The organism is Mucilaginibacter hurinus, from assembly GCF_003324525.1.
Classification (GTDB): Bacteria; Bacteroidota; Bacteroidia; order Sphingobacteriales; family Sphingobacteriaceae; genus Mucilaginibacter; species Mucilaginibacter hurinus.
In genome coordinates this window covers 54,738-285,423 of the sequence record NZ_QGDC01000006.1, presented here as the reverse complement: position 1 = coordinate 285,423, position 230,686 = coordinate 54,738, and the positions used below count along the sequence as shown (strand labels likewise).

Sequence of the window (230,686 nt, the reverse complement as noted above, 5' to 3'; positions counted from 1 at the left end):
GCTGAATAATTTTAACATCTTAATTTAAATACCAATGTGAACAAACAATAAATTATAAACCATTTAAACAAACATCATGAAGAAGAGAAGAATGTTAATTGCATTACTGGCTGCTGCAAGTTTATCAGCCTGTAAGAAGGATGGGCTAAAAAAAGGCTCGCCGATTGACTCCGCCCCAAAAAAAACTAACGCCATAACCTGCTCTCCGGCTACGTTTTCAAGTATTGCTACCACGTACAACACCCATTTTACGCGTGGTAATACAACTACCAGCCAGTGGACAGGTGCTGATGCGACCTACTCTATACCATTAGGCGGCGGAAAAATATTGTGGATGTTCGGGGACACTTTTGTGGGGTATGTGAATCCGCCCGACGCTACGCATCCGCACCGTTGGAGGCCTAGCTCAAGTATGAACCCCAACACTTTTATGATACAAAACACCTCGGTTACCCCGAATACGTGGATAACAGTAGTAGGAATGGGTGTCGACCCGGTATCATGGATGTGGTGGCCGCCCGCAAAAACAGGCAACGAATATCTTTCAGGTACCGCAAAAACCTGGTACTGGCCGGGAGATGCCACCATTAGTGGTGATAATCTTTACATTTATTTCACCAAATTTCAGGGAATCGCAGGTGGCGGATATTCTACCATTGGCACAGATTTGTTCACTTTCTCAGTAAGCGGACTTAACGCTTTAACAGCAACAGTATCAAATATAAATTCCACAAAAACGTCAGTATTTACAATGCCGTTGTCTGCTACTAAAGAGACGATATTTGGGACTTCGCTAATGGAAGACGGCACCAATAACTACATTTATATATCTGATAAAATTGATTACTCTCCTTATGGCTTGTGGCACGCAGCAAAAGCATACAGAGTGCCTTCATCCAATATTAACGGCACTAAGGCTTATTTCACCGGATACGGCCCAGCTCCAACTTACTCACCTGTTTATGGTAGTAGCACATTTTCAGGATCAGGAAACACAACGGGCATCATGAAAAAACTAGCAGGTGGGGTATTGTCTGACTTATTGCTTTCCCCCCAATTCAGTGTGATTAAAATAGGGTCTAAGTACCGTCTTATAACACAGGAAGATATGGGTAAGAAAATATATTCTTACGAAGCTGCAAGCCCAGTTGGACCATGGGAATGTGAAACGCTGATACACACCATATCAGACCCCAACACCAATGTCACTTATAATGCGTTTTTGCATCCACACATAAAAAATGGCGCCACAACATATCTGCTTTCATATAACCTAAACGGCAATACCTTTGCCGATGTTTATAATAACGTTGATACCTATCGTCCCAAGTTTATTTGGGTTAACATCCCATAAATTAAAAAAGGTCAAGCGTCTCTACAGGCGATGCTTGACCTTTTGAATTAAGTGTCCTGGATTAGTTGGTACTTAGCTTTTGTAATTGCAGTATCTCTTCGATGGTTTTATTTTTATTTTCTACTGCCAGCTTTGTGTGCTTTTCCTGAATAGGGTACAATATCTGTACGCATATTTTCTCTTCATCTTCAGTAAGGCCTTCCAATAAAACGCTTCTTACCATGGCCGTTCTTTCAAAACATTGTTGCAGAACCTCAAAACCTTTTTCTGTAATCTTAATCAGCTTTGATCGTTTATCGCCAGGATCGTTTCGTTGGGTAATAAACTGATCCTTGATAAGGCGATTTAAAATATCGCTGCCGGTAGACATCTCCATCATGGCATAATTAATTACCTGTGTTTTATTACTCTCGCCAATAACGTTTAACGCGGCCAGAAAAGAAAACTTCTCGATAGCAGCTAATGGCGTGTCTTTTAATGCAATACGAAGGTAAACGTTGTACGACAGATGAAGGCGGGCAATTACTTTCATAAACCGGTTGTCAGTACTCTGCGGGTCATTCCCCTTTATATGCTCTGATGCCAATGCACCAGTATCCCGTTTAGCCAATTCAAACCGGTAAAACTCCTCCAAGGTCCCGTTCGCATAAACCTTTCTAAATTCAGCCCACCGGTTAACAAGTTTTACAGTTTCTTCCATAATATTTACGCTGCAGCAGCTATCTGTATATCGTTTAACCTTTCAAAAATACTAAATTCATCACGGTTACTTTACTCTAACGGGCACAGTGGTTAAAACACACATAAAAAGCGTAATATTAAGCTATAACAACACATGCCAAAACTAACACTGCGGCAAAATTCCTGTATCATGCTTCGTAAAATGGATAAGACAACTGCTATAGTACAACCGGGTTAATTTATTACCCTTCCTCTATTGCAACAACAACTTTAAATTAATACCAAAGTTAGTAAACGAGGTATTAAAGCTTTGCGAGGTATACGGCTTGGTAATGTTTGAGTCGTAAAACAGGTTAAGGTTAAAGCGCTGGTTGATGATGTAATCAATGGAAGGGCGCAGGGTAATGTTTTTGGCTCCGGATGATACTTCGGCCGATTCTACGTCGGCGCGGTATATCAGTGTTTTGTTGTCGCGTATGGCCACGTCGAGTTTAAAGTTCACGTCGTTATTGTTCTTTTTGCTCCTGAACATGCCAAACGGAAACCTGAACTTGTTGGTGCGGTAGCCAAAGCCGAGCACAATAATCTCTTCGGCCTGCTGTGCCAGCTGGCTGTTGAGCAGGCTAAGGCTTAAGGTGCGGCTTTTGCGGTATTCAAAATTCGCTGTCATGCTATTTTTAAAACGCATATCCATGCCAAACAACGGCACAAACTGCTCAAATATAGTCACCTGCGAAAACTGGTAAAATGGCAGGAAGTCGCCATCCACATCGCGTACCACACCACTACTGCCGTTGTTTTGCAACAGCGTGGTGTAACCGTTTACGTTATACGAGGAGCGGTAACCATGCCTTATATCGAACGAATCGAACATGTTACTAAAGAAGGCTATACGGCTCAACCCGCTGTAGTTCATCTGCCAGTTAGGTATGGGTATTTTGGGGAACTGGTCTAAACTGTAGCTTGCGGCATTTTTACCCGTATAGGCTGCAAGGAATGAAGTAACCAATACATCCTGTGAGTTAGGACCATATCCGTCGGCAAACTGCGGGTTATTTTCTATCTGCCCAGACGAATTTGGGTTTTGCTGCGCCAGCCGCTCAGATACAACGGTCCGGTTATTTAAAAACTGCCTGAACACGCCTGATACATTATCAATACCGCTTTCTTTGCTAAACGCCGTAGCGAGCGATATAAACGATACACTGTAATTACCCGTAGTCACTCCGCTAAGCTCATCAAAGCCATTGCGGTTGTTAGGTGCCCCTGTATATTTATAATTTGTTTGGAAGTTGCGGTCCTGCGCACGGAAAGCGATCAGTTCTATCCGCAGGTCTTTAATCGGTTCAATGGTACCCTTCAGGCGTATATCCTCGTTAAAGGTTTTTACATACAACTGGTTTTGCAAACTATCAGTTGATAGCCAGCCGTTAGCTCCTGCCCGTGCCCGCAGATCAGCCTGGCTGCCCAATACAAAACCCAGCCCCGGAGCGCCGTAGCCTAAATCCTGGCCAAATACATCGGTTATTGGCAAATATCCTGGCAAAAAGGTACCCTCTGTACGGGTATAGGTACCGCTTATATTTTTTATACTGGTAAGTAACCCGATTAAAAAGGCTTTACCCTTGCTTTCATTATTCGGATCATTTGCCTTACGGATAAACGGAAACTTATTGTAAAGCGTAATAAAGTTCAGTGTCGGGTTTACCTGTATAGTGCGGTTGTTTTGAATACTGTTACCCACATCGTAGCTTGGGTTGCGCAATGAAAACTCCGGTTGCGACTGCCAATTAAAGTGGGTGCTGTAACGCACAATGGCTGAGGTCCAGTTCATGCCCGGTATTTTGCCAATTGGTGTAGTATAATTAAAGTTAAGCGTATGGCTATAGTTGGTTGTGCGGCCCAGGCGCATCAAGTTTTGCCACAGCGTATCGCGTTTTAAACCGTTAATACGGCCGGCGGGCTCGTCCACTACCGACAGGTTGGTAGCATCGATATCCATTTGCAGTGATTTGGATAAATTCCAGCCAATACCATACACACGCGTAATGTTAAAGTTTTTATTAAAAGTTGTGGGGATAGTACTGGTAGGTATGCCTATTGAATTAAGCGGATCATTATTTGCACGCAGCGTATTTTCTGAATAAAAACGATCAAAATTAATACTAAAGTTAAGCCTTGAGGGCAGCAGGCTAAAGTTAAACTCCTTAAACAGCGCCAGCATATTACTCTTGATGATTTTATCAAACGGCGAGTAATATTTAGGCTGATTGCTGTAGTTGTACGCCAGTGCGAAGCGATGTGTTTTTTGCAGGTCAAGCTCTGTTACATAATCGCGGTGCCGGTATTCGGTATAAGCATAGCTTAGGCTCAGGTTCTCTACGTCCCATATATGGCTTTCGGCGGCGGGGTCGGTTTTAGCCTTGTGCACGTTTGTAAAATTGATGCTTTTCCGTATGGTGTAATCTTCGGCCACGTTTTTAATTTCTTCACGCTCTTTGTCGTTCTCTGCCGCAGCAAGCCTGTCTTTCAACTCAATATCGCCCGATGCAGGATCGAATTGTGGTGTGCCTTTTTGTGTAGATACGTTAACATATGCAGGTATGTGTATGCCGGTTTTTTCCGGAAAGAATTTACCCAGTTCTACGTTTGCAGCAACATCAAGCAACTGGTTATCGCTGCGGCTGCGGTCGCTCACCTTTGAATCCAGCGAGCCAAAACCTACTGTGCTTTTAGTTCCTGATACGGTTACGTCGGCAAAATCTGCCAGCTGGGCATTAAATCTTGCCGCAGCCGCCCAGCCGCCGCGCTGGTCAAAGTCGGTAAGGCGAAGCTCATCAAACCATACCGTTCCGGTTTTGTCAAGGCCATCATCATTAGCGTTTGTTTTAAGGGGGTTGCGTATACCCAGCATAATGGTACGCAGGCGGCCGAGGTTTGGCTGCCCCTTAACCAGTACCCTTTTCCCGTTTTCGATATAGACATATGCCCGTGCCAGCGAAACATTAGGGTTAGTACGCAAAGCTTTGTCCCGCGCCAGTTTTGCCCGCGTTAACAATGCCAGTTCAAGGTCTATCTGGTTTTGGTCGGGCCATATCGCGCCGGGGTCGCGGGTACCGGCCAGCGTAATTTTTAGTGGCACTTCATACTCGTAATAGTTATCCTGGTAGTCAACCCCTAAACGTACAAAGGCACTTATGTCATTATCCACCAGCTGTTCGCCCTCGGCGTGTACAAATACCTGCAGCTTTTTGTACGAGCGCAAATCATTATAAAAAGTTTTATAAGCCGCTTTTGAGTAACCGTCTGGCAGTTTTTGTACGTATAGCGATAACGACTGCTCATTTAAACGGGTATTTGTTTTAAGGTTGTTAAAGTTACGCTGGCGCTGTATACCCGGGGGCACTACATACGGTATAGGAGTGCGGTTACCGTTTTCTTCAATGTTAACGGCCTGTATGTCTAAAGTTGCGTTATCCAGTACCGGCGTAGGGATAGAAGGGTCGGCAATCACGTTCAATACGTTCTTCTCCTGATTAAACGCACGCCACTCGCCACGTACCAGCTGCAGCGTTGCAAAACGTAATATGGCGGTATCGGCAAAATTAGTCATGAACATACGCATAAAGCGCACCGCCTTAAAATCCTGAATGTTGCCTACGGTTGATTCATACTCGGTTATGGGCACCCTGAACTGGTACCAGGTAACCGCGGTTGTAGTACCGTCTGCCAGCTTTACCTGCGACGTAACCTTATCAACTATACGGTTATTGCCCACCACCATATCCTGCGGACGGATAGATACTTTGTATTGAAAGTACTCTTCCGTTTGGCTCATGTTGTTATCCCGGTTGATATCCTCACCATCAGGCAAGGCTGTTGACGCCGAGGTGGTTACGCCCGCTTCTGATTGCGATTGCTGGGTGGTTTTAGAGTTACCCTCGGTACCGTTGAATTTAAGATAACGGTCAAGTATCCCCAGGCCCTGCTGGTTCACCTGCGTGCCCTGGTAATACTGGAAGTTATCTGATGATGGATCGGCATTTAATTCGCCGGCGGCTTGTGCGTTTAATTGCCCTGTGGCTTGCTGCAACACCGGCGCAAACTTAGTTTTCTCATCAGTGTCATTAAGCCCATCTAAACCAACGTCCTGTAAAGCACGGGCAGCAGGGTTATTATCAAATGCATTAATAACGGGCTGGAGTTTAGGAACGCGGCCCCAAATAGTCTCGTCTACTTTACTAAAATCACCATCAACCGGCAGGCCGTTCTCTAAACTTTTTCGGCCGTCTTTTAAAATATCCTCTGATATGCTGCCCAGGTTAAAATATAAATCACCGCCCGGCGCGTTAGGCTTATAGATAAACGGATCCAGCAGCCAAAATTCAATATAGCCTACGTTGAGCGATTCAAAGTCGTTTGTTTCCAGTTTGCGAAAAATCCCTCCCCAGCGATCGCGCGGATTTTGCAGGGTACCATCATTGTTTAATCCTGTTGTGGTATAATTATACTGTCCGCGTAACATAGGATAATATGCCAGGTTAAACGTTGGCATGATTAACGGCTGCCCCGTAACCGACTGCCGATATGGGAATACCTCTGTTTCCAGTACCTGCCTAACATAATGGTTTGATAGTTGCGAACGCGACACATTTAATGAGCTTGCATTATTATAAAATATCGGGTCGATATTGTAAAATGCCAGCCGTGCCCGGTTGTACCCATAACTCAAGTCAAGTGTATTGGCTTCCGGAAATAATTGCGGAGTTCCTGATATTTGCCAGTTGATGTAGCTTTTTACATCAATTACGGATTTACTGTTTTCAAAATCATCAAGGTACGATGTACCATTGCGTGAGCCTGCGTAAGTTAATACGCCTGGTGTACCTGGCAACAGCTGGGCAAATTCACCCGAAAAACTTATGCTTGATGGTGCTTTGGTAGTAATAAGCGGAAGCTTGTCTACCAGCCGTGTCAGCAGTCGCGAGTCGGATTTATAGGTACCGTCAAACCCCCAAATGGTGTTTGATATAGATTCGTCGCCTACTGCTTCATTTTGTGATATGGGCTGCTCGGTGAGGTGCATCATGGTTGCACCTAAAGCGAGTTTAGAGCTCGCCAGGTAATCAAGCCGTGTACCAAACAATGATTTTTGCTGCACCCCAAAAAGCTCGTTGTTTTCCAGCTTGATATTAATAGGCTGACCAGATGACAAAAGGGCCTGGTTGATGATGCGTATACGGCCGGCGCTGTAATCAACCGTATAGTCGCTCCCCTCGGTAAGTACCAGCGTACCGGCTGTTACCACTACTGAGCCTTGCGGAATATTTACAGCGTTGAGCAAAAACTCCGACCCTCCTTGTGAACTGTAGGTACCCTTAATAATATAGCGGTTTAAATTAGGGAAGTTTTGCTGCGCGATAGTTCGCGTGGTATCGTACAACGGTTGGTAAACAAAGGTGTCGGCCAATGTTCCTTCCGGCGGAATGATAAATTGCCGTCTTAAGTCGCTGCCGAAAGGTTCCACCGTAGGGAACATAATGCGCCCCTGTTGCGAGTCGATGGTAACGCCCTCTAAAAAGTCGAAATAACCGTCGGGCTGCCTGTCGTTCTGCTGGTTGAGGTTATCAAAACCTAAAATATTAAGCCATAACCTGTCTTTAAGGTTTTGCCCCTGCGTAGCTACCAGTTGTTCAACGTTGGTCCTGTTATCCAGCCTGGCAATCCGTAACCTGAAATCCGTAGGGCTTATCTGGAAAGCGCCTAACGAGTAAATGTTTTTCATCATCAGGTCCCACGTAGGCAGGGTGGTTTTTAACAGTTCGTTTTTTAATAATTTAGTGTATAATACCTTAGGATTATTGGGATCAACCGCTATGTCGCTTGAAAATTCGCCCACCTGGTAAGTTTGCCCATTATAAGTGTATTGATAGGCCACCGTTAATACCTCATCATTGTTCAAAGGATAATTTAACGATATATAACCCAATTGCGAATGCAGGGTATATTCTCTTTCGGTAAGTTTACGCGCATAGGTTAGCTTTACAAAGTTGTCTGTAAAATTTAGCTTGGAGGGCTGGTTGTTCGCCTGAAAAAAGTTGGCTATATCGTTGTTATTGGTTTGTCTGCCGCCTGCCGGCAACCGGCTTAGCAGGTTATTTGATTGCTGCGGAAAACCCGGACCGGCAAAACCCGCCGGCAATGCAGACCCGCCGCCCGTGGTTACCGCCACTGTGTTAAACGGCACATTTTCCGCAAGATCCAATAAGCCCACAATATCCCTTGAATCTGTGGTATTGTTGGTACGGTTGGTGGTCCAAACCTCAATTTTTGTAATGTTGATGTTTGAACTGATGATAGGTATATTCCTTAACGCGTTATTGTAATTATCACGGAAATATTTGGCCAGGAAAAAGTGCTTGTTAGCTTCGTAATCCGCCGAGGTTATCCTGAACTCATTTTGCTGCGAACCGTTGGTAATGGTTATAGTTTTGGATTGCGAACGCTGCTGCGAAAATACGTTGGTGACGTCCAATCGCCCAAATCTTAACTTAGTTTTCACCCCGAATAAGGCCTGGCTACCGGTTATTAACGAAGTATTTAAAGGCATACTTACTGTACCGGCCTCAATCTTCTGGATGATGTCGTCTTCCTTACCTGTATAATCGAGCTTTAACTGGTTATCAAACTGGAACTGCGCATCGGTATTATAATTGGTGGCAATTTTAATCCGGTCACCAATATTACCACTAACATTTAGTTGGATGCGTTGGTCAAAATTAAAGTTAAACTGGCTTCGCTGGCGCGAGTTGAATAATGGATTCTGGTTTTTGTTTACCTGCCCGGCAAATATCATTTCAGCCGAACCTTGTGGCTTAATGCTTATCTCGTTACTGCCAAATATTTTCTCAAATGTACGGCTGCGTATCTTTATACGCGGAACAAAACCTTCCTGTTGTGATTCGTAGGCGTAACTATCTGCTGATTTTTGGAAGTTTTCACGCTGGGCCTCCCGCTGGGTTATGCGCAGGTACTCCACAAACGAAATATATTGCGGCGGACGTATCGCAAAGCCGCCAACGCGCTCTACCAACATATATTGGTTGGTAACGGGATCATATTCCACGCTGCGTTCAAGATTAGGTGGATCAGATTTGAAAAAGCCTTCGCGCGAACGCTTATTTTTTGATTTGGGCACTTTTAATGGAACTACTACCTTAGCCGAGTCACCTTGCGTACCCTGTTCCTGGGCAAAAACAGCCCCGCTTCCGCTAAAAATGCAGACAACAAGCGTTATAAGAATTATCTTTTGGGTAAAAAGCTTTATCAATAGTAAAAATTAAATATCGGCCACCACTAAATTGCAACGTATTTAAAGAACAACCTGACCAGTTTCTTCAATTAGTTTTGTTATCTTATTCTATAATATCTACTCGGTTTTAGCTTTGCAGCCACGCCGGTTCAGGTCGTTTTAATCCTTTTTTAATAATCGGTAATTATAAACTTTTTAGCGCAAATTTTATCAATTGCTCAACCGATAATTCACCATTATTTTTAGTTAATTCCTGCTCAAGCACCTTCTCTGCCACATTACGGGCAAAGCCCAGCATTACAAGGGCAGATAGCGCCTCGTCCTTAACAGTTTTGTCTGCCGTTACCCTCATGAGGGTGTCTGGACCTTCCTTGCGCAGTTTATCCTGCAATTCAAGTATAATGCGCTGCGCAGATTTTGGGCCGATGCCCTTGATACGCTGTATTAGCGATACATTACCGTTAACTATAGCTGTCTGTATTTCGGCCGGTGTGATGGATGACAGCATCATACGGGCAGTATTCGGACCTATGCCCGAAATGGATATCAGGTGTAAAAACAAACGGCGCTCGCCTTCATCGGCAAAACCATAAAGCGTGTGTGCATCCTCTTTCACGTGCAGCCACGTATGCAGTTTGCAATGCTCACCTTCGCCCAAAGCCGAAAAAGTGTTTAACGAAATGTTTATGTGATAGCCCACACCGCCCGCATCGATCACCACGTATGCAGGGTTTTTAAATACTAATTTTCCGTTGATGTAGGCGTACATTATTTGCGTTTAGTATTGTTTTTACTGCCGGCCTTCGCTTTCTCCTGCGCATCTACCACAGCAATGGTTATCATATTTACAATTTCGCGTACCGAACTGCCTAATTGCAGCACGTGCACGGGTTTTTTCATACCTAATAAAATCGGGCCTACGGCTTCGGCCCCGCCAATTTCCTGCAGTAATTTATAGGCAATGTTGCCCGACTCCAGATTAGGAAATATCAGTGTATTGGCCGGTTTACCGTTTAACGTTGAAAATGGAAAATTCTCTTTAAGCAGATTAGCATTTAACGCAAAGTTTGCCTGCATGTCGCCATCTACAACCATGCCCGGGTATTGCTCATGTAATACTTTAACAGTTTCGCGGGTTTTATCCGGTATATCGCCATCGTTTGAGCCAAAGTTTGAATAAGATAAAACGGCCATTCGCGGAGCAACGCCAAGCTGCTTTACCGAGCGTTCCATTAGCACCGTAATATCCACCAGCTCCTGCACAGTAGGATCAACGTTAACAGTGGTATCCCCAAAAAATACAGGACCTTTTTGCGTTATCATCATATACATACCTGCCACGCGGCTAACACCCGGTTCTGTACCGATGATTTGCAGCGCAGGCTTAATAGTAGTAACATAATTTTTGGTAAGCCCGGATATTAAGGCATCTGCCTCGCCAAATTGCACCATGCAAGCCCCGTAATAATTACGATCAGTGAGCAGTTTTCGGGTTTCAAGAAGGGTAAGGCCCCGGCGCTGGCGTTTTTTATACAAGTATTGCGCGTATTCCTCGCACTTCTCTCCGCCATCCTTCGGGTCAATAATCTGTACATCATCAAGATCCAGGTCGTTCTCACGCAAAATCTCTTTTATTTTTTGACTATTTCCTAATAAGATAGGCGTAGCTATGCCTTCATCTTTCACAATCTGGGCAGCCCGTAATATCTTGTAAGTATCAGCCTCGGCAAATACAACCCGTTTTGGGCTTTGTTTAGCCTTACCGGTCAGGTTACGCAGTAATTTATCATTTCCGCCCAGTCTCGTTCTTAATTCTTCGTAATAAGCGTCCCAGTCAGTAATAACTTTACGCGCTACACCTGAGTCAATAGCGGCTTTGGCTACCGCAGCGGAAACCTCGGTTATCAGCCTTTGGTCCATAGGCTTCGGTATAATGTAATCCCTGCCAAATTTAAGGTTGGTAATATTGTAAGCCATGTTCACTTCTTCAGGAACAGGCTTTTTAGCCATTTCTGCAATTGCATACACAGCCGCTATCTTCATTTCTTCGTTTATGGCGGTGGCGCGCACGTCAAGCGCACCCCTGAAAATATAAGGGAAACCAAGTACGTTGTTAACCTGGTTAGGATAATCAGACCGTCCGGTAGCCATTACTATATCCTTGCGGGCATTGATGGCCAGGTCATAGCTGATCTCGGGCTCGGGATTAGCCATAGCAAAAACAATAGGATTTTTTGCCATTGTTTTCAGCATTTCAGGCGTAACTACGTTACCGGCCGAAAGGCCTATAAAAACATCCGCGCCCTTTAACGCGTCAGCCAATATTTTTATGTCTTTACGCTGGGTTGCAAATTGCAACCTGATGTCATCAAGGTCTGTACGGTCGGGCGTTAGCAGGCCATTAATGTCAAACATTACCAAATTTTCCTGCTTTACGCCTAACGAAAGGTACATTTTAGAGCATGACACAGCTGCGGCACCGGCGCCGTTTACAACCATTTTTATTTTGTCTAATTTCTTTCCCTGGATTTCGCAGGCATTAATAAGCGCAGCACCTGAAATGATAGCCGTGCCATGCTGATCATCATGCATAACGGGAATTTTCATCTCGGCTTTAAGCCTGCGTTCAATCTCAAAGCATGTGGGTGCCGATATGTCTTCAAGATTTACGCCGCCAAACGTGGGTTCAAGCGCTTTAACAATGTTAACAAACTCATCAACATCGGTAGTATTTAGCTCAAGGTCAAATACATCAATATCAGCGTAAATTTTAAACAACAGGCCTTTGCCTTCCATTACAGGCTTACTGGCTTCTGCGCCTATATTGCCCAAACCCAGCACCGCTGTACCATTACTGATAACTGCTACCAGGTTTCCTTTAGCGGTGTATTTGTAAACATCGTCAACATTATCTGCTATACGTAAGCAAGGTTGCGCTACACCCGGCGAGTAAGCCATGGTTAAATCGCGCTGCGAATTGGTAGGTTTGGTAGGCACCACCTGTATCTTACCGGGGCGCCCTTTGGCGTGGTAGTTCAGGGCGTCCTGGTTGCGGTTTGGTTTATTCATCTTCTCAAAAATTCAAGTCAGTCGCTCAAAATTACAATTCTATTTGAAGATGCCGTTATATTATAACATTTTAAACCCCGCCTATTTTCAATGTCATGCCCAGCTTTAAAGGACCCTTTTTTAAACCATTTAACTCCTTTATACTCTCCACTGAGGCGCCTTCAAATTTGGCTGCTATCTGGCTGAGCGTGTCGCCGCGCTTTACTTTGTAGGTAATAAACTCTTTTGATTTAACCTGCTCATCCTCGGCAGGGGCTGTTACACGCAGTATCCGGCCAACTACAACTTTGTTAATCCGCAACCGGTTCCATACTTTAAGGTCCTGTACTTCCACACCATAGGTATCGGCAATATCACCTAACGTTTCGCCTCTCCTTACACGGTGCGTAGTAGCTTTTTTAGGTTTAGCCGCCGTGTTGTCGCTAAAAGCTGTAAGCTGTACTTTCCGCTCAGTGGCATTAAAGCCCGAACCATTAAGCGCATCATACAAAGCAACATAATTTTCTTTGGCAGTTTGCGGTATAACAAGCCTTTTAGGCTCTTTTGGCGTACCGTTAACAATTTGCCTTTTGTAGGCCGGGTTTAGCAATGCCAGCTCGCTATTTTCAATATCCAGCACTTTTGCCACAGCCTGCAGCGTAACAAATTTATTTACCAGTACAGTGTCCGTTTTTATTGAAAAGTTACACGCCTGCGGTACTATATTATGATGTTTATGATAGTTCATCACATAAGTCATGGCAATAAAAGCGGGCACATACCCGCGGGTTTCGGCGGGCAGGTACGCACGTATAGCCCAAAAATCGTTTACTCCGGCTTTTTCAATGGCCCGGGTAACTGCGCCCTTACCGCAATTGTATGAAGCAATGGCCAGCAGCCAGTCGCCAAATTCCTGGTAGGCATCCCTTAAATACGCCGCCGCCGCATAGCTCGACTCAATAGGATCCCGCCGCTCATCAACGTAATTATCAACGGTTAAGCCGTATAATTTCCCTGTAGCATACATAAACTGCCACGGGCCGGTTGCGCCAACACGTGAAACAGCATTTGGATTTAGTTCAGATTCTACAATAGATAAATACTTGATTTCTTCAGGAATACCGGCATCACGAAAAGCTTTCTCATAAATAGGAAAGTAATATTTTGCCTTACCCAACAGTGCGCCTATCCCATCCCTGCGGCGTGCGTAAGCGTCGATATAGCTTTGCACATATTCATTATAATCAAGCTGAATATCTTTTTGTACCGAGTCCAGGCGGCGTTTAAATATGCTGTACTCATGCGTTGCCGGCGGAACAACCTGCGCCGCTAAAGGCACAAACACCGAGTCGGTACGGAGCTGATCGCCAAGGCGACCATTTTGCGATAAACTGTAACGATTGGTATCTGCCGGGCTGGCAAATGTGAATTGCAGGGATGCCAGGCAAATAAAAAAAGTAAATAATCTCTTCATTCCTTAGGGATTTATACGAAAGAATTAACCAAGTTGGTTCGTATTTTACTAAAGTATTAAAAATTTATAGTTTCAGGAAATATTCAGAAAAATTCAACAGTTCCTGTTCTGAAAAATGTTTTGATAACAATTGTAAACCTAACGGTAAACCTTTACTATTATTGCCTACCGGTAAAGAAATTGCCGGCACGCCTGCAAGCGAGGCCTGCACGGTAAATATATCTGCAAGATATGACCGTACAGGATCAGTTTCGCCTTTTCCTATTTCATAAGCCGGTTCCGGCGCAGTAGGCAACAGCAAAAAATCGTACTCGTTCAGTATTGTTTTGGTACGCTCCTGTATCAGCCGGCGCACCTTTTGCGCTTTGGCATAATAGGCATCGTAGTACCCCGAACTTAATACAAAAGTACCGAGCATTATACGTCTCTTTACTTCTTTGCCGAAGCCTTCGGAACGTGATTTTTTGTAAGTAGATGTGAGATCTGTTGCTTCCGCGCTTCTGTACCCGTAATGAACACCATCATACCGCGCCAGGTTTGAGGAAGCTTCGGCAGTTGCAAGTATATAATAAGCGGGTACCAGGTAATCCAGGTACTCTGAGGTTACCGGTTCAACCGTGTGGCCGTCCCTGCGCAATTTTTCGATATAATCAATCAACGATGTTTTAACTTCGGCATCAACCCCGGGGCTCGAAATTGATTCCTGCAAGTAAGCTATCCGCTTTTTTGAGTTGTCGGCCAGTACAGGTTTCATATTTACCGGCTCACCGGAGAGAGTACTGTCATAATCATCGGTGCCAGCCATAATACCATATAGTAATGCGGCATCTTCTACCGAGCGTGTAATAGGACCTACCTGGTCAAACGAAGATGCGTAGGCAATTATACCGTGCCGTGATATACGGCCGTATGTGGGCTTAAACCCGATTACACCGCAAAACGATGCTGGCTGCCGTACAGAGCCGCCCGTATCAGTGCCAATTGCAGCATGGCACATGCCTGCCTGCACAGCTACCGCCGATCCGCCTGATGAACCGCCGGAAACCCTTGTATTATCTGCGTAATTTTTTACCGGCCCAAAATAAGAGCTCTCATTGGAGGCGCCCATGGCAAACTCGTCGCAATTGCAGCGGCCTATTATTACAGCATCTTCCGCAAGCAAGCGCTCAACTACGGTTGATGAGTAGATAGAAGTAAAATCAGAAAGTATTTTTGATGAAGCAGAAACCTTATGGCCTTTATAACAAATATTGTCTTTTATGGCAACAACCATACCGGCAAGTTTACCGGCTGTACCCTGTTTAATGCGCGAATCAACCTCAGCAGCACGCATCCTGGCTTCCTCATCAAATACCTCGTTAAAAACGTTAAGATGCCCGTTAGCCTTTATTTGATGAAGATACCCCGCAACCAATTTTTCAACTGTTTCGGCTCCGCTATCTAACTTACTCTTGATTTCAGTTAAAGAGGAATAAAATTTAGCCATGCGGCTAAAATAAAAAAACTTATCCGTTGACGAATAAAAAATCGTCAACCGACAAGTTTTACACAATGTTACCGCTTGTAGCGGCCAAGCTAATTATTATGAATTAGCCTTTGTTTTATCGTCAGTATGTACCGTGGTAACGTTGTCTGGCGACTCGTTACTGGCATCTTTAAATTCCTTAACGCCCTTGCCTAATCCTCTCATTAATTCAGGGATTTTTTTACCGCCGAATAATAATAAAATTGCAAGAATGATCAGAATAATTTCTGGTGCGCCTAATCCCATGATCGTAGTTTTTTATGTTCTATTTAATAATGTACTCAATTATCCTTTATACTCAACAGTATTGGCAGGTTTTGTAAAATCAGGCTTATTCGCCTCCTGCTGTTCGGTGTCATTGCTAACAGCAACGTCAGTACTATCTACGTGGTTGCTGGCATTTAAGTTTTCAGTAATATCGGGGTGCTCATTTCGCTCTTCGTCATTTTCGTCCGGAGCTTTGGCTGTGTGATCTTCGGCTGTAAGGGCCGGAGTATTCTTTCTCTCCCGCTTTTCGTCGAAACTGTTTATCTGGTTGTTTATCTCGCGCTTAACATCTTCTGACGCGTTTTTAAAATCGCGGATTCCGCGGCCGACAGTGCGTGCTATGCCTGGTAGCTTATCGCCACCAAATAACAACAGTGCAACAAACAATATCAGCATTAATTCGCCCGTGCCGATATTCATGAATAAATAAACAGTACCCGCCATTACCTTATATTAACGTACAAATATACGTATTACTATATTATATAGTTTTTTTTATCAATCAGGAGCAAGCCATATTTTGGGGTTTACAGGATTTTGCCCTTTATAAAGATCAAAATGCACCGAAGTTTCTCCGGTTGCGCTATCTGTTGCTACCGTACCTAAGGTTTGCTTGATGCCTACCTTTTGCCCCTTTGAAACACTTACCGAACGCAAATTGGAGTACGCGGTAAAGTACTCGCCATGCCTGATAATTACAAGATATGTACCGCTTACATTAGCTACATTACTAACTTCACCACTAAACACTGCCCGCACGGTTGCTCCTGCACCGGTAGCTATATCAACGCCGGTGCTTTCCGTTTTAATCCCATCGATATAATAAGTGCCGAAGCCCTGCGTGATGTGCCCCTGCGCTACCGGCCAGGGCAAACTACCGCGATTACCCAAAAAGTCGTTTGAAAGCCGCGCGGCTTCAGGCGTTGAGTTAAGCACTTCGCTGTTCGTTTTTGCCGCCGTGGTTTTCACCGGTGTTTTTGGCCCCGTGGATGGCGCAGGCTTGTCCGATTTTTCGGCCGCCGCTGCCGCTGCTGCCCTTGCTTTTTCGGCCGCAGCCAGCCTTGCCCTCTCCTCTGCCTCAGCCTTTCGCCTTGCCTCGGCTATTTCCCTCCGAATGGCTGATGATATTTCGCGATTGGTTTTAGCTATCTTTTTTTGCAGATCACGCTGCTGACGTTTCAAATACCCTTGCTGCTTTGATAATTTTACAACAACCTGTGCCTGGTTATCCTTTTCTTTACCCAGCGATTCCCGCTCTTTCTTTTCATCTGATAAAAGCGTACTCTTTTCGCGTTTGGTACGATCAAGTTGTACTATCTTGATATTCAGGTCTTTTTGCGTGCCCTGTATGTATTCCGCCTGCCGCTGCCGGTAAGTTGCAAATTGCTGCAAATACTTTAAACGTTTATAGGCCTGGTTAAAATCTTTTGATGCAAATACAAACATAAGCTTGTTATAAGCACTTTTGTTATGATAGGCGAACAGCACCATGCCTGCATATTCTTTACGTAACTTGTCAAGCTGTTCCTGCAAATTATTTACAGAATTTGTATTCTCAGATATCTGGCTATCCAGGTTCCTGATTTCAGAGTTTATGGTGTTTATCTTCTCTTCGCGCAGGTTTATTTTTGCTTTAAGAATGTTAAGTTGTCTTATTGTGACCTTTTTACTGCTGGCTGTTTTCTGGTACTCACGGTTCAGCTGTTCCAGTTCATCGCTAAGTTTATCGCGCCTCCTTTTCAATTCGGCACTGCTTTGAGCAAATCCTTCAGCAGCGGCAAATACACTTATACATAGCAGAAATAGCTTTAAAAATCTCATCAAATCAATTTATAATTAATCAGCCGCCGGCGAATAACTATCAGGTATGCTGAAAGGATAATCCAGTTGACGGTCAAACTCTACTTTATTGTACCGCAAATTAACCTGTATTTTTTGGCTTTTCACAACCGAAGCGATATCTATTTCAGAGGGGACTGCCCTGCCCTCAACTAATATAAAGGTTTTGTTAGTTACCTGGAGCGACTGCCGCGCCTGTGCATTGGCTAAACTGGTTTGGGTTACCCGTAAATCCGGCCCTACAATAAGTTTATATAGCAATTTATCCAATTTACCCGATAAGTTCATATTGGGATTAATAGCCTGGAACTCCGTACTGTCATTCAATAACTTAGGAATAGCGTTGCCTACCAATAGTGCCTGTAACGTACCGTAATCTATCTCGCGGCCGGTAAATTTATGTACAAAGCTAAACGGTTTGCGGGTGTAAATCCCCTGCAATTTATTGATCACCATAATACTATCCGGCGTAATAACCGCGCGCGCTATCTCAATTCCTAAAAGTGCGGTTACAGAAACCCAAATTTTTTTATCGCGGCTGATGCGGATGTTCATGGTGCAATCATTCTTATCACCGTTGATGTCCAGGTCGGTTTTAGCCCTGGCTGAAAATGTATTGAACGAAACCTGCTTAGCTCTTATAGCGGCCAACTTTGCCGCTGCTTCTGTAGCCGGCTTCACACCTGCAGGCACATTACGATTTACCAGTTGCTTTTTTGATTTACAACCTGCCATTATGGCTAAACAGAAAATTGCAACCAGTATTTTATTCAAAATATTTCTTTTCATTTATTTTACGTTCTAAAACAGGCGAATCGCTGCCATTTTGTTTGGCTTTTTTCCAGTTTTGCAAGGCCGCCTCTGTATCACCTAAATAAAACATAATATCGCCATAATGTTCTATTTGCACCGCACTATTTGTCTTGTCGTGCAAAATAGCTTTCTCTATCCAGCTACGCGCTTCAGCATACTTCTTTTGCTTAAACAATATCCAGGCATAAGTATCCTCAAATGATGCGGTGTTTGGCTGTAACTCGTTTGACTTTTTTGACATTACAGCAGCCTGTTCCAATCGTTCACCTCTTAACGATAAATAGTACGCATAATTGTTTAAAGTGTACGCACTATTGGGGTTATTGGCCAAAGCTTTATCATACGCAGTGTCTGAGGCCTTGTCGTCATTAAGGGAATGATACGCATCGCCCAGGGCTGAATACACGTATGACAGCAAATTTTTATCCTCCCCTTCAAGCGATACAGCATTATTTAAATAGCCGATAGCACGCTTGTATTCTTTTCGTTGCAGATAAGCCGCTCCCACCAGGTAATTAAGCCATGCCTGGTTAGGGAAATATGTTAAAGCCTCTTCACCATCTTTAATAGCTTCATCGGTATTGCCTTCTGATAAATGCAGCCTTACTAACTGCTCAAAAGCCGAATAATTATCCTTAGCCAGCGCTATGGCTTTTTTAAAGGCAGGCTTTGCTTCGGAATACTTCTCGTTCTGCACCAGCATATCTCCATATAGAGCCTGGGCCTTTGAATCATCCGGATGTGTTTTTGAAAGTATTGCGCTCAATTCGAGCGCGCTGGCTTTGGCTGCCGGATCAGAAAACTTGGGCAAATACCCCAATATTATTCTTATCTTTTGATTAACGTCAATTTCGGGGCTGGCAAAAGCAAAGCGCAACTCCTTAAAGCTGTTATCTGCATTCTTTTGTTCGCGATAGATATCTGCAAGCGCCAGGTGCAGCAGGCCATTATCGGGGTTAAGTTTGCCGGCGGTTTCCAAGACAGCTAAGGCATCAACGCTAAGACCATTTGAATTGTACAGCTCTGCCAGCAGCAAATAATAACGCAGCTCCGCCGGGTTCGAAGCAATCATTTCGCGCAGATCGGCGGCGGCTTTATTTAATTTTCCCTGCTTTAAGTAAATCTTTTGCCGGCCTGCCAGCAACTCATCTGTAAAACCGGCAATAAGCTGTAACTGGCTATAAGCTTTCAACGCATCATCATAGCGCCCTTCCAAGAATAATGCATTCGCTTTGTCCAGGTAATATTCCTGCCTTTGCGGGTTAAGCCTTAGCAGTTCATTATAAACATTTTCTAATGGCGCAATACTGTTGATTTTCTGATATGTGTCTGCAAGTGCAGCCCAGTACCATTCATTATCCGGATTTATGGTTACTGCTTTTTCAAGCAGCGGCCGGGCGTCATTTTCTTTATTCTGATTCTTTTTTAATACTGCCAGCTCAAACATAGCGGCATGATTGGCGGGATCTATCTGCAATACCCTGTTAAATAACTCAGCAGCAAGGGTAAAATTTTCAATAGTTTTTTCGCGCAGGCCCGAGAAATAAAGCTGACGCGTCAGTATACTATCCATTGGTGTAAGCGGCTTTTCAACCACCATGATCACACCGCCGGTTTTTGCCGCTTTTTTATTTTGGGCAAATAACGCAGTCGGCAATACCAATAATAATATGACTAACCTGAACAACATGTATTTTTTATCCTCTTCCGGTATGGCCATAGCCCCCGGTACCCCTTGAAGTTTCACTGAGCACTTCTACTTCCTGCCATTGTGCGGTTTCGTGACGAGCTATTATCATCTGGGCTATCCTTTCGCCGTTATTTACAACAAAATCCTCGTCAGACAGATTAACCAGCAGTACTTTTATTTCACCCCGGTAATCCGCGTCAATAGTACCCGGCGAGTTAACTATACCTATACCATGTTTTAACGCCAGTCCGCTACGTGGCCGTATCTGCGCCTCAAAATTTTCGGGTAATTCAATATATAATCCTGTTGATATCAATTTACGCTGAAGCGGTTTCAGGGTAATTGGTGCATCAATGTATGCCCGCAGATCCATCCCTGCCGCGTGCAGAGTTTCATAAGACGGGAGCACATTATTTGACTTATTGATAACTTTAATGATCATCTTTTAAATATGCTTAATAATTCTTTACGCTCAAAATAAAATGCAGCGGCTACATAAGCCAATAACAATCCGTTGCCTATATATATATTGCGTTTAAATAGTATAAAAGAGATATATACCACTACTACTGAGGTAAATATATAGATGAGATTTTTACGGAGGTTATAAGGTATAGCATAATTCTTCTGCCCCCATATGTATGACAGCACAGCCATAATAGTATATGCTGTTAAAGATATCCACGCTGATGCCACATAACTGTATTTGGGGATGAATATTAAGTTAAGAATTACGGTTGCTAATGCCCCAATACCTGAAATGTAAAGGCCATAGCGGGTTTGGTCTGACAGTTTGTACCATACCGACAGGTTGATATAAATACCCAGATTAAGGTAACCAAACAACAATACCGGTACAATACCTAAACCCGACCAATATTGCTGTTTCTCGAAGTTATTTTTTCCGTTGATGAAAAATTTCAAAATTTCGATATTGGCCACCAGCCCGATGAATATAATACACATACTGATCACAAAAATATTCATGATACGTGCATAGGTGTGGCCTGAGTTTTTATTGGCTGCGTGGCTAAAAAAGAAGGGCTCGGCACCTAAGCGAAATGCCTGGATAAAAATGTTAAGGAAAATAGCCAGGCGAGCATTGGCAGAGTAAATACCCACTTCGCGACCGCTTACGTCGTCAGGCAACAATTTACCCAATAAGAGCTTATCAAGGTTCTCATTAATAATGAATGATATGTTGCCTACCAATATAGGCCAGCTGTACTGCAGCATCTCTTTCATTAATGGCCAGTTGAATTTAAATTTTAGCTTTAAAACTTCCGGCAACAAAACGAGCAGTGTTAACAAACTGGCAACTAAATTTGAAATGAATACATAACCAAGCCACACTCCGTTATACCAGCTTTTTAACCATGCAGCACCCGGCATATCATTCTTAACAATAAGCGGGAACAAGTATAAGAAGGTTAAATTAAGCCCGATAAAAACAATGATATTCAGAAATTTTATAAGCCCGTATCTGCCGGGACGCCCCTCGCCACGTATACGTGCAAACGGCACCACACACAATGCATCTGTTACTACTATTGCTATAAACAGTTTAACATACAACACAAAATCTTTATGCCAGGTGCTTTTATCAATGCTAATCGCCTCAGCTATCTGACTGATAAGCGGTATACTTATCACCAAAAAAAGCAAACATAAGGTAATGATTGTACCAAATGTGTTGTTATAAACCGTTTCTTTCTGGTCTGGCCTTTTATTTAGATACCTGAAAAAAGTGGTTTCCATCCCAAAAGCCAATACAGGATTAAGCATGGAGGCCCAACTAAACATAGTGCTGAATATACCGTAAACATTAGCGCTAAAAACGCCGGTATATATAGGAGTAAGTATAAAGCTAAGCACGCGCGTGGCCACAGTGCTTAAACCGTAAATAGCGGTTTGTCCTGCAAATTTTTTAGCGGTTGACAATGGGATTTTAATGCAGATTATTGTAAACCGGTTACCACAACAGGTTCTTTTTCATAACCTCAAAATTACGATAGTTTTTTAATTCGCCCTCATTACTTTCAACACCTGTTACGTTGGCATTCTCGGGGCCTTCGGCGCACCAGTCTAAAAACATGTCAAGTTCAGTAGGCTGTGCTTCGGCTTCTATATAAACAGTACCATCCTTCAAATTTTTAACATACCCTTTAACACCGAGCTGGTCGGCTACAGCTTTAGTAGCTGCGCGAAAGAAAACGCCCTGTACTTTACCTGAGACGGTTATGTTGAGATGCTTAATCATTTTTAAGTTTCATAGCCCGATGTGTCGATAACTTTACCATCAATCTAATCTTGTAACAGTGCTTTCAGCGGTTATCCGCAGGTCGTCTAAACCGCTTATTAAGTTAAGCCCAGGATTTTTACCGGGCTCCAGCGTACCTTTTGTATCGCTTATTCCTAAGTATTCAGCGCCATTCTGCGTAGCCCACTTCAGTAGTGTTTCTATACCAATTGATGGAAATTTTTTCTGGAGCACGCGCATCTCACTTAATATACATAACTTATTATTTGATGCCAGGCTATCTGTGCCCAGGGTAATGTTAAAGCCCTGGTCAATAAATAAGTTGATCTTCGGCAGCCGGTTCTCAATAAAAATATTTGCATTAGGGCAAAAACACCAGTGAATCCGTCTGTCAAATCTTTTTATAAAGTAAATGTCCTTTAAGTTAGTGCAGGTGTTATGTACCAGCAGCACTTCCTGGTTATTGGTTAATAAGGGAATAATAGACTGGAGTGAATTGCGCGCCTGTGGTTTAAAATAGTCAATGTTTAAGCCTAAATGTTCATACAGGTCATTGAAACCACCAAGCTTGTAACGGTAAAATTTATTTTCGTCCTCGCACTCCTGGTTATGTATGCTGATCAGATTTTTACCTGTGTCGCTATGCTTTTTTATCAGTTTGAACAATTCTTTTGATACAGTATAAGGCGCGTGTGGGGTAAGGGATACCTGCATGGGCTTAAACTGTTCAACCAACTCTAATGCTGTTTCGAAAACTTCAGTCGCTTTTTCAGGCAAAAAACCCAGTGCTTCAACAAAAGTATGGTAATAGAGTTTACTTTGTTGCTTTACCTTTTTTGTTATAGCCGTATTTATAATATCACCTACTGCCACAATACCGTTATCATACATTTCCTGGTCAGCGTTGGCTGCTGCTTCGGCCATTTCATCGTCAGTAGCCACGCCGGCTTTACGCAGTGTTAACAAATCTTTTATGAAGTTCACTAGCCCACCACCCTGGGCTATCTTGTCTTTGTAAAATGAAAGTTCAAGGTGGCAATGTGTGTTGATAAAGCCGGGGCAAATAATCCCGCTTAATTCTTGTATAGTACCTGGTGCTAGTGTAGAAGGGTCGTCAGTTATTGAAAGTATTTTACCAGTATCATCAATGGTCACAATTCCATTCTTTATCGGATCGGCATAAATTGGAAAAACGTAATCGGCTTTAAAACTTTTCATTGGTATCTTTTAGCATCTTCAAAAACTTTCTTCAAAATACGCCATTTATTTAATACAATTAACCTTTAGTTATTGTTTATTAATCAAAATAAAACAAATGATTTTAAAAAAATATATTTTTTTAAATTAAGTACCTTTGCAATGTGAACAGTACGAAGGGAAAAATTGATATTCGAAGCCTTGACCTGGAAAACTTACAGGAGCATTTTACCCGTATGGGCGAAAAAAGCTTCAGAGCCAAGCAAGTTTATGAATGGCTATGGAAAAAATCATGTTTCTCATTTGATGAAATGAGCAATATTTCAAAAGAACTGCGCACTAAGCTAAATGAGCATTTTATAATAAACAATGTTAAAATAAACACTTCACAACTAAGTGGAGATAAAACTATAAAAAATTCTTTTATTTTACACGATAGTCACCTAATTGAGGGGGTATTAATTCCCACCACCGAAAGAATGACAGCATGTGTATCCTCCCAAGTGGGCTGCAGTCTTACCTGCAAATTTTGCGCTACCGGCTACATGGAACGTAAACGCAACCTTAATCCTGACGAAATTTATGACCAGGTTGTGCTTATTGATAAACAGGCGAAAGAAAATTATGGCTTACCGCTGACTAACATTGTTTACATGGGCATGGGCGAACCTCTGCTGAACTATGCCAATGTGCTTAAATCCATTGAAAAAATCACTTCGGAAGAAGGATTGAATATGGCGGCAAAACGCATTACCGTATCAACTGCCGGTATTGCCAAAATGATTAAAAAACTTGGCGACGACCAGGTAAGGTTTAACCTTGCTTTATCGTTACACGCTGCCAACGATGAGAAGCGAAATACGATAATGCCTATTAATGAGCAAAATTCGTTGAAAGCTTTAGCCGAGGTACTCAAATATTACTATGCCAAAACAAAAAATCCGGTTACGTATGAATACATCATTTTTGATGGTGTAAATGATAACATACAGGATGCGAAAGAGCTGGCTGCCTTTTGCAAGCACCTGCCATGTAAGGTAAATATTATTGAGTATAATCCCATTGCCTTCGCAAGTTATATTAACGCCGGCGAAGACAAGGTGGAAGCTTTTGCAGACTACCTGCGTAAGCAAGGTATTAATACAAACCTGCGTCGCAGCCGTGGTAAAGATATTGACGCCGCCTGCGGTCAGCTTGCCATAAAGGAAAAAGAAAAATCTGCTATAACGGAATAAAGCACTATAGGATGAAACTTGCTAATAGCTACCTGGCAGATTTCGTTTCGCTTATATTTCCCGAACTTTGCGCGGCCTGTAACGGAAGCCTTGTAGCCAATGAAAACGTATTATGTACCGATTGCCGCTACAATTTACCTTACACCAATTTTCATTTACAGCCCAATAATATTGTTGCGCAGCAGTTTTGGGGTAAGCTAAAACTTGAGGGCGCATATGCACTTTACTATTTTACTAAAGGCGGTAAAATACAAAACATGATACACCGCTTTAAGTACGATGGAAGACAACAAATAGGTATGTTGCTTGGAGAGATTGCGGCGGATCAACTGGCAACCAGTAGCATTTTTAACACCGTTGAGGTTATTGTACCCGTTCCGCTGCATAAAAGCAAGTTGCGCAAACGTGGCTTTAATCAAAGCGCCTGTTTTGCCGAAGGGCTATCAAATAAGCTGCAGGCAAAAGTTGAGATTGACGCGCTGGTACGTATTGCCGCTACCGAAACTCAAACCAGGAAGTCGCGGTTTGCCAGATTTGAAAATATGCAGGAAGTTTTTGCAGTAACTGATCCTGAAAAACTAAAAGATAAACACGTGTTACTGGTTGATGATATTGTAACCACCGGCTCCACTTTAGAAGCTTGCGGTGTTGAATTGCTTAAAATACCCGGAGTCAAATTGAGTATCGCAACGATAGCATACGCGGAGTGAGGGGTAATAGGGATTGCTTGGTTAGATATGCTGGATCAGTAGTAACGAATATTTCAAATACAGTTTTGGTTGTTCTTCAGTGTCCTTGGGTTCAAAAGTTACCTCAGCAAAGGCCATCGACTCGTCAATGCCATCTTCAGTGTTGTTAAAATCATCCCGAAAGGATATACGTTATTTGGCGGATAGAAAATTACCCTTATCTAACCCCTAACCTTTATAAGCTATTTCTGATACTTGCTCAACTTTGTGTAAAGCATCTTAGGATCAAAGGGCTTTAGCAAATAATCGTTCATACCTGCCAGGGTTATCTGGTTAATCTCGGTATTTAGCATTGACGCGGTTAGGGCTATGATGGGTAACTCCTGGAAATATGGGTTTTCATTGCCACGAATAATGCGGGTGGCCTCCAGACCGCCCATTTCGGGCATATGTATATCCATCAATACGGCATCATAGCTTTGATTTGCTTCAATCTTCTCCACCGCCTCACGACCGTTTTCGGCAAAATCGGCAGTTGCTCCCCATTTTTTGAGCACTTTGTTAACCAAAAGCCTGTTTATTTGATTATCATCAACTACAAGTACACTAATATTCAGTTCTTCTTCCACTGTGTTGTTGTTGTTTGTTGTGTTACTTTCTGCCTTGTCAAATGTAATGGTAAACCAAAACGTTGAACCCTGCCCTTCCTGGCTGTCTACATTTATCCGCGAATCATGCAGTTCTATCAGGCGTTTACTGATAGGTAAACCTAAGCCTGTACCCCCATATTTGCGTGCTGTATCAGTATCCGCCTGCTTAAAGGACTCAAATACATCGTTGATTTTATCATGCGCAATGCCAATACCAGTATCTGACACTGCAAACCGTATACGTATTTTCTTGGCGCTTTGTTCTACAACCTTTAAATCAATGTTAACGCCGCCCTCATCGGTAAACTTAACAGCGTTACCCGCAAGGTTCAACAATATTTGGCTAAGGCGCGTACGGTCACCTAAAATATATTGAGGGATGCTGTCGTCGATGTTGGTGGTAAGCGATATTTTTTTCTCGTTTGCGCGGTATTGCAGCGATCCTGTAACACTATGTAAAAGTTCGCGCAGGTCAACATCTATTTTTTCGAGCTGAATGTTACCAGTCTCTATCTTGGTAAAGTCAAGCACATCATTAATCAGCATCAACAAGTTCTCTGCCGAAAACTTTAAAACATTCAAATTCTCTTTTTGCCATTCGGCGGGATTGTCATCGAGTAATAGGTGCGACATGCCGATAACCGCGTTTAACGGCGTACGCATTTCATGGCTTAACACAGATATAAACATATCTTTAGCCCGGTTTAGCTGTACTGCCTCTTCCTTCGCTGCAATAAGTTCAAGTTCAACCTTCTTTTTGGCTGTAATATCAATAATTACCTCTATGTATTTATCAATTTTATCCGCCTCATCAACAATCACTGAATTAATTACTGATATCCAGAGCGGCTCCCCGTCTTTACGGTAAATAAGCAGGTCAACCTCAAACGGCTGCTTATTTTTTGAAAGATCGCGTGTGCCTTGTATTGTACCTTCATCTGTGAGTTCGCCTCTTATCACATCGCCCAACCTTTTACCTTGCACATCTTGCAAGGTGTACCCGGTTATCCGCTCAAATCCGCTGTTTACCCACTCAACATTACCGTTAGCATCATTAATTATTACCCCGCCGGTAGTACTGCTGGCCACAAGCGAAAGCATTTTTACCTGCTCCTCTGCCGCCTTGCGGGCGGTAATATCAACCATAACGCCAACCTGCCGCTCAACAATACCGTCATCATTAAATAGCGGACTGTTGGATATCCAAACCCAAACCGGAGCACCGTCTTTACGATATATCTTCATTTCAAGCTCATAAGGCTTGTTTTCGGCTACTGCTTTTACAGCGCTGTTAAATAAGGTAAGATTTGAGTCGTCGCCAAGCAGCATTGTACCAAAAGTATTACCGCGCATTTCTTCGCTGGTATACCCTATAATACTCTCCATAATCTCGTTCATCCAGAGTATAACACCATTGGCATCCCGAATTACTATTCCACCGGGTGATTTGCGGGCAGCGAAAGATAATATCTCAAGATCTTGTTCGGCTTTTTTATGCTCGTCTATATCGATGATAACCCTGATATATTTGTCAACATCTCCGTCTTCATTAAAAACGAGAGAGTTAATTACTTTTACCCAAAGTTCGCTGCCATCTTTTTTGGTAATCAGTAAATCTATTTCATACGATTGCTTTTTGCTCATCAACGCATCAAGCCTTGTTATATCTGCATTAGTTTCAGGATCTTGTAAAATTACGTTACGCAGGCGATCATCCTGAACGTCACTTAGATTGAACCCTGTTATATTCTCAAAAGCAGCGTTTACCCAAACAACCTTATCATATGCATCACTAATAACTACCGCATTACTTACCTTGCTGGCCACCAACGAAAGTTGCTCAAGCTCTTCAAGCACTTTTTTCTGGTAGCTGATATCGCGTCCGCTGGCATACCACTTATTTTGCTTAAACGTAAGCGTCCAGCTTATCCACTTTATTCCACTAGCTTTTGTAAACAACGGGGTTTCAATTTCAAAAGCACGCTGCTGCTTACTTAAACCCTGTTTAAGCAGGTTTAAAGAATGTTCCCGGCTTTCTTCGGGGAAAAAGTCCCATATGGGATGGCCAACCGTTTCGGCAGGTGTATAGCCCAAAATATTTTTAACCGACTGATTAATCAGTTCAATCCTGAATTCTTTATCGGTAATGCAGTGTATTTCGGGGGAAGTGTTGAACAAACTGAAAAAGTCTTCGTGAAATTTGAGACTTTCCTCCAGCTCATTTTTTTGCCTGCGTAAATTAAAATGAGATATTACGCTATCTGCAAGTGTGCGCAAAGCATCGCGCTGCTCAGTAGTAAGCTTCCTTGGAACCTTATCTATCACACATAACGATCCAAGACGATTCCCATCTGCATCAATTAAAGGCGCGCCGGCATAAAACCTTACATGAGGTTCGTTTTTAACAAAATTATTATGTTTGAACACCTCATCTTCGGCAGCGTCAGGTATTTCAAGTACATCATCGCCCAAAATGGTGTAATTACAAAAGGCGTCAGCCCGTGACGTTTCGGAGCCCTCTAAGCCAACGTTTGACTTAAACCACTGCCGCTCTTCGTCTATAAGAGTAATTAAAGCAATGGGCGCCTTACAGATATAGGATGCCAAACGGGTAATATCATCATATTCCTTTTCGGGCAATGTATCTAAAATATTAAAAGACCGAAGTGCCGTTAAGCGTTGGGTTTCTTTATCCTGTAAAGGCGCGTTTTTTGTCACAATACGTTAAACTGAGCTTTTATCCCTGTACAGCGGGAAATTTTCCATGAGCTTGTGTACCTTTTTACGTATTTTTTTCAATGAAGGTTCGTTTTCGGGATCCGCAATCACCGCGTCTATCAGGTCAACAATCTGCTCCATTTGCTTTTCTTTTAAACCGCGGGTAGTTATGGCTGCTGTGCCTACGCGTATACCCGACGTAACAAACGGCGACTTATCATCAAAAGGCACCATATTTTTGTTTACCGTAATATCTGCATTTACTAACGCGTTCTCCGCTGCTTTTCCTGTTATATTTTTATTACGCAAATCAATTAACATCAGGTGATTATCTGTTCCGCCCGATATGATTTCGTAACCGCGGTCAACAAATGCTTTAGCCATCGCCTGCGCATTCTTTTTTACCTGCACAATATACTTCATATAACCTTCTGACAGCGCTTCGCCAAAGGCGATGGCTTTAGCCGCAATAATATGTTCAAGCGGACCGCCCTGGATACCGGGGAATACAGCCATATCTAATACTGAAGACATCATGCGGATTTCGCCTTTCGGTGTTTTGTGACCGAAGGGGTTTTCAAAGTCCTTGCCCAGTAAAATAAGGCCGCCACGCGGGCCACGCAAAGTTTTATGGGTAGTAGTAGTAACAATATGGCAATGCGGCAGCGGATCAGTAAGTAAGCCACGTGCAATTAAACCTGACGGGTGCGAGATATCAGCCAATACTACAGCGCCAATCTTGTCAGCAACTTTACGGATGAACTCGTAATCCCAGTCACGTGAATAGGCTGACGCGCCGCAAATAATCATTTTCGGCTTCTCTTTTAAAGCTACTTTTTCAAGCTGCTTATAATCTATCAAACCGGTTTCTTTAACAACACCGTATGAAAATGACTGATATAATTTTCCTGAAAAGTTAACTGTTGAACCATGAGTAAGATGCCCGCCGTGGGAGAGGTCGAAGCCCAAAATTTTATCACCGGGGTTTAAACATGCCAGCATAACGGCGGCATTAGCCTGCGCACCAGAGTGCGGCTGCACATTTGCCCACTCGGCATTATAAAGTTGTTTGGCGCGTTCAATAGCAATAGTTTCAATTTCATCAACAATCTGGCAGCCGCCGTAGTAACGCTTGCCGGGCAAGCCTTCGGCATATTTGTTGGTAGCCACTGACCCTGCAGCTTCCATTACCTGGCGGCTAACAAAGTTTTCTGAGGCTATCAGTTCAATTCCTTCTTCCTGGCGTTGCTGCTCGTCATCTAACAGCTTAAAAATTAATTTGTCTCTTTTCATGCTATATTTAAAAACGCCCCTAAGTTAATGATTAGATGTGAGATTTGAGATGTGAGATGTGATACAATTAACGTTAATTGAACTAAATCAACAGCTTATGATAGTATAGGCTCGTCCCTGATTTTTCTTATATTCTAAAAAGGTTTAAAAAGCTTCACCCAAGCTCAAACCTTCCGTGGGGATATCCAAAAATTGTTATAACCCAGGCCAACCTGTATGTCTATCAGCTCTTGCTGCAGCATCTCAAGCATAGCTAAAAAGTTATATACAAAGTGCACTTTGTTGTCTGAGTTGCCTGCCATTGTCTTAAAATCCATTTTGCTGTTAATACTTAATAAATGCTCAATGGCCTTTTTCTGATCTTCAATGGTATACGGGTATTGCACTACTGTATGCACAACTTCTTCGGTACGGTTAAACAGGTTACGCATTACCCGTGTATACACGAGCATTAATTTGTACAGGCTAACATCTGATAGTTCTTCGCCGGGTAGGGCTGGTTTTTCCATCACTTCAATATCCTGCCTGATATTGCCGCGTTTTTCCTGTTGTAAACGCTCTTCTTCAAAAGGCCGCAATTGCTCGCATAAATCTTTAAAACGCTTGTATTCTACCAACTTGCGTATCAGCTCCTCCTTTGTATCAACCTCATTACCATCCTCATCGGTTTCAAAACGCGGCAGCAGCATTTTGGCCTTAATGCGCATCAGCGTTGCGGCCACAAAAATAAACTCACTGGCTACCTCCATATTCAGGCTGGCCATGTGATGGATGTAGTTCAAAAAATCGTCGGTAATGCGCGCTATGGGTATGTCGTGTATATTCAGTTCATCCCTCTCTATAAAAAAAAGCAGCAGGTCAAAAGGCCCTTCAAACTGGGGTAGTTTTATCTCGAAATTATCTTCGGTCATAACCTGCTTAAAAGTAAGGTTTACGCTATACAAAAAAAATAATAATCGCGTTATTTAAAACAATTATAACCTGCCGCTTGTCCTTTTTTTTATTAATTTATTCGCTAATTTGCACCTTATAAATATTGTAATTGATGTCGATGCAGGTCCCAGCTGGCGATTTGTTGGAAAAAATAGAATTTCCTTCTGATTTAAAGCAATTTAGTGAAGATGAACTTGAGCTTGTAAGCCAGCAACTGCGCCAGTATATTATTGATGTTGTTTCAGTTAACGGCGGACATTTTGCGGCAAGTTTGGGCGTGGTTGAGCTAACCGTTGCGTTACATTACGTTTTAAATACTCCGTATGACCAGCTTGTTTGGGATGTTGGCCACCAGGCTTATGGCCATAAAATACTTACCGGTCGTCGCGAGAATTTCCATACCAATCGTTTGTACAACGGCATAAGCGGCTTCCCTAAACGCGGAGAAAGCGAATACGATACTTTTGGCGTAGGCCATTCATCTACATCTATATCAGCAGCGCTTGGTATGGCGGTAGCATCGCATTACAAGGGCGAAACAGACAGGCAGCACGTAGCGGTTATAGGTGATGGCGCCATGACTGCCGGCCTTGCATTTGAAGCGCTTAATCATGCAGGTATCGAGAACTCCAACCTGCTGGTGATTTTAAATGATAATAACATGTCTATCGACCCTAATGTGGGTGCGCTAAAGGAATATTTGACTGACATTACTACTTCTAAGCCCTATAACCGTTTCAGGGACGATATTGCTCACGTATTAACCAAGCTATCAGCCGTAGGCCCCGACGCTTTTAAAATAGCTAAGAAAATAGAGAAAAGCATTAAGGGTACCCTGCTTAAACGCAGCAATTTTTTTGAAGCGCTTAAATTCAGGTACTTCGGGCCGATTGACGGGCATGATGTAAAACACCTTACCAAAGTACTGAAGGACCTGCGGAATATACCCGGGCCAAAACTACTGCATTGCGTTACTGTTAAGGGAAAGGGCTACGCCCTGGCAGAAAAAGATCAGACCAAATGGCATGCTCCCGGTTTATTTGATAAAATTACCGGCGAAATAAAAAAGAATAAGGCCGACAAGCCGCAGCCGCCCAAATACCAGGATGTTTTTGGACATACCATTATTGAACTTGCTGAAAAGAACCCTAAAATAATGGGCATTACGCCCGCTATGCCATCGGGATGTTCTCTTAACCTGATGATGAAGGCTATGCCTGCACGAGCATTTGATGTGGGCATTGCAGAACAGCATGCGGTAACTTTTTCGGCAGGAATGGCCACACAAGGCCTAGTACCTTTTTGCAATATATATTCCAGCTTTATGCAACGGGCGTACGACCAGGTGATACACGATGTGGCCATACAAAAACTTAACGTAGTATTTTGTCTGGACCGGGCCGGTGTCGCCGGTGCTGACGGTCCCACCCATCATGGGGCTTATGACCTGGCTTATATGCGCTGTATACCCAACATGACCGTTTCGGCGCCGATGAATGAAGAAGAGTTGCGTAACCTGATGTTTACCGCGCAGCAGGAAAACATGGGGCCCTTTGTTATACGCTACCCGCGTGGCAACGGTGTAATGGTTGATTGGCAGCGACCTATGAAGGCTATAATCGTAGGCAAAGGCCGCATGGTTTGTGATGGCGAAGATGTAGCCATACTTTCTATTGGCGCTATCGGCAATGAAGCCACAAAAGCCATTGCTGCACTAAATACCGAAGGTTACTATCCTGCTCATTACGATATGCGCTTTGTAAAACCGTTGGATGAAGTACTGCTTCATAACGTTTTTCAAAAATTCAATAAAGTAATCACTGTCGAAGACGGCTGCCTTGAAGGCGGAATGGGCAGCGCGATACTGGAATTTATGGCTGACAACGGCTATAACGCTACTGTTAAAAGATTAGGCATACCTGATGCCATTATTGAGCATGGGGAACAGCCTGAACTTTGGGCAGAATGCGGTTACGATGCTGCAGCTATAGCCCAACAGGTTAAGCAATTAGGCTTAAAGAAAAGCGCACACACTATAGCGTCATAATCTGTACTATCAGGTGTAATAAAAAAAGCGATAGAATAAATTCTATCGCTTTTTTTATTACGTCAATTACAATTATTTAAAGCTGGCTATGTCAGTGTAAATATTACGGAACGAACTGCGTACGCCCAACGTGAGCATTGCTGTTTTATAATGAAAAGCGTCATTTTTTTCGCTGCGGTAAATACCACCCAGCTCAATGCGAAGGTTATACTTAGGATTTAACATGTAGGCCACCTTACCTTCAAGGTATATCATGTTGGTAGTAAGGCCCTGACCTATGTAGTTGCCGGTTTTGCGGGCCGGCAGGCGATAGTTTTGAAATATATTTTTGCCGTAATTTAAGCCATCTTTATCAAGGCCGTAACGTCCGTAATTAAGCTCGCCCATAAAATCAAACCTGTTGTGTGAGTAGTTTAAAATGGCTACAACTTCACGAAAGTTTGCTCCCCACGGATGTGCCAGCGGCTCGGTATTATTTGAGTAGTTGATTACCGAACTGCGTATACTATCCCCTGAACTGCGTTCGGAATAGGTAAATGGTGTAGCGCCGTTTACTTCCAGTAAATAATTAAGCCTTTCAACACCCAACAGGTTGGCGCCCTTTACGCCCACTTGCCAGCCATACTTGTTACGTGAACTCCCCTCGCCCGAAAAAAAGTTAGCCCCTTCAAATTCATCCAAAGAAAACTGGCCATATGCTGTAAGACCATCGGTGATTTTATATTTACCGGTAAGTCCTATCAATACGTTATCGGGTGAGCCGCTCGAAGCTTCAAGAGGCCGTAAAAATGGTATGGGATTAATATAGGTTACATCAAAGCCGCGCTTATGGCCCTGATCGTCTTCTGCAGCCCATATAACGGCATCAAAGAATCCTAACGACAATCGGTTGTTAACATTCCAGTCTAAATAATGGAATACGCCGAATTTCTTCCGGTCTTTGGTGTAATCATTAATTTCAATATTCGCCCGGTCGTTCATGTGTGTCCACATGGCCATATAGCGTACGTTGCCTAAATTACCTGTTAGCCTGAAAAATGGCATCGGTGAGGAATAATCAGATAATAGCAATGAACGATATCCGTCACCAACAAAAGTTTTTTCCCGGCCGGCGGAGATATTAAGGTATTTTACCGGCGTATAGGATACCACGGCTGTGATGTAATCCCATTCTTTCGTTAAACCGCCGCGGCTTCTGTCAAAACCCTGACCGGGTACCACTCCTACAGGATTTATATATGCATCCATATAATACGGGAACACGGCCTGGTTGTAAAACCCGCTAACATTGTACGCAAACTTAGTGCCTACGGTACCACCTAGCTGCAGCCCCACGCCCGTCATGTGGGTATTACGCTTTTGCCTGGCAAAATCCCTCCCAATGGCCAGGTCAGGCAAAACATCGGCGTAAAAAGTATTGCCGTTGCCGCGCACATCCACCAGGTGTTCACTAAATAATTTACGGTAACCCCAGCTACGTTTGCTGCTATCTATACCGTAATTCATTAATGAATCGTACGTACGCTGCAGCAACGTATCAATAATAAAAGGCTTTAAAGCGGTATGTATCCGTGTTTTGGTTGAGTATAGTTCGGCGTTAAACTTTTGATAAAACTGATAGGAATATGGCTGGTACAACGATTGTGCCCGGCTGGCAGATGCCCCTGAGAGTACAATTGCCAAAACTATCAATATCTTTTTCATAGATGGAATTTTAATCATAAGCCTATTCAAAATAGTTGAGGATTGTAAACCCGCCCTTTTTCAGGTATTCATCCTTTTTTATTAGTTGCAAATCGGCAATTACCATTTCTATTACAAGTGCCTGCAAATCATATTTTGGCACCCAGCCCAATTTTTCTTTTGCTTTGCCGGCATCTCCAATCAGCAAGTCAACTTCTGTTGGCCGGTAATATTTAGGGTCAACCTTTACAACTGTTTGTCCAAAACGCAAAGCGTTTTCATTTAGCCCAAGCTCATGCAGGCGATCATGATCTAAATCTATGATCACCCCTTTCTCAAACTCATCCCTGCCGCTAAATTCAAGCTCAATACCCAGTTCGGCAAAGCTTAATCTTATAAAATCACGTACAGTAGTGGTTACCCCTGTAGCTATTACAAAGTCTTCGGCAATATCCTGCTGCAGCATTAACCACATAGCCTCAACATAATCTTTGGCATGTCCCCAGTCCCGCTGCGCCGAAAGGTTGCCCATATATAGATAATTTTGCAATCCCAGCGCAATTTTGGCAGCTCCCCTGGTTATCTTCCGGGTCACAAATGTTTCGCCGCGCACCGGACTTTCATGGTTGAATAATATGCCATTACAGGCGTACATGCCATATGCTTCACGGTAATTTACAGTAATCCAATAACCATACATTTTGGCCGCAGCGTATGGCGACCGCGGATAAAAAGGTGTGGATTCGCTTTGCGGAACAGCTTGAACTAACCCATACAGCTCTGAAGTGGACGCCTGGTAAACGCGTGTAGCTTTTGTGAGCCCAAGCAGGCGCACAGCCTCCAATATCCGCAGCACACCTATACCATCGGCGTTGGCAGTGTACTCAGGTGTATCAAAGCTAACTTTAACATGACTTTGGGCCGCCAGGTTATATATTTCATCAGGACGTACCTCCTGTATAATGCGTATTAAATTTGTTGAATCTGTAAGGTCGCCGTAGTGAAGTTTAAATTTTACACCCTGCTCATGAGGGTCATGATAAAGGTGATCAATACGGTCGGTGTTGAATAATGACGAGCGCCGCTTTACGCCATGTACCATATAGCCTTTTTTCAGCAAAAATTCTGCTAAATAAGCGCCATCCTGGCCGGTAATACCTGTTATTAAAGCGGTTTTCATTAATAAAAAGGCAATCCTGCCTTATCAGTTACAATATTATCTAATTTTATTGTAAAACAGGCATGCGAAATATGGAGTACATAGCCGTTATATCCCGGCTACGGCTTCTTCCAGTTCAGTGTACCATACCTCACCGTATTTGCGGGTTAGCGGGCCTTTTAAAAATTCGTGAACACGAACTTTGTGTTCGTTGCCAAATGAACAGGCAGAACTGCAGATGCTCCAGCGATCATAATGTAACACATCAAATTCCGGGTATGCAGTAATACGTATAGGATACAGGTGACACGAAATAGGTTTCTTCCAATCAATGGCACCTTCCTCCCATGCCTTTTCAATGGCGCATTTGGTTATGCCGTTCTCCCAGGTTACGTAAGCGCATTCCTTATTTGTATCTACACAGGGGGTAGTATAATCGCCCTCAAAATCGGTAACATAGGTACCCTCCTGCTCAATAGTGGCGATGCCTTTAGCGGTCATGTAAGGTTTTACCTTAGGATATATTTCATCGAGTATGGCAAGTTCATTATGATTTAGCGGAGCGCCCGAATCACCTTCAAGGCAACAAGCACCTTTACATTTATTCAAATTGCATATAAAATTCTCACTCACAACATCTTCGTGCACCAGCACACTGCCAACTTCAATCATTGTCTAATTACTTTTTTATCGGGTTCAACGGCGTCTTAAGACCGGAAGCGGCTGTAAGATCCATGGTTAAACTACCTACAATTACCTCTACATGTGCCTTTACCGGTATGCGGTTGGCATCATCAGTTACCCAAAGATACAGCTTACTATTCTTTTTAAATATTTTACCCGGAATAATGGTAGGATTAAACTTTAAACAATTAAACGTTCCTAATGAACATTTCATTTGCTCTTTACCCATGTAAGTTACAGTAAGCGAATGTACGCCATCCTCTAAAAAATATGGCATTACCACCTTATCGCCTGTTTTAAGTTTTGATACATCAAGCGAGCGTGCAAAATAATAAGCTGACACAAAGTCAAACATCTTTCCCTTGAAATCAAACTCACCTTTATCTGCTTTTATTTTTCCGTTGTTATGATCAAACGATACCTTATCTGCATGCCTGTATTTTCCTTCGCGGCGGTTTTCAGTGTAGTATACAGGCATAAGGGTGTTTTTATCTACAAAGCTTTCATACTTATTGCGCACTTTGTAAAAAACATCAAAAGTACCGGCGGTTTTTCCCTCCGCTATGATATGGAAGGCGGGCTTGCCGTTAAATTTTTCCCGGCTCTCTTCCACCCGTAAATTAGCTTCAGCAGCCGTGAATATACCGTATTTCAGTTTATAGCTCAGTTTCTCTCCAACACCATATACAGGCTTATCAACGCTTTCCAGTAATTGGCTAAATCCTTTATCGTTAATTGTTATCAATAATATTATTAACAGAAAATATTTTTTCATTAGTTGTACTGAATGCGGTTATACATTCATTGCTATTATTGACAAATACTATGCTAAATAGTTTAATGAGCTGGTTCGTGATGACTTGCGTGTTCCACAGCCGGGTGACCATAATTTAGTCAAAACGTAACGACTATGAAATATCAACACTAATCATTAACTAAAAGATCAATCTTTCCGTTTGTAAATAGGTACTGTGGAACAAGGCTCGCCAAACATAAGACTCTTGGCTACGGGAGTAAGCTTTTTAGTTAGTTCTACATATGCCGAAACAGGTACGGGCACATCACCGCAACCCTTTATCACCAGGCGCTGATCGCGATACTGTTCGGGGTCCATTTTTGATATTGCCTTTACAAAAAGCACTGTTTCCAACACTTCTGCATCGCCAAACACAACTTCAAGCGCGTATGGCGCCAAACGGTTAGCCAGTAACATATAAGCCCAGGCCGGCACTATCGCGTCGGCACTACAGGTAACCGCCACGTATTTGCCTTGATATTGCGTCCAATCGTGTTCTTTAACAAATTCCCTGAAATCCTTCTCGCGCAGCATCAGGCCCATAAAAAGGTTATCCTTTATATCATATACCACACGCTCGCCTGCCGGATAAAACGTAGCTGGATCCAATGTAACCAAACCGCTTTGTGCTACCTTATTTATTATGTTCTCCTGTATTTCCATTTTATCTGAAATAAAAAAATCCGGGAAAGTGCTGCCACTGCTCCCGGATACAAAATTACTTTAAATAAATGTTATAAGAACTTCGCCCTGTAATCTTTTACATTAGCCTTATCTTTCAATGCCTCAAATACACCGCCCTGGGCACGTTGCACAAGCTCCTGGCTAATTTGCTCTTTGGTTTTTACCATATTGGTGAGGGGCGCCGGTTTTACAAAACCGTCCACAGTAAATACGTAAACTCCCATTTGGCCTTCAACCGGGTTTGATAACTTGCCAGGCTGTGATCCGAATACCGAACCAATCAGGCTATACTCTGGACCTAAACCAGGTAATACAGGGTTAGCAAACACTATATTTTGCACCGGTACCACCTTGCCGCCGGCTTTTTGTGCCACCTGAGCCAGGTTTGATGCGCCATTGCGGGCACCAGCTAATTTCTCAATTAATTGTTTTGCTTTTACTTTATTACGTACAGCCGCTTCTATCTGTGGCTTAACTAATTCAAGCGGCAATATACCCTCAGGCTTGATAGTGGTTAAACGCGCTACAACAAATTGATCGCCCACTGAAAACACTTCGTTAGACACATCGCCCTTATCGGCACCGAACGCCCATTTGATAACAGGACGCGCGTTTTCAAGACCGGGAATGTTAGACGCCACGCCATTTACATCAGTTGCAGGTAATACAGGCACGCCGGCCTTTTTAGCCTGGGCATCAAAATCGCCGTTTGCTACATTACCTAAAAACGCCTGCGCTTTGCTGTAAGCTGCAGACTGTGTTGAGCTGCTTGCTGTTAACGGTTTATCAACTATTGCAAGTTTCACCACTTGCGATGAACCTTTCTGATTCTCGATACGGATGATATGAAAACCAAACTGCGACTTCACAATTTTAATATCCCCCTTGCTGCCATTAAATGCCGCCGCCTCAAACTCGGGTACCATGGCACCACGGCCAAACGTTCCTAAACTACCGCCTTTTTCGGCCGAACCTTTATCAGACGAAAAGGTTGTAGCCAGGTCGGCAAATGAGCGGCCGCTATCCAGTAACTTTTTAATTGAATCGGCTTTGGCCTGAGCTTTATCATCACCGCCTGCCTCAGCAGGTGTAATTAATATGTGGCTGGCTGTAACTGAATCAGGACTTAAACGCGAATCAACGAGTTTAGCAATTTTATATGTATTGCCTGACAGATAAGGGCCGTATACAAACCCTTTAGAAGCATTAAACATTACCGAATCTAACACAGGCTCAAGCTGACCCTTTTTTTGATAAGAAAAAGGAACCTTAGTTTCTGAATTAAGCTGAACAAACAACGAATCGTTATTACTTGCCTTAAATTCCTGAGCAAGCTTATCAACCTCGGCCTTTGCTGCAACACTATCAGCTTTTGAAGGTGCACCGCTAAATGCCACATATTCAAAACTCCTTAGTTCCTGCTTGTTTTTAAACAATGATTTATGTGCATCATAATATTCCTGGTAATCGCCATCGGTAAGCGTAACCTTATTATCCGGAACAGCAGCATACTCAAGCGCTACGTATTTAAAGTTAGCCAGCTTGTTTTTTGCTTCGTAATCATCTTTCGCCTCAAGCGAGTTAACATATAGGCCATTGGTAACCAGCACCACATATTTCTCTGCTTTTTTTGATTCTATAATCCCTTCGGTAAACGCACGCCATCGCTCCCTTATTGGATCATCAGCCTTTGCATTTTGCAGGTTAGCTTTAAACTGGTTAAGTTTAGCGGGGTCAACCTTGCCGGTTTGCGGATCGCCAAAAGCCTGCGCAATTTGAGGATGCGGGTTACGGTCGCCCAGTAATACTTTTGTTTCGTCGGTGCCTACAACCAGGTTAAGATTTTTAAGCTCTTTTTCCAGTATGGTACGGCTTATCATTTGATTCCAGGTTTGTTCCTGCGCATAAGCAGCCATCTGAGGCGGCACGCTGCCCCCACCATACTGCTGCTGCATTTGAGCAGTTGTACGCTCTACATTCTCATTAAATTTCTCGTAAGGTATCTTTTCACCCGCTACAACACCTATGGTAGTGTTATCCCCGCTTAAAAATGAGCCGCCATATTGTATAACTTCTCCCGCAATAAAAGCAAACAGCGCAAGCCCGATGACGGCGACCAAAATCGTCCCCATCTTGTTGCGCAAAAAATTCATTATTCCCATATATTCTGTATACTATTATAAACTATTTAAAAAGAGCGCGCAAGATACAACTTTTAGCAAAATTACATCAAACAAAAAATTCACTTAAAAATTACTGCAACGCCGGGTTTTCTTTAACGTTGAATATACCGGTAGACTGCTTTATTTTGTAGGGATAAAAGCTTTCATTACTTTCAAAACTGGTACCATTAATAATATCACCGTTAGACATAATTATTTGTACCGGCTGGTTTGAGCGGATTTTCTTTTCGGTTTCGTTCCAAATCAATTCTTCTGATTTAAAAACATCACCTTTATCATTTGTTGCCACAACGTTTTTATGCAGTTCGGTTACCCCTTCAGTTTCACGGCGTATTCCGCGCTTGGCCGTAATTGTATTTACCGGCTTACCATTTTCATAAAAAATAATTTTAACCCCGTTGGGCATTTCATAATATGGCTTTGCGCCGGTATGTTTTAGCAACAAGGGTGCGGTAGTAGTGGCTTTAACTTTAGCTGAATCACTGTAAGTAATCTCGACGTCAATGGTACGGTCGACAGGTTTGCTCGCTTCACGGGCCGAAATTTCCTGAACCTTTTTCAGATCATTCTCGCATGATAACAGCAACGAACAGGCCAGAATAACCGGCAAAGCTTGTAAACAATATCCTGCCCTGCTGAATCTCATCGGCATTAATCAAACCTGTAACGCTGGAACCATTTGTCATTCAGCGTAAACCCTAAACGAATATTGATGTAGTTCTCTTTAACCAATTGGTGCGCCAGCCTGCCGCGTGTGCCAATTTCGGCAGACACATTTATTTTATAAAAGCTGGTGTTTGTTGGTCCGGGCCTTAAGGGCAAACCAAGCCCTACAGTAAACCCATACTGCTTAATATCCAAATCATTAACATGCAGGTATGTGTCATTGTAGATAAAACCAACGCGGTAGTCAACCAATGCAAAATAGTTACCCAGCTTATTTATGTTAGGTGTCCATTGTGCACCAACGTTAAAGGTTTGGCTGTTCTTTAAACCCGCGTCTGTTCCCGCTATGGTCAGGTCTGACCATTTACCGGTAGTATAGTCGGCACCTATTAATAGTTTTTCGCCCATTTTGTATGATAGGCCAAACCGGTGTATAAGCGGAAGCTGCAATTTAGCTTTAGGTCCTATGTTTTTCACAACGCTATCCAACGGAATGTTTTCATTCCCCTCAACATCAGTGGTAAAATGGCTTACAAATTCGCTGTTTTGCACGCTCAATTTTGTGTTTGCAGATCCTGAGTAACCTAATGTTACACGGTTATTCTCTGAAAAATCAAACATATATTGTAAACCATAATCATAATTCAGTCCCTTTATACTTGAACTGTTTTCGATCCGGGTATCAAACGTACCGTATAATGACGGTATGCTGGTGGTACGGAAATTTTTAAGATTGCCGAACAGGTATGAAACGTTGGCTCCTATCAAAAGGTGCTTACCTATACCAAAACCATACCCCAAATAAGCTTTATTTAATCCGCCCTCGCCGGAGTAATTAAAATTTACCGCATTGGTATCAGAAGGGAATCCGGTGCCAAAATTTTGTTGACTTTGGCGGTAATTGTAACCTACGCGGCTATAAGGCACCAATCCAAAACTCAGCGCCGATTTTTTACTTACCGGTATGGCAAATGCCAAATGATTTAAAGTGAAATTATTGCTTCTTTGCGAGCCTTGTCCATCACGGCTTAGTTTTAAACTACTGCCAAATACGGCGACATCTATGGTAGTAAGATTAATAGCCCCATAAGCTGCCGGGTTTATAAAATTGATAGTGCTAAAGCCGCCGAGAACATTTGTTGCTACACCAATACCGCCCATGCCTGCATTTTGCGGCAGCAGTTGCGGGTCTACATCACCTATACCAAACCGTGAATAAGGCGAGCTGGTATTGGTATTTGTTTGCGCATTAGCTTTAAACGCCGTAGCAGCAAATAAAAATAGTATAAAAATTTTAGTGTAGTTAGTCATTATGCTGTTGTAAGGCTCCGTTTAATCCTTTTAAAACCAAGTGAGGTTCAATTTTAATATAGGGGGCAAAGATGCTATTTTTCAACAGAGTATCAAAAAAAATGCTGTCGCCGCCTGTTAGTATAATATTTAAGTCCTTGTTACTTTTCCTGTAGCTTTCAATAAACCCTGTCAGTTCGTATTTTAACCCGTTTTGCACTCCCGATTGTATGGCCGTGATGGTAGTATTACCATAGGTCTCATTAAAATCCGCGTCAGCCTCAACCAGCGGCAATCCTGCAGTATAATTATTTAATGCTTTATAACGGGTATTTAGCCCGGGTGATATACTGCCGCCAAAAAAATTACCTTTCTCATCTACGTAGTCGTAAGTTATGGTAGTGCCTGCATCTATAACCAGCGAGCATTGGCCCGGGTGCAATTGCCAGGCGCCTGCAATGGCGGCTAGACGGTCAATACCTAAAGTAAGTGGGGTAAGATATCGGTTTACTATCCCGGGTGCCATGTCAGCATTAAATTTTAATACGGGAATTTTACTCGCTAATCTCTCCTGCCAATCAGGCTCTGCCTTTTTTACTGAAGAAAGTATTGCTTTGGTAACCTTATATTCCGTGATTATGTGTTGCAAAACCTCGTCCTCCTCATTATTGAAATTGCCGGAGAACAATAACTCGTCCTGCTCAAAAACACCCAGTTTTGTTAATGTATTACCAATATCGATAACCAGGACGGCCATCAGGCTTTAACCATTGACAATATAGATTCAAATATGGCCAGACCATCTTCGTTGGCAAGCAGGGTATCAGCGGCACGTTCGGGGTGAGGCATAAAACCGAATACGTTACGCTTTACATTGCAAACACCTGCTATATTTTCAACAGTTCCGTTCGGATTGGCATCAGCAATAATATTACCTGATTCGTCGCAATATCTAAACAATACCTGGTCGTTATCATTAAGTGACTTTAGCGTATCAGCATCAGCAAAATAATTACCTTCGCCATGTGCTACGGGTATTTTAAGCACCCTTTGCGGATCTATTGCACTAGTTAATAATGAATTGGTTGTTTGCGGGATAACAAAAGTATTGCGGCAGATAAATTTGCGGTTTTTATTATGCAGCAAAGCCCCTTGCAATAAACCCGACTCAGTCAGTATCTGGAAGCCATTGCATATGCCAAACACGTAACCACCCCTGGCAGCAAATTGCAAAACCTCCTGCATTATGGGTGAAAAGCGTGCAATAGCACCTGAGCGCAGGTAATCACCAAACGAAAAACCGCCCGGCAACACTACAAAATCAACACCCTGCAGGTCATGGTCTTTATGCCACAGACGCACCACCTGCTGGCCCATTACTTTTTCTAAAACATAAATAATGTCCTCATCGCAATTGGACCCCGGAAAGATAACTACTCCAAATTTCATGATACAAAGCTAATATAACAGCTTAAATTTGAACGAATATTAACGTTAAAAAGTGTTAAACTGAAAATAGACAATACCGGCGAGAAGTAAAAAGTATAAGGTTTCATAAAACCACCTGCCTGTAGCGAATAAAAAGTAGTAGCCGAAGGAGATAGCCAGCGGTATGGCACAAAGTAAAAAATGGTTCAACTGAAATTCAGCTTTTACATAAAATGACAACCCAGCTATCAGAAAAAATATCATTAACAATTGAAATGATTTACGGATGTGCACATAGCTTTTAAAAAAGCTCTGCTGCAGCCGGTAAGCAGATAGTGCCATTATAAATATAACCGGGATAAGCAATACGTAATTATATGTATTTATGTGTATACTGCCCGGGAATGCAGTACCCAAGGGAAGCCATATTTTATAAAACTGCCCAAGCTTATCATTTAAATAATAAAACACGGCCAAAAAGAAAAACACTGTGGCATAACCGATAATAACGGCTACCCACTCGCGCCAGTTAAATGGTCTGAAAATAACCAGCGCTATCCATACTACCAAAAACAGGTATATAAATGGCAGGTATAATAACGATCCGAGAGCCACGATCATACCTAAATCATATCCGGTTGATTTTACATCCTCACCCTGGTATAAATTAAACAGTTTATAAAGCATCCATATCACCAAAAAATTGCAAATAAGCGGCGCGCTGAGCACTAAAAAGGGCGTAAACAAGGCCGAAAGCGTGATGTACATTAGCGCAGGCAGGTACGATGGTTTACCCAACAAGTTAAAATGATTAACTACGCGATTAAGTAACAATGCCTGCACCAGTATTAACCCGGCAGCTATAAGCACATTCATAAAAGGCGATAACGCATACTCGTACGCTACAGGCACAAGTAACCGCGCAAAAGGCTCAACAAAAATAAACTCAACTTTTTCAGGCGCATGTATGAGGTAGCCTATACGAAGCAGGAAGGCAAGCACGGCAAGCCATACTATGTTAATTGGATTGTAAGAACGAAAAACATTTATCATCCTGGCAGGCGTTTGCGTATGCAATATTAAGGGAAATTGTGCAATGAATTTAAACAGGGCGAGAATTTAGGAAACCCTGATTGCAATAAAATTGTTTACAGGCTAAACCGCGTATCGCTTTATTAAATCGTCTACAATACGGGCAGTTTCATCAGGAAAATCAACTTTGATAGTATTGCTCATATTTACCCAATTGTTAAGTTGTGTAATAAAATTACCATCAATGGCATTTACTACGGTAACTCCCAGTTTTGACGCAGCCAGAGCGTTACACTGCTGCTCAAACTGTCCCCTCATGGGTATCATCATCACTTTTTTCTGCAGAAAAAGCGCCTCGGCAGGTCCTTCAAAACCGCCTCCTGTTAGTAATCCCTCGCAAGAAGCCAGGCTATTGTTAAAAGCCTCATTATTCACCGGAAATATTTGCACATTACCTTCACGATAGGGTGTTTTTTGCCGTTTGGAAAAAATATGCCATTCCACGCCGGTTTTACTCAAATATTTCAGTAAGGTTTTATCCTGGTAAGCGGGTAAATAAACTGTATAATGCCCCTTGTTTGATGTTTCCAGGTTACGTATTTCGCTACGGATTACCGGCGTGTGTATAAAATCATCATACCGCTCGAAATGAAAACCGACATGATGCGTAGTTGGCGAATAGTATTTGAACAGCCACTCAGCATAGTTCCATTCGGGCGGCCTCGGCGTATTTGCCGATATGAATGAGCATTGGTGGCTAAGCGACACAGAGGGCACCTTTTGTACCTTGCATGCCCAAGCGCTTACAGGTTCAAAATCATTAATAACAATATCATAATCGCCTACCGGCAAATGATGAATATCGCGCCACAGCCGCCTCAAATTCATGGTTTTGTAGGTGGCCCATTTGTCAACCCCGCCATTTTTACCAAAGATGAAACTGAAGCCGTGAAAACGATACTTTAACGGCTGCGACAGGCTAACTTCAGCTTCGGTGCCGCTTATCAGCAAGTCAACCTCGCCATATTGCTGCAGCAGTGGTACTATCTCGCGCGCCCGGCTAATATGGCCGTTGCCTGTACCCTGTATGCCGAAAAGTATTTTCATATGTAAAGCGCTGCCAAGGTAGCAAAGATAAACAGGCGATGCAATATACCGGCTACTGCTTAAATTTTTCAAGCAATGTTTTTACATCAAGCCTGGCGTTCAGGTCTTCGGAGTCTGTTACATCATCGTCGTCAGCATCGGTCTGTACTTCAAAATCGGCGGCACGGTAATTAAAAATCTTCCAACCGCCTTGATAGTACTCCAGCGCCGTAAGACTTTCAACCCAGTCTCCTGAATTAAGGTATAGTACCGAACCATTATTTTCGCTTGAGTTTATCTCTCTTATTTCGGCATGATGAATGTGTCCGCATATCACATAATCATATTGTTTATCGACAGCCAAATCGGCAGCGGTTTGTTCAAAATGATTGATAAATTTTACGGCATCTTTAAATTTAGCCTTTATCTTTTGCGAGAAGCTCATCTTCTGGCGGCCTATCAGTGTCAAAACCCAGTTTACCAGGCTATTCAACAGTATTAGCGTATCATACCCTACAGCGCCCAGTTTTGCCAGCCATTTGGAGTGCTGCATGGTCACATCAAATACATCTCCGTGAAATATCCAGGCTTTTTTACCGTCAACGTTCAGTACTATCTTATCAAGCAACTGGAAAGTACCCATATTAAAATCGGTAAATTTACGCAGCATCTCATCGTGGTTACCGGTAAGATAGTAAACCGGAATGCCGTCTGTAACAAATTTAAGTATGCGGCGCACCACTTTCATATGCGATTCGGGCCAGTATGATTTGCTGAACTGCCATATATCAATAATATCGCCGTTTAGTACCAGTGCTTTGGGCCTTATGCTCTTAAGATATTTAAGCAACTCTTTGGCATGGCAGCCATAAGTGCCCAGGTGCACATCAGATATAACCACTATATCAACTTCGCGTTTTGCCATTAAAATTGGGTGGGTACATTTTCAGGCCGGTAAATAATACCGGTTAGTTTACAATTGGCGAAATAGCAGCAACTATTCGTTGTCTTCTTCCTCATCAACTTTCATCTCATAAGGGCTAAAATAGAATATACCGGTTAATCCAAGTAATGCTACTATTACCCAATAAGCAATCTCAAAATTCATTGTGTACTATTTTTTTTAAATATCCGGGTATCAGGTTATTATACTGTTAAGACTACGTTAAAGTTAAAAAGTAAATCCCCGGTAGATAATTTTTTTATCCACAATGCCACCTATAGTGTGCATAACATCTTAATGGCAAGTTAAATAGCGCGTACGCTACACCTTTACGTTCCCGGTGCGCTTCAGGGTACCCCACCCTGTTAATTCGCCTTTCAGTGCTTTACGTATTGATTTAAAGAGCACGTAGTACATCAATTGTCTCCAGATAAATCGCTGCGGTATAATATATACCAGTTTCCGGTAATCTTCTTTTTCCATGCGGAATGCAATTATAGATACAAGGAAGTCAACCAGTAAAAAGGCTCCGTAATAATAGAGCAACCTTTCCGGATGCGGACCGAAGCAGCCGATGATCATCATCAGGTCGGCCAGTGGCGAAAATAAAGGAAGAATGATCTGGAATATCAAGATGTTTGGCATCCCTACCATGCCGAAGAACCTGTACTTTTTGTTGAAAAGCGCATCCCGGTTTTTCCAAAAACTTTGTATCACGCCAAAACTCCAGCGGAAGCGTTGTTTCAACAGCATATTAACTGTTTCAGGGGCCTCGGTATAGGCTACGGCATCGCCGCAGTTACGCACTACATAACCCTGTTTAAGTATCCGCATAGTAAGGTCGCAGTCTTCGGCCAGGGTATCAAAAGTAAACCCGCCAGCTTTTTCAATAGCTGTTTTTCGAAACGCACCAATAGCGCCCGGAATCACAGTGATACTGTTTATCAGGTCAAATGCGCGGCGATCCATGTTTTGCGCGGTAATGTATTCAATAGCTTGCCAGCGGGTAATCAGGTTCTTTTCGTTACCTACTTTAACCGTACCTGCTACTGCACCTATTTCCTCATCAGTAAAACATGCCATCAAATGATATATAGCATCTCTCTTAAGCTGGGTATCTGCATCTATACATACCACATACTCGCTTTTAGTGTGCCCTATCCCGTAATTTAATGCCGAAGCCTTGCCACCATTGGGTTTGGTAAACAATTTTACCGCCGGGTTATTACTATAGGCCAGTTTTACCATTTCAAATGTCCTGTCCTTTGAGCCGTCATCTACAAAAATGATGTCAAAATCCGGATAGTCAAGCTTTAAAAGGCTGGCTATGGTTTTAACGGCGGTTACCTCTTCATTGTAGGCCGGTACTATAATGCTAACATGCGGCAGATCATGAGGGTCAACTCCGGCCTGTGTTTTTTCATTTTCAAAGAACTGCCTTACCGCAAGCACCCCAATCAGTACTATCCGGCCGATGGAAAGGAATATAGCCGACAAAAACACATAAAATAAAAACCAGTTACCGTAAAAATAGCCTATAATAACCGCGTCATACAATTGCCCTGTTATGCCACTGTTTGCATCGTCTTTAACAGGCGGCATCAGGTCATCTTTTGTTTTGTTTAATACATCGGCTATGGTAGTGAAGGTGTACCCTCTTTTTTTAAGTTCACGTATCATAGGGCGCAAAGCCTGCACTGTGGCTTCGCGTGAGTCGCCGCCCGCATCATGGAGCAATATCATTGATCCTTTATCACGATCTGCAATTGTACGGTTTAAAATGCTGTCGGCCGTAGCGTCAGGCTCCCAGTCGCGCGGATCGATAGACTCGCCTATGTTAATGTAGTTTTGCTTACGGCTTTCAGCCACCGGTATAATTTCGGCAAGGGTTTGCGGCTCAGCATCGGCGTTAAACGGCGCCCTGAAAAGTATGGTACTGCGCCCGGTAACCGCTTCAATTAATTTACGTGTAGCGTTTAACTCCAGCCTTACCCTTTTAAGACTGATAGTTGATATATCCGGATGAAAAAAAGTATGGTTACCTATCTCATAACCTTCATCATAAATTCTTTTGAGGATAGGTATATTTTTTTCTACCATTGAGCCTACCACAAAAAAGGATGCAGGCACGTTCTCTTCTTTTAGTATATCTAATATACGCGGTGTGTAGTATGGATCAGGCCCGTCGTCAAACGTAAGTACGAGTTTCTTTGGTGCATAACCATACCGCCTTATCACATACTTGGTAGGTAATTTTATATACTTTTGGCTGGTTATGGTAAAATCAGTTGTATCAAGCCCTACAGCTATTTTACCCGGACTGGGTGTAGTAATGAGATCAAGAACTTCGCCGTCGCCTATGTAATCTATCTTATCGTTTAGTCCAACAGTTGCCATCAGGCGGGTATCAAACCCTGTTTTACGCAACGAATCAATAGTTAAATTTTTGTGTATAAACACCCACAACCGGGGGTCTTCAAACCCTAAACGCCATAAAGCTATCCCTGCGTTTCCCCAGTCATCAGCCATGCGCATCATGTTAAAATTGGTAGCTGCGTCAGCAAAGTACACATTATGCTGGAGGCTGTCCTGCCCCATATAGCTGTAATGTAAATTTGCCGACAACGGGTCGAAAGTTATCTTGCTTTTTTTCTCTTTGGCAACACTTATGGCCTGCTGGTAACTCACCGGCACGCCTACACTGTTTTTTGGCCAATCGTAACCGCCGCCCGCTATCACCAGGATCACCTTTTCGCTGGGCACCCTTGCACAAATATTGTCAAGTATAACCTCAACCCAGTCCTGGTGCGATATATCACCCTCATTACTGGATTGATTGTGCTGATCAATTGCCATCAGGAAGAGATAATCGTTATATTTATTTAACTGCTCAACACGATATTGCTCATCATCAGCTATAACGTTCTGCGTTACAAGTAGGTCTGCGGCGTGGAGCGATATATACAGGTCTTCCTGAAAAGCCAGAAAGTTGTTGCTATTCCGATCAATATCATACACATCAAGGTTAACACCGTTAAACCCATACTTTTTTAGCTGGGTGATAATACTGGTGATAAACGTTTTACGAAGCTGCGGGCTATTTATAATTTGCTGAAGGGTTTTAGTATCAAACCCGCCGCTTACATTATCATAACTCACATAGTTTGACAGTGTGACGATAACGGTTTTTTTAAATTTCTTGTTCAGGTTTATTACGCCTGTATCAATGGCTGTATTTACCGTATATGCGCCCGGCTTAACAAAAAAGCCTTCGCAAATAATCATATCCAGTTTTTGATAATTATCGGCAAGTGAGGTGTATGCCTGTGGCTCCCAGGCACGATAAAAGGCGGCATTAATCCCGCGCTTACCAGCTGTATGTTTAAGCAGGTGCTGTTTTCGCGCTTCGTGCAGTTTTTCTATTTGTATTTTTTGTATTTTAAAGTCTTTGAACTTCGTTGACCGCTGCAACTGCGCCAATTGTTCTTTAGAGAGTTTTTTTGGTGCATGATCCAACTTAGGAATGCTGGGATATCGTTTATCGGTAACGGTGATAGCAGCGGCAACCAGGCCGCTTATTAAAAATACAATGAGAATTCGGCTGAACCATTTAAACCGTTTCCACCGGCCGGGTGTATCAGCCTGAAAAACTTGCTTTCCAGACATGAATTAATGCTCAAAAAAAAATACAGGGTGAATATAAGCTATTTATTTTGTTCGGCTTTAATATTGGAGAAATCTACACCGCACTTGCAGTTGCCACCGCAGCCTTTTTTTACAAACAAGCTTTTGTAAATCATACGGCTTACATAATATAACGCTGCTATAAAAAGAATGGAAACAATAATCAGCTGTAAATCCATAATACAAAGTTACGCTTTAATTTAAATTATAACGGTTTTGATCATCGGATGGTGTTAAGCCAACTGTATTATAACCGGTTATGTAATTTAAATGACAATCACGTAAAACAACGATGCTTTTAATTGCCATAAATTAAGCGTACCTTTGCGCCAAAATTTTTAAAAGGCATTTCATGCAAAAAATAAGAAACATAGCGATTATCGCTCACGTTGACCACGGCAAAACCACATTGGTTGACAAAATTTTACACAGCTGCGCTATTTTCCGCGAAGGCCAGGAAACCGGTGAACTGATACTGGATAATAACGACCTGGAACGTGAACGCGGTATCACCATCGTTTCAAAAAACGTATCGGTAATATACAAAGACGTTAAGATCAATATTATTGATACCCCCGGTCACGCCGATTTCGGTGGCGAGGTTGAGCGGGTATTAAAGATGGCTGACGGCGTTTTATTGCTTTGCGATGCTTTTGAAGGCGCCATGCCGCAAACCCGCTTTGTTACCCAAAAAGCTTTGGCATTGGGCTTAAAGCCAATTGTAGTAGTAAACAAGGTTGATAAAGAAAACTGCCGACCGGAAGAAGTTTACGAACAGATATTTGAGCTTTTCTTTAACCTTGACGCTACTGAGGAGCAACTGGATTTTCCGGTTATATACGGTTCTTCAAAACAAGGCTGGATGAATACCGATTGGAAAACACCTACCGAGAATATTTTCCCGTTGATGGATGCTATATTGGAAAATATACCTCCAGCGCCTATCAGCGAGGGCACACTGCAAATGCAGATCACATCGCTTGATTATTCATCATTCGTAGGCCGTATTGCTATAGGCCGCGTGGCACGCGGAACCATAAAGGAAAACATGCCCGTGTCGCTGGTAAAACGCGATGGCACTATCCAAAAATCACGCATAAAAGAACTTTATACATTTGAGGGCTTAGGCAAAGTAAAAACGACACAGGTAAGCTCAGGCGATATTTGTGCTGTTGTAGGTATTGAGGGATTTGAAATAGGCGATACCATTGCCGATTTTGAAAAACCTGAAAAACTGGAAGTAATAAAAATTGACGAGCCTACAATGAACATGATGTTCACCATCAATACTTCGCCATTTTTTGGCAAGGAAGGTAAGTTTGTAACTTCCCGTCACCTGCGCGATCGCCTGTTTAAGGAAATGGAAAAAAACCTTGCCCTCAAAGTAGTAGAAACAGAATCGCCTGATTCATACCTTGTGTATGGCCGCGGCATTTTGCATTTATCGGTTTTAATTGAAACCATGCGCCGCGAAGGTTACGAGTTACAGGTAGGTCAACCGCAGGTAATTGTAAAAGAAATTGATGGTGTTAAGTGTGAGCCGGTTGAAATACTGATAGTTGATGTACCGGGTGATGTTGCCGGTAAAGTAATTGAATTGGTTACACAACGTAAAGGCGACTTACTGATTATGGAGCCAAAAGGCGACTTGCAGCACCTTGAGTTTGAAATACCATCGCGAGGTATCATCGGCCTGCGTAACAACGTACTTACTGCAACCGCGGGTGAGGCTATCATGGCACACCGCTTTAAATCATACGAACCCTGGAAAGGGACAATCCCTGGCAGGTTAAACGGAGTACTTGTTTCAATGGACACCGGCAAAACTACTGCCTTTGCTATTGATAAATTACAAGATCGCGGTCGCTTTTTTGTTGACCCGGGTGTTGACATTTATGAAGGCCAGGTATTGGGTGAGCACATACGCGATAATGACCTGGTTATTAACCTTACCAAAGGCAAGCAGTTAACCAACATGCGTGCATCAGGCAGCGACACAAACGTACGTATTGCACCGGCCATTAAATTTTCGTTAGAGGAATCAATGGAGTACATCCAGGCTGACGAGTACATTGAAGTAACACCGCAAAGTATACGTTTGCGCAAGATTTACCTGAATGAAAACGAGCGCAAAATCAACGCTAAAAAGTTCCAGTCTTAACATTAACTAAACTATATTATAAAGGGCACGTACTTACGTGCCCTTTTTTGTTTTAATTAAATAGTTATATTTGAGAAGACTTTTATCACATGATGAGGAACTTATTGAAAGCAGTTTTTATGCTCTTAGCCGGAGCTCTCATATTTACTTCGTGCAGTAAGGTTTATCAGGACGATATACATCGTAACATATTGCAAGCTATTAAAATCGACAGCTCCACGCTACATATGTTTACCGGCGAAAAGCTCCAGGTGCCTGTTACCACCACCCCTGCAACCTATTCATTGGATTCATTAAATTGGTTATCTTCAGACACCGCCGTATTATCTATCAGTACTACAGGTTTGTTGACTGCAAAAACTGCAGGAACCTCAACAATTACCATAAGCAACCTTGACAGTACCTTATCTGCCACAGTATTTGTTACTGTTACTGACGAGATTACTGATAGCCTAAACGCGGGATTGATTGCATACTATCCCTTTAATAATAGTGCCGCAGATTCATCCGGCAATAACTACAATGGGATTGCTATAGACGTTTTGCCAACTACAAACCGTAATAACTTACCAAACACGGCTTACCAATTCAATGGCTCATCAAGCCACATTATTATTGAAGATGCTGAGCCTTTAAGATTATCGAATACCAATTTTACGGTGAGTATGTGGGTAAAGATAGATAGCTATATAGCAGCTTCAGGCAGCGCCTTATTATCAAAAAACAAAGGTTCAAATCAACAAGGCTGGAACTGCTCAATTGTAGGGACCGACAATTATGACGGTGCATTTCCCGGCAACTTGTTTTACAACGTTTCGGGCGGGACTGATCCTTTCGCGGCGGGTATACAAACTATTGACACTGTTGACTGGCACATGATTTCGGTAACTTACGATTTGGCAGTAAAAGAAGTGAGCCTGTATATTGACGGTATGCTTGATACCCGTGTGAGAGAAATTCCCACGCCTAATCCATCTACAAATGCCAAACTACATATAGGCAACAACAGCCTGCTGGACATCGATTCATTCGCGAATTCGTATTTCTTCAACGGCAAATTAGATGATATCCGCATTTACAACCGTAAGCTAAGTGGGGCCGAAATCGCGAAATTGCTCACCATACCAGATTAAATTGCTCACCGATTCTATTGGTTTACTAGCTTTAAAACAAATAATTATAAAAATCATTCCATGTTCCCACTCAAACCATCCTTAAGCAACGCTTGGGTATTGCTGATTGCGGCGTCATTCGCGTCTTTATCCGCATGTAAGAAAAACGAGGCAATAAAACCGCCTGTTGAGAATCAAGGCACTACTGGAAAGGAATATAAGACCGCAAACATTGCTGTACCTGCAAGCGGGCTTATTGCTTATTGGAACTTTGACAATAACGGCAACGACCTGTCTGGCAATGGCAACCATGGCATATTGCACAATGTATCATCCTCAATTGACAGATTTGGAAATCCTTTAGGAGCATATAAACTTAAAGATGCTACAAGTTATATAACAGTCCCTGATAGTATTTCACTTAGATTAAACAATACCGACTTTACATTAAATATTTGGGTTAACTCGAAGATTATGCAGCTAGCCTGGGTTCAATTTTGTTGAGTAAGCGGACGAGTGGCTTTGATAGTGGATGGGCATGCAGTATTAACGGCTATGCTTCAGGATCACAGGGGAAGCTATTCTTCGGTCCCGGAGGAGATAATAACAACGCACGGGGCAATAAACAAGTATCATTAAACGAATGGCACATGATTACTTTCGTTTATAATTTTTCGCTTTCACAGCTTGGTATATATGTTGATGGTGTACTTGATAACGTAACTGATAATATATATACCCCCAATGCATATATAGATGAAAAACTTTACATCGGGCGCGACAATCCTGATATTGATACTGCTTACCCGCTGCGAGGTTCACTTGATGATATCAGCATTTATAACTCTGGCCTTAGCGAAAGTTCAGTTGCAAATCTGTACTCTGCTACAGCAAGCAAAATCTCGCCTAATTTAATAGCTTACTGGCCGTTTAACAATTCTGCCGATGACTTATCAGGGAACTGGAATAACGGTAAGGCTTTTAACCTGTACTCTACCGCAGACCGTTTTGACAATCCTACTGGGGCATATCGTTTCGATGGAATTAATACATATATTGAAGTGCCAGATAAGCCAGATCTGAGATTAGCCAATACAGACTTTACCATTAACAGCTGGGTTAAAATTGACGACTACAACAGCCATTTAGGATCGTTGCTGTTCAGCAAAAATTCCGGACCCGGCCATGGATGGCTTTGGGGCATAATCGGAAAAAGCGGCACTCACCAATTTATAAAAGGCGGTATGGTTTATAGCTTGGGCAGTAACGCAACCTACTTACCGGGTAAACGGGTTATAGCAACTAATCAATGGCATATGGTTACAGCAGTGTATGAAAAAGCTCAGCGTCAATTAAGGATTTATATTGACGGCGTACTTGATAAAACCCACAATAATGTCAACTCTCCTAATGCTGAAACTACCGCGAATTTATACATAGGCCGGAATGATCCTCAATTATCAGGCAATAATTTTCAAGGTTCTATGGATGACGTAAGTATGTATAATTCTGCATTGAGCTTAAGTAACATTCAGCAACTTTATACAGCCGCTCATTAAACTACTTGCTATCGTTCATTATATACATAGCTTATTAGTAATATATTTGTGTCAGACCATATATAATGACAGGAATTAAAGTTGGCATAGTAACCGTTACTTATGGCAACCGTTTTGAGCTTTTAAAACAAGTAATCGACCGGGTAACTGGGTTTTCAAACGTTAGCGATATTATAATAGTCGACAACGCTTCTGTTTACGACGTAAAGGACGCAATCTCAAATGATAAAGTAACAGTACTCACAAACTCAGACAACCGCGGGTCAGCCGGTGGTTATAAACAGGGTATCGAGTATTGTTACAATCATACCGCAGTGGATTTCATATGGCTGCTTGATGATGATAACTTGCCAGCGTATGATTGCCTGAACAAACTGTTAACAGAATGGGATCTTATAAAATCCACGCCTGAAAAAAAAGCGCTATTTTGTTTTAGAAAGGACAGGATTGCCCATGTAAGAATTGCGCAAGGCGAAGACCCGGGGAGATACTACCTTGTGCCTGACAATTTTTTGGGCTTCAGCTTTTTTAGAATCTTCATTAATAAGTTTTATAAAGCCAGAGACATCATAAAAAGACATAACAGCTTTAAAGAACGCGTATTACTACCTTATGTACCCTATGGTGGACTGTTAATGCACAGAAATATGGTAACCAGTATTGGTTTGCCTGATGAAAGGTTTTTCTTATATGTGGATGACTCTGAGTATTCATATCGCATTACTCAAAGCGGCGGGAAAATATGGCTTATTCCATCCTGTGAGGTGGTTGATATTGATAAGTCTCAGGGGATAGGTTATAGTAAAAGATGCTTTCATTCTCAACTATTGGATCAATGGAATTTCCGCACTTACTATCATATACGCAACAGAGTTTACTTTTACAAACGGGTAGCCGTCCAAAATAATTTCGTATTCGCATTAAATAAGACCTTATATTTGGCGTATCTGCATTGGATAAGCATTTTTAGTGGCAAACAGGCAGAATTCAGGAAATTAAAAAGCGCTATCAATGAAGGACTTAGCGGGAATTTAGGCAAAATAAACACAGATAACTTTTAATGAGCGAACTATACCGATATGACATGATACAGGCATGTATCAATGTCATCCAAAAAAGAAAACAAAAAGTAAACTATCTTGAAATAGGTGTACAAACCGGTTTTTGTTTTTTTAAGATTAAAGCCGATTGTAAAGTTGCTGTCGATCCTGATTTTATTATTAAACTAAAAAATAAAGTCAAAGCCTATTTTAAAAATCCGTCGAACTTCAACAATAAATTTTTCGAACTTACCAGCGACGATTTTTTTTCAAAACAACGAGAATACATTTCAGAGATAGGTGGTTTTGACGTAGTTTTTATCGACGGACTTCATTTATTTGAACAGGTATTAATCGATATCGAAAATTCACTTAAATACTTGAATCCCGGCGGGGTAATCTTAGTTCACGATTGCAATCCCTTAACCGAGATTGCGGCTGTAAGAGCGTATACGTCTACGGAAGTTGCACAGATGAATTTGCCTGGGTGGGTTAATATCTGGAACGGAGATGTATGGAAGGCGATTGTTGGTTTAAGAGCAACCCGAAATGACCTCGATATAACGGTAATCAATACCGACCACGGGGTAGGTTTAATAACAAAAGGAAGCGCAAAGGATACTTTGACTTTAACAAAGGAGGCCGGCGAACTGGCTTATTCAGAACTGGATGAAAACAGAACGCAGTATCTTAATTTAAAAGGTGCTGAATATTTTTCAACTTTTATAAAGGAGTTTGAAAAACGCTCATAAATTTCTCGTATTATAATAAACATTTATGGGCATTGTAAAAAAACAAGCTTATAAAAACACATTGATATCCTACCTGGGTATGGGTATTGGCTACATTAATACCGTTTTGCTTATACCCGCGTTTTTAACTACCCAACAATTTGGTTTTTATATTTTACTGGGCAGCCTGGCAATCATGTATTCATTGATCGCCTCGTTAGGCGTACCTGGTATAATTGCCAAATATTTCCCGGTGTACCGTACCGACGATGGCAAACATAATGGATTTATGCATTGGACCGCCCTGCTTGCTGTGGTGGGCTTTGTTTTGTGTACCGTTTTGTTTATTGCCCTAAGGCCAGTTATTCTGTCGGCTTTTATTGAAAACGGATCTTTATTAACGCGGTATTATTATTACCTGATACCACTGGCATTTTTCCTGATAATGTTTAATTACCTGGAGATGACAGGCAGGGTATTGTATAAAAACATTTTTTCTAACTTTTTATTTGAGGTAGTGCAAAGATTGCTGACAACCTTATTGTTGGTATTGTTAGGTTTAAAATGGATTGGTTACCAGGAGTTTATAGTATATTACATAGCTATAAATGGTTTCATAAGCTTTGCCCTACTTATACATCTAGCACTCTTAAAACAGTTTACTTATAAAATAAACGATCTTAAATTTAGTGGCATTAAAAAACGTGAAGTTGCTAATTACGGCCTTTACGCGGTAACCTCTAGCGCCGTTTACGTATTACTGCAAAAAATTGACGGCATTATGCTGAGTTCAATGGCAGGTGATGCTACACAAGGTGTATATAGCTGGTATTTTGCTATAGCAGCAGTGATAAGTGTGCCGGGTAAGGCGTTGAGCCGCACTACTTACGCTATAGTAGCTAACGCCTGGAAAGCCAAAGATATGGCCAACATCGATGAGGTATACACTAAAACGTCGATGATACAAATGGTAGCCGGCCTGCTGCTATTTGTAGGGATTATTATTAATCGCGACAATCTTTACGCTTTGGCACGTAATCCCGATTATACAGATCCAAAGTATTTTAGCCTGTTCATTGTCATTGGCCTTGGTTTTATGGTTGACATTACGGGCGGATTAAACACATATATTATATCCGTTTCACACAAGTACCGCCTGCTAACTTATTTTGTTATCATAAATAGTACGTTTTGTGTCATTATGAATTATATCCTTATCCCTAAAATGGGTGGATTGGGTGCCGCCATTGCTTATTCAGTAACGATATTCATATTCAATTTCGGTAATTGGTTCTATATCAAATACCGGTTTAAAATGCAGCCTTTCAGCTATAAAAATCTACTTGTTATTTTGGTGGCCGTAATAAGTTATTTTATCGGAGCCTACATTTGGCGCTTGCCTAATGTATTTGCTGATATCATTGTGCGTAGCAGTATCACTGCCCTGGTTTATGTATCACTTACTTACTATCTGAAAATATCAGAAGATGTAAACGAGAAAATAGACAGCATATTAAAAAAAATTCGCCCGCAACGCCTCGGATAAAAAGAATAACGTTATTTTAGCTACATCAATTAGTATCCGTTTAAACCACGCTAAACACTTACACCATTCTGCATGATCAAGTTCTTTCGAACTGTTATTAAAACTTCGTTACTTGCAGTCCTTTTATTGTTTCCTTTAATTAGTGTTTGCCAAATTGCTGCGCCTACGTGGGTTAACCAACTGGGCGGAAGCGGAGGTGAATCCGTGCCCGCATCCGTAAAAACAGATACGCTTAACAACATTTATGTAACGGGCTATTATAGCGGCACAGTTGATTTTGACCCATCAGCTGCGATATATAATTTAACGGCTACACCAGGAGATGTTGATATATATGTTGCTAAATACAACACCTATGGCACCCTAATATGGGCCGTAACATTTGGCGGAGACAGCCAAGACGAACCAAGTTCGCTAACAGTTGATCAGGATGGCAGCGCTATTATTAGCGGATATTATAAATCTGCCAATTTTGATGCAGATCCCGGAACGGGCAAAGTCATTTTACCCTCAAACGGAGGTTTTGACGCGTTTGTTATTAAACTTAATAATAACGGCCAGTACGTGTGGTCTAAAACCATAGGCGGATCAGGTAATGATTTTGGCGGTCGCATCTCGGTTGATAGCCAGGGTGATATGATCTCCACGCTAAGGTATCAATCAACTGTGAACGTTGACGGACAGGTTTTTACATCTAAGGGCGAGTATAACGGATTGATTATCAAATACGCGCCATCGGGTAATTTAATCTGGGCTATTAATTTAAGTGACGAGGTTGATTGTCGTGTGGGATATGGTGATTTTGACAATGAAGGTAATTATTTGGTTTGCGGCACCTTTTCAGGAAATGTTAATTTTAACCCGCTGGGCGGACAGTCACTTTTAAACGCCAATGGCAGTGCTATATTCCTCGCAAAATATTCTCCAGAGGGAGCGCTCATTTGGGCTAACCCGATTTATGGCCATGCAACCGATTTTAATTATCTGTGCATAAATTCAAAAAATGATGTGTTCCTAGCCGGCACGTTCGCACATCCCTTAACGTTTAATACGAGTGTTATACCCACTGCCAATGTGAGTAACGTATATTTGGCCAAATATGCCGCTGGCGGAGATTTTGATGATGTAAAAGTAATTACGGGCAATAGCAGCAGCATAACAAACTACGGAATAGTATGCAGCGCTGATGATAAAATTTATGTGTCAGGTTCTTTTACCGGCACCATAGATTTTAATCCGTCTCCACAGCAGGAGCACGTACTGGTTTATCATGGTCAGCAGGACTTCTTTTTATCAAAATATGATGAAAACCTTAACTATCAACTAGCTTTTGGAGGGGGAAGTCAGGATTGTGCAAACAGCGTTGGTTACAGTTTAGCTATAGATGGTAATAACGACGTTATATTTACGGGCAGCTTTTGTGCCAATGTCGACTTCAGCGCTTCAACTTGCGTTTCAAAAGAAATGACAGCCTTTGGTAACCGGGATACCTATCTTGCCAAATACAAACAATATGAAGTGGCTAACCAGGGCATAAAAAGCTTTGATATCCCACAACAGTTAAAAGCCCCTGATATCGATCAGAAACAGCTTAAGATTACCATTACAGTTCCGCGTGGCACCAATATTAGAGCCCTTACGCCTACTATAATCAACACGCCCGGAATACGTGTTAGCCCGGCTTCACTAACTACACAGGATTTTACATGGCCTGTAGTATATACAGTTTCAAGCACCTGCATATCCATAAATTATGTGGCTGACGTTATTTTTTCTGACAGTGTTACCGAAAAACAAAAAACTGTATGCAACGGCGACACGGTAAAACTTAGCGGTGATCCGGTTGGCCAAGAAACCGCAAGCTTCACCTGGCAGGTTTTGAGAGGAACCGAATGGGTTGAAGCGGATGGTGAGTTTTACAATGAGGACTATCAAAGTGAAAATCTCACCAACAATACTCCTTCAAACTATATTTTAAATTACAGACGAAAACTTGCGACGGCAGATACAACGATATACGACTCATTTTATGGCGTTACAGTTTTGCCTGAAATATCTGACAATACCATTACAAGGCCAGTAAACGCTATATTTTGTGGCAGCAAAGATATTGATGAAATATATGGATCAACACCTACCGGTGGGGATGGGTTATACATTTATCAGTGGCAATCCTCTTCTAACGGTACCAGTTGGACCAATATAGCCAACGCAGTTTCTAAAAATTACGATCCTCCGGTTGTGTATAACACTATATATTACCGCAGGCGTATAAATACGTGCGGACAAAGTTTGTTTAGTAACGTTATCCGGTACAATATACAAGCGCTACCTGATGCCCCGGCCGTGCAACATGATACAATATGTGCAGGCAGCAGCGCAACGTTACGGGTTAAGCCATCAACAGGCATAACCGTTAATTGGTACGCTGACGAAACCGGCACAAATGTTTTATACACCGGTGATAGCGTGAACCTTGGCGCGGTAAATAAAAGTTTAATTTTTTACGCTGAAGCGGTTGATAAAAGCGGTTGCGCTTCCAACCGCGTTCCCGGCCGGGTTGTGATGGGGCAGCCATTACCTGCGCCGCATGCCGAGGTGGGTGAAGTTAAATTAAACAGCATTACTTTTAAATGGGATACTGTCAGCCACGCTACAGGATACGAGGTGAGTGTAAATGGTAATGCATTTACTCCTGTGGGTACAAACCTTAGCCATACAGTTTCGTCGCTCAGCGTGGGGCAGACTGTCAATTTGAGTGTACGCGCCATAGGAACTTTGAGCTGCCAGTTGGGTAATGCTTCCACTACGTTAACGGCTACGGCTATTACTTCAGGAGTGAACCAGATATATGTACCCAACCTGTTTAGTCCCAACGGGGATGGAAATAACGATGTGTTATACGTTAGGAGCGCAGGGATAAAAAGCTTAACATTTTATGTTTACAACCAATGGGGCGAAATGATATTCAGAACAGCCAGCCAGGCAAACGGATGGGATGGTACATTTAAAGGCAATACTATGCCCGCCGGCGTGTATGTGTACTACCTGGAAGCAACTATGCTTGATGGAAGTAAAGCGAATAAAAAAGGAACAGTTACACTGATACATTGAAAAAAACACTGCTTAGTTTAATCATGCTGACCATCGGTGTTGCACAAACGCAAGCCCAGGTGGATCCGCATTTTTCACAATATTACGCTTATCCCTTGTGGCTTAACCCAGCGTTGACCGGTTTAATGGACGGCGACTTGCGCGTAACCGGTAATTTTAAAGATCAGTGGGCATCAGTTGCGTCAGGCTACAAAACCACCGCCGTATCTGCCGATTACCGGCCAACCAACCAGGTAGGTGTAGGATTGAACATACTAAATCAAAAGGCCGGAACGGCCGGTTATAACTATTTTGCAGCATCCGGTTCATTTGGATATGGGATAAAATTATCTAACGAATTTCAATGGTTAAATTTTGGCGTGCAGGCGGGTGTTATAAACCGAAGCGTTGATCCGTCAAAGTTTCAAACCGATGGACAGTATGACCCCTCTACCGGGGGCTACAACCCTGCATTGCCTACCGGTGAAAATCTGTTGTCTCCAAGTGCAACCGTCTTTGATGCGGCAGTAGGATTATTTTATCATGATGACACACCGAATAAAAAGACAAACTTTTTCGCCGGTATAAGCCTCGCACATCTTTCACGCCCTACCGACCCCTTCGCGCCTGAAGGCTCTGGCTACAGGCTGCCTGTCAGGTACAACGTGCACAGCGGATTGAAAATAAATATAAGCCCTTATTTCGCTCTCACGCCTAACATTATTTATATAAGACAAAATAAAAGCGAAATGAAAGCGGCAGGAGCTTATTCAGAGATTCAGTTTAAGAATGAAAACTTGTTTTTACTTGGCGCTATGTACCGTTTTGGCGATGCAGCAATAGCTAATGTAGGTTACCGTATGGGAAACTTAACCGTAGGTGCAAGCTATGACTTTACCACCTCCGCTTTTAGTACAGCTACTAACAACCAAGGGGGTATTGAACTTTCTGTAAGCTATGTATTCCGCAAAAAGAACTTCGGTCCCTCACCTGTGTGCCCTAAACTTTAAGCTATTAATGTTACTACAATTAAAAGTTAGCAAACACGTTTATTTTTGTGATTGTTACCTGTGATTATATTCAACTATGCAAAACCTTGCCCCTATAGCTCTTTTTGTATATAACCGGCCTGAACATACACGCCGCACACTTACCTACCTCAAGAAAAATTTACTGGCTGATGAATCAAGGCTGTTTATTTTTTCGGACGCCGCTAAAAAGGAAACCGACAGGGCTAAAGTGGAAGAGGTAAGGCATTTGATTACTGAGATTACCGGTTTTAAGTCAGTTAAAGTGATTGAACGCAAGCATAACCTTGGGTTAGCCATGTCAATAATAGACGGTGTAACGCAACTGGTAAAAGACTACGGAAAAGTAATTGTATTTGAAGATGATATGCTTTCGTCAGAATATACCCTGCAATATTTTAACGAAGCCCTAACCCGCTATGCAACCGAAGATAAAGTTATGCATATAGGTGCTTATATGTTCGACCTGAAGGATAAATCCCTGCCCCAAACTTTTTTTTATCCTATTATTACCAGCTGGGGCTGGGCAACATGGGCAAGGGCATGGAAACACTTTGAGGCGGATATTGATAAAATTATACAACAGATAGACGATGAAAAAAAACATCGTTTTACTATTGAGGGCACCATGAATTTCTGGAAACAGGTAAAAGAGTTTAAAGCCGGAAAAAATAACTCGTGGGCCATTCGTTGGTATGCTTCTGTATTTTTAAAAGGTGGATTATCGCTTCATCCCTCAAAATCGCTGGTTCACAATATTGGTCATGATGGTACAGGCACACACTCCAATATCGAAGATATGTATAGCGTACAGATAAGCAGGCAACCGGTAACACAGTTCCCCGCTGATATTACTGAGAATAGACAGGCGCACCTGGCTATAAAAAACTTCCTCAAGAACCGTAAAGGGACTTTACTGCAAAGGGGGTTGCGTTTGGTAAAACAACTCCGGGTAAAGTATCTGCAAAAGCAGAAGTGACCGCAGTAACGCGCGCTAAACTTCTTTTGTAACACGGATCTCCTGCGTTCTTTCAAGAACCCGTGCCGGGTTGCCAACGGCTATACTATTTTCCGGAATATCCTTTACTACGACTGCCCCTGCTCCTATTATTACGTTATTGCCTATCGTTACATCACCAATAATACATGCGTTGGCTCCAATATCCACATTACTGCCAATGCGCGGGCACGCAGAAAGCGTGCCATCTGCAAGCTTTTTATGGCCAATGGTAACTGAGTTGCGCAACACGCAATTATCGCCCAAAACTACACTCTGGTTAACTACCAGCGCCTGTCCGTGGTAGATGATCAACCCTTTCCCTGCTTTAAGCTTCCGGGGCAACTCAATGCCCAGGCCCCACTCCACAAAAAAACGGTAAAAAACCAGGTACGGAAAAAATATTACCTTGGCTATCATCGAACGATTAATGAGCGACACTAACCTGAACATAAAAAGCACCAATTGCCCCTTTATATTTTTCCGGTTGGCCTTCCAATCCTGAAATAAGTAAGCAATAGGGTTCATGGATGCGTTTTGTGGCGTAGTTTTATCAAAAGTAAAATTTTCGGCAGAATAATCGTACAGGGCAGATACTATGTTACCGCTTTTATTTTAGTTATAAGTATTATTGTGCCTTATAACAAAATGAAAGTAACCCTCATTAATACTACCGATGCCGGCGGCGGGGCACCCGCAGCTTGTATGCGCCTGCTTAAAGCACTCGTTGCAAAACAGGTAGATGCAGCCATGGTGGTACAGGAGAAAAAAACAACGGAGCCTAACGTCCGCAACGTAACCGGTAAATGGACGGGTAGGATCAATTTTTTGCGCGAAAGATTGCCTTTTATCTTTTTTTACGAAAAAAATAAGTCGGTGCGTTTTGCCTTTTCACCAGCCAATGCCGGTAACAATATTTCCGCAGACTCAGAAATAGCTGATGCTGACGTTTTGCATTTGCATTGGACTAACTCAGGCTTCCAGTCTATCAACAACCTCAAAAACCTATTTGCGTTGAATAAACCCATGGTTTGGACACTGCATGATATGTGGGCATTTACGGGCGGCTGCCATTACTCAGGTGGGTGCAATCATTTTATCAACCAATGCGGTGACTGCTGGATGTTGCGTAACCCTCAACCCGATGATCTTTCACACGCCGGGTGGCTCCGCAAGACATCGTTATTTGCAGCTAAAAATATAACCGTAGTAACCTGCAGTAACTGGCTGGCGGATATGGCACGCAAAAGTTCGCTACTTAAGGGATGCAATATCATAACAATACCCAACCCGATCAATACTCATATATTCGCTCCCGGCAACAAGGCGGCTATTCGAAAAAAAAGAGGCATTGGCGTAGATAGTAAAGTAATCTTATTTGGCGCAGCCAATATAAACGACCGGAGGAAAGGTATTAGTTATTTGGTATCAGCGCTCAACAAGTTAAAAAATGATTATAACCCCGGCGCAAGTATTGAGGTAGTAATATTCGGGAAGAACAAGCATTTTGATGTAAGTACACTTCCTTTCAAGGTGCACGAGCTAAACATCATCACATCAGAAAACGAGTTGGCTGAGATATATAGCTTAGCTGATGTTTTTATATCACCGGCCATAGAGGATAATCTGCCCAATATGGTAATGGAGGCTATGTCATGCGCAACACCTGTAGTAGCGTTTAACACAGGCGGTATCCCTGATCTGGTTGATCATATGAAAAATGGGTACCTCGCCCTCCATAAGTCTTCCGAAGATCTTGCAAAGGGACTTCATCAAATGTTATTTTCGGGCGATGCGGTAAACATGTCAATTGAGGCGCGCAATAAAGTGTTAGCTAACTTCACCAATGAAATAGTGGCCAAAAGATATATAGATCTATATCAATCCATCACAACTAATGCCTGATTTTAAGCCTATATTAACCGTAATAACTGTTGTGTATAATAATGTACGGGATATTGAACGTACCTTACTGTCAGTAACCGGCCAGTCATACCCTGCCATTGAATATATTGTTGTTGATGGAGCATCTACAGATGGTACACTGGCGTTAATAGGAAAGTATAATCACAGCATAAACCGGCTTATAAGCGAGAAGGATAAGGGTATTTATGACGCAATGAATAAAGGCCTTGCCATGGCTACCGGCGATTATGTGATATTTATGAATTCGGGAGATGAATTTTTTGCGCCCGATACGGTGGAAACGGTATTTGCAGCCTCGCCAGGAGCTGATATTTACTATGGCGAAACTGAAATGATAAATGATAAAGGTGAAAGCCTGGGACGCCGAAGGCACAAGGCGCCAAAGAACTTTACATGGCGAAGTTTTAAATACGGCATGAGTGTAAGCCATCAGGCCATTTATATCAAGAGGGAACTACTGCAACCGTATGATATGCGGTATCAATTGAGCGCCGACATTGATTGGATATTGCAGGCCGCTAAAAAGGCAAAAAAAATTGTAAATGTAAACCGTTACGTGGCCAAATATCTTGTTGGCGGCATGTCTAAAAAGAAGCACCGGCAAAGTTTGATTGAGCGGTTTAATATCATGAAAAGGCATTATGGTTTATTACCAACGGTGCTAAACCACGTAGTAATAGCATTTAACTTAAGCTGGTATTGGTTATTGAATAGGAAAACGAATGATTGACGTTCGTATTGTTGCCGACTCTTGGTTATCATTTGTAGAAACTAAGCGATCTCTTAGCAAGCATACCCATTGAAAACACGATCATTACTTTTGTAATGACGTGAAGTACAAAATAAAAAAGCGAAGGCGTCTGTCCAAACCTTCGCTATTTTTTTAGGCTTTATTTTTCTTTTTATTTTCCATAAACGCCACGCCCCCGATGGCTAGCACCAATAATATCGAACCCGCTAATGAAATATTTTCACCTACATGATAAGATGTTGGATGGAATATAAACTCAATTTTATGATTGCCCACAGGTATCTGGGCGGCACGTAAAAGATAGTCGGCTCTGAAGTAAGGTTTTTCTTCACCGTCAATCAGCATCTTCCAACCTTTATCATAATATATTTCTGAAAACACGGCTATTTGCGACGCAGTTGAACCACTTTCATATACCAGGTGTTCAGGTGCGTAACTTACAAGCTTAATAGTCGCATTAGGATCAGGTGCTACACCCTTTTCGGTTATAAAGCTTTTATAACGCTGATCTACTATCGCCTCATTTTTAGGATCAAAACTGCTTATGGCCTGCATCTCTTCATCAGCGTCCTTAGCAAACTTTACACTTTTAACAAACCAGGCGTTTCCACAGGCGGTTTGGTTGCGCTGCATACTGGCCTCTTCATTTTTATCATTACGGGTAATAATGTATTTAGTGTTCAGCATGTCCAGCACATCCTGGTTTATGCTTTTACTAAATTGCATATCTATCAATTCGTCAAACCGCTTCAACTTAGCTGCGTGGTAACCACCAACGCTTTTATAAAAAAACGACGCCTCAGCGCTCTGAAACGGATTACCGCCGCTTAAATCAAGTACCCTGAAATGCGGGTCGGTATCTCGTAATATAAACTCGTCTATCTGCCGCGGCTTTACAGGCTGCTTATAATCCTCTTTAACGATAAATTTAGAGTCGTTTAAATAACGTTTATCTACACTCCATAAGTCCACAAGCGTTACAGCCAAAAATAATAAGGACGCTACAGTAACATTTACCTTCTTATTGATGAACGCCCAGATAAGGCCAAAAACTATCACGATGAATATTAATGACCTGATAGCATCGTGGCGGGCCAGGTCTATACGGTCAAGCACAAGTCCCTGCGCAATGCTATTCGCAAAGCTGGTATCGCCTTGCAGCGCCTGCGAAAGCCCAGTTATAATGTCCTGGTGCTGGGGAGATTTAAAGTTAAGTATCAGGTCGGGCGCTATGATGAAAATTAAAGTGATACCGCCCGTAATATATAAGGCCAGCTTTAATTTTTTAAACAACTCGGTTTTATCTGTTGCTTCTATTACCTCCTTCACGGCCAAAAATGCCAGTATTGGAAAACACAAGCTGGCTACCGCCAATATTGATTCAACCGCGCGAAACTTGTTATACAACGGTACGTAGTTAAAGAAAAAGTCTGACAGCGGAGAGAAATGCCTGCCAAACGATAACAGCATAGTGAATATCACTGTTGCCAGCAGCCACCACTTAATGCGGTTTTTAACTATTAGTAACCCCAACACAAATAAAAAGCATACGCCGGCCCCAAAATAAAACGGACCGCTGGTAAACCTTTTATCGCCCCAGTATGTAGAAAAATAACCGGATTGATGAACAAACATTTCTGCTTGCTCGGGCGGTACGCCTTTGGCAATAAAAGCTTTAGCTACGTTTGAATTGTTGCCCAGCGCCTCGCTGCCTGATGATCCGCCATAAGCATTGGGAATTAAAAAAGTAAAACACTCGGTTATACCCTGGCTCCAGCTAAAAGCGTATTCTTTATCAAGACCGGTGCTTGGCTCACGGGTGTGCTTAGTCAGGTTTGATTGTCCGCGGTTAGTCTCCTTACCATATTCATAAGTCGTCCATAAGCTGCCTGCGTTTACTGCCAGCGCCAATACCGTAGCGGCAGCAAGGTACCCGAAGGCCTTAAAAAATGGCGTTGTTTGTTTTGCTTTTATAGCATAATACAATTCAACTATTACCAGTATAATTACCGCAAACAGCAGATAGTAGGTCATCTGCAAGTGATTTGAACGTATCTCAAGAGCTAAAAAGAAGGCTGTGATAACGGCGCCCAGCGCAAACCTGCCGCGCAATGTTAATATTATACCGGCAAGTATGGGGGCAAATAAAGTTATAGCCAGGGCCTGGTTAGCATGGCCGGCATCAAGCAATATAAAGTTATATGATGAAAAGGTGAACGCCACGGCGCCCGCTGCCGCAAGCCAGGGATTTAATTTAAGCACACAAAACAAAAGGTATGCGCCCAAAAGATATAACAACACGGTGTCTACCGGGTTAGGAAATACTACCTTTAAGGCCTTGATTACATATGTAGTTATGTTTGAAGGGTATTCGGTCCATATCTGGTACGAAGGCATTCCACCGAAAATACTGTTTGTCCATAGCGGCGCTTTACCGGTTTTTTCACGCACGTCCATAATTTCTTTCTGCGTACCCTGGGCCTGCATTACGTCATGCTGCGATAAAACCTTGCCTTGTATAAGCGGGGTGAAAAAGTAAGCGAAAGATATTGCTACAAAAAATGCTACTACAGCAAAGTGCACGCTATTGCGTTTAAACCAGTTACTCATTTAAGTAAAATAAAATGGATATTAACTCCAAAAATAGAAAATTGGGCGGGATTAGGAATTAAAGTTTAGAGTTTATTAGCAGGGTGTTGCTCTTAAACGTAACAAGATGAATAAAAGCACTAAACCCATCAGGCTGGCCACATACGCATAAATGTGAACTTTATCGTATTCTTCGCGATTTTTACGGATAGTAAAAAAATTATACAAAGCTAAACAGCCTATCACTACCCAAAAAAACCAGTTTATTTTTTGGCACATGGCAAATAGCTGAATGCCCACAGCAGCCACTATATAATTAGCGATAATAAGAAGTGTAGACTCGGGGGTATTGTTATGGCGGCGGCGCCGCTTGTATAACTCTTCCGGTATCATTTTTCTTTTATTTCTTCATACTCAACAAAGTCACCTTCGGTATCAGGTACCTGGGGTTTCGTTTTGGGAGCATAATCAACGCGAATAGATCCTTCAGACCTTTTGGCCTGCTGGTAACCGGCATTTTGCTGTTGCTGTGCTTTTTTCACCATGTTTTGAAAAAGCACCGGCAGTAACAGGCGTGCCAGCATACGTATAATGTATAGTATAGCAATTGCTATAAAAAGAAATTTAAGTAGTGCCATAGGATATAATACTAAACATACAAATATAAAGTAATAACGGCAAATATGCCGGCTTATGATATTTACAGTTTTGACGCCACCCTATTCCGGATGTTACATCATTTTACGGTCATTAAATCCTTCAACAATATCATAATCATACTATAGCTACCCCCCAAACTTCTCGGCCATCATTTTTTCCAACGCAAACATTTCGTCGCGCAACTTGGCGGCTGATAAAAAATCCATATCCTTAGCGGCGGCAAGCATATCCTTTTTTGTATTGTCTATTGACTTTTTCAGATCAGCCTTGGTCATGTATTGTACTATCGGGTCGGCCGCAAGGGTAGCTACCTCGTTTTCAACATAGGCTTTTTGTACGCCGCCTTTAAAGTCAATTACCGAAGTTTGCTCAATAATGGCCTCTCGCGATTTACCCACTGTGCGTGGCACAATACCATGCTCGGTATTATAAGCTATTTGCTTTTCACGGCGGCGATTAGTTTCGTCCATAGTGATCTGCATCGATTCAGTTATTGTATCAGCATACATAATAACCCTACCCCTATCGTTACGTGCAGCCCGGCCAATAGTTTGTATCAATGAGCGTTCTGAGCGCAGGAAGCCTTCTTTATCAGCATCCAGTATAGCAACAAGCGAAACCTCGGGCAAATCCAAACCCTCGCGCAGCAGGTTGATACCTATCAGCACATCAAATTCCCCTAAACGCAGCCCCCTTAATATCTCTACCCGTTGCAAAGTCTTCACTTCCGAGTGGATATACCGGCATTTTATCCCCAGTCTATCCATATATTTGGCAAGTTCTTCAGCCATTCGCTTGGTAAGCGTTGTCACCAAAACACGGTCGCCCATTTTTATAGTTTGGTCCACTTCCTCCAACAGGTCATCTACCTGGTTTATCACCGGGCGCACATCAATTAAAGGATCAAGCAATCCGGTTGGACGAATAACCTGTTCCACCACAACACCGCCCGATTTCTCCAGTTCAAAATCGCCGGGCGTGGCACTTACATAAATGGTTTGCGGTGCAAGTTTTTCAAACTCCTGGAAGTTTAATGGACGATTGTCCAGTGCTGCCGGTAAACGGAAACCATAATCAACAAGCGATATCTTACGTGAACGGTCGCCGCCGTACATAGCGCGTATTTGCGGCACTGTTACATGGCTTTCATCAATAACCATCAGGTAATCCTTCGGGAAATAATCCAGCAGGCAAAATGGCCTTGCTCCCGGCACGCGCCCGTCAAAGAAGCGCGAATAATTTTCAATACCCGAGCAGTAACCCAATTCACGTATCATCTCCAGGTCGTAATTTACCCTTTCCTCCAGTCGCTTGGCCTCCAGAAAACGCCCGTCATCAATAAATTGCTTTTTACGGGTTTCAAGTTCTTCCTGTATCGCCCATATAGATTGCTGAAAACGTTCGCGGGGAGCTACATACAAGTTAGCCGGGTAAACTACCATATGCGTCATTTTCTCCAGCGTTTTACCTGTTGATATATCAAAAGAACTCAGTTCCTCAATGTCATCCCCGAAAAAAGATATCCGGTAAGCGTGATCCATATAAGGTGGAAAAATATCTACCACGTCGCCTTTTACCCTAAAGGTTCCCCGCTTAAAATCGGCCGTTGTTCGGGCATACAAAATTTCAACCAGCCGGTGCAAAAAAGCGTTACGGCTAATGCGTGTACCTACGGCAAATTTAAATACCGAGTCAGCAAAATCGTCAGGATTACCCATACCGTAAATGCATGAAATTGAGGAGACCACAATAACATCGCGCCGACCGGACATTAATGCGGAAGTGGTACGCAAACGCAACTTCTCTATCTCTTCATTAATTTGCAGATCCTTTTCAATATAGGTGTTGGTGGTAGGTATAAATGCTTCGGGCTGATAATAATCATAATATGACACGAAGTAATTAACCGCATTATCGGGAAAAAACTGCTTAAACTCACCGTACAATTGCGCGGCGAGTGTTTTATTATGGCTCAATATCAGCGTAGGTTTTTGGGTCTGCGCAATAACGTTGGCCACCGTAAAAGTTTTACCCGATCCCGTTACGCCCAGCAAGGTTTGAAAAGGATCGCTGTTGTTAACGCCTTCAACCAGTTGCCTGATAGCTTCAGGCTGATCGCCGGTGGGTTGATAATCCGAGGTTAGTTTAAAATCCATTGATAAATACAAAAATACTGATTAGTGATTAGTTAACCGGCTATAAGAGATTAGTAATAACGATTATGACTTTTAAATAGTTTAGGACAAAATAAGTGAGCAGGACTGACACCCCTATGTCAGCAGTTAGTTATTGCTTTTGGTTATCACTTTAATTTTAGCAAAGCAACCAAACTCCAAAACGTTACACCCAGTTTACTGTTTTACCTTTTTATTAAATTTGCAACCAATGATTAGTGATAACCTGGAGACTGAAAAACCGGCATTTAAGGCCACAAATTACAAACACATCTTTTTTGATCTTGACCATACTATCTGGGATTTTGACCGTAACGCTGAAGAAACACTGCATGAACTGTATAAAACTCACCGGCTTAAAGAAATAGGATTACATTCTCCGGATTTGTTCATTGAAACTTACACACGCAATAATCACCGTTTATGGACTGACTATCACCTGGGCAAAATAACTAAGCAGGTATTACGTGAGACAAGGTTTAAAACAACTTTTATAGAGCTTGGCCTATCTCCGGACATTATACCACCAGCGTTTGAGGACGATTATGTGCGGATATGTCCTACAAAAACACACTTGTTCCCACATGCGCATGAAACGCTGCAATACCTACATGCTAAATACACCCTGCACCTGATTACCAACGGCTTTATGGAGGCAACGGGGTTAAAAATTCATGGTACTGGTATAGCGCAGTACTTTAAAAACGTTATCATTTCTGAACTGGTTGGTTTTAATAAACCCGATCGCGCTATTTTTAAACATGCTGTAAACCTGGCTGGCTGCAATGAGTGCGATTGCCTGATGATTGGGGATAGTATTGAAGCTGACGTGCGCGGCGCACTGGCATGCGGTATAGATGCTATTTACTTTAACCCGAACGGCACGGAAAAACCCGACGATGTAACTTCGCAAATACAGCATTTGCAGGAGTTAACCCGTATACTGTAATTACACAGCACTACGTACGCTCAATTAGGCAAACTGCGTACGCTACAACGCCTTCTTCCCTGCCTATAAAACCTAGTTGCTCGTTGGTGGTGGCTTTTATAGAAATATCTTCTGTACTGATACCGGCCGCTTCAGCTATATGGGCTTGCATAGCGGGGATGTGAGGATTTATTTTGGGTGCCTCCAGGCATACCATAGCGTCAATGTTCCCAATGGTCCATCCTTTGTCAGCGATAAGCTTTACTACATGCTGCAATAGTACCAGGCTGCTAATGCCTTTCCAGCGCTCATCTTTATTTGAAAAGTGGAAACCAATATCCCTCATATTGGCGGCTCCTAATAATGCATCGCAAATTGCATGCAGCATTACATCGGCGTCTGAGTGTCCATGTGCGCCGGCGTGGTGCTCCAGCAATACCCCACCTAAAACAAATGGATGTTGTTCCTTTAACTGGTGAACATCAAAACCAAATCCTACACGTATTTTTCCCACTTTATTTATTTGGACCTAAGTTAGCCGACAAGCTGAAACGAACAATATTGGCAAACGGGCTGTTTTGCTGGTTAGCTGCCAGATATGAAAAATCGAATTTAAAGTCGCTGTATTTAAAGCCCGCACCCAATGAAAGATATTCGCGATCCCCCTTTGCCGCCGAGTCAAAGAAATAACCTGCGCGCAATGCAAACTTCTGGTCATACCAGTACTCAACACCCGGCGACCAGGTAATTTCCTGTATTTCTTCTTTAAATCCGCCGGGGGCGTCAGTAAATGATCTGAAAATACCACTTGGCACGGAAATATCCTCACCGTAATCTCTTGACCCATCATCGTTAACCAAGGTGGTAGGTACCAGTAATTTATTCAGATCGAGCGTTACAGTAAAGCTGTTTGTGCCGTCAATATACCAGGTGTTTGCAGCGCCTACCTTTAAATTAGTGGGCAAAAAATACTTTGGTCCGTTGTCGCTGTAACTAATTTTAGTACCTATGTTTGAGATATTTACGCCGAAGGCAAACATGGCGTCTTTGCCAAATTGCTGAGTAGGGTTCCGGTAAAACATGGATACATCTGCAGCTACGGCATTTCCGGCCCGGGCTGATGACGCGCCGGAAGTGGCGAAGGACACGTTTGACAAATTAGAATGAATGTACCGCAATGTTAAGCCCAGGGACAGGTTTTCACCAAACTTACGCGCAAACGATCCGTCAATAGCAAACTCGTTTGGGGTGTAAGTGCCATTTGGCGAATTAAACTCATCCCGCAGACTAATGGCCCCGAGGTTGAAGTATCTTAATGACGCGCCAAAAGTGTTACGGTCATCAATTTTATGGGCAAAGCTCAGGTACGCGAGGTGCACATCTGGCACCAACCTGCGCAGCCATGGGCTGTATGAAAGTGAAATAGCATTATTTTCTTCCAAAAAAGCAAGTTTCGAGGGGTTCCAATAGGTAGCATTAACATCCGGTGATAAAGCAACTCCCGCTTCGCCCATAGCGCCTGAACGTGAATCGGGCGAAATGTTCAGAAAAGGCACTTCAGTACTTATGGCTCTTACAGAGCTTCCGTCAATATTTTGGGCAGTGGCTATGTAAGGTGGAATAAGTGCTAAGAGTAATATAATTTTGACAGGCAGGAACTTCATCGGTTTGGTTTATAAGTTTATTAAGCCAAATATATAAATATATTTTGTCCTGCAAGCTTAATAAATTAGTTGCTAAAACGAAAAACCACTCAAAATTAATTGTAACCCGGCATAAAAAATTACGTTTAACCCTTTATTAAACAAAACGCTTTATTTTAGGGTTTTTTAGGATGAAGTTGCTAAATTTACTGATCATTCATTGAGGTAAAAATGAGATTATTCTTTTCAAAAGCTGCTATAGTGCTGTTTGCTGCCGGTGCGGTTATAAGCAGTTGTTCAAAATCAAGCTCTCAACGTTCGGAAAAAACCGGTATGGTTTATAATAATAAGGACAATGGCGGATATATGCGGTTCAGACAAACGCATCCATCGCCGGGTCCGGGCCTTATTGCGATAGAGGGCGGTACATTTGTAATGGGCGGCAGTGCCGACCAAGATGTTGCCTATGAAAATCACAATGTAAGGCGCCGTGTTACCGTACCCTCATTTTATATGGATGAAACAGAAGTATCCAACCAGGACTGGCTGGATTACCTGCACTGGATAAATATAACATTCCCCGAAGACCGCGAATTATACTACAATGCTACGCCCGATACATTGGTTTGGCGCAGGGCGCTTTCAGCAAATGAACCTTACGTTGACAATTATTTACGGCATCCGGCATTTCAGGACTACCCGGTTGTGGGCGTGACCTGGGAACAAGCACAGGAATATTGCGTATGGCGCACCGACCGTACGAATGAAAATATTTTACGTGAAAAAGGGTACCTGGCATCATGGAAAGATAATGCGGCGCGCCAGGGTAAGGAGCCATTTAACACAGACATTTATACAAACAACCAAATACGGGGCGAAGGCATCGACGGCAAGAAGATGATGCCCGACCTTAATCCTAATGCGCAGGCAGCCAACGGCCAAAAGGCTGTAAGGCCGGTGCGCATGGAAGATGGTATATTAAAGCAAGGCTACCGGTTACCATCAGAGGCTGAATGGGAATATGCAGCCCTGGCACTGGTAGGTAACACTGAGTTTGAAAACATAAACGACGGTAAAGTATATCCGTGGAATGGGCTGGGTGTACGCTCGCCCAAAAAATCAACCCGCGGATTGATATTGGCTAACTTTAAACGCGGTATGGGCGACAACGCAGGTGTTGCGGGTTACCTGAACGATAAAGCTGATATTACCGCCCCGGTGCGCTCATATGCACCTAACGACTTTGGCCTGTACAATATGGCCGGCAACGTTAATGAATGGGTAGGCGATACTTACCGCCAAATGACCTTTGAAGACTTTGATGATTTTAACCCTTTCCGTGGTAACGAATTTACCAACAAGCGCATGGCCGACCCTGCTAAAGGAACATTAGCAAAAGATAAATATGGCCGGCCTATAAAAGACCCTGCTAAATCAAACCGTAAAATGAAGTACAGCGAGTTTATTGCGCAGCAACAGGGTGCACAAAACAGCACAACCGGTGATGCTAGTGCAACTGCGCCGGCCGTTACACCCGCCGATAGTACCGCAGTAGCTATACCTTCATTGATAGCCGGCAAACCTTATACTAATGATTACAGGGACTACGCTGACACAGTTGACGCCTCACTTTATGGCACTACAACGCTGGTAAACAATAAATCGAAAGTATATAAAGGCGGTTCATGGAATGATTTGGCCTATTGGCTAAACCCGGCTACACGCAGGTTTATGGACCAGGACAATGCAAGCGCCGAGGTTGGTTTCCGTTGTGCTATGACGCTTGTTGGAGCACCTGAGATTAATCCCCAGGGTAAGCCGCACATTAAAGTAAAAAAATCTAAAACGAGGTAGTTTTATAGTTATAAAAAAAATGGCCTGGTAGTAACTTACTCCCAGGCCATTTTTTTACACCGCACTTTTAAAACTGTATTAGTATTTGTCCTTTTTCTACCTTATCTCCTGGTTTTATTTTTAAGCTTTTTACTGTAACATCGGCCGGAGATTTAATAATGTTCTCCATCTTCATGGCTTCAAGTACAAACAGGTTGTCCCCTTTTTTTACCTCGCTGCCCTCTTCCACAAAAACCTTTAGCACCAGCCCGGGCATTGGCGCCTTTATTTCACTAACCTTAACAGTATTAAGGTCGCTAAGCCCAAGTTTATCCAGCAAAATATCAAACTGATCTTTAGCGCTAAAATTGTAGGTGTTGCCGTTTATTTTAATTTGCGCTGTCTTAGCACTTTTATCAAAACTTACAACCTCAATAGTGTACGATTGATTATTGTTAATAACATGGTAGGTTGACTCATTGAGTCGCTTAATATCAGCGTTAATAACATTACCGTTTACAAGCAAATCATCGTTAACCTTTTCAACGGTTAAGTCCGTTGTGTTGTTTATTTTAACCTGGTACATTATCGCGTAAATATATATTGAATTAAATTAGCACCCATCTTCAGAGCTTTTAAACGTGTTTCCTGGGAGTCACCGGCATAGGTGCCATAATCCTCCCAGCCATTACCAAGATCGCTCTCGTATGAATAGAAACATACCAGCCGGTCTTTGTATATCAAACCAAACCCTTGCGCCCGCTTCCCCTCATGTTCATGCACTTTGGGTAAGCCGTTTGCAAAACCGTACTTTTGCTTGTAAATTGGATGGTTAAGAGGCAATTCTACAAACTCAAGTTCCGGGAACACATTTTTCATTTGCGGCCGTATAAATTTATCTAAACCGTAGTTATCATCAATATGCAAAAAGCCGCCGCCGGTTAAATACCTGCGCAGGTTAAGCGCTTCCTGTGCCGAAAATATTACGTTGCCATGCCCTGTCATGAAAACAAAAGGATAGTTAAATATCTGCTGACTCCCCGGCTCCACAACTTCCTCTTCAGGAGCGAAATTTGTTTTCAGGTTTTCATTGCAAAACTTTACCAGGTTTTTCAAAGCTGTACGATCGGCATACCAGTCGCCCCCGCCATTGTACTTTAATCGCGCCAATTTATAAGTTGGTGCGGTAAAGCTACTGCTTATAAGTAATACTATAAAAGCGCTTATATATAAAATCCCCAGTCGCATTACCTATTTAAAAAATTCACCTCAAAACAAGCCTCCAGGGCAGCGGTTTCTGTACGCAGCCGGCTTGTTCCTAAAGTTATGGGTTTGAAGTCACAACTCAAAGCAGCGGCAATTTCAGTTTCAGTAAAATCTCCCTCGGGGCCAATTAAAATGCAGTATTTACCGGCGGGCTGTAATACAGAACTGATATCAGCTTTTTCACCATCGGCACAGTGAGCTATAAATTTTTGTCCGTCAAAATTGCGTGCTAAAAATTTATCGTAGGGTATCGCCTCATTGAGCACCGGGTGATACGCCTTTATTGATTGCTTTACTGCAGACGTAATTATACGGTTAAGCCTGTCAACCCTCGCTTCTTTACGTTCAGATCGATGGCAGATAATAAGCGATACTTCATCGATACCTATTTCGGTAGCTTTTTCTAAAAACCATTCAAGCCGCTCAATATTTTTAGTGGGTGCTACGGCGATGTGGAGGTGATGGTTACGTTTCTGATACTCTTGCGTAACTGATATGATATCCAGTATCGTACGCTTTGGATGTGCATCTTTTATACGTGCAGCGTAAAAGCCGCCCTTACCGTCAATCAGCTGGACATTGTCACCAACGGTGAGCCTCAGCACCCGTATACAATGTTTACTCTCCTCCTCGTTCAGGAAATAGTGGGCTGACCCGGAAGCGATATCAGGCGTATAAAAAAGGTGCATAGATGCAAATTAATGCAAATCTACGGTATCCTCATCATTAAGCAGCAACTCAAGTTTAACTGCCTCTATATTCTGGTCGGATTTTTTCAGGATAGTGATGTTATACCCGTTAGCTTCTTTTTGCTCACCCACGTCGGGTATTTTGCCAAACAGATCGCCAAGCCAGCCGGAAACTGTATCGTAGTCACCATCCTCGGGCAAATCATGCGGTAAATGCTCATTAACGTCATATATCGGTGCAAGCGCATTCACAATAAACTCGCGGTCGTTCACCTTGTCAACGATAGGCTTTTCTTCGTCATACTCATCCTGAATTTCACCTACCAGTTCTTCAACGATATCTTCAAGAGTAACCATACCCGCGGTGCCGCCAAACTCATCAAGCACAATAGCAATCTGCATCCGCTTTTGCTGCAGTTCGGCCATCAGGTCATTTATTTTTTTAGTTTCGGGGATAAAGTAAGGTTTACGTATAATATCCTTTAGGTTGATATCTTCATTGCGTACCAGTAACGGCAAAATATCCTTGGCATGCACTATACCTACTATCTTGTCTATTACATCTTCATAAACAGGTATGCGCGAATAACCTTCTTCTATTATTATTTCAAGTAATTTCTGCTTATCCGTGCTTATATCAACCCCTGATATCTTGGTACGGGGAACCATTATATTTTTTACTACACGTTCATTAAATTCAAATACATTCTGTATCAGTTCGTGTTCGTTTGAATCAAGCGCTCCGCTTTCCTTACCCTGCTCAAGCAGATATTGTAACTCCTCTGAACTGTGATGAGATTCGCCATGCAAACTCACAATTCCGAAGGTACGCAACAGAAAATTGGCGAAACCGTTAAGTATCCATATAAAGGGCCGGAATATGACAAAAAATACTTTCATCGGTACCGACACAGCCATAACCGTTTTTATAGATTTTTGAATGGCAATGGATTTTGGTGCCAGCTCGCCAAAAACAATGTGCAGTATGGTGATAATGGCAAACGCCGTGATATGGCTCGCTGTTACAACCCAGCTTTCGGTTATTACCACACCAAAGGCGGCGAAAGTTTTTAACATTATCGCCGTCATTACTGACTCACCCGCCCAGCCTAAACCCAGCGATGCAAGCGTAATACCCAACTGCGTTGCGGCCAGGTAGCCATCAAGGTTGTGCATAATACCCCTTGCTACTTTAGCGGTTTGGCTTCCGGCTTTGGCTTTAATTTCAATTTGGGAGCCACGCACCCTTACCATGGCAAATTCTGCTGCAACGAAAAATCCGTTAAGCAACACCAGGAAAAAAGTAAAGAAAATTTGAAAACCGCTTATGTGTATCTCGGGGTCCATGTATTATTTATTGGTAAACAGGAAAGGTAGTTTGGTAAAGCTCAAGTGCCTCCGCAATTACCTTGTGCGCGTAACGTACGCCGAGCAAATGCTCAATGGTAACGTTTTTATCTTCCAGCTTTTTGTAATCCTGGAAAAAGCGAACAATCTCTTTCATGGCATGCGGTGGCAGTTCATTTAAGTCATTAATATAGTTCACCGACATATCATTTTTAGCCACAGCTATAATTTTATCATCCTGCTCGCCATTATCAACCATGTGCATCACGCCAATAACTTTAGCCTCGATAATTGACATCGGGAAAACATCCACCGAGCACAGCACTAAAATATCTAACGGGTCTTTATCATCGCAATAAGTTTGCGGAATAAAGCCATAATTGGCCGGGTACATTACCGACGAAAAAAGCACGCGGTCAAGCTTCAAAAAGCCTGATTCTTTATCAATTTCGTATTTTGCTTTTGAACCTTTAGGTATTTCAATGATTGCGTTAACGGTTTCAGGAAGATTAGCGCCGGGCGAAACCTGGTGCCATGGATGCTGTGTACTCATTTATTATTCTATATTTTGATTGTCTGTTTCAGTTTCATTAACGGTTTTACCATCAATTAGTTTCTTTTTTACGTAAGCAAATATCAACGGCACACTTGTTAAAACTACAAACGCCAGTATGATATATTGCAGGTAGTCCTCAATCTGCGGAAAACTCCTGCCAAGGAAGTATCCAGACAGCGTTAACGTACACACCCACAATACGCTGCCTAATATGTTGTATAGTGTAAACTTTTTCAAATCTACCCTTACCACCCCGGCAAAGATAGGAGCAAAAGTCCTGATTATCGGAAAAAATCTGCCTAAAACCAGCGCCATTCCGCCGTATTTAGCATAAAACTCTTCGGCAAGCACCACATAGCGCTTCTTAAAAAAAAATGAGTCATTTCTTTTGAACAAAATAGGCCCTGTTCGGTGACCAAACCAATACCCTGCATAGTTGCCCAAAACGCCTGCAATCATCAATGAGAACACCAGGGTAGCGATATCAACATGTAGTTTGCCGGCGGCACAAAAAAGGCCCGCCATAAACAATAGGTAATCGCCAGGAAGGAAGAAACCGAAAAACAAACCCGTTTCAGCGAACACCACCAAAAGCAAAACATAAAATCCCAGGCCAACTATGGTCTCGGCGTCAGTTAAATTTTGCAGGTATTCCCAAAAATTTTCCATCAAGATATGCTGTAAAACTACAAATATTTATGTGATTGCAGTTATAACCGCAAGGTTATTAAATGAGGTTTGATATAAATGCCGGATATATTCCGATAATTATAGTGGCTAACGCCGCTGCGCCCAGCACAAAACTGTAATAACCCGGCACAACCAGTTCATTACGATCGGCGGTGCGGAAGTACATGGCTATAATAACCCTGAAATAGTAAAAAATGCTGATGATGGCATTTACCACGGCTATTATAACCAGCCATATATGATACTGCGACAGGGCACCTGAGAACATGAAAAATTTGCCTATAAACCCCGCCGTTAAGGGTATACCTGCCAGCGAAAGCATAGCAATTGTTAAAGTAAATGCCAGGAAAGGATTTTTAGCCGCTAAACCATTAAAACTATCAAAACTGTCACTGCCGGTATGTTGCTGCACCAGTATAAGTGCGCCGAAGGCGATGATTGAAGCCACTGAGTAAGCTGACGTATACATAAATACTGAATTGGCAGATGCGGCACCCAATGCTACTATTGCAAATAATAAATACCCCGCGTGTGAAATGCTCGAAAAGGCCAGCATGCGTTTAAAGCTTTGCTGATAAACAGCGGTAATGTTACCTATAAATAAGGTGAGTATGGTGATAACCAGCAATACCGGCATCCAGAAATCAGACAGTGTAGCAAAGCTGGCTGAGAACAGTCTTAAAAATGCAGCAAAACCGGCAGTTTTAACTACCGTTGACATGAATGTGGTGATAAGCGTTGGAGAACCCTCATACACGTCTGGTGTCCAAAAGTGAAAAGGAGCCGCGCCTACCTTAAAGCACATCCCCACGATAATTAACAAAAGGCCTGTATGGAAAAGCGGATCTACATTGCGGGGGTTGGTGATAACCCAATCACGTATCGCCTCCAAATTAAATGATCCCGCAGCGCCGTAAATAAGCGTAATACCAAATAACAGGAAACCTGTTGAAAAAGCGCCCATCAGGAAATACTTTAACGCTGCCTCATTAGAAGCGAAATCGTTTTTACGGATACCGGCTAATATGTACAGGCTTACAGACATGATCTCGAGCCCAATAAAAAGCATAACCATGTTGTAAAATGACACCATCACCACTATACCGGCTAATGCAAACAGCATAATAGCGTAATACTCCGCAACGTTACTACTGATCTTTTCAAAAAATCCTTTAGAAAGCAGTACAATAAGCGCAGTAGATATTATTGTTACTGCAGAGAATGCTATTGAGAAATTATCGAACAGCATCATTCCTGAAAATATTGGCTGAGCGCCGCTATTCCATTCAGCCAGGGCAAAACCTAGTGCTACCAGTAAACCTGCTACTGTAACCGGCAACAAAGCGCTTTTTGCCTTGTACAATCCAAGATATAGGATGAGGATGGGCAGGATGGATAGTATTATTAAGGTGATCATACTGTACTATAAAACTTATCAATATTAACTTTCAGGTTACCTGATGCTTTTTCCAAGTGCTTCAATGTATTTGGTATCCATTACATTCTTCCAATTGTTTACGGCTGCTTCAGATATATGCAGTATTGGCTGCGGATAAACGCCTATAATTATAACCAGCGCGCAAATGATACCAAGCACCACCTTCTCGCTGCCACGCAGATCGGTGAAAGTGGCGGTTAAAGCATTAGTTTCGCCCTGCATGGTGTTTTTATACATCCTAAGCATATACACTGCACCAAAAATTATGGTTAAACCGGCTACAGCCGCTAACCATATGCTATAATTATAGACACTTTTAAGCAGCAAGAACTCGCCGATAAAGCCATTTGTTAGCGGCAAAGCCACGGTACCAAGCAATATGATTAAAAACGCGATGGAAAACAGGGGAGCTACTTTAGCGATCCCGCCTAAATTGGCGATTTCCCGGGTTTGCAATCGCCGGCTGATAATATCCCATATAAAGAAAAGCCCTACTACGTTTATGCCATGGTTAAGCATCTGTATCATGGCACCTTGTATTCCCTCTACCGAAAATGAAAATATACCTGCCGCTATTAAGCCCACGTGTGCGATAGACGAGTAAGCTATCAGGCGCTTGCCATCTTTTTGATTAAAGGCTATTAGCGAAGCATATACTATACCAATAACAGCTAAGATTATCACAACGCTTTGCCAGGTAAAGCCGCCTAAGTAACTTTGCTGCACACCTATAAATCCAAGCGGCGCATTGGGCAGCAACCAGCGAATTACCCCGTATATACCCATTTTAAGCATAATGCCTGATAACATCATGGTGCCTGCAGAAGGCGCTTCGGTATATGTATCCGGCTGCCAGGTGTGGAACGGAAATACCGGCATTTTTATAGCGAAAGCAATAAAGAAAGCCCAAAACAACCATGATTGTTGGCCAACAGACAGGTTGAGGTTTGTAAACTGCGCCAGGTCGTACGTTTTGGCTGGGTTTTGCAAATAGAGATAAATAATGCCTACCAGCATAAACAATGAACCCGCAAACGTGTAAATAAAGAATTTGATATTAACCTTTATACGGTTTTCGCCGCCCCATAGCGCGCAAATAAAATAAATTGGTATCAGCGCTGCTTCCCAACCAACATAAAATAAAAATCCGTCAAGCGCGGTAAATACGGTAAGCATGCCCGCTTGCATAAACAATATCAGCGCATAAAATGCCCCCGCATTTTTATACTGATGCTGGTAAGTAGTAAGTATTATAAGCGGTACAAGGAGGGTGGTAAGCATTACCAAAACCATACTGATTCCGTCAATACCTGCACTAAAGTATATACCCATTTTTGGTAGCCACTCATACACCACACTATATTGAATTGAAGCGTCGGGTACAAAACCGGCTAAAAAAAATATCGCAATAGCCAGCTCGGCAATAGCAAAAAATAATGCCGCATGTTTAGCTGCCCCATTTTTAATAAAGGCGGTTATAATAGCTGCTGCAACCGGCAAAAAAAGTAAAATACTAACCGTCATTTTATATATTAAAGCTTATGCTTTTAATTAACTAATGTATACCCATAAACCAATACCGCTATAATACCGGCTATCATCATAAATATGTAAAACCCTACGTTTCCGGTTTGTAACAGGCGTAAACCTTTACTTGCCTCTACCGAACTTTTACCCAGCCCGTTCACCAATCCGTCAATCCCGAGTAAGTCCACCACCTTGTAAAAGAACACTGATAGCGCATCAAGAGGCTTGCGGATGATATTGTCATACAGTTCATCAATATAAAACTTGTTGTATGACAGACTTGCCGCTGCCGACCGCTCTTCGGTATCTGGTACCGGCACATGGGCATTTTTTACATATTTATTGTAAGCAAACAACAGCGCGAACAGCGCCACTCCTACCGATGTGCCCATGAGTATCCATTCGGTACTGTGCGCTACATGGTGTTCACCTAAAATTTTTGCCGAACCCGCAAATACCGGAGCTAAAAAATGCGCTAATTCATGATGGCCGCCCAACACTTCGGGCACACCCATAAAACCGCCAACTATGGATAATGCCGCCAAAACAATTAATGGAATTGTCATGGTAGCCGGCGACTCATGCAAATGGTGTTCCTGCTCATGCGTACCCCTGAATTTACCCCAAAAGGTAAGGAACATCATCCGGAACATGTAAAAAGACGTAAAGGCTGCCGCTATTATGCCTATAACGTATAGCGCGGTGCTATGCTCAAAAGCATGGGCGAGTATTTCATCCTTTGAGAAAAAGCCTGAGAAGGGCGGAATACCAGCTATTGCAATAGTACCAATCAGCATAGTCCAGAAAGTAACGGGCAGTTTCCCTTTCAAACCTCCCATTTTACGCATATCCTGTTCATTGCTCATGGCATGGATTACCGAGCCTGCGCCGAGGAATAGCAATGCCTTAAAAAACGCATGAGTTAATACATGAAAGAAGGCGCCGGTGTAAGCACCTACGCCCAGCCCTAAGAACATATAACCCAATTGCGATACCGTTGAATAGGCAAGCACCTTTTTAATATCTGTTTGTGTAAGCGCTATAAGGGCTGCTAATACCGCTGTGGCCAAACCAACAATGGCAATTACGCTGAGTGTTACAGGCGACAACGAAAACAGGATGTTTGAACGCGCTATCATGTAAATACCGGCAGTTACCATGGTAGCCGCGTGTATGAGCGCTGATACAGGTGTTGGGCCGGCCATGGCATCAGGCAGCCAGGTAAATAAGGGTATTTGTGCAGATTTACCCGTAGCGCCAACAAATAGCAGCAGGGTAATCAGTAAAAGTGTGTTATCGCCGGATGACATGCCGGCTGCCTTGCCGAAAACTTCGGCAAAGCCGATGCTGCCAAACGTTTCAAATATCAGGAAAACAGCGATAAGGAATCCAAGGTCGCCGATACGGTTCATCACAAATGCTTTTTTTGCAGCATCTGCATAATCCGGATTACTAAACCAGAAACCGATAAGCAGGTATGAGCATAAACCTACGCCTTCCCAGCCTATAAACATAATGAGGTAGTTTGAACCCATTACCAACAGCAGCATGAAAAAAACAAACAAGTTGAGGTAAGCGAAGAACTTACCGAACCCTTTATCATGATGCATGTAACCGATGGAATACAAATGAATGAGAAAGCCTATCCCTGTAATTATGAGCAGCATAATAGCGCTCAATTGATCTATCAAAAAAGCAAAAGGCACCCTTAAATTACCGGCGGCAAACCACTCAAAATAGTTAACATTTATAGGCGCCCCAGTTTGTTTGACCTGGAAAAATGCCGCGATACTTAAACCGAAGGCGGCGGCTACAAGCAAACTGCCAACAGCCCCGATAACATTTTTTGGCAGGGTATTACGGCCCAGCCCGTTAATTATAAAACCGGCTAACGGTAATAAAGGAATAAGCCAGATGTATTTATCCATTATGAACCCCTCTAAATCTCCTCTGAAGGGGAGACTTCTTTTTTTATTATATTTATTATCGCCTCACTCTTTATCCTCCCCTTCAGGGGAGGCCGCGTGGGGTTTCTACCACTTTAACCTGTTCAATACATTAATATCTATTGAGTTGGTATTGCGGTATATCATTACAATTATGGCTAAACCTACGGCTACTTCAGCAGCTGCCAGGGCCATAATAAAAAATACAAACACCTGCCCGGCTGCATCATTACGGTAAACCGAAAATGCGGTAAGTAACAGGTTAACCGAATTCAGCATCAACTCAACCGACATGAATATTACGATGGCATTACGGCGAAGCAGTACACCCATTACACCAATTGAAAATATAACCGTGCTTAATAAAATGTAATGATTAAGCGGCACCGATTGTATGGCATTAGTAAAGCTTTCCATCAGGTTGTTTTAGGTTGTTTATCTTTAGTTGCCAGCAATACCGCACCCACCATGGCTGATAGCAGCAATAGCGACGATACCTCAAAAGGCAACAAAAACTCATTGAATAATACCTTGCCCAAATTTTTAACCAACCCGAGGTTAGGATTTTGAAGTACAACCGGGTTTGAGGTTCCAAGGGTTTTAAGCGATGCTACAACCGTTACCAACAAACAGCCACCACCAAAAACTGCGGCTATTTTTACTATGGTTGATTTTACCGGCTCGCTCTCCTTGTTCAGATTCATCAGCATCAGCGTATACAGGAACAGTACCAGTATAGCACCCATGTATACAATAAAGTTTACTACTGCTAAAAATTGCGCGTTAAGTAAAATGTAATGGATCGTGAACGTAAAAAATGTTAATATAAGGTATAATATACTGTGCACGGGATTGCGTGCGCTTATCACCAAAATGGCAAAGAAAACGGACAAAAATGCTATGAAGTAAAATGTACTCATGTTTAATATTACAAATACCTTAGCCCTCCAAAAAAGAGTCGGGCAAAGGTATAAACTTCTTCTATTGATTTAAAGGCGCCTCTACTAATTTGTCCTTTCCGTATATAAAATCCTTACGCAGGTAATCTGCCGGCACAATATCACCATCCAGATAGATAGCTTCTTTTGGACATGCCTCCTCGCATAAACCGCAAAAAATGCAACGGAGCATGTTTATCTCATAAACGGCTGCGTACTTCTCTTCACGGTACAGGTGCTCCTCGCCTTTCTGACGCTCACCCGCCGTCATGGTAATAGCCTCCGCCGGACAAGACAAGGCACAAAGACCGCAGGCAGTACAACGCTCCCTTCCGTCCTCATCACGCTTAAGCGAATGCATCCCTCTGAAATTTTCACTAAATTCTCGCTTCTCTTCGGGATATTTTACCGTAACCGGCTTTCTAAAAAAGTGCTTGATGGTAATTGACAAGCCCTCCACAATGGCGGGCAGGTAGGCACGCTCCCAAATATTGAGCGGCTTTACTTCAAGCACCTTTTTTTTATTACTTAATGATTCCATTTATATTGAGATCAAGCATTATTCAAAAAATTGTTTACCACACCGCTAATTACAATGTTAGCTATAGCCAATGGTATAAGTACCTTCCAGCCCATATTCATCAACTGGTCATAACGGAAACGCGGAATAGTCCAGCGTATCCACATGAAAAAGAAAATGAATGCAAATATTTTGGCAAACAGCACCACTACACCTATAATGGTTATCCAGTTCTGCGAAAGCCCCAGATCATCCATAAACGGAAAATTATAACCGCCAAAGTATAGCGTAGCCATTACCGCTGATGAGATAAACATATTGATATATTCCGCAAACAGGTAAAATCCAAGTTTCATTGAGGAATATTCTGTATGGTATCCGCCAACCAATTCAGTTTCGCACTCGGGCAGGTCAAACGGTGTACGGTTGGTTTCGGCAAATGCACAAACCAAAAATATTAAAAAGCCTAAGGGCTGATAAAATACATTCCAGTGAAAGCCGTGCTGCTGCTCAGCTATTTCGCGCAGGCTTAGCGTTCCGGTTACAAGCAGCAAGGCAATGATAGAAAGCCCCATTGAAATTTCATAGCTGATATTTTGGGATGCCGCACGGATGGCGCCCAGCAACGAATATTTGTTATTTGATGCCCACCCGCCTATCATGATGCCATAAACTCCTAACGATACCACGCCAAATATGTACAGTATGCCTACATTGATATCTGTAACCTGGAGGTCGATAACTGTAGAACCTATGGTAAGCTGCTGGCCCCACGGAATAACGGCCGATGCAATACAGGCGGTTAAAATAGCTAATGACGGACCAACGATAAATAGCAAGCCACTGGCGTTCGCCGGTATTATCTCTTCTTTCAAAAACATCTTGGCGCCATCAGCCAAAGGCTGCAGCATACCAAAAGGGCCGGCACGGTTTGGACCAACCCTATCCTGAAAAAATGCGGCTATTTTACGCTCAGCGTACGTAGAGTACATGGCCACTACCAGGCTGATAGCAAAAATAACAACGATTAATATGCACTTAATGATAATCTCTGTTGCTTCCATTTATAAGCGTGTTTCGCGTTCGAATTGTTCCTTATTAGCTTCCTGCAGCACCGGGTTGGTTTTGACTACCGGTAGGGGCCTTAATGTGTCGTAATGGTTGGCACTGATAACCGACGAATGCGATACTTTCCGGGGGCCTTCGATAACCCAGTCGGCTGTCTTCTTTGTATCAAAACGGCAAGTATTGCATATAAAATCTTCTACTTCGCCGTAGGCATCTTTGCGGCCTGTTACCCGTATTACGTCTTCTCCCTTGTACCACAGCGTTACTTTACCACAGCACTTATCACAATTGCGGTGGGCCTCAACCGGCTTGGTAAACCAAACACGCTGTTTAAAACGGAAGGTTTTGTCAGTTAAAGCGCCTACAGGGCATACATCTATTACGTTACCTGAAAAATCATTGTCAACCGCTTTCTCAATATAAGTTGATATTTCTGAATGGTCGCCACGGTTTAATATACCATGCAAGCGGGTATTGGTTATCTGGTCGGCAGTAAATACGCAACGGTAACACAGGATACAGCGCGTCATGTGCAATTGTATCTTATCGCCAATATCAATTTTTTCAAAAGTGCGTCGGTCAAACTCATAACGTGTTTTTGCCGCGCCATGCTCGTAGCCCAAATCCTGCAGGTGGCATTCGCCGGCCTGGTCGCACACCGGACAATCCAGCGGGTGATTTATCAGTAACATCTCCACCACACCTTTACGCGCCTCAATAACTTCAGGCGAGGTAATATTTTGCACCTCCATGCCATCCATTACCGTTGTGCGGCATGACGCTACCAGCTTAGGCATAGGGCGGGGATCTTTTTCAGAGCCCTTGCTCACCTTAACCAGGCAGGTACGACATTTACCGCCACTACCTTCCAGTTTTGAGTAATAGCACATTGCAGGCGGCACAATGTCGCCACCTATTTGCCTTGCAGCATTGAGGATGGTTGTACCGGGTTCTACTTCAACGGAAATACCGTCTATTGTTACTTTCATCTATTAAGTCAAAATTAAAAATTCAAAAGTCAAAAATCACTTTTGAAGACTAATGATAATTGAGGCGATAATCTTTGATATTTCATCTGCCTCATTTATCAAATCTTTTATTTTATCCTTGTCAACAGCAATAGTGTCCCTAATCAAACAGAGCCAATATTTGTTTCATTTGAAGATTTTAAGGCTATCGTATAAAAATTTCTAAAATCTTTTAACGAACTACCTGATTTACCCTCTACTATGTTTGCTCCTATAGAAGTTGCACTTCTTAAAAGCTGATCAAAAATTGAAAAGTAAATTCTTTCGTATTTAGCAGTTGAAACAAATAACACTATCTCTTTTGAGAACTGGTAACATCGATGCTTGATGTCATATGGTTTTTCGCTCAACGCTTCTTTTTCGAATTTTGACTTTTTAATTTTGAATTATTTATATCACACTGTTTCCAGCTCCGGTAATGGGTCTGCATAACCAGCCAAACCGTAATTTCTTGTTGTTGCTTCAGCAGCGTTGGTTACGTGCCATTCAAACTCGTCCCTAAAGTGGCGTATTGCACTGGCTACCGGCCAGGCTGCCGCGTCACCCAGCGGGCAAATGGTGTTACCTTCAATCTTTTTCGATACATCAACCAACAGGTCCATATCCGCCATTTTGCCGTGGCCATACTCTAAGCGATGTAACACTTTTTCCATCCAGCCTGTACCTTCACGGCACGGCGAACATTGTCCGCAGCTTTCATGATGGTAAAAACGGGCGAAGTTCCAGGTGTTGCGCACAATACACTGATCCTCGTCATAAGCAATAAAGCCTCCTGATCCCAGCATAGTACCGGTAGCAAAACCACCATCGCTCAGTGATTCATAGCTCATCAGCCGTGCTTCGTTGTTCACTGTCTTTAGTATAAGGTTGGCAGGCAAAATAGGCACTGATGATCCGCCGGCAACAACCGCTTTTAAACGTTTGCCATTTGCAATACCCCCGCAATACTCGTCGCTGTATATAAATTCTTCTACAGGAAGGCCTAAATCAATTTCATAAACGCCGGGTTTCACCAGGTTACCTGACGCTGATATCAGCTTGGTACCGGTACTGCGGCCGATGCCTAATTTAGCATATTCGTCACCACCTTCGTTAATAATAGGCACTACCGCGGCTATTGATTCTACGTTATTAACCACTGTCGGGCAGCCATACAAACCCGCTATAGCCGGAAACGGCGGCTTAATACGCGGATTACCACGCTTGCCTTCCAAAGATTCCAACAAAGCGGTTTCTTCACCGCAGATGTATGCACCACCGCCCGGCTGCACATATAACTCAAGGTCGTAACCGGTGCCCAATATGTTTTTACCAAGCCAGCCTGCAGCTTTGGCTTCGGCTATCGCCTTTTCAAGTATGCGTATCTGCGGCATCATTTCGCCGCGCACATAAATGTACGATACCTTAGCGCCCAAAGCAAAGCTCGACACGATCATCCCCTCAATTAACAAGTGAGGAATATAGGTCATCAGATAACGGTCTTTAAAAGTACCGGGCTCTGATTCGTCGGCGTTGCAAACAAGGTAACGCGGTACCCCCTCGGGCTTAGCTAAAAAACCCCATTTCATCCCGGTAGGGAAACCCGCACCGCCACGACCGCGAAGACCCGACTTTTTAACTTCTTCCACCACTTCATCCGGTGTTAAAGTTTTCAGGGCTTTTTCAACAGCGGTATAACCACCTTTTTGGCGGTATACTTCCAGCGTGTTGATGCCGGGTACATTGATATGTTGTAATAATAATTTGCGTCCCATTATATCAATATATTTTGCCTGTTAACCTGTAATACACCACATGTTGCCACACGCGCATGCCTACGGCCATAACAATAATCAATACCTTTAACCAAATCGGCAATCCGGGAACATTGCCAGGCACAAGCAGCAATGTTATCATCAAAGCATATAATATATCCCGAAATATCATTGATGTCCTGGTCATTATATTTTAGCTTTTAAATCATTTATCAATTTATCAACCGATTCAGTTGTTAAATTTTCATAAAATGTATACTCGGGGCCAATTTGCAACACCGGCGCATACCCGCAGGCAGCTAAACATTCAACCCCACGCCAACTAAATAAACCATCGGGAGTAACTTCGCCTTCCTTAACACCAAGCGTTTGCTCAATATGGTCCATTATTTTTTCGGCCCCGACTGTACAGCATGGTCCGGTGCGGCAAACTTCCAGCATATATTTACCCTGCGGACGTAAGAAATACATGGTGTAAAACGTGGCTACCTCGTAAACTTCTATAGGCAATATCTGCAGGTAATCGGCCACCTTATCCATAGCGGCTGCACTTAACCAACCCAATTCTGCCTGCACCGCATGCAGTATAGGCAGCAACGCCGACTTTTGCTTTCCCTCGGGATAGCGGCTTCGTATATCATCAAAAGTAGCAAGCAAGGCTGCTGAAAACTCTACAGGAGTTTGTGTGGTTTCAACTTTAAGCATCTAACTCTCCTGCTATAACATTTAAACTGCTCATGTTTATTATCGCGTCACTCAGCAGCATGCCCTGGCTCATTGGGGCATACATTTGGTAATTTATAAAGCTTGGCCTGCGGAAATGCAATCTGTATGGCGAACGCCCGCCATCGGTAACCATGTAAAATCCGAGTTCACCGTTGGCACCTTCTACTGCATGATACAACTCAGTTGGCAGCACAGGAACCTCACCCATCACAATTTTAAAGTGATATATAAGCGCCTCCATATTATTGTAAACTTCTTCTTTAGGAGGCAGGAAAAACTCGGGCACTTCTGCATGGAAAATATCCGAGGGCTCATTTTCTATCTTTTTCAAAGCCTGCTCAATAATGCGCACGCTTTGCTTCATTTCTTCGTTACGTACTAAAAAGCGGCTGTAAACGTCGCCGTTATCGCCCACGGGTATCTCAAAATCAAAATCTTCGTAAGATGAATAAGGCTCCATGGCCCGTACATCATAGTCAACACCGGTGGCACGCAATATCGGACCTGTCCAGCTATAGCTTAATGCCGTTTCGGCAGTTACAGCGGCAACGCCGCGCGTGCGGTCAACAAATATCCGGTTACGGTTAAACAGGCTTTCAAATTCCTTAAGCACCTTAGGGTAATCTCTAACGAACTTGCGGATTTTGTCAAACGCTATAGTGTTGAAATTTCGTTCAAACCCGCCTATCCTGCCGATGTTGGTTGTAAGACGTGAACCGCATATCTCTTCATAAATCTCATAAACATGCTCGCGCCATTGCATCATGTAGGTAAAGCCGGTTAGCGCCCCCGTGTCAACGCCTAAAATGGCATTGCATACTATGTGATCTGTTATCCGCGCAAGTTCCATCACAATAACGCGCAAATAATCTACGCGCTTAGGCATTTGTATACCCGCCAGTTTTTCAACTGTCATGTGCCAGCCCATATTGTTTATAGGCGACGAGCAATAATTTAACCGGTCGGTAAGAGGCGTTATCTGGTAAAAAGGCCTGTGCTCGGCAATCTTCTCGAAAGCACGGTGTATGTAGCCAATGGTTGATACGCCGCTAACAATACGCTCACCATCCATTTGAAGCACGTTTTGAAAAACGCCGTGCGTTGCCGGGTGAGTAGGCCCCAGGTTAAGGGTAGACTGTTCGATCTGCGGATCATTATCAAAATATACCGGGTGGTTCTGCATATCCTATCTTCCGAAATAAAAATCTTTTTTATCTACACGGTTTGGATCCTCAAGCGGGTATTCTTTCCGCATCGGGAAAACCGTCATGTCGTCAACATTCAAAATCCTGCGCAGGTCTGGGTGCCCGTCAAACACGATACCAAAAAAGTCGTAAGTTTCACGTTCCATCCAGTTTGCGCCATCCCATAATACAGTAGCGGTAGGGATATTGATATCGCCCTCGTGCATAAACACCTTCACGCGTATGCGTGTATTATTCACAAGGCTATGTACGTGATAAATCACTCCTACAGGCTTTTCCTGCCCGGGATAGTGAATACCGGTAATATCTGTAAGGAAAATAAATTGCAGCGCAGCATCAGTTTTCAGAAACGTCAAAAGGTCTATTATCTGCTCCCTGCCGGTTTCAAGGGTCAACAACCCGAAGGGCTCGCCGGTTAAAAATACCTGCTCCCCAAATTTTGAATGTATCTTACTTAAAAGTTCTTCGTTGGTTATTTTACCCATTATTGTATTCCGTATGAAGCTAACAGCTTTTGATATTGCGGCTCATTCCGCCGACGTAAGCTCTCTGTTCTGACGAGTTTTTGAATATTCATAAATCCATCGATTATCGCTTCGGGGCGGGGCGGACAACCCGGCACATAAACATCAACCGGTATAACCTCGTCAATTCCCTGCAATACCGAATAAGTATCAAAAATCCCTCCACTTGATGCACAGGCTCCTACCGCCATTACCCAGCGTGGCTCGGCCATTTGCAAATAGACTTGCCGAAGCACAGGAGCCATTTTTTTTGATATGGTACCCATTACCATTAGCAAGTCAGCCTGGCGGGGCGAAAAACTCAATCGCTCGGCGCCAAAACGGGAAAGATCATAGTGCGAACCCATAGTTGCCATAAACTCAATTCCGCAACATGACGTAGCGAACGGCAGAGGCCACAATGAATGCGAGCGCGCCAATCCTATCGCCTTATCCAGCGAGGTTGCAAAAAACCCCGCACCTTCCACACCCGGAGGGGCATCAACTATTTGAATATCACTCATGAATTATCAAACTAAAACCTTCTCCAAAAATTATTTTGAAAGCACAAAATTACAAAAAAAATAGCTTTTAACTATATTGAGAGAGTGGTGAAGGGGGTATTTAGAATCAATCTAAACTCAATCCCACTCAAGGGCTTTTTTCTTGATAATGTAGATAAAACCAAGCAGCAGTGTACCCATAAAAATAAACATTTCAATCATCCCGGTATTACCCAGATCTTTGAAATTTACAGCCCATGGATACATAAATATTACCTCGACATCAAAAAGCACAAAGAGTATAGCTACCAGGAAATATTTAATAGAGATAGGTGTGCGCGCATTACCAATAACTTCAATACCCGATTCAAACGGTGTAAGTTTGTCTGCAGTCACCCTTTTCGGACCAATTTTGTGCGTAACAAACATCGTTGTAAATACAAAACCAAGGGCCACTATCATTTGGAAAATGATAGGCAAAAAATTAACCGGTAAACTTGTTGCTTCCACGGTGCAAATATAGCAATGTACGGCCAAAAAAAAAGGCCTCATAAAAATGAAGCCTTTCTGTATCGGTAAGGTAATTATTTACCGGAGCCGCCCTTTTTTTGGAAATAGCGTAATGCTGTTTTATTAGTAGGATCATACTCCCTGGCTTTGCCATAGTTCTCTGCAGCCTTGGCATCATCTTTTTCCTTAAACTCATATATGGTACCCAAGTATGCGTAAGCTTCTGCCAAACCTTTTTTATCAGCCTCAGCAACCGGTTGTTTAGCCGTAGTTAACTGTATGTACTGTTCATAAAACGGACGGGCGTAGCCTTCTATGTTATTACGGTCTTTCTCTTTATACTCATTTACGCGTGCCTGGTACAGCGCAACTGTAGCAATCGGCGCGCTGGCTTTTTGCTGAATGTAGCTAAAAGCCGAATCAGCTTTAGTTAACAACGCATCGTCAGGAGTTGGCTTTGGCGTTTCAGTACTAAACAATTGCCCCTGATAACCAAAGTAATAGCTACGGCCCATTGCCAGATAATCATTCAACGTAACCTTTTTTGACTTGGTTATGTAATCTGAATAAGCATCACCTGCCTCAATATAATTTTTTGAACTGTATAAAGCTCCGGCTATATCTTTGTAAAGATCAACTTGAGTTGTATCAAGAGTGATAGCTTTTTTTAGGGAATTTATGCCGGCTGTATCTGCGCCGGTGCCTATTTGGGCCCGTCCTAAATAAATGTAGTCACGCGGGATAATACGCTTTTCGCCTGCTTCTGCTAAAAATTTAGTCATAGCCGGCAAAGCTGTCGCATAATCCTTATTCTCAACCGCAGAATATGCGAGGTATCTATGTACTTTCAGGTTTGTTCCGGCTACTTTTGATAACTCGGTAACCTCAGTTTGTAAAGTTTTAAAGTCACCAGCCAGCAGCAAAAAGTCAGCATACTGTATACGCGATTCTATCGAGCGATCGGTTAAGCTTAAGTATTGCTTGTATTTTTCGGTACCTTCTTTAATTTTTGCCGAAGCCATCTTGGGGTCGTTAAACGCCCAACGTAAATCAGTTTCAGCCCACGCCCTATAAGCGGGCCCATAGTTAGGATTTACTGCCAGAGCAGCTTTAAATTCCTCTTCAGATTTTTCAAAGTTGTTAGCAAACTTCCATAATATGCCTTTAGCTACAATAGCCGAAGTCATTTTAGGGTCGATAGCTAACGCTTCGTTGTAGTTGGCTAACGCGTCGCTGCTTTTTATTGCCAGGCGGTTGGCTTCGCCCAGCGTCACCAATAATTCGGGATCCCTTGGGTTCACGGCTTTACCCTTACTTAAAACGTCAATAGCCGCTTTTGAATCAGCCGGCTCAAGCAAATAAGCTTTACCAATATAGGTATACGGCTTGCTATCTTTACCAGCTAAAGTAATTGCCTGGTTAAAGTTTGATGTAACTGCTGCGCTGTTTTTATCCAGTCGTGCCACTGCACCAAGGCCGGCATAATTTATTGCTGACTTTGAATTTTTTGCAATTCCCTGCGTAAAAGCGTTTTTTGCAGAGTCGGCATAATCCTGTAATATATATACCCAACCCAGGTAAAAGTAATTTTCGTCTTTATCGGCTTGTGTTACAGTCAGATTTTTTAGCATCGATTTCGCTTTTTGATACTGTTCAGCATCAATGGCTTTCTTTGCATCGTCTAAACTTTGCGAAAACGCTGCTGAACCTGCAAAAATCAATGGTAACGCTGCTGCTGCAATCTTACTCATGTTTTTCATCTATATAAATTTTAGTTTTATTCCTGTTTAATACTTATTTCCCGTCGCGGGATTGAGTCAGGCAATAAGCCCGACTTTAAAATTATTCTTTGCCCCCTATCGCTTGCCAAAAACGATGCAAAACCTGTGCCTAATGCAATTTTGCCTGAACTATTCACTATATACAACGACCTGTTCAGCGGGTACTGATGTAAGACAAGCGAAGTTTGCGATGGTTTAAAATATTCGCCCGCGAACTGTTTGCTATCTTCGTCCTTAACCGCTACTATTTGTACCCTATTCGCATAAGCAGCGTAATCTTCATCAGGGTCGTTCAACCACGAAAAACCCACAATACCTATAGCATCGCTATGTTCACTTACATATTTAATAACCTCTTTGTTTGACTTGAGGGCGTAAATATTTTTTTGTTTAAGATCGACGTTACCTGCCAACTCTTTTAAATACCGCACCAAACTTGAGTTAGGATTATCAAAAACGATATTTTTATCTGTTTTAGTCTTTCCTGTAAGCATTTTTTTTATTTCACGCACAGTAATCAAAGTATCTGCCGAAGCGGCATTTACTATTAACGCAACCGCATCTATAGCGAACCTGTTAACTATGGGGGGCAATTTTCGGTCGTTAAGTATTTTAACTTCGTTTGCTTTAAGCTCCCTTGACATGATTGCTACGCGTATACTGTCGTTTAAAAATGAACTTAACAATTCATTCTCGGTCAGATACCGAATATCCAGCTTAGCATCAGGGAATAAGCTCTCAAATACATACTCCTCTTCTGCTACTATAGGCTCAAAAGATGCATCAGCAAGCACGGTTATCCGGCCGGCTGCAAATCCTTCCTGCAGCTCCCTAGTATTTTTCTTTTGCCCACAGCCAAAGAACAAAAATGCCAAACCTATTAAAAAAAATCTATTCAAGTCAATCATCTGATGGGTCCTTTGTTAGTAAACGGGAGAACCGTAACACCCCATAAAGTACAAAGAACGAGCCGAAAATATATCGCTGCAAATCTGACAGTGGCAGATTCATATCACGGTAAAACATTATCATAAACCCGGCAACGGTAACACTAATGAATGTGATAACCCCTAAAATGAGCAAAAATCGCCTTTTGGGCGATTTTTGATTATCATGTGAGCGAAGAGTCATGATTAATTACTCTGATGCCAGGTTAAACGCGATAGGTACAGTAAATAATACACGTACGTTACGTCCGTTTTGTACACCCGGAGTCCACCTTGGCGATTTCTTTAAAACGCGTATTGCTTCCTCATCCGTACCGCTACCTAATGAACGGAGTACTTTAATGTCAGTCAGCGATCCGTCCTTTTCAACTACAAACTGTAGAAATACACGGCCTTGCACATTATTTTCACGAGCAACGGCAGGATACCGGATGTTTTTTGACAGATAATTACCAAAGGCTGCTAATCCGCCGGGGAATGCCGGTGGTTGCTCAACCGCATTAAATATCTCGTTAGGGTCGCCTTCAATCACCTGCTTCACGTCTGCATCGCCTACAGGCTCGTCAATACGGATTTCAGCATTCGGATCACCTTTTCTGGTCTCCTGACCTGGGTCAGCTACTTCTAACTCTTTAACTGTTGGCGGCTCTTCATCTTTCACCTCATCATCCGGTTTTACTACCGGCGGCGGGAATTTTACCTGGTCAACCTTTGGTTTTGGTGGTTCAGGAACTGGTGGAGGTGGTTTTTTAGTTTGATCGACCGGTGGCGGAGGGGTAAGAATTACATCGGTAATTTTCACTTTCTCCTTCTCTTTAGGAATGATACCCTTAACGGCATTAATTATAGTAGGCAGTGCTATAACAAATACAAACAGTGATATACCTATAAGCAACGCAAACCCAGTACGTTTTGAGTTTTGCTGCCTTAGTTCATATGCACCATACGCCTTGTTACGGTCGCTGAATACTACGTCGATCCATTCCTGCTTTAATAAATCTAATCTTGATCCTAACATTTTTTAGGCTTTAATATTTTAATTTAATAACGTAATAATCAATATAAACCGTCTCGTTTCAACAAGTCAATCTCAACGGGAGAAATATCAACTATACCATATGAATCGATATTAGTAATGGCCATTTCATCCAAAACGTCAACCATGTTTTTATACACTGATTTGTCGCTTGGCTTAATAATCACAAACATGGTCTTTCCTGTTTTATTCCGCACCGATTCTTTGTTTTCAATCAGCGTTTTACGCAGGCCGTTTTTGCCAAAGTTATCTTTTGATGGTGGAGTTTTGCCTGGCTCGCCAATGTACCACATTACCTGGTTGTTAGTCCCCAATAGTATAGTCATGGTACGTGATGCGGCTACATCCAGTGTGTTTTCTTCCTTTTTATCTTTGTCAGGCATGGCAAGGTCCATAGCCTTTGGCTTCGAAAGAGTGGTAGTCATCATAAAGAAGGTGATAAGCAAGAATGCAAGGTCAACCATCGCGGTTAAGTCAACCCGCGTTGATTGTTTCTTACTTCTTACCTTCCCGCCTTTCTTGCCCCCGCCGGAGGTATCTAATTCTGCCATTTTTAAATTTTATTTTGACGCTCCGCGAAGCGTTGTAATTAAACTGAATTTGTTAACTTCCTGGTCCTGCAAGATATCTATAACCTCCTTAATAACAGGATATTCTTCCTTGCTATCACCTTTGATAGATACACGTAATTCCTGGTTATGCAGTGCCTTTGCCGCTTTACGTGATTCGCGGATCCAGTTGAAAAGCTCATTACTTACAGAATCACGGGGAATACCCGGCTGCTCATAATTTTTCTTTTGATCAGCGTCCATGGCTAAAAATTGCTTCAGCGAGCGTACAGGCACGCCAAATATCGGCAGCACCTCAAACTTAGCATACTCCTCCGGTGTAAATTGCACGCCGTATAATTCGCCCATTTGCTGTAATAACGACCTCCGAACGTCATTACCTTCAACTGAAAAAAAGGCTTTGTTCTGTCCAACGGTGATTATAGCCAGGTTGTCGTCAGGAATAGGTATTTCTTTTATAGATCCGGGAACATCAACCGGAACCGGGTCTTCAACCCGGGGTTTTGCAGTTAATATGAAAAAGGTAAGCAACAGGAAGGCCACATCACACATGGCGGTCATGTCTATTGCTGTACTTTTTCGTGCTACTTTTACTCTTGGCATAATTTATTTTCTATTTAAACATTAAGCTATAATTAACATAAACACCCGTTGCCCGGCGCCGCAATTAATCACTTAATATTTATTTGTGCGATGAAGAAAAAGTTGAAACTATACTAAAGCCGGTTTCGTCAATAGCATAGGTAAGCTTATCAATTTTTGATGTAAACAAGTTATACATGATAATTGAGGCAGCTGATGTAAAAATACCTAATGCTGTATTGATAAGGGCCTCTGAAATGTGCGTTGAAAGGGCTGCCTGGTTAGGTGCACCTGAAGTTGCCAATTCTGAGAAGGCACCAATCATACCGATTACCGTACCTAACAGACCCATTAACGTACCTACTGATACAAGGGTTGCAATTATGGTAAGGTTTTGCTCAAGCATAGGCATCTCCAAAGCGGTTGCTTCTTCGATATCTTTTTGTATAGCTAAAGCTTTTTGCTCAGTATCCATATTTGGATCGTTCTCAATCTCACGGTATTTTTTCAAGCCTGATTTCACAACGTTTGCTACCGAGCCTTTTTGCTTGTCGCACTCAGCGCTTGCTGCTTCAATTTTACCTTCATTTAGTAAGGCTTGCACTTTTCTAACAAAAGCATCAACGTTACCTGTGCCTGATGCTTTACCAATTACAATAAATCTTTCGATAGAGAAAACGATCACCATCAAAATAAATGACATGATTACAGGTACGATAACACCGCCTTTGTGTACAGTTCCAAAAATATCTACAGGCTCATTGGCTGGATCGCCTCCTTTATAGTGACTTGGATGGCCTAATACAAAAATAAAGATACAAATTGCTACCACCAGACAAAGTGGAATAGCCAGTGTTGCAAACAAGCCTGATGAACTTGAGCCTTCTTTCTTAACAGGAATACTTGGTTTTGATGGTACGTTAGCCATTACAGTAAAATTTAGTTTTTAGTTTATGTTTATTTTTTAATGTTAATAATATGCACTTAAACGAATAACAAATTTAGTATTAAAATGAATTAAAAATCTAACCTCTGCTACTCTTAACAATTATTTAATATCAACGGTTTAATCTGATATAAATTGGTGAATAAATAACGTATGTAACTTTAAATATTGTGTGTTACAACTACAATATTTTACAATGAAACTTATTTTTTTCAATAATAGCAAAAAATAACCCATAAAAAGTATGTAACTAAAATGATATTTAGCATCACTTCCATTACATAACGCAATTGGTTTTCACCGTGTTGTAGTTGTATCACAGTGATTTAACATTTTTTTTACTGGAAAGTTTGTTTAAAGTATAACCTGTGCTTTTTTTGTAATAAGTGTACTTTTTACACTTTAACCACCTGCTTTTTTTGACTTGTAACCGTCAGCGAGTAAAAGCGTTAATACTTTGTCCCTAAAATCACCTTGTATAAGTATCTCCCCGTCCTTAACTGAGCCGCCTACACCACATTTACTTTTAAGTTTCCTGCCTAGTGCTTCAAGGTCGGCATCCGTACCATGGAAACCACCTATACGGGTAACCAATTTACTGCCGCCTTTGCGGTCTAAATAAATTTTTAAGTTCTGTTGTTGTGCCGGCAGCGTTTCTGCAGTGACATTGCCCTGCTCGCTGTATTGAAAATCCGGGTCGGTTGAGTAAACCACCCCGGTAAATTTTTGATTTTTTTTTGACATAATTAATTCAACACGTTAGTAACTCATGTTAAAGCATAATAACCTATATCAAGTGATTTAATTAACGTTAAAGCACCCTTTTAATTATCTGACCGGTAGCTATGATATCTCCAAAAAAGTTGCTCCCACAATTACGGCCAAAGATAACGGAAGAATGTTTATTTCGGCATCATTGCCTCCTTGCCGGGGTTCGCCATCAAGGTGCAGCGGCCCTGGCCTGCTACGGCTTACGCGTATATGCTTTCCTTTAATTATCTCCACATACTTTGAGGTATCGGCAGTTTTCATAAACATACGTAAACCCATCTCAGGAAACCTGTATAATGGAAATGGCTTTATAACACATACATCAAGCCAACCATCCTGAACCGATGCCTTAGGCGAAACGTGCGCGTTGTTACCGTATTGTGAAGAATTAGCAAAGCTTAACATAAACGCCTCGCGCTCGTAGCTTTTTCCGTCTATTTCTAACCGGTATACATCTGATTTGTATTTGATTATTTCGCTTAATGACGATTTGAAGTAGCTGTAAAAGCCCCGCCTCTTTCCGTGCGAAAATACATCACTGATATGCGCATCAAAGCCCATACCTGCCATGTTAAAAAAGGGCTGGCCATTAAACTGTGCCGAATCAATTGTAACCAGGCGGTAGGTGTTTATGGTTTTAATGGCTTTAACCACATTCATTGGTATACCCAAAAACCTGGATAACCCATTGCCTGAGCCATACGGAATGATACCCAGCGCTGTACTGGTACCTACAATAGCTGAGGCAACTTCATTTACGGTACCATCACCGCCTACAGCCACTATTAGCTCATAAACACCAATAGCATCCCCGGCGATTTTGCGCGCGTGCGATACTTGTGCGCTAAAAGCGAACTCCGCTTCAAATAAATTATTATCCAGGTATTTTTTTATGAGCGCCGGTACATTATCCTTCTTCTTCCCTCCTGACACCGGGTTCACAATAAATAATACTTTCTTTTTCAACTACCTGTAATTTAGGCACCAAAAGTAAAGCTATTTTTGGCTTTGTAAAAATTGTTTTAATTTAGCGCGCTGAAAGTGGACTGATTTAAATTGCCGGCACGGTAATGAATTGCAACCACGTAAAAAAGTGCTAAAATCTGCTTCTTTTTTTACCGCGTTTATCAATATTCGCCCCCTTTCTTTAATCTTAATATATATGTCATACTTATTCACTTCAGAATCTGTATCAGAAGGGCATCCTGATAAAGTTGCCGACCAGATATCAGATGCATTAATCGACCAGTTTTTAGCTTTCGATCCAGAATCAAAAGTAGCCTGCGAAACTTTAGTTACTACCGGGCAAGTTATTTTGGCAGGCGAGGTAAAATCAAAAGCTTATCTTGATGTACAAAAAATTGCCCGCGACGTAATTAATAAAATTGGTTACACAAAGGGCGAATATATGTTTGACGGTAACTCATGCGGCGTATTATCGGCCATTCATGAGCAATCGCCTGATATTAACCAGGGTGTTGAACGTAAGATTAAGGAAGACCAGGGCGCGGGCGACCAGGGTATGATGTTTGGTTACGCGACCGTAGAAACTGATAATTACATGCCTTTAGCGCTTGACCTTGCGCACGCGCTACTGATAGAACTTGCCGCCATACGCCGTGAATTGACGGATATTAAATATTTGCGACCTGATGCAAAATCGCAGGTTACGCTTGAGTATGATGATAATAACCAGCCTGTACGCATAGATGCCATTGTAATATCTACCCAGCATGATGATTTTGGTGAAGAAACAGCTATGCTTGCAAAAATACGCGAGGATATTATAGGGATTCTCATTCCGCGGGTTAAAGCTAAATACCCTAAGTACGCACACCTGTTTAACGATGCTATAAAATATCATATTAACCCTACCGGAAAATTTGTTATCGGTGGGCCGCATGGCGATACCGGCCTAACCGGACGTAAAATCATTGTTGATACATACGGCGGGAAAGGCGCGCATGGTGGCGGCGCATTTTCGGGTAAAGACCCGTCAAAAGTTGACCGCTCTGCAGCTTACGCTACGCGGCACATTGCTAAAAACCTGGTGGCTGCCGGTGTATGTACTGAAGTACTTGTGCAGGTATCATACGCGATAGGCGTAGCCGAGCCGATGGGTATATATATTAACACCTACGGTACGGGCAAAGTAAACCTGACTGATGGTGAGATAGCCAAGAAAGTAGAGGGTATTTTTGATATGCGTCCGTATGCTATCGAAACGCGCTTAAAACTGCGCAATCCTATATACAGCGAAACTGCTGCTTATGGTCACTTTGGCAAAGCGAGCAGCACTGTAACTAAAAACTTTGTGAGCCCGGAAGGTGCTAAGGTTACTACAGACGTTGAGCTGTTTACCTGGGAGAAACTGGATTATGTTGATAAGGTAAAGGAGGCTTTCGGGCTGTAAATTAGATAATTGCTTTAAGCCGAACCGAAAACAGATTAAAAAATCAAAAACGCGCTAATTTAAGCGCGTTTTTTGTTACATTACTCTATTGTAACGTAGTTATCGCATTTAACGGATAGGAAACCACTAGCAAATAGGATTAAGACACCCTAATAAATCACTATGCAAAAAACAGCCATAGATAAAATAATAGCTCCCGTAAGCAGGTTCATCCATTTAGAATATACCAGTGGTGTTGTATTGCTTTTAGCTGTGGTTGCAGCAATACTTTGGGCAAATTTATCTTATGAAAGTTACCATCATATTTGGGAAATCAATTTTTCGGTTGGTTTTGATAACCACCTGCTAAACCACCCATTGCATATCTGGATAAACGATGGGTTGATGGCGGTATTCTTTTTTGTAATAGGGCTTGAGCTTAAACGCGAGTTTATGGAAGGTGAACTCTCAAGCCTAAAAAAAGCAGCTTTGCCGATGACTGCAGCGGTGGGTGGCATGGTTGTACCGGCTTTGATTTATTTTTACATCAATATGGGGACAGAAGCCGACCACGGGTGGGGAATCCCGATGGCTACCGACATAGCATTTGCCCTGGCCTTGCTATCCATGGCCAGTAAGCATATTCCGGGTTCGGTAAAAGTATTTCTATCAGCACTTGCCGTAGCTGACGACCTGGGTGCTGTATTGGTTATTGCGTTTTTTTACACTGCAGAAATTAACTTTTTAGCGCTCGGTATAGGCACTGGATTTTTGTTAATTTTAATAGTCGGAAATATTATCGGTATAAGAAGCAGCCTGTTCTACCTTATAATTGGAGTTGGTGTTTGGATCGGCTTCTTATTATCTGGTGTTCACGCTACTATAGCAGGGGTTCTGGTGGCATTTACCATCCCGGCAGTTACAAAAATAAATGAACATATCTATTCAAACAATTTGAGGAAACTATCTTACGATTTCGAGAGCGATATACCTGAGCGCGGCAGCCTGATTACCCCCCGACAGAATATGACTATTCAAAAGGTAAAAAGCCTGAGCATGGCAGCAGAAACACCGCTACAAAGCATTGAACATGCCCTGCACCCATGGGTTGCCTTTGGTATAATGCCGCTGTTTGCACTTGCCAATGCAGGCATTGTTATCCAAACCGACTTTTTAACTTCCATTATCAACCCCGTATCCATAGGCGTAACCGCAGGACTATTGATTGGAAAGTTTTGTGGAATACTGTTATTCTGCTGGGTTATGGTTAAGCTCAAACTCGCCAGCCTACCAGACCAGGCTAACTGGAAACATATTACTGGAGTGGCCATGTTAGCTGGTATAGGGTTTACTATGTCGTTATTTATCAGCGGACTGGCGTTTAAAAATCCGGTGTTTATTGATCAGGCAAAATATGGCATTCTGATAGCGTCGGTAACGGCAGGCATATTAGGAACATTAATATTAAAAAAGGTCTCCAAGCCACTTAACTAAAATAAAATCTCCGAACAAGCGATGTATCACACTGAAGATAACCCCTGGCAGATAATATCTCAGAAAGAAGAGTATGATAACCCATGGATAAACGTAACCGAATACCAGGTGATAAATCCAGCCGGCAACCCGGGTATATATGGTAAAGTTCACTTCAAAAACCTGGCAATAGGTATTATTCCGCTGGATACAGATTTGAATACGTATATAGTTGGCCAATACCGGTTCCCCACCGACCAGTACAGCTGGGAGATTCCTGAAGGTGGCGGACCGATAGGCATTGATCCTCTTGACTCTGCAAAACGGGAACTCTTGGAAGAAACGGGCCTTGTTGCCAGCGAGTGGACAGAACTGCTAAGAATGCATTTATCGAACTCGGTGAGTGATGAACTGGCCATCATTTACCTTGCCAAAAATCTGGAACAACACCAAGCGCAGCCGGAAGAAACCGAACAGCTGGTTATAAAAAAGCTACCTTTTGAAGATGTATATCAAATGGTTTGCCGTGGAGAGATCACCGATTCTATGTCGGTAGCGGGGATATTAAAGACTAAATTAAGCCTTACATAGTTACATCTCTTACATTAGTGCTTACAGTATTTGGCGATAACGTTAACGCGGGAATTTCGGCAATTACATCTGCTATAGCTTGTTCAAACATTTACAACCATTTATTACCTTTGCAATTCCATGAAAAAGTTTTTAGGCTATTTCCTGACGCCAATTGCTATTGTAGCTTTCTTTCTGATACTTTTTATTTTTCAGCCTATACAATGGATAAGCTACCGGGTATTCGGTTACGAAGCGCACAAACGTTCTGTTGATGTGCTGAACTTTTTTTTAATAGGTACTTATTACATACTGTTTAACTCGGTAAAATTTATTAATAAACAGGAGTTGCCTGTGGGCAGGCCTATGATAATTATTGCTAACCATCAAAGCTTATTTGATATACCACCCATGATATACTTCTTCAGGAAATATCATGCTAAATTTATCTCGAAGATAGAACTCACTAAAGGTGTACCTTCAATATCATACAACTTAAAAGTTGGTGGCGGCGCTAATATTGACCGTAACGATCCGCGCCAATCAATTATGGAACTGGTAAAGCTTGGTACCCGCATGAAAGAAAACAATTGGTCTGCTATGATATTCCCCGAAGGTACCCGTTCAAAGGACGGACGGGTAAAAACCTTCCAATCGGCAGGTATTGCCACGTTGTTAAAAAAGTGTCCCGATGCTTTACTAGTGCCTGTGGCAATCAGCAACTCATGGAAGATGATACGCTATGGTTTATATCCATTGAACACATTCATACCCATGACCTGGGAGGTACTTGAACCAATTGAAGTAAATAAACGCCCGGTTGATGAAGTGGTGAAAGAAGTAGAAAACAGGATAAGGGAAAAAGTAAGAGGCTAATGTGATCTACTTGTAGTATTACAGCATTACCTTATATTAAGAATGAATCTTTGGAAAGCGGCCAGCAGCCAATTCTGAATAATTAATTACACGTTCTTTCCGTCAACAATCTTAAAAAACTCGTCGCGGTAAGTATCACCCACCGGGATAATTTTATCACCGATAAATATGCGGCTACGCTCGATACTATCTATCTTATCAATAGATACAATGTAAGACCTGTGCACCCTTATAAAGTATTTGCCAGGCAACGTGTCCTCCATCTTCTTCATGTTCTGGAGCGTAATAATACGTTCTGTGGTCGTAAAAATTGATATATAATCCTTTAAACCCTCGATGAATAATATATTGTGCAGATATACCTTTTGTATTTTATGCTCGGTTTTTACAAAAATAAAATCGTTTAAAAAGTCCTGCTGTTGTTGTACCTGTACATGCGCCACTGGTTGAGGCGCAGCAAGAGACGGCTGAAGTATACCTTGTGCTTTTTGCACCGCTTTATAAAACCTGTCAAAAGCAATAGGCTTGAGCAAATAATCAACTACATCAAGTTCGTAGCCTTCTAAAGCATACTCCGGGTATGCCGTAGTTAATATAACCTTAGCTTTTCCATTAGCAATTTTTAAAAATTGAATCCCAGTTAGCTCGGGCATCTGCACGTCTAAAAAAATCAGGTCGGCAGCGCCCGCCTGCACCATGGTGAGCGCCTCGATGGGGTTAGTAGTGGACTTTACCAATGACAAGAATGGCATTTTGGAGATATAGTCTTCCAGTATGTTTAAAGCCAATGGCTCATCGTCAACTACAAGGCATCTTATCATGCCATAAAACTAAATAAAATTTGCCTGTTACTTGCAAGCGTATCTGCAAATTTAATTACAGCGAAAATGGGCGTACCATCTTACAGCTGCACTTTACCGTTACGTAAAAACCATTTTTTTATAAAAATTTCTAAATAAGAATTATTTTTAAAAACAAGTTAATTTATTATAGTGTTATTGGTAAAGGTTTAATATAAAAATATATCACTATGAAAAAATTATGTTTAGCTATTATCACTGCCGCCGGGGCATTGATACTACATAGCGCACAGGCCCAAAATCATGATGTGAGGAGCCAGGACACTACTAAAGCCGCTAAGGGCCAGCCCGGGTCAACCACCCAGTCTTCTCCTTCAACAACTGTAACTTCTGGAAGTTCTTCGTCTTCTGACAGAAGTACAGATGGAAATCGTATGAAAAAGAAAGACAAGAAAGGAGACAGAAGTCACGGAACCTGGAATAATGGAACCGGGACAAGTAATGGTACCGGAACTACTAATGGCACAGGCACTAGTACAGGAACAGGTACAAATAATGGTACAGGTACCGGAACAGGTACAGGAACCGGTAATTCAGATACAGGAAGTTCAGGTAACAGCCCCGGCACCGGAGGAACTACCGGTACACCCGGTACTGGCAGCAGCGGAACCACCACACCCCCGCAAAAATAGTTTTTAGTGTTAATTGAATAAGTGGCCGTTTGTGTCAGTAAACACCGCGGCCTTTTTTTATTTATACTTGTTTAACACCTCTATTACCTGGTAAACTTCATCTTCGGTATGGCAAAATGAGCATGGCAGGCTTAATGTGGTGCGGTGTATCTCCTCCGTAATTGGATAACTTCCTGTAAAAACATCCTTTAACGCTTTTTGCCGATGCGGTGCAACAGGATAATGGATCACTGTGCCTATCTGGTGTTTTAGCAAATAGGCTTGTAAATCGTCACGCCGCGGGTGGCGTATGCTAAATATGTGGAATACGTCATGATAGTCGTGGTCACGTGCCGGCAACACAAACTTGTCTGTAAGATTATCGAAATATAAATTCGCCAACTTATTCCGATGAGCGTTCATCTGGTGAAGATAAGCCAGCTTTACACTCAAAAACGCAGCTTGCAATTCATCTAACCGGGCATTTTGGCCTATTACATCGTTATAGTACTTTACTTTTGAGCCGTAATTACGCAATTTTAGCAGCATTTCGGCATTGGTTTGGTCCTGCACCAAAACGCCGCCGGCATCACCCAGCGCACCCAGGTTTTTTGTAGGATAAAAACTAAATGCGCCAAACTCACCAAACGTACCGGCAAGCCTACCCTGGTATGCAGCACCGTGCGCCTGCGCACAATCTTCAATCAGTACCAGGTTATACTTTTGCTTTATACGCATTATAGCACCCATGTTGCAGCACTTACCATATAAATGGACTACCATTATTGCTTTTGTATTGGCAGTAATAGCTTCTTCGATTTTTTCAGGGTCAATATTGTAAGTGTTGATATCGGGTTCTATCAAAACCGGCTTAAGCTGGCAATTCAATATGGCCAGTATGGTAGCAATGTAAGTGTGGGCAGGCACAATAACCTCTGCCCCGGCAGGCAACCGGCACGCCTTTAATGACAGTATAAGCGCATCAAGTCCGTTAGATACTCCTATACAATGCGGCACATTATGGTAAGCGGCAAATGCTTTTTCAAATGATGCAAGCTCTTCGCCCAGTATATAATGGCCTTTTTTTATGAAATCGCTATACCTCTGCTGGAATTGTTCTTCAAATGGCCGGTTAAGCCTCTTCAGGTCTTCATAGGGTATCATACACCATTATCGATAAGGTTCGTAAATATAGTCAGCCTTGTCATGATGAGTGGAGGCAATACCCAGCAGTACAGTATCTTTTCCGAAATTATCCATAACATGCCAGTCTCCAGGCTCAACAACTAGGCAAACAGAAGGGTTATTTAGTACTATATCCTGGGTGGTGGTACCGTTATCAATGTGTACAGTACAACTGCCGTTAAGGCAAAATAAGCCCTCTACAGTCTCCATATGCCGGTGGCCCCCCCTGTCAAGGGCAGGGTTAATACCGTATATGTAATAAACCCTTTTTATATCAAAAGGCAGTAACTTATCAATAGAGTTCAGCGACCCACGCGCATCTGTAAAAGTTTGGGCATTAATAATGTAGGCCATCTAGTTGCTTTTTGTTCGCTTCATCTATCATGTCAAGTATCTGTTCGTCAACGTCAACGCTAAATTTGCGGGCAAACAAACAATTTGACGCCGCAAGTTTGTCGTAATCTGCAACCGTTAAAAATTTGGGGCGCGCTCCTCCTTCCGACCAATCCACATACCTGTAATTATTATTTACTGCAGCGTCTTTATAATGCGAATTCATGATTATAGTTTGCATAATAAACTCATCATTACCCCAGCTGTATTTAAAGAATTTTTGCAATTTGCGGTTCTTATCCACATAATCAACCACATACATTGCACAGTCAGGACTTAAAGACCAAAATGTAGAATTTGTACCGTAAAATTTTAAGTCCACTGGTGGCCCCGGGCGCTTTACTAACCGGTTAATAAGCTTTTGAACGGTGTATTTGCCTTTGAATGAAAAATCGGTAAGATGATATTTATTTATTCTTTCAAATGCTTCTTCCCACTCTCCTTTAAAACTCCAGTATTTAATAAATTGCTTACCAACGTTGGCGCTTAAAAAATCCTGTATAAATGAAGCTGATTTGATAGGATAATCCTGCCCGCTTAGCAGGTTGATAAATGCATATTCCTTGCCTGATGCTACAATTTCACGTATCCCGTTAAAGGCAGCTTTCATGGTATTTGATCCACCCCACTTTATGTCAAGACGGTTTTTCATAAAAAAAACGTTTGCCTTATCAAACAATATTTTATGTGTATCAATGTCTACCTTTTTATCAAGGTGAATGTAAAAATCGAAATTGCCGTTATCAAGTTTATCAATCATCCTTTTCGTTTGCCGGGCAGACGTGTAGGTGATTATCAATAGAGCAAAACGCATCTTAGGATTAGGTAAAATTTATCGAAGTAAGTAATTAATGTAATGTAAATCGGTCTGTTAATAGTCTCTCTAATTACGCAAAAATTATTAACAGCACGTAAATAAAAGGAATTTAAATGCGAAACTATCGTACAGATTGCTTTAATAACACTTAAGTTAACTATAAGGAAATTGAAAGTTTGCAGGTGTAGGTGAGTTCGTCTTCATTAATTACCAGGCTATGCTTGCCCGGGTAAAGCAAATTTAGCCTCCGCTTTACATTGCTTAGGCCGATGCCTCCGGTGGCATCGCGGTTGTTTGCGTGCTTTTTATTTTCAACAGAAAAATCAAGGCGACCGGACTGTAAATTCATCTGCATTTTTATAGGCTTTTGCGGATCATTGGCTACGCCATGCTTAAAAGCATTTTCAATAAACGATATCAGCAGCAGGGGTGCTATCCTCTGGTTATCTATCGTGCCATTAACGTCAAATTCTACAAATGCCTTATGACCGAAACGGATTTTCTGCAAGTCGATATAATTTTGTAAGTAATGTACCTCTTTTTCCAAATCTACCTTATTGTCATTACTCTCGTAAAGCATATAGCGCATAATTTCTGATAACTTTAAAATGGCCTCGGGTGTAGTTTCTGAGCGCTGGTAAGCGAGTGAATAGATACTGTTTAGTGAATTGAATAAAAAATGTGGATTTACCTGCGATTTTAAGAAAGAGAGTTCGGCATTTAAACGCTGATTTTCTAAATCGCGTTGTATGCGCTCATTCAAAAACCAATCAATGGTAAACTGAAGCGTAATGCTGAAGAAAACAAACATCAGGCTGGAAAACAGCGTGCTTATAAAATAAGGCCAAAAGGTTAACGCCTCAGCCTTGGTACCTGACAGCGCGCCTTCAAACATCAGCTTCATGCCATATTTAATTAAGCCCACTATTATTGTCGTAAGCATAACCGCCACTATATACCTGCCGTAGTGCTTCTTATCCAGGTATGCCGGTATCAGCCAAAGGTAGTTGAGGTAAAATAAGCCAATGTTTACCGCTCCATATACAAAAACTATAACAAGCGCGTAATTAAGCGTTACCTGGTTACTTGAATAAACGAAAAAGAAAAACAGCGATAACAGGCATGTCCACACCGACACATGCCAAAAAAATTTCCACTGTTTATTCATATGATAATATCACCAGCTTTATTTATATCTACTATCAGCATCTAAAGTAGTACTTTATTGCTCCACCACATGCATCTATTATATATAGCGCAACTTACATTCGATGAACAGGCCTTTTTTACCGACGAACTGCTCCGCAACTAAAAACCAGTGTTCATCTATAAATAATAGCGGTTAGTCTAAATGTTTTTAGCCAGCAGTTTTTTTGGTATTTCTTTGTTGCATCAAAACAATCGCAATGAAAAAGTTATATAAATACTCCAATCCTTTTGTGCTTATGTTGGTGCCGGTAATGTTTGCATTAGTTATGGGCGTAGCGTATCAATTTAGTCAGCAACGTGAGCTAAAAGGTTCGGCTTTAAAAGCCAAGCAGGCAACTTCGTTGTTTTATAAAAGCTTAGGTTTGGTAAAAACGATGGCTGGTGTAAGCACCGAAAAGGTTTGGTAAGCCAACGCTATCAAATTATCGGCTTGTTGCCGGGCGCCGCATTCGCATCTATTTAGCTGCTATATAAAATGCAGGCTATCAATAAGCATAACCAGACAACCAGCTTCATTTTAATTACATGTTAAGCCGGCTAGAATGTTTCCTCCAAAATAAACTATTTCGTTAAGCTTATGCAGTTTTTTGAGGTGCAACATTGATATCATGGAGCGATAGTGGTACCAGTTTTTTCGTTTTTAACCAGGTGATACTTACAACAATGAGTGTCATGGAACCGCCAAAAATCACTGCGGGCACCGTGTCAAGCAACTTTGCCGCTACGCCCGATTCAAAAGCCCCAATTTCATTTGAAGACCCGACGAACATATGATTAACTGCTGATACGCGGCCGCGCATATGTTCGGGCGTTAAAATCTGCATAATAGTGCCACGTATAAGTACGCTTATACTGTCAAAGCTACCCTCCATAAATAAAAACAAGAGCGACAGGTAGAAGTTACGCGACAGCCCGAAACAAATGATAGAGATGCCAAAACCTGTTACGGCTATTAGCAAATTGCGCCAGGGCTTGCCCATAGGTGAAAACCGTGTCATAGCAAGTACGGTTAATACCGCTCCCAGTGACGTAGCCCCCCGCATAATTCCTAATCCCTCGGGCCCTACATGCAATATATCCTTTGCAAATACAGGCAACAAGGCTACAGCTCCGCCAAAAAAAACCGAAAACATATCGAGGCTGAGAGCGCCTACCATCATGCGGTTGCTAAAAACAAACCGCACACCCTGGGTAAGACTTTCCCATATCCGCTCCTTGGCAACCGCAACAGGGTATATTTTTTTAAACATGCAAACAGCCACAAACGCAATCGATAAAAAAATCAGTATAGCGGTGAATGCCGCGGTAATACCGTAAAAACCATAAATAAAGCCCCCCGCTACAGGCGCTAGTATAGATGCTGATTGCCAGGCTGAAATATTCCAGGTGCTTGAGTTGGGGTATACCTCCTTAGGCACACTATTGGCCAGCACACTAAACGCCGCGGGCGAGTAGAAGGCACGGGCAATCCCATTTATAAATATCATAGTATATATGAGCGAGGTAATACGGGCTGTGCTTAAATAGGCAGCAGAACTTTTATGCGTTATCATCAGCATAACCACCGCTGACAGGAATACTCCAGTTAGTACCATCAGTAACAGCTTCCTTTTCTCAACCTTATCGGCCAGGTAACCACCAAATAACGCAAGACCAATGGCCGGTACAGCTTCAGAAAGACCGATTATACCTAAAGCGAGTTTATCGTGCGTTATATCATAAATATAGGCGCCCAGCACTACGGTTTGCATTTGGTAAGCAAATGTAAAAAAGAACCGCATAGCAATGTAAGCGCGAAAATCCTTAAACCGCAGTGCCTCAAAAGGGTCTTTCTTTTGTTGAATATTGGTTGCTGTAGCCACCTGTTACTATACTATAAATTTTAATTATTGCTTTAACAGGCTTTACCGGTTGTAGTTTTGGCGTCTGGTTTAATATTCAATAAGTATTTTAATGAACTGAAGTTATAAATAGCCTATTTCAGCCCATGCTGATCAATAAGATAAATCAGAGATGCTATGCCGGCTGCGCCCAGTTCAAGTTCTCGCTTGTTCACATTCTCAAACACATCAGCCGGGGTATGGTGTATATCAAAGTATCTCTGCGAATCCGGAAGAAAACCAATCAGCACAATTGATGGTACGCTGTCGCGCAGAGGTTCAATGTCAGTGCCGCTAAAGCCTGCCGTTAAGCGGTCGGCGTAATATGGCTCCAGCAGTGGTTTCCATTTTCTATTTATATCTTTTAGCTGTGCCGGCGAAAGCCCGTCAAAGGTAAAACCACGCGGAGTAAATCCCCCGTAATCAGATTCAATAGCCGCTATGTGATCTTCTTTCTTTTTAAGGGCGTCTTCTGCGTATTTCAACCCTCCCCTATGGCCATTCTCTTCGTTCATAAAAAACACCGCCCTAATTGTATTCTTAGGCCGGTAATTTAACGTTTTGAAAATGCGCAGTGCCTCCGCCGATTGTACTATCCCCGTACCATCATCATGTGCTCCCTCAGCCAAATCCCAAGAATCAAGGTGGCCGCCAACGGTGATAATTTTTTCGGGGTGTTCTGTTCCGGTAATCTCTCCTATCACATTATATGATAAAACTTCAGGCAGTATTTGGCAATTTTGTTTAAACCAAAGCTTAACCTGGGGCAGTTTCCTCAATTTTAACATCCTGCTTAACTTATTTGCTGCCCGGGTAGATATGCAAGCCGCAGGTACAGCCTTTGCTCCGGTACTTACCAGTGTAGATCCGGTATGCGGATGATCATCTATGTTAGGGGTTAATGACCGTACTATCACGCCCACGGCGCCGTATCTTGCTGCCTCGGCAGGACCGTTAAAACGTTGGTCGCCAGCTTCGCCATAGCCGTCGCCGGTTTCAATAAACCGCGGATCAAACTGGCGATTAAAGAAAACAATTTTTCCTTTGATTATTTTTTCACCCAATGTTTCAAGTTCCTTTATACTTCGTACTTCAACAATGTTTGCCGAAATTCCGGCTTTAGGTGTAGCAACTGACATACCGATTGCGGCTATCGGTACCGGGATTCTCTTTTTACCATCAAGTATATATGCTTCCTCCCGCGCTCCGCGAACCCAATGCGGCACCATTACTTCTTGTAGATATACCTTATCAAAGGCATAATCCTCCATCATTTTTTTCCCCCACCGTACGGCTTTTTCGGCATTGACCGAGCCGCTTAGTCGCGGACCGATATTCTTACACAGGTAACGCAAATTATTATACGCCTGGCCGTTAGTTAACGCCTCATCGTATATTTTACGAATTAATATCGAATCTTGAGCTATAACAGGTACCGTGGATAAAAGTACAATAGCCATTACAAAGAATTTCTTCATCTGAAGGAGGAATTGAGTCAGTAAACAAAGATAATGTAATACTGCAAGAATACTCAGACTAAATAAGGATGCCAAATAGCCTCTTTAAAACAGCGAAGGTGATAGCTTACGATATCTTATCCCAGGTTAAGCCTTCGCTTCTACTGATTGTATCCCGGCGCAATATTTCGTTCTCCGGCGCGGCCAACCCGGCATCGTTTGAAAATATCTCTTCTACACATTTTCGTACTTCTACCAATAATTCCTGGTCGGTAGCTATGTTTGCAACTTTAAGATCAAGCACCCCACTTTGCTGGGTACCTTCAATATTGCCCGGCCCCCGTAACTGGAGGTCGATCTCAGATATTTCAAACCCGTTATTGGTGCGAACCATGGTTTCAAGCCTTACACGGCCATCATAACTAAGCTTATTGCCGCTCATCAGTATACAAAACGACTGTTCGGCACCACGACCAACCCTGCCCCGCAGCTGGTGCAACTGCGAAAGGCCAAAGCGCTCGGCATTTTCAATTATCATTACCGAAGCGTTGGGTACGTTTACACCCACCTCAATAACTGTGGTGGCAACCATAATATGGGTTTCGCCTTTGATAAAACGCTGCATCTCAAACTCTTTATCGGCGGCAGGTATTTTGCCATGCACAACGCTTAGCTGATATTTAGGCAGCGGAAATTCGTGCCGCATTACTTCCGCTCCCTGCTCAAGATCTTTCAGGTCCAGTTTCTCACTTTCCTGTATCAGGGGGTATACTACATAAACCTGACGCCCCCTGGCTATTTCCTCGCGCATAAGGCCAAACATGCGCAACCGCTGACTCTCATAGAAGTGCACCGTTTGAATTGGCTTCCGACCGGCAGGTAACTCATCTATCACCGATACATCTAAATCACCGTACAGCGTCATCGCTAATGTACGCGGTATAGGCGTAGCCGTCATTACAAGTACATGCGGCGGTACAGTATTTTTTCGCCAAAGCTTAGCACGTTGTTCAACACCAAAGCGGTGCTGCTCGTCAATAACTACAAAGCCCAGGTTTTTATATTGCACGGCATCCTCTATCAAAGCATGGGTTCCGATAAGTATTTTCAAGTCTCCACTTAACAATCGCTCGTGTAAAATTTTCCGGTCTTTCTTTTTTGTAGATCCTGTTAGCAATGCTACTTCTACAAAATTGTCGCCCACCAGGCTTTTTATTGTTTGAAAATGTTGGTTAGCCAATATTTCGGTTGGTGCCATCATACATGTTTGAAAACCATTGTCAATGGCTATCAGCATACTCATCAGCGCTACCACCGTTTTCCCGCTACCAACATCGCCTTGCAGCAACCGGTTCATTTGTATGGGGCGCTGTGTATCAATTCGTATTTCTTTTAAAACACGCTTTTGCGCGTTGGTGAGGCCAAAGGGCAGCTTATGATGGTAAAACTCATTAAAATAAGGCCCAACCGTTTCAAAAATATTTCCTTTAAATTTTTGCGTACGATGCAACTTATTTTTAAGCAATTTGAATTGTAAAAAGAAAAACTCTTCAAATTTTAAACGGTGCAGGGCTTGGTTAAGCTTACCGGTATCATCAGGAAAATGAATATTTTTAAACGCTTCCTGTCGTCCCATCAGACGATACTTCTCTATGATGTATGATGGAATATTCTCATGAATATCTTTTGAATGCTGCTCAAGCAAAGCGGCTGTTAATTTTTGGATCCCCTTACTATCCAGCGTGAATTGTTTTAGCTTTTCAGTAGAGTTGTAAGCTGGCTGCAAGGTCATATTGCCTTTGCGTTGCCGGGTCTCGGTGGTATACAACTCCATCTCTGGGTGCGACATTTGCGGCTTACCGTTGAACACCGTAGGTTTTCCGAATATAATGTAAGCCTTACCTGTTTGTAAATTCTTGTCGAACCAGCTAACACCCTGAAACCATACCAACTCTATGAGCCCCGTATCATCCTGCGCCTGCACAACCAAGCGCCTGGTGCGCTTTTCACCGACTATCTCCTTACGGGTTATTCTTGCAATTACCTGTACATAGGGCAGTTCGGCGTCGATATTCCGTACCTTATAAAATTTAGTACGATCAATATACTTGTATGGAAAATGCCGCAGCAGATCGTCAAACGTATATATTTCTAACTCCTTTTTCAATACCTCGGCGCGGCTGGCACCAACGCCTTTAAGATACTCTATAGGGGTTTCGAAAGGGTTCATTGAGGAATTGGGAAAATACGTCAAAAAAAGTGACCAGGTGATGTACCACCGCGGATCACTATTTGATGACCTTGATTATTGCGCAAGTGCCACTACCGATATTTCGACATTGACATTTTTTGGCAGGCCTAGTACAGCTACAGTTTCACGAGCCGGGAAATTACCGGTGAAGTATGAACCGTATACTTCGTTCACCTGGCTAAAGTCCTGCATGTCACGTAAAAAAATAGTGGTTTTAACAATGTGCGAAAAATCGGCGCCTGCCTCGTTTAAAACGCCCTTCAGATTTTCCATAACGCGTTTCGTCTCTGCTTTTATATCATCCAGTTCCAACTCTCCTGTTGAAGGCACAATAGCTACCTGGCCCGACACGAATAACAAGCCTCCGGCCTTAACAGCCTGGCTGTATGGTCCGATAGGATCGGGCGCATTTTGAGTTTTAATTATAGTTTTCATTTTCTAAGTATAAACCAGTCAATCAGTTTCCAGATAATACCGGCCAAAAACATAAGGATAGCTATAGTATTTATAGCATGCATTACCTTAAGATTAAAGCTTGTTGGCCTGTTTGGGTCTTTTTTCCGGAAGAAGTACATATGGCAAATTTAATAAAAAAAAGAAGGCTCCGGGTTATCCGGAGCCTTCGGTAATATCTAAAGTGATATTAATTATTTAGCAAATTCAACGCGGCGGTTTAATACACGACCTTCTTCAGTTGAATTGTCAGCTACAGGGTTAGTTTCACCGTAACCTTTAACTTTTACTTTCTTAGCGTCAACACCAGAGTTAACTAAGTAAGTTTTTACTGAGTTAGCACGGTCTTTTGATAACTGCATGTTATGAGCAGCAGTACCTTCAGATGAAGCGTAACCTTTAACAGTTACAGTAGCACCACTTGAACGTAAGTCAGCTGAAGTTGCATCTAATGCAGGGTAAGCTGAAGTACGTAATACTGAGCTATCAAATTCAAACTGGATGTTTGAGTAAGCAGCACCTGACTCGGTAGAACCTTGACCAGGACCTGGGAATACGATAGCGCAACCAGCACCGTCAACTACTGTACCTGCAGGAGTGTTAGGGCATTTGTCAAATTGATCAGATACACCGTCACCGTCTGAATCTTTTTTCAGGTCGCTAACAGCAGTTTCAACTGCAGATACACGGCCTTTTAAAGCTTCAACTTCAGCACGTAAAGCAGGATCGTATAACTCATCATACATCATAGCAACAGGGTTAACCCAGTCGATATTTGCTTTTGAGCCTGAACCCAGAGTGAACTCTAAACCTGCGTAACCGTATGAGTAACGATCAAAAGTAGCAGGGTAAGATTTTTTATGACCGTCAAAGTTGTCACCGTCAACAAAAGTAATGTTGTAACCTAAGTTTAAGGCAACTGCATTGCTTAAACGGAATTTAGCACCAACACCTACAGGTATTACGTACTCTTTAACATACTCGTCATTAGCTTTGAAGTTTGTGAAAGCTGGAGTAGCATCAGTAGAAATTTTTGGTTTGTACATAGCTAAACCGGCACCTGCTTTAGCGAAGAAGTTAACCGCGTTTTTACGACGTAAGAAGCTTATGCTTGCAACGTTGAAATGCGCGCTTAAAGCACCTTGCCAAAAGTTAGTTTCAAAAGCTCTGAAGCCTTGGTTTGAACCAGTACCACCAGTTACGTTAGGACGCTCACCAGCTACTTTACCGCCATTCAAGTCTAAAACAACACCAAATACATGGCTAAATTGTTGCCTGAAAGATAAGCCGTAACCTAAGTTAATTTTAGGGCTACCGGCAAAATCAGCAGGACCGCCTAAAACGGTTGCGTTTGAAGTTACACCAGCGTTAACGCCAATGCTAAATTTGTTGTACTGACCAGCACCACCAAATACCTTGGCAGCGGTGGGTTCAGTCGACGTAGTCATTTCTGTTGAGGTTGAATCTGTTTGTGCGTTAGCTACACCAACAAACATCAAAGCAGCGAACGATAACCCGACTGTTTTCTTTAATGTAGAATAAGAATTCATAGTTTTAAGATTAAACGATTTTAATTGTGATTTTTTTCAAAAATACTAATTATGTTTGAAAAGAATACCAAATTTTGTTCCAAAAATTATTATTTGTAGTGTAAATCGCAAATAAAACGCATTTATTACTATCACCACAGCACTTCAAGATGAAATATTTACCTGTTGATAATCAACTATTTACTTTAAATAGAAAAAATTTCGTTTCCCGATTAAAACCGGGAGCATTAGCTTTATTTAATGCCAACGACGAATTCCCGCGAAGTGGCGATCAGGCTTTTATCTTTAAGCAAAATCCCGACTTTTTCTATTTATCCGGCATCGATCAGGAACAAAGTATCCTCTTATTATTCCCGGACTGTCCTAATAACTTGTACAAAGAAGTACTTTTTTTAAGACAAACAAGCGAACATATTGCCATATGGGAAGGTCACAAGTACACTATACCTGAAGCGCGGGCCGCTTCAGGTATACAATCAGTATATTGGCTTGATGATTATGAAGCTATCCTGCATAGCATAATCGCCTATGCTGAATACATATATATAAATACCAATGAGAATGACCGTTACGTACACGAGGTACCGTATCGGGATCTGCGGCTATTTAATAGGTTAAAAGAAAAATATCCACTACATAACTATGAACGGTCGGCACCTATTATGCGTGACCTGCGGCCGATAAAATCATCAATTGAAATTGAATTAACACGGAAGGCGTGCCAGATAACCCGGGATGCATTTACGCGCGTACTTAAATTTGTTAAGCCCGGAGTTGCCGAATACGAGATTGAAGCTGAAATCATACACGAGTTTATCAGGCAGCGAGCTACCGGCCACGCCTACAATCCAATTATAGCATCCGGAAAAAATGCAGTTGTATTGCATTATAATGATAACAACCAGGTATGCAGAGAGGGCGATGTAATATTATTTGACTTTGGTGCCGAATATGCCAATTACAACGCTGACCTGAGCCGTTCGGTCCCTGTGAGCGGGCGGTTTACATCCAGGCAGCGCAACGTATACAATGCAGTACTGAGGGTTATGCGCGCTGCTACAAAGTTGCTGGTTGCCGGCACTTTATGGAATGAATATCACGAGGAAGTGGGTAAAATAATGACTGATGAACTTATCAAACTCGGATTATTAAACAAACATGAGGTAAATAAGCAAGACGCCAGGACTCCCTTATACAAAAAGTATTTTATGCATGGCACTTCTCATCACCTGGGCTTAGATGTACATGATTTTGCCAGCAGGTACAAAGCTTTTGAAGCCGGCAACATACTTACCTGTGAACCCGGAATATATATCCCGGAAGAAGGTCTGGGTATACGGATTGAAAACAATATCCTTATAACAACAGATGGCAATGTTGATTTAATGGCAGATATCCCTGTTGAAGCTGACGAAATAGAACAAATTATGAATTCGTGACGACTATATTGAACCGAAATTGTCTACAAAATTATACAAATTGAACTCTTTTTTAGCCATTAGTGCACTAATCTGCTGTTTTAGGTATTGTTTATCAACATTCGCCATTCGCTTTTGCTGTATCAACCTGTAGGCTTTTTCGGTCAGTAACAATTCGCGGCGGTCAGTTTTATGCTTGGATGAGTTTAACACAACATTGATAAGTTCATCAATTCCCTCGTCCTGCGAAGCTATTGTTGAAATGACGGCCACACTACTCTCTTTTTGGTGTACGATCTTTTTCAGATTATTGGCAAACAGCGTCGCGTCAGCACGATCAGCTTTATTCACTACGAATACGTCTGCTATCTCCATCAAACCTGATTTTATGTTTTGTATCTCATCGCCAGATTCAGGTACCAGCACCACCAGCGTCAGATCTGCCAACCCGGCAATTTCCACCTCCGACTGCCCCACGCCAACGGTTTCAACAATTATGTAATTGAATCCAGCTGCGCGCAACACATCGGTCATCTCAATAGTTTTAACAGACAGCCCTCCTAACGAACCACGTGTAGCAAGTGAACGGATAAAAACGTCGGGATGCGTAAAGTGCGTTGCCATACGTATACGGTCGCCCAGTAGTGAGCCGAAATTAAATGGTGAAGTAGGGTCAATAGCCAGCACGGCTACTTTGCTGCCTTTAGCAGTTAAACCATGTATTAAACCGTTTACAAGCGTACTTTTACCCGCACCGGGGGGACCGGTGATGCCAATAACCAATGTATTGGTGTTAAACTGCAATCCTTTAAGCAGCTCTTCAGCCCCGGGCAAATCATTTTCTACAAAGGTTAATGCACGCGCTACTGATTTAAAATCAATATAACTGCCATTAAGACCATTGCCAAATTCCGTTGCCATTGTTACCGTTTATACAAAATAATAAAAATATCCGTATAGTGCCTTTATTTTATTAAAAGATATAGTTAGACATGTACAACACTATATATTTGTCGTGATTGCCATATAAACATTGTGCATCGCTGATGATGGCTACAGTTTAATGAGGCATGAAAATGGACACTCACACACCAGTTGCTCAGCTGCTTTGTATGCTGGTTGCCCAGGTTATAAGAATTCATAATGAAAGTTGCCGGATTTACATTTATAAGAAACGCGGTTAAAAACGATTACCCTATTGTAGAGGCCATCACTTCAATATTACCCCTTTGTGATGAATTTATTGTTGCCGTCGGAAATAGCACCGATGGTACAGCAGACCTGGTAAGAAACATAGGCTCGCCAAAAATTAAAATAATCGATACTGTTTGGGATGATAACCAACGTGTAGACGGAGCGGTGTTTGCAGTAGAAACTGATAAAGCCTTTGCACAAATATCAGCCGACGCTGACTGGGCTTTTTACATACAAGGCGACGAATGTGTACATGAAAAATATATCCCGGTTATAAAAAAAGCGATGGTAGACAACCTTGACGATAAGAACGTCGAGGGTTTGTTATTTAAATATCTTCATTTTTATGGCACCTTTGATTATTATGCACATTCGCGGCGGTACTATCGCCGTGAGGTCAGGATAGTTCGAAATAACCCTTCAGTGCACTCGTATCGGGACGCTCAGGGATTTAGATGGAACAACCGGAAGCTAAACGTTAAACTTATTGATGCATTTATTTATCACTACGGTTGGGTAAAGTCATCAAAAGGATTAATAAGTAAAGGACAAAATTTTACAGGTTTTTATAATCCTGATTTTGTAGCTGATGAAAAAGCTGTTACCGAGCAAGAATTTGATTATGGAAATGCCGACAACCTTGTTCTGTTTAAGGGCACCCATCCCGCGGTAATGCAGTCGCGCGTGGCCCGCTCTAATTGGCAGCTAGACCTGGAAATGGTAAATAGAAATAGTCACATGGATTTTCGCCGCAGGTTTTTACATGCTGTAGAGATGCTTACCGGCTGGCGCATTGGCGAATACCGTAACTATCGTATTATAACATAAATAACCGCCATATAAGACGACCTGCTGTTACACCAACTCAGGTAACATTCATACCACTACGATTAAGCTAAATTCTCTGATCAATCAAGGCTAGGAATACTATAGGGTATTTTTAACTTTGAGCAAGTGAAACAAGGACACTTCCATATATTAATCAGTCGTACAGATGCCATTGGCGATGTAGTGCTAACGCTTCCTGTGTGCGGATACTTGAAGAGTCGTTTTCCGGAAGTCACTATTTCTTTTTTAGGACGTACCTATACCGCACCTGTTATAAACGCCTGTACAGCTGTTGATTATTTTATCAATTATGACGAACTGTCCGCCTTATCTAAAACTGAACAGATAGAGGCGCTTCAAATAAAAAACTTCGATGCAGTTATACATATATTCCCGAATAAGCACGTAGCACATCTTACCAAGGCAGCAGGAATAAAATGGCGAATTGGAACAACAAACAGGTTTTTTCACTGGTTTACTTGTAATAAACTTGTAAAGTTAAGCCGGAAAAACTCCGATCTGCATGAGGCGCAGTTAAATATGGCTTTATTGAAACCGTTTGGCATACCGATACTACCACTTAAGGACGTTCATAAATTTTACGCTTTTGAGCCTGATGCCAATATCCCTTTTTCGATAGCGCATGTATTAAAAAAAGATAAATTCAACCTGATTATTCATCCTAAATCGCACGGAAGCGGGGCCGAATGGCCACTTGATAAATATTCAGAATTATTTAAATTATTAAGTCCAGCCATTAATATAATTATTACAGGTTCGGAAAAAGAACGTGCCTTGTTACAATATTGGATAACCGAACAGCCAATAGGCATTAATGACTTAACCGGCAAACTCAATTTAACAGAATTGTTAACCTTAATAAAGCTCTCCGATGGACTTGTGGCTGCAGGCACCGGGCCGTTACATGTAGCCGCCGCAACAGGAATAAATACACTTGGCCTGTTTCCACGCACCCGTCCTATCCATCCGGGAAGGTGGGCGCCAATTGGAGCACGGGCGCAATACCTTGAAAGTAACAACGGCACCTTAAACAACATACACCCGGCTTCAGCGGCAGCAATTATAAATAACTGGATAAAATGAAGAAGCATCGGCTTTTGATAACATTTGACGCCATGCGTTATCCAAACACCGGGTTGTACCATTTTGGAAAAAGTTTGGGAAAAGCTATTTTACGGAACAATGCCGGGCGATTTGATCTGGATTACTTTTTGTATCCCGGAACTACTGAGTTTGACGCGGATGCTGTAGACAAAACCTATTTAAAAAAATACAATAAGTTTTTTTTTATTAATAAAAAAAAGGCCGACCTATTCCATTTCACTGATCAGATGTCGCGATTAAAGCCTAAAAAAGTATTTGGAAGCAAAAAGATAATAACAATCCACGACATTAACCAGGTACATGAAAACGTAGGCGCTGATAAGCTTAAACTCTATTTAAAGAAATTAGGTGAACGCATTTATCCGTGCCAAAAAATAGTCGCGATATCTGAATTCGCTAAAAACGATGTGCTAAATTATTTTCCGGACATTGCCGACAAAATAAGTGTTATTTACAACGGCGCTGATAAACTAAAATTAAAACCAGGCCATCAGCCGCTATATAAACCGTCTGCGCCATTTCTATTTGCCATCGGTATCCTTTCGCCCAAAAAAAACTTCCACGTTTTACCGGCATTGTTGGTAAACAATGATTTTGAGCTGGTAATTTCAGGCCTCGAAACGCCCTACAAAGCCAGAATTATACAAGAGGCCACGCGGTTTGGAGTAGCCGACAGGATTAAACTCACTGGACCGGTATCTGATGATGACAAAACCTGGTATTATAGTAACTGTGAGGCGTTTGTATTTCCTTCTATAGCTGAAGGCTTTGGCTTACCCGTTATAGAAGCCATGCATTTTGGCAAACCTGTTTTTGCTTCCACGCACACTTCGTTACCTGAAATAGCCGGCCAGGCTGCCTATTATTTTAATAGTTTTGATCCGGAAGACATGCAGCAGACATTAATTAACGGCTTACAACATTACTATGATGATAATCCGGCTGGTAAAATAATGGCTCATGCCTGCCGCTATAATTGGGACACCAGTGCACAGCAATATTTAAAACTGTATACAGACTGTTTACAAGACGGCTAAACTTAAGCTCTGCCTCTTAATTTCCGTAGCATAAACCGCAGCCAGAACTTAAAACCGAAATTTTTTAGTATTAACCTGGGTTTATCTTTCTCAAAAATTTTATCCCGGGAATGACCAGACACCCCGGTATCACAAAATTTAGCAATTACAAAGTCGAGGTACTGCCAGCGCAGACGTTTATCGCCAAAGGTTTGCATATTTAGTGCAAAATCAGCTGATGAAGGATACTTAAGGTTATAATTATGCCATTTAAATACTACGCTCGGGTAAATTATAGATTGCTGTATAATGCCGTGCTTAGCTAGATAATAATCTGACACTTTACCCAGAGGTTTCAGCCCCCTGGTTAGCACACTACCATAATAAATAGCATGCTTATCAGTGAGGGCGAAGCACATGTTTGAAAAATCGGGCAGTAACTCATCGTCCGCACCTAAAAAATATATCCACTCGCCGTTAGCTTTTTTAAGCGCTTTGTTCATCGCATCATAAATGCCATTATCGTGTTCACTTTTCCAATAGTGTATACGGTTTGCATTTTCTTCAAGGATGCGCACCGTTCCATCGTTGCTCCCACCGTCAATTACTACAAGCTCAATCGCGGGATATGCCTGCATATAAACACTATCCAAACAAGTTTGCAAAGTACTTGCCGCGTTGTAAGTAACTATTATTATTGTTACGGTTTGATGCTGTGTAGAGCTTACCATGTTATACGATGCGCTAATGCTATATTTGCAAATGCCATGCAAAGTAAAAATATTAAAATCGAATATTGGCAGATATAAATGGCCGCTAACCGAAATTTATTCAGGTTAACACGATTTGTGTTACTTAAAGTACCTTACGTATTCAGGTTATTCGCCCGCTTTCGCGGCGCAAAAAAAAAGCTACTGATTATTAAGGCTGATGCTATTGGTGACTATGTATTATTCAGGAATTTTATTGAAACGATTAAATACTCAGGGAAATTTAAAAATCACGAACTACATCTGCTTGGCAACGAAATATGGCGCGACCTGGCACTCCACCATGACGCGACCCATATAACTAACTTTATTTTTACGAGGCCAAACCACCTTTACTATAGTCCTTGGATAGTGCTAAGACTAGGCTGGCAGCTTTTTAAAGGAAATTATGAGGTTGTTTTGAACCCTAACTCTACACGCAATTTTATCACAGATGGCTTTGCCGGACTTACCGCGGCTAAACATATCATCGGTTTTTATAGTGATACCGAAGGAATACCCGGCAAGTACAAAATAAAGACCGACAAATTTTACACACGACTCATCAACTTACCATCGTCAGTATATTTCGAGTTTCACCGGTCAAGGTATTTTATTGAAAAGGTGCTGGGCGAGCCGGTTAATTTAACACAGCCTTACTTTAAACTTCCTGTCGTTAAAAGGAAAGGTATACTGATATTTCCGGGAGCTGGTTTGCCGGAGCGTGGTTGGCAACCTGAAAGATTTGCCGCACTAATCAATGTACTTACCCGCTATACCAGCCAAACCATATACATTGCAGGTGGCAGTAATGAGGTAAGCGCTAATAACCTTATAACAAAACTAACCACTGCCAATAACGTAATTAACATAACAGGCAAAACTACTGTACCGGAACTAGTATCATTAATTGCATCTTCAGCACTGGTGATAGGTAATGACAGCAGCGCCATTCATATTGCCGCAGCAACTTCAACTCCTTCTGTCTGCATAACCGGGGGTGGTCATTTCAGGCGCTTTGTTCCGTATCCCCGCGAAATTGATAACGGGCCCTTTTGCATTTATCAAAAGCTGCCTTGCTATAATTGCAACTGGGAATGCATGCACCAGGTTACGCCGCAACAGACATTTCCGTGCATTGATGAAATTGATGTAGAACGAGTATGGCAATCTCTGGCGGTTAATTACCCTTTTATATCTGATAGTATTTAGTATATTACTATTAGCTTTGTAAACTTTTTAAATTTAATGAAGACTTATTTCAGGCTTTTATCGTTTGCTAAACCTATTGAGAAGTTTGCTATACCTTATGTTATATGCACAATTTTATATGTATTTTTTAGCACCGCTGTTTTAACCCTGCTTATTCCTTTACTTGATACGCTATTTAACGCTCACTCACAAAATACAGTCGTAAAACCCTCAGGTAGCGGACTGTCTGTTCTCAACCTGAAAGGCTGGTTTGATTATTACCTGCAATATTTTGTAAATAGCAAAGGCCAATGGGCGGCGCTGCAATTTGTATGCGTGGTAATGATAGTGGCTGTTATACTAGGTAATTTATTCAGGTACCTGGCGCAGCGGATTATGGAGAACCTGCGTATACACACATTGCTTAACATACGCAGGGCGGTATTTGGTAACGTTATGCGGTTACACCTCGGCTTTTTTAACAACGAGCGTAAAGGCGACATACTTTCAAAGATAGCCAACGAGGTACAGGTAGTGCAATATTCGGTAACAGGTACACTGCAGGTTATTTTTAAAGAGCCGCTGCAACTCATTGCCTTTTTGATAGCGCTTTTTGCCATCTCGGTGAAACTTACCCTCATATCTTTATTGGTTGTGCCGGTAGCCGGTTTAATAATAGCGCGCATTGTTAAACGCTTAAAAAGTCAGGCAATTGCGGCGCAAAACTCCTATTCAAATTTGGTGAGCTACTTAGATGAAGCATTGTCTGGCATCAAAATTATAAAAGCTTTTAATGCTACCGGTTTTATCACTACCAGGTTTGATGAGGAAAATGTACGTTATTCAAAAATCACTAAAAGCATGTCTAAACGGCAGCAGCTTGCATCTCCGGTATCCGAAGTTTTATCCATCACCATGATCACTTTTATAGTGTTGTATGGCGGGTACCAGGTAATCCATAATCAATCAGATCTTAAAGCAGCTCAATTCATCGCCTACATAGGTATTTTTTCACAATTAATGCGGCCGGCTAAAGCCATTGGCGACTCATTTAGCACCATTCACTCAGGCCTCGCCGCGGGTGAACGCATATTGGGTTTGATTGATGAAAAGCCTGCCATCACTGATAGTGCGAACGCCGTTGAGGTGAATGATTTCAGCGATGCAATCCGGTTAGAAAATGTTTCGTTTGCATATGGCGACCGCGAGGTTTTGAAGAATGTAAATTTAACTTTGCCAAAAGGAAAAAGCATAGCACTTGTAGGACCTTCAGGCGGCGGCAAATCTACTTTAATGGATATGTTGCCGCGATTTATCCAACCCTCATCAGGAAGGGTAACTTTTGACGGCCAGGATATTAAAAACATAAAAACGGATAGCCTGCGTAGTCTGATAGGTTTTGTTAACCAGGAATCCATCCTGTTTAATGATACTATATTCAATAATATAGCTTTCGGGAAAAGTAACGTTACCCCGGAACAGGTTGAAGCCGCCGCGCGTATTGCCAACGCTCATAACTTTATTATGGAAACCGATAATGGCTACAATACTAACATAGGCGACAGGGGTTCAAAATTATCAGGCGGTCAAAAACAACGCATAAGCATTGCCCGCGCGGTGCTTAACAATCCACCAATCATGCTGCTTGATGAAGCTACCTCGGCACTTGATACAGAATCAGAAAAACTGGTTCAGGATGCCCTTAACAACCTGATGAAGAACCGCACATCGCTTATTATAGCACACCGTTTAAGTACCATACAAAACGCTGATATCATTGTTGTGCTTGAGGACGGCGTAGTTGTGGAGCAGGGCAGCCATCTCGAACTGATTGAGCATAACGGCCTTTATCGTAAGCTAATAGATATGCAGACTTTTAATGCCGACTAATGGAGCAGGTAAAGGTTGCCGTTGTAATTCCTTTTTATAAAGAAAACCTTTCGCATAACGAATTGGTATCTGTACAGCAATGTTTTAAAATATTGGGCGGCTACCCAATAATAACGGTAAAACCCAATAGCCTGTCACTGTCAGAAGCAGTTACCAGCTTCCCGTTTACTGATACCGTCAATTTTGATGATGCCTATTTTAAAAACATAGCAGGGTACAACAGGTTAATGCTTTCGCCAGAGTTTTACGGAGCCTTTTTAAATTACGATTACATTTTAATTCACCAACCCGACGCCTTTGTTTTTAAAGATGAACTGCAGCATTGGTGTAATAAAAATTTCGACTACGTAGGGTCGCCCTGGATACGTACCACACATAAAACAAACAGGCTAAACTGGCTTGCGTCCAGATTTCGGTTTTTTGTTTACCGATATGTTAACCGGGGAAAAACCGGCCTCAGCAATTTTGCCGACCTAGAGTACCAAGTGGGTAATGGTGGCTTTTCTTTACGGCGGGTACAACGGTTTTATGAATTATGCAGTATACTTAAACCCGTTATAGATACTTATACCGCCAATAATCACCCGCTGTTCAATGAAGATATTTTTTGGAGTGTGGAAGTTAAGCGTCAGGGTTACCGTTTTAACATTCCACATTACAAGCAAGCAATTAAATTTGGTTTTGAAATTGCACCTGAGCGCGCCCGTATTCTCAATAACGGTGCCCTCCCCTTTGGGTGCCACGCCTGGGATATAAATATTGAATACTGGCGACCTATATTTAAAGAATACGGGTACGAGGTTACTTAAGGGCGCGAGGTGTTAAACTATCATGCACCTCGGCGCCACTATTTAAACTTATTTAAATCTGAAGCCTAAACCTATTTGCCATACCTGGTTGCGGTAATCAGGTATCATTGAATAAGCATCACTATTGCTGTCCTGAATATCGATAGTATATCGTGCGTGCAGATCTACAGTGCGGCTTAAATCCACACTTAACCCTATCACACCACCAAGTAAAGTTTTATTACCGGCATAATCATACCTATCATCAATTACGGTGACAAACCCGTTGCGGTAGCTGTTTTTTGAAGACACCAAAAACGATATCTGTGGACCTGCTACTAAATTAAATGAAGGACCGAGTTTTAATTTAGCCAACAAAGGCACATCAATAAAATTATTTCGCTGCCTGAAATCACCGTCGATAGTGGATGCGCTGTAACCTTTTTGCGAATACAATATTTCGGGCGCAAAAGATAGTGGATAAGTAATTGGCACCTCAAGTGTAAAGCCAGCATTTAATCCGGCGAGTGTATTGGTGCTAAAATCGGGTTCATAAGCATCAATAGTATTGGCTATGTTAATACCGGCTTTAAAACCTGTCTTCACCCGGTAAAAATCATTGTAACCGCGATTCATGCTAACGTTAGCCGGCGGCGGCCGCTTTACAATCACCCGGCGGGTCCTGTAACGCTGTGCGCTAACGTCGCCAGCCATCAATAAGCATATAGCAAAAAATGTAAGTTTTTTCATGAGTTTGATATTTAATATAAACTCATAGAATAAAACTGGCGGCAAAGGTTTATTCGTAACTAATTTTTTATAATAACAAAAACAATTGCTGCGAAATTTAGATTTAAGCTACATTTGAGACATGAGAGGATATATTACCCCCTTTAAATACATCGTACTATTTACTTCAATACTGTTAACCAACGGCGCCTTTGCCCAAAAAACCGACTTCATCCAATCTCTTTCAAAACAGAACCAATGGGTTGATTCAGTATTTGATAAACTCAGCAAGAAAGAGAAGATAGCCCAATTATTTTTTATACGTGCACACACCAACAAAGGCAAAGCCTATGAAGATACCGTTGAAAGCATGATAAAGAAACTGCATGTAGGTGGGGTAGTATTTTTCCAGGGCGGACCGGGCAGGCAGGCAGCGTTAACTAATCGTTATCAAAAAGTATCTAAAGTGCCTTTACTGGTAACGCTTGATGGTGAGTGGGGCGTGGGTATGCGGCTTGATTCCAGCTTGCAATATCCTTATCAAATGACGCTTGGCGCTATACAGGACAATAACCTTATATACAAAATGGGGCAGTTTATAGCGGCCGATTTTAAGCGGTTGGGCATGCACATGAATTTTGCGCCTGTAATGGATGTTAATAATAACCCTAACAATCCGGTTATCAACTATCGCTCATTTGGCGATAACAAATATAACGTAGCAAAAAAAGGCATAGCTTATTTTAAGGGCATGCAGGACGGTGGTATTTTAACCACAGCTAAACATTTCCCCGGCCATGGCGATACTAATGTCGATTCACATTACGATTTGCCGCTACTCCCATTTACCCGTGAAAGGCTTGATTCGTTGGAGTTATATCCTTTTCGCGAAGCAATAACGGCAGGCTTAAGCGGCATGATGATAGCGCATATGAATATTCCCGCGCTTGACAATTCAAAAAACAGACCGTCGACGCTGTCACGTCCTGTTATCACCGGATTGCTTAAAGACTCGCTGAAATTTAAGGGATTAGTTGTATCCGATGCGATGGAAATGAAAGGTGTTACAAAGTTTTTCCCCGAGGGGGAAGCTGATGTGCAGGCATTTATAGCAGGTAATGATATTATTGAGCTATCTGAAAATACGGAAAGAGCTATTAAGTTGGTCAGAAAAGCCATTCGTAAACATAAAGTATCAAAAGAAGAGTTTGAAGCGCGTGTTAAAAAGGTGCTTGCTGCAAAATATTGGGCGGGTTTGAACGATTACAAGGATGTATCACCTGCTGGAGTGGCAGCATCACTAAACCGTCCCGAGGCTCGTCAGCTTTTACAACAGCTAAGCGATGCGGCCGTAACCTTATTAAAAGGCAATACAGCCTCCTTAAGATTAAACCAAACACATCGTACGGCCATAGTAAGTGTCGGCACCGATCAGATTACCGTTTTTCAGCAGGAGCTTGCCCGGTGGTATCCTAACAGTATGCTATTTGTGGTTGGTAAGGCTACACCTGTACGGGAACTTAACGCCATGCTTGCCTCACTTAAAAAATACGACCAGGTTTATGTGGGTATTTATGATACCCGCAAACGCCCGCAAAGCAAACTTGATTACAACCTGGATATTAAATTTTTAATTGCTCAGCTTGCTGCCCAGCCCAACACTGTGATGAGCGTGTTTGCCAACGCATACACTATAGCAGGCTTACCGGGTATTGAAAAAAGTGGTGCGTTAATGGTTTGTTATCAAAATAACGACGAGCTGCAACGATCGGCTGTAAAAATTATCACGGGGCAAATGAAACCCATGGGCAAGCTTCCCGTAAGCGTAAATATGTTCTTCCCTACCGGAACGGGGGTGATGCTGCCATAAGCACAGTTAAATGCAAATATTTTTAGCAATGGTGTAAATGGTTTTGTAGCTTTACCTTACCATGCAAAACCCATCATTCAATAAGTACAATACCAAATTTAAGGAAGCCCTGGCAACGCTAAATGACGAACAACTTGCCGCAGTTAATAAAATGGATGGCCCTGTGCTGGTGGTTGCCGGGCCGGGCACAGGTAAAACTCAAATCCTTGCTGCACGTATTGGTAAAATACTTACTGACACAGATGCCTTACCTAACGAAATACTTTGCCTTACCTATACCGATGCAGGCGCGGTGGCCATGCGCAAGCGATTATTTGACTTTATAGGCCCCGACGCTTACCGTATAAACATATATACTTTCCATGCTTTTTGTAATGAAGTGATACAGGAAAACCTGGAGTATTTCGGCAAAATAAATCTTGATGCCATATCAGATCTCGACTCAGCAATGCTGTTTCAGGAATTGATAGACGATTTTGCAAACGATCATCCGCTTAAGCGCTTTACCGGCGACCGGTACTATGACGCGCCAAGGCTTAAGTCGTTGTTTTCGACAATGAAGCGCGAAAACTGGAGTGAAGATGCTATTATGCTGGCTGTAAAAAAGTTTGTTGAGGATTTGCCTAACCGCGAAGAGTACATTTACAAAAGGGCCAACCCTGCAAAGGGTATTAGCATTGGCGACCCAAAGCAGGCTGATATTGATAAGGTGGTTGACCAGATGAACAAATTGCTGGCCGCTGCAGGGGAGTATAAAAACTACGAAGCAAAAATGAAAGCCCGCAACTGGTATGATTATGATGACATGATTATATGGGTGCTCAAATCTTTTCGGGAAAATGAGGACATTTTGCGCCGCTACCAGGAGCGTTACCAGTATATTTTAGTGGATGAGTTTCAGGATACCAATGGCTCTCAAAACGAATTACTGAAGTTTTTATTAAACTACTGGGAAACACCCAACATCTTTGTCGTTGGTGATGACGACCAGTCTATTTATAAATTTCAGGGTGCCAACATGGGTAATATCCTTGATTTTGCCAACGATTATGTAGCTACGCTGCACACCATCGTACTTAAACATAATTACCGTTCAAATCAACAAATACTTGATATCTCGCGGGCGCTTATTGACAACAATAAGCAGCGGTTAACGGTACAATTAAAGCTGGATAAAAACCTCAGGGCATCACATCCCCGCTTTAATGAACTCGCGGTAGAGCCTACCGTGCGTGAGTATGAAAATCCGAACCAGGAATTGGTTGACGTGGCCCGAATCATAAAAAAATTGCTTAACGAAGGTGTGCCGGCTAACGAGATAGCCGTAATTTACCGTAACCACAGCCAGGCAGAGGACCTGGTACATTATTTAGATACGCAAAAAATAGCAGTAAATACTAAACGAAAGATAGATTTGCTCACTGTGCCTTTCGGCGAAAAAATCATCAGCATACTGCGGTACCTAAGCATGGAACTGGATACGCCGTATAGCGGTGATGAACTGCTGTTTGAGATTATGCACTATGATTTTTTCAGCATCCCGCCCATCGAAATAGCCAAGGCAACTGTTGCTGTGGCAAAAGAAAATTACGGTACTGCAAATAATAACGAACCTAAAACATCGCTGCGCAGATATATCAGCGAAATGCAGGCGCCTGCACAAACGGGACTGTTTGATACCAATCAACGTTTAGAAATAAAATTTTTAGCAAGCGACATTGACTACCTTTTAAAAGCTGCGACAAGTGTTACGCTCCAACAGCTCTTTCAGCAGGTTGTTACAAAGCTTGGCATCCTACGCTTTGTGATGTTACAGCCAGACAAGGGCGCATATATGCAAATGCTTACCAGCTTTTTTGATTTTATAAAGGATGAAAGCCGCAAAAACCCCGAGATAAACCTTGCGGAACTGGTCGCCATTATAGACCTGATGAAGAAGAACAGCATACGTATGGAGATAAATCAATCCATATTTTCTGAAAACGGCGTAAACTTTTTAACTGCACATGGTTCAAAAGGATTGGAATATGAACATGTATTTTTTATTGGCTGCGACAAAAACACCTGGGATAAAAAAGGCCGTAACTACGGCTTTAACTACCCGGACACCCTAACCGGATCGCCCGACGACGAAATTGCCCAAAAGGAAGAGGCCCGCCGTTTGTTTTACGTAGCTATTACGCGGGCTAAGCAATGCCTTAATATATCGTATGCCCGTAAAGACAGGAAAGGAAAAGATATCGAATCATCCCAGTTTGTGGGCGAAATACTGGCGCAATCGCAGCTTGATGTCATCCGTCCACAAGTAAGTACTGAGGATATGGTTGAATTTTTGGCTTCGCAATTTAACGAGGCTGATAAGCCCCAGGTTGAACTGCTGGATAAAAATTACATCAATCAATTGCTGCAAAACTATACTCTGTCGGTAACACATCTTAATAACTTTTTGGCTTGCCCGCTTAAATTTTACTTTCAATGTTTGATACGGGTGCCGGCAGGTAAAAGCCCTGCGGCCACATTTGGGCAGGCAGTACATTGGGCGCTTAATAAAGCGTTCCGTAAGCTTAAGGACAATAACGACGAGTTTATGCCCACGGCCGATTTTATCAATGAATTTAAGTGGTACATGTTCCGCAACCGCGACTCGTTTACAAAAATTGACTTTAAAAACAGGCTTGATTACGGCGAAAAAATACTGCCGCCCTATTACGAGCAGAATGTACCCGTGTGGAATAAGATAGCCGTAACAGAGCGAACCATCAAGAACATTGAAGTTGCCGGCGTGCCTATAAAGGGTAACCTGGATAAGATAGAATTTAATGGTAAACAGGCTATAGTTACCGATTACAAAACCGGTAAGCTATCAAACGCCAAAGATAAATTGTCGGCACCCACTAATGATAATCCTGACGGGGGCGATTATTGGAGACAAGCCGTATTTTATAAGATACTGGTAGATAACGACCGCACCAACGATTGGGAAGTAACCGGAACCATATTTGAATTTATTGAGCCGGTTAAAGATGAGTATTACAAAGAAAAATTTGTGATATCCCCGGTTGATATAGCCACAGTTACCGAACAGATAGCTTTAGTTTACCGAAAGATACTCAACCACGAGTTTAATACAGGCTGCGGTAAGAAGGAGTGCGATTGGTGCCATTTTGTTAAAAGTAATTTCAGGCAGGTGGGCGCTGTAACGGATGTTTCGGACGAGAGCGATGTGGATTAGTAATCGCCATAACGCGACGCTCATTGCCGCAACAGTTTGACTCAACGGAGTCTATAAAAAGTTAGGAGTTATGACACATATAGTACAGAGAGGGCATCCTTCGTATAATGTCGAATAGAACTATGCTTCCACGATGTCTTTCTCTCCTATTTGCTGCCGCCACATGGCATAGTACAGGCCTTTCTGCGTTAGTAGGTCGAGATGTTTTCCCGATTCAATGATGTTGCCTTTTTCAAGCACATATATCCTGTCTGCATGCATAATTGTGCTCAACCGGTGTGCTATCAATATGGTAATGTGATCTTTTTGCACAGACACATCACGTATTGTTTCAGTTATCTCTTCCTCGGTGAGTGAATCTAATGCCGAGGTGGCCTCATCAAACACCAGTATATCGGGCCTGCGTAACAAGGCGCGGGCTATGGATAATCGTTGCTTTTCGCCGCCGGAAACTTTCACCCCGCCTTCACCTATTACCGTATCCAGCCCCTTATCGGCGCGTGCCAGCAGGTTTTGGCAGGCTGCACGTTGCAACACTTCCATACACTCTGCATCAGTAGCGCCAGGACGGACAAATTGCAGATTTTCGCGTATGGTACCCGAAAATAATTGGGCATCCTGCGTTACAAAACCTATTTTTTCGCGCAGTTGGTCAAGGTCAATGTCCCTGCTCAACGTTTTATTGTACAATATATCTCCCTTAAGCGGCGGATACAGACCGACAAGTAACTTAACCAGTGTAGTTTTACCAGACCCTGACGGCCCTACAAACGCTATAGTTTCACCTGTGTTAACCTCAAAATCAATATCATTCAGTGCGTTCCGGTTGGCTGTGAGATGCTTAAAGGTTACATCCTGAAAGGTAAGGTTGGTCACTTTTTCCAACAGCACCGGCTTCTCCGGTTTAATATCAATCGGTGTAGTTAATATGCCGTTAAAATTGCTTAATGAAACTTCTGCTTCCCGCCACGACAAAATAACGTTGCCAAGCTCCTGCAGCGGATTAAATAAAAAGAAGGAATAAAAAAGGAAGCTGAAGTATTGTCCCGGTGATATTGTCTCTTCAAATATTAGCATCAGCAATATTACCACCATAATACTACGCACAAGATTAACAGTAGTGCCTTGTAAAAAACTCATGCTGCGCACAAATTTCACCTTCTTTAATTCAAGGTCGAGTATTTTATAAGTGGTTTTATTTAATCGCTGTATTTCCTGGTTAGCCAGGCCAAGACTTTTAACCAGTTCGATATTCCGTAACGATTCGGTAGTTGACCCGGCAAGCGCAGTAGTTTCACTAATGATCTTCCTTTGTATGGTTTTTATGCGTTTGCTCAGGACAAGGCTTACAAATGCAATAACGGGTATGGCGCCAAAGTATACCAATGTAACTTTGTAACTAACGCTTATTGAGTAAATAATAACAAATATCATCCCTATCAGGCTTACAAACAAGATACTGATAAAAGAGGTTATAAACTTTTCGCTGTCGGTACGCACCTTTTGCAGTATAGCAAGCGTTTCCCCGCTGCGCTGATCTTCAAAAACCTGGTAAGGTAGCTGTAAGGAATGTTTCAAACCATCAGCATACATCGCGGCACCGGTTTTTTGTACAATAATACTGGTAAAATAATCCTGGAAGTTTTTTGCTATGCGCGATACCATGGCCGCGCCTACTGACAAGCCTACCAATAGCAGCACATTATTGATGAACTGCTTTTCCGTAAGTTCTTTTCGTTTTTCTATTACTTCGTCAACAATCCGTCCGGTAACGTAAGGCTCTAATAATGAAAAACCGATATTAAAAGCAGCCAATACAAGGGCGAGTATTACCACCCATTTATGCTTAGACAGATAAGATAACAGCAATTTCATGATCAACAAAAATAAAAAAGGGAATGGTGTAAAAACCCGCTCCCTTTTAATATGACATTAGGAATATTTTTATAAAGAAGTATTTATAGCTATTTTTAAGTATGAGAATCCTAATTATCAGCCTGTTATTATTAGTCGGCTTTTTGAATATCTCGGCGCAAGTACCTAAGGAGTGCAATTTTTTAAGTGATATACAATTCAAAAACGGCAAGGCTATAATTGTAGTTAAAGCCTCTCTTCAATCAATTCACCAAGCACCCGATCATAAAGAGCTTAAAAAGCTGTCGGATAAAAATAAATTAAGCTTTAAGGATTATTTTACTTACCATGAATGTTGCGGATGGGTAGGGTCGGCAATATCCTTTTATCCATCTGGGTGCTTAGGTGTGTATATGGCATACAAATTTAATAAGGGGAAGTATCCAAACCTTGTGACAGGTAATACATATTATTTAACTTGCGCTGTATATAAAAACACCGCTGAGGATCCCGTTATTTTACTTACCGGCATTTCAGAAAAAGCGCCTGATAGGCAATAAAAAAGCCACCTATTTTGTAGATGGCTCTTTGTGATAAATGGTTTGTGTTAAACCGTCATTATGTCTTTTTCCTTAGCTTCAGAAAGCTGGTCGACTTTAACTATATAGCTATCCGTTAACTTTTGCACTTCAGCTTCACCCACTTTTATTTCATCTTCCGAAACGCCTTCGCCCTTCAGCTTTTTTATTTTTTCGTTCGCATCTTTGCGGATATTGCGAATGGCAATTTTACCATTTTCAGCTTCTGCTTTAGCTTTTTTCACCAGGTCGCGGCGGCGCTCTTCGGTAAGCGGCGGAACATTGATGCGAATAATAACGCCATCATTTTGGGGGTTAACACCCAAATTGGCTTCCATAATAGCCTTTTCAATAGGGCCAAGCAATGACTTTTCCCATGGTTGTACCACAATGGTACGTGCATCAGGCGTATTTACGCTGCCTACCTGGCTTAAAGGTGTAGGGCTACCATAGTAGTCAACCACAATGTCGTCAAGCATGGAGGGGCTTGCCTTACCGGCACGTATTTTATTCAATTCGTTATCTGCATGGTCAATGGCTTTTTCCATTAATCCTTTTGCATCGCTTACTTGCTTTTTAATGAGTTCGCTCATCTTGTTATATTTTAAACAAAAATAATAAAAAGTATCAAAGGGCGTCAACCCTTTCGGCACACAGATTCACCAACGCCTGATAGAGTTGACGGGGTTCATGCCTGTACGTTGGCGAGACCCATGCGGTGTTAAGTTTTATCTTACCACCGTACCCACTTGCTCACCTTGTGCCAGTTTAATGAAATTACCTTCCTTGTTCATGTCAAACACCACAATGGGTAATTTATTTTCTTTACACAGCGTTATCGCCGTCATATCCATTACGTTCAACCCTTTATCATATACCTCCTGGAAAGATATTTCATCATAACGGGTGGCGGTTGGGTCTTTCTCCGGATCAGCAGTATAAATACCATCAACACGGGTACCTTTCATCACCACATCGGCTTTTATTTCAATAGCACGCAAAGAGGCTGCCGTATCCGTTGTAAAGTAAGGATTGCCTGTGCCCGCGCCAAAAATCACTACTTTGCCGCTTTGCAGGTGCGCCATGGCCCGCCGGCGGATATACGGCTCACATATTTGTTCCATTTTAATAGCCGACTGCAGGCGTGTATCAATACCTATATCTTCCATAGCGCTTTGCAGTGCCATGCAATTTATAACGGTGGCCAGCATGCCCATGTAGTCGGCCTGCGCACGCTCCATTCCGGATTTTTCGGCACTTAAGCCCCTGAAGATATTGCCCCCGCCTACTACTATAGCTACCTCAATGCCGGCGTCAATAACGGTTTTAATATCCTGCGCATATTGCTGTACGCGATTATTGTCAATGCCATATTGCTTATCGCCCATCAATGATTCGCCGCTAAGCTTAAGTAATATTCTTTTGTACTTCATGTAGATATTTTATGGGATTTTGTCAGTTAATTTGTTTGCTCGGTTATCTCACCCCTCAAAATTGTAGCCACGGGTGTAAACTTATCATTAAATATTAATATGTCCGCATCATAGCCGGCCTCAATTTTACCTTTTGTTTTTAGAGATGCTAATTTTGCGGGATATAGTGACGCCATGTTTATGGCCTCGGCAAGTTCAATGCCGGCATGTTTAACACAATTGGCCACCCCTTTAAGCATAGTTAAAGCCGATCCGGAAATTGTACCATTCATTACGTAATGGTCACCATTCAGTTTGTGCCGGTGTTCGCCCTCCGTTGTTTCGGTAACGGCATCGGTTATTATAAATAGCTTATCGCGCAGCAACTGCTTGCCTAATGCTAACATAGGGTAGCTTACATGTATACCATCAGGCACTATACTAGTGTACGGCTTTTTTTCGAAAATAGCAGGTACAATGCCCGGCTCGCCCCGGTGCAGCATAGGCTGCATAGCATTGTATAAATGGGTAGCTGCGTTAATCTTGTTATCAAAAAATAACGACGCCTGTTGGTAAGTAGCGTCGCTGTGTCCGGCAGAAAGAATAATATCCTGCGAAAGCAGGTAGTCAATTACTTCCATATCTTGCAATTCCGGCGCTATGGTCATCATTTTGATCACCCCTTTACCACGCTGTACCCAGCTCTTTACTTCGCCGATAGCAGCTTTTTTGATATAATTTTCAGGGTGTGCGCCTTTGCGTTTAGCATTAATAAATGGTCCTTCTATATGCAATCCTAAAAAAGCCCCTATGGCATGTTTGTAGTAATCGCGTCCGGCATCTATGGCACGCTCAATAACATTTTTATGATTAGTGGCCGTCGTAGCAAAAAAACCGGTTGTACCCTGGTCAATAAAGTCGTTCTCCATTTGTTCCAAAGCCCCAACCGAAGGATTGCCGCTAAACAGTTTGCCGCCGCTGCCATATACCTGCAGGTCAATTAAGCCGGGAGCCAGGTAATTGCCATTAATATCTTTTATTTCAAAGTCACCGGGTATTTCAGTTTGGGTAACCACGCCGGTTATTTTACCGCCCTCCATTAAAACTGCCTCACCTTCGGTAATGATACCGTTGTTTATCAGTTTTATGTTAGTTAAGGCAATTTTCATTTCTCTTTCTCGTCTTTGCGGGTAACGGAGCAATCTTTTCAGACAAGCAAATGAATAAGCTTAAAAGATTGCCTTGTTTTTACCCGCGACGTATAATTCTGGTTGTCCTGCTGAACTTATCGAAACATGTGTGCAAACACCTCACGCATGCCCTTTGACATGTTCAGGATTACATCCTCTTTTATGTCATTAATCTTTCGTAGTTCCACGGATTGATAATCTCGCAAACGATTTAAGATTACAAAAAAAATCCCCCTCGTTTTAGCGAGGGGGATAAATAATTTATGCTCCTAAAGCAACTCGTTTAAAGGCGGTTACTGTTAGGCCTTTTTCCACAGTTGCTAAAAACTGCGAAATATTTTTTGAAGGATCTTTCACAAATTCCTGGTTTAACAAAGTTGAATCTTTGTAGAATTTGTTCAGTTTACCGGCAGCGATCTTTTCAACCATTTCTTCCGGTTTACCTTCGGCACGTATTTGATCTTTAGCAATAGCCAGTTCACGCTCAATGGTAGTAGCGTCTACGCCATCTTTATCAATTGCTACAGGGTTCATGGCAGCAATTTGCATTGCTACGTCTTTGCCCGCTTCATCAGCACCATCTACATTAGCACTTAAACCAACCAACACAGCCAGGCGGAAGTTGCCATGTATATAGGCAACAACTTTTTCAGCTTCAACAACTTCATATTTAGATACACCTATTTTCTCGCCAATTTTACCGGTACGGTCTGTAATAGCCTCGCCGATAGATATGCGTGATACTTCGGTATCAATTTCAAGTTTTAATAAGTCTTCAACCGACGCCGGAGTTTTTTCAACAGCAGCATTAGCTATAGCGTTAGCAAAGGCAACAAACTCAGCGTTTTTAGCCACAAAGTCAGTTTCGCAATTTACTTCAACAATAATGCCTTTTTTGCCGTCAGCCGAAGCACGTGCAATAACAACACCTTCGTTTGACTCGCGGTCCTGGCGGCTTGCTGCTACTTTAGCGCCTTTTTTCCTTAAAAAATCAATAGCAGCTTCAAAATCACCATTGGTTTCAGTTAAAGCCTTTTTGCAATCCATCATGCCGGCGCCTGTTTGCTGGCGCAGTTTATTTACATCAGATGCAGATATTTGTACTGTAGACATTTTGTTATATTTTTTTAAAAGTTGAAAGTTGCAGGTTGTGAGTTGCAGGCAGTACTTACAACCGGTAACTCACAACATGCAACTCAAAAATTATTCCTCAGTGCTTTCAGCAGCCGGAGCTTCAGGCTCAACCGCAGTAGCTTCTGCTTCTGCTGTTACCCTTTTGCGTTTACCGCCTTCGGCAGATGCGCCAGCTGCGGCAGCCTCAGGGCTGTCAGCTTTTGCTTTTGCAGCAGCAGCTTCTTTTTCAGCTTCATCCTCTTTTTCGCGTTTGCGCTCATCTAAACCTTCTTCAATAGCTTTGATAACTATTGAAGTGATCAAAGAGATAGATTTAGTTGCATCATCATTCGCCGGGATAGGGAAATCGATGTTTGAAGGATCAGAGTTAGTATCAACCATCGCAAAGGTTGGTATATTTAACTTCAGCGCTTCAGAAACCGCGATATGTTCTTTCTTAACGTCGATCAGGAAAAGCGCTGCAGGTAAACGGTTCAGGTCGGCAATACCGCCCAGTAACGTTTCAAGCTTTACACGCTCACGCTGTATCATCAGCCTTTCCTTTTTTGAAAGATTGCTGTAAGTACCATCTTTAGTCAATTTATCGATGTTTGACATCTTTTTGATTGACTTGCGAACGGTAGCGAAGTTAGTTAGCATGCCACCCAACCAACGCTCGGTTACGAAAGGCATGTTCACTGATTTTGCCTGTTCAGCAACGATGTCTTTTGCTTGTTTCTTCGTAGCAACAAACAAAACTTTACGTCCTGATTTTACAATTTGTTTTATAGCTGATGCAGCTTCTTCAACCTTAGTTAAGGTTTTATTTAAATCGATAATGTGGATACCGTTGCGCTCCATGAAAATGTACTGAGCCATTTTCGGGTCCCATTTGCGGGTAAGGTGACCAAAGTGTACACCTGCATCCAGTAAATCCTGATATGTTGTTCTAGCCATTGTTGAGTCCTCCTTAAAATTAACGTTTACTGAATTGAAATTTCTTCCTTGCTTTCCTGCGTCCTGGTTTTTTACGCTCAACCATACGGTCGTCGCGGGTCATCAAACCTTTGGCACGCAGTGCCGGTTTCTTTTCAGCGTCAAGTTCAACAATAGCTTTAGCAATAGCTAAACGAACGGCCTCTGCCTGTCCTTTAACACCGCCACCGGCTACGTTAACTTTAACATCATACTGGCCAGCTACACCCGCAACTTCTGTTGACTGGGTTACTATGTACTGTAGTGGCAATGTTGGGAAGTACTCTTTGTAATCTTTACCGTTTACGATAATGGCGCCGCTACCTTCGTTAAGGTAAATGCGGGCAACGGCTGTTTTTCTTCTGCCTGAAGTGTTTGTTGTTGGCATTTCTTTTCTCCTTTTGAATTAAAAAATTAAATGGCTTTTGGGTTTTGAGCGGCATGTGGATGCTCAGCACCTGCATATACATGCAAATTGCCAAACAATGCTTTGCCCAAACGATTTTTAGGTAACATACCACGCACGGCTTTTTCAATTACACGTGTTGGATGTTTTGCCATTAACTCCTTAGGAGAAATGAAGCGCTGACCGCCCGGATACCCGGTGTATGAAACATACTGTTTATCGCTAAACTTGTTTCCGGTTAACTTTACCTTGTCTGCATTAATAACAATTACGTTATCACCGCAGTCTACGTTTGGGGTAAATCCTGGCTTGTTTTTTCCCCTGATGATCATAGCGATCTTAGAAGACAAGCGCCCCAATATCTCGCCTTGTGCGTCAACAACAACCCATTCCTTGTTAACGGTTTTTTTGTTGGCCGAGACAGTTTTGTAACTTAACGTATTCACTTGCTTAAAATTAAATTAATTAAACGTTTATTATACCCCGCATTTTCGGGACTGCAAAGATACGGTTTTTTCAATAATGTACAAGGGATTTTACACATTGATTATGAAGATTATTCAGCGCCAGAAATTTAAAGGAATTTGATATGAATACGGGATCAATTATACCTTTGCGCTAATTTTAAATGTTTTAAATAACCAGAGTTAACTTATCAAACCCAAACTAACATTCATGAAAAAACTATTATTATCAGTATTTGCTTTAACCGTTTTATTTTTTGCGGCATGTAAAAAAGACAAAAACAAACCTAATCCCCAGCCGGATAGCCCTTATCAGCCTTTCACATCCGGCTCTACCTGGAAATACCGGGTGGTAGATGGAAGTGGCGAAACGGCGGAAGCCGATACCATTTTGAACAAAATGACAGGAGATACAAGAACCTTCAATGGCAAAACCTTCCACGTTTTGATATCTAAAGAAATGGTGATGCCGGAATCTGCAAGCGTAAGCAAACTTAAAATTAACGAGGGCCCCGCCGGCGACGAAACATATATAGGATTTAATAACAACATATATAGCTCCTTTTATGAAGATGAATATAACCGTATAGAAATTGGTTATCTTAACTTGGATAAAGCTGTAGGTGAAGCCTGGACGGAAAAAATATCTTTTAAAGAAGACGGCACTAATTTAGAAGGACAGGTTAAAACCACAACTATTGAAAAAGGGCTAAGCAAAACCTTACACGGAAAAACTTATAATGATGTAATTCATTCGAAAGTAGAACTTCAGGTTAAAACAGGCGATAGCTACACCACTAAAGTTTCACTTGAATTTCTGACCGCTAAAAACATAGGTGTTATATCAACAACCGGCAATATTGACGGGGAAGAAAGTGTATCTGAATTGATTGACTATAATATAAAATAGGCAGCTATTTATTTGATATTAAAAGCCCTGTGTGATAAACATGGGGCTTTTTATTTGTTCCATTCCCCAAAATCCAGTTATTTTTTTTTCGCATCTCAATACACTAAGCCCGGTTCTTAAAACATCAAAAACAGTTACAGCTATTATAAGATTAGCGATACATTATTGCTTTTATACGATCATTACACTAACACGATTTTTCTTGTATTTTTTTGACGCTGGTTGTAGCGTATGCCAAAAAACGTTCGTTATGGCTTTCAAACAAGGTTTTGTTACGGAGGCGCCCCGTACCAAAGCCGACACAAGCTATTATCATAAACAACAAAGACAACCCTTCAAGGGAACAAAAATTAACAAAATGAAAAAATCGATATTAATACTCACAGCAATAACAACATTATTTTTAGGTGCCTGTAAAAAGGATAAAGACAATAAGCCCGGCGGCGGCGACACTTATCAACCATTTACAAAAAATTCGGTTTGGAAGTACCGTAACACTATTAAAGTACTGGGCAACACCATTACCGATACTACAACCAACACGATGACGGATACCGTAAAAACTTTTAATGGTAAAAAATTCTACGTGGTAACATCGGCTGATAACAGTGACACCTCATCTACTTACATTGGGCTGAACAATAATGTATACAGTACTTACATTGAGGCCGGCGACGAGGGTGTGCTGGAAATTGCTTACTTAAATGATACTAAAGCTGTAGGCGAAAGCTGGGAAACCACTGCTACTATGGAAATAGAGGGTGAAGAAGTTGAAGCAAAAATTAAAACAACTATAGTTGAAAAAGGCATAAGCAAAACCATACTTGATAAAGCTTACAATAATGTAATACATACTAAAGTTGAGTTACAGGTAAAACTTGGCGAAAACTTCCAAACCTTGTCAACGTCTGAGTACTTTGTGGCTAAAAACGTGGGTATAATTGGCAACTATGTTAAACAAGGCGGCGTTGAGGTTTCAAAATCAGAGTTGTTTAACTACACCATTAAGTAACGACTTTAATTAGGGGAAAGCGATTACGGGCCTGCGTTTTTAAATGATGCCATCGACGCAATGATGTCATCAATCGCCCGAATAAAGATTACAATTAATAATAGGTTCAGTTAGTAGAAGGTGCTTTGCGCGATACGCGCAGGCACCTTTTGCCTTTTATGCAGGCGTAAACTGCAGTTATAAAACTATTAAAGCTATATTTACGGCTGTATTATTATGTAATGAAAAAAGCCTTACCTTTCATTTTGGCAGCCATTGCCCTGTTTAGCAGCTCCTGCAGAAAAGACATTTCCGCCTTTGGTGGCCGTAATCCGGGCAGCCCTGATACATCAAAAGGTTATTTGCCGATTACCAAAGGAAGCTATTGGAAAATAGTTTCAGATATTGTCGGTTCGGCAAAAGACACGGCACTTCAAACCGTTACCGGCAGAATTGTAACCATAAATGGCAAGCCATATCACGAAGTTAGTACAGAATCAATATTATACGGCAGGCAAACCAGCTACCTGTACGTGGGCGAGCATAAATATTTATCGCGATCGACATCATTACGCGAAGGCGTGACTGCTGAGCTTGTTTACCTGGTTGATACCGCCGCTGTTGGCGATACCTGGGAAACTTCACTTACTGATGATGGATTAGTTAATGGCTTCCCGGCAAAGCTTGTTGGCAAACTAATAGAACAAGATATAAAAAAAACCGTTGCAGGGATCACCTATAATAATGTAGTGCACACCACTCTGGATATACAGTACAATGTAAACGGTACAGGATTTACGTCTTATGGCACTTATGATGTATACCTGGCAAAAGGCGTGGGCGTTATACAAACAGACAGTAAACTAAATGGAGTTGCAACGGGCTCGTCGAAGGTTATATCTTACTCTGCGTGGTAGCTTAATCATAGCCATATCACTTTATGGTAATTGAATTGCCATAAACCGCTAAAGCCACTATTACAGATACCCTTAGTGCTATTTTTGTGTTATTAAAATATGAGCACAAAAAAAATCCGCTTAAGCGTACTTGACCAGTCGCCCATACGTAAAGGCGTTACAGCCGGGCAAGCCCTGCAGGAGACGGTGCAGTTGGCCCGCCATACCGATAAATTAGGTTATTACCGCTATTGGGTATCTGAGCACCATAACACCGGCCTACTCGCGGGGTCTACCCCCGAGGTGCTGATAGCGCATTTGGCCGGCGAAACAAAAAATATGCGTATCGGATCGGGCGGCATAATGATGCCTAATCACAGCACGTTAAAAGTAGCCGAAAATTTCAGGATGCTTGAAGGGCTGTTTCCCGGTCGTATTGACCTGGGTATGGGTCGGGCACCCGGCACGGACAGGCTCACTGCCAGCGTACTTAATCCTTCAAATCAATTCAGCGAGCAGGATTTTGTACAGCAGCTGTATGACCTTATTAACTATTTTCATGATCGCGGCGAACCGGGCACACCGCAATCAAAAATACGGGCCATTCCGCAAATAGAAACTGTACCCGGCATGTGGCTGCTTAGTTCAAGCGGGCAAAGCGGACTTTTTGCAGCTCACTTTGGCATGGGTTACTCATATGCTCATTTTATTAACCCTTATGGCGGCGCCCAAAGTGTACAACTTTACCGCGAGCGCTTTCAACCATCAGAAGACCTGCAAGCCCCCGAGGTCAATGTGGCCTTGTTTGTTTTTTGTTCGGAAGATGAAGAGAAGATAAAAAGACACCGTGCTGTAATGCTGCACCGCTTTTTACAATTTGAAAAAGGAGCGCCGGTATACCCTATCAGCTATGACGATGTAAAGGATATTGTTTACACTGACAGCGAAGTAGAGCGTATTAACTATAATAGTAAGCGCGTAGTAACAGGCAACCCGGAGCAGATTAAAACACAACTTACCCGCTTGGCGCTTGAATATGATGTAGACGAAATTATGGCGGTAACCATTACGGAAGATTTTGAGGACAGGTTGCGCTCGTATGAACTATTGGCCGAAGTGTTTGAACTGCGAGGTTGATAAAATCATAAAACCGCGCGTTAAGCCGTCTGTATTTGCCAGCAGCCTGGTAAATATTTTATCAAATCCGTAAAAACAAAAAGTATCTCCACAGGTTATTTTATTAACTTAAATAATAATTTTTTAAACAGATAACTATGGAAACCATCGAAAAATCAGTTGAAGTTTTAAGAGACCTGATAGAGATAAATACCGACCGTGTATCCGGTTTTTCGCGCGCATTAAAAGATCTTGCACCTGAAGACAACGACTTGCGCAACCTTTTTACCATGTTTGCACAAGATAGCCGCGATAATATACAAGAGCTTGGCGGCATAATAAGTCAATTGGGTGAAAACCCCGAGACAGGCAGCAGCGCACTGGGCACAATACATCGTACCTGGCTTGATATTAGAGCCACTATTAGCGGGCAAGACCGCAAAAGCATTTTAGATGAATGCGAGCGTGGTGAAGACGCGATTAAAAAAGCATACCAGGATGCCCTTAAAGAAGAAAACCTGTCGATAGATATAGTTTCTGTATTAACGCAGCAACAACAAAAAATTAACGAAGGACACGACAGGGTTAAGGCACTCCGCGACGCCGCTGTATAATCATTCAATCCTATTTTCAAAAGCCGTTTCATGTTCCATGGAGCGGCTTTTACGGTAAGAATGACATTACAATGTACATGATTAAAACTAGTAATCATTTTTAATCGTATCTTTGTAAAGATTCCAAATAAGTAAAGTTCCAATATAAATTTAAGTTGTGTATATATTAATTTTCTTCGTAGCACACTGGTTCCTCTCGTTATTTTTTCAAACATTTTACCTGCACCGTTATGCATCTCATAAAATGTTTACGACTAATAAATTTACCGAACGTGTGTTCCATTTTTTAACATTCATTTTTCAAGGCTCGTCATATCTTAATCCGCGCGCCTATGCTATCATGCACCGCGAGCATCACGCTTACAGCGACACAGAAAAGGATCCGCATTCGCCTCACTTCTTCAGGGATGTATTCCAAATGATGTGGTATACCTCAAAAAGTTATCGCCAGCACGCCCGCAGGCTTAAAGAACCTGAAGCACGCTTTGCCGGCAATACGCCGGAATGGCCGCTAATCGATGTTATCGGTTCAACCATTGCTTCACGGCTTGTGTTTATGGGCTTGTATACCTGGTTTTACATTGAGTTTGCTACGCACTGGTGGATGTTTCTATTATTACCTATCCATTTTATTATGGGGCCACTACACGGTGCAATTGTAAACTGGTGCGGCCATAAATATGGCTATTCTAATTTTGATAATGGCGACAAATCTAAAAACTCAACTCCTTTTGATTTTTTTATGCTGGGTGAATTATTTCAAAATAACCACCACCGTCATCCTAACAATGCTAACTTCGGCGCGAAGTGGTTTGAGCTTGACCCGGTTTACCCGGTAATGAAGGCGATGCACTGGATAAGGCTCATCAGGATACGAAAGGCATATCTCGCTTAAAATATAAAAAGCCGTTCACGAAAATTCTGAACGGCTTTTTTATTTCCCCTATATTTACAGGCAAATATTTATTCGTTAACAATGAGCGTATCTTCATTAGCCCAACAGCTTAGGGGCTCCGAAATAATAAAAATAGCAGCCGAAATAAACGAATTAAAGCGCCAGGGCGAAAATATCGCAAACCTTACTATCGGCGATTTTGATTCAAACATATACCCAATCCCCCCCCAGCTTAAGCAAAACATTGTTGACGCTTATTCCGATAATCAAACTAATTACCCTGCTGCTGACGGGATGTTACCGCTGCGCGAGAGCATAGCAAACTTTTTGAAGGAACGCTATGACCTGGAGTATGCGCCAGCCAATGAAATTTTGGTATCAGGTGGGTCACGACCGCTTATTTACTCTATATTTCTTGCGGTAGTTAACCCGGGCGAAAAGGTGGTATTCCCCACACCGTCGTGGAACAATAACCATTACTGCGATTTGCTGGCCGCCGATGGTGTTATGCTGCCAACCCTGCCCGAAAATAATTTTATGCCAACAGCGGATGAGATCCGTCCGCATTTAAAAGGGGCCGCGTTACTGGCGCTATGTTCGCCATTAAACCCAACCGGCACCATGTTCGCTAAAAAAGACCTGGAAGAAATATGCGACCTCGTGATAGCCGAAAATAAAAGTCGTGCTGCGGGTGAAAAACCTTTATACCTGATGTATGACCAGATATACTCGCAGTTAACTTTTGGCGAACATGAGCATTATAACCCCGTAAGTTTACGCCCCGAATTACGCGATTATACCATTTTTGTTGATGGCGGCTCAAAATGCTTTGCTGCTACCGGGGTACGTGTAGGCTGGGGATTTGGCCCGGCAAATATTGTTAATAGCATGAAAGCCATTGTGGGCCACATGGGGGCATGGGCACCCAAGGCGGAGCAAATGGCAATGGGTAAATTTTTAAGTGACGTTAACGCTGTTGACACCTTTTTGGAAAATCTTAAGAGTAATGTACAAGCCAGTCTTGATGCGTTATACCGTGGCTTTCAGCAGCTAAAAGCCGAAGGCTTTAACGTAGATGCGATTGAGCCAATGGGTGCCATTTACCTTACCATTAAGGTTGATTACATAGGCAAAACTACACCTGATGGTAAATTGCTTGAAACTGCGACTGATGTCAATTTTTATCTCATTAAAAATGCGGGCATCGCGTTTGTGCCCTTCTCAGCGTTTGGTACCGGCGAAGATATGGCTTGGTTCAGGGCATCGGTAGGTACAATAACAAATGAAGATATACAGCATACCATTCCAAGAATAAAGGCAGCTTTAGCAAAGTTAAAGTAATATGAAAAACCTACCATTTAACAGCGATGGGCTCACCCCATCGGAAATAGTACATATATACGAAGCGTTTAAAACGCTGCAGGAAAAGTTTACACTTGAACGCACGGGTAGCATAGATTTTAAACTTGCCGACTTTGAGGCGTTTAAAAATTATGATGAGGTAATTGTACGTGATTCATATACCATTAACGGGGTTGACAGGAGCTATATAATGGTAATAGAAACCTATAAAAAGATTGTTTGGCAAAGCGGCGAAGTTGACGAATTGCGCGAGTACCATGTATGGGCGCTTACTTATCTAAAACAGGATATGGGCAAGATCAGAATACGCCCCGAAACCTTCCGCGATAAGATTGTTGAACTAATTACCCCTTTAGAAATTGATTTTAAAGACGATAAAGCTTTTAGCGATAAGTTTTATGTTGTTGCGGATAATGATCAGAAAGCTGCTGCCGGCATAACCCAGGATTTCAGAAATGCGGTGATGGCGGTGGGCATACCAGACATTGTAATTGAAATAAACAACCAGGCTCTCGTTATTGGCAGCACCAAGGGCATTTCGCCCGAAAAAAGCATCTGCCTGGCTGAGTTTGTGTCAAAAGTAAATTCGTAATTCCAACTAACAATTACTCGGCTACGCCGCGCTTGAGATGTATTTGACCAAGCTTCTTTTAGCCACCGGCAGCAATGTTGGCTCAAGCGGAAAACTGATATCGCTTTGCACATAGTACACCGCGGGATTAGGCAAATGTCTGTGCTTATTTATCAGTTGCAGCTTTATATGTTCAGGTGTATTGGCTATACTCTGCTGATAAGTATCTATAAATTGTATGTTGATGCCACGGTACCGGTCGTCCTTACCTTCAAAAATAGTAAGCTGGTATTCGTAAATAAAACCGGTACGATCATTACCGTTGCGCAATGAAAAATAACCGTGATAAGGTACCAGGGGCACTACGCCAACCGGGTTTATCTCCAGCCGGCTTTCAACAAAATCGTATATCTCCTTGCCTGTTTGTATCGCAGGATCCATTTTACTTAACGAATAGGCGATAATGCGCTCAATCTCTTGCATTGAATTATCGTCCTGCACTATTTTTTGATAAGTGAGCTTTACAGCATCTATATCAGCTTTGGTGAGCCGTTGCGGAAAGGCTTGCTGTAATACTGATTTATTTTGCTTAAACTCAAGCAGATTGTTGTAGTGAAAAATAAGATCGGTAAGGTTAGGGTATAACTTGCTCCTGTCAAAATGTCGATTTATTTCCTGCAAATAGCCTAACAGGATATACTTTTTATGCTCAAAATCAATAGCGCCTTCAATAAACCAGTTAATACCAAGCGAATTCATATTGGCCTCCTCTTTCTTAAAGCTTAAATTAAATAAAAAACGCCACTTTTGCAATATGCCTTCAGGAACGCTTTATTTAATACCGGTACCGCTCGCTGATAACGCCGCGGCAAAGTCGCTTACACCATATTTGGTTAATACTATTAACAGCATTAAGGAATATATTGTTGAGAACGAAAAAACTGCAAGACGTTGTTTAAAAGAAGCTGGCTTAAAAACTCCGCAAAGCGAACTCATTATTCACGACTACGGCAAGCACAAGCGTGATATACCGCTTAAAGAGTTTATCGAGGGACTATTGGCAGGGAATGATGTTGGTCTTATGAGCGAGGCTGGGTGCCCCGGGATTGCCGACCCCGGTACTGATATTGTGGCCGAAGCACACCGCAGGGGCATTAACGTTGTGCCCTTGGTAGGCCCAAGTTCTATTTTACTGGCACTTATGGCATCAGGATTTAGCGGGCAAAGCTTTACCTTCCATGGTTACCTGCCTATTGATAAAGTTGAAAGAAGCCGCAAAATTAAAGAATTAGAAACCCTTGCCGAGCGGAATAAGCAAACCCAATTGTTTATTGAGACTCCGTTTAGAAACAACCCGATGCTGGAAGAGATATTGCGAACATGCCAGCCTACTACAAAGTTGTGCATAGCCTGCAATATTACTGCAGCAGATGAATTTATAAAAACAAAAACCATTGCCGACTGGCGTAAACAAACACCTGACTTACACAAAAAGCCAACTATTTTTTTACTATTCCGTTGATTACAAATGGTAATTGGCGAAAAGCATGTTAAAGTATTGGTGGTGGGTGCCGGCCCATCCGGACTGATGATGGCAGCGCAGCTGCTGCGCAATGGTGTTATGCCCATAGTTATTGACAGCCGCAACGGCCCTACCGATCAATCTAAAGCTTTAGCGGTGCAAGCGCGCACCTTAGAGATATACCGCCAGATGGGCATTGCCGACAGGGCAATAAAGGATGGAAAAATTGCCGCAGGTGTATCATTAAATTTTGAGGGCAGTACAAAAGCAAAAGCTGATTTTAGCGATATAAGCACAGATCAAACTGCTTTTCCATACATTTTGTTGTTTCAGCAAAGCAAAAACGAACGCCTGCTACTCGATTACCTCACACAAAACACCTGCCCGGTATATTGGGCTACCACGCTAATATCGCTAAAACAAAGCGATGACACAGTTAGTCTTGGGCTTGAACATAACGACACACAATATACTATAACAGCCGATTGGGTTATCGGTGCTGACGGCGCGCACAGTACTGTAAGGCGCTTGGCCAATATCAATTTTAACGGCGATACTTACCCCAATAAATTTTACCTGGCCGACGTGGAGTTGGGCAACGAGATAGGCGATAACGCACAAATTCATATAGCTGGTAAAGACCTTGCCGCGCTCTTTCCGCTGCCTGAAAAAAACAACTTTAGAGTTATAGGCAATGTGCCGCACACGGGGACAAATGAGGAAGAACTTCAACTTGGAGACATTTTATCACATCTAGACAGAACAATGGGCTGGCCGGTTAATATAAATCGCGCTAAATGGTTTACTGTATACAAGCTCCACCATCGAATGGCTGAAAAATTCAGGGACCGGCGATGCTTTTTAATCGGCGACGCTGCGCATATACATTCGCCTGTAGGCGGGCAAGGCATGAACACCGGCCTGCAGGATGCTAATAATTTAGGCTGGAAACTTGCAGGGGCGGTTACCGGTGCCATTAACACCTCAATTGTTAGCACATACCAGGATGAGCGCCAACCGGTGGCCCGTGAACTCCTCAATACAACCGACCGCGCCTTTAACCTGATTACCTCACAGAACTGGCTTGCACGAGGTTTTAAAAAGTGGATAATGCCGCGGCTTATTAATTTTATATGGAGACAGGACAAGTTGCGAAAACTGTTCTTTAAAACAATATCCCAAACAGGTATTAGTTACCGGGACAGCCGTATAAATTTAAATTTGAGCCAATCCCTCTATATAAGGGCGGGCGACCGCCTGCCTTACTTACCGGTTTACGACGAAAAAACGCAGGAAGAAACTGACTTGCACGCGTGGTGCAGCAAACCGGGCTTTACGGTGATTGTAATGGCGAAACTAAAAGAGATAGATGTTTTCACCCTGGCCCAATGGATAACCCTAAAATATAATGGCGGCATTAATCTGTTTTACCTGCCGCCGTCGCCCAAAAACTTAGCGGTTTACAATGCCTTTGAGATAAAAAAAGGGCAACGAAAGGCTGTTATTGTAAGACCCGATATGCACATTGGGTATCTTAATGATGCTGTAGACATTGATATGATGGATAATTACCTGTTAAACGTTGTAGGATTTGAGCTTCACAACAGCCCCTCTTAAGTGCTTTCGGGGCACTCTTGCACTGCATGAATAATATTGTAAGTGAAAATGTAGAAGCTGGATATCAACTAGCCGTGTATCGTTTCGCTTTTACCGTAATTTTTAATCACCTGTGCTTCAAAATCTAAAAACTCTTTCCAGCGCTTGTCAACATCAATGCCTTCAGTATATTTTTTTGCCAGTCGGATAAACGTAGCATAATGGGTAGCTTCACTTATCATTAATTCGTGATAAAAGTCGGCCAGCTGCGCGTCATTTATATTTTCAGATAATACCTTAAAACGCTCGCAACTGCGGGCCTCAATCATAGCAGCAAACAACAGGCGGTCAATCAGCTGTTCGTTACGGCTACCACCCTTCCGCATAAGTTTGGAGAGTTCGCCTACATAATTGTCTTTGCGCTCACGGCCAAGTACATAGCCGCGTTCAAGTATAATATCATGCACACGCTTAAAATGATCCATTTCTTCCTGCACCAGCGCCGCCATCTCCTGTACCAGGTCGCTCAGGTTTGGATTTTGAACAATGAGAGTAATGGCATTACTGGCGGCCTTTTGCTCGCAAAAAGCATGGTCGGTTAGTATCTCTTCAATGTTACTTTCTACCACGTTGGTTACCCAGGTTGGGTCGGTAGGCAGTTGCAGTTTAAGTATGGTTTTATCGCTCACAACGCAAATCTACGGTTTAATCTTCGTGGTTAAAAGCAGGATTAATTAGTGGTTAAGCGGGCTTTACCGATACAAGTTTTTACTCTCAATAAATTCCAAAACGGAATCAGGTACAAAATATTGGATGTTCTTTTTAGCCGCTAACGATTTACGTATGAAGGTGGCTGAGAGTTCCATCAGTGGTGTCATGGTTATTGTAACTGAAGGGTGCGAGGCTAGTTCGGCATTTTCATAGCCCGGGCGCGGGTATACGTATATGCGGTAATCACGAAGTATCAATTTGTAATTTTTCCACCTTGGTAACGATACCAGGTTATCAGAACCCATGATTAAAGCAAACTCGTGCTGCGGATACTTTTCCTTTAGATGAGTAAGCGTATCTATGGTATATGATGGCTGGGGCAACCGTAACTCTACGTCACTAACTTCTATCCCTGTTGAATTATCTGTAGCCAGTTTGGCCATCTCCAACCTGTCGTAAGTGTTTATTAGGTCACCGTATTTTTTTAGCGGGTTTTGAGGAGATACTACCAGCCATACTTTATCAAGTGTAGTATGGTTGGCCATATAATTGGCAATTATTAAATGCCCGATATGTATAGGATTAAATGAACCGAATAATAAACCTATTTTCATAAATCGTCAGTTATCTCCAACCCTAAGCGCAGTTTATTTTGTTTGCCCCGTCAAGGTTTTGGGGCTATAAAATTTTGCACCAATTGCTCAGCCTCTGCACATGCGGTATTAAGATCGTAATTTTTAAGGATAATATCAAATTGCGAGGCGTAATCCAGTTCTTTTTCAGCTTTGGCAAAACGTTCCTGCAATTTCTCCGGGCTATCAGTCCCCCTTCCGGCCAATCTTTGCTTTAAAATTTCCAGCGATGGCGGCTGCACAAATATCGCCAGTGCCTGTTCGGCGTACTTGCGCTTAAGGTGTAGCCCTCCTTCAACATCAATGTCAAATATTACCGTTTTACCCTTTGCCCAAATGCGCTCTATCTCGGTGCGTAAGGTGCCATAAAAAGTGCCGGTATATACTTCTTCAAATTCAACAAATTCTTTATGGGCTATACGATGTAAAAATTCTTCTTTACTAACAAAGTAGTAATCCCGTCCATCTACCTCGTCGCCACGCAACGGCCGGGTAGTAGCTGAAATGGAAAATTCAAGATCAGGAATTTTTCCAAGCAAGTGTTTTACAATGGTAGTTTTACCTGCACCCGATGGGGCCGAAAATATAATGAGTTTGCCTTGCGGGTTCATAGTTGCTGGTCCATTAGTTTGTTCTGTGCATGCGGTTGACAACCTGGCTGTTACTTATCAACCATAATTGTAAACTTTATAAAACGTTAAGCAATTGTTCTTTTATTTTCTCTAATTCTTCTTTCATACCTACCACAAGCTGTTGCATGGCGGCGTCATTGGCTTTTGAGCCGATGGTATTTATTTCGCGGCCTATTTCCTGGGTAATAAAGCCTAATTTTTTTCCGTTAGCGTCGGCCTCCTTCAGTGTAGCAAAAAAATAGTCACAGTGGCTGCGCAGCCGGGTTTTTTCTTCGGTGATATCCAGCTTATCTATATAATATATTAACTCCTGCTCAAAACGGTTTTGATCAATATTACTTACACCATCCGCTTCAGTTAAAAACTGGTTGAGTCGTTCGCGTATAAGCGGAACACGTTTAGGTTCTTCCACTTCAATATTTTTCAAATTTTGCTGAATGATACCTATACGCATTTTAATATCCTTTTCCAGCACCGCACCCTCGTCTTTTCTAAATTGCTGAAAATCGGCCATCGCCTGGCCAAAGGTTTTCTCAACTATTTTCCACTCATCTTCTGATACCGTTTCTTCGTCGTATTTAATCACCTCAGGCAGCCCTAACGCCAATTGTAGCAAGTTGCCCGTTGGTTCATTAAGCTCGTTGCTTACCGCTTTTAATTGCTCATAATAATGTTTAAGCAACTCCTTATCAATACCCGCAGCTTTCACTGCCGATCCGGTTTGCTCCGTGTTGATAGAAAGGTTTACCTTTCCGCGCTCTATTTGCTTACTGCAATCATTACGCAGCTGAAATTCCTTTTCAGAAAAGATTTTAGGCAAACGTAAAGACAGTTCGAGAAATTTGCTGTTGAGGGATTTTATTTCGACGGTATATTTTGTGCCTCCGGCATCAAAACTGGCTATTCCATACCCCGTCATGGATTTTATCATGCCGCAAAGATACTTGTTTTACCTATTTAAGTTCATTTTATTACAGCGATTAGCTTTAACACTTTTTCACATTTACTGTGAAATACAATTTTTATGTTTACGTTAATTAACAGCTATGCGTGCAGTTCCTCTTTTATTTATATTACTTTGTGGGTTACCTGTTATTTTACACGCACAGCAAACTGCCATAAAAGGTGTGGTATACAAGAGCAATTCGCCTCACCGTATTTCGCAAGCGCTGGTTACCAACATACGTACCAATGTTATCATGATGAGCGATGATTTGGGTATGTTTACTATCAATGTATCCGCCGGCGATACATTACTGATCAGCAGAAAGGGGTACGACCACAGCAAATATGCCATTACCAATTTAAACGACATTATAGTTTATCTTGAACCGGTTAAGGCTATCGAATTGGAGGAAGTTACCGTAAAAGGGCAAACCAAAGCCCGCGAACTGACTGACGTTTTATACAGTTATCGCAGCCAGGGTTCGCTTTTTTTAGGTAAGCCACCCGCGCTGATGTTTTTAGCTTCACCGTTAACAGGCTTGTATGAGTTGTTTGGCAAAACACCAAAAAGAGCCCGTCGTTTTATGGCTTTCACCAAAGCTGAACTGGAACAGGATGTTGTTAACAGGCGTTATAATGTTGAATTTGTTAAACGTGTAACCGGGTTAAATGAGGAACAGGCTGCTAAGTTTATGGAATATTACACGCCATCATTTGAGGACATGCAGGCATGGAATGATTACGAACTGGTAAAACGTGTAAAAAGGCAATACCAATACTACACACAACAAAAACCCGGTATTAAGCCTTTAAAAGGTACACCTTAAACCGGCATTCAATTATAATTCTTTTCGCATTACAAAGTCATTCATAAAGTATGGGCCAATAGGTATATCTTCTTCATAAATAACATTGAACCCTGCTTTCTCATAAACAGCTTTGGCCTTATTATACTTGTTCACATTAAGTTCAAGTATGCTTTTTCCTGCTGCTTTTACCCTTTGCATAACCGCATTAAGCAATGCTTTACCAAACCCTCTGCCCTGCATGGCAGGCAGGCAGTATAATTTATGCAGCTTATATATCTCTTTGTTTTCTTCCCTTACCGCGAAGGCAGCAAAAGCAACCGGCTGCGCTTCAGCAACAAGCAACAGGTAGATTTGGGTACCATTTTTTATTTGCTCTGTTAATTTTGCGGTTGAATATATCTCTGCCAGCATATAGGTTATCTGCTCAGGTTCAAGTATCGGGGCATAACAATCCCACCATATCTCGTTGGCCAACTGCCGTATGGTTTCTACATCGCTTATAGTCGCTTCTCTAATCTGGTGCTTCATTACGTTCAATTTGCCCCACAGCAAAGTAATCTTCCAGCTCTTTAAGTGTGGATGAATTAGTAGCGATATCCTTTATTACCACGCCCTTCTCCATTAAGATAATGCGATCGCTAACATCAGTTATGTGGTTAAGATCATGACTGGATACAATGCTGGTAGTACCTTGCTGCTTATTTAGTTCCTTCAATAAATTTTTCAGGCGGATCTGCGTACTCGGGTCAATGTTGGCAAAGGGCTCATCAAGCATCAGCAATTCCGGCTTTTGCAGCAGGCACGCCGCAATGCCCACTTTGCACTGGTTACCTTTTGAAAGATCGCGAATATATTTACCCCGTTGTAATATTTCACCGTTAAAAAATTCCATCAGGGTAATTAAAAACTCGTCAACCTGTGCCTTGTGCTGGCCGTGCAGTCCACCGATAAAATACAGGTATTCTTCGGGCGTAAGATAGTCTATCAAAAAACCCTCATCCAAAAACGCAGCGGTATAGTCTTTCCAATGCTCGTGCCCGGCCACTACCTCGCCTTTTGACAGTATTCCACCCTGTTCGGGACGTATTAAATCCAGTATCATGCGGAACAACGTGGTTTTACCTGCACCATTGTTGCCTACCAAACCTATGGTTTCGCCCTGGCGTATTTCAAGACGCGGTATGTTTACAACCGTTTTGCCCGCGTACACTTTAGTAATATCTGTTACTTCTATCATAACTATTTGTTTCTGAAGCCCTCGGCAAGGCCGAATTTTTTTGTGTTAAAATCTTCTTCCAGTTTTTTGGTAAACCACGGACGTAATAAAATACCCAGCACTCCGACCACAAGTAAAATAACCAGGCCGGCATCTGCATAACCCAAAAACTTAAAAGGCATGTAAATAACAAATGGCGTTAAAAGCAGTGGCAACGAAACCAGGAATTGTGTAGCGCCTACACCTTCCCAATTAAACGATGCCCCTTTTGACAGGTCCATACGGCGCTGGTTACGGTTGGCAAAAAATAATATAATGGTGGTGTTAACGCCCAAATTCCATACGTACATTATAAAATGGATAAGAAGTACACGCCAGCCAAAATAAACGTAAGGGGTGGTAAGCAAAAATGCCAGGGTAGAGACTATAGTAAACAACAAATATTTTGCCTTTATAAAATCAGTGAATTTAATTTTGCTGACCAATATCCCGTCAAAATGCGAAGCTTGCCAGCTAAACATAAATTGCCCATAGTTTATAATGAATATACCGGTCATAAACATCCCTACAAAAACTTTAGACCACTCCCCATATGCCGTTGGGTTAAGATAGAATATAAGCCCGTAAAACATAAAGAACAAGCACATAACCAATGCAGACCGTGAACGTTTATTACGTAGAATCAGCTTTATTTCAATTGCCACCAGATCTCCCACTTTACCAAACCTGTTTAAAACAGGATATTCAGTACTGTTTTTATATGCTGATACCTTGCCTGAGCCTAGGTCTTCCAGATACAGATTACGTTTAAGGTAAACGAAATTGAGGTAGTATACCCCAACACACATCCCTACGGGTACCAATGCCAGCAAAGGCTGGGTTACCATACGCCCAAAAAAAGCGTATGATATGTCGCGGATAGAATAAAGATGCCACATAAAATCGCCCAGGTTTATTAACACCAATACAGCGCCCGAAGCTAAAAATACCCATCCGTTAAGATTTGATTTACGTTTAATAAATAAAGCCAGGTAATTATTAAATACGGTTAGCCCCGCAATTGATATTATAAATGCCAGCGCTGCCACCCCGCTGTCTGCAATAACAACTTTAAAAATAAAGGGAAGAAAAAACACAAAGGGCCAGATATTGAAGGCCGAAAGCAACGAGGTGGCAGCAAGATACTTCACCAGCGTATTGCGCTTAATTGGCAGGTGCAGATATGGCTGCACACGCAGGGTAGGCAACTCCTGCAATTGCATCCGCATTAACAGATCAAAAAAGAAATACAATAGCAAGATGCCGCAGAATGATACGAGCACATCATCAAGCGGGAATACAGCTTCCAGAATTTTATCAAGAAATACCCCTAAAAACAAGGCATTAACCAGGAAGTAAAGAATAAGAACGGCCATGACAACCCGTATAGCAACGCTTTTTCCGGTGTTTTTTGACCGCCAAAAGGCCTTAAGTTCATGATTAACGAACGTTGATAGCATGTGTCAGTTAGTTTATATTAAGATTGCAACCCAAAGATAATGTTACAATATGATTTGGTTGCCTGCTTTCGACGATTTAAAGCAAACTCTTAAAAGACTTTGCGCATCTACTAATATTTATACCTGTCGCCCCAAAGCTTCTTTAGCTTCTCTTTTATTTCGTATTCTTTAGGGTTATTGCCGGGATTGTAAATTTTGCGGCCTTTAATGGCATCCGGCAAAAAGTCGAGATCAGTAAAATTGCCCTCATAACTGTGAGCGTACTTGTAATCCTTACCGTAGCCAATGTTCTTCATTAGTTTGGTAGGGGCGTTACGCAAGTGCAGGGGAACGGGTAGGTCGCCGGTTTGCTTTACTAGTGACAGCGCCTCGCCGATAGCAGTAGTAGCCGAATTGCTTTTTGGTGAAGTAGCCAGGTAAATAGCGGTTTGTGAAAGGATTAACTGCGACTCGGGCATGCCTATCATAGTTACCGATGTAAAGCAGCTTTGCGCCAACAACAAAGCATTTGGATTAGCGTTACCAATGTCTTCTGATGCCAGGATAAGCATACGGCGGGCAATAAACTTAGGGTCTTCACCGCCGGCTATCATGCGGGCCAGCCAATACACCGCCCCATTAGGGTCGCTGCCACGCATAGACTTTATAAAGGCTGAAATAATATCATAGTGCTGTTCGCCGGCCTTATCATACAGCGCCATGTTTTGCTGTACATGCTCAAGCACCACATCATTGGTAATGGTAATTTTTTTACTGTCAAAAGCATTTATCAGCAGTTCAAATATGTTCAGCAGTTTTCGCGCGTCGCCGCCGCTAAGGCGTAGCAAGGCTTCGTGCTCTTTTATGTCTATCTTTTTTTCCTTAAGTACTACGTCTTCTTTCTGCGCTTTTTTAAGCAGATCTACCAGGTCATCCTCAACCAGCGGCTGCAAAATATAAACCTGGCAACGGGATAGCAAAGCCGAGATCACCTCAAACGAGGGATTTTCGGTAGTAGCGCCTATCAGCGTAACAATCCCACGCTCCACAGCCCCCAGCAGCGAGTCCTGCTGCGATTTGGAGAAACGGTGTATCTCGTCAATAAACAACACCGGCAGCGTTTCGCCCTGATCTTTCAACATCGAAGCCTTTTCAATCACCTCACGCACATCTTTCACGCCCGAATTAATTGCACTAAGCGAAAAAAAAGGACGATATAATGATTTTGAAATAATATAAGCCAATGTAGTTTTTCCAACTCCCGGCGGCCCCCAAAATAGCATGGACGGCAGGTTACCGCTCTCAATGGCTTTGCGTAAAACCGCACCCGCGCCCACCAGGTGCTTCTGCCCTACGTAATCATCAAGTGAGGCAGGGCGCATACGTTCAGCTAAAGGCGGCAGAGTGCTCATCACGGGTAAAGTTGTAAAAAGTAAATGCTATATCCTAAAAAAATTAGTAAAATTGTTTTAGTGATACAAACGTTCAACCAATCAAATTTTAAAATTGTTTGCGACACCCTCGCGGCAGGCGATGCCGACCTCGCCGCTATTATCACTACTTGCGGGTACCCACCCATGTGGAGCCGCCTCAACACTTTTGAAACCCTTGTACATATTATATTGGAACAGCAGGTGTCCCTTGCATCGGCACTTTCAGCGTTAAATAAACTAAAAGAGCGCATACAGGAAATTACGCCTGCCCGGGTATTACTTTTAACCGACGACGAATTGCGCGCCTGTTTTTTCAGCCGCCAGAAAACTGCCTATGTGCGTTACCTGGCAGAGGCCATAGTAAGCGGTTACATCAACTTGGAAAGTTTGGCCGGGCTACCTGATGAAAATATACGTGCCCAGCTTACCGCTTTAAAAGGAATAGGTAACTGGACAGTAGATATATTCTTAATGTTCGTACTCCACTGTGCTGATATTTTCCCGGCAGGCGACCTTGCGGCAATAAATGCATTAAAGAGAGTTAAGGGCGTAACCCAGTCCACGTGCCGCGAGCAGGCAGCAGCCATTGCAGAAAAATGGAAGCCATACCGCACCATTGCTACCATGATATTGTGGCATTTTTACTTAGCCTCACCAAAACCGTCAAAATAGATTAAGTCTTAAATACAATCTATTCAACCCTGCATTCAGTTCCCGCGACTTAATTGTCCCTTTCCTTTTCCCTTAAACTTTGTACTATATCAATAGCGCCATTGACGGCGTCGCTCAGTACTGTGATAAAGGCGCCCGGCTGCGCAACTTCAATTAAATATTCAATAGACTTTACGTTCGCAAAATCAATTACTTCATACGATACACCCGGCTTCACCTCTTTCATGCCTTCCAGCAGCAAACCAATAATATTTTCTTTTGTGCGGCCGCGCAAGTGGTCTTCTTGCCGTATAACTATATGGTCAAACATGGTGGCAGCAATCCGGCCAAGTTCGCGCAGGTCGTCATCGCGACGGTCGCCCGTGCCTGATATCAATCCTATTTTTTGCGGCGAATCAATGTAGCTCAAAAACTCCCTTATACCATTATAGCCATCCGGATTGTGTGCAAAATCAACCATAAAGCGGAAGTTCTTAAACTCGAAAATATTCATCCGACCGGGTGTTTGGGCGGCTGACGGAATAAAGGTTTCCAATGATATCCTGATATCTTCCGTTTTAATGCCCCATAAAAATGTAGCAAGTGTGGCAGCCATCACATTATCAATCATAAATGGCACGGTACCGCCAAAAGTAAGCGGTATGGAGATAGTGCGCTCCACCCGTATCTTCCAGTCGCCCTTTATAATGGTAATAAAACCATTCTCGCTTACGCAGGCTATACCGCCATTTTTACAATGCGCCTTGATAACCGGGTTATTTTCGTGGCGACTGAAATAGGCTATATTACAATCAGCCCGCTTCCCAATGCGTACGCAATATTCATTATCAGCATTTAAAATCCCCCAGCCATCTTTTTTTACAGAGTTTATTACTACGCTTTTTACCCGCATCAGATCTTCCAGATCATGTATATCTGAAAGGCCCAAATGATCCTCCTGTATGTTGGTTATTACCCCAATATCGCAGCGGCTAAAGCCCAGGCCTGAACGTAAAATACCACCCCGTGCGGTTTCAAGCACAGCAAAGTCAACCGTTGGGTCCTTTAAAATAAACTCAGTGCTCACCGGGCCGGTAGTGTCGCCTTTAAGCATCAGTGTGTTTTGCACATAAATACCATCGCTTGTTGTGTAGCCCACACGCTTGCGGTTATTTTTAACAATGTGCGCTATAAGGCGGGTTGTAGTTGTTTTACCATTAGTACCAGTTATAGCAATAATAGGTATGCGGGCTGATTTGCCCGGCGGGTAAAGCATATCTATTACATGGCCGGCCACATTGCGGGGCAAGCCTTCGCTGGGCGCAACATGCATACGGAAACCCGGCGCTGCATTTACCTCAAGCACCACGCCGCCTGTATGTGGCAGCGGCTCGGTCAGGTTCTCGGCCATAATGTCAATTCCGCAAATATCCAGGCCAATTATTTTTGATATCCTTTCCGCATAAAATATATTTTGCGGGTGCACATGGTCGGTAACGTCAATAGAAGTGCCGCCGGTGCTTAAGTTAGCGGTTGACTTCAGGAAAACCATTTCGCCTTGCGGAGGCACACTGTCAAGTGTATAGTTCTTTTTATCAAGCAGGTCAAGCGTATCCCGGTCCACCGTTATTAAAGTGAGCACCTTTTCATGCCCGTAACCACGTCGGGGGTCGCTGTTTTCTGTATTTATCAATTGCTGAATTGTTGATGTACCGTCGCCGTTAACGTGCGCAGGCACACGCATTGCTGCGGCAACCATTTTATTATCTATAACCAACACCCTGAAATCATAGCCCGTAATATAGCGCTCAACTATTACCTTGCGTGAAAGGCGTGCGGCATGCTCATAAGCAGACACGGCCTCATCGCGCGTTTTTACATTTATGGTTATGCCGCGCCCGTGATTGCCATTAAGTGGTTTAAATACCAGTGGAAAACCAACACGGCTAATCACCTCATCCACTTGCTCGGCTGATGAAATTGTCATGCCCTTAGCAACCGGAATTGCCTGTTCAAGCAAAAGGTGCTTAGTTTCATCTTTATTACCGGCAATATCAACGGCTATGCTGCTGGTCCGCTCGGTCATTGTAGCACGTATGCGAACCTGGTTTTTACCATATCCCAATTGCACCAGTGATTGATTGTTAAGCCTTATCCACGGAATATTACGGGCTATAGCTTCATCCACAATTGACCCGGTACTTGGGCCCAGGCGAGTATCCTCGCGTATCTCGCGCATTTTCTGCAATTCGGCTTCCAGGTCAAAATCATTGCCGGCTATGAGTGCCTCAGCAATGCGTACAGCGGCCTGGGCAGCGTATATACCAACTTTCTCTTCAACGTAGGCAAATACCACATTATATACCCCGGTAGTTTTGGTTTCGCGCGTACGGCCGTAACCGGCATCCATACCTGCAAGGGTTTGTATCTCCAATGCAATATGTTCAACCACGTGCCCCATCCAGGTGCCGGCTAACACACGGCTGAAAAAACCGCCGGCCACACCAGGGGAACAGCGGTGCTCATATAAGGAGGGAATTAGCGTTTTGAGCCTTTCATAAAACCCCTCTATTTTATTGGTGGGCCTATGCTCAAGCTCCTGCAGGTCAAGCCGCATTTGTATTAATTTTTTACGGCTAACGCTCCAGATGTTTGGACCGCGCAGCACCTGGATATTTTCTATTTTCATAAATCAAACTGAGGTCGTTTGGATTGCATTGTTAAGATATATTGCATATAACACAAATTAGATTTTGATGTTTACAAGTGTATGTTTTTTAAATTAAGCTATTGTTATTCCTGCATTTTATCTTAATTTGTAATAATTGATACAGATATGAGCGTCCCGAAAGGTAAATTGATCATTATTGGCGGTGCAGTTGATATGGGCAGCAATGTTAGCGCCCAGGAGCATATCATGCAACTCAACTACATCAAGTTTTTTGAAAAGGGAATTTTAAGGCGTATCATAACCGAGTCGGCACATCACGAAGGCTCGGTAGTTGAAGTTATAACAACCGCCTCGCAAATACCTGAATTGGTAGGTAAAGAGTATATTAAAGCATTTGGCCAGCTCAATGTAACCAACGTTAATGTACTCCACATACAAAGCCGTGAAGATGCTGCCAGGAAAGAATATCTGGAGCGTATACGCCAGGCCGATGTGGTTATGTTTAGTGGCGGCGATCAGCTAAGGCTTACAGCAATTTTTGGCGGCACGGAGTTTTTACAAATACTGAAGCAGCGTTATCAAAAAGAAAATTTTGTTATTGCGGGTACATCTGCCGGCGCAGCCGCTGCATCAACCCATATGATATACCGCGGCCAAAGCAACGAGGCATTAATAAAAGGCGAGGTACAAATTACAGCCGGCCTGGGCTTTGTTGATGGCGTAATTATAGATACTCATTTTGTACAAAGGGGCCGCATAGGCAGGCTGATGTATGCAGTTGCCAGTAATCCGGGTATACTGGGTATAGGCCTGGGCGAGGACGCCGGGCTGCTGATTACCGAAGGCTGCATGATGGAAGCTATCGGCTCAGGTCTTACCATTGTGGTTGATGGTAAGAATATGGTAGAGACCAATATTTATGATGTAGAAATAGGCGATCCGGTATCTATTGAAAATTTGCGCCTTCACGTAATGTCGATATTTGATAAGTATGACTTGCTGCAGCATAAAATGCACATTAAAAAAGCAGTTAAAGTTGAGGAGGGCGTATTTTTGAATATTGCCGATGATAATGACGAGTTATTGCAATAGGGTTGCATTTTTACCGTTAATAATCAAACCTTCATTGCGACTATCGACGAGATATAACTACAAATGAAACTAATCATCCACGGGGGCTTCTTTAGCGAATCGCAAACTGACCAGGAGGTTAAACAAGCAAAGCAAAGCGCGCTGAAAGAAATAGTGCAGGCCGGTTACAAATACCTGGAGGCCCATACTGCTTTAGAAACCGTTATATATACTGTAAGCCTTTTGGAAGATTGCGACCTGTTTAATGCGGGTACCGGCTCGCAGATACAAAGCGACGGCAAAATCAGGTTAAGCGCCTCGGTGATGGATGGTAAAACCCAACGGTTTGCCGGAGTAATCAATATAGAAGATGTAAAGAACCCTATTTGCATTGCCGAAAAATTATTAAATTATGAGGATAAGGTGCTCAGCGGAAACGGTGCGCAGCAGTTTGCCCGCGAAAACGGCTTCAACTACTACAACCCAATAACCGCGCAACGCCGCCGGGAATATGAAAAAAAACTGAGCGATTCGATACGCAAAGGCACAGTTGGCTGTGTGGCATTGGATATTTATGGCGACATAGCTGCGGCTACGTCAACCGGTGGTAAGGGGTTTGAAATACCGGGAAGAGTAAGCGACTCTGCTACCACGGCTGGTAATTATGCCAACGCCTACGCTGGCGTATCATGCACCGGTGTTGGCGAAGATATAGTTAGCGGGGCGTTGGCAGCAAAAATTGTAACGCGGGTAACCGATGGATTTCCGTTGCAGGCGGCTACTGATAAAACCCTTAGTGAAATGGAACCGTATAATGGTTTTGCGGGGGTAATTGCCATTGCCGCTAATGGTGAAATTTATCATGATGATACGCACCCCTATATGGTTTGGGCGTTGCATGATGGCGAAATTGAGGTTTTTGAATAGCTTGCAAGCTATTGTTTATCTGATGATTACTATTTATATTTGCATACCAGTTAATTTATTAAACCCAGAAAATAATTGATGAAATATTTACTGTTCGTGTTATTATGTTCTGTAAGCATGTCTGCATCTGCACAATGGTGGCGGGTGGGCCCTTTAAAACATAAGCGCTACCCGGCACTTGTCCACGTAAAAAACTACTCTTACAACAAAAAAAAGCTGTTGAATGCTAAAGTTAGCAGCCCGGCTTTAACAGCAATGGTTTTGATTGCTCCGTATAATTTCAACAAGACCGAGGCATATGTAATGAAAACAGCGCAACGCAATATGCGCTACAGAGAGTATCATACGGCCAGTTATAACTTTAGCGATCTGGCGCAGATTTATATACAGCAAAACAGGCTTTCAGAAGCTAAATGGTATCTGTTGCAAAGTACGCTAATTTCACGCAGGCAAAATGATTTCCGCCATACTTATGCAAATCTTGTTTGCCTTGCAGCAGTAAAAATGGATATGGGCGATGTGAGCCTGGCCCGGCAGGATCTGCTTGAGGCGCGTGACATAGCCAATGCCAAGGGCTGGATTAAAGAGTCGAGGGATATTGAAGGTAAGATACTGGCAATAAAAGACCTTAACTCTGTTATAACCAAATACGAATTTAAATATGCCGAAGCGGCGATGCCCCAGGAAAAATCTAAATAAATCCCTGTTTTTGTAACAATGGGGTAAAATGCCTCGTCATATACAATACAAACAAAACAATATCGTATAATTGTTATTCAATCTATTAACAGACAGCTTTGTGGCTGTCTTTTTTTACATTATGAAATTTTAAAGGCACAAGTATTGATGTTGGTTATAAATCCCGAACTAAAGAAGGTAAAAAGTATGCTTAAGAGAATATATTTAGTGTTGATAGTAAGTGCTGCGCTTGCCTGCCAGGCAGCTCCTTCAAAACCCATAGATGTTGCCGGATCAAATAATTTGCAGCCGGATGAGCAACAAAGCATTGTTGTAAAAAAAGTTGCCGAGATGATTGACGACTACAATTACAAGAAGGCCAAGCTTAACGATTCTATCTCCACTGAGATATTTAACCGCTACATTAAAGCGCTTGACGGCAATCATAACTACTTACTGGAAGCTGATATTAAAGAATTTGAAAAATTTAAAACCAGCCTTGACGATGATATACAAGCCGGCAACCTTAACAATGTATTTTATATTTTTAATGTGTACCAAAAGCGGTACAATGAGCGCATTAAGTACTCCCTGGCACAGATAAACAAAAACTTTGATTATAAAAAGAACGAAACCTTTACCTATGAGCGTGAAAATTTGCCGTGGATAGCATCAGAAACAGAATTAAACGATTTGTGGACTAAACGGGTTAAGTATGATTTATTGAATCTTAAACTAGCCAATAAAGACATGGCTAAAAATAAAGAAACGCTAAAAAAACGTTATGAGAATCTGCTTTCGCAATCCAATAAGCTATCCAACCAGGACGTTTTTCAACTCTTTATGGATTCATTTACAGAGGCTATTGATCCGCATACCAACTACTTTAATCCCGCAAACGCGGCTAATTTCAATATAGAAATGTCACGCTCATTACAAGGTATCGGCGCCTCGCTAACTGTTGAAAACGAATACGTGACTATTAAAACCATTGTACCTGGCGGCCCGGCCGATAAAAGCAAACAGCTTAATATTGATGACCGGATTATTGGGGTGGCCCAGGGCAAAAGCGGCGAATTTCAAAACGTGGTAGGCTGGCGCATTGAAAATGCCATAGCACTTATACGTGGTACAAAAGGCACTATTGTACGCCTGGAAATTTTGCCGGCAGGCGCTAATGCCACCAGCAAGCCTAAAGTGGTTTCAATGATTCGCGAAAAAATTATTCTGAGGGATCAATCTGCGAAAAAAGAAATAAAGACCTATAATCAAAATGGCAAAACCTTTAAGATAGGAATTATATCAATCCCGGCATTTTACCTTGATTTTGAAGATTACCGTTCAGGGAATCCTAATTATAAAAGTACCACCCGTGATGTTAAATTAATATTAGACTCGCTTAAACAGGAAAAAGTAGACGGTGTAGTTGTTGACCTTCGTCAAAACGGCGGCGGATCACTTACCGAAGCTATTGAATTAAGCGGCCTGTTTATTAAAACCGGGCCGGTTGTACAGGTAAAAAACTCGCGGGGTGATATTGAGGTTGACAGTGATGATAATCCTGAGATAGCTTGGTCTGGTCCGCTGCTGGTAAGCATTGACCGCTTCAGCGCTTCGGCATCAGAGATATTTGCAGGTGCAATACAAGATTATGGCCGCGGCATAGTGATTGGCACGCAAACGTATGGTAAGGGTACGGTGCAAAGCGCTATCAACCTCGATAAGATGATTAATACATCGTTAACGGATAAACTTTCAGGCCTCACCGGTAAAAAAGATAAAACCATTTCAACGGGCAGCCAAAACAAATTTGGACAGTTAAATTTAACAATAGCTAAATTTTACCGCATTAGCGGAGGCTCAACTCAACATAAGGGCGTGATGCCGGATATCAGTTTGCCGTCTATTATTCCACTGGACAAATACGGCGAAGATACGGAGTCTTCAGCATTGCCTTATGATGAGATAGCTAAAAGTAATTATACTAAAACAGCTGATCTATCCCCCATTTTACCCCGACTAAAACAGCAGCATAACCAGCGCATGGCGCAAAGTGCCAGCTATAAATACCTGTTAGAGGATATTGCCGACTTTAAAAAGCATGAGGCTGAAAAAAGTGTAACATTAAACGAGCAGGAGCTAAAAAAGGAACGGGATGCCAACGAAAAGAAAACTTTTGAGCGCGCCAATCAGCGCCGGGTGGCCATGGGCTTACCGGCATTAAAGAAAGGACAAGCCAAACCTCGCAACGAGGATTTGGATTTTGTAAAGGTTGAAGCCGGTCAAATTCTGATAGACTACATTAATGCAGATAATAAACTTGCAACAGTTATTAACTAAGCGTTGTTTCACGCACAAAACAAAAACAAATCCTGGCCCCAAGCCGGGATTTGTTGTTTTAGCAGGCCATAAACGAATCCTTATCATATTGACCTTGGCTTGGGATGAATGTTGAGCACATTGCTCAGTCAAATAATCAATTATTCAGCTTTTAATTATCCAAGGCAAAAGTAGCACGCCGCCGGGTTTGCCGGCAGGTAAACTATTCACGGAAAAACTAAATGTCGTGGCAGCGGTTATTAATTGCAAATGGCGAAACCACTGCTTGAATTTACTGATCGTGGAATTTACTGCGAAACGGGGAAATTTTATATTGACCCCTGGAAGCCTATAGACGACGCGGTAATTACGCATGCCCATGCTGACCATGCCTACTGGGGCCATAAGCGGTATTTAGCACATCACCTTTCAAAAGAAGTACTGCTTTATCGCCTTGGCGACATTCAATTGGAAACCATTGAATATGGCGAAACGGTGGTTAAAAATGGTGTAGAAATATGTTTGTTTCCCGCCGGGCACGTAATCGGTTCAGCGCAGGTAAGAGTATCCTATAAAGGGCAGGTTTGGGTAGTATCCGGAGATTATAAAACAGAAGACGATGGCGTTTGCGCGCCCTTTGAGCCGGTAAAGTGCCACCATTTTATTTCAGAATGTACTTTTGGCATGCCCGTATACAGCTGGAAACCACAGCAGCAGATATTGTTTGATGTGAACAATTGGTGGGCCAACAATGTGGAGCAGGGTGTGGCCACTGTTATTGTTGGCTATTCGCTGGGCAAGGCGCAGCGTATCCTGCAAAATCTTGACCTGGGTATTGGCAAAGTGTATACTCACGGTGTTATTGAGAATACAAACGAAGCACTGCGGCGTAATGGCGTATTGTTAAACGCCACCGAAAGGATAACTATCGATACGCCCAAAGATGAGGTAAGAAAAGGCATCATCCTGGCCCCGCCTTCATCCGTTGGCACGCCGTGGATGCGAAAGTTTCAGCCATACAGTTTTGGTTATTGCTCGGGATGGATGGCCCTGCGCGGGGCTAAGCGCCGCCGTGCTGCCGACCGCGGTTTCGTTCTATCAGACCATGCCGACTGGGATGGTCTTGTAAGCGCTATTGACGCTACAGGTTGTGAGTGTGTGTATCTAACGCATGGTTACACCGCATTTTTTACCCGTTATTTAAACGAGATTGGGTTCAACGCCCGTGAAGTACACACCTTATATGGCGATGATGAGGACCCAACTAATGTTATTGACGAAGAAATAACTGAAAGCAGAGATAAGGTTCCGTCATCCGGAGAGGATATAAAAGAAATAGGGGAAATATCATGAAAGCATTCGCTCAGCTATTTCTTTCGCTCGACGAAACCAACAAAACCAATGAGAAAGTAAAGGTTTTGAAAGACTATTTTATCAGTGTGCCTGACTCGGATAAAATGCATATGCTTGCCTTGTTCACAGGGCGCAGGCCGAAGCGGCCCATCAATGCCACACTGGTGCGCAACTGGGCAATAGAAGTATCAAATATTCCGGCATGGCTATTTGAAGAAAGCTACCATGTTGTAGGCGACCTGGCCGAAACAATGTCACTACTTATGCCGGCAAATACATCAGGCAGCAATAAGTCGTTGTCCGAATGGGTTGCCGAAATAAATGAGATAGCCAAAAAAGCCGAAGACGGGCGTAAGTTATGGCTTACAGAGTCATGGGCGATGCTTGATGCGCAGGAAAGGTTTGTGTTCAATAAAATATTAACAGGAAGCTTCAGGGTGGGAGTTTCCCAAAACCTGGTTATAAAAGCGCTTGCCGATGTAACAGGAATAGAAGCAGCTACGCTAACCCACCGGGTAATGGGAAGCTGGATGCCCGAAACCTATCATTATACACAACTGATTCAGGAACAAGGTGCCGCTGATGACATATCGCGGCCCTACCCTTTCTTTTTAGCTTACCCTATACAAGAAACCTCTGAAAAGAAAAAGACGCCCGATGAACTGCACGCGGCGCTGGGTGAGGCCGACGAGTGGCAGGCGGAATGGAAATGGGACGGTATACGCGCCCAGATGATAAAGAGAGATGATAAAATATTTATCTGGAGCCGTGGAGAAGATTTGTCGACAGAGAAGTTTCCTGAATTACATCCCTTTTTGAATGCATTACCGAATGGCACCGTGCTGGATGGCGAAATATTAAGTTTCAGAGACGGAAAACCATTACCCTTTAATGTGTTGCAAACACGCATTGGCCGTAAAAACCTCACCAAAAAAATTCTGGAAGACAGTCCGATTGCAGTAATAGCTTATGATTGCCTGGAATACGGTGGTGAAGATATCCGGTATAAAACACAGTCGGAACGCCGCAAAATATTAGAAGAGGTACAATCTGCCACCGCTTTCCCCGATCTGTTCCGGATATCTTCGCTTATAAAATTTGACAGTTGGACTACGTTAGAAACGATTCGTGATCAATCGCGGGCAATGATAGCGGAAGGAATTATGCTTAAGCGGAAAGATGCAGCATACCAGGTAGGTCGCCGCCGGGGCGATTGGTGGAAGTGGAAAATAGATCCTTTATCAGTTGACGCAGTAATGGTTTACGCGCAAAAAGGCCATGGCAGGCGTGCAGATCTTTACACTGACTACACTTTTGCCGTATGGGACGGCGATAAACTTGTACCTTTTGCTAAAGCCTATTCAGGCCTTACTGATGCCGAGATAAATAAGGTGGATTATTTTGTTAAGCGAAATACGCTTGAAAAATTTGGCCCGGTACGCACTGTAAAGCCCGAACTGGTTTTTGAAATAGGGTTTGAAGGTATCAATAAATCCAATCGCCACAAATCGGGCATTGCCCTGCGCTTCCCGCGCATATTAAGATGGCGACATGACAAACCAAAAGAAGAAGCCGACACACTTGAAAATCTTAAAGCTTTGCTCAACGGCTAAATCATCTTGAGGATCTTAGGCATTTAATGCAATCCTGTTAATTTCATAACACACATCATACAAAGCCGGGGAAATACACACTTTTTGTGGAATATATTCCCATTCATATTAACCATTTTCTTGCATAATAAAACATTTTCAAGCACAACCTGTAGTTAAAAAGGAATTGGAACAAAAATTGGCTAAAGTGCGTATAACGAACATTAATTAATTTACATGAAACAGTTTCTCGCATCCCTGATAATAATTTCCGTTACAGGGTTAGTATCTTGTAAAAAAGATAACTCACAGGAAATACCACCCACAGGCAATATTGATAAGATAGCGCCCGAGGGCTTTAACTTTAAAACATCCAAAGATGTTAACGTAGACATTACCCTGCGTTCAAACAACAACCAACCGCTTTCAGGTGTAATAGTAAGCATTTATGATCCGGCTAACACCGGCGCAGGTGCAGCACTTTACAAAGGCGCTACTGATGATAATGGTAATTTAAAAGCCAAGGTAAGTGTGGCTTCATATCTTACTAAACTGGTTATTGACCCGGCTTACGTGGGACTAATGCGTTATGCAACGGCAAATATAAATGGAGGCTCAACAACAGTTATAATAGGCGGAGCTGAAGGATTCGGCGGCGATATTGTACCTGAAAATCTTGCAGCAACAGCTTCCAAAAAATCAAGTGGTTTAAAAACCAGCGGCCTATTGGGTATTGATTACGGTTATCCTACCGGGTACTCAGCAGCAAATGCCTTCACAAGCCCTACCAATTTAGGCCGCCCTGCTTATCTTGAAAGCACAGGCGATGTGATTGATGCCTCTTTGCTGTCGTATATCAACGCATCATTACCTGAAGGCACCCCTTTAACAACATCTCATCCTGAGTTTTTAAATTCATCAGCAGTATCAACAATTAATGTGAAGGCTAAATCTGATGTATGGATAACTTATGTGTCTGAAGGCGCGGGATACAAAAATACCTTAGGTTACTTTACTTATAAAACAGCCAGTCCGCCTACTCAGGTAACTGGTGGCACCCTCTTTGGCGGGATAGATAAAATCACTTATATATTCCCTAACTCGTCCGGTTCAGGCTCAGGTGGTGGCTTAAAAAGTGGCGATAAGGTAAAATTAGGCACTTTTGAAGCGGGTACATCAATTGGTTTTGTGTTATTCCAGGATGCGTGGACTGGCAGCGGCGTTGACGCTGGTGCTACAAAATTCTTCTCAATAGACAAATTTAATCCCGAAACTACGTCGGCTACCCGCAGGCATAATGTAGTTTTATATGATGATGTACATAAATTATTCCTGATTGGCTTTGAGGATATAAACAGGCAAGCCGGATCAGACCAGGATTTTAACGATCTGGTAGTTTATGCAACAGCTAACCCGATAACTGCTATATCTAACGAAGGTGTGGCTGTAGTTGACGATGGCGGCGATAAAGACGGCGACGGTGTGCTTGACGAACTTGACGCGTTCCCTACCGACGGTTCAAAAGCATTTATCACATACTTCCCTTCGCAAAACACCTATGCACAGGTAGCGTTTGAAGATAACTGGCCGGCAAAAGGGGACTATGATATGAATGACCTTGTTGTGAATTACCGTTATACTTTTGTAAGCAATGCAAAAAACCAGGTAGTTACCTTAAAAGGCGATTTTAACGCTGTTGCAGCAGGCGCATCGTTTAAAAATGGCTTTGGTGTACAATTACCGGTTAATGCTTCGGCAGTGGCATCTGTTACGGGCCAACGTATAGTGGGCAGCAGCGTAAGTTTTGCAGGTAACGGTGTTGAAGCTGGCCAAACTAAAGCAGTTATTATACCTTTTGATAATCATGATGCGGTGTTGAGATATCCTGACGGTTCATTCCTGGTAAATACCAAAATGTCTAAAGATAAGGTACAAGGCACTCCTGCATCAGTACTTGTTACCTTTGCTTCGCCTGTAGATGCGGCCAGTCTAAATGTTTCCTCATTTAACCCGTTCCTCATAAGCAACCAAAACAGGGGTGCAGAAGTACACCTGCCAGGATATGCTCCAACTGATAAAGCGGACGCTAAGTTATTTGGAACCAAAGACGATACATCGAAACCAGGCAGTGGAAAATATTATCTATCTGCAGAAAATTGGCCATGGGCTATAAGTTATAACACCGCTATCCTTTACCCGGTTGAAGAAGCCAACATAACTAAAGCCTACCTGCGTTTTGCAGAATGGGCTGCGTCAGGCGGTACTGCTTATGCCGACTGGTATAGTAATACTGCTTCTGGTTACCGGAACAACACATTCATTTATCTTAAGTAGTTTGGTGTAAACTACATGTTAATGCACTGCCCTTATTGGCAGTGCATTTTTGTTTTATAACCTCTTCAATCGTAATTGGTAGAGTAATTATTTGTCTGATTTGAGGAATTAATTCCCCTTTTGCTAACTATTATAATCTCTAAGGACCTATGTTTTAAGCTTAAACACTTTGCATTTGCCACTGGAACCATAATTGCAAAGGAACCAGCATCACTATACACTTTATGAAACAATTATTTACCTTCGCTTTATTTTTAGGAATTGCAGGCGTAGCATCTTGCAAAAAAGATAGTCCCTTAAACGGGGACAATAAACCACCCGTTGTAGAAGCCGGCAAAATAGCACCTGACGGATTTACCTTCAAAACTGCAAAAGATATTGTAGTTAATGTGACTTTGCTTACCAACACCAATCAACCGTTAAGCGGTGTTAAAGTAAATATTTATGATCCGGCAAATGTTACCAATGGCAGCGCCATATATTCAGGCTTTACTGATAAAGCCGGCAAGTTAACTGCCACGGTAAGTGTTGCCGCTCATCTTAAACAATTGATTATTGATCCGCTATCGGCCGGGTTGCTGCGGTATGCAACGGCTGCCATTAATGGTAATGCTACAACGATTGTAATTGGTGGCGAAGCAGGCTTCGGCGGCGATGTTGTAATTACATCATATGCCGCAGGAAAGAACAATCCGTCAACAGCCAGCCTTAAAACTTTCGCCGTTAGCCCTATATCGTTTTCATACCCATCACCGTATAAAAACACCAAGGATGCCGTATACGATGATAAAAACTATCCGCTTGACTTAGGACGACCAAAATACTTACTTGAGCAGGGAGACGCAATCAGCGCGGCTTTATTAAAAACGGTTAATGCTTCGTTGCCCGAATCAGACCCGCTGCCTGTAACCCACCCCGAATACCTGGAAAGCTCAGTGACATCTACGCTTAACCTTGTAAAAAAATCAGACGTATGGATCACATACATTTCTGAAGGGGCCGGCAACAGGAATACGTTAGCTTACTATACGTATGCAACCGGATCAAAGCCAAAACAAGAAAAGGATATTAAGAACGCTAAATATGTGTTTCCAAACGCTTCACACGCAGGCTCGGGCGGCGCATTACAATCCGGCGATAAAATAAAGCTGGGAACTTTTGATGCGGGTATATCTATTGGGTTTATCCTGATAGGCAACGCCTGGACAGGTTCGGGCGTAGATCTGGAAAAACCGCGTTATTTTTCGGATGATGCGCTGAATCCTGAAGAAAAAGCAAGTGAAAAAAAGCATACCGTTGTTTTATGGGATAAGTTACATAAGTTATTTCTGATTGGCTTTGAAGACCTTCCCAGAAACGGAGGATCAGATAACGACTTTAATGACCTTGTATTCTATATAACGTCAAACCCAGTAGAAGGTATCTCAAATGAAGGCGTCCCTAATACAGACCCGGGTGATGACCAGGATGGCGACGGTGTAAACGACGACAAAGACGAGTTTCCTACGGATGCCACAAAGGCTTACACAAGCTACTTTCCATCAAAGGATGCTTACGCGCAGGTTGCATTTGAGGACAACTGGCCGGCAAAAGGCGACTATGATTTGAATGACATGGTTATAGACTATCGTTATAAGTTTATTAAAAATGCCAAAAATGAAGTAGTAACGCTAACCGGCGAATTTGTACCAAAAGCTGCTGGCGCTTCATTTAAAAATGGCTTTGGTGTTGAATTGCCAATAAGCGCTTCGTTGGTGAAAACAGTTACCGGCCAAAAGGCTATAAGTAACTACATTGCGTTTGCCTCAAACGGGGTTGAAGCCGGGCAGGATAAGGCGGTTATTGTACCTTTTGACAACCATGATGCAGTGCTGAGGTACGCCGACGGTTCATTTCTTGTTAATACCAAAATGAATAAGGACAAGGTTGCAGGCACATCAACTACAGTTGAAGTAACATTTACTGCGCCAGTTGCTGAGGAAAGCCTGAAACCATCAGCTTTCAATCCGTTCCTGATAAGCAATGTAACCGTTAATAAACGTGCTATTGAGATACACTTACCAGGTTTCACTCCTACAAAATTGGCCGACAAAAAGTATTTCAATACTAAAGACGACACCTCAAAACCGGGAGAAGGCCGATACTATTTATCAAAAGAAAATGGCCCGTGGGCTATTGCTTACAATACCTCAATCATATATCCCATAGAAGAGGCAAATATTAATAAAGCTTACCTGCACTTTGACGAGTGGGCATTATCAGGCGGCACCGCGTATGCCGACTGGTATAGCAATACTTCGGCAGGTTATCGCGATAACAAATTCCTATACCTTAAATAATTGAGTATTTAGTTTTAAGTTTGGCCCGTCCCGATATATTGGGGCGGGCTTTTTTATAATTTTTAATCCTCGGGAGCATTTTCCCTTGCATCTTCTTCCTCGCGCAGGTTACGCATTATCTTGGTAAATCCATGGTGTTTACCGCTTTCGTCGTATAAAGGAAACACCAGGCCGCTACCCCAAAAACGTGTGCCATCCTTACGCACGTGAAAGCGTTCATCTATTGAACGGCCTTCTTTAAGTGCACGTTCAAGTTCTATTTCGGGCACTTTTTTAACCACATCCTCAGGAGTAAAAAAAACTCTTGCATTCACGCCAAGTATTTCCTGCTCATTAAAGCCCAACACGTGCTCTGCGCCGGAATTCCAGCTGTTTATATCTCCATTCGTGTCTGTAGTAATAACAGCATAGTCCTCCAGGCTGTCAAGCACCTGCCTGAAAAATTCTTCGCTCATCCTAAAGTAACTGTCGTTATAAATATCATTGCCGGTGAGCGCGTCATTAACCTGGGTAACTTCAAGCATTACTTTCATATCGCTGCATATTAATTGCATCGGCTCGCGTGTTATCCGGTAATAGGTCTCATAACCATCAGGCAGGTTTTGCAATACCGGAAGCTCCTTTACAGGCTTCAAGATAACGGGTGCATCGGTATCGGCAGCATAATTTGCTGAACTGGAAAGCATATAGGTATAACCTTTTTCAATCAAGTCGCCAAGCAGTTGTGGAGTGAGTGGAATGTTCATTTTTTCAATTTGTTAAGCAAACGTATGTATAACCGAGGTTTTAACAATGTGTTTCAATTTATGATTACTAAACAAAAAAGCCCCGCCGAAATGGCAGAGCTTGTAGTTTAAATTAACTATAATAAAAGGTTGAAGCTTTAGGCAAACAGCTTTTGCTTTAACCTGCGCTTAGCTTATGAACAACCCATTGAATTACCGCAGTTTAAACACTTATAACAAGTGCCAGAGCGTACTGTGGTATGACCGCAAACGTTGCAGCTTGGCGCATCGCTTTGCACGCCCATGCTAAGATCTACCGTTAGCTGGCGCTGGGTACCTGCACTGCTGTCGGCAGCAACCGGTTTTGGCTCGTATACATTAGTTTGATCAGGGTTTTGGTCCGCATCGTCAAACTGGTTGCCTACTAATCCCTTTTGCTCGGTAATCACATGCACAAGGTCGGTACGGTTTAAATATTCGTAACCCAACATTCTAAAGATGTAATCAATTATAGAGGTAGCGCTTTTAATATTAGCGTGGCCCATAACCATACCGGCCGGCTCAAAGCGTGTAAAGGTGAATTTCTCTACGTATTCTTCCAGTGGTACGCCGTACTGTAAACCTACCGACACGGCAATAGCAAAGCAGTTCATCAACGAGCGGAATGTTGCCCCTTCTTTGTGCATATCCACAAAAATTTCGCCTAATGTACCGTCTTCATACTCGCCCGTTCTCACAAACACGGTCTGGCCGTCAATAGTGGCTTTTTGTGTGTAACCACGACGTTTAAATGGCAGGCTCTTTTTTTGTACAACACGCGATAACTGGCGCATAAAAGAAGTGTCGTGCGATTTTTCGATGATGGCCATCGCCGCTTCCAATACCTGCTCAGCTGTAAGATCACTCAATTTAACATTAGCTGCCTCACCCAATACTTCCTCAACTGATTCCAGCTTGTCGTCAGCTTCTTCCTTAGCGTCAGACTTGGTAGACAATGGCTGAGATAATTTGCATCCGTCACGATAAAGCGCGTTGGCTTTAAGACCAAGCTTCCATGATAACTCATAGCAATCTTTTATCTCTTCAACCTTAGCCTCATTTGGCAAATTAATGGTTTTTGAGATAGCGCCTGAAAGGAAAGGCTGTGCTGCAGCCATCATCTTGATATGGCCATGCGCATGTATGTAACGCTCGCCTTTTGCACCGCACTTGTTAGCGCAATCAAAAATCGGGTAATGTTCTTGTTTAAGATATGGCGCGCCCTCTATGGTCATGGTACCGCAGATGTATTCATTAGCTTCGGCAATTTGCTTTTTACTGAAACCTAATGCACGCAGCAGGTTAAAGTCGGCGGCGTTATACTGCTCGGCAGTAAAGCCTAAACGCTGAAGCACATCTTCACCCAAGCTCCATACATTAAACGCGAATGATATTTCAAAGGCAGAAACTACACCTCTATCTAATTTTTCCAGGTCACTGTCTGTTAAGCCTTTTGCTTTTAAGCTTTCAAGATTAATATGCGGAGCGCCCTTTAAAGTAGCGGCACCTTTAGCATAATTTACAATGGCGGTAACCTCATGCTCCTTGTACCCTAAATTAGTTAAAGCTTCCGGAACCGCCTGGTTAATAATCTTAAAGTAGCCACCACCAGATAGCTTTTTAAATTTAACCAGTGCAAAATCAGGCTCAATACCTGTAGTATCGCAATCCATCACCAGGCCAATAGTACCGGTTGGTGCTATAACAGTGGTCTGTGCATTACGGTAGCCATGTTTTTCGCCCATTTCAACTGCCTTATCCCATGCGTTGCATGCTGCCGACAATAAATAATCAGGGCAATATTTCTGATCGATACCCGGAGGGTGAATCTCCAGTTGCTCGTAGTTTTCGGTAGAGTTATACGCTGCGTAGCGGTGGTTACGCATTACGCGCAGCATATGTTCCTTGTTCTCATTATACATGCGGAAAGTACCCAGTTCACGGGCCAACTCGGCCGAAGTAGCGTAGGCAGTACCAGTCATGATGGCTGTGATAGCACCACCTATAGCACGTGCTTTTTCACTATCGTAAGGTATACCGTTTACCATCAGGGCCGAACCTAAGTTAGCATACCCTAAACCTAACGTACGGTAATCATATGATAACTGAGCTACTTCCTTTGATGGGAATTGTGCCATTAACACCGAAATTTCTAATACGATAGTCCATATACGGCAGGCATGCTCAAATCCTTTAACATCAAACGTGCGGGTTTCTTTATCAAAGAAATGCGCCAGGTTGATAGATGCCAGGTTACATGCCGTGTTATCAAGGAACATGTATTCTGAGCAAGGGTTTGAAGCATTTATACGTCCACCTTCAGGGCAGGTATGCCACTCATTAATGGTACTGTCATACTGTACACCAGGGTCGGCACAAGCCCAGGCTGCAAAAGCGATATCATCCCACAACTTTTGTGAAGAGACAGACTTTACTACATTGCCTTTCATGCGGCCTATAAGGTCCCAACTTTTTCCTTCGTTAAGGGCATGGAAAAAGCTGTTTGGTATACGTACTGAGTTATTTGAATTTTGACCGGATACTGTACGGTAAGCTTCACCTTCATAGTCTGAAGAATAACCGGCAGCAATTAAAGCCGCTACTTTTTTCTCTTCCTCAACTTTCCAGTTTACAAACCCTTCTATCTCCGGGTGGTCAAGGTCAAGGCAAACCATTTTAGCCGCGCGGCGTGTAGTACCGCCAGACTTGATAGCGCCTGCAGCGCGATCGCCTATTTTAAGGAAAGACATCAGGCCTGATGAATAACCACCGCCTGACAGTTTTTCGTTTTCGCCACGGATGCGTGAAAAGTTGGTACCAACACCTGAGCCATATTTAAATATACGGGCCTCGCGTACCCAAAGGTCCATAATACCGCCTTCATTCACCAAATCATCATCTACAGACAGGATGAAGCAAGCGTGGGGTTGCGGGCGCTCGTATGCTGACGTTGATTTGCTTAGCACCTCGGTAACCGGGTCTACATAATAATGGCCCTGCGGCTTGCCGGTAATACCGTATGAACTGTGTAAACCTGTATTAAACCATTGCGGCGAATTTGGCGCTGCCAACTGACCGGTAATAGTGTAAACTATTTCATCATAAAATACATCTGCATCTTTAGGGCTGGCAAAATAACCGTAGCGTGCGCCCCACTCTTTCCAGCAATTGGCCATACGGTGCGCAACCTGCTTAATGCTTTTTTCAGAACCGGTGCTGCCATCAGGTTGAGGAACGCCGGCTTTACGGAAATATTTTTGGGCTAATATATCTGTAGCAACCTGTGACCATGTTGAAGGCACTTCAACATCATTCATCTCAAATACGGCATCGCCGGACGGGTTACGGATAACCGACGAACGTTTTTCGTAATTGAAAAGATCATAAACGCTGACCCCTTCCTTGCTGAAGTACCTGTTAACCTTCAGCCCCTTACCGCCCGACGCGGCTGCTTTTTTTGAAATGTTTTTGCCCATAGCTATAAATGTTATATATATCGTATTATGTCAGTTAAAAAATATAAAGGGTTTTTAACCAAATTTATCACCCTTTACGTCACCAGCCAATTCAGAGTTTTCCACACCGTGTGGAGTGTAAAGATTATCTACTACAATGTAAGCATTAAATAATTAACTTACAACCAATTACGCTTGTGGAAAACTAAAAAATGAAAGTTTTTTAGAATAAAACTTGGAATTTATTATAGTCTTTTATAGATGTTTACACATGCAAAAATTTATTTATCAATTATAAAAAATTGCCACAGGCTGCAGGTTATTAAAACGGCATTATGTTACTAAATTATATAAGTTAAACTCTAATTCTGTTTTCAGATTAATAAGGATATCATAAAAAAAAGGGCAAAAAAAAGAGCTGCAGTATTTGCAGCTCTTTTATGTCTTTAGGTATTGTTAGATATTACTCAACCACGCTAACTTTTAGCATATTGGTTTTACCTTGTGTAACAATGGGCACAGAGGCGGTATTTATAACCACATCGCCGCTTTGTATCAGCTTTTCGGTTTTTAACATACCATTTACATCGCTTATGGTTTTATCTGTACTCTCCAATTGGTCATAATAAAACGCCCTTACGCCCCAAACCAGGCTTAACGCGTTAAGCAACTGCCTGTTTGATGTAAAGATATAAGTACTTGCCTTTGGCCTGTAACTTGAAATTTCAAAAGCGGTGTAACCAGATGTGGTCATGGCCACAATACCAACAGCATTAGTATGTTCGGCAAGGTAAACAGCCGATCCGCATACCGCATCGCTTAAGTAGTTAGGCGAATTTGTATCCAGGTTATCCTGCTTTTGTGTTGTATTAAAAGGATACCCGAATTCCTCTACATCACGTACAATCTTAGCCATAGTTTCAATAACAATAAGCGGAAACTCACCTACGGATGTCTCGCCGCTTAGCATAACAGCGTCAGCGCCATCCAATACTGAGTTAGCTACGTCATTCACCTCGGCACGTGTAGGCCGTGGCGTTGTTATCATCGACTCAAGCATTTGCGTAGCTACAATCACCGGTTTTGAGGCTGCGCGGCATTTACGCGCAATCATTTTTTGAAGTAATGGTACCTGCTCAAGCGGCATTTCAACCCCCAGGTCTCCCCTGGCTACCATAACGCCGTCTGTAGCAGCTATAATAGCGTCTATATTGTCAATGGCCTCAGGTTTTTCAATTTTTGCTATTACCCGGGCTGCACTGTTTCTTGAATTTATTACACGCTTTAATTCTGTAATATCGCCTGCATCGCGCACAAAGGATAATCCTATCCATTCAACATCGTTATCTAATGCAAAGTGCAGGTTAACAAGGTCTTCCTCGGTTAAACTTGGGATAGATACTTTTGTATTAGGCAGGTTAACCCCCTTGCGCGATGTTAATATACCACCGTGCAAAACCTCGCAAATCACAGTGTCTTTACGGTTGGTTTCAAGAACGCGCATCTGTATTTTGCCATCATCAAGCAAAATGATCTCGTTTGTTTTTACATCCTGCGGAAAGGTTTCGTAAGTGATGTAAATCTGGTTATCATCACCAATGCACTCATTGGTAGTAATGTTTATTCGGGTACCATTTATTAAGTGAATGCCACCATCTTTAACCAGGCCGATACGAATCTTTGGCCCTTGCAAATCCGCTAATATAGCTACGTTGGTTTTGTACTGCTCGTTTATTTCACGAATAGTTTCGATAACCTTTTTATGGTCTTCAGTTTTACCGTGCGAAAAATTAAGACGGCAAACATTTACACCCGCCTTTACCATTGATAATAAAATATCTTTTGGCGCCGACGCGGGGCCCATCGTTGCTACTATCTTAGTTCGGTTGTAATATAATTTCATACTGGTTGGTCTTTTCTATATACTAAGGTGTACTATTAACACCCAAAATTCCGGCGCTAAAATAGGAGATTTTCACGGGATTTTAGCTTTTTCGGGTCAATCTTTACCGCTGCTACTATTTCAGGTATCTTATTTAAGGAGAAAACAAGCTTATCCAGTTCTTCGTCATCTATGTAATTTTTGATCATTAAGAAGTAATCGGTTTTACGCATTTCAGGTACCAGGTAACCATCAGATCCCTTGTTGGCTATTACATAAAAATCGGTTTCACTGGCCTCCCAGTTATCATGGTATAAAGAAAAGTAAACCGGGCCGGTTTGCTGTTGTATATCAACTTCAAGATCGGGCTGTTTTATAAAGTTGAAGTTGAGGTGCTTATTAATAAGATAGCATATGCGATAATCTTTAAGCGATGTTGTAACTGCTATCAGTACAAAATCCAGATCTATCTCAAACTTTAAAAATTTCCTATTCAAAAAACACTATTTTTACAGCGGTAAAATTACAAATTTGAAACTCTAACGGTAAAAATTTGTTATGTTAATTATGCAAAAGTTTTACATTTGATATTTAACAGAATTTATTTTTCTTTGCATCACAAAAATTATTAATCATTAAATCATAAGACTATGTCTGATATCGCTTCAAGAGTAAAAGCTATTATCGTAGAAAAATTAGGTGTTGACGAAAGTGAAGTTACACCAGAAGCAAGCTTTACCAATGACCTTGGTGCAGACTCTTTAGATACAGTAGAACTGATCATGGAGTTTGAAAAAGAATTTAACGTAGCTATTCCTGACGACCAGGCAGAAACTATTGGTACTGTAGGGCAGGCTGTAGCTTACCTGGAAAAAAACGTTAAATAAACTCCTGAACTTATAAATGGAGTTTAAAAGAGTAGTAGTAACCGGGCTTGGAGCACTTACTCCTATTGGCAACAGCGTTTCTGAATATTGGGACGCATTGATCAAGGGGGTGAGTGGCGCTGCCTTGATAAAAAGTTTTGATACAACCCATTTCAAAACAAAATTTGCCTGTGAACTTAAGGGATTTGATGCTGATGCCTTTTTAGGCAGAAAAGATGCCCGCAAGTTAGACCCTTTTGTACAATATGCCCTATTTTCAACGGAAGAAGCTGTTAAAGACGCCGGTTTGGAGTTTGATAAGCTTGACGTTAACCGCATAGGTGTTATATGGGGTTCGGGCATTGGGGGCTTAAAGACTTTTTTAGATGAAGTTGTAAATTTTGCAAAGGGCGACGGGACTCCCCGTTTTAACCCCTTCTTCATCCCTAAAATGATTTCAGACATTGCGCCGGGCCATATATCAATAAAATATGGTTTACGCGGACCCAACTTTTCTACGGTGTCTGCCTGCGCTTCTTCAAATAATTCATTGATTGACGCTTTTAATTATATACGCCTTGGTAAAGCAGACATGTTTGTTACCGGCGGATCTGAGGCGATAATTAATGAGGCGGGTATAGGCGGATTTAATGCGATGCACGCCTTGTCTACCCGTAACGATGACCCAGCAACTGCGTCTCGTCCGTTTGATTTGGACCGCGAAGGGTTTGTAGCCGGTGAAGGTGCCGGTACTATCATTTTAGAAGAACTGGATCATGCTTTAAAGCGTGGCGCTAAAATATATGCCGAGATGGTTGGCGGCGGCATGAGTGCCGATGCACACCACATGACGGCACCGCACCCTGAAGGCCTGGGCGCAGCCCTGGTAATGAAAGCCGCTTTAAATGACGCCGGTCTTAAAGCGTCTGACATTGATTATGTTAATGTGCACGGTACAAGTACACCTATCGGCGATCCGCAGGAAATAAAAGCGATAACTGATGTGTTTGGCGATGACGTGTACCGCATTAATATCAGCTCAACAAAATCTATGACAGGCCACCTTTTAGGTGCAGCCGGCGCGGTAGAAGCTATCGCATCAATACTAGCGTTAAAAAATGGCGTAATACCGCCTACCATTAACCACTTTACTGATGACCCGGCTTTTGATCCCAAGATTAACTTTACATTTAATACCGCGCAAAAACGTGATATACGTATAGCGCAAAGCAATGGATTTGGATTTGGCGGACACAATGCGTCTGTTATTTTCAAGAAATATGAAGATTAAAGTGTAATGAATGCCTATCAGTCGGTTTTATAAGCTTTACCTTTCACCCAACAGGAAATACGTTAAAGTTTTAAAAAATTTGCTCGGATTTGTTCCGGGCAATTTGTCGTTATATCGCCTTGCTTTCCGCCATAAATCTGTTGCGCAAAACGTAAAGAAAGGCGTAAAAAACAGTAACGAGCGCCTTGAATTTCTTGGAGACGCAGTATTGGGCAGCGTAGTAGCCGAAGTACTTTTTAAACTTTATCCTTACAAAGACGAAGGATTTTTAACTGAGTTGCGCTCAAAGATTGTAAGCCGTGTAAATCTTAACCAGCTTGGCCGCAAGCTGGGTTTTGAAAATTTAATAGAATACGATAGCCGGATACTCAATTCGGGACGACAAGGCTCCTTACTAGGGGACGCCTTTGAAGCACTGGTAGGCGCTGTTTACCTTGACAAGGGTTACGAGTTCACCAAAAGTTTCCTGATAAATCATATCATCAAATCGCATATAGACATTCACACGCTTGAGCAAACCGAAACGAATTTTAAGAGCAAATTGATAGAATGGTGCCAACGACACGGCAAGGATATTTGTTTTGAATTGGTCGGTAATCAAGAGGGTGAAAGTAACAAACTTTTCACCATACAAACCACTGTTGACGGGGAAGTGCTTGGTCTTGGCAAGGAGTTCAGTAAAAAGAATGCAGAAAAGCTATCTGCCGAAAAAGCTTGCGAAGCCCTGGGGATTTAAGTACCTTTCTGTTTGTTGTTTATAAACCAAAGCGGAAACAAGTCCCCTGTATCTACATTAAATGGCACCCCATTCCAAGTAAAATTGCTTGAGTAATCTTCCATAAACTGATGCCTTTGTTTAGCCATTCATTGTGCTGTAGCCGTATTCATCTTATCTTTAAGCAGAAGCAACTTCTCATAAAAATGGTTAATGGTTGGTGCATTTGAATGTTGATATGCCTCTTTAGTTAAATTAAGCCTGGGCTCAATATCCGGATCGTAAAACGCCCGGCCCGTATGTCCGCCGTAGCTGAAAGCACGGGCAATACCTATAGCGCCTATTGCATCTAAACGGTCAGCATCCTGCACTATATCCATTTCCATCGAACGAAAACCCTGGGCATTAAAACTTGATTTAAAAGACATGTGCCTGATTACCTGCTGCACATGTTATATAACCTCATCTTCAAGCGCCAAACTGCGTAGCCATCGTCCTGCTTTTTCCGGACCAATTTCTTCGTCACCGCCATGAAATTTAGCATCAGCTATATCATGAAGTAACGCCGCCAACTGCACAACAAATTGATCGGCCTGCTCGCTTTTTGCTATAGTCCTGGCATTAATCCACACACGCTGAATGTGCCACCAATCATGCCCGCTCTCGGCGTCTTTTAATGCCTCTTTCACAACAAAACAGTTTTGTTTATGATTGCTGTTTGCGCTGAATTTAACATCGCACAAAGATAGCCGTTACAATTCAGTTAGCTTTGCCTTGTGATCTAAAAGCTCATTTACACCGGTTCCTAACACGGCGGCTATCTGAAAAAGGCGTTCTAACGTTATTTTGGTATAGCCCAACTCAATTTTGCTGTATGCGTTTTGCGATATTTTCAGCTTGGCTGCGAGGTATTCCTGCGTATAATTTTTTTCTTCGCGATGCCTTCTGATATTGGCTTCTACCGTCTTAATCTTAAGACTCAAATCTTCCATATTATATAGTTATATCTATATAAACGAAAAAGATTTATAGTCAGATTTTATCAAAACGTATTTGGTTAAATAATTATTTAATACAGAAAAATACTTTCAATTACTAGTAATATATAAAAGAGCTCAGTTAGTAAGGCAAGAAATTACTTGATATCGTATTTTACTATTATTGTGGGCAGTAAGGTGGCCATATCAAGCGGCACCTGGTCAAACGACACGATAGGCTGACGTTTACTGTAATAATCAAACAGCTGTTTGTTCAATTGGTCTGAGGAGGTTGGGGACGTATTAAAGTTTATTGAAAATGGCAGTATAAAATCGTGTGTTTTTTCACCATCAGGTATTATCCATTTCCGGTCAGACTTCTGCAAGGCTTCAATTATTGATTTTACCAGTATGGCATCATCTGCGTAATACACTATTATTTTTTTTACCTGGCCATACTCGTTTGCAGTGAACTTAAAAACTGCGCTGCCAACAGCCTTTTTATTAATAACGTCTTTGGAAACTTTAAGGCTGTCCCTAAAAAAGTTTTGCATCACCGTTTTACCACCCTGAAACGGGAAAGCCAACTTTTGTTGTGCATTAGCCGCGAAAGCTATGACTACCGAAAAAATTACCAAAATTATTTTTTTCATTCTTCTTCTTGCTTTATTACTCTCCTGGTGCCTTCGTATAACTCATATTCTAAAAGCCGGCAATCAAGTTTCCCGTTATAAAATTCAATTTTTCGTGACGTTTTTAACCCAATTTTTTTTGCCAGATCAGGATTACCGGTGAAAATGTATCCCTTGTAACCACGGCAATCTGTCTTCATAAAGTCACCTACACGTTTATAAGTAGCCTCTAGCTTGGTATGTATTCCTAACCTTTCGCCATACTCCGGATTGAACATAATAACGCCCGGTTGCTCCGGTACCGGCGTATCTGCAAAATCACAAACGCTGAAATCTATCAAATGTTCTACCCCGGCTGTTTTAGCGTTGCGCTGCGATACGTCAACAGCGTCTTGTGAAATGTCAGTTGCTATAATTTTAAAACCTGTTTCTTTTTGTGCTTTATCCTTTAATTTACGTCTCTCAACAAAAAACACCTGCTCGTCATAACCTACAACATGCATAAAGGCATAATTCATCCTGAATAAGCCGGGACGCTTATCAGTAGCCAGTAATGCTGCCTCTATAGCGATGGTGCCTGATCCGCACATCGGATTAATAAATGTGCTTTTACGATCCCAATCGGTAGCCATAATAGTAGATACTGCAAGCGCCTCAAGCATGGGTGCCTTGCCCGGTATTTTGCGATAGCTATGTTTGGCCAACGTTTCGCCAGATGTATCCAGGAATACCTCGGCACGATCATCCTGCCAATATAAATGTACCACTGCCTTATTTAAATCGGCGCCCGAGTTAGGGCGTACACCTTTAACACTCTTTATACGGTCGACAATTGCATCCTTTACCTTTACATTGGCAAAAAGCGGTGTACGTATATGCTCATTGTTCACATTTGAAGTAACAGAAAAATAGCCGGTGAAATCTATCAGCTTTTCCCACTCAATCTTGACCAACTCATTGTACAACTCTTGCGGGTCGGCAGCGGTAAAGCTTTCAAGGAGGTAAAGCACCTGGCTTGCGCAACGCAGGTTTAAATTAAGCGGAATGCAATCATTAACTGTGCCCCTTAGTTCAACACCGGTCTGAAACACCCTTACAGGTGTAAAACCCAGTTCTTCAACCTCGCGCTGTAAATAAGGCGATAGCCTTTTGTTGCACGTTATTATAATTTTACTCTCGGTGTGGAAAACTTCCATAATATTTGTGCGAATTTATGAATTAATACCCCCCGATTTTAATTTGTTAACCATTAACTTTACATTTTAATCATTATAAGCTATGGACATCAAAGGCAAAGTACACGAAGTATCGCCAACCGTACAGGTTACCGACTCACTGAAGAAAAGAGAACTGATTGTAGAATATATCGAAAACCCGCAATATCCCGAATACCTGAAATTTGAAGCTATGCAGGAACGCTGCAATCTGCTTGACAACGTAAAGGTAGGCGATGATGTAGAGGTATTTTTTAACCTGCGCGGCCGTCCGTGGACTGATAAGACAGGTAAAAAAAGCTATTTTAACTCGTTACAACTATGGCGTATTAATGTGTTAAGCGGGGCCGGCGCCGCCGCCAGCCCTGAGTATGCCCCACCGGTTGACTTGAGTGCCGCGCCTGACGAGGACGATTTGCCATTTTAAACTACCGTAGACAACACGCACAACGTTTTAAAAATAAACCCCTTCCGCATAATAATGGAAGGGGTTTAATATATATGACTTGCACTACCACAGCATTAATCTTCCTTAACAACTCGTTTTACAGCTATATCCATCCCTTGCTTTACCTGTAGATAGTAAGCTCCGTTTAAACCAAGCACAAATGTTTTGCTGAATGCGCCGTTAACTGCTTTATCACTCCAAAGCAGCTTCCCCTGGCTATCCTTAAACTGAACTTCTGCCGCAGTTTTTGCCGGCAGGTTAAATGTCAACGTAGTTTTTCCGGTTGAAAACTCCGGCGAGATATGGATATCTTTTAATTGCAGCGTCGCTGTATTAACACCCGCTATCATTTTTAACTTCTCTGCCGATGCCGCATTTATCCTGTAGCTAACGTGCGTGCTTATGCCGTCAGCATCCGTGCTGGTATAGTTGAAGCTTTGCGAATTAGGTTTAACGAGGTTATCAAACGTTCGGCCTAACCTAAACCCCCGCACGCGTGTAACATCATTTAAACTCCCGTCAGAATCGATGGAGTGATCGTCAGTCAAACCATTATTAAACGCAAGCCCGGGCGCCTCGCGCAGTACTTTTAACTTTAACCCAAGCTTTTTGCCCAGGCTGTCATTAATCATAACTCCTTCCTCCATTTCATGGCCGGGCATCTCATCCCGGTCCAACGCTCTGCGATCAATAAGTATGTCACTTTTTTCGCCGTGTGGTTTACGCTTGATTACAAACCGGCGGCGCTTTTCATCAGGCTGCGGTTTTAGCGTAAACGTACGTGTATCAACTAAAATATCCTCAGAAACTTCATCGCGCCCGGTAGCCGGCATATCTTTAATGCGCTTACTATTTACCATTGTATCGCTGCCCTTCATCTTTACTGTGATTTGCTTTTGATAATCATTTTCTTGTTTATCCTGGCCCATAACAAGTGGCGGCAAACCTACAATTGCCGCCAGGCTTAACGCAAATACGCATTCAAAGCCTGGTTTTAATATTGATTGTTTCATTATCATTAGATTTAAGTAATTGCTCAAAATTATCAAGCCGCTTAATACCAAGATGTTAAATGCTGGTTATTAATTGTTAAATATTGTTAAAACCAATTACGGGCAGCATATTTAAAATATTTTTGCACTGAGGATGAAAAAAAGGAGTATAAGATTAATAATAGGCCTGATGAGTATTGCTTTGCTTGGGGTGACGGCCATGCAGTTTTATTTTTTAAGGCAATCCTACCAAATGCAGTCAGAGTTGTTTGACCGCTCAGTAAATGAGGCATTAAATAATGTGGCTAACAAAGTGGCTAAGCAAGATGCAATGAATTTTTTAAATGCCCGGGCTAAACGCGCTTCACATCAAAACGACACTTATCAATCAAGCCGGATTATTGAAAAGGAATTAAATATAGAAAACAAAGCAGAAGAACCTGTGCGCAATAATGTACTTGGCGCTAAGAAGAAGAGGCTTACCGCCCGCCAAAGAAAACTGGCCATCCTGCGTGACAGCCTTAAGCGGATGGTTATGCAGAAAAAGATGGAAGAAGAAATGGCCGGCTTAAACCCTGAGGGCTCATTTGATTTCAGGATACGTGTGGAAGAGTTTACTGATGAATTTGGTGATGTACACGGCCGACTGATACCTGAGGTTGTGCGGAAGGATATTAAGATATGGAAGAAAAAGAAATTAAATAAATACGACACCCTGCACTATGTATACCTGGACCCGCAATTTGGCCGGCAGGTAATTATGGTGCCCCGATTAAACCCTTTGTGGAAACAGCAGCAGGAACGCCTGAATAAAGAACGACAGATGCTACAGGTTAAGAAGATGCTTGAACTTGATTCATTACAGAATCTTACACAACAGAAAGAAAAACCGGGCAAAAAGGCTACCGTTATTGAAAACCTTGCCGAAGAATATCAGAAATCGGGCGAACCGCTGACAAAACGCGTTAATCGTTTTTGGATTGATTCGCTGCTGAGGTTTGAGTTGCATAACAAGGGCATATACCTGCCTTTTAGCTACGAAGTACTTACCGCGTTTGGCGACTCGCTAATATTTTCAAATGCTCTTAATATGCATGAAAAACCTACCTTTATTGAAGCGGGCACTTACCAGATACCTATATTCGGCAATGAGGTAATCAATGATCCCGGTAAAATAAAAATTTTCTTTCCTGAAAAAAATTCGTTGATATTGGGCCGCATGGGTGCCAGTATGGCTACCACTGCCGGCTTGCTGGCTGTACTGATATTTTGTTTCGGATACACCATATTCTCAATTATCAAACAGAAAAAAGTTGCTGAAATGAAGATTGACTTCATTAATAATATGACGCATGAGTTTAAAACCCCTGTATCAACTATTATGATTGCAAGTGAAGCGCTTAAAGACGAAGAAATTACTGGGGATACAAAGCGCGTATCGCGGCTGGCTAATATTATATATGAAGAGAATGTAAGGCTTGGCAGCCATATTGAACGGGTGCTGAATATAGCGCGGATGGAAAAAAACGACTTTAAATTGGACACCAAGCCGGTTGACGTTAATGAAATGATAACCGTGGTACTTGACAGTATGGCGCTTAAACTGCAGAAATGCGGGGCGAGGACGACGCTTAAACTGGACGCGGTTACGCCTACAATAATTGCTGACGACCTGCATTTTGCAAATGTACTATATAACCTTGTTGATAATGCTATAAAATACAGCCGCGATACGCCCGATATAACAATAGCCACGTTGAACAGAAACGGGCACTTAATAATAAAAGTTGCCGACAAAGGCATTGGCATGGGCCGCGACCAGCAAGCTAAAATATTTGAGCAATTTTATCGTATCCCTACTGGTAACCTGCATGACGTTAAAGGCTTCGGTCTGGGTTTGAGCTACGTTAACAGTATTGTAAAGAAACTTAATGGTACTATTAGCGTAAAGTCTGAAAAGGATAAAGGCTCGGAATTTGAGCTTAAATTCCCGTTGGCGTAATAACCCGGAATTTTTAAGAGCCGGGATAACACTAAAATATAATATATACAACCAAAATCTTACGGACTTACCGATTGTCGGGTTCCGAACTCAAAAACGATGAAAAAAATACTGCTTGTTGAAGACGACCCGAACCTTGGCCTGCTGTTGCAGGACTATCTGCAGCTGAAAGGCAAATTTGATGTTGTTTTGTGCAAAGATGGCGAGGAAGGGCTGCGGGCGTTTACCAAAAGCAATTACGATTTGCTGATACTGGACGTGATGATGCCTAAAAAGGATGGTTTTACACTGGGCAAAGATGTACGAAAGATAAACCCGCACGTGCCCATTATTTTTGCTACAGCAAAGGGTATGATTGAGGATAAAACCGAGGCCTTTACGCTTGGTGGCGATGATTACATAACCAAACCTTTCCGTATTGAGGAATTGTTGCTGCGCATAAACGCGTTGCTTAAACGTACTGAAAACGCCGATAAAAAAAATGAAGAACAGCAAACCCAGTTTCAAATTGGCAAGTATAATTTTGATTATCCGTCGCAAATGATTGTTGCAGAGGGCACCAACCAGAAGCTATCAACCAAGGAGGCAGAATTGCTGCGGCTGCTATGCATGCGGAAAAATGAAGTGCTTACCCGTGAGGAAGCGCTGCTAAACATCTGGCATGACGATAATTACTTTAACGGTCGTAGCATGGATGTATTTTTAAGCAAAATACGTAAGTATTTAAAGGATGACCCCAATGTAGAGATTATTAACGTACACGGGCGCGGTTACAAATTGCTTATTAACTAACTTACCATAACTTCTTCGGCAGGCGCGGGTTTTAAATGTTCCGGCTGACGGTCGGGCACAAACTTGTTAAGCAAACGCTCGATAGGCCTGATAAATGGCAGAAAGAGCATTACGCCGGCAACATTGAAAACAATATGCGCGTCGGCTACTTTTTGCTCAAGGCTGACGCCCGTTGATATATATTCTACAAACACCACAAACCAGGGGAAAAGTATTAACCCCAGAACAATACTTGTTATATTAAAAAAAAGGTGAAAAGACCTGTTTTAAGTGCCTGCTTGTTTGATTTAATGTAGCGAGTAAAGTGTCGGCACAGGTACCTAACTCGGCGCCAAGCATAACGGCTATAGCTCCGGGTAATGCTATCAATCCCTTTTTAGCAAAAGTAATTACAATACCCACTGTTGCCGATGATGATTGTATTACCAGGGTTACAAATGCTCCGGTAAGCGCTCCTGCAAAAGGATTATCCAGCTTTGCCATCATGCTACTGAAGTACGGATCGTCATGTAAAGGCGCAACCGCACGTTCCATTGTATACAAGCCAAAAAACAGTATGCCGAAATATAATATGGCTTTTGCCCCATGAGACAAGTTTTCGCTTTTAGCGAAAAAAGCCAGAAATAAACCTATTATTATGGGGATAGGTGAATATTTACCTACATCAAGCGCTACCAACTGGCTCGAAAAAGTGGTGCCTATATTTGCACCCAGTACAATGCCCATAGCCTGCCTGAAGGTTAATGCGCCTGCATTAACCAGCACAATGGTAAGTATAATTACTGCCGAAGAAGAGTCAAGCAATACGGTTACTACAAGCCCGGTGAGTACCGCAGTAAATATATTTTTTACAAATTTATGTATCAGGTGTTTTGAACGGTCGCCCAGCAGGTCGAGCATGGTTTCGCCCAGGCGGCTTACTGCGAATAAAAACAAACCTAAGCCGCCTAATATTGATAAAACATTTCCATGAAGTTATTGTGAATAAGCGCGCAAGATAGCAGCGGCGTATTAACAATATGTTAATGGTGCTTTAACAACGGATTAAATAATGTTGTATACAATTACTGGTAGCCGGCATTAAATGTCCTGCCCGAAGTTGATAATATTCCCGTTGTTATCAAGTACTGAAAACTGACGTTTGCCCCAGGGCTTATTTTCTATACCGCCGTGCGGATGTATAAGATTGTGTGCCTTGTACTCATCGTGAAGTGCATCTATACCGGTTACAAAAACATAACAACCGGTAGCCTTAGGTACAGAAGGATCGGTAGTAGGCCATAAGTGAATAATAATCTCATCCCGGCTGAATATCAGGTAGCCATCCCAGTTATTATGAAAAGTAAAACCGAGCTTCTGGGTGTAAAACGCTATAGTTTCGGCGGCGTTTAACGACGCTAAAATCGGGATTGCTTGCTGTAACATAGTATTAAAATTAGATTTTGAAGAGCATCTATATCCTTTGCCCTGACATTTGATTTTTTGCGTTTATAACTTGTCTAAATGTATAGTTTAAAATGTCTTCGTCCAAATATTCGCAAACGCTTTTGCCGCAGTACGCGCTGTAAATGCAGTCCATCTAATTAATACGGGCTCTACTCAAATCTTCATTAAAAAGTTACATCACTTCGCCGCACTTCTATACCTAATTTTTATAGATTTGAATAAGACCTCATGTACCATGAATATAAAATTAGCCACCCTGCTCCTGTTGTTTTTAACTTTCTCTGCCGCCGCGCAGGAACCTGTAGATACTGCCGTTGTACGCAAAATACGCGATGAAGGGCTGAAAAGATCAAAGGTAATGGAAACCGCCTTTCAGCTTACAGATGTTTCGGGGCCGCGCTTATCGGGTTCGCCGGGTTTAAAGCGTGCCCAGGAATGGGCAATTAAACAATTAAAACAATGGGGCCTCACCAACGCCCGAAATGAACCCTGGGGTAAGTTTGGCAAAGGGTGGGAAATTCAAAAAAACTATGCAGCTATAACTACGCCTTATTACCACACTATTATAGCTATACCGAAAGCATGGACGCCCGGTACTAACGGACTGTTTAAGAGTGAAATTCTATTGATAGAAGCCGATTCACTTCCCGATTTGGAAAAATACAAAGGACAGCTGAAAGGAAAGGCCGTTATATACGATGTGAAAACTACCCTGAAGCAAAGTTTTAAACCCGATGCGGTACGTTATAGTGACAGCGCTCTGCTGGCCATGGCCCAGGCTAAAGCGGCCATTCCGCCGGCATCGCGAATTGCAATATTGAGGGCACGGGCTTTACGGCAAGCTATGAATAATTTTTTGAGCGATGAAGGGGCCGGACTGATATTAAGTATGGCACGCGGCACTGACGGCACAGTGTTTACTACCAACGGCGCGCCATACGCCGACTCAGCGCGCACAGCGGCGCCTGAATTAGAAACCAGCGGCGAGGATTACCTGCGTATTATTCGGTTGCTTAAGGCCGGAAAAAAGGTAGAGATAGAAGCTGATATTAAAACTCAATTTTTTACAAATGATATGCAGGGCTATAATGTGATAGCCGAAATGCCGGGCATGGATAAAAGGCTGAAAGAGCAGGTGGTAATGCTCGGTGCGCATATCGACTCATGGCATGGCGCCACCGGGGCTACTGACAATGCAGCCGGTACAGCGGTAATGATGGAGGCCGTGCGCATATTGAAGGCCATAGGTTTTAAACCCAAAAGAACCATACGCATTGCTTTGTGGAGTTCGGAAGAGCAGGGATTGCACGGCTCAAAGAATTATGTTTTTAACCATTTTGGTAACCCGAAAGCCAATACACTGAAGCCCGAACATGGCAAGGTTTCCGCTTATTATAATCTGGATAACGGCGGGGGCAAAATAAGGGGTATTTATCTGCAGGGCAATGCGGCAGCCGCGCCGGTATTTAAGGCCTGGCTTGCCCCATTCCATGATTTAGGCGCAGCAACAGTTACTATAAACAATACTGCAAGTACCGACCATATTTCTTTTGATAATGTTGGCATACCCGGTTTTCAGTTCATACAGGATTCTATGGATTACGGCACCCGTACCCATCACAGCAACCAGGACACCTTTGACAAACTGTCTGAAGATGACCTGAAACAGGCAGCTGTAATTGTAGCATCCTTTGTATATCATACAGCGCAACGTAAGGAAATGATACCCAGAAAGGCTCCGCTCTAATTCTCTCAAGGAGATACTTATTATTGAGCTATTAAACCATCTTTTAACAGAATGTAGAACAGTTACAGATCTGCTCGGCTGTGCTGCGCAGGTATCTCCACTTCTTTAAAACCCTTTTCGCGCAATTTATCGGCAAAAATCTGTTGCACTTCGTATTCACCGTGTACCAAAAACACCTTTTTTACCTGTTCCGGATCCTGGCATGACATGAAGCGAAGCAGGTCTTCATAGTCGCCGTGGGCACTCATTGATTTGATAACCTGTACCTCTGCTTTAACATCATACTGCTCACCAAAAATATATACCAGTTTTTCTCCGCGCATCAGGTGGCCCCCTAACGAGTTCGGTTCGCAATAGCCTACTATTAGTATGGTTGTTTTTGTGTTGCCAATATTGTTTTTTATGTGATGTTTTACACGCCCTGCCTCAGCCATACCCGACGAGGAGATGATAACGCAAGGCCTTGGATCATTATTCAGGGCAATAGATTCTTCAGTCGATTCAACAAACCGGAGGCCCTTAAAAGCAAAGATGTCGTCATCTACCTTCAACACCTCGTTAACCTGTTTGTTGTAAACCTCCGGATGATCCTTAAGCACTTGCGTTGCCTGTAATGATAAGGGACTATCAACAAAATAAGGAACATCAGGCAGTACTCCCTTATTTTCGAGCGAATTAAGCGCGTAAAGCAATTCCTGCGTACGGCCTACGCTAAAAGCAGGGATTATCACCTTCCCCTTTTTTATCAGGCAGGTTTGTTTAATAATCTCGAGTAGGGCATCTTCAATCGGTTCAAGATCCTTATGCAATGAGTCGCCATATGTGGATTCGAGCAATATATAGTCTGCTTGTGAAAACTTTTGCGGGCATTTAAGCAGCAGATCCCCGTAGCGCCCAACATCGCCGCTGAAAGTGATACGGGTTTCCTTGCCATCTTCCAGCACCGTCAGGTGCACTGCCGCGCTGCCTACTACATGGCCGGCATCAGTAAAAGTGAACTTTACGCGCGGGGTAATCTCGTACTCTTCGTTGTATTCCACTATTTTAAAAAGGCGCATGGCTTCCATCGCATGTTCTTCGGTATAAAGCGGCTCCATTGTCTCCATACCCTTCCGTGCGCGGTGTTTGTTACTGTACTCGGCGTCGGCCATTTGTATGCGTGCCGAATCCATTAACAGGATACGGGCCAGGTCCATAGTGGCCGATGTGCTGAATATCTGCCCTTGAAATCCTTCGGCCACCATGCGGGGTATAAGTCCGCAATGATCAATGTGAGCGTGCGAAAGGATCATATAATCCAGTTTAGCCGGGCTAAAGCCAAAATGCTCGTTCATATCGTCCGTACGTTCGCCCAAGCCCTGAAACATCCCACAGTCAAGTAAAATGCTGGTACCATCGTTCAAATAAATAAGGTGTTTGCTGCCGGTTACGTTGCGGGCGGCGCCGTGAAATACTATATGCATGCAGTGTAAATAAATGTGCAATTACAACCCTTATAAAGTAAAAATGTTCGTGATAAAAATAAAACTAAAAAATTAGTTGCAAATTCAAATCATAACTAATACCTTAGTTTAATACTTCAAACCTATCTGCTTACTATGGAAATTAAAGAACTAACACGTGCCGAAGAACAGTTGATGCAGGTGCTTTGGCAATTAAAAAAAGCTTTTGTAAAAGATGTTATTGAACAACTGCCTGAGCCCAAACCCGCTTACAATACCGTGTCCACTATCATTCGCATTCTGGAAACAAAGGGTTTTGTGGGGCACACTGCCTTTGGCAAAAGCCATGAATACCATCCCATAATCAGCAAAGAGCAATACCAGGATTTTGCTTCGGATAAATTGTTGAGCGGGTATTTTGACAACTCAGTTAACCGGATGCTTTCCTTTTTTGTAAAAAAAGAGAAAATAGATCTTAAAGAAGCCGACGAGATATTGAAGTTAATTGAAAAACTTAAAAATAAATAGTTATGGCATGGTGGCAATATCTCTTACTGGCAAACCTATATCTGGCCCTGTTTTACGGGTTTTATGTGCTTTTGCTACGTGCCGAGACATTTTTTCAGCTTAACCGGGTATACCTGGTGGCATCAGCCATCTTGTCTTTTGTAATACCGGTTATACAGGCGGATTGGGTGCAAAACCTGTTTATTACCAGGCAGGTGAATTATATTATATACAGCCAGCCGCTGGTTTTTTATCAATATGCCGCCACCGCTGAAGATAACCGCATTACGATAGGGCAAATACTTACTTTAACCTATGCTGCGGGCATCATATTCCTTACGTGCCGCCTGCTATGGCAATTGCTACAGCTTAGCAGGTTTGTGAGGCAACCACAAACTACGGCATTCTCCTTCTTTAAAAAAATCAACGTAGATGCCACGCTATCAAGTGCGGATATAATAACCGCACATGAAGAAGTTCACGCCAAGCAATGGCACTCTGCAGATGTGATTATAATGGAAGCCATCATGATACTGAACTGGTTTAACCCCGTAGTTTACTTTTATCGCCGGGCTATTAAACACATACATGAGTTTATTGCCGATAGTAAAGTTATCGGCACGGGGATAGATAAAGTGGGGTACGCCATGCTGCTATTGAACCACACCATGAATGCCCCGGCGCACGGGCTGGTTAACCAATTTTTCAATCACAGTTTGTTAAAGAAACGTATTATGATGTTGCAAAAAAACAAGTCGCAGCGGGTAAAGCTGTTTAAATATGGATTGTCGGCGCCCTTATTTGCGCTGATGATCATTATGTCATCGGCAACCATAAATGATAGTAAAGCAGTAAAAGCCATCAACAAAACGGCTGAAAATTTAATAGCTGCACCGGCGAAGGCGACCGTTGTAAATACCCTCAATACCGCTAACGATGCGCTAAAAGACGTAATTAACAGCGATATAACCACAAACGGCTTAATGGATAAGGTTTTATCTGTTAAAAAAGACAGTATTCCGGATAACAAAGATGAGCTTTTTCGCGAAGTTGAAAGTCCGCCTGTATTTCCGGGTGGCATCAACGCCTTTATGCAATTTTTATCGAAGAACATACACTATCCAAAGGAAGACCGGGATAACAAAATAGAAGGCAGAGTATTTTTGACCTTTATTGTAGAAAAGGACGGATTATTAAGCAATGTGAAGGTTTTACGCGGGATAAGCAAAACTTTGGATGCAGAGGCGTTACGCGTAATAAGGTCCTCGCCGAAATGGAAACCGGGTTATCAGAACGGAAGAGCGGTACGGGTACAGTTTACCGTACCAATAGCCTTTAGTTTAAACAACCGTGTTGAGGAAAAGTTGGGAAACAATCCTAACGGTATCGGCATGGAAAATGCTATCGGCTTAAAAGAGATCGGCATTGACGAAATGCCACAGTTTACTGGTGGTGCTGAAGAGTTTAGCAAATATTTGGGCAAAAATGTAAGATACCCAGCTATCGACAGGAACAACAAAGTTTCTGGCACAGTGGTAGTGAACTTTATTGTACAGGAAGATGGTTCATTAACAAATATTAAAGCGTTAAGAAGGCCGAGCCTGTCACTTCAAAATGAAGCCATTAGGGTATTGACTAACTCGCCAAAATGGATACCTGGTAAGAAGAGCGGAAAGCCGGTAAAGGTAGAGATGAATGTACCGGTGAATTTCAGTTTAGTCTATGACGAAACCCAACCTGCTGAGCAAAAACCCGACGTTGCTAATGTGATAGCTTTAGGGTTGGATGGAGTAAATGTAGTTGGGCACAGCAGTCAAGACAAAGATCATCATCAACTCATTTTACTTGACGGCAATGAAATAAGCCGGCAGGCTATGGAAGCACTTGACCCTAAGAGAATTAAAAGCATGAATGTACTAACCCGCGAGGATGCGACCAAAAAATATGGCGAAAGAGGCAAAGGCGGTGTGGTTGAAATAACGACTGACCCGAACCCACAGTACGGAAAAGTTGCAAGCGATTTCTTTATAGCTGAGTCAAGTAGTCGCCTAAATGCCGACCCTGCACTGCGTCCCCTTATTATTGTAGACGGCCTAGAAAAAAGCTACCAAGACCTACAAAAGATAAATGTGAAAGAAATAGAAACCATTTCAATATTAAAAGATGCCGCCAGTATTAAACAATATGGCAATAAAGGTAGAAATGGCGTTTTAGTAGTAACTACCAAAAGAGCAATAAAAGTAAAAACCCATTGAAACTGATTAACCTACCTGGTTGCAAAGCCATGCGATTATCGCATGGCTTTTTTAATTACTCACTGCGATAGCAGGCGATCGCTCACTCTCGTTCTTCAGTTTATCTAACGCCGTTACTACATATAGATAACTCTTCCCTTTCTCGGCAGTAGTGTCTTCATAAAACGTATCCACACTGTAATGTATGCGCAAAATATTTTCGGGGCGTTCGGTATCTACCTTTTCCCCATCGTTAAAACGATAGATTACGTAGCCATATACCGGTTCATTATCTTTAGCCGGTAACGGTGGTTGCCAGCTTAAAAAAACGCCGCTTAGCGAGGGCCTTACCGTAAGATTCCGTGGTGCTTCCGGTGCGACAGAATCAAGCCATAGCATGGGCGGTGGCAATGCCTTGTAACGGTAAAAGTTTGTGCGCAGGCTATCGGCAAAACCAAGCGGGTTACGTAATAATGATGTCGAACTGAAATAGACACTGCCTTGTACACGGGGATTACCCCGCAAGGCGTAAAGCTGGTTTGGCAGTTCAGCGGGGTTCCTGAAATTAGGATCCTTACGTTCCAGTATCCGGTATGGAGCCATCCCAATATATAAATGGCGGTTATAGGCATTGTTACTCCACCAGTCCAGTAATTTCAAATAAGCCGCCGCCCTGCTACGTATAGGCCAATATATCTGCGGGTTTATATAATCTATCCACCCCTTCTCTATCCATTTACGTGAGTCGGCAAAATTTTCATAGTATGACGATCCGCCAGCTGTTGCCGAACCTTCGGGATGCTGATGTTTATTAGCCCAAATACCAAATGGGCTCACACCAAACTTTACATTAGGTTTGTGTTTATGAATGCTGTCACCAAGCATTTTTATCAGCTGATCTACATTATCACGGCGCCATTCCTTGATATTATCAAAATCGCCGCCATATTGCGCATAAGCGTCATCGTCATTTATCCGCTGACCAGCTATAGGGTACGGGTAAAAGTAATCATCAAGGTGTATGCCGTCTACATCATAATTGTCAACCACATTTAATATCACCTTAACTATATACTCACGCACCTCGGGTAAACCGGGGTTGAACAGTTTTATACCACCATAGGTAAAAAACCACTCGGGTTTGCTGCGTGTAATATGGTCGCCACTTAGCAGGTGAAAGTTTTTGTCAAATGTGGCCCTGTAGGGGTTAAACCAGGCATGCAGTTCCATACCACGCTTATGGGCCTCGCCTATAGCAAACTCAAGCGGGTCATAATGCGGTGAAGGGGCGCGGCCCTGATGCCCGGTGAGGTATCTGGACCACGGTTCGAAACTTTTGGCATATAAAGCATCTGCAGCAGGCCGCACTTGAAGCATAACGGCGTTAATGCCTGTTTTATAGTGCGTTTCCATCATATCGGCAAGCTCACGCTTTTGTACATCAGGCATAGCTTTAGCATTTGTCGGCCAGTCGATATTTACAACTGTGGCTATCCAAACACCCCGGAACTCCCTTTTTGGCGCTCTTTCAACGTTACTTGCATCTATGCCATCGTCAGACTGGGCAAAACCCGTAGCGAATGCAAAAAGAAAAGGAAAAAAGATAAAAGAAAATTTATATATACGCATCAAGTAACCATTTTAATAAAGCTGCAAAGATATAAACTGACAGGCAAGCAGTTTTATTATTAAGGATAATAATTGCGGCGATTTTGGGTTTTTAAGCTATTGTGGCTATTTTAGCGATATTACAGTTTACGGGGGTATACTAATTTTTTGTCCCCTATCATAATTCAATAAAATTAACGTATTGTATACGTAGCCGTTACATTGCTGAAGCAAGCAAAAAGTACACGAAAAATTAATTTTTATGGAGAATCAATCTGAACAGCCGGCAAAGAAAAACTCAAATGTAATTTACTTTCTTATAATAGTTGTGGTTGCATTGCTGGGTACCGACATTTATTTATATCTGCAAAAAAATAAATCAGATACAAAGTATGTGTATATAAATGATGAGAAGACGCGTTTACAAACAGAACTTGACAGTTTAGAAGCCCAGATTGAGCAGGTAAATAGTAGCCGCACCAAGATGACCAGTGAACTGCAGGCTAAAAATGACTCGCTTGTAGCAAAGATACGGGTGCTGCGGCAGGCGCTCGCTAAAGGAAAGCTTACCAAAGAAGAATTAGACAAAGCGCAGGAGGATGTAAAACAGCTTAGGTACTTTGTTACCAAATACACCGCTGACATTGAGGATTTAAAAAAACAAAACACCCTGTTAGCCAATGAACGCGATACCCTGAAAACTAATCTGGCAACTACTGCTGAAAGGGCGGCGTCACTTGAAAAACAAAACCAGGATCTTAATACAAAAGTTCAGGTAGCATCAGCGTTAAGGGTATCAAATGCTAATGTAGTTGCTTATAAAGTTAAAAGTAATGGTAAAGAATCTGATGTAAACAAAGCTAAATCGGCTAAAAAAATCAAGATTAACTTTACCTTGATTAGTAACCCAATAGCGTCTAAGTCGCTGCACGATATTTTTGTTAGGGTTGTTGACCCTACCGGCAACCTGATAACACCTGCGGATGCCGGTACTTTTGTTGCCGATGAGCAGGAGTTGCAATACAGTTATAAAACGGCAATTGATTACAGGGACGATGGCAGCACATATACCATTGACTGGGTTAACCCTGTAACTTTTCAGAAAGGCACCTATACCGTTTTATTATATGCTGATGGATTTACCATGGGCAAAACAAGCTTTACGTTGAAATAACTATCATTTATTTTAGAATTTATAATTACAGCAGTTGGGATATAATGCTACATAATCCTAATAGTTTACCGTGCTGATTTGCAGTAAGTAGCACGACCATTATAATAATGATACTCTGTGGCTAAAGGAATTATTGCACCTGCTATACCTGACTTACTTCGGCTGCAGGGAGGCTTAAATAAAAGGTAGTGCCTTCCTCAAGCACGGTTTCAAACCACACCTTACCACCGGCGTTTTCTATCGAATTTTTTATAAAGGCCAGTCCTAACCCGGTACCTGAGCTTTTTGTGGTAAAATTGGGCTCAAATATTTTTTCACGCATGTTTTCAGGTATGCCATTACCATTATCCTTAATGCTCAGCAGTATATTTTTACTGGTGATCAGGTAATTTATTTCAATGATGCCGTTTCTGTCCGGCGGGGTTGCTTCTATAGCGTTTTTAAGCAAATTGTTAAAACAGCGCAATAGCTGGTCGCGGTCGGCATTAATGTTAAAAGGTTGCTCCGGTGGCTGGTAAGCTATCTGCAGGTTGTCCATTTGCTTAAATATCACCACCGCCTGGTTTAATGCATCAAAAATATTTATCACCTCCAACTTAGTATCGGGCATTTTGGCAAAGGCGGAGAACTCCGACGCTATAGACGACAAACTTTCTATCTGCTCAACAAAGGAACGACTGAAACGCTCAAACTTCTGTTCGAATTTAGGATCCTTATCTTTCCATGATTTATCCAGAAGCTGCAAGCCCAGTTTCAAAGGTGTTAGCGGGTTTTTAATTTCATGGGCTACCTGTTTTGCCATTTCGCGCCAGGCACTTTCACGTTCAGATTGAGCGAGCTTTTGGGCACTGTTCTCCAGTGCGGCAATCATTTTGTTATATTCCTTTACCAGTGCTCCTATTTCGTCATCGCGATCCCATTTAATAGGTTCATTTTTCTTACCGTATATTATGCGGCTCAAACTGTTTTGAATAAAATTTAGCGGCGCTGTTATTTGCCGCGCTATAATAACTGCAAACAAACCAATAGCTATAAATATCAGTGCATATACATTGATCATCGCGTTTAACAATGATCCCATTCGCTCGGTATAATCCGCTTCATTTGAAAAATACGGCAATTGTAAAAAAGCCACCGTTTCGTTTTTAGCGTTTTTTAGGGGTGCATATACTGATTTATATTTTAACTCTCCCAATACTTCGTCATTCACAAATTCTGATTTATGCAGCCTGCTCATGTGAATAAACGCACGGCCGTTCATACGCCGCGCCTGCAATCCATACTCGTATATTTTGGGCTGGGTACTTAACAACTGCACACCCTTAACATCAAACAATGTAAGGTCGGCTGAGTAGGTGTTTGCTAACTCTTCAAAATCATTAAAGCTTTCATTGCGTATGTTGTTAATGTATTTATTAAACAATCCATCTTCAAAAGCAGTGGTTATGCGTGCTATTTTGTCACGTATCATTAACTCCTGCTGGGCATTGTATTGAGTGCTTATAAACAGATAGGTAATAAACCCAACCATAATAAGCGTTACAACAACAGCAATAATCATTGAAAACTGTATACGTGTTTTATAAAGTATCCTGTCGAAACTTATTTTAAAGCCCCATTTAATCCGGTTTTCGTTAATACTGAGTATTTTTATGCGTAACCAAAGCCAGCGTACAGATACTACCAGAGTAGTGAAAAGCAACAGCATAACAAAAAAGAAGGTAAGCGAAGTTATACCATAAAAAAGAGTGTTCTTTTCCTTGCTAACTATAATAAGATTACGTTTGGTGGGTTTATAAAGCAGGTGCTCGAACCGCGAGAAACGGCGATACCATTCCGGATAAGAATTTTTACTTACCACAAAACTGAAACGCTTAAGTGGGGCATCAAACTCTGTATTCAATAAATCGTATACGTAGCTGCCGCTCTGACTTACGAGTTTATTATCAGTGTAAAAAGCATATGAATATTCCTTCAGGCTTTCCTCGGTATGTTTACCCGACTCATCAACTAACAAATCAGGAAATGAGCGGGATAACCTAAGGTTTTTAGACTTTAGTTCGATAACCATCGTCCCCACCAATTCGCCGCGCTTTTTTACCGGTATTATTGCAAAGTAGTTTTGAAAGCCAAAGGAGTCGTTCTCGCGATAAAAATAATCTGACACCTTGAAAGAACTGTATAATACCAGGTCTTTAAATACATTGAGCGAATAATTCTCGTTATCAGATAACGGTTTTTCATTTAAATCAAACTGGTATATGTTAAGATCGTATTTTGACAGATAACCATCAAAATACAGCTTTTGCATACGATTTTGTAAATACTCCACCTGTTCGCCATCGTTGAATAAACGGCTAACTTCAGGATCACTAATTATTATTTTTTCGATTTTTTTGAGGGCGTTGTTTGCGGTACCGTCATCCGGCACTAACAACTTCTGCACAAAAAGCTTTCGGCTTCCATGCTCCTTAAGGATTTGAAAATTATTAAGTTCGATAGCTGCTATAAGTGAGCATATAAATACCAATAATAACAGGGATGCAATTGACTGCCTGGCATGGTCATAACTGTAGGCATAACCGCGTATAAACACCATCATGCCCATAAACAGATAAAATACAGTAAATTGTATATAAGCGGTTATCCAAACTGTAACCAATATGATTGCCAGCAAAAAAAGAAATGATTTATGAGCGTTGGAGATGGGCAGCCTGATGCATATAGTTATAAATACTTCGCTAACCAGATAAAATACCAGGAATGCCAGGCAGAGCATACCTAACCCAATAAAACTAAAACCGGAAAGATTTAGCGCGTTGGTGACGTCAAAATCAATATTTGAGTTGATCACCAAACCAAAAAACAAACCTGATAATATAGTGGAACAAACAATAAGCAGAACAATGCATGTTATTAGAACCACATAACTGGCGGATTTACTCCTGACGTTATTAAACAGAAAGTTACGGTTTGCGAATAGAAAAGCGCTGAACCAGCATAAACATAATATATTGATGCAAAAGTCGCCCAGAGACGGAAACAAGCTATTAGCGGCATAATAAGAGGGTTTGAAAATATCCACTTTAAGGCTAAAATCGGGCCAGTGATGATATAAATTAACATACCGTAACAGCAATATGAATGCCCCCAACATCCCTATAGATAATAATACGTGCCCCTTTTTTGCCGTATACATACACACATCATGCACTAATACGCAAAGCGTTATAAAGGCAAGTACCCATAACGTTAGTTCAGAGTAATAAAAGCGGTTATTTACAGCATCGCTTTTAAGTTTAACCGAAAAAAGGTATGCATTGCTGCTACTGTAAATAGGACGAACCTTTTTATCGGTAATATCGGCTAGGTCAACAATATCTTCCTTCAGGAGGGTTTGATCAAAACCATTGCGGAGATATTTGTTTTGAAAAGCGAAGTTTACCTTTACCGGGAAAAAGAAGATAACCGAAAAATCGCCGTCATTTTTTCGGAAAGTTTCATAGTACCCATTAGGTTGTTTAATAAATGAATAACCCTCTTTTATAGCGGCCGGGTTAGCCGGCAGCACTTTAATGCCGCTCCAAAACTTTAATTTGCTTTTGTGCAGGGTTATAAACCAGATATACTTTTCTCGTGTAAGGTCATTGATCATATCAATGGCCTTACTTTCATTTGCCGGGAAAGTTTTTAGTAAATTGTATTGCTGCTTATTGTTCAGCACGTTGAGTATATGCTGCTCTTTTTTATGAATATTTTTTTGGAGCAGACGGGCAGTTTGCTCAAGTGCCGTATCAGGCGTATATGAATTTGGCACTATGATGGCCGTAATAAACAGACTTACGGTTAACAAGCCAAGCAGTAGATGTATTTTTGCCCTGTAACTCAATGCGGTTGCTTAATAAATAGTTGTAAAGTTATAACAAAAAAATAAGCCACGTCCCGTGGCTTACATAAACTTACGCCAACTCGGCGCTGCTCGCCGGCATTGCACGGTCCACTTTCCTAACAAGGCCCTGGAGTACGTTGCCCGGACCTACTTCGGTAAAAGATGAAGCTCCATTTTCAATCATGTGCTTCATAGTTTGTGTCCATCTAACCGGCCCTGTGAGCTGAGCGATAAGGTTATGTTTTATCTTCTCAGGATCAGTATACGGCCTAGCATCAACATTTTGATAAACCGGGCAAATAGGCTCATTGATGGATGTATTTAAAATGGCAGCCTCCAGTTCAACCCTGGCCGACTCCATTAGCGGCGAATGAAATGCTCCGCCCACATTCAATTTAAGCGCCCGTTTAGCACCAGCTTCCAACAATTTTTCGCACGCCGCATCAACGCCGGCAATGGTACCGGATATAACCAGCTGGCCGGGGCAGTTATAATTTGCAGGCACTACAATGTCAGTAACACGCTGGCAAACATCCTCTACAGTAAAATCATCCAGCCCCAGTATTGCGGCCATAGTTGACGGTTGCAATTCGCAAGCTTTTTGCATGGCATTAGCACGCGCGGCAACTAATCGCAGGCCATCATCAAAACTTAAGCCGCCCGCTGATACCAATGCCGAAAATTCACCCAATGAATGTCCGGCTACCATATCAGGCTTAAAATCATCTCCCAGAACTTTAGCAAGTATCACCGAATGTAGAAAGATTGCGGGCTGTGTTACACGGGTTTGTTTAAGATCTTCATCGGTACCATTAAACATAATATTAGTGATGTTAAATCCGAGTATATCATTAGCCTTTTCAAACAAAACACGCGCCTCTTCTGAACGTTCGTAAAGATCTTTGCCCATACCAACATATTGTGCACCTTGTCCGGGAAATACGTATGCTTTCATTATTAGTTTATTAGGTTTACAGGTTGATTAAGTAAATTCAAATGGTCACTAATCAACTTAATTTTGATGAAATGAGGTTTAAAAATTCTGTGCGTGTTTTTTCTTTCAAAAACTCGCCCGTAAAGGCTGATGTGGTGGTTACAGAGTTTTGCTTTTGCACCCCGCGCATGCTCATGCACAAATGACGGCATTCAATAACTACCCCCACCCCGACAGGATTCAGCGTTTCCTGTATGCAATCCCGAATTTCGTTAGTCAAGCGTTCCTGTACCTGTAACCTACGACCGTAAACATCAACAATTCGCGGTATCTTACTTAATCCAACAACATAACCATTAGGAATATAGGCAACATGTGCCTTGCCGAAAAATGGCAGCATATGGTGCTCACACATCGAGTACACCTCAATATCTTTAACCACCACCATCTGGCTATATTCCTCTTTAAACATGGCCGACTTTAATATCTGCTGCGCGTTAAGATCATACCCATGCGTTAAATACAGCATGGCTTTTGCAACCCGTTCGGGAGTTTTTAACAGGCCCTCACGCTCAGGGTGCTCACCTATTTGCTTCAGTACTTCGTAATAATGCCCCGAAAGACTTTTGATCAGGTCGTTATTATACCTGTCTATCTTTTCGTAACCGTCGATATCATCATCGCGATCGGGTATGTAGTTTCCTGTCTCCATTTTAAAATTATTCGCCAAAATACTCCGCGTAATTGTTTTCGGTTTCGTACAGTTTAACCGAATGGAGTTGCACACCTGCGTTTGCTTCAATAGGCGCTTTTAACTGGTTAAATATTTCAATACAAAGTAATTCTGTCGATGCCATTTTACCTTGCATAAAGTCAACATCCTTGTTCAAATTTTTGTGGTCAAGCTTATCCACCACATATTCATGAATAATAACTTTTAATTCTTTAAGGTCCATCAGGTAACCCGTTGCATAACTAATTTCCCCTTTTATTGTTACAAAAAGGTTGTAGTTGTGGCCATGCCAATTAGGGTTTGCACATTTGCCGAATACCTCGGCATTCTTTTCTTCGCTCCACTCCTCACGGTACATCCGGTGGGCTGCGTTAAAGTGTTCTTTGCGCGTTATATAAATCATCATACTATTATGAGTGCAAATATACAAAACAAAAACAGGTGAGTTGTTTTATCTTAGCTGTGAAATTATTTAGCATCTATGCGGATATTAATCGTTGCAGCTACACCGCCCGAAATAGAAAAGCTCAATTCAGACCTCCGCTTTTCGATGATGGATTGTGACCAGGGCACCCATATTGCACCTGAAAAAAAAGCCGTGTATAATAAACTGAAGATATCTGTATTGATAACCGGCGCGGGGATGGTAGCAACCGCTTTTGCGCTGGGCAAGCATTTAGCCACACATAATTACGACCTGGCTATAAATCTGGGCATCTGCGGCAGTTTTGACAGAGAAATCCGGCTGGGCGAAGTGGTTGAAATAATCGAAGACACCTTTGCGGAGTTAGGGGCCGAGGATGGCGAAAGCTTTGTACCGATAAGCCAGTTAGGTTTTGGAGAAGAAAAATTTGAATCGACTTTTAGTATGCCGGCAGGGCTTGGTATTAAAGCAGCAACAGCAATAACTGTTAATACAGTGCACGGCGATAAAACTTCTATAGCAAAGATAAGCAGCCGGCTTAACCCACAGTTGGAAAGCATGGAAGGCGCCGCTTTTTTTTATGCTTGCCGGCAGATGAACCTGCCGTGTTTACAAATCAGGGCTGTGTCAAATTACGTGGAGAAACGTAATAGGGAAGCCTGGCAAATAGGGTTAGCCATTAAAAATCTGAATAACTTTGCAGAGGAATTATTAAAGAGATTAATTTAAAGATGATATTAACGCTCGGCTTTTCCCCCTGCCCTAATGATACTTTTATATTCGATGCGCTTATCCATCATAAAATTGATACTGAGGGCCTTGAGTTCCGCGTGTTTTATGATGATGTAGAAACGTTAAACCAAAAGGCTTTTCGAGGCGAACTTGATGTTACCAAACTTAGCTATCATGCGTTTGCCCATGTTGCTGATAACTATGTATTGCTTGATTCGGGCAGCGCACTTGGGTTTGGCGTGGGGCCCTTGCTGATATCCAAATCAGAATTTACGCCTGCCGATCTGGATAACGATAATACCCCCGGTTTAATAATAGGCATTCCCGGCAAATACACCACTGCTAACTTTTTGCTGCGCCTCGCTTTCCCACGGGCTACCAACAGGCAGGAGATGATCTTTTCAGAGATAGAGAATGCACTAATAGATGAAAAGATAGATATCGGCTTAATTATACATGAAAACCGCTTTACTTACCAGGATAAAGGGCTGAATAAAATAACTGACCTTGGCGATTACTGGGAAAAACGTACCGGCGGGCCGATCCCCCTCGGCGGTATAGTAGCTAACAGAAATTTACCTGTTGATGTTCAGCATAAAATTAACCGTGTGCTGCGCAAGTCAGTTGAATATGCCTTCGCTAACCCCAAATCGGGATTGGAATTCATTCGTAGCCATGCGCAGGAAATGAGCGAGGAGGTGATGTATAAACACATTGAGCTATATGTGAACAAATACTCTATTGAACTCGGCAAAGAAGGAAGAAAAGCGATAGAAGTGCTTTTTGAAACCGCACTTTCATTAAATGTTGTTCCGCCTTTAACGCAGCAGATATTTTTAACACCTTAGCAGTTCTAAAGAATTAGGATAAACTCTTTATGGGTTATCTTAAAAGAAATCCAGCAGCATACTTTTGGTATGCTGCTGGATTTTTAACCATGACCTGATGTATAAGTTAATATAACAAATGATCGTATGGATATCTCGCGGTATGTATAGCCTTCACTTTTTCATATAACAAGTCGCGAAGCTCATCTATATTCTCACGCTTAGCTGCTGAAATAAATACTGCCGGGCTGCTGTTTCTTCCCATCCAGCTCTGTTTAAACTCCTCTAATGTAAGCGGTGTTACATCCTCTCCCTCATAGGTTTGCGGAGGTTGATAGGCATCGATCTTATTAAAAACCGTAATGGTTTCTTTATCTAATACGCCCAAGTCCTTCAGCGTTTCGTTAACGGCGCGTACCTGGTCTTCAAAACTAGGGTGCGAGATATCTACTACGTGTATCAGAATGTCAGCTTCCCGCACTTCGTCAAGAGTTGATTTAAAACACTCAACCAAATGGTGCGGCAGTTTACGTATAAATCCAACCGTATCTGACAGCAGGAACGGCGCGTTCTCAATAACTACTTTACGAACGGTTGTGTCCAGCGTGGCAAATAATTTATTTTCGGCGAATACATCTGATTTGGAAAGCATATTCATAATTGTTGATTTGCCCACATTAGTGTAACCCACTAACGCTGCGCGCACCAATTGATTACGATTTTTCCGCTGGGTTTCATTCTGCTTATCTATTTGCTTTAACCGATCTTTTAACAGCGTGATTTTGTTCAAAATTAATCGCCTGTCTGTTTCAATTTGCGACTCACCCGGTCCACGCATCCCAATACCACCCTTCTGCCGCTCAAGGTGCGTCCATAGCCTGGTAAGCCGTGGCAGCAGATACTGCAACTGTGCCAGCTCTACCTGTGTTTTAGCCTGGGCAGTTTGTGCCCTGCCGGCAAAAATGTCTAATATCAGGTTATTCCGGTCAAGTATTTTTACTTGCAATTCATTTTCTATGTTACGCAATTGCGAGGGTGACAGTTCATCATCAAACACCACTATGTCAATTTCTTCAGCTTTTACATATTCTTTTATTTCTTCCAGTTTACCGGTACCAACATAAGTAGCGCGCTCTGGCCGCATAAGTTTTTGCGTAAAGTGCTTTACAGTAAGTGCCCCGGCCGTTTCAGCCAAAAACTGAAGTTCTTCTAAATACTCTTTCTCCTGCTCTTCGGTTTCATTGGCGGTTATTACACCCACCAATACAGCTTTTTCCTGCTTTACAGCAGTGTCATAAAATTTTTGTCTCATTTTGTAAATGATTATAACAATGGGAATGCCAAGTTAACAAAAGCGGAGTGTTCCCGAGCGCACGCATGACAAAATAAAGCATCCGGCACACCCTGTGCGTCAACAAGTCATTAAATAAAGAAAATAATTAAAAAGACATTCCGGTCCGGCTATCGGGAATAGCTTGCCTGGGGATCAGAATATTAAGCTGCGGTAGTAATTTCCATGATGAGACAAAGATAGCAAAATATTGCGAATTGTTTGATTAGCGATAATTTGTTAACTTTATATATGACATTAACAGAGCTTAAAAAATCAATTCATGAACAAATTGACAGTTCTAACAATAAGGAATTATTAGAAAGGGTCAGTGAAATTATAAAAGGAAGCGAAAATTTGTTTGTCATTCCCGAACACATGAAAAAGGGTATTGAACTAGGTTTGCAAGATATCAAAGCCGGCAAAACGAATACACTGGAAGAATTTGAGAAAAAATACCAACAATGGCTAAAGAAATAGTGTTCTCTTATAAAGCCATTGATGACATAGACCGGATTATTGAATTTAACAACGGAAGAAACAAGTCCACCATCTATTCAGAAAAGTTCCTTAAAGGGCTTTATCAACGCCTGCAACTTTTAAGCATTCATCCATTCACGGGTTTGGCCACAAATCAACCCGATGTATTATTATTAACTTGGGATAATTATTATATATTCTATGTTATTTATAGTACATCTATTGAAATAATTTCAATTTACCATCAAAAAGAAAATGCTTTTAACGGCCCGTTACAAACCTTTCACGAACTCCTTCATGGCTCTGCCTGGATTTTCCTCTTTCATAAAATTCTCACCGATCAAAAAGCCGTTAAAGCCCGCCTGTTTTAGCTCTTTAATTACAACTGTATTGCTTATGGCACTTTCCGATATCTTCATAAACTCATTGGGGATATGATCCGCTAATTTAAACGACGTATCGACCGAAGTGGTAAAGTCAGCAAGATTACGGTTGTTTACACCAATGGCATCCAAATTAGGGTCAATGCTTCGTTCCAGCTCTTCAAGGTTGTGCACTTCTAAAAGCACGTTCAAATCTATACTCTTTGCCAACGCAGCCAGGCTCCTAATTTCAGCCGGACTAAGTATAGCAGCAATGAGTAAAATAATATCCGCGCCTATTGCTTTAGCTTCAATTACCTGGTACTCATCTATCATAAAATCTTTACGCAGCACCGGTATGTTGTTCACCCTGCGGGCAGCTACCACATCGCTCCTGCGACCCATAAAAAACTGTTTGTCGGTTAAAACAGATAAAGCAGACGCACCGGCTTCGGCATAGGCAGTGGTAACATCCGTCACTTTTACCTTATCATTAATGATGCCTTTTGACGGAGAGCGACGCTTAAATTCAGCAATAATGCCTGTACGATTTTCATCAAGTAAAAAATCTTTAAATGAATATACATCCCGAGGAAAAAACTCTGATTCTTCCAACTTGGTGTATGATACGTTGGCTTTAGCGTATTCTACTTCTTTTTGTTTATTGGCAACTATTCTGTCAAGTATGTTCATAAAATCCCACCCCCTTAAAGAGAGGCTTCCGAGGTATCAAAATTAATTAATTTCATTGGTTTCAGCCCCCAGCCCCTTCGCTCACTTTTTAGTGATCTGAGAGCCTAACCAATTTTTCAGCATTTCTTTCCCATATTCTGTCAGTATCGATTCCGGGTGAAACTGCACTCCGCGTACGTTATACTGCTTGTGTCTTAATGCCATTACTGAATTATCTTTTTCATCAATAGCAGTTATGGTCAATTCATTAGGCAATCCTTTTTCATTTACTACCCATGAATGATAACGGCCCACATTAAATTTTTCCGGAAGTCCGTTAAAAAGCGCTTCCCCGGCATCAGTAACTTTTATAGGCGTAGCTATGCCATGCATAGGCTGACTTAGGTTATGCAGACTTCCTCCAAAAGCCTCAGCTATAGCTTGCTGACCTAAACACACGCCAAAAATATTTTTTGTCGGTGCATATTTTACAATCACCTGTAACAACAATCCTGCTTCGGATGGGATGCCCGGTCCTGGCGACAGGATAATATGATCAAACTTATCTACATCTTCCAGCTTAAATTGGTCGTTCCTCCAAACCTCGCACTCCAAGCCTATCTCGTTAACCAGGTGCACCAGGTTGTAGGTAAAAGAATCATAGTTGTCTATGATTAATATTTTAGGGTTCATATTTGATATCTTAATCTATTAACTATCTATTTAATCACTAATTAACTAATCTCACAACTCCTCTGCCAGCTCAATGGCTTTACGTAAAGCCGCAATTTTGTTGTTTACTTCGTTAAGTTCACTCTCGGGCACTGAACCAGCCACTATGCCTGCTCCTGCCTGGTAGTGCAACGTATTGTTTTTGCTTAAAAACGACCTTATCATAATGGCATGATTGAAGTCGCCGTTAAAACCAAGGTAACCTATAGCCCCGCTGTAAAAACTGCGCTTTATATTTTCGTTTTCATCAATGATTTCCATCGCCCGGTATTTTGGAGCACCGCTTAATGTGCCCGCCGGAAAAGTATCAGCTACAATTTTAAAAGACGACGCGCCGGGATGAAGCTTACCGCTTACATGTGATACCAGGTGTATCAGGTGCGAATAATATTGCACTTCCTTAAAAGCCTTTACTTGCACTTCTTCGCAGTGTCTGCTTAGGTCATTTCTGGCCAGGTCAACCAGCATCACATGCTCCGCTGATTCCTTAGGGTCGTTTTCCAGGTCATGTGCAATCTCCGCATCCTTCTCATCATCACCACTGCGTTTAAAGGTACCCGCTATCGGGAAGATGCTGGCCACCCTGTCTTTTATAGTTATCTGCGCCTCCGGAGATGAACCAAATATCCTGAAATCGCCATAATCAAAATAAAACAGGTAGGGAGAGGGATTGATGGACCGCAAAGCGCGGTATACGTTGAATTCATCGCCGGTAAACCCTTTTGAAAAGGCCCGTGACGGTACTATCTGGAATACGTCGCCGCGATAAATATGCTGTTTCATCTTCTCCACTATAGCAATAAATTGCTCATTGGTTATATTTGACTGCTCTTCATCCTTGCTTTGAAAGCTATACTCGGGAAAGTTTTTGTTCTTAATCAGGTATTCTATTTTTTCAAGTCCGCCATTTTCCGGTTGTCCCTCTGGCTGATTATGGAAAATGTACAATTCATTTTTGAAATGGTCAATGCCGATGATATACCGGTATATATGGTATTGCATTTCGGGAATACGACGGGTGTCGTCATCGCTTTGTTTCAGTTTAATAGTTTCGAAATGTTCAACCGCTTCGTGGGTGAAGTAACCAAACAATCCGCCTGAAATGATCTTTGGCAATCCTCCTACTGCTTCGAACGCCTCCAGATAATTGTTTATTTGATCTATCAGTTCAAACTCGTCCACGTTCAGCGTTTCGCGTTCGCCATCCGGATACTTTATTCTTAGTGCGCCCTGGTTCAGCACTATACCGCTTATAGGTTCGCAGCATACAAAACTCATGCTATTTTCGCGGCTATGATAATCTGAGCTTTCCAGCAGTAACGAATTGGGGAATACGTCGCGGAGGCGAAGATAGATGCTTACCGGTGTGGTGGTATCGGCAAGCAGCTTTTTATATGTAGTTATAATTTTATACTTTTTCATTTTTGTTAATCCTTAAATAAAAAAACCCGTCGAATGAGTGAGATTCGCCGGGTTCCAAATAGGTTTACAATTGGTTAGTAGTTGATCTAAAATACTCCGTCCGGCTGCCAATTTGTTTGGCGCCACCAGCTGTTTATGTGAGTGATATTGATCATATTGCGTGGCAAATTTATAAAGAAAATTGAATTACCAAATTTTTTGTAAACTTTTTAAGCTGTTATACCAAAAAATGGGCGCTTGCTAAGTATAATTGCTACAACCACTATAATTAAAGCCAGCCCGTAAAACAGTGCTATAGTTTTGTGCTTACCCTCGGGCAGGCTTGCTCTTTTTGATTTAGCGTGGCCTACCGTTAATAAAACAATAGCAATAAACATCATTACCACGTGTTCCATAGTCCAATAACGGGTTTCGGCATTTTTCATGGTTTCGCTGGTAAATTGCACATAGGGGCTAACAAAATATAATGCCAGGCCCAGTAAAAACTGGATGTGGGCAGATATCATGGCAAACATATTTAATTTGCGGTTGCCTTCACTGTAGTTTTTTTTGCCAAGCCAGCCTGCAATAGCGGTAACCAGTGCCAGCACTACCAATATCAGTACGATATACCTGAAGCCCGAATGAAATTGTTTAAAAAAAGTGTAAAGTTCCATAGCAGAAAAGTTTTAACAAAAGTATAAAGATTTAAGCCATATACAATTATAGTTAGGCGTAATCAGCTTTTTAAAACCCATTTTGCTAATTGCTGTTGAACTAATATGGTACACCAGCTTAGTTGGCAAGGCAACGGCGATTTTGTAACCTTGGAAAATTGCACAATCACTATCGGCCATGACAGCATTTATATAGAATCATTACTTAAAGGTGTGTTAAAAGCATTGCCTTTTAATGCAGCTTATCATATCACAACTGATAGTCAATGGCGGACAATGGCGTTTACCATTGATTATACCTGGGGAAATGACACAACGCACCTCAACTATTCCAGCGATACACAAGGAAACTGGCTAACAACCAGCAAGGAACAACCGCAGCTAACAGGATGTATAGAGATTGACTTTACCGCTACGCCCTTTACCAATACCCTTGCCATAAACAGACTAAATTTAACTATTGGCCAAAGCACGGAAATAAAAGTATTATATATTGACGTAGAGAAGGATACGGTAAGCTCAACGAGGCAAATTTACACGCGGATCGATCAGTCTACGTATCATTTCGCTACTGAGGGGTTTGAAAGTGAATTCAGTTTGATGAGTTCGGGTTTGTTAAATATTACCCCGGGTTGTTTACTAAAATTTAAATTAAGCATCACACCAAACATCAACCGGCAAAACTAAATTTCCCCATTAACACTGCGGGGTTGTTGCCTACATTCAATGGTTGGCCAACCAGGGCTTCGTTACCCAACAAGGCAAACAATATCGCCTCTTTCGCATCCGGGTTAATGCCCATACCCGACGTATCAGTAACACTTATGCCAGGCAATTCGCGTTTTAAATACTCCATTATAAATCGGTTACTTGCACCGCCACCACTTACAAAAAGCTTTATATCTTCATTGCCAAAATTAGCCTTTATAAAATCAACTATTATCTTTCCGGTTAAAACTGTTAGTGTGGCCAACAAATCTTTAATATCTATATCTAAAGTATCTGATGTTTGTTGTGCCTGCTCTACATAGTGAAGATTAAATACCTCCGGTCCCGTGGTTTTGGGCAGATCTTGTGTAAAAAAGGGGTTGCTTGATAAAGCTGCAAGCAATTTTTCATTCGCTACACCTGCAAACGCAATTTCGCCGCCCGCATCAAAAGGCTTATTAAAATACTTTTTGCATGCAGCATCAATTAAAGTATTCCCCGGACCAACATCAGTACATAATACTTTACTTAGGTGCTGATCACCCGGCAACCAGGTTAAATTAGCAATACCGCCAATGTTCAATAATATCCTGGGTTCTCCCTGCCTGCTGCCCAAAAGCACATCACCGTACAACGCTAATGGCGCGCCTTCGCCGCCTGCCGCAATATGCTTCTGCCTGAAGTCACTAATGGTAAGTATACCGGTTGTTACGGCAATATGGTCTGCATCCCCTATTTGCAGTGTGGCATTACCATACCCTTTATATTTGTGTTGCCGGGCTGGGGCATGATAAACGGTTTGCCCATGACTTGCAATAAAATCGACTTCGGAGGGCGCAATATTCCAATCCTTTAAAGCCTGTACAATTAATTCAGCATGATAGCTGCCTATGTGGGCATTAAGCAGGCACAGCTTTTCCATATCTGCCTGTTGTTTGGCAAAAACTTGTGTTACTTCGTTTTTAAAAGCTTCGGGATAGGCTATCGTTGTTAAGTTTACCAGCGTAATCCGTGTTTGCATACCGCTGCCTTTAATGCGGCACAAGGCTATGTCAAGCCCGTCAAGCGAGGTGCCAGACATGAGCCCTATTGCCAGCCTTTCATCTTTTTTAGCAATTTCAAAAAGCTTTTGCAGGTTATGGTTAAGCGGCATCATATCCCAAAGTTATTATTTATGTTTGAGTATAATATCTCTAAATGAGCCAACTGCAATCAAAACGCCTTTTATCACTTGATGTATTTCGTGGTGTTACCGTAGCGGCCATGACAGTGGTTAACAACCCGGGTAGCTGGGGACACATTTACTCTCCCCTTGAACATTCAGCCTGGCATGGTTGCACCCCGGCCGATCTGATATTTCCTTTTTTCCTGTTTATTGTGGGCGTATCAGTTGTATATGCCATGGAAACTAAAAAAGCAGATCCGGTCAATCATAGTAAAATGATTTGGGCAGCTCTGCGCCGGGCAGTTATTTTAATTGCGATCAGCCTTATTACGCAACTTATATTTCATCCCGGTTTTGCCAACCTGCGCTTTCCGGGGGTGTTACAGCGCATTGGTTTGGTATTTTTTGTTTGCGTGATCCTGTACATAAAAACGTCGCAGAAAACCCGAGACTGGATAACAGGCGTATTGCTAGTAGGCTATTATTTAATTGTGTGTTTTGTGCCCGTGCCAGGCATCGGATATGCTAATTTAGACCCGGAAACTAACATGGGCGCGTGGATAGACAGGGCGGTGTTTACTACTAATCATTTATGGGTACACTCCCGCACCTGGGACCCTGAAGGGTTGCTGGGAACTTTACCTGCCATAGCAACCGGCCTGATAGGTATGCGCGCGGCCACCTGGCTTAAAAGAACGGACGTTGACGAGCATGTTAAAACAAGCTGGCTGTTTACCTATGGTGTAGTGGCTACAGTGCTAGGATTAGCCTGGGGACTAATTTTTCCAATAAATAAGGCCTTATGGACAAGCTCGTTCGTACTATATACCGGTGGTTTGGCCATTATATCGTTAGCCGCCTGTTACTGGCTGATAGATGTAAACGGGCGTAAAAAATATACTTCTTTTTTTGTTCCGTTTGGAGTAAATGCTATCACTGCCTATGTACTTTCAATGTATATCCCATATTACATAGGTAAATTAAAGTTTAAAGAAAGTTCCATTTATCAATTGTTGTTTGAGCCATATCTATCGCCTTTAAATGCGTCGCTTGCGTATGCTCTATTAATGCTGCTGCTGGTGTGGATGGTGGTTGGGATACTATACCGAAAAAAGATCATCATAAAAGTATGATGTTGTGATGCAGGTTTTTTTATAAATTACTGCTACGGATGCAAATGGATTAACCTTTGACGTTTACGCCACCAGTTATTTTGAAGCAACAAATTTTATGCGGAGAGTAACCTTTTGTGGTTTACCGCTTGGATCATGCACCCAGGGTGGTCCATTTTTAATTATTTCAATGGCTTTACTATCCGTGGCTTCGCTTAAACCCTTAAGTATTTTAAAATCACTTAACGAATTATCAGGATTAACTTTGAAAGTCAGCTTAACCACGCCTGCTTTACCATCAGGTGATACAGCATTATCTTTTAAATACTTTTCATAAACGTCCCAGCAGCATTGCGCTTCACCGTAACCTGTTATTACACCTCCGCCAATCACCTGCTTAGGCTTCATGGCTATTACTACAGAATCTTTAGTATTAACCTTTACCTGTTTGTTAAGGTACCCTATCATGTCTACATCCAGCACCAAGCTTTTAGGAGGATCGGCGGGCAGACTGAACCGCCCTCTGATATCCGTTACTGAAGTAATATCTGTCCCTTTTAATCGTACTCTTGCGCCTGGCAAAGGGCCACCCGCCCCGGTTATAACGCCTGATAGCATTTTAGACGTCTTCGTTTCAGATTCCATCGCCCTTTCTGCGGCGTGTTGTTGTGCCGCCGCAACAGATCGGCCCGGCATGGCCATGTTGGCACTATCAATCGCGCCCGGTGATTTGTCATCCTGCCTTACGGCTTTATCATAATTCAGCACAATCAGCTCTTCCAGCGATGCTACACTGTCAGGCAACTTATTATAACCGGCGCCGGCATTAGCATTAGCATCAGCTATAACAGCTACCTTCATATTGGCCGTACCACGGGCACTTCCCGGTCTTCGAGCCGCTATCAGAGGTTCTTGTGCAACTACGTTATCCTGGTCTGTAACCGGCTCAGTTGCGCTGTCACTAGCCGGCGGGAGCTGCTGTGGCTGCAGTATTTCGCTTTCTGCTTTTTGTGCCAGTGTTTTCTGTTCCTTTTCCCGCTTATCAGTTGCTACCCATATACCCGCAATAACCAGCAACGCCGCCACCAATGACGCCGCGATGGAAAGGTTACGCCATCGAACAATGCGGGCAGGTGGCAGTTGAACCCTTTGCTGTAAACGCGTACCCAGTTCGGCTAAGTTAACCTGTTGACTACTCCCCGCCACAGCGTACCCATCCAGCGCGTCCATTATAAAAGGGTCGTCCTGGGCCTGCCGCTCAAGGCGGTGCATGGCGCGGCCATCAAGTTCACCTTTGAGGTACTTGCCTATCTGCTTCGATATGTCTGTCGGCTTACTCACTATTTTTTTGCAGGCAAATCTTCAAATTACGTTTGCCATTCTGTATATAACTTTTTATTTCGTTTAATGTATGCCCGGTGGCATCAGCAATTTCCTTGTAGCATTTCTCCTGTAAGTAAAACAGATCAACGCTTTCTTTTTGTTTAACAGGTAGCTTTTCCATACACCGTTGCAACACTTTTAAGTGTTCTTCGCTGTATGTACTATCAGGATGCAAAAAAGTAGTATTTTCCATAACTTCATCCAATTCTACCATTTCCATTTTTTTTCCGGCGCGTAATTGCATCAGGCAATAGTTGCGCGCGAGCACATAGAGCCAACCCCTAAATTGCTTTATTTCATGCTGTTTTGCCTTCGAAACCAATTCCTCAAATATGCCCATTACGGCATCCTTCGCTTGTTCTTCGTCCTTTAAATATTTTAAACAAACGCCATATACAAGCGGAACATATTTCTCGTACAACCGGCCCAGTACCGCAAGGTCGGCGCCCGTGCGATAGCTGTTCAGCAGCATATCATCATCCGCTTCGTCAGGATTTATTGTACGATCAAAAAACTTCATTTAACGGCCACAAAATAATTTTTTTAAATGGTTTATGGAAATATGCTTTTTGGTGCATCCTATGTATAAATCAGTAATAATAGGAGTGGCTAATGATGCTTTATTATTGTTGGTGTACCCTGTGTTAAGAGCCGGGCGAAAAATGCCGGGGCTAATAAACAGCAGGGGGCAGGGCTAACCCCCTGCCTGCGTGGGACACCCTCTCTGCTATAAAAAGAGAGGATTGTGAGTAAGGTGACAAGGAAATGGTAGAACTCCTTGTTAAGTGTTAGCAGAGAGTGGCTTGTTCCGCGCAGGCAGTTATTTAAAGTGAATTATTAAGAAACCTATACCTAAACTTATCGCAAAATTATGAGTGTTGAGGGGAGAGAGAAGTTATTTCTCTCTCCTTTACGTCGACGCTAATTGTTGCTTTTTTTAAAAAAACCGATGCCTTAAACCCGTCGGGCTTTTAACTTAATATTTTTGATAAGAGGTATTGTATACTTACCACTGTACAGGAGTTTAATGACACTATCGACCCAGCTTTATACTATTAGAACAGGCAGGTTAGTAATTGAGTGGTTAACGGAAAGGTTAGAGAGTGGCTTTATCAAAATATGCCCCTTTGATGTTCCTTATAAATTGTTGGTTGTTTTTTATAAATAGATTGGTTAGTACAGGACGTGAACGCGAGGTTTCACGTCCTGTTTTTTTATTGTGTTACAATGGCACCAATGTTATGTGCGCAAACTCGGATTATTATTTTAATACCTCAATAATAAAAAAGCGATAGAGTAGCCTCCATCGCTTTAATAATTTTAAATCTATTTTCTATCGGATTATATTAAAATCCTTACCGGCTCTTCCAGCAGTGATTTGAGTGTTTGCAGGAACGCCGCCGCCGAGGCACCGTCAACTGTACGGTGATCTGCACTCAAAGTAACTTTCATGATATTACCCGGTACAACAGCGCCATTTTTAACAACCGGAACAGCCTGTATACCGCTAACAGCGAGTATGCATGAGTCTGGTGTATTAATGATAGCTGTAAACTCGTCTACGCCAAACATACCAAGGTTTGATATTGTAAAGGTTGACCCTTCCCAGTCAGATGGCTGTAGCTTTTTATCTTTCGCCTTTTTAGCAAAATCTTTTACCTCTGCAGAAATCTGGCTTAATGATTTACCATCGGCAAAACGCACTACAGGCACCAATAAACCTTCATCAACAGCTACAGCTACGCCAATGTTAACATGCTCATTAAAGCGTATTTTATCGCCCTGCCATGATGAGTTTATTACAGGATGCTGTTTTAAAGCCACTGCAGTTGCTTTAAGCACCAGATCATTAAACGATATTTTAACAGGTGCTATATCATTCATTTTGGCGCGCGCTGCAATAGCGGCATCCATGTCTATAGACATGGTTACGTAAAAATGCGGCGCAGTAAACAGGCTTTCACTTAAACGCTTAGCAATAACCTTGCGCATTTGAGTAACCGGTTTCTCTGTAAATTTCTCTTCGCCAACAAAGGTTGGCACTGAGGCTTTCGCCGGTGCTGCAGAAGCCTTCTCTTCAGCTTTCGCAGCCTCCTGTACTTCTTTAGTAGATGGCGTGAAACCTTCAATATCTTTTTTAACAATACGGCCACCTTCGGCAGTGCCTTTTACATCGTTAAGATTAATGCCTTTATCTTTGGCAATCTTACGTGCTAATGGCGATGCTTTTACACGGCTGTCATCTGCCGGGGATGATTTGCCTTCAGGAGCTTCTTTTGTTTCTTCGTTAGCAGGTGCGGCTTCAGCTTTCTCTTCGTTTTTGTCAGCAGTGGGCGCATCACTACTACCACCGTTCTCAGCATCTAATAACGGGGTTACATCTGTGCCTTCTTTACCAACAATAGCTATAATACCATTTACAGGAGCGGCTTCGCCCTCTTTAACACCTATATATAATAAAGTACCTTCCTCGTAACCCACTACTTCCATGGTAGCTTTATCAGTTTCCACATCGGCCAGCGAGTCATCAGATTTTACTTTATCACCTACTTTAAAATTCCATTTATTGATAACACCCTCAGTCATCGTATCGCTAAGCAACGGCATACGTATTACCGCAGCAGGAATGCTTGATGTATCAACCTTAGGCTTTTCTTCAGTTTTCTTTTCCTCTTTTTTGTCCGCCTTTGCCTCAACAGGCGCAGCCGGCTTTCTATCTTCAGCAGGTTTATCCTCAACCTTTTCACCACTTCCGCCGTCGGCTTCTAAAGCAGCTTTGTAATCTTCACCCTCTTTACCTAAAACTGCTATAACAGCATCAACAGGTACCGCTTTACCCTCTTCAACGCCTATATATAATAACGTGCCGTCCTGGAATGATTCGAAATCCATTGTGGCTTTATCAGTTTCAACTTCAGCCAACACATCGCCCGATTTTACCTGGTCGCCAACTTTTTTATGCCATTTTGCCAATACCCCTTCTGTCATGGTATCGCTCATTTTGGGCATTTTAACTACTTCAGCCATATTTTTTATAGATATATGTAATGGGGTTAGTCTAATATGTAAGGATAATCTTTTTGCACATAAACATCAGTATATAACTCTGATGCTTCCGGCCATGGCGATTCTTCGGCAAACTTAACCGACTCATCAACAATCCCTTTAATCTTAGCGTCTATTTCTTCAATCCATTTTTCATCGGCATACCCTTTTTCAATGATAGCCTTCTTCACTACTTCTATCGGATCTTTAGCTTTATAACTTTCCAGCTCTTCTTTAGTACGGTACTTCTGCGGATCAGACATTGAGTGTCCTTTGTACCTGTAAGTACGCATTTCTAAAAAGGTCGGTCCTTCGCCCGCTCGCGCACGTTGGACTGCTTCGTCCATAGCGTTGTGTACAGCAACAGGATCCATACCGTCAACAGCTGATGATGGGATGCCATATGGCAAGCCCAATTTATATATATCAGGTTGTATAGTGGTTCGCGCTACTGAAGTACCCATAGCGTAACCATTGTTTTCACAAACAAATATTACAGGCAGTTTCCATAACGCTGCCATATTAAAGGTTTCATTTAAAGCGCCCTGGCGTACCGCGCCATCACCCATATAAGCAATATTAACATTATCGGTGCCTTTATACTTTTCGGCAAAGGCTACGCCTGCACCCAGTGGGATCTGGCCCCCTACTATGCCGTGGCCCCCGTAAAAATGATTCTCTTTATCAAACATATGCATAGAGCCGCCTTTGCCTTTTGAGCACCCGGTTGCTTTACCATAAAGTTCAGCCATTACAGCATTAGGCGAAGTGCCTTTAGCCAAAGCGTGCGCATGGTCGCGATAAGCAGTTATCATACTATCCTCATGCCGTATCACCGACATCGCGCCGGCTAAAACTGCTTCCTGACCGATGTATAAGTGGCAAAAGCCCCTTATTTTTTGCTGACCATAAAGCTGACCTGATTTCTCCTCAAACTTGCGCATCAGCTGCATCGCTTCGTACCACATCAGGTACGTGTCTTTTGTTATTTCGATTGAACTCATTTTTTATTTAAAAGAACCAATTTTAAAATAGGAACCGCAAATCTAATTATATCCTTTAAATTATGGAAATACATTGCAATTGTTACTATAATAATTACTAACCGTTTAGATAACGCTTGCCTGCAACTTTTTCAAAAAAGTTACGTTTAAATTTGCATTATTGAATTGTTTAAATAGCTTTGTATCTAACAATAGACACATTGTACTGTTTAATAAACAATTTGTTGAACCCCTAAGGCAACAAAACAAAGGATTAAATGAGGAATTTTATTATTGCTATTGCCCTACTTATCAGCGCGGCAAGCGTTCAGGCTCAAACAAAAAGCATACCATCTGCCACAACTGATAATAGTGACGACCAGGAAAGTTTAGCCAAAACGTATCTCTCGCAAATAATGGGTGTGGCTTTATCAGCTACGTCTAATTTAAAACTTTTTGAATTTGTGCACGAATGGGTGGGCACACCATACCGTTTTGGCGGTAGCTCACGCAGAGGCATTGATTGTTCAGGATTTACCAAAGAGATTTACGCTAAAGTTTTTAACCTTACTATCAAACGCAGCTCACGCGATATTTTCAGCATGGTTAGCCCTGTGCGTAAGGATGAATTGAAAGAGGGCGACCTGGTATTCTTTAAAATACGCAGCCGCAGTATTTCACACGTAGGTGTTTATTTAGGTAATGGCCGTTTTGCCCACGCATCAAACAAAGGGGTAGCTATCTCAAATCTTGAAGAAGGTTACTATAACCGTTACTTTTATAAAGGCGGTCGTTTAATGGCTGAATATCAGCAACAGCTTGAAGATGGCGGCGAAGTTGTTTCAGAATAATCCCGTACTATATTTCGGTATTTACTCTCGCTAAAAAGGTTACCACTTTGCCTCTTGCTTTCAAACCCGCTTTTAGTATTTTGACGCCGAGAACCCTGATTAATGAATACCGCGAAGACCGGGCCTGCGCTTCCTAAATATTTTTTCTTTTTAGATATCCTACGCGGATTGGCCGCGCTTTCGGTGGTCATGTATCACTGGGAAAAATTCTTTACAACGGATAAAGAAGCCCTGGCAACGTTTGATCATAGCAATCAGCCTCTTTATGATGTTTTTTACATATTCTACAATGCGGGCGATGTAGCAGTAGATTTGTTCTTCCTAATATCCGGGTTTGTATTCTTTTTTCTGTATGCTCAAAACATCGTTGCAGGGAAAGTTTCTCCCCGTACTTTTTTTAATTTAAGATTTTCGCGATTATACCCTTTGCACTTCGCTACACTGTTGCTTGTGCTGATTTTACAAGTGGCTATTTACTCAGACCTGGGACATTACCTGGTATATTTTTGTAATGACGGCTATCATTTCGTATTAAACCTCTTTTTAATTAACAGTTGGGGCTTTGAAAAAGAGCCGTCGTTTAACGGGCCTAACTGGTCTATTTCCGTTGAGATATTTTTATATCTTTTGTTTTTTTTACTATGCTTTTTTAGGTTGAATAAGAAGTTTGTAGTGGCATTACTGATGCTAGCCGGAATTGTTATACAGGCTTATTATTCGCCACTAGGACGCGGAGTGTTTGCATTTTTTGCAGGCGGTTTGTTATATCATTTTTATCTGCATATTATAACGCATGGGAAGCTTGTATTATACCTCAGGATTGCCGCTATTGCGGCAATGCTTTTAGTAATGTTAATGATATTTAATGCTAAATATCATTTTCTAGAAGGCTTCATAATAAGTTATTTTAAAACACGGGGTATAACTATCCAAAACCTATACTGGATAAATAAGGGTATTAATTTATTTGTACGTGCGCTAATTTTACCAGCTTTATTGTTGTTCATAGTATTGCTTGAAACCGCTAAAGGCCCGGTAGGTAAAAAGTTTGCTTTTATAGGCCATATCAGTTACTCATCCTATTTATTGCATTTCCCGCTGCAGCTGGTATTAATATATATTGTTAACAAGCTGGGAATAAATAACGACATTTTTAATACTGCGTATGCCCTTACCGGGTTTTTCGTTGCATTGATTGTTATAAGTTTATTATGCTACAGCCATTTTGAACTGCCTATGCAAACTTATCTGCGTAAACGCCTGCAAAAACATAAAACATAATACAGCCTGATGAGCGTAAGTAAATTAATTATAGGACTATTATGTGCGGTTTTATGTGCATGCCAGCCTGGCGGAAATACGACTAAAAATGAAGATGCCACCGATAGCCTTGCTTCGCAAGTTGTAACCGTAAAATCTTTAAGAGAAGATTCTATCGTTATTGCCGCCGTTGGTGATATCATGCTCGGCACCTCGTACCCAAATGCAAGCACCTTACCACCCGATGGCGGCAAACGTAGTTTTAACGCGGTGATGGATGATTTAAAGAACGCAGACTTAACCTTTGGAAATTTGGAAGGCGTATTGCTTGATACCGGCGCAGCAGCACATTATAAATTGCATCAAAAAAGCAAAGCGTACATGTTCCGCATGCCCCAAAAATACGTGTGGTTGTTAAAAGACGCGGGGTTTGACTTGCTTAGTATCGCCAACAATCATATTGGTGACTTTGCAGGCGCGGGGCGCGCAAGTACTATGAAGATGCTTGATTCGGCAGGTATAAGATACGCTGGTCTCCGCAGCCATCCTACTGCTATAATCAATGTTAAAGATATCGTAATCGGGTTTAGCGCTTTCTCACCTAATAGTAATACCGTGCCTTTTTTAGATCTCAAAAACGCATCGCGTATTATCGGCGAATTAAAACAACAAACCGATATAGTCATAGTTTCATTCCATGGCGGAGGTGAAGGCACTGAGTTTGAGCACGTGCCTTTTAAAACCGAATCATACAACGGAGAGAACCGCGGCGACGTGCATGCATTTGCACACAATGCTGTTGACGCCGGTGCCGACCTTGTGCTCGGGCATGGCCCGCATCTTACCAGGGCTGTAGAAAGATATAAGAATCGGCTGATAGCATACAGCCTGGGCAACTTTTGCACCTATCGTGGCATAAACGTAACCGGCTTATGCGGAATTGCACCGCTGTTAAAAATAAACGTCAATAAAAAGGGTGAGTTTATAAGCGCGAAAATTATTGCCACTCAACAAACTCACCCCGGAGGTTTGAAGCGCGATACAACCAAAAGGGTTATAAAGCGAATGAAATTTTTGACCGAAACAGATTTCCCTCAGTCGGGTCTGCATATTGACGATAACGGCCTGGTAACGCCTGTTAATTAAGCAGCTTCGTCCTTGGTGTTACGCACCAGACTAATGCCAGTAAAAAAGAAGATGATAGCTATTACGCCGATCACTACCATTGTTGTTACGTCACCACTTTTTTGTATTACGCTTACACCTGTGTAAATTAACCCTACTATACCCAGTATAGTTAGTATGGTTCCGAAAGTACGTTTCTGATTCATAGGTTTTTGTTAATGTTGTTAGCAAAACAAATAACACACCAATACTTATATAAATATTATTTTCACGTAAATAATATTACAAACAGCTTCAACAACTACGTTTTGTTATAATAGTCGGGTTAAAATTAATTGTTGCTTGTATGGTTTTTGACTGTAAAATAGGGCACTGTAAATAAACGTTAAACTTTTATAACTCCCCTGGGTCAAAAAAACAAATAGAAGTGCCCAATGATTTTTAAATGTCTTAGAGCGATAGTAGTACTATTGCTGCTTGCCGCCACTACCTCGTATGCCCAAACTTACAGAATACTTACTACTGAAGACTTTCAGGGCACGCCCAGGAAAATGAATTTTGCCGCTGTTGCATACACAAATTGCAGCATCAGCTACGACTACACTGTTAAGCGCGAGCGGGGTATTTTCCGGCTCGATTTCAATGTTTCAATGGTGATGAACAAGCACCTGTCGTGGCTTGACAAAAGCCGTATTAAGTCGCCGGAAATGCTGGCTGAAGTTTTAAAGCACGAACAAGGGCATTATGCCATAGCCTATTTACAACAACAGGAAGTGCTCCGCACGTTTGGGCGTACCCGCTTTGGCAGGGATTATAACATTGTAGCGCGGCAAATATTTGACCGCATCGATGCTAAATACCAAAAATTGAATAAGGCGTACGAAAGGGAGACTGACCACATGCAAAATCGGGTACAGCAGGCCAGCTGGGACAAATATTTAGCTAAGTATCTGGAGAATATGCCACCTTTAATGGTAGGTAACTAAAACAGAGACCGTTTAAACTTATTCACTCACGAAGGTATAAGAATTTGTTTCGTTGCTCTTCCTCTTAAAAGGCCTTTAATGTTATTAGGCTTTCTTTAATATGAAATGTAATATTCAACGAAGTTAAATTGGGTTAAGCTAAAAAAGAACGCCCCAACTTTTTCAAGCCGGGGCGTTTTTTTTATGTAACGACTGCTTATTATTTTTTGTCGTCTTTTACTTCCTCATAGTCAACATCAGTTACGGTATCTGAACTGTCGGCAGGACCTTGTTGACCGGCTCCGGCATCAGCGCCGGGTTGGCCTGCTTCGGCAGTAGCCTTATACATATCTTCAGATGCGGCAGTCCATGCTGTGTTAAGTTCATTTTGTGCAACTTCTATATCGGCAAGGTTTTTTGAAGCATAAGCTGCCTTCAATTTCGTTAAACCTTCCTCAATAGCGGCTTTTTTATCAGCAGGGATTTTATCGCCATATTCTTTCAACTGCTTCTCTGTCGAGAAAATAAGAGCGTCGGCGCCGTTAAGTTTTTCAACTTCTTCTTTAGCCGCTTTATCAGCTTCTGCATTTGCTTCAGCGTCAGCTTTCATCTTCTTGATTTCCTCATCAGTTAAACCTGAAGAAGCCTCAATACGTATTTTTTGCTCTTTACCGGTAGCTTTGTCTTTTGCAGATACATGCAGGATACCATTAGCGTCAATATCAAAAGTTACTTCTACTTGTGGTACGCCGCGTGGTGCAGGCGGAATGCCATCCAGGTGAAAACGGCCTATGGTACGGTTAGCCTGTGCCATTGGACGCTCGCCCTGTAAAATGTGTATCTCAACAGACGGCTGGTTATCAGACGCGGTTGAAAAAGTTTCTGATTTCTTGGTTGGTATTGTAGTATTAGCCTCTATTAATTTGGTCATTACACCGCCCATGGTTTCAATACCCAAAGATAGCGGGGTAACGTCAAGCAACAATACATCTTTAACCTCGCCGGTTAACACGCCGCCTTGTATAGCAGCTCCTATCGCTACCACTTCATCAGGATTAACACCTTTTGAAGGCGCCTTACCAAAGAATTTTTGAACTGCATCCTGTATAGCGGGTATACGGGTTGAACCACCTACCAATATAACTTCATCAATATCAGAAGTACTGTAGCCTGCATTTTTTAAGGCAGTTTTGCAAGGATCAATAGTACGTTTGATCAGGCTGTCGGCCAATTGCTCAAACTTAGCACGTGTTAACGTTTTTACCAGGTGCTTAGGCATGCCATCAGCAGCTGTGATGTAAGGTAAGTTAATTTCAGTTTGCGTTGTGCTTGATAGCTCTATTTTAGCTTTCTCTGCCGCTTCTTTTAAACGTTGCAGTGCCATTGGGTCTTTACGCAAATCAACGCCCTCGTCGCTTTTAAACTCATCGGCCAGCCAATCAATAATTACCTGGTCAAAGTCATCACCGCCAAGGTGTGTATCAC

General features: G+C 42.2%; 209 protein-coding genes (2 of these 209 only partly in view). 75 read left to right on the top strand and 134 right to left on the bottom strand.

Annotated elements, in window-relative coordinates:
- Positions 1 to 9, top strand: the 3' end of a protein-coding gene (locus tag DJ568_RS12670) for a hypothetical protein (protein WP_114005649.1). 2,313 nt of this gene lie to the left of the window's left edge; 9 of the gene's 2,322 nt are visible here — the last part of the coding sequence; the start codon falls outside the window, past its left edge; its stop codon occupies positions 7 to 9.
- A gap of 67 nt (positions 10 to 76) precedes the next feature.
- A complete protein-coding gene (locus DJ568_RS12665; protein ID WP_147238756.1) occupies positions 77 to 1,354 on the top strand; it encodes a hypothetical protein in 1,278 nt (425 codons plus the stop codon).
- Positions 1,355 to 1,415: 61 nt separating this feature from the next.
- Here DJ568_RS12665 and DJ568_RS12660 read toward each other — a convergent pair whose 3' ends face one another.
- The 15 genes from DJ568_RS12660 to DJ568_RS12590 all read right to left on the bottom strand — a co-directional run bounded on the left by DJ568_RS12660 (position 1,416) and on the right by DJ568_RS12590 (position 23,481).
- Complete coding sequence (locus DJ568_RS12660) at positions 1,416 to 2,054, bottom strand: MarR family winged helix-turn-helix transcriptional regulator (protein WP_114005647.1); 639 nt, start codon at positions 2,052 to 2,054, stop codon at positions 1,416 to 1,418.
- 234 nt (positions 2,055 to 2,288) lie between these two features.
- Complete coding sequence (sov, locus tag DJ568_RS12655) at positions 2,289 to 9,365, bottom strand: T9SS outer membrane translocon Sov/SprA (protein WP_114005646.1); 7,077 nt, start codon at positions 9,363 to 9,365, stop codon at positions 2,289 to 2,291.
- A gap of 166 nt (positions 9,366 to 9,531) precedes the next feature.
- The gene (gene ruvA / locus DJ568_RS12650) at positions 9,532 to 10,116 is read right to left on the bottom strand and encodes a Holliday junction branch migration protein RuvA (protein ID WP_114005645.1); all 585 of its coding nucleotides are present in this window, start codon (positions 10,114 to 10,116) and stop codon (positions 9,532 to 9,534) included.
- Positions 10,116 to 12,416: an NADP-dependent malic enzyme gene (locus DJ568_RS12645; RefSeq protein ID WP_114005644.1), complete on the bottom strand. Its 2,301-nt coding sequence runs from the start codon at positions 12,414 to 12,416 to the stop codon at positions 10,116 to 10,118. The genes ruvA and DJ568_RS12645 overlap by 1 nt, the downstream gene beginning before the upstream one ends.
- 70 nt (positions 12,417 to 12,486) lie before the next feature.
- Complete coding sequence (locus DJ568_RS12640) at positions 12,487 to 13,869, bottom strand: LysM peptidoglycan-binding domain-containing protein (RefSeq protein ID WP_114005643.1); 1,383 nt, start codon at positions 13,867 to 13,869, stop codon at positions 12,487 to 12,489.
- Positions 13,870 to 13,933: 64 nt separating this feature from the next.
- On the bottom strand, positions 13,934 to 15,355 hold the full coding sequence (gene gatA / locus DJ568_RS12635; RefSeq protein ID WP_114005642.1) for an Asp-tRNA(Asn)/Glu-tRNA(Gln) amidotransferase subunit GatA: 1,422 nt from the start codon (positions 15,353 to 15,355) through the stop codon (positions 13,934 to 13,936).
- Between the two features lie 96 nt (positions 15,356 to 15,451).
- A complete protein-coding gene (tatA, locus tag DJ568_RS12630; protein ID WP_114005641.1) occupies positions 15,452 to 15,640 on the bottom strand; it encodes a twin-arginine translocase TatA/TatE family subunit in 189 nt (62 codons plus the stop codon).
- A gap of 39 nt (positions 15,641 to 15,679) precedes the next feature.
- Positions 15,680 to 16,105 carry a Sec-independent protein translocase subunit TatA/TatB gene (locus tag DJ568_RS12625; protein WP_114005640.1) on the bottom strand — a complete coding sequence of 142 codons (426 nt, stop codon included), beginning with the start codon at positions 16,103 to 16,105 and terminating at the stop codon, positions 15,680 to 15,682.
- 54 nt (positions 16,106 to 16,159) lie between these two features.
- Positions 16,160 to 17,482 (bottom strand): murein hydrolase activator EnvC family protein, encoded by a 1,323-nt coding sequence (locus tag DJ568_RS12620; protein ID WP_114005639.1) that lies wholly within the window; start codon positions 17,480 to 17,482, stop codon positions 16,160 to 16,162.
- A 15-nt stretch (positions 17,483 to 17,497) separates the two neighbouring features.
- The gene (locus tag DJ568_RS12615) at positions 17,498 to 18,289 is read right to left on the bottom strand and encodes a DUF4292 domain-containing protein (RefSeq protein WP_114005638.1); all 792 of its coding nucleotides are present in this window, start codon (positions 18,287 to 18,289) and stop codon (positions 17,498 to 17,500) included.
- Entirely contained in the window at positions 18,267 to 20,060 is a 1,794-nt protein-coding gene (locus DJ568_RS12610; protein WP_147238755.1) for a tetratricopeptide repeat protein, read from the bottom strand. The genes DJ568_RS12615 and DJ568_RS12610 overlap by 23 nt, the downstream gene beginning before the upstream one ends.
- Positions 20,011 to 20,445, bottom strand: a complete 435-nt coding sequence (dut, locus tag DJ568_RS12605; protein WP_114005636.1) for a dUTP diphosphatase — start codon at positions 20,443 to 20,445, stop codon at positions 20,011 to 20,013. The genes DJ568_RS12610 and dut overlap by 50 nt, the downstream gene beginning before the upstream one ends.
- Positions 20,442 to 21,944 (bottom strand): oligosaccharide flippase family protein, encoded by a 1,503-nt coding sequence (locus DJ568_RS12600; RefSeq protein ID WP_114005635.1) that lies wholly within the window; start codon positions 21,942 to 21,944, stop codon positions 20,442 to 20,444. Before DJ568_RS12600 ends, dut begins: the two co-directional genes overlap by 4 nt.
- 31 nt (positions 21,945 to 21,975) lie before the next feature.
- On the bottom strand, positions 21,976 to 22,260 hold the full coding sequence (locus DJ568_RS12595; protein WP_114005681.1) for an acylphosphatase: 285 nt from the start codon (positions 22,258 to 22,260) through the stop codon (positions 21,976 to 21,978).
- Positions 22,261 to 22,302: 42 nt separating this feature from the next.
- Complete coding sequence (locus DJ568_RS12590) at positions 22,303 to 23,481, bottom strand: amidohydrolase family protein (protein WP_114005634.1); 1,179 nt, start codon at positions 23,479 to 23,481, stop codon at positions 22,303 to 22,305.
- A gap of 143 nt (positions 23,482 to 23,624) precedes the next feature.
- On the opposite strand from DJ568_RS12590, the gene rlmN reads away from it, so the two are divergent.
- Both rlmN and DJ568_RS12580 read left to right on the top strand, forming a co-directional pair.
- Positions 23,625 to 24,695, top strand: coding sequence for a 23S rRNA (adenine(2503)-C(2))-methyltransferase RlmN (gene rlmN, locus DJ568_RS12585; RefSeq protein ID WP_114005633.1), 1,071 nt, complete (start codon positions 23,625 to 23,627; stop codon positions 24,693 to 24,695).
- Between the two features lie 11 nt (positions 24,696 to 24,706).
- Positions 24,707 to 25,405, top strand: coding sequence for a ComF family protein (locus DJ568_RS12580; RefSeq protein WP_114005632.1), 699 nt, complete (start codon positions 24,707 to 24,709; stop codon positions 25,403 to 25,405).
- 221 nt (positions 25,406 to 25,626) lie between these two features.
- On the opposite strand, the gene DJ568_RS12575 is transcribed toward DJ568_RS12580, so the two are convergent.
- The 3 genes from DJ568_RS12575 to DJ568_RS12565 form a co-directional block, all read right to left on the bottom strand.
- On the bottom strand, positions 25,627 to 28,752 hold the full coding sequence (locus tag DJ568_RS12575) for a PAS domain S-box protein (RefSeq protein ID WP_114005631.1): 3,126 nt from the start codon (positions 28,750 to 28,752) through the stop codon (positions 25,627 to 25,629).
- Positions 28,753 to 28,758: 6 nt separating this feature from the next.
- The gene (locus tag DJ568_RS12570; protein ID WP_114005630.1) at positions 28,759 to 30,045 is read right to left on the bottom strand and encodes a serine hydroxymethyltransferase; all 1,287 of its coding nucleotides are present in this window, start codon (positions 30,043 to 30,045) and stop codon (positions 28,759 to 28,761) included.
- Positions 30,046 to 30,209: 164 nt separating this feature from the next.
- A complete protein-coding gene (locus DJ568_RS12565) occupies positions 30,210 to 30,956 on the bottom strand; it encodes a segregation and condensation protein A (RefSeq protein ID WP_114005629.1) in 747 nt (248 codons plus the stop codon).
- 140 nt (positions 30,957 to 31,096) lie between these two features.
- Between DJ568_RS12565 and dxs the strand changes: the two genes are divergently transcribed.
- Positions 31,097 to 33,025 (top strand): 1-deoxy-D-xylulose-5-phosphate synthase, encoded by a 1,929-nt coding sequence (gene dxs, locus DJ568_RS12560; RefSeq protein ID WP_114005628.1) that lies wholly within the window; start codon positions 31,097 to 31,099, stop codon positions 33,023 to 33,025.
- 72 nt (positions 33,026 to 33,097) lie between these two features.
- Here the strand turns inward: dxs and DJ568_RS12555 are convergent, their stop codons facing one another.
- The 15 genes from DJ568_RS12555 to DJ568_RS12485 form a co-directional block, all read right to left on the bottom strand.
- Positions 33,098 to 34,729 (bottom strand): gliding motility protein RemB, encoded by a 1,632-nt coding sequence (locus DJ568_RS12555; RefSeq protein WP_114005627.1) that lies wholly within the window; start codon positions 34,727 to 34,729, stop codon positions 33,098 to 33,100.
- A gap of 22 nt (positions 34,730 to 34,751) precedes the next feature.
- Positions 34,752 to 35,888 carry a GDP-mannose 4,6-dehydratase gene (gene gmd, locus DJ568_RS12550; RefSeq protein ID WP_114005626.1) on the bottom strand — a complete coding sequence of 379 codons (1,137 nt, stop codon included), beginning with the start codon at positions 35,886 to 35,888 and terminating at the stop codon, positions 34,752 to 34,754.
- An 87-nt stretch (positions 35,889 to 35,975) separates the two neighbouring features.
- The gene (locus DJ568_RS12545; RefSeq protein WP_114005625.1) at positions 35,976 to 36,539 is read right to left on the bottom strand and encodes a DUF3109 family protein; all 564 of its coding nucleotides are present in this window, start codon (positions 36,537 to 36,539) and stop codon (positions 35,976 to 35,978) included.
- A gap of 7 nt (positions 36,540 to 36,546) precedes the next feature.
- Entirely contained in the window at positions 36,547 to 37,326 is a 780-nt protein-coding gene (locus DJ568_RS12540) for a DUF3108 domain-containing protein (protein ID WP_114005624.1), read from the bottom strand.
- Positions 37,327 to 37,494: 168 nt separating this feature from the next.
- Positions 37,495 to 38,010, bottom strand: a complete 516-nt coding sequence (locus DJ568_RS12535) for a DUF2480 family protein (protein ID WP_114005623.1) — start codon at positions 38,008 to 38,010, stop codon at positions 37,495 to 37,497.
- Between the two features lie 71 nt (positions 38,011 to 38,081).
- Entirely contained in the window at positions 38,082 to 40,193 is a 2,112-nt protein-coding gene (locus DJ568_RS12530; protein ID WP_114005622.1) for a peptidylprolyl isomerase, read from the bottom strand.
- Between the two features lie 91 nt (positions 40,194 to 40,284).
- Positions 40,285 to 40,860: an LPS export ABC transporter periplasmic protein LptC gene (gene lptC / locus DJ568_RS12525; RefSeq protein WP_158534932.1), complete on the bottom strand. Its 576-nt coding sequence runs from the start codon at positions 40,858 to 40,860 to the stop codon at positions 40,285 to 40,287.
- A gap of 5 nt (positions 40,861 to 40,865) precedes the next feature.
- The gene (locus DJ568_RS12520; RefSeq protein WP_114005620.1) at positions 40,866 to 42,191 is read right to left on the bottom strand and encodes a hypothetical protein; all 1,326 of its coding nucleotides are present in this window, start codon (positions 42,189 to 42,191) and stop codon (positions 40,866 to 40,868) included.
- Positions 42,184 to 42,927, bottom strand: coding sequence for a type III pantothenate kinase (locus DJ568_RS12515; RefSeq protein WP_114005619.1), 744 nt, complete (start codon positions 42,925 to 42,927; stop codon positions 42,184 to 42,186). The genes DJ568_RS12520 and DJ568_RS12515 overlap by 8 nt, the downstream gene beginning before the upstream one ends.
- Positions 42,927 to 43,619 (bottom strand): phosphoribosylformylglycinamidine synthase subunit PurQ, encoded by a 693-nt coding sequence (gene purQ / locus DJ568_RS12510; protein ID WP_114005618.1) that lies wholly within the window; start codon positions 43,617 to 43,619, stop codon positions 42,927 to 42,929. Before purQ ends, DJ568_RS12515 begins: the two co-directional genes overlap by 1 nt.
- 45 nt (positions 43,620 to 43,664) lie before the next feature.
- Positions 43,665 to 44,651, bottom strand: a complete 987-nt coding sequence (locus tag DJ568_RS12505) for a DUF6427 family protein (RefSeq protein ID WP_114005617.1) — start codon at positions 44,649 to 44,651, stop codon at positions 43,665 to 43,667.
- A gap of 102 nt (positions 44,652 to 44,753) precedes the next feature.
- Positions 44,754 to 45,737: a glycosyltransferase family protein gene (locus tag DJ568_RS12500; protein WP_114005616.1), complete on the bottom strand. Its 984-nt coding sequence runs from the start codon at positions 45,735 to 45,737 to the stop codon at positions 44,754 to 44,756.
- Positions 45,738 to 45,789: 52 nt separating this feature from the next.
- Entirely contained in the window at positions 45,790 to 46,641 is an 852-nt protein-coding gene (locus DJ568_RS12495; RefSeq protein ID WP_114005615.1) for a UDP-2,3-diacylglucosamine diphosphatase, read from the bottom strand.
- A 339-nt stretch (positions 46,642 to 46,980) separates the two neighbouring features.
- A complete protein-coding gene (locus DJ568_RS12490) occupies positions 46,981 to 50,325 on the bottom strand; it encodes a glycosyltransferase (protein ID WP_114005614.1) in 3,345 nt (1,114 codons plus the stop codon).
- 38 nt (positions 50,326 to 50,363) lie between these two features.
- On the bottom strand, positions 50,364 to 50,522 hold the full coding sequence (locus DJ568_RS12485; RefSeq protein WP_114005613.1) for a FeoB-associated Cys-rich membrane protein: 159 nt from the start codon (positions 50,520 to 50,522) through the stop codon (positions 50,364 to 50,366).
- Between the two features lie 173 nt (positions 50,523 to 50,695).
- On the opposite strand from DJ568_RS12485, the gene typA reads away from it, so the two are divergent.
- The 10 genes from typA (at position 50,696) to DJ568_RS12435 (ending at position 63,592) form a co-directional block, all read left to right on the top strand.
- Entirely contained in the window at positions 50,696 to 52,504 is a 1,809-nt protein-coding gene (typA, locus tag DJ568_RS12480) for a translational GTPase TypA (protein ID WP_114005612.1), read from the top strand.
- Between the two features lie 89 nt (positions 52,505 to 52,593).
- A complete protein-coding gene (locus DJ568_RS12475) occupies positions 52,594 to 53,637 on the top strand; it encodes a LamG-like jellyroll fold domain-containing protein (protein ID WP_114005611.1) in 1,044 nt (347 codons plus the stop codon).
- Between the two features lie 60 nt (positions 53,638 to 53,697).
- Positions 53,698 to 54,120 (top strand): hypothetical protein, encoded by a 423-nt coding sequence (locus DJ568_RS12470; RefSeq protein WP_114005610.1) that lies wholly within the window; start codon positions 53,698 to 53,700, stop codon positions 54,118 to 54,120.
- Positions 54,117 to 55,175, top strand: a complete 1,059-nt coding sequence (locus DJ568_RS12465) for a LamG domain-containing protein (protein ID WP_147238754.1) — start codon at positions 54,117 to 54,119, stop codon at positions 55,173 to 55,175. Before DJ568_RS12470 ends, DJ568_RS12465 begins: the two co-directional genes overlap by 4 nt.
- A 65-nt stretch (positions 55,176 to 55,240) precedes the next feature.
- Positions 55,241 to 56,236, top strand: coding sequence for a glycosyltransferase (locus DJ568_RS12460; protein ID WP_114005608.1), 996 nt, complete (start codon positions 55,241 to 55,243; stop codon positions 56,234 to 56,236).
- Positions 56,236 to 56,967 (top strand): class I SAM-dependent methyltransferase, encoded by a 732-nt coding sequence (locus DJ568_RS12455; RefSeq protein WP_114005607.1) that lies wholly within the window; start codon positions 56,236 to 56,238, stop codon positions 56,965 to 56,967. Before DJ568_RS12460 ends, DJ568_RS12455 begins: the two co-directional genes overlap by 1 nt.
- 25 nt (positions 56,968 to 56,992) lie before the next feature.
- Positions 56,993 to 58,492, top strand: a complete 1,500-nt coding sequence (locus tag DJ568_RS12450; RefSeq protein WP_114005606.1) for a lipopolysaccharide biosynthesis protein — start codon at positions 56,993 to 56,995, stop codon at positions 58,490 to 58,492.
- 72 nt (positions 58,493 to 58,564) lie between these two features.
- On the top strand, positions 58,565 to 61,606 hold the full coding sequence (locus tag DJ568_RS12445; RefSeq protein ID WP_114005605.1) for an Ig-like domain-containing protein: 3,042 nt from the start codon (positions 58,565 to 58,567) through the stop codon (positions 61,604 to 61,606).
- Positions 61,603 to 62,595: a PorP/SprF family type IX secretion system membrane protein gene (locus tag DJ568_RS12440; protein WP_147238753.1), complete on the top strand. Its 993-nt coding sequence runs from the start codon at positions 61,603 to 61,605 to the stop codon at positions 62,593 to 62,595. The genes DJ568_RS12445 and DJ568_RS12440 overlap by 4 nt, the downstream gene beginning before the upstream one ends.
- 76 nt (positions 62,596 to 62,671) lie before the next feature.
- A complete protein-coding gene (locus DJ568_RS12435; protein WP_114005603.1) occupies positions 62,672 to 63,592 on the top strand; it encodes a glycosyltransferase in 921 nt (306 codons plus the stop codon).
- 15 nt (positions 63,593 to 63,607) lie between these two features.
- Here the strand turns inward: DJ568_RS12435 and DJ568_RS12430 are convergent, their stop codons facing one another.
- Positions 63,608 to 64,138: a serine acetyltransferase gene (locus DJ568_RS12430; RefSeq protein WP_114005602.1), complete on the bottom strand. Its 531-nt coding sequence runs from the start codon at positions 64,136 to 64,138 to the stop codon at positions 63,608 to 63,610.
- A gap of 120 nt (positions 64,139 to 64,258) precedes the next feature.
- Here DJ568_RS12430 and DJ568_RS12425 point away from each other — a divergent pair, with 120 nt between their 5' ends.
- Complete coding sequence (locus DJ568_RS12425) at positions 64,259 to 65,515, top strand: glycosyltransferase family 4 protein (protein WP_147238752.1); 1,257 nt, start codon at positions 64,259 to 64,261, stop codon at positions 65,513 to 65,515.
- Positions 65,508 to 66,266: a glycosyltransferase family 2 protein gene (locus DJ568_RS12420; protein ID WP_114005600.1), complete on the top strand. Its 759-nt coding sequence runs from the start codon at positions 65,508 to 65,510 to the stop codon at positions 66,264 to 66,266. Before DJ568_RS12425 ends, DJ568_RS12420 begins: the two co-directional genes overlap by 8 nt.
- 153 nt (positions 66,267 to 66,419) lie before the next feature.
- On the opposite strand, the gene DJ568_RS12415 is transcribed toward DJ568_RS12420, so the two are convergent.
- The 4 genes from DJ568_RS12415 to uvrB all read right to left on the bottom strand — a co-directional run bounded on the left by DJ568_RS12415 (position 66,420) and on the right by uvrB (position 71,692).
- The gene (locus DJ568_RS12415) at positions 66,420 to 68,897 is read right to left on the bottom strand and encodes a hypothetical protein (RefSeq protein ID WP_114005599.1); all 2,478 of its coding nucleotides are present in this window, start codon (positions 68,895 to 68,897) and stop codon (positions 66,420 to 66,422) included.
- A 75-nt stretch (positions 68,898 to 68,972) separates the two neighbouring features.
- Positions 68,973 to 69,269 carry a hypothetical protein gene (locus tag DJ568_RS12410; protein WP_114005598.1) on the bottom strand — a complete coding sequence of 99 codons (297 nt, stop codon included), beginning with the start codon at positions 69,267 to 69,269 and terminating at the stop codon, positions 68,973 to 68,975.
- A complete protein-coding gene (locus DJ568_RS12405) occupies positions 69,266 to 69,514 on the bottom strand; it encodes a DUF4834 domain-containing protein (protein ID WP_114005597.1) in 249 nt (82 codons plus the stop codon). The genes DJ568_RS12410 and DJ568_RS12405 overlap by 4 nt, the downstream gene beginning before the upstream one ends.
- 147 nt (positions 69,515 to 69,661) lie before the next feature.
- Positions 69,662 to 71,692, bottom strand: coding sequence for an excinuclease ABC subunit UvrB (uvrB, locus tag DJ568_RS12400; protein WP_114005596.1), 2,031 nt, complete (start codon positions 71,690 to 71,692; stop codon positions 69,662 to 69,664).
- Between the two features lie 229 nt (positions 71,693 to 71,921).
- On the opposite strand from uvrB, the gene DJ568_RS12395 reads away from it, so the two are divergent.
- Positions 71,922 to 72,659 (top strand): YjjG family noncanonical pyrimidine nucleotidase, encoded by a 738-nt coding sequence (locus DJ568_RS12395; protein ID WP_114005595.1) that lies wholly within the window; start codon positions 71,922 to 71,924, stop codon positions 72,657 to 72,659.
- A gap of 10 nt (positions 72,660 to 72,669) precedes the next feature.
- Here the strand turns inward: DJ568_RS12395 and ispF are convergent, their stop codons facing one another.
- Entirely contained in the window at positions 72,670 to 73,152 is a 483-nt protein-coding gene (gene ispF, locus DJ568_RS12390) for a 2-C-methyl-D-erythritol 2,4-cyclodiphosphate synthase (RefSeq protein ID WP_233496685.1), read from the bottom strand.
- A gap of 1 nt (position 73,153) precedes the next feature.
- The gene (porV, locus tag DJ568_RS12385) at positions 73,154 to 74,302 is read right to left on the bottom strand and encodes a type IX secretion system outer membrane channel protein PorV (RefSeq protein WP_114005594.1); all 1,149 of its coding nucleotides are present in this window, start codon (positions 74,300 to 74,302) and stop codon (positions 73,154 to 73,156) included.
- Positions 74,303 to 74,512: 210 nt separating this feature from the next.
- Here porV and DJ568_RS12380 point away from each other — a divergent pair, with 210 nt between their 5' ends.
- Positions 74,513 to 76,135: an SUMF1/EgtB/PvdO family nonheme iron enzyme gene (locus tag DJ568_RS12380; protein ID WP_114005593.1), complete on the top strand. Its 1,623-nt coding sequence runs from the start codon at positions 74,513 to 74,515 to the stop codon at positions 76,133 to 76,135.
- Between the two features lie 67 nt (positions 76,136 to 76,202).
- On the opposite strand, the gene DJ568_RS12375 is transcribed toward DJ568_RS12380, so the two are convergent.
- The 31 genes from DJ568_RS12375 to DJ568_RS12225 form a co-directional block, all read right to left on the bottom strand.
- Positions 76,203 to 76,700 (bottom strand): acetyl-CoA carboxylase biotin carboxyl carrier protein subunit, encoded by a 498-nt coding sequence (locus DJ568_RS12375; protein WP_114005592.1) that lies wholly within the window; start codon positions 76,698 to 76,700, stop codon positions 76,203 to 76,205.
- On the bottom strand, positions 76,700 to 77,362 hold the full coding sequence (locus DJ568_RS12370) for a DUF4159 domain-containing protein (RefSeq protein ID WP_114005591.1): 663 nt from the start codon (positions 77,360 to 77,362) through the stop codon (positions 76,700 to 76,702). The genes DJ568_RS12375 and DJ568_RS12370 overlap by 1 nt, the downstream gene beginning before the upstream one ends.
- Positions 77,362 to 78,069, bottom strand: coding sequence for a 16S rRNA (uracil(1498)-N(3))-methyltransferase (locus DJ568_RS12365; RefSeq protein WP_114005590.1), 708 nt, complete (start codon positions 78,067 to 78,069; stop codon positions 77,362 to 77,364). The genes DJ568_RS12370 and DJ568_RS12365 overlap by 1 nt, the downstream gene beginning before the upstream one ends.
- A 9-nt stretch (positions 78,070 to 78,078) precedes the next feature.
- Positions 78,079 to 79,416, bottom strand: a complete 1,338-nt coding sequence (locus DJ568_RS12360) for a hemolysin family protein (protein WP_114005589.1) — start codon at positions 79,414 to 79,416, stop codon at positions 78,079 to 78,081.
- A 7-nt stretch (positions 79,417 to 79,423) separates the two neighbouring features.
- Entirely contained in the window at positions 79,424 to 79,969 is a 546-nt protein-coding gene (locus DJ568_RS12355; RefSeq protein ID WP_114005588.1) for an inorganic diphosphatase, read from the bottom strand.
- Between the two features lie 3 nt (positions 79,970 to 79,972).
- Entirely contained in the window at positions 79,973 to 80,641 is a 669-nt protein-coding gene (locus tag DJ568_RS12350) for a DedA family protein (protein ID WP_114005587.1), read from the bottom strand.
- 58 nt (positions 80,642 to 80,699) lie between these two features.
- Positions 80,700 to 82,079: an NADH-quinone oxidoreductase subunit N gene (locus tag DJ568_RS12345; protein WP_114005586.1), complete on the bottom strand. Its 1,380-nt coding sequence runs from the start codon at positions 82,077 to 82,079 to the stop codon at positions 80,700 to 80,702.
- Positions 82,080 to 82,115: 36 nt separating this feature from the next.
- A complete protein-coding gene (locus DJ568_RS12340; RefSeq protein WP_114005585.1) occupies positions 82,116 to 83,624 on the bottom strand; it encodes a complex I subunit 4 family protein in 1,509 nt (502 codons plus the stop codon).
- Between the two features lie 23 nt (positions 83,625 to 83,647).
- A complete protein-coding gene (gene nuoL / locus DJ568_RS12335) occupies positions 83,648 to 85,555 on the bottom strand; it encodes an NADH-quinone oxidoreductase subunit L (protein ID WP_114005584.1) in 1,908 nt (635 codons plus the stop codon).
- Positions 85,556 to 85,660: 105 nt separating this feature from the next.
- Complete coding sequence (gene nuoK, locus DJ568_RS12330) at positions 85,661 to 85,990, bottom strand: NADH-quinone oxidoreductase subunit NuoK (protein ID WP_114005583.1); 330 nt, start codon at positions 85,988 to 85,990, stop codon at positions 85,661 to 85,663.
- Positions 85,990 to 86,493, bottom strand: coding sequence for an NADH-quinone oxidoreductase subunit J family protein (locus tag DJ568_RS12325; RefSeq protein WP_114005582.1), 504 nt, complete (start codon positions 86,491 to 86,493; stop codon positions 85,990 to 85,992). The genes nuoK and DJ568_RS12325 overlap by 1 nt, the downstream gene beginning before the upstream one ends.
- 61 nt (positions 86,494 to 86,554) lie before the next feature.
- Positions 86,555 to 87,052 carry a NuoI/complex I 23 kDa subunit family protein gene (locus tag DJ568_RS12320; RefSeq protein ID WP_114005581.1) on the bottom strand — a complete coding sequence of 166 codons (498 nt, stop codon included), beginning with the start codon at positions 87,050 to 87,052 and terminating at the stop codon, positions 86,555 to 86,557.
- An 11-nt stretch (positions 87,053 to 87,063) separates the two neighbouring features.
- On the bottom strand, positions 87,064 to 88,095 hold the full coding sequence (nuoH, locus tag DJ568_RS12315; protein ID WP_114005580.1) for an NADH-quinone oxidoreductase subunit NuoH: 1,032 nt from the start codon (positions 88,093 to 88,095) through the stop codon (positions 87,064 to 87,066).
- The gene (locus DJ568_RS12310; protein WP_114005579.1) at positions 88,096 to 89,088 is read right to left on the bottom strand and encodes a 2Fe-2S iron-sulfur cluster-binding protein; all 993 of its coding nucleotides are present in this window, start codon (positions 89,086 to 89,088) and stop codon (positions 88,096 to 88,098) included.
- Positions 89,089 to 89,231: 143 nt separating this feature from the next.
- Positions 89,232 to 89,477 carry a four helix bundle protein gene (locus tag DJ568_RS17640; protein ID WP_158534931.1) on the bottom strand — a complete coding sequence of 82 codons (246 nt, stop codon included), beginning with the start codon at positions 89,475 to 89,477 and terminating at the stop codon, positions 89,232 to 89,234.
- Between the two features lie 45 nt (positions 89,478 to 89,522).
- Positions 89,523 to 90,881: an NADH-quinone oxidoreductase subunit NuoF gene (nuoF, locus tag DJ568_RS12300; protein WP_114005577.1), complete on the bottom strand. Its 1,359-nt coding sequence runs from the start codon at positions 90,879 to 90,881 to the stop codon at positions 89,523 to 89,525.
- A gap of 4 nt (positions 90,882 to 90,885) precedes the next feature.
- Entirely contained in the window at positions 90,886 to 91,068 is a 183-nt protein-coding gene (locus tag DJ568_RS12295; protein ID WP_114005576.1) for a hypothetical protein, read from the bottom strand.
- On the bottom strand, positions 91,068 to 91,586 hold the full coding sequence (locus DJ568_RS12290; RefSeq protein WP_114005575.1) for an NADH-quinone oxidoreductase subunit NuoE family protein: 519 nt from the start codon (positions 91,584 to 91,586) through the stop codon (positions 91,068 to 91,070). Before DJ568_RS12290 ends, DJ568_RS12295 begins: the two co-directional genes overlap by 1 nt.
- On the bottom strand, positions 91,579 to 92,790 hold the full coding sequence (locus DJ568_RS12285; protein ID WP_114005574.1) for an NADH-quinone oxidoreductase subunit D: 1,212 nt from the start codon (positions 92,788 to 92,790) through the stop codon (positions 91,579 to 91,581). The genes DJ568_RS12290 and DJ568_RS12285 overlap by 8 nt, the downstream gene beginning before the upstream one ends.
- A gap of 3 nt (positions 92,791 to 92,793) precedes the next feature.
- Positions 92,794 to 93,297 (bottom strand): NADH-quinone oxidoreductase subunit C, encoded by a 504-nt coding sequence (locus DJ568_RS12280; RefSeq protein ID WP_114005573.1) that lies wholly within the window; start codon positions 93,295 to 93,297, stop codon positions 92,794 to 92,796.
- Positions 93,297 to 93,839, bottom strand: coding sequence for an NADH-quinone oxidoreductase subunit B (locus tag DJ568_RS12275; protein ID WP_114005572.1), 543 nt, complete (start codon positions 93,837 to 93,839; stop codon positions 93,297 to 93,299). The genes DJ568_RS12280 and DJ568_RS12275 overlap by 1 nt, the downstream gene beginning before the upstream one ends.
- Positions 93,840 to 93,956: 117 nt before the next feature.
- A complete protein-coding gene (locus tag DJ568_RS12270) occupies positions 93,957 to 94,328 on the bottom strand; it encodes an NADH-quinone oxidoreductase subunit A (RefSeq protein WP_114005679.1) in 372 nt (123 codons plus the stop codon).
- 74 nt (positions 94,329 to 94,402) lie between these two features.
- Positions 94,403 to 96,088, bottom strand: a complete 1,686-nt coding sequence (locus tag DJ568_RS12265) for a tetratricopeptide repeat protein (protein ID WP_114005571.1) — start codon at positions 96,086 to 96,088, stop codon at positions 94,403 to 94,405.
- A gap of 17 nt (positions 96,089 to 96,105) precedes the next feature.
- Complete coding sequence (locus tag DJ568_RS12260) at positions 96,106 to 97,017, bottom strand: PstS family phosphate ABC transporter substrate-binding protein (protein ID WP_114005570.1); 912 nt, start codon at positions 97,015 to 97,017, stop codon at positions 96,106 to 96,108.
- Positions 97,010 to 97,240, bottom strand: a complete 231-nt coding sequence (locus tag DJ568_RS12255) for a disulfide oxidoreductase (RefSeq protein ID WP_114005569.1) — start codon at positions 97,238 to 97,240, stop codon at positions 97,010 to 97,012. Before DJ568_RS12255 ends, DJ568_RS12260 begins: the two co-directional genes overlap by 8 nt.
- A gap of 6 nt (positions 97,241 to 97,246) precedes the next feature.
- Positions 97,247 to 98,074 carry an energy transducer TonB gene (locus DJ568_RS12250; protein WP_114005568.1) on the bottom strand — a complete coding sequence of 276 codons (828 nt, stop codon included), beginning with the start codon at positions 98,072 to 98,074 and terminating at the stop codon, positions 97,247 to 97,249.
- A gap of 38 nt (positions 98,075 to 98,112) precedes the next feature.
- Positions 98,113 to 98,643, bottom strand: coding sequence for an ExbD/TolR family protein (locus tag DJ568_RS12245; protein WP_114005567.1), 531 nt, complete (start codon positions 98,641 to 98,643; stop codon positions 98,113 to 98,115).
- Between the two features lie 9 nt (positions 98,644 to 98,652).
- Complete coding sequence (locus DJ568_RS12240; protein ID WP_114005566.1) at positions 98,653 to 99,264, bottom strand: ExbD/TolR family protein; 612 nt, start codon at positions 99,262 to 99,264, stop codon at positions 98,653 to 98,655.
- Between the two features lie 79 nt (positions 99,265 to 99,343).
- The gene (locus DJ568_RS12235; RefSeq protein WP_114005565.1) at positions 99,344 to 100,171 is read right to left on the bottom strand and encodes a MotA/TolQ/ExbB proton channel family protein; all 828 of its coding nucleotides are present in this window, start codon (positions 100,169 to 100,171) and stop codon (positions 99,344 to 99,346) included.
- Positions 100,172 to 100,591: 420 nt separating this feature from the next.
- Positions 100,592 to 100,933, bottom strand: coding sequence for a translation initiation factor (locus DJ568_RS12230; protein ID WP_114005564.1), 342 nt, complete (start codon positions 100,931 to 100,933; stop codon positions 100,592 to 100,594).
- A gap of 99 nt (positions 100,934 to 101,032) precedes the next feature.
- Positions 101,033 to 101,926, bottom strand: a complete 894-nt coding sequence (locus DJ568_RS12225; RefSeq protein ID WP_114005563.1) for a diacylglycerol/lipid kinase family protein — start codon at positions 101,924 to 101,926, stop codon at positions 101,033 to 101,035.
- A 196-nt stretch (positions 101,927 to 102,122) separates the two neighbouring features.
- Between DJ568_RS12225 and metK the strand changes: the two genes are divergently transcribed.
- The 4 genes from metK to DJ568_RS12200 all read left to right on the top strand — a co-directional run bounded on the left by metK (position 102,123) and on the right by DJ568_RS12200 (position 106,271).
- Complete coding sequence (gene metK, locus DJ568_RS12215) at positions 102,123 to 103,373, top strand: methionine adenosyltransferase (protein WP_114005561.1); 1,251 nt, start codon at positions 102,123 to 102,125, stop codon at positions 103,371 to 103,373.
- Positions 103,374 to 103,535: 162 nt separating this feature from the next.
- Complete coding sequence (nhaA, locus tag DJ568_RS12210; protein ID WP_114005560.1) at positions 103,536 to 104,846, top strand: Na+/H+ antiporter NhaA; 1,311 nt, start codon at positions 103,536 to 103,538, stop codon at positions 104,844 to 104,846.
- Between the two features lie 21 nt (positions 104,847 to 104,867).
- Positions 104,868 to 105,416 carry an NUDIX domain-containing protein gene (locus tag DJ568_RS12205; protein ID WP_114005559.1) on the top strand — a complete coding sequence of 183 codons (549 nt, stop codon included), beginning with the start codon at positions 104,868 to 104,870 and terminating at the stop codon, positions 105,414 to 105,416.
- Positions 105,417 to 105,536: 120 nt separating this feature from the next.
- Positions 105,537 to 106,271: a lysophospholipid acyltransferase family protein gene (locus tag DJ568_RS12200; protein WP_114005558.1), complete on the top strand. Its 735-nt coding sequence runs from the start codon at positions 105,537 to 105,539 to the stop codon at positions 106,269 to 106,271.
- Between the two features lie 86 nt (positions 106,272 to 106,357).
- Here DJ568_RS12200 and DJ568_RS12195 read toward each other — a convergent pair whose 3' ends face one another.
- Entirely contained in the window at positions 106,358 to 107,092 is a 735-nt protein-coding gene (locus tag DJ568_RS12195) for a LytR/AlgR family response regulator transcription factor (RefSeq protein ID WP_114005557.1), read from the bottom strand.
- Between the two features lie 209 nt (positions 107,093 to 107,301).
- Between DJ568_RS12195 and DJ568_RS17230 the strand changes: the two genes are divergently transcribed.
- On the top strand, positions 107,302 to 107,763 hold the full coding sequence (locus tag DJ568_RS17230) for a hypothetical protein (protein WP_158534930.1): 462 nt from the start codon (positions 107,302 to 107,304) through the stop codon (positions 107,761 to 107,763).
- A 57-nt stretch (positions 107,764 to 107,820) separates the two neighbouring features.
- Here the strand turns inward: DJ568_RS17230 and DJ568_RS12185 are convergent, their stop codons facing one another.
- The 4 genes from DJ568_RS12185 to DJ568_RS12170 all read right to left on the bottom strand — a co-directional run bounded on the left by DJ568_RS12185 (position 107,821) and on the right by DJ568_RS12170 (position 111,305).
- Positions 107,821 to 108,906, bottom strand: a complete 1,086-nt coding sequence (locus DJ568_RS12185; RefSeq protein WP_114005556.1) for a DegT/DnrJ/EryC1/StrS family aminotransferase — start codon at positions 108,904 to 108,906, stop codon at positions 107,821 to 107,823.
- 6 nt (positions 108,907 to 108,912) lie between these two features.
- On the bottom strand, positions 108,913 to 109,281 hold the full coding sequence (locus DJ568_RS12180; RefSeq protein WP_114005555.1) for a sugar 3,4-ketoisomerase: 369 nt from the start codon (positions 109,279 to 109,281) through the stop codon (positions 108,913 to 108,915).
- Positions 109,265 to 110,134, bottom strand: coding sequence for a beta-1,6-N-acetylglucosaminyltransferase (locus tag DJ568_RS12175; RefSeq protein ID WP_114005554.1), 870 nt, complete (start codon positions 110,132 to 110,134; stop codon positions 109,265 to 109,267). Before DJ568_RS12175 ends, DJ568_RS12180 begins: the two co-directional genes overlap by 17 nt.
- A 160-nt stretch (positions 110,135 to 110,294) precedes the next feature.
- Positions 110,295 to 111,305, bottom strand: a complete 1,011-nt coding sequence (locus DJ568_RS12170) for a sensor histidine kinase (RefSeq protein ID WP_114005553.1) — start codon at positions 111,303 to 111,305, stop codon at positions 110,295 to 110,297.
- A gap of 238 nt (positions 111,306 to 111,543) precedes the next feature.
- Between DJ568_RS12170 and DJ568_RS12165 the strand changes: the two genes are divergently transcribed.
- A complete protein-coding gene (locus tag DJ568_RS12165; protein ID WP_114005552.1) occupies positions 111,544 to 111,753 on the top strand; it encodes a hypothetical protein in 210 nt (69 codons plus the stop codon).
- Positions 111,754 to 111,921: 168 nt separating this feature from the next.
- Here the strand turns inward: DJ568_RS12165 and DJ568_RS12160 are convergent, their stop codons facing one another.
- The 6 genes from DJ568_RS12160 to DJ568_RS12140 form a co-directional block, all read right to left on the bottom strand.
- A complete protein-coding gene (locus DJ568_RS12160; protein WP_114005551.1) occupies positions 111,922 to 113,208 on the bottom strand; it encodes an MFS transporter in 1,287 nt (428 codons plus the stop codon).
- A 113-nt stretch (positions 113,209 to 113,321) separates the two neighbouring features.
- Positions 113,322 to 114,704 carry a M20/M25/M40 family metallo-hydrolase gene (locus DJ568_RS12155; protein ID WP_114005550.1) on the bottom strand — a complete coding sequence of 461 codons (1,383 nt, stop codon included), beginning with the start codon at positions 114,702 to 114,704 and terminating at the stop codon, positions 113,322 to 113,324.
- A gap of 106 nt (positions 114,705 to 114,810) precedes the next feature.
- Positions 114,811 to 116,913: an ATP-dependent DNA helicase RecG gene (recG, locus tag DJ568_RS12150; protein WP_114005549.1), complete on the bottom strand. Its 2,103-nt coding sequence runs from the start codon at positions 116,911 to 116,913 to the stop codon at positions 114,811 to 114,813.
- A 75-nt stretch (positions 116,914 to 116,988) separates the two neighbouring features.
- Positions 116,989 to 117,369 (bottom strand): RidA family protein, encoded by a 381-nt coding sequence (locus DJ568_RS12145; protein ID WP_114005548.1) that lies wholly within the window; start codon positions 117,367 to 117,369, stop codon positions 116,989 to 116,991.
- Complete coding sequence (locus tag DJ568_RS17590; RefSeq protein WP_317047545.1) at positions 117,366 to 117,509, bottom strand: DUF6728 family protein; 144 nt, start codon at positions 117,507 to 117,509, stop codon at positions 117,366 to 117,368. The genes DJ568_RS12145 and DJ568_RS17590 overlap by 4 nt, the downstream gene beginning before the upstream one ends.
- Before the next feature lie 72 nt (positions 117,510 to 117,581).
- The gene (locus tag DJ568_RS12140) at positions 117,582 to 118,937 is read right to left on the bottom strand and encodes an OmpA family protein (RefSeq protein WP_114005547.1); all 1,356 of its coding nucleotides are present in this window, start codon (positions 118,935 to 118,937) and stop codon (positions 117,582 to 117,584) included.
- A gap of 149 nt (positions 118,938 to 119,086) precedes the next feature.
- Here DJ568_RS12140 and DJ568_RS12135 point away from each other — a divergent pair, with 149 nt between their 5' ends.
- Positions 119,087 to 120,376, top strand: coding sequence for an aminopeptidase P N-terminal domain-containing protein (locus DJ568_RS12135; protein ID WP_114005546.1), 1,290 nt, complete (start codon positions 119,087 to 119,089; stop codon positions 120,374 to 120,376).
- Between the two features lie 3 nt (positions 120,377 to 120,379).
- Here DJ568_RS12135 and meaB read toward each other — a convergent pair whose 3' ends face one another.
- Positions 120,380 to 121,276, bottom strand: a complete 897-nt coding sequence (gene meaB / locus DJ568_RS12130; RefSeq protein ID WP_114005545.1) for a methylmalonyl Co-A mutase-associated GTPase MeaB — start codon at positions 121,274 to 121,276, stop codon at positions 120,380 to 120,382.
- A 222-nt stretch (positions 121,277 to 121,498) separates the two neighbouring features.
- Between meaB and DJ568_RS12125 the strand changes: the two genes are divergently transcribed.
- The 3 genes from DJ568_RS12125 (at position 121,499) to DJ568_RS12115 (ending at position 124,539) form a co-directional block, all read left to right on the top strand.
- Positions 121,499 to 122,377 carry a glycosyltransferase family protein gene (locus DJ568_RS12125; protein WP_114005544.1) on the top strand — a complete coding sequence of 293 codons (879 nt, stop codon included), beginning with the start codon at positions 121,499 to 121,501 and terminating at the stop codon, positions 122,375 to 122,377.
- 126 nt (positions 122,378 to 122,503) lie between these two features.
- Positions 122,504 to 123,481: a glycosyltransferase family 9 protein gene (locus DJ568_RS12120; protein ID WP_233496684.1), complete on the top strand. Its 978-nt coding sequence runs from the start codon at positions 122,504 to 122,506 to the stop codon at positions 123,479 to 123,481.
- On the top strand, positions 123,478 to 124,539 hold the full coding sequence (locus DJ568_RS12115) for a glycosyltransferase family 4 protein (protein WP_114005542.1): 1,062 nt from the start codon (positions 123,478 to 123,480) through the stop codon (positions 124,537 to 124,539). Before DJ568_RS12120 ends, DJ568_RS12115 begins: the two co-directional genes overlap by 4 nt.
- Before the next feature lie 2 nt (positions 124,540 to 124,541).
- Here DJ568_RS12115 and DJ568_RS12110 read toward each other — a convergent pair whose 3' ends face one another.
- A complete protein-coding gene (locus DJ568_RS12110; RefSeq protein WP_114005541.1) occupies positions 124,542 to 125,249 on the bottom strand; it encodes a glycosyltransferase family 2 protein in 708 nt (235 codons plus the stop codon).
- 117 nt (positions 125,250 to 125,366) lie between these two features.
- Here DJ568_RS12110 and DJ568_RS12105 point away from each other — a divergent pair, with 117 nt between their 5' ends.
- From DJ568_RS12105 to DJ568_RS12095, 3 genes are read left to right on the top strand one after another with little or no spacing between them, the layout of a single operon-like run.
- A complete protein-coding gene (locus DJ568_RS12105) occupies positions 125,367 to 126,479 on the top strand; it encodes a glycosyltransferase family 9 protein (RefSeq protein ID WP_158534929.1) in 1,113 nt (370 codons plus the stop codon).
- A 36-nt stretch (positions 126,480 to 126,515) separates the two neighbouring features.
- On the top strand, positions 126,516 to 128,348 hold the full coding sequence (locus DJ568_RS12100; RefSeq protein ID WP_114005539.1) for an ABC transporter ATP-binding protein: 1,833 nt from the start codon (positions 126,516 to 126,518) through the stop codon (positions 128,346 to 128,348).
- Positions 128,348 to 129,157, top strand: coding sequence for a DUF5672 family protein (locus tag DJ568_RS12095; RefSeq protein WP_114005538.1), 810 nt, complete (start codon positions 128,348 to 128,350; stop codon positions 129,155 to 129,157). Before DJ568_RS12100 ends, DJ568_RS12095 begins: the two co-directional genes overlap by 1 nt.
- A 48-nt stretch (positions 129,158 to 129,205) precedes the next feature.
- On the opposite strand, the gene DJ568_RS12090 is transcribed toward DJ568_RS12095, so the two are convergent.
- On the bottom strand, positions 129,206 to 129,886 hold the full coding sequence (locus tag DJ568_RS12090) for a porin family protein (protein ID WP_233496683.1): 681 nt from the start codon (positions 129,884 to 129,886) through the stop codon (positions 129,206 to 129,208).
- Between the two features lie 121 nt (positions 129,887 to 130,007).
- On the opposite strand from DJ568_RS12090, the gene DJ568_RS12085 reads away from it, so the two are divergent.
- Both DJ568_RS12085 and DJ568_RS12080 read left to right on the top strand, forming a co-directional pair.
- On the top strand, positions 130,008 to 131,735 hold the full coding sequence (locus tag DJ568_RS12085) for a glycoside hydrolase family 3 protein (RefSeq protein WP_114005537.1): 1,728 nt from the start codon (positions 130,008 to 130,010) through the stop codon (positions 131,733 to 131,735).
- Positions 131,736 to 131,796: 61 nt separating this feature from the next.
- The gene (locus DJ568_RS12080) at positions 131,797 to 134,967 is read left to right on the top strand and encodes an ATP-dependent DNA helicase (RefSeq protein ID WP_114005536.1); all 3,171 of its coding nucleotides are present in this window, start codon (positions 131,797 to 131,799) and stop codon (positions 134,965 to 134,967) included.
- Positions 134,968 to 135,087: 120 nt separating this feature from the next.
- Here the strand turns inward: DJ568_RS12080 and DJ568_RS12075 are convergent, their stop codons facing one another.
- Positions 135,088 to 136,842 (bottom strand): ABC transporter ATP-binding protein, encoded by a 1,755-nt coding sequence (locus DJ568_RS12075; RefSeq protein ID WP_114005535.1) that lies wholly within the window; start codon positions 136,840 to 136,842, stop codon positions 135,088 to 135,090.
- 101 nt (positions 136,843 to 136,943) lie between these two features.
- Between DJ568_RS12075 and DJ568_RS12070 the strand changes: the two genes are divergently transcribed.
- On the top strand, positions 136,944 to 137,381 hold the full coding sequence (locus DJ568_RS12070; RefSeq protein WP_114005534.1) for a hypothetical protein: 438 nt from the start codon (positions 136,944 to 136,946) through the stop codon (positions 137,379 to 137,381).
- A 47-nt stretch (positions 137,382 to 137,428) separates the two neighbouring features.
- On the opposite strand, the gene frr is transcribed toward DJ568_RS12070, so the two are convergent.
- From frr to rplM, 7 genes are all read right to left on the bottom strand, one after another.
- On the bottom strand, positions 137,429 to 137,992 hold the full coding sequence (gene frr / locus DJ568_RS12065) for a ribosome recycling factor (protein ID WP_114005533.1): 564 nt from the start codon (positions 137,990 to 137,992) through the stop codon (positions 137,429 to 137,431).
- 135 nt (positions 137,993 to 138,127) lie between these two features.
- Positions 138,128 to 138,832 (bottom strand): UMP kinase, encoded by a 705-nt coding sequence (pyrH, locus tag DJ568_RS12060; RefSeq protein ID WP_114005532.1) that lies wholly within the window; start codon positions 138,830 to 138,832, stop codon positions 138,128 to 138,130.
- A 26-nt stretch (positions 138,833 to 138,858) separates the two neighbouring features.
- Entirely contained in the window at positions 138,859 to 139,980 is a 1,122-nt protein-coding gene (gene nagA, locus DJ568_RS12055) for an N-acetylglucosamine-6-phosphate deacetylase (RefSeq protein WP_114005531.1), read from the bottom strand.
- Positions 139,981 to 140,262: 282 nt separating this feature from the next.
- Positions 140,263 to 141,114, bottom strand: a complete 852-nt coding sequence (gene tsf / locus DJ568_RS12050; RefSeq protein ID WP_114005530.1) for a translation elongation factor Ts — start codon at positions 141,112 to 141,114, stop codon at positions 140,263 to 140,265.
- 90 nt (positions 141,115 to 141,204) lie between these two features.
- On the bottom strand, positions 141,205 to 142,071 hold the full coding sequence (gene rpsB, locus DJ568_RS12045) for a 30S ribosomal protein S2 (RefSeq protein WP_114005529.1): 867 nt from the start codon (positions 142,069 to 142,071) through the stop codon (positions 141,205 to 141,207).
- A gap of 19 nt (positions 142,072 to 142,090) precedes the next feature.
- Positions 142,091 to 142,477, bottom strand: a complete 387-nt coding sequence (rpsI, locus tag DJ568_RS12040; RefSeq protein ID WP_114005528.1) for a 30S ribosomal protein S9 — start codon at positions 142,475 to 142,477, stop codon at positions 142,091 to 142,093.
- A gap of 26 nt (positions 142,478 to 142,503) precedes the next feature.
- Complete coding sequence (gene rplM, locus DJ568_RS12035; protein WP_114005527.1) at positions 142,504 to 142,941, bottom strand: 50S ribosomal protein L13; 438 nt, start codon at positions 142,939 to 142,941, stop codon at positions 142,504 to 142,506.
- A 229-nt stretch (positions 142,942 to 143,170) separates the two neighbouring features.
- Between rplM and DJ568_RS12030 the strand changes: the two genes are divergently transcribed.
- The 8 genes from DJ568_RS12030 (at position 143,171) to DJ568_RS11995 (ending at position 150,335) form a co-directional block, all read left to right on the top strand.
- A complete protein-coding gene (locus DJ568_RS12030) occupies positions 143,171 to 143,869 on the top strand; it encodes a hypothetical protein (protein ID WP_114005526.1) in 699 nt (232 codons plus the stop codon).
- A 358-nt stretch (positions 143,870 to 144,227) separates the two neighbouring features.
- Positions 144,228 to 144,881 carry a hypothetical protein gene (locus tag DJ568_RS12025; RefSeq protein ID WP_147238751.1) on the top strand — a complete coding sequence of 218 codons (654 nt, stop codon included), beginning with the start codon at positions 144,228 to 144,230 and terminating at the stop codon, positions 144,879 to 144,881.
- A 221-nt stretch (positions 144,882 to 145,102) separates the two neighbouring features.
- Positions 145,103 to 145,777 (top strand): hypothetical protein, encoded by a 675-nt coding sequence (locus tag DJ568_RS12020; protein ID WP_114005524.1) that lies wholly within the window; start codon positions 145,103 to 145,105, stop codon positions 145,775 to 145,777.
- 99 nt (positions 145,778 to 145,876) lie between these two features.
- The gene (locus DJ568_RS12015; RefSeq protein ID WP_114005523.1) at positions 145,877 to 146,893 is read left to right on the top strand and encodes an LLM class flavin-dependent oxidoreductase; all 1,017 of its coding nucleotides are present in this window, start codon (positions 145,877 to 145,879) and stop codon (positions 146,891 to 146,893) included.
- Positions 146,894 to 147,030: 137 nt separating this feature from the next.
- A complete protein-coding gene (locus DJ568_RS12010) occupies positions 147,031 to 147,486 on the top strand; it encodes a PA2169 family four-helix-bundle protein (protein ID WP_114005522.1) in 456 nt (151 codons plus the stop codon).
- A 157-nt stretch (positions 147,487 to 147,643) separates the two neighbouring features.
- On the top strand, positions 147,644 to 148,381 hold the full coding sequence (locus tag DJ568_RS12005; protein WP_114005521.1) for an acyl-CoA desaturase: 738 nt from the start codon (positions 147,644 to 147,646) through the stop codon (positions 148,379 to 148,381).
- Between the two features lie 81 nt (positions 148,382 to 148,462).
- Positions 148,463 to 149,722: a pyridoxal phosphate-dependent aminotransferase gene (locus DJ568_RS12000; RefSeq protein WP_114005520.1), complete on the top strand. Its 1,260-nt coding sequence runs from the start codon at positions 148,463 to 148,465 to the stop codon at positions 149,720 to 149,722.
- A 1-nt stretch (position 149,723) separates the two neighbouring features.
- Entirely contained in the window at positions 149,724 to 150,335 is a 612-nt protein-coding gene (locus DJ568_RS11995) for a hypothetical protein (protein ID WP_114005519.1), read from the top strand.
- A gap of 21 nt (positions 150,336 to 150,356) precedes the next feature.
- Here DJ568_RS11995 and DJ568_RS11990 read toward each other — a convergent pair whose 3' ends face one another.
- The gene (locus tag DJ568_RS11990) at positions 150,357 to 151,073 is read right to left on the bottom strand and encodes a hypothetical protein (RefSeq protein ID WP_114005677.1); all 717 of its coding nucleotides are present in this window, start codon (positions 151,071 to 151,073) and stop codon (positions 150,357 to 150,359) included.
- A 55-nt stretch (positions 151,074 to 151,128) separates the two neighbouring features.
- Here DJ568_RS11990 and DJ568_RS11985 point away from each other — a divergent pair, with 55 nt between their 5' ends.
- Complete coding sequence (locus tag DJ568_RS11985; RefSeq protein ID WP_114005518.1) at positions 151,129 to 151,836, top strand: SAM-dependent methyltransferase; 708 nt, start codon at positions 151,129 to 151,131, stop codon at positions 151,834 to 151,836.
- A gap of 6 nt (positions 151,837 to 151,842) precedes the next feature.
- Positions 151,843 to 153,453: an FAD-dependent monooxygenase gene (locus DJ568_RS11980; RefSeq protein WP_114005517.1), complete on the top strand. Its 1,611-nt coding sequence runs from the start codon at positions 151,843 to 151,845 to the stop codon at positions 153,451 to 153,453.
- A 68-nt stretch (positions 153,454 to 153,521) separates the two neighbouring features.
- Here the strand turns inward: DJ568_RS11980 and miaE are convergent, their stop codons facing one another.
- The 4 genes from miaE to DJ568_RS11960 form a co-directional block, all read right to left on the bottom strand.
- Positions 153,522 to 154,121, bottom strand: coding sequence for a tRNA-(ms[2]io[6]A)-hydroxylase (miaE, locus tag DJ568_RS11975; RefSeq protein ID WP_114005516.1), 600 nt, complete (start codon positions 154,119 to 154,121; stop codon positions 153,522 to 153,524).
- Positions 154,122 to 154,184: 63 nt separating this feature from the next.
- Positions 154,185 to 154,757, bottom strand: coding sequence for a nicotinate (nicotinamide) nucleotide adenylyltransferase (gene nadD, locus DJ568_RS11970; protein WP_114005515.1), 573 nt, complete (start codon positions 154,755 to 154,757; stop codon positions 154,185 to 154,187).
- Between the two features lie 50 nt (positions 154,758 to 154,807).
- Complete coding sequence (gene gmk / locus DJ568_RS11965) at positions 154,808 to 155,386, bottom strand: guanylate kinase (protein WP_114005676.1); 579 nt, start codon at positions 155,384 to 155,386, stop codon at positions 154,808 to 154,810.
- A gap of 76 nt (positions 155,387 to 155,462) precedes the next feature.
- Positions 155,463 to 156,338, bottom strand: coding sequence for a YicC/YloC family endoribonuclease (locus DJ568_RS11960; protein WP_233496682.1), 876 nt, complete (start codon positions 156,336 to 156,338; stop codon positions 155,463 to 155,465).
- Between the two features lie 115 nt (positions 156,339 to 156,453).
- Between DJ568_RS11960 and DJ568_RS11955 the strand changes: the two genes are divergently transcribed.
- On the top strand, positions 156,454 to 157,179 hold the full coding sequence (locus tag DJ568_RS11955; protein ID WP_114005513.1) for a peptidase associated/transthyretin-like domain-containing protein: 726 nt from the start codon (positions 156,454 to 156,456) through the stop codon (positions 157,177 to 157,179).
- 12 nt (positions 157,180 to 157,191) lie between these two features.
- Here the strand turns inward: DJ568_RS11955 and DJ568_RS11950 are convergent, their stop codons facing one another.
- From DJ568_RS11950 to DJ568_RS11935, 4 genes are all read right to left on the bottom strand, one after another.
- A complete protein-coding gene (locus tag DJ568_RS11950; protein WP_114005512.1) occupies positions 157,192 to 157,689 on the bottom strand; it encodes a GNAT family N-acetyltransferase in 498 nt (165 codons plus the stop codon).
- Positions 157,673 to 158,398, bottom strand: a complete 726-nt coding sequence (locus DJ568_RS11945; protein WP_114005511.1) for an ABC transporter ATP-binding protein — start codon at positions 158,396 to 158,398, stop codon at positions 157,673 to 157,675. Before DJ568_RS11945 ends, DJ568_RS11950 begins: the two co-directional genes overlap by 17 nt.
- 2 nt (positions 158,399 to 158,400) lie before the next feature.
- The gene (locus tag DJ568_RS11940; RefSeq protein ID WP_114005510.1) at positions 158,401 to 159,876 is read right to left on the bottom strand and encodes a DUF5687 family protein; all 1,476 of its coding nucleotides are present in this window, start codon (positions 159,874 to 159,876) and stop codon (positions 158,401 to 158,403) included.
- Positions 159,877 to 159,986: 110 nt separating this feature from the next.
- Entirely contained in the window at positions 159,987 to 161,267 is a 1,281-nt protein-coding gene (locus DJ568_RS11935; protein ID WP_114005509.1) for a replication-associated recombination protein A, read from the bottom strand.
- Between the two features lie 60 nt (positions 161,268 to 161,327).
- On the opposite strand from DJ568_RS11935, the gene DJ568_RS11930 reads away from it, so the two are divergent.
- Positions 161,328 to 161,960 carry a DNA-3-methyladenine glycosylase family protein gene (locus DJ568_RS11930; protein ID WP_199560968.1) on the top strand — a complete coding sequence of 211 codons (633 nt, stop codon included), beginning with the start codon at positions 161,328 to 161,330 and terminating at the stop codon, positions 161,958 to 161,960.
- 49 nt (positions 161,961 to 162,009) lie between these two features.
- Here the strand turns inward: DJ568_RS11930 and cphA are convergent, their stop codons facing one another.
- A complete protein-coding gene (cphA, locus tag DJ568_RS11925; RefSeq protein ID WP_114005507.1) occupies positions 162,010 to 164,628 on the bottom strand; it encodes a cyanophycin synthetase in 2,619 nt (872 codons plus the stop codon).
- 147 nt (positions 164,629 to 164,775) lie between these two features.
- On the opposite strand from cphA, the gene DJ568_RS11920 reads away from it, so the two are divergent.
- The 8 genes from DJ568_RS11920 to DJ568_RS11885 all read left to right on the top strand — a co-directional run bounded on the left by DJ568_RS11920 (position 164,776) and on the right by DJ568_RS11885 (position 177,223).
- Positions 164,776 to 165,702 (top strand): cyanophycinase, encoded by a 927-nt coding sequence (locus tag DJ568_RS11920; protein WP_114005506.1) that lies wholly within the window; start codon positions 164,776 to 164,778, stop codon positions 165,700 to 165,702.
- 63 nt (positions 165,703 to 165,765) lie between these two features.
- A complete protein-coding gene (locus DJ568_RS11915) occupies positions 165,766 to 166,608 on the top strand; it encodes an isoaspartyl peptidase/L-asparaginase (protein WP_114005505.1) in 843 nt (280 codons plus the stop codon).
- 78 nt (positions 166,609 to 166,686) lie between these two features.
- A complete protein-coding gene (locus DJ568_RS11910) occupies positions 166,687 to 167,307 on the top strand; it encodes a hypothetical protein (protein ID WP_147238750.1) in 621 nt (206 codons plus the stop codon).
- 186 nt (positions 167,308 to 167,493) lie between these two features.
- Positions 167,494 to 169,626, top strand: coding sequence for a carboxy terminal-processing peptidase (locus tag DJ568_RS11905; RefSeq protein WP_114005675.1), 2,133 nt, complete (start codon positions 167,494 to 167,496; stop codon positions 169,624 to 169,626).
- A gap of 249 nt (positions 169,627 to 169,875) precedes the next feature.
- Positions 169,876 to 170,958 (top strand): ligase-associated DNA damage response exonuclease, encoded by a 1,083-nt coding sequence (locus DJ568_RS11900; RefSeq protein WP_114005503.1) that lies wholly within the window; start codon positions 169,876 to 169,878, stop codon positions 170,956 to 170,958.
- Positions 170,955 to 172,571 carry an ATP-dependent DNA ligase gene (locus tag DJ568_RS11895; protein ID WP_114005502.1) on the top strand — a complete coding sequence of 539 codons (1,617 nt, stop codon included), beginning with the start codon at positions 170,955 to 170,957 and terminating at the stop codon, positions 172,569 to 172,571. Before DJ568_RS11900 ends, DJ568_RS11895 begins: the two co-directional genes overlap by 4 nt.
- Before the next feature lie 216 nt (positions 172,572 to 172,787).
- The gene (locus DJ568_RS11890) at positions 172,788 to 174,884 is read left to right on the top strand and encodes an LruC domain-containing protein (protein WP_114005501.1); all 2,097 of its coding nucleotides are present in this window, start codon (positions 172,788 to 172,790) and stop codon (positions 174,882 to 174,884) included.
- Between the two features lie 224 nt (positions 174,885 to 175,108).
- Entirely contained in the window at positions 175,109 to 177,223 is a 2,115-nt protein-coding gene (locus tag DJ568_RS11885) for an LruC domain-containing protein (protein ID WP_114005500.1), read from the top strand.
- 62 nt (positions 177,224 to 177,285) lie between these two features.
- Here the strand turns inward: DJ568_RS11885 and DJ568_RS11880 are convergent, their stop codons facing one another.
- The 4 genes from DJ568_RS11880 to DJ568_RS11865 all read right to left on the bottom strand — a co-directional run bounded on the left by DJ568_RS11880 (position 177,286) and on the right by DJ568_RS11865 (position 183,821).
- Entirely contained in the window at positions 177,286 to 177,969 is a 684-nt protein-coding gene (locus DJ568_RS11880; protein ID WP_114005499.1) for a PAS domain-containing protein, read from the bottom strand.
- Between the two features lie 173 nt (positions 177,970 to 178,142).
- Positions 178,143 to 181,463, bottom strand: a complete 3,321-nt coding sequence (locus tag DJ568_RS11875; protein WP_114005498.1) for a vitamin B12-dependent ribonucleotide reductase — start codon at positions 181,461 to 181,463, stop codon at positions 178,143 to 178,145.
- A gap of 442 nt (positions 181,464 to 181,905) precedes the next feature.
- Complete coding sequence (gene pyk, locus DJ568_RS11870) at positions 181,906 to 183,345, bottom strand: pyruvate kinase (protein ID WP_114005497.1); 1,440 nt, start codon at positions 183,343 to 183,345, stop codon at positions 181,906 to 181,908.
- 56 nt (positions 183,346 to 183,401) lie between these two features.
- Complete coding sequence (locus DJ568_RS11865; protein ID WP_114005496.1) at positions 183,402 to 183,821, bottom strand: IPExxxVDY family protein; 420 nt, start codon at positions 183,819 to 183,821, stop codon at positions 183,402 to 183,404.
- 153 nt (positions 183,822 to 183,974) lie between these two features.
- Between DJ568_RS11865 and DJ568_RS11860 the strand changes: the two genes are divergently transcribed.
- The 3 genes from DJ568_RS11860 to rnc are packed head-to-tail and all read left to right on the top strand — an operon-like array spanning position 183,975 to position 186,217.
- Entirely contained in the window at positions 183,975 to 184,211 is a 237-nt protein-coding gene (locus DJ568_RS11860) for an acyl carrier protein (protein WP_031266521.1), read from the top strand.
- A 16-nt stretch (positions 184,212 to 184,227) separates the two neighbouring features.
- Entirely contained in the window at positions 184,228 to 185,481 is a 1,254-nt protein-coding gene (fabF, locus tag DJ568_RS11855) for a beta-ketoacyl-ACP synthase II (protein ID WP_114005495.1), read from the top strand.
- Between the two features lie 10 nt (positions 185,482 to 185,491).
- Positions 185,492 to 186,217: a ribonuclease III gene (gene rnc, locus DJ568_RS11850; RefSeq protein WP_114005494.1), complete on the top strand. Its 726-nt coding sequence runs from the start codon at positions 185,492 to 185,494 to the stop codon at positions 186,215 to 186,217.
- A gap of 128 nt (positions 186,218 to 186,345) precedes the next feature.
- Here the strand turns inward: rnc and DJ568_RS17585 are convergent, their stop codons facing one another.
- The 5 genes from DJ568_RS17585 to DJ568_RS11830 form a co-directional block, all read right to left on the bottom strand.
- Positions 186,346 to 186,624, bottom strand: a complete 279-nt coding sequence (locus DJ568_RS17585; RefSeq protein WP_317047544.1) for an HD domain-containing protein — start codon at positions 186,622 to 186,624, stop codon at positions 186,346 to 186,348.
- Positions 186,625 to 186,648: 24 nt separating this feature from the next.
- Entirely contained in the window at positions 186,649 to 186,885 is a 237-nt protein-coding gene (locus tag DJ568_RS17580; protein ID WP_317047543.1) for an HD domain-containing protein, read from the bottom strand.
- Positions 186,886 to 186,948: 63 nt separating this feature from the next.
- Positions 186,949 to 187,188 carry a helix-turn-helix domain-containing protein gene (locus DJ568_RS11840; protein WP_114005493.1) on the bottom strand — a complete coding sequence of 80 codons (240 nt, stop codon included), beginning with the start codon at positions 187,186 to 187,188 and terminating at the stop codon, positions 186,949 to 186,951.
- 143 nt (positions 187,189 to 187,331) lie between these two features.
- Positions 187,332 to 187,826: a hypothetical protein gene (locus tag DJ568_RS11835; protein ID WP_114005492.1), complete on the bottom strand. Its 495-nt coding sequence runs from the start codon at positions 187,824 to 187,826 to the stop codon at positions 187,332 to 187,334.
- Positions 187,823 to 189,001, bottom strand: coding sequence for a THUMP domain-containing class I SAM-dependent RNA methyltransferase (locus DJ568_RS11830; RefSeq protein WP_114005491.1), 1,179 nt, complete (start codon positions 188,999 to 189,001; stop codon positions 187,823 to 187,825). Before DJ568_RS11830 ends, DJ568_RS11835 begins: the two co-directional genes overlap by 4 nt.
- 82 nt (positions 189,002 to 189,083) lie before the next feature.
- On the opposite strand from DJ568_RS11830, the gene DJ568_RS11825 reads away from it, so the two are divergent.
- Positions 189,084 to 189,446: a DUF3127 domain-containing protein gene (locus DJ568_RS11825; RefSeq protein WP_114005490.1), complete on the top strand. Its 363-nt coding sequence runs from the start codon at positions 189,084 to 189,086 to the stop codon at positions 189,444 to 189,446.
- A 95-nt stretch (positions 189,447 to 189,541) separates the two neighbouring features.
- Here DJ568_RS11825 and DJ568_RS11820 read toward each other — a convergent pair whose 3' ends face one another.
- Positions 189,542 to 190,480: a T9SS type A sorting domain-containing protein gene (locus DJ568_RS11820; RefSeq protein WP_158534928.1), complete on the bottom strand. Its 939-nt coding sequence runs from the start codon at positions 190,478 to 190,480 to the stop codon at positions 189,542 to 189,544.
- A gap of 133 nt (positions 190,481 to 190,613) precedes the next feature.
- On the opposite strand from DJ568_RS11820, the gene DJ568_RS11815 reads away from it, so the two are divergent.
- Positions 190,614 to 192,461, top strand: a complete 1,848-nt coding sequence (locus tag DJ568_RS11815) for a sensor histidine kinase (RefSeq protein WP_114005488.1) — start codon at positions 190,614 to 190,616, stop codon at positions 192,459 to 192,461.
- Between the two features lie 99 nt (positions 192,462 to 192,560).
- Entirely contained in the window at positions 192,561 to 193,253 is a 693-nt protein-coding gene (locus DJ568_RS11810; protein ID WP_114005487.1) for a response regulator transcription factor, read from the top strand.
- Here DJ568_RS11810 and DJ568_RS11805 read toward each other — a convergent pair.
- The 3 genes from DJ568_RS11805 to DJ568_RS11795 form a co-directional block, all read right to left on the bottom strand.
- Positions 193,250 to 193,450: a hypothetical protein gene (locus DJ568_RS11805; RefSeq protein WP_114005486.1), complete on the bottom strand. Its 201-nt coding sequence runs from the start codon at positions 193,448 to 193,450 to the stop codon at positions 193,250 to 193,252. The genes DJ568_RS11810 and DJ568_RS11805 overlap by 4 nt on opposite strands.
- Before the next feature lie 43 nt (positions 193,451 to 193,493).
- A complete protein-coding gene (locus DJ568_RS11800; RefSeq protein ID WP_114005485.1) occupies positions 193,494 to 194,189 on the bottom strand; it encodes a Na/Pi cotransporter family protein in 696 nt (231 codons plus the stop codon).
- A 144-nt stretch (positions 194,190 to 194,333) separates the two neighbouring features.
- The gene (locus tag DJ568_RS11795; RefSeq protein WP_114005484.1) at positions 194,334 to 194,678 is read right to left on the bottom strand and encodes a bleomycin resistance protein; all 345 of its coding nucleotides are present in this window, start codon (positions 194,676 to 194,678) and stop codon (positions 194,334 to 194,336) included.
- Between the two features lie 256 nt (positions 194,679 to 194,934).
- On the opposite strand from DJ568_RS11795, the gene DJ568_RS11790 reads away from it, so the two are divergent.
- The gene (locus tag DJ568_RS11790) at positions 194,935 to 196,446 is read left to right on the top strand and encodes a M28 family metallopeptidase (protein ID WP_114005483.1); all 1,512 of its coding nucleotides are present in this window, start codon (positions 194,935 to 194,937) and stop codon (positions 196,444 to 196,446) included.
- A gap of 62 nt (positions 196,447 to 196,508) precedes the next feature.
- Here DJ568_RS11790 and DJ568_RS11785 read toward each other — a convergent pair whose 3' ends face one another.
- Positions 196,509 to 197,909 (bottom strand): MBL fold metallo-hydrolase RNA specificity domain-containing protein, encoded by a 1,401-nt coding sequence (locus tag DJ568_RS11785; RefSeq protein WP_114005482.1) that lies wholly within the window; start codon positions 197,907 to 197,909, stop codon positions 196,509 to 196,511.
- 135 nt (positions 197,910 to 198,044) lie between these two features.
- On the opposite strand from DJ568_RS11785, the gene DJ568_RS11780 reads away from it, so the two are divergent.
- The gene (locus tag DJ568_RS11780; protein WP_114005481.1) at positions 198,045 to 198,416 is read left to right on the top strand and encodes a BlaI/MecI/CopY family transcriptional regulator; all 372 of its coding nucleotides are present in this window, start codon (positions 198,045 to 198,047) and stop codon (positions 198,414 to 198,416) included.
- Positions 198,417 to 198,418: 2 nt separating this feature from the next.
- Complete coding sequence (locus DJ568_RS11775; RefSeq protein ID WP_114005480.1) at positions 198,419 to 200,650, top strand: M56 family metallopeptidase; 2,232 nt, start codon at positions 198,419 to 198,421, stop codon at positions 200,648 to 200,650.
- Between the two features lie 51 nt (positions 200,651 to 200,701).
- On the opposite strand, the gene DJ568_RS11770 is transcribed toward DJ568_RS11775, so the two are convergent.
- Positions 200,702 to 202,258 (bottom strand): glycoside hydrolase family 10 protein, encoded by a 1,557-nt coding sequence (locus DJ568_RS11770; protein ID WP_114005479.1) that lies wholly within the window; start codon positions 202,256 to 202,258, stop codon positions 200,702 to 200,704.
- A gap of 241 nt (positions 202,259 to 202,499) precedes the next feature.
- Here DJ568_RS11770 and DJ568_RS11765 point away from each other — a divergent pair, with 241 nt between their 5' ends.
- The gene (locus tag DJ568_RS11765) at positions 202,500 to 203,411 is read left to right on the top strand and encodes a hypothetical protein (protein ID WP_114005478.1); all 912 of its coding nucleotides are present in this window, start codon (positions 202,500 to 202,502) and stop codon (positions 203,409 to 203,411) included.
- Positions 203,412 to 203,553: 142 nt separating this feature from the next.
- Here DJ568_RS11765 and DJ568_RS11760 read toward each other — a convergent pair whose 3' ends face one another.
- From DJ568_RS11760 to DJ568_RS11745, 4 genes are all read right to left on the bottom strand, one after another.
- Positions 203,554 to 207,300 (bottom strand): sensor histidine kinase, encoded by a 3,747-nt coding sequence (locus DJ568_RS11760; RefSeq protein WP_114005477.1) that lies wholly within the window; start codon positions 207,298 to 207,300, stop codon positions 203,554 to 203,556.
- Between the two features lie 70 nt (positions 207,301 to 207,370).
- Positions 207,371 to 208,255, bottom strand: a complete 885-nt coding sequence (gene fabD / locus DJ568_RS11755; RefSeq protein WP_199560965.1) for an ACP S-malonyltransferase — start codon at positions 208,253 to 208,255, stop codon at positions 207,371 to 207,373.
- Positions 208,256 to 208,307: 52 nt separating this feature from the next.
- The gene (folE, locus tag DJ568_RS11750; protein WP_114005475.1) at positions 208,308 to 208,946 is read right to left on the bottom strand and encodes a GTP cyclohydrolase I FolE; all 639 of its coding nucleotides are present in this window, start codon (positions 208,944 to 208,946) and stop codon (positions 208,308 to 208,310) included.
- A 7-nt stretch (positions 208,947 to 208,953) separates the two neighbouring features.
- Positions 208,954 to 209,370, bottom strand: coding sequence for a 6-pyruvoyl trahydropterin synthase family protein (locus tag DJ568_RS11745; RefSeq protein ID WP_114005474.1), 417 nt, complete (start codon positions 209,368 to 209,370; stop codon positions 208,954 to 208,956).
- Between the two features lie 78 nt (positions 209,371 to 209,448).
- Between DJ568_RS11745 and mqnB the strand changes: the two genes are divergently transcribed.
- Entirely contained in the window at positions 209,449 to 210,120 is a 672-nt protein-coding gene (mqnB, locus tag DJ568_RS11740) for a futalosine hydrolase (protein WP_114005473.1), read from the top strand.
- 2 nt (positions 210,121 to 210,122) lie between these two features.
- A complete protein-coding gene (locus DJ568_RS11735) occupies positions 210,123 to 210,971 on the top strand; it encodes a menaquinone biosynthesis family protein (RefSeq protein ID WP_114005472.1) in 849 nt (282 codons plus the stop codon).
- Positions 210,972 to 211,077: 106 nt separating this feature from the next.
- On the opposite strand, the gene hflX is transcribed toward DJ568_RS11735, so the two are convergent.
- A complete protein-coding gene (gene hflX, locus DJ568_RS11730; RefSeq protein ID WP_114005471.1) occupies positions 211,078 to 212,262 on the bottom strand; it encodes a GTPase HflX in 1,185 nt (394 codons plus the stop codon).
- Between the two features lie 270 nt (positions 212,263 to 212,532).
- Here hflX and DJ568_RS11725 point away from each other — a divergent pair, with 270 nt between their 5' ends.
- Together DJ568_RS11725 and DJ568_RS17635 are read left to right on the top strand one after the other, a co-directional pair.
- On the top strand, positions 212,533 to 212,760 hold the full coding sequence (locus DJ568_RS11725; RefSeq protein ID WP_114005470.1) for a hypothetical protein: 228 nt from the start codon (positions 212,533 to 212,535) through the stop codon (positions 212,758 to 212,760).
- Complete coding sequence (locus tag DJ568_RS17635) at positions 212,745 to 213,131, top strand: type II toxin-antitoxin system RelE/ParE family toxin (RefSeq protein ID WP_114005469.1); 387 nt, start codon at positions 212,745 to 212,747, stop codon at positions 213,129 to 213,131. The genes DJ568_RS11725 and DJ568_RS17635 overlap by 16 nt, the downstream gene beginning before the upstream one ends.
- Here DJ568_RS17635 and trpC read toward each other — a convergent pair.
- The 4 genes from trpC to DJ568_RS11700 all read right to left on the bottom strand — a co-directional run bounded on the left by trpC (position 213,033) and on the right by DJ568_RS11700 (position 216,604).
- Entirely contained in the window at positions 213,033 to 213,815 is a 783-nt protein-coding gene (gene trpC, locus DJ568_RS11715; RefSeq protein WP_114005468.1) for an indole-3-glycerol phosphate synthase TrpC, read from the bottom strand. The two genes, DJ568_RS17635 and trpC, sit on opposite strands and share 99 nt — an antisense overlap.
- An 81-nt stretch (positions 213,816 to 213,896) precedes the next feature.
- A complete protein-coding gene (locus DJ568_RS11710) occupies positions 213,897 to 214,487 on the bottom strand; it encodes an anthranilate synthase component II (RefSeq protein ID WP_114005467.1) in 591 nt (196 codons plus the stop codon).
- 51 nt (positions 214,488 to 214,538) lie between these two features.
- Positions 214,539 to 215,948 carry an anthranilate synthase component I family protein gene (locus DJ568_RS11705; RefSeq protein ID WP_114005466.1) on the bottom strand — a complete coding sequence of 470 codons (1,410 nt, stop codon included), beginning with the start codon at positions 215,946 to 215,948 and terminating at the stop codon, positions 214,539 to 214,541.
- Between the two features lie 209 nt (positions 215,949 to 216,157).
- Entirely contained in the window at positions 216,158 to 216,604 is a 447-nt protein-coding gene (locus DJ568_RS11700) for a cytochrome B (protein ID WP_114005465.1), read from the bottom strand.
- Positions 216,605 to 216,709: 105 nt separating this feature from the next.
- Between DJ568_RS11700 and DJ568_RS11695 the strand changes: the two genes are divergently transcribed.
- Positions 216,710 to 217,291, top strand: a complete 582-nt coding sequence (locus DJ568_RS11695) for a putative glycolipid-binding domain-containing protein (RefSeq protein WP_114005464.1) — start codon at positions 216,710 to 216,712, stop codon at positions 217,289 to 217,291.
- On the opposite strand, the gene DJ568_RS11690 is transcribed toward DJ568_RS11695, so the two are convergent.
- The gene (locus DJ568_RS11690) at positions 217,275 to 218,468 is read right to left on the bottom strand and encodes an anhydro-N-acetylmuramic acid kinase (RefSeq protein WP_233496681.1); all 1,194 of its coding nucleotides are present in this window, start codon (positions 218,466 to 218,468) and stop codon (positions 217,275 to 217,277) included. The genes DJ568_RS11695 and DJ568_RS11690 overlap by 17 nt on opposite strands.
- Before the next feature lie 41 nt (positions 218,469 to 218,509).
- Here DJ568_RS11690 and DJ568_RS11685 point away from each other — a divergent pair, with 41 nt between their 5' ends.
- On the top strand, positions 218,510 to 219,610 hold the full coding sequence (locus DJ568_RS11685; protein WP_233496680.1) for an acyltransferase family protein: 1,101 nt from the start codon (positions 218,510 to 218,512) through the stop codon (positions 219,608 to 219,610).
- A gap of 75 nt (positions 219,611 to 219,685) precedes the next feature.
- Here the strand turns inward: DJ568_RS11685 and DJ568_RS11680 are convergent, their stop codons facing one another.
- The 4 genes from DJ568_RS11680 to pdhA form a co-directional block, all read right to left on the bottom strand.
- Positions 219,686 to 220,930: an energy transducer TonB family protein gene (locus DJ568_RS11680; protein WP_114005463.1), complete on the bottom strand. Its 1,245-nt coding sequence runs from the start codon at positions 220,928 to 220,930 to the stop codon at positions 219,686 to 219,688.
- The gene (locus tag DJ568_RS11675; RefSeq protein ID WP_114005462.1) at positions 220,923 to 221,492 is read right to left on the bottom strand and encodes an RNA polymerase sigma factor; all 570 of its coding nucleotides are present in this window, start codon (positions 221,490 to 221,492) and stop codon (positions 220,923 to 220,925) included. The genes DJ568_RS11680 and DJ568_RS11675 overlap by 8 nt, the downstream gene beginning before the upstream one ends.
- A gap of 821 nt (positions 221,493 to 222,313) precedes the next feature.
- Positions 222,314 to 223,999, bottom strand: coding sequence for a pyruvate dehydrogenase complex dihydrolipoamide acetyltransferase (locus DJ568_RS11670; protein WP_114005461.1), 1,686 nt, complete (start codon positions 223,997 to 223,999; stop codon positions 222,314 to 222,316).
- 26 nt (positions 224,000 to 224,025) lie between these two features.
- Positions 224,026 to 225,021 (bottom strand): pyruvate dehydrogenase (acetyl-transferring) E1 component subunit alpha, encoded by a 996-nt coding sequence (pdhA, locus tag DJ568_RS11665; RefSeq protein WP_114005460.1) that lies wholly within the window; start codon positions 225,019 to 225,021, stop codon positions 224,026 to 224,028.
- A 257-nt stretch (positions 225,022 to 225,278) separates the two neighbouring features.
- On the opposite strand from pdhA, the gene DJ568_RS11660 reads away from it, so the two are divergent.
- From DJ568_RS11660 to DJ568_RS11650, 3 genes are all read left to right on the top strand, one after another.
- The gene (locus DJ568_RS11660) at positions 225,279 to 225,851 is read left to right on the top strand and encodes a C40 family peptidase (protein ID WP_114005459.1); all 573 of its coding nucleotides are present in this window, start codon (positions 225,279 to 225,281) and stop codon (positions 225,849 to 225,851) included.
- A gap of 102 nt (positions 225,852 to 225,953) precedes the next feature.
- Positions 225,954 to 227,132, top strand: coding sequence for an acyltransferase family protein (locus DJ568_RS11655; protein ID WP_114005458.1), 1,179 nt, complete (start codon positions 225,954 to 225,956; stop codon positions 227,130 to 227,132).
- Positions 227,133 to 227,141: 9 nt separating this feature from the next.
- Positions 227,142 to 228,257, top strand: a complete 1,116-nt coding sequence (locus tag DJ568_RS11650) for a CapA family protein (protein ID WP_114005457.1) — start codon at positions 227,142 to 227,144, stop codon at positions 228,255 to 228,257.
- Here the strand turns inward: DJ568_RS11650 and DJ568_RS11645 are convergent.
- A complete protein-coding gene (locus tag DJ568_RS11645; protein WP_114005456.1) occupies positions 228,254 to 228,442 on the bottom strand; it encodes a hypothetical protein in 189 nt (62 codons plus the stop codon). The two genes, DJ568_RS11650 and DJ568_RS11645, sit on opposite strands and share 4 nt — an antisense overlap.
- Before the next feature lie 228 nt (positions 228,443 to 228,670).
- On the opposite strand from DJ568_RS11645, the gene DJ568_RS11640 reads away from it, so the two are divergent.
- On the top strand, positions 228,671 to 229,222 hold the full coding sequence (locus tag DJ568_RS11640) for a DUF922 domain-containing protein (protein WP_147238749.1): 552 nt from the start codon (positions 228,671 to 228,673) through the stop codon (positions 229,220 to 229,222).
- Positions 229,223 to 229,421: 199 nt separating this feature from the next.
- Here DJ568_RS11640 and dnaK read toward each other — a convergent pair whose 3' ends face one another.
- On the bottom strand, positions 229,422 to 230,686 hold the 3' portion of the coding sequence (gene dnaK / locus DJ568_RS11635) for a molecular chaperone DnaK (protein WP_114005454.1). It continues 646 nt past the right edge of the window; only the last 1,265 of its 1,911 coding nucleotides appear in the window; its start codon lies beyond the right edge, outside the window; it ends in the stop codon at positions 229,422 to 229,424.

Coding starts and splice junctions, on each gene's coding strand:
- typA (WP_114005612.1), top strand. CDS start 50,696: ATGCAAAAAATAAGAAACATAGCGATTATCGCTCACGTTGACCACGGC.
- dut (WP_114005636.1), bottom strand. CDS start 20,445: ATGATCATTAAAGTTATCAATAAGTCAAATAATGTGCTCCCGTCTTAT.
- DJ568_RS12000 (WP_114005520.1), top strand. CDS start 148,463: ATGAGCGTATCTTCATTAGCCCAACAGCTTAGGGGCTCCGAAATAATA.
- gmk (WP_114005676.1), bottom strand. CDS start 155,386: ATGAACCCGCAAGGCAAACTCATTATATTTTCGGCCCCATCGGGTGCA.
- DJ568_RS11695 (WP_114005464.1), top strand. CDS start 216,710: ATGGTACACCAGCTTAGTTGGCAAGGCAACGGCGATTTTGTAACCTTG.
- DJ568_RS11790 (WP_114005483.1), top strand. CDS start 194,935: ATGAATATAAAATTAGCCACCCTGCTCCTGTTGTTTTTAACTTTCTCT.
- DJ568_RS12170 (WP_114005553.1), bottom strand. CDS start 111,305: ATGAATAAACAGTGGAAATTTTTTTGGCATGTGTCGGTGTGGACATGC.
- DJ568_RS12570 (WP_114005630.1), bottom strand. CDS start 30,045: ATGAAAAGAGACAAATTAATTTTTAAGCTGTTAGATGACGAGCAGCAA.
- DJ568_RS12505 (WP_114005617.1), bottom strand. CDS start 44,651: ATGATAAATGTTTTTCGTTCTTACAATCCAATTAACATAGTATGGCTT.
- nhaA (WP_114005560.1), top strand. CDS start 103,536: ATGCAAAAAACAGCCATAGATAAAATAATAGCTCCCGTAAGCAGGTTC.
- DJ568_RS12515 (WP_114005619.1), bottom strand. CDS start 42,927: ATGGCCGTCCTGGTTATCGATATTGGTAATACATTAACAAAACTGGGT.
- DJ568_RS12110 (WP_114005541.1), bottom strand. CDS start 125,249: ATGGTAAGCTCTACACAGCATCAAACCGTAACAATAATAATAGTTACT.
- DJ568_RS12095 (WP_114005538.1), top strand. CDS start 128,348: ATGGAGCAGGTAAAGGTTGCCGTTGTAATTCCTTTTTATAAAGAAAAC.
- DJ568_RS12155 (WP_114005550.1), bottom strand. CDS start 114,704: ATGAAGAAATTCTTTGTAATGGCTATTGTACTTTTATCCACGGTACCT.
- DJ568_RS12230 (WP_114005564.1), bottom strand. CDS start 100,933: ATGTCAAAAAAAAATCAAAAATTTACCGGGGTGGTTTACTCAACCGAC.
- porV (WP_114005594.1), bottom strand. CDS start 74,302: ATGAAGTTCCTGCCTGTCAAAATTATATTACTCTTAGCACTTATTCCA.
- DJ568_RS12025 (WP_147238751.1), top strand. CDS start 144,228: ATGAAAAAATCGATATTAATACTCACAGCAATAACAACATTATTTTTA.
- DJ568_RS12530 (WP_114005622.1), bottom strand. CDS start 40,193: ATGGGAATAATGAATTTTTTGCGCAACAAGATGGGGACGATTTTGGTC.
- DJ568_RS12460 (WP_114005608.1), top strand. CDS start 55,241: ATGACAGGAATTAAAGTTGGCATAGTAACCGTTACTTATGGCAACCGT.
- DJ568_RS12235 (WP_114005565.1), bottom strand. CDS start 100,171: ATGGCTAACGTACCATCAAAACCAAGTATTCCTGTTAAGAAAGAAGGC.
- DJ568_RS11835 (WP_114005492.1), bottom strand. CDS start 187,826: ATGAAAAAAATAATTTTGGTAATTTTTTCGGTAGTCATAGCTTTCGCG.
- DJ568_RS11765 (WP_114005478.1), top strand. CDS start 202,500: ATGGAGAATCAATCTGAACAGCCGGCAAAGAAAAACTCAAATGTAATT.
- DJ568_RS12485 (WP_114005613.1), bottom strand. CDS start 50,522: ATGGATTTACAGCTGATTATTGTTTCCATTCTTTTTATAGCAGCGTTA.
- DJ568_RS12320 (WP_114005581.1), bottom strand. CDS start 87,052: ATGGAATCATTAAGTAATAAAAAAAAGGTGCTTGAAGTAAAGCCGCTC.
- DJ568_RS11675 (WP_114005462.1), bottom strand. CDS start 221,492: ATGAAGTTTTTTGATCGTACAATAAATCCTGACGAAGCGGATGATGAT.
- DJ568_RS11960 (WP_233496682.1), bottom strand. CDS start 156,338: ATGATAAAATCCATGACGGGGTATGGAATAGCCAGTTTTGATGCCGGA.
- pdhA (WP_114005460.1), bottom strand. CDS start 225,021: ATGAGTTCAATCGAAATAACAAAAGACACGTACCTGATGTGGTACGAA.
- nuoH (WP_114005580.1), bottom strand. CDS start 88,095: ATGGAAGCAACAGAGATTATCATTAAGTGCATATTAATCGTTGTTATT.
- DJ568_RS17230 (WP_158534930.1), top strand. CDS start 107,302: ATGAAAAAATTATGTTTAGCTATTATCACTGCCGCCGGGGCATTGATA.
- DJ568_RS11650 (WP_114005457.1), top strand. CDS start 227,142: ATGAGCGTAAGTAAATTAATTATAGGACTATTATGTGCGGTTTTATGT.
- DJ568_RS11920 (WP_114005506.1), top strand. CDS start 164,776: ATGAGCGTCCCGAAAGGTAAATTGATCATTATTGGCGGTGCAGTTGAT.
- purQ (WP_114005618.1), bottom strand. CDS start 43,619: ATGAAATTTGGAGTAGTTATCTTTCCGGGGTCCAATTGCGATGAGGAC.
- DJ568_RS12500 (WP_114005616.1), bottom strand. CDS start 45,737: ATGAAAATACTTTTCGGCATACAGGGTACAGGCAACGGCCATATTAGC.
- nadD (WP_114005515.1), bottom strand. CDS start 154,757: ATGAAAATAGGTTTATTATTCGGTTCATTTAATCCTATACATATCGGG.
- DJ568_RS12030 (WP_114005526.1), top strand. CDS start 143,171: ATGAAAAAACTATTATTATCAGTATTTGCTTTAACCGTTTTATTTTTT.
- DJ568_RS12070 (WP_114005534.1), top strand. CDS start 136,944: ATGAGAATCCTAATTATCAGCCTGTTATTATTAGTCGGCTTTTTGAAT.
- DJ568_RS12290 (WP_114005575.1), bottom strand. CDS start 91,586: ATGCTTAAAGTTGAAACCACACAAACTCCTGTAGAGTTTTCAGCAGCC.
- DJ568_RS11725 (WP_114005470.1), top strand. CDS start 212,533: ATGACATTAACAGAGCTTAAAAAATCAATTCATGAACAAATTGACAGT.
- DJ568_RS12165 (WP_114005552.1), top strand. CDS start 111,544: ATGAAAAAGTTATATAAATACTCCAATCCTTTTGTGCTTATGTTGGTG.
- DJ568_RS12425 (WP_147238752.1), top strand. CDS start 64,259: ATGAAAGTAACCCTCATTAATACTACCGATGCCGGCGGCGGGGCACCC.
- DJ568_RS12580 (WP_114005632.1), top strand. CDS start 24,707: ATGAAACTTGCTAATAGCTACCTGGCAGATTTCGTTTCGCTTATATTT.
- DJ568_RS12450 (WP_114005606.1), top strand. CDS start 56,993: ATGGGCATTGTAAAAAAACAAGCTTATAAAAACACATTGATATCCTAC.
- DJ568_RS12645 (WP_114005644.1), bottom strand. CDS start 12,416: ATGAATAAACCAAACCGCAACCAGGACGCCCTGAACTACCACGCCAAA.
- DJ568_RS11705 (WP_114005466.1), bottom strand. CDS start 215,948: ATGAAAAAGTATAAAATTATAACTACATATAAAAAGCTGCTTGCCGAT.
- DJ568_RS12345 (WP_114005586.1), bottom strand. CDS start 82,079: ATGATCACCTTAATAATACTATCCATCCTGCCCATCCTCATCCTATAT.
- DJ568_RS12205 (WP_114005559.1), top strand. CDS start 104,868: ATGTATCACACTGAAGATAACCCCTGGCAGATAATATCTCAGAAAGAA.
- DJ568_RS12640 (WP_114005643.1), bottom strand. CDS start 13,869: ATGAAGAGATTATTTACTTTTTTTATTTGCCTGGCATCCCTGCAATTC.
- DJ568_RS12090 (WP_233496683.1), bottom strand. CDS start 129,886: ATGAAAAAACTTACATTTTTTGCTATATGCTTATTGATGGCTGGCGAC.
- DJ568_RS11935 (WP_114005509.1), bottom strand. CDS start 161,267: ATGAGCACTCTGCCGCCTTTAGCTGAACGTATGCGCCCTGCCTCACTT.
- DJ568_RS11685 (WP_233496680.1), top strand. CDS start 218,510: ATGAGCCAACTGCAATCAAAACGCCTTTTATCACTTGATGTATTTCGT.
- DJ568_RS12615 (WP_114005638.1), bottom strand. CDS start 18,289: ATGAAAAGAAATATTTTGAATAAAATACTGGTTGCAATTTTCTGTTTA.
- DJ568_RS12200 (WP_114005558.1), top strand. CDS start 105,537: ATGAAAAAGTTTTTAGGCTATTTCCTGACGCCAATTGCTATTGTAGCT.
- nuoK (WP_114005583.1), bottom strand. CDS start 85,990: ATGGAAAGCTTTACTAATGCCATACAATCGGTGCCGCTTAATCATTAC.
- DJ568_RS12665 (WP_147238756.1), top strand. CDS start 77: ATGAAGAAGAGAAGAATGTTAATTGCATTACTGGCTGCTGCAAGTTTA.
- DJ568_RS11655 (WP_114005458.1), top strand. CDS start 225,954: ATGAATACCGCGAAGACCGGGCCTGCGCTTCCTAAATATTTTTTCTTT.
- DJ568_RS11645 (WP_114005456.1), bottom strand. CDS start 228,442: ATGAATCAGAAACGTACTTTCGGAACCATACTAACTATACTGGGTATA.
- DJ568_RS12540 (WP_114005624.1), bottom strand. CDS start 37,326: ATGAAAAAATATTTTCTGTTAATAATATTATTGATAACAATTAACGAT.
- mqnB (WP_114005473.1), top strand. CDS start 209,449: ATGCGGATATTAATCGTTGCAGCTACACCGCCCGAAATAGAAAAGCTC.
- DJ568_RS11985 (WP_114005518.1), top strand. CDS start 151,129: ATGCCTTCAGGAACGCTTTATTTAATACCGGTACCGCTCGCTGATAAC.
- pyrH (WP_114005532.1), bottom strand. CDS start 138,832: ATGAAGTACAAAAGAATATTACTTAAGCTTAGCGGCGAATCATTGATG.
- DJ568_RS11785 (WP_114005482.1), bottom strand. CDS start 197,909: ATGCATATAGTATTTCACGGCGCCGCCCGCAACGTAACCGGCAGCAAA.
- DJ568_RS11890 (WP_114005501.1), top strand. CDS start 172,788: ATGAAACAGTTTCTCGCATCCCTGATAATAATTTCCGTTACAGGGTTA.
- DJ568_RS12365 (WP_114005590.1), bottom strand. CDS start 78,069: ATGCACCTTTTTTATACGCCTGATATCGCTTCCGGGTCAGCCCACTAT.
- DJ568_RS11880 (WP_114005499.1), bottom strand. CDS start 177,969: ATGAACATTCCACTCACTCCACAACTGCTTGGCGACTTGATTGAAAAA.
- DJ568_RS12435 (WP_114005603.1), top strand. CDS start 62,672: ATGCAAAACCTTGCCCCTATAGCTCTTTTTGTATATAACCGGCCTGAA.
- DJ568_RS12140 (WP_114005547.1), bottom strand. CDS start 118,937: ATGAATTCTTATTCTACATTAAAGAAAACAGTCGGGTTATCGTTCGCT.
- DJ568_RS12145 (WP_114005548.1), bottom strand. CDS start 117,369: ATGAAAACTATAATTAAAACTCAAAATGCGCCCGATCCTATCGGACCA.
- DJ568_RS12470 (WP_114005610.1), top strand. CDS start 53,698: ATGTTCCCACTCAAACCATCCTTAAGCAACGCTTGGGTATTGCTGATT.
- gatA (WP_114005642.1), bottom strand. CDS start 15,355: ATGGCTAAATTTTATTCCTCTTTAACTGAAATCAAGAGTAAGTTAGAT.
- DJ568_RS12375 (WP_114005592.1), bottom strand. CDS start 76,700: ATGTACCAGGTTAAAATAAACAACACAACGGACTTAACCGTTGAAAAG.
- DJ568_RS12185 (WP_114005556.1), bottom strand. CDS start 108,906: ATGATACCCTATGAAGACCTGAAGAGGCTTAACCGGCCATTTGAAGAA.
- DJ568_RS12265 (WP_114005571.1), bottom strand. CDS start 96,088: ATGAAAAACATGAGTAAGATTGCAGCAGCAGCGTTACCATTGATTTTT.
- uvrB (WP_114005596.1), bottom strand. CDS start 71,692: ATGGATTTTAAACTAACCTCGGATTATCAACCCACCGGCGATCAGCCT.
- DJ568_RS11910 (WP_147238750.1), top strand. CDS start 166,687: ATGAAATATTTACTGTTCGTGTTATTATGTTCTGTAAGCATGTCTGCA.
- DJ568_RS17585 (WP_317047544.1), bottom strand. CDS start 186,624: ATGTCTTTTAAATCAAGTTTTAATGCCCAGGGTTTTCGTTCGATGGAA.
- DJ568_RS11840 (WP_114005493.1), bottom strand. CDS start 187,188: ATGGAAGATTTGAGTCTTAAGATTAAGACGGTAGAAGCCAATATCAGA.
- DJ568_RS11735 (WP_114005472.1), top strand. CDS start 210,123: ATGATATTAACGCTCGGCTTTTCCCCCTGCCCTAATGATACTTTTATA.
- DJ568_RS12590 (WP_114005634.1), bottom strand. CDS start 23,481: ATGAAAAGTTTTAAAGCCGATTACGTTTTTCCAATTTATGCCGATCCG.
- DJ568_RS12100 (WP_114005539.1), top strand. CDS start 126,516: ATGAAGACTTATTTCAGGCTTTTATCGTTTGCTAAACCTATTGAGAAG.
- DJ568_RS12275 (WP_114005572.1), bottom strand. CDS start 93,839: ATGAGTGATATTCAAATAGTTGATGCCCCTCCGGGTGTGGAAGGTGCG.
- DJ568_RS12255 (WP_114005569.1), bottom strand. CDS start 97,240: ATGACTCTTCGCTCACATGATAATCAAAAATCGCCCAAAAGGCGATTT.
- DJ568_RS12545 (WP_114005625.1), bottom strand. CDS start 36,539: ATGATTGAAGTTGGCAGTGTGCTGGTGCACGAAGATGTTGTGAGTGAG.
- DJ568_RS12075 (WP_114005535.1), bottom strand. CDS start 136,842: ATGAAATTGCTGTTATCTTATCTGTCTAAGCATAAATGGGTGGTAATA.
- cphA (WP_114005507.1), bottom strand. CDS start 164,628: ATGAAAATAGAAAATATCCAGGTGCTGCGCGGTCCAAACATCTGGAGC.
- DJ568_RS12260 (WP_114005570.1), bottom strand. CDS start 97,017: ATGATTGACTTGAATAGATTTTTTTTAATAGGTTTGGCATTTTTGTTC.
- DJ568_RS11885 (WP_114005500.1), top strand. CDS start 175,109: ATGAAACAATTATTTACCTTCGCTTTATTTTTAGGAATTGCAGGCGTA.
- DJ568_RS12340 (WP_114005585.1), bottom strand. CDS start 83,624: ATGACGGTTAGTATTTTACTTTTTTTGCCGGTTGCAGCAGCTATTATA.
- DJ568_RS12250 (WP_114005568.1), bottom strand. CDS start 98,074: ATGTTAGGATCAAGATTAGATTTATTAAAGCAGGAATGGATCGACGTA.
- DJ568_RS12085 (WP_114005537.1), top strand. CDS start 130,008: ATGAGAGGATATATTACCCCCTTTAAATACATCGTACTATTTACTTCA.
- DJ568_RS12625 (WP_114005640.1), bottom strand. CDS start 16,105: ATGGCGGGTACTGTTTATTTATTCATGAATATCGGCACGGGCGAATTA.
- DJ568_RS11700 (WP_114005465.1), bottom strand. CDS start 216,604: ATGGAACTTTACACTTTTTTTAAACAATTTCATTCGGGCTTCAGGTAT.
- rpsB (WP_114005529.1), bottom strand. CDS start 142,071: ATGGCTAGAACAACATATCAGGATTTACTGGATGCAGGTGTACACTTT.
- DJ568_RS11670 (WP_114005461.1), bottom strand. CDS start 223,999: ATGGCTGAAGTAGTTAAAATGCCCAAAATGAGCGATACCATGACAGAA.
- fabD (WP_199560965.1), bottom strand. CDS start 208,255: ATGAAAGCATACGTATTTCCCGGACAAGGTGCACAATATGTTGGTATG.
- DJ568_RS11900 (WP_114005503.1), top strand. CDS start 169,876: ATGGCGAAACCACTGCTTGAATTTACTGATCGTGGAATTTACTGCGAA.
- gmd (WP_114005626.1), bottom strand. CDS start 35,888: ATGAAAACCGCTTTAATAACAGGTATTACCGGCCAGGATGGCGCTTAT.
- meaB (WP_114005545.1), bottom strand. CDS start 121,276: ATGGCAACGGAATTTGGCAATGGTCTTAATGGCAGTTATATTGATTTT.
- DJ568_RS11815 (WP_114005488.1), top strand. CDS start 190,614: ATGAAAAAAAGGAGTATAAGATTAATAATAGGCCTGATGAGTATTGCT.
- DJ568_RS12245 (WP_114005567.1), bottom strand. CDS start 98,643: ATGGCAGAATTAGATACCTCCGGCGGGGGCAAGAAAGGCGGGAAGGTA.
- DJ568_RS12355 (WP_114005588.1), bottom strand. CDS start 79,969: ATGAGTACACAGCATCCATGGCACCAGGTTTCGCCCGGCGCTAATCTT.
- DJ568_RS12020 (WP_114005524.1), top strand. CDS start 145,103: ATGAAAAAAGCCTTACCTTTCATTTTGGCAGCCATTGCCCTGTTTAGC.
- DJ568_RS12010 (WP_114005522.1), top strand. CDS start 147,031: ATGGAAACCATCGAAAAATCAGTTGAAGTTTTAAGAGACCTGATAGAG.
- DJ568_RS12015 (WP_114005523.1), top strand. CDS start 145,877: ATGAGCACAAAAAAAATCCGCTTAAGCGTACTTGACCAGTCGCCCATA.
- DJ568_RS11945 (WP_114005511.1), bottom strand. CDS start 158,398: ATGATAGAAGTAACAGATATTACTAAAGTGTACGCGGGCAAAACGGTT.
- DJ568_RS12495 (WP_114005615.1), bottom strand. CDS start 46,641: ATGGCAAAACGCGAAGTTGATATAGTGGTTATATCTGATGTGCACCTG.
- DJ568_RS12410 (WP_114005598.1), bottom strand. CDS start 69,269: ATGATACCGGAAGAGTTATACAAGCGGCGCCGCCGCCATAACAATACC.
- DJ568_RS12115 (WP_114005542.1), top strand. CDS start 123,478: ATGAAGAAGCATCGGCTTTTGATAACATTTGACGCCATGCGTTATCCA.
- DJ568_RS11915 (WP_114005505.1), top strand. CDS start 165,766: ATGAAACTAATCATCCACGGGGGCTTCTTTAGCGAATCGCAAACTGAC.
- DJ568_RS11640 (WP_147238749.1), top strand. CDS start 228,671: ATGATTTTTAAATGTCTTAGAGCGATAGTAGTACTATTGCTGCTTGCC.
- DJ568_RS11860 (WP_031266521.1), top strand. CDS start 183,975: ATGTCTGATATCGCTTCAAGAGTAAAAGCTATTATCGTAGAAAAATTA.
- rpsI (WP_114005528.1), bottom strand. CDS start 142,477: ATGCCAACAACAAACACTTCAGGCAGAAGAAAAACAGCCGTTGCCCGC.
- DJ568_RS12430 (WP_114005602.1), bottom strand. CDS start 64,138: ATGAACCCTATTGCTTACTTATTTCAGGATTGGAAGGCCAACCGGAAA.
- DJ568_RS11745 (WP_114005474.1), bottom strand. CDS start 209,370: ATGATTTATATAACGCGCAAAGAACACTTTAACGCAGCCCACCGGATG.
- nuoL (WP_114005584.1), bottom strand. CDS start 85,555: ATGGATAAATACATCTGGCTTATTCCTTTATTACCGTTAGCCGGTTTT.
- recG (WP_114005549.1), bottom strand. CDS start 116,913: ATGAACCCTTTCGAAACCCCTATAGAGTATCTTAAAGGCGTTGGTGCC.
- DJ568_RS12565 (WP_114005629.1), bottom strand. CDS start 30,956: ATGACCGAAGATAATTTCGAGATAAAACTACCCCAGTTTGAAGGGCCT.
- DJ568_RS11940 (WP_114005510.1), bottom strand. CDS start 159,876: ATGCTATCAACGTTCGTTAATCATGAACTTAAGGCCTTTTGGCGGTCA.
- DJ568_RS11660 (WP_114005459.1), top strand. CDS start 225,279: ATGAGGAATTTTATTATTGCTATTGCCCTACTTATCAGCGCGGCAAGC.
- DJ568_RS11990 (WP_114005677.1), bottom strand. CDS start 151,073: ATGAATTCGCTTGGTATTAACTGGTTTATTGAAGGCGCTATTGATTTT.
- DJ568_RS12295 (WP_114005576.1), bottom strand. CDS start 91,068: ATGACCAGGACATCAATGATATTTCGGGATATATTATATGCTTTGATG.
- DJ568_RS17635 (WP_114005469.1), top strand. CDS start 212,745: ATGGCTAAAGAAATAGTGTTCTCTTATAAAGCCATTGATGACATAGAC.
- DJ568_RS12135 (WP_114005546.1), top strand. CDS start 119,087: ATGAAATATTTACCTGTTGATAATCAACTATTTACTTTAAATAGAAAA.
- DJ568_RS12240 (WP_114005566.1), bottom strand. CDS start 99,264: ATGCCAAGAGTAAAAGTAGCACGAAAAAGTACAGCAATAGACATGACC.
- DJ568_RS11825 (WP_114005490.1), top strand. CDS start 189,084: ATGGACATCAAAGGCAAAGTACACGAAGTATCGCCAACCGTACAGGTT.
- DJ568_RS12285 (WP_114005574.1), bottom strand. CDS start 92,790: ATGCAGAACCACCCGGTATATTTTGATAATGATCCGCAGATCGAACAG.
- DJ568_RS12325 (WP_114005582.1), bottom strand. CDS start 86,493: ATGAGTACATTTTACTTCATAGCATTTTTGTCCGTTTTCTTTGCCATT.
- DJ568_RS11710 (WP_114005467.1), bottom strand. CDS start 214,487: ATGAACCCTAAAATATTAATCATAGACAACTATGATTCTTTTACCTAC.
- DJ568_RS11995 (WP_114005519.1), top strand. CDS start 149,724: ATGAAAAACCTACCATTTAACAGCGATGGGCTCACCCCATCGGAAATA.
- DJ568_RS12420 (WP_114005600.1), top strand. CDS start 65,508: ATGCCTGATTTTAAGCCTATATTAACCGTAATAACTGTTGTGTATAAT.
- DJ568_RS12360 (WP_114005589.1), bottom strand. CDS start 79,416: ATGGACCCCGAGATACACATAAGCGGTTTTCAAATTTTCTTTACTTTT.
- DJ568_RS12490 (WP_114005614.1), bottom strand. CDS start 50,325: ATGTCTGGAAAGCAAGTTTTTCAGGCTGATACACCCGGCCGGTGGAAA.
- tatA (WP_114005641.1), bottom strand. CDS start 15,640: ATGGGATTAGGCGCACCAGAAATTATTCTGATCATTCTTGCAATTTTA.
- DJ568_RS12555 (WP_114005627.1), bottom strand. CDS start 34,729: ATGAAAAAGATATTGATAGTTTTGGCAATTGTACTCTCAGGGGCATCT.
- DJ568_RS12125 (WP_114005544.1), top strand. CDS start 121,499: ATGAAAGTTGCCGGATTTACATTTATAAGAAACGCGGTTAAAAACGAT.
- DJ568_RS11875 (WP_114005498.1), bottom strand. CDS start 181,463: ATGGGCAAAAACATTTCAAAAAAAGCAGCCGCGTCGGGCGGTAAGGGG.
- DJ568_RS12445 (WP_114005605.1), top strand. CDS start 58,565: ATGATCAAGTTCTTTCGAACTGTTATTAAAACTTCGTTACTTGCAGTC.
- DJ568_RS12395 (WP_114005595.1), top strand. CDS start 71,922: ATGATTAGTGATAACCTGGAGACTGAAAAACCGGCATTTAAGGCCACA.
- frr (WP_114005533.1), bottom strand. CDS start 137,992: ATGAGCGAACTCATTAAAAAGCAAGTAAGCGATGCAAAAGGATTAATG.
- DJ568_RS11955 (WP_114005513.1), top strand. CDS start 156,454: ATGCGTGCAGTTCCTCTTTTATTTATATTACTTTGTGGGTTACCTGTT.
- folE (WP_114005475.1), bottom strand. CDS start 208,946: ATGGAGACAGGAAACTACATACCCGATCGCGATGATGATATCGACGGT.
- DJ568_RS12380 (WP_114005593.1), top strand. CDS start 74,513: ATGAGATTATTCTTTTCAAAAGCTGCTATAGTGCTGTTTGCTGCCGGT.
- DJ568_RS12195 (WP_114005557.1), bottom strand. CDS start 107,092: ATGATAAGATGCCTTGTAGTTGACGATGAGCCATTGGCTTTAAACATA.
- DJ568_RS12180 (WP_114005555.1), bottom strand. CDS start 109,281: ATGGCCTACATTATTAATGCCCAAACTTTTACAGATGCGCGTGGGTCG.
- DJ568_RS12280 (WP_114005573.1), bottom strand. CDS start 93,297: ATGGGTAAAATAACCAACGAAGAACTTTTAAGTAAGATACATTCAAAA.
- hflX (WP_114005471.1), bottom strand. CDS start 212,262: ATGAGACAAAAATTTTATGACACTGCTGTAAAGCAGGAAAAAGCTGTA.
- metK (WP_114005561.1), top strand. CDS start 102,123: ATGTCATACTTATTCACTTCAGAATCTGTATCAGAAGGGCATCCTGAT.
- ruvA (WP_114005645.1), bottom strand. CDS start 10,116: ATGTACGCCTACATCAACGGAAAATTAGTATTTAAAAACCCTGCATAC.
- DJ568_RS12535 (WP_114005623.1), bottom strand. CDS start 38,010: ATGGAAATACAGGAGAACATAATAAATAAGGTAGCACAAAGCGGTTTG.
- DJ568_RS12080 (WP_114005536.1), top strand. CDS start 131,797: ATGCAAAACCCATCATTCAATAAGTACAATACCAAATTTAAGGAAGCC.
- DJ568_RS12310 (WP_114005579.1), bottom strand. CDS start 89,088: ATGAAAGTAACAATAGACGGTATTTCCGTTGAAGTAGAACCCGGTACA.
- pyk (WP_114005497.1), bottom strand. CDS start 183,345: ATGAAATTATATTACAACCGAACTAAGATAGTAGCAACGATGGGCCCC.
- DJ568_RS11780 (WP_114005481.1), top strand. CDS start 198,045: ATGGAAATTAAAGAACTAACACGTGCCGAAGAACAGTTGATGCAGGTG.
- rnc (WP_114005494.1), top strand. CDS start 185,492: ATGCCTATCAGTCGGTTTTATAAGCTTTACCTTTCACCCAACAGGAAA.
- lptC (WP_158534932.1), bottom strand. CDS start 40,860: ATGAGATTCAGCAGGGCAGGATATTGTTTACAAGCTTTGCCGGTTATT.
- DJ568_RS12415 (WP_114005599.1), bottom strand. CDS start 68,897: ATGAGTAACTGGTTTAAACGCAATAGCGTGCACTTTGCTGTAGTAGCA.
- nagA (WP_114005531.1), bottom strand. CDS start 139,980: ATGAAAATTGCCTTAACTAACATAAAACTGATAAACAACGGTATCATT.
- DJ568_RS12405 (WP_114005597.1), bottom strand. CDS start 69,514: ATGGCACTACTTAAATTTCTTTTTATAGCAATTGCTATACTATACATT.
- DJ568_RS12370 (WP_114005591.1), bottom strand. CDS start 77,362: ATGCGACTGGGGATTTTATATATAAGCGCTTTTATAGTATTACTTATA.
- trpC (WP_114005468.1), bottom strand. CDS start 213,815: ATGAACATACTTGACAGAATAGTTGCCAATAAACAAAAAGAAGTAGAA.
- DJ568_RS12520 (WP_114005620.1), bottom strand. CDS start 42,191: ATGACTAACTACACTAAAATTTTTATACTATTTTTATTTGCTGCTACG.
- DJ568_RS11690 (WP_233496681.1), bottom strand. CDS start 218,468: ATGATGCCGCTTAACCATAACCTGCAAAAGCTTTTTGAAATTGCTAAA.
- DJ568_RS11820 (WP_158534928.1), bottom strand. CDS start 190,480: ATGAAACAATCAATATTAAAACCAGGCTTTGAATGCGTATTTGCGTTA.
- DJ568_RS11810 (WP_114005487.1), top strand. CDS start 192,561: ATGAAAAAAATACTGCTTGTTGAAGACGACCCGAACCTTGGCCTGCTG.
- DJ568_RS11795 (WP_114005484.1), bottom strand. CDS start 194,678: ATGTTACAGCAAGCAATCCCGATTTTAGCGTCGTTAAACGCCGCCGAA.
- DJ568_RS12350 (WP_114005587.1), bottom strand. CDS start 80,641: ATGGAAAATTTTTGGGAATACCTGCAAAATTTAACTGACGCCGAGACC.
- DJ568_RS12620 (WP_114005639.1), bottom strand. CDS start 17,482: ATGAGATTTTTAAAGCTATTTCTGCTATGTATAAGTGTATTTGCCGCT.
- DJ568_RS12455 (WP_114005607.1), top strand. CDS start 56,236: ATGAGCGAACTATACCGATATGACATGATACAGGCATGTATCAATGTC.
- DJ568_RS11895 (WP_114005502.1), top strand. CDS start 170,955: ATGAAAGCATTCGCTCAGCTATTTCTTTCGCTCGACGAAACCAACAAA.
- DJ568_RS17590 (WP_317047545.1), bottom strand. CDS start 117,509: ATGTACTTCTTCCGGAAAAAAGACCCAAACAGGCCAACAAGCTTTAAT.
- tsf (WP_114005530.1), bottom strand. CDS start 141,114: ATGTCTACAGTACAAATATCTGCATCTGATGTAAATAAACTGCGCCAG.
- DJ568_RS11775 (WP_114005480.1), top strand. CDS start 198,419: ATGGCATGGTGGCAATATCTCTTACTGGCAAACCTATATCTGGCCCTG.
- DJ568_RS11950 (WP_114005512.1), bottom strand. CDS start 157,689: ATGAAGCACCAGATTAGAGAAGCGACTATAAGCGATGTAGAAACCATA.
- nuoF (WP_114005577.1), bottom strand. CDS start 90,881: ATGGGACGCAAATTATTATTACAACATATCAATGTACCCGGCATCAAC.
- DJ568_RS11980 (WP_114005517.1), top strand. CDS start 151,843: ATGGTAATTGGCGAAAAGCATGTTAAAGTATTGGTGGTGGGTGCCGGC.
- DJ568_RS12660 (WP_114005647.1), bottom strand. CDS start 2,054: ATGGAAGAAACTGTAAAACTTGTTAACCGGTGGGCTGAATTTAGAAAG.
- DJ568_RS11905 (WP_114005675.1), top strand. CDS start 167,494: ATGCTTAAGAGAATATATTTAGTGTTGATAGTAAGTGCTGCGCTTGCC.
- fabF (WP_114005495.1), top strand. CDS start 184,228: ATGGAGTTTAAAAGAGTAGTAGTAACCGGGCTTGGAGCACTTACTCCT.
- DJ568_RS12175 (WP_114005554.1), bottom strand. CDS start 110,134: ATGCGTTTTGCTCTATTGATAATCACCTACACGTCTGCCCGGCAAACG.
- dxs (WP_114005628.1), top strand. CDS start 31,097: ATGCAGGTCCCAGCTGGCGATTTGTTGGAAAAAATAGAATTTCCTTCT.
- DJ568_RS11830 (WP_114005491.1), bottom strand. CDS start 189,001: ATGGAAGTTTTCCACACCGAGAGTAAAATTATAATAACGTGCAACAAA.
- DJ568_RS11770 (WP_114005479.1), bottom strand. CDS start 202,258: ATGCGTATATATAAATTTTCTTTTATCTTTTTTCCTTTTCTTTTTGCA.
- DJ568_RS12475 (WP_114005611.1), top strand. CDS start 52,594: ATGATGAGGAACTTATTGAAAGCAGTTTTTATGCTCTTAGCCGGAGCT.